Origin of the sequence: Moraxella atlantae NBRC 14588, from assembly GCF_001591265.1 — a bacterium.
GTDB classification, from domain to species: Bacteria; Pseudomonadota; Gammaproteobacteria; order Pseudomonadales; family Moraxellaceae; genus Faucicola; species Faucicola atlantae.
The window spans coordinates 1-165,454 of the sequence record NZ_BCUL01000004.1 but is presented as its reverse complement, the minus strand read 5'-3'; the positions used below and the strand labels follow the sequence as shown (position 1 = coordinate 165,454).

Genomic DNA, 165,454 nt, shown 5'->3' with positions numbered 1-165,454 from the left:
TAAAATTGAAAGAATATGAGGAATTCATCATGGCAAAGCTATCTTTAGATTCACTAACAAATATTGATGGTTTTATCGCAGCAGCATTGGTTGATAGCGAATCAGGTCTATCACTGGCGGCAGTGGGTACGGGTCTTGACCTTGAGTTGGCTGCAGCAGGTAACACTGAGGTGGTACGTGCAAAACGTAAAGTTTCTAACGCTTTGGGTCTAAATGATAACATCGAAGATATCTTGATCACCTTGAGCAAGCAATACCACTTGATTCGCCCATTGGTACGTAACGAAAACTTGTTCTTGTACTTGGTGCTTGATCGCCAAAAATCTAACCTTGCTATGGCACGCCATGAGCTAAAAGGTTTTGAAACTGAGCTTGATTTTTCTTAATTTTAGAAAATTAAGTCAAATGGTACCCATGCTGCGGCGTGGGTATTTTTTTGGTTATTTTTATCATTCGTTGCCGTAAAACCACCGACTTCAGGCGGTGGATATAAGGCAATTGTTAAATGCGATGAGTTTTGCTATACTCATCTCACTATATTCAATGTCTTACATTCCACAGTTAAGTTAAGACTAAATTGCGAGTACGCAGTAACTTAACTGGTAAGACGTTTCCAAACACACACTTAAGCTAATTCGTGTCTATGACAATCCTAACGGTAGGATTAGCTTAAAATAAGAACCTAAGATGTACGGTGTGTCGTACGGGCGGTTGCCATTGTCTTAGGTTTGCGGTGGGGCTTCACCGTCTTGCAGAAGGAATCCCCTCACTTTAGGGAGGGGAGGAAGTCAAGTGATGCGCGGCTGTTTCACGAAAAATAATACCGTAAGCTTGCGTTTGGTGGCATAATTTCAATTATTCACAAGTAGTTTTATGACAAATAGCTGCTTATGTGCAAATTAGACCAAAAATTTAACCAACGGAAGTTTTTATGCCACAAGCCGATGTATCCCAAGCCTTTGTTTTGCCCGATTGGCTCAATGCCGATTTGTTAGCCAGTATGCGGCGCGGTATTGAAAAAGAAGGCTTGCGTATGCGCCCCGATGGCTTTATCGCCCAAAGCCCACATCCCACGCGTTTGGGCTCTAAGCTGACCCATCCGCACATCACGACGGATTATGCCGAAAGCCTGCTTGAGCTGATCACCGAACCGCTAGCCAGTGTGCAGCAGACGTTGGCGCAACTGCGTGAGCTGCATATTGTGGTGCAACAAGCGTTAGAAAACGACGAACTGTTTTGGGGCATGTCGATGCCGTGCATGTTGGCAGATAGCGATGACGATATTTTGTTGGCAGATTATGGCAGCTCCAACAGTGGACGGTTAAAAACTTTGTACCGTCATGGTTTGGGTTTGCGTTATGGGCGGCGCATGCAGACGATTGCAGGGTTGCACTATAATTTATCATTTGGCGATGATTTTTTTGGCACGTGGCAGGCGGCTGAGGGTCATCACGATGCGCTGAGCGCGTTTAAAAATGCCAAGTATTTGGCATTGGTACGCAACTTTAAGCGTTTGTTGCCATTGGTGTTGTATCTGACGGGGGCAAGTCCTGCGGTATGCGCGTGTTTTTTGACAGGTCGCCAACACCATTTGCAACCACTCAATGACAAGGGCTATTATTTGCCCAATGCAACTTCTTTGCGTATGGGTAAATTGGGCTATCAAAACAACGTGCAAGATGATCTAGATATTCGCTATAACCGCTTGGATGAGTATGTAGCAGGCTTGCAACAAGCTGTTGGTACGCCACACAAAGGCTTTACTGCGTTGGGCATTGATACATCCGATGGTACGCCAACGCAAATTAATGACCATATTTTGCAGATTGAAAATGAGTACTACAGTGCAATTCGTCCCAAACAAACCACTCAAGGCGATGAAACCCCAAGTGAAGCACTAGCGGCGCGTGGGGTGGGCTATATTGAGCTACGCGCGCTTGATCTTGATCCGTACAGCGAGATTGGTATCAGCATGGATACGGCTTGTTTTATGGAAATTTTGGCATTGTACTGCCTGCTAAGCGACAGTCCTGAATTATTGCCCGATGAGGATGCCCGACTATCTATAAACCAAGAACGCGCGGTCAATGAAGGGCGCGATCCTCACGTCACTATTTTGACCCCGACGGGTGAGGTGCGTTTACAGGATTGGCTTGACGGGCATTTGCAAGCTATGTTGCCTGTAGCAACTTTGCTAGATGAAACATACGGCAGCAACACTTACCGCCATGCCTTGACGGTCATGTTGGGTCGCTGTCATCATGCTGAGCTGACACCTTCGGCACAAGTGTTGCACGATACGGTGCAGGCAGGCGGCACATGGCAATTTGGTAAAAAATTGGCAGAGCAACACGCGCACAGTTTGCGTGCTCAGTCATTGGGCGCGCGTGCTGCCTATTATGCCACATTGGCCAAACAGTCTGTCAGCGATCAGCAAACGCTAGAAACCAATGATACGCTAAGTTTTACTGATTATATCGCACGTTTTCGCTGATTGGTTCATTCAATTTTAGGTTAGTACCATGACGACTCAGCCACTTACTACCACCTCTACCCCACAGCGCACACTTTGGCGGCGTATCACCAGCTATCGGGCGTTGTCGGGCTGGCTTGCGTTGGCAAGCATTGTGGGCATGGCGTTTGCGTACGGTTATTTGCAGCGTACGGTTGGACTAGACCCGTGTCCGCTGTGTATTTTTCAGCGGCTTGGGCTGATTGCCATGGGCGTGTTTAGCTTATTGGCGTTTGTGATCAATCCTAAAACTGTCATGCCACGTGTTGGTTTGATGGTCGGTGCGCTGCTTGGCATGGCATGGTCAATTGGTTGGGCACTGCGTCACGTTTGGCTGCAGCATTTGCCGCCTGACCAAGTGCCATCGTGCGGCCCCGGTTTGAACTACTGGGTCGATACTCTGCCGATTGCACAGGTGATTGCCGAGGTGTTTAAAGGTTCGGGCGAATGTGCGGTCATTGATTGGACGTTTTTGGGCTTTAGTATTCCTGAGTTGTCATTGGCGTTTTTTGGCGTTTTGGCGGCGATGATCATTTGGGCGATGGTGCGCGCCAAAAGAGGATAAGTCACTTTTGACGCGTACTTTTTAATCATACGAAAATTGATATTTACTATACAAAACAACTACAATAGAAATAGTTTTCAACTATATTTCAGTCTTATGCTATATTTACAAAATTTTACATTGAATGATTGAGATGTAATAAACGACTCAATATACTGCTATCTATCTGCGATTTTTGTTACTTTATTACTCAAAAAGTAAATCCATACTGTTTACTCTGTCTTTTTATTGCTCAATTATTAAAGGATTGCCTATGAAACGCTGGGCTGGTCTAGGTATGTTCGTATGTGGTGCGGTGTTAAGCGCGTGTACACAATCGAATGTAGCCAATAATCAAGATGCGGCAGCAGGTGCTGCCAGTGCGCCAACAGGTGATAGCTTTGTTTCTAAACTGCCTGACAATGCGCCTGTGGTCAAAGTAGCAACAACGGGCACGATGCCACCGTTTTCAGTCCTTGATCAATACGGCAATTTAACTGGATACGATGTCGATGTGATCCGTGCGATTGGTGAGGAAGAGGGCTTTCGCATAGAATTTGTCAAAGATCCGTTTTCAAATTTGTTTAATTCGGTAGAATCAGGTAAAACAGATTTAGCGATTTCGGGTATTTCTTATAAGCCTGAGCGCGCCGAGCGTTACGCATTATCCGACCCTTACTTTTTTAACCCCTCAGCGATTATGTACAAGGATAATAACCTAAATATACAACGCTTTGAGGATTTAAAAGGCTTACACGTTGGCGCGATGGACGGCACGATTCAGTACGAAAAAATCAAAGATGCCAATATTGCCCGTGAACTTACGGCAACGCGTAGCACTTATTTGCTTTTTCAGCAGCTTGTGCAGGGTAATGTGGATGCGATTTTGCAGGATTATCCATTGCTTAAAGAAACCGCCAATAACCATCCTGAGCAAAAAGTCAAGATTGTGCCTTATCAAGACCAAAGTGACCCGACCTCACAACAAGTCATCGTAATGAAAAAAGGCAACAATGCGCTACAGGCCAAAATCAACGACGGTATTCGTAAGATCAAAGCCGACGGTACACTCAAAAAAATTGATGATAAATGGAAAATTAGTGTTGAGCAAGACATGGCAACGCCTGCCAGCGCATCTGCCACACCATAAGCTCGATTTGTTACCGCTGCATTGCTAAACCACGCCATTTGCAACCATTTTTTAGGGTACGTTATCATGAAATTACCGCGCACGACCCCGTCTATGACCAAACCATTGGTGCAAGCGCCCGCCGATGATGGCTCACGTTATCGCTCGCTGATTGCCTCGATCACGCTATTCTTGTCATTGATTGGTGCATTGTTAGCGTTTACGTTTTATACCTCCAACATCTTGGCAAAAAACACCACCTTGATCAACACCACCAACAACATTGCCAACAACGCCCAGTCGGTGCTCAAGGATCTGTTTGACTTGCAAAACAGCTATGGTGAGGATTTTACCTCACCCCACATGAGTACAGTTATCAAGCGTTTGCAAGATAGTAGCCAATCGATTGATCAAAGTCTTGGCGCGCTTGAAAAAGGTGGCGTTCTGACCACTGGCATGGGTAGAACGCAAAAAATCGACCCCATCACTGACCCAGCCATTCGCCCTGCCTTGGCACAAACCCGTGAGCAATGGGAGCAGCTACGCCCTCGGGTTGATGACTATCTAAAAGTTGCCAAAGATCTTAAAGTAGATGCTGCGCCTGCGCTCAACGCCGCCAACGATCAAGCCAAAACCTCAAGCTTGGTGATGAACGACACGCTCAACACCTTGACAGGTACTGTATACGACCGCGCCCAAAACGAAGCAAACTTGATTCGTTTGATCCAGCTGCTGGGTGTTGGTGCGATTTTAACCTACTTTGGTATCTTTATCTTCTTCTTCGTGCGTCGTTTGCGTGAAGCTGATGCGCAAGCCGCGGCGGCACAGCGTGAAACCGCCGAGATTATGGCAAACGTAAACACAGGCTTGTTCCTGTTAAACAAAGATTTGAGTATTGGTAACCAGTACTCAGCGCAGCTCACCAACATCATGGGCACCGACCAAATCGCTGGCGAAAACTTGGCACAACTACTTAAAAATAAGGTGACTGCCAAAGATTTGGAGGTTACTGAAGGTTTTGTTAAGCAGCTATACAACCCACGGGTAAAAGAAAAGCTGATCGATGACCTAAATCCTCTCAAAAAGGTGCTGTTGCAAGACGAGGGCAAAACCAGTGGCGCCAACAAGTACCTTGATTTTAAATTTTCGCGCGTTTATGACCAAAACAACATCGCACGTATCTTGGTCAACGTACAAGACGTAACCCAACAAGTGCGCCTAGAACAACGCCTAGAAGAAGAACGCGCGCAAAACGACTTACAAATCGAGATGCTCACGACAATTTTGAACGTTAGCCCCACGATCATCAACGAATTTATCCAAAATACCAAACAAAATATCGTCAAAATCAACAATATTCTCAAAACACCTGGCAGTGACCAAGGCGCGTTGCGCGATAAACTTGCCCAGATGTATCGCATCATGCACAGTCTAAAAGGTGAAGCGTCGGCATTAAACCTACATACCTTCACCAACATCGCCAATAACTTTGAAGAAAAACTCAAAGGCTTACAGGCAAAAGATAAGCTTAGTGGTAACGACTTTTTGCCATTGACGATTCACCTAGACGAACTATTAAGTCTATCTAATACCATTGAAAGCTTAGGCTTGCGGATCAACCAAAACGCTGCACCTGTTACAGATACCAGCGCAGCACCAACGAGCAGCGGCACCAGCGAGGTGTATACCATCAAGCCGCAAATCACTGCCAATACAGCCAATGGTGGTATGAACGCATTTTATCAACAATTTGCCGACAATATTGCCACGCGCCAACAAAAACAGGTGCAGCTTAAAGCGTCAGGGTTTAACAGCATTCAACCACCTGCTGACATCGCTGCTGTGATCAAAGATATCACCATTCAGCTGGTACGTAACGCAGTGGTACATGGTATTGAAACGCCTAAAGTTCGTGAATCACGCGGTAAACCAGTGGTTGGAAAGATTAATCTTAGTTTGATTGAACTGTCTGAGTCTTACAAGCTGATGATTGAAGATGATGGTAATGGTTTGGACTTTGATGCCATTCGTGCACGCGCGGTGCAAATGGGCTATGATGCCAATGACTTGGCGCAGTGGTCTGAACAGCGTTTGACTACCCTGTTGTTTAAATCAGGTTTTAGCACGCGTGAACACGCCGATGACGATGCAGGGCGCGGCGTTGGTATGGATATCATTCAGGCGCACATTGACCAAATGAATGGACAAATCAACGTTGATAGCCAAGCTGGCAAATACACGCGTATGACCGTCAAAATCCCTAAAAATCCCGTGCAATAGCTAGACGTTAGGCTTTAGTTTATCAATCAATACACAACAGGCAGAAAATTTATGTATCGCTTAATGATTGTCGATGATTCAAACATCATTCGTAACCGCATTCAGCGCGTGTATAACGCAGATCAGTTTACCTTGGTTGCTACAGCAAGCAACGGTCAAGACGCGCTTGACAAATTTGACCTCTACCGTCCGCAAGTCATCACCATGGATTTGACCATGCCTCAAATGGACGGCTTAGAATGTATCGAAAAACTGGTTGCTATTGACCCAGAGGTCAGAATTCTGGTTGTCTCGGCTTTATCAGATAAAGCGACGGGCATCAAGGCACTGGAATTGGGCGCGAGTGGTTTTTTGTGCAAGCCATTTTCAGAAGAAGAGCTTGGCGAAGCGCTGGATGAATTGGTCAGTGATTGATTATTACAACGTATTTGATAGACAGCCAAAATTATTTAGTGAGAAATTGACATGATAGAAGAAGATTTTCAGGTATTTATTGACAGCGTTATTAATTATTTTCAACAAATGAATGATGCTGATATCATCGTGGATACCCCGTATCTTAACGAAAACCAAACACCGATTTTTGAAGAATATACAGGCGTGATCGGTATCAGCGGCAACAATAAAGGCTTGGTGTATTTTACCGCCTCTAAACCAATGCTACTAAAAATCTTACAAATCATCCAAGAGACTGACAACAGTGAAGAAAACTTGGTTGATTTGGTTGGCGAGGTTGCTAACACCATCTCAGGCAACGCACGGCGCAAGTTTGGCGATGAATTTAATATCTCCGTACCGTTTGTGTTCAAAGGTCAGCCCGAAACCGTTTTGCTGCCCAAAGACAAGGACAAACACACGTTTATCATCCCGCTAAAATGGAATGACCATCAAGCCTTTATCGGCATTTACCTCAATGGTAATGGCTAAATATAGCCTAATTGATCAAATCGTTGGTTATCAAGCATAAGCTGGCGTGGGAGTTCAACGCCAGCTTAGCGTTGTTTTGCCCACCCTATCCGAATTAAGCAACTGATGTGAGCCTCCGCCATGAAAGCCGAAAAATTGCACGTTTTTGTTGAATCTGTTGCGCATTTTTTTAAACAGATTCGCTCTGACGATGTCGAGGTTGATACCCCTTATCTTAACGACAACACCACGCCGCTTGCCTATGACTATAGCGGTATTATCAACATCACAGGTCCGCTAGAAGGCTGCGTGTATGTCAGCTCAGAGACACCCATGCTGCGCAATATTCTACTACACATGGGCGAGCCTGCCACCACCGAGGAGCTACTCAAAGACTTGGTCGGTGAGATTGCTAACACCGTGTCGGGCAATGCGCGGCGTGAGTTTGGCTCAGATTTTATTATCTCAACGCCGATTGTGGTTGAAGGTGTGCCCAGTGAGACTTATCTTCCTACCAACAAACGCTCATATATCATCCCTGTCAAATGGGATCGTTACAAAACATTGATTGGGATTTGTTTAAGCTAATGCCTAAGCCAAGTGCCCCAATACTTGGCTAAAAAAAGCACCCTTTTTTCGAGGTGCTTTTTTGCATTACTAGATGTTGGCCGATTTATTCCCATTCAATCGTTGCAGGCGGTTTGCTTGATACGTCGTAAGTTACGCGTGATACGTCTTTGATTTCATTCATAATACGGTTAGATACCGTTTCGATCAGTTCATACGGTAAGTGAGCAAAACGTGCGGTCATAAAATCCACCGTTTCGACCGCGCGTAACGCGATTACCCACGCATAGCGCCGCCCATCACCAACTACACCAACGGATTTAATCGGCTGAAACACGGCGAATGCTTGCGCGGTTTTGTCATACCAGCCTGCGTTTTCAAGCTCTTGCATAAAAATCGCATCGGCTTGGCGCAGGATATCAGCGTATTGTTTTTTGACTTCACCCAAAATACGCACGCCTAAGCCAGGACCGGGGAATGGGTGGCGATAAATCATTTTTTCTGGTAGGCCTAAGCTAATGCCCAACTTGCGCACTTCATCTTTGAACAAATCGCGCAATGGCTCGACCAATTCAAACTGCAAATCATCAGGCAAGCCGCCAACGTTGTGGTGACTTTTAATGACATGCGCTTTGCCTTGGTGGCTTTTTGCCGACTCGATGACATCAGGGTAAATCGTGCCCTGTGCCAAAAACTCAATGCCCTGCCCTGCTGAGGATAACTCACGCGCAGCGTCGCTAAATACATCGATAAAGGTTTTGCCGATGATTTTACGCTTGGCTTCGGGGTCACTTACGCCTGCCAATGCAGTTAAAAAGCGCTCTTCTGCATCAACGCGCACGACTTTAACGCCCATATTTTCGGCAAACACTTGCATGACTTGGTCGCCTTCATGTAAGCGCAGCAAACCGTTATCAACAAAAACACAAATCAGTTGATCGCCAATTGCCTTATGAAGCAATGCCGCCACCACGGAGCTATCCACGCCACCTGATAGCCCAAGCAAAACCTGTTTGTCGCCCACGCGCTGCTTGAGCACCTCAACTTGCATGTCGATGATATTGGTTGGCGTCCAGTCGTTGGCACAGCCGCAAATCTGATGCACAAAGCGTGAAATAATCGCCGCGCCTTGTTGGGTGTGGGTGACTTCAGGGTGAAATTGTAAGCCATAGTATTGGCGCGTATCATCCCCCATCGCCGCGATTGGGCAGCTTGGCGTACTGGCTGTTGCCACAAAACCATCAGGCAGCGCAATGACCTTATCGCCGTGGCTCATCCATACAGACAATTTGTTGGGCGCGTCCTCAATTTCACCTAGTAGCGCGTCATCGGCAATTTTATCAATCACCGCCGCGCCAAATTCCTGCTGTGCACTAGCAGCAATTTGTCCGCCAAAGCGCTGTGCCATCGCCTGCATGCCGTAGCAAATACCCAGCACAGGCACGCCCAAATCAAACACGGCATCATCAATCAAAGGCGCGTCGTCCAAATACACACTCTCAGGACCGCCCGACAAAATCACGCCTTTGGCACCAAATTCGCGGATTTTATCTACGCCGATGTCATAGGGGTAAAGCTCACTAAACACACCTGCTTCACGCACACGTCGCGCGATGAGCTGGCTGTATTGTGAGCCAAAATCCAAAATTAAAATACGGTCTTGCTTAATCGCTGCTTGTGTCACCGTGGTTATCCTTTTGCTTGCTACCAAAATCTTGTGCAATGATTGATGCAACTGATGCTGCGTATCACGCGCCCACTACCATTTTAATGCCGATCGCCATCAGCACAAGCCCACCAAAGATTTCTGCCTTGCTCTCAAGCCATGTGCCCGATTGCTTGCCCAACCATACGCCAACAAAGCTAAACGCAGCTGTCACCGTGGCTATCAACAAGCACGCACTATAGGCATTAATAGGCAGTAAATTGAGCGTAAACCCTGCCGCCATCGCATCGATACTGGTCGCCACAGCAAGCGGCAACATAGCTTGGTGGCTGATCCGCGGCGGCATATCGGCCACATCATCATCGCCAAAGGCTTCGTACAGCATTTTTGCACCCAGTGCCAGCAAAATCACACAGGCAATGTACGGCGCGGTCGATTCAATCCAGCCTAAAATTGTGCGTCCACCCAGATAGCCCAGTAATGGCATAATACCTTGAAACGCACCAAAATATACCGCTGCCAATGTTGCCGTACGCGCGGTGTGATTGCGGTGCTTAGCACCCAAGCCAATTGACACGGCAAAGGCATCCATCGATAAGGCGATCGCCAGTAAGAACAGTTCCAACACGGTTTATGTCACCGATTTATGCCAATATCGTGTTTAAATATCAAGGTTTGCCACAGTCAAGGCATTTTCTTCGATAAACGCGCGGCGTGGCTCGACATCATCGCCCATCAAGCAGGCAAACAGATGATCAGCAGCAATTGCATCCTCGATAGTGACTTTGAGCATATGGCGGTTTTCAGGATCCATGGTGGTTTCCCACAGCTGCTCAGCATTCATCTCGCCTAAGCCTTTATAACGCTGAATTGTCAAACCGCGGCGCGCCTCGTGCATAAGCTGCTGCCACAGCTGCGCCATGTTTTGCACCGCAAGGGTTTTGTCACCGATTTGCAAATACGCGCTGTCGGTCAAAGCATGTTGCCATTGGTTGGCAAGACGATGCAAACGCGCATATTCGCTTAAGCCAATAAAACTGGTATCTAGCAAATACTGCTGCGGCAGTTGATGCACGTGAATAACCACCTGCGGCAAGTAATACGGTTGCTCGGTGTCTGCGTTGTCGTCAGCCGTTTGTGCATTGGCTTGGTTAAACGCTACCAAACTGACCTGTGGTTGTAGTTCAGGCGCGATGCGCTGCAATGCTGCTGCAAAATCTACCAACCAGTGCTGCATAAAGTCGTGGTCAGTCAGCTGCTCGGCGTTAAGTTTATCAACGCGCGTCAATGCGTCTAACATCGCGGCAGGGTATTTGATTTGCAAACGCGCTTTGATGGCTTGGGTATGGTTGTAGTCATTAAGCAAAGTTTCTAACGCTTCACCGCGAATCGCAGGCGCGTCGCTGCTTGGGTGAAGTTGTACAGTATCAATAGTGGCCGACAGCAAGTAGGATTTGAGCGCGTCATCATCTTTGACGTATAGCTCTTGCCGCCCTTTTTTGAGCTTGTACAAGGGTGGTTGAGCGATATAAATATGACCGCGTTCCAACAGCTCGGGCATTTGGCGAAAGAAAAATGTCAAAAGCAGCGTACGAATATGCGAACCGTCCACATCCGCGTCAGTCATGATGATGATTTTATGGTAGCGCAGCTTGTCAGCGTTGTACTCTTCAGGGCCAATACCTGTACCAAGTGCGGTAATCAGCGTACCGACCTCTGCCGATGACAGCATTTTATCAAAACGCGCGCGCTCAACATTCAGGATTTTACCTTTTAGCGGCAAAATCGCTTGTGTCTTACGGCTACGACCTTGTTTTGCCGAACCGCCTGCCGAGTCACCCTCGACGATATACAATTCAGACAATGCTGGGTCTTTTTCTTGACAATCCGCCAGCTTGCCTGGCAAACCTGCGATATCAAGTGCGGTTTTACGCCGCGTCATTTCACGCGCTTTACGCGCTGCTTCACGGGCGCGCGCCGCGTCAATGATTTTGCCTGCGATGGCTTTGGCGGCATTTGGATTTTCTAATAGATAATCTTGAAATTGCCCGTGCATGGCAGTTTCAACCGCGGACTTGACTTCGCTGGAAACCAGTTTGTCTTTGGTTTGGCTAGAGAATTTGGGGTCAGGTACTTTAACTGAGACAATTGCAGTCAAGCCTTCGCGTGCATCGTCGCCTGTCACTGCGACTTTCTCTTTTTTCATCAAGTTTTCGTTTTCCATGTAGCTATTAAGCCCACGGGTCAATGCCGCACGAAAACCTGACAAATGCGTACCGCCATCACGCTGCGGAATGTTGTTGGTGAAGCACAAAACCTTTTCGTTGTAGCTGTCTGTCCATTGCAGCGCAACTTCAACACCGATACCATCGGCTTGCTGACTGGTAAAATGCAGCACATCATTGAGCGCGTTTTTGCCTGCGTTGATGTAATGGACAAACTCCGCCAAGCCACCTGCATGCTCGAACACTTGTTGCTTACCGCTGCGCTCATCGGTAATGACAATTTTGACGCCTGAGTTTAAAAAGGACAATTCACGCAAGCGTTTTGCCAAAATGTCATAGTCAAAAATTGTCGTGCTAAAAATTTGATCGCTGGGGTAAAACCGCACCTGTGTGCCGCGTTTGCTTGAAGGCTCTAAACGCTCAATCGGGGCCAGCGGTTCGCCATCTGCATAGGTTTGGCGGTGATGGTAACCATCGCGCCAGATGTCAAGCACCAGTTTTTGTGACAGCGCGTTGACCACTGACACGCCAACTCCATGTAAGCCGCCTGATACTTTGTAGCTGTTGTCATCAAACTTACCGCCTGCATGCAGTACCGTCATAATCACTTGCGCTGCTGATACACCTTCTTCAGGATGAATATCGACAGGAATACCGCGTCCGTTGTCAGTAATACTGACCGATTCATCCTCATGAATCACCACGTCAATTTGATCACAATGCCCTGCTAGTGCCTCGTCGATGGCATTATCAACGACTTCAAACACCATGTGATGCAAGCCTGTGCCATCATCGGTATCACCGATATACATACCGGGGCGCACGCGCACCGCTTCTAAGCCGTGCAAAACACGGATACGGTCAGCGCCATATTGGTTGTCAGCATGGTTCACGGGCGTGTCTTGGCTCGCTGTGTCTGCGTGTGTGTTGAGTCCGTCTGCCCCATTTGCCATGTCTACCATGCTTGCTCCTGCTTGCTCGCCCACACCTGCTTTATGGGTTTGTTCAACACCAAATGGTTGCACAAACGCTCTGATTACACCAAATGTTGGCGATGTACTTTTGTCAAAATCAAAGGGGATATTTTAGCAAATTTTGGCAAAAAAATCATCCTTTGACCTCGCTTTAGATAGAGATTTTGATGGATTGTTGTGTGTCATAGATAGGATTTAACCATCATCAGAGCTTGCACTGACCACGCCGTGATCAAGATGAAATACGCTTAGATCTTGCGCCCAAATTTCACGCAATACGGGCACAATATTTGTGGATAAACTGGTGATAAATAATTGACATTGCACTTGTTTAAGCCCATGTAAAAGCAAATTAAGCGCATGCGCATCAAGCTCAGCGGTGATATCATCAATCAACACCAACGGCACCTTACCGACCGCTTGCAGCAGCGGTAACTGTGACAGTCGAAACGCCATCATCAGCAGCTTACGTTCACCACGCGACAGCATATCCACCGCAGGTAGGCTATGGGTATGCACTTGTCCTGTGTCATCGCTGATATTCTGCTCAAGCATGACTTGGATATCAGCACGGTGGCTACCGACACGCGTGTAGCCCAGCGTGATATCGCTATCAAGCCGCCCGGCAAGCAATGTCGCCAAACCTGTCTTACTATCAAAACCTGCGCTATAACGCAAACGCAGCCGCTTGGCATAGTGCGGCAAAAAAACCTCAACCTGTTCGGCAAAATATGGCTGCCAACGCATCAGCAAATCTTGGCGCAACGCATGGATCTGCTCGGCATATTCAGCAAGTTGGTTATCCCACGCAGTGATTTCTTGTCGATGCAAGGCAGAGATCTGACGTTGCCCTGCCAAAGTTTTTAGGAATTGGTTGCGCTGTCTGAGCAGACGCTGGTAAGCCAACCATTGTCCATGAAAATTTTGTTCCACGTGAAACGCCAACCAATCAAGCAGTTCGCGGCGACTTTGACTGCCCTGCTCTAGCGCGACCAAACTTACTGGTTCAAGTAGCAGTGTAGGCAACAGCTGAGTCAGTGGGCTTTGGGTGGCTAATGTTTGCCCATCTAAGCGCAGCTCAGTGGTAGCGTCTTGTGATTTTTGAACAGCAATGTTTTGATACGTTGGGCTAAGCGCGAAAAGCTTATGGGTAGAAGAAACAAGCTTGGCAAAAATAACAGTACTGCTAGACCCATGAGTAATGTAATACTTGGGCTGATGATGGCGAAAGCTTTTACCGCGTGACAGTAGGTAAATTGCCTCTAATACTGTTGTTTTGCCGCTGCCATTATCACCCAAAAACACATTACACACTTTGGGGCTAATATCGGCATACTGAATGCTACGCAAATGATGAATGTGTAAACGGACGATATTCACGGCATCCTTGCTCTATTGTTTTTCCGTTTACCCAATCCAACTGATTACCCAGTGCAATTTAATAGACAAAAAATGACCCACTAAATACGCATTGGCATGATAACATAATCATGCTGACTGTCATTGACTTGACGGATCAACACCGAGCCATTGGCTTGCTGCATATGCATATCGATGTCACTTTGTAACACGTTGAGCACATCAAGCAAATACGCCACATTAAAAGAAATCTCCATCGGCGCGCCTTGATAACGAATCGGCAATACTGCACTGGCTTCATCGTGTTCGGCGTTGCTGGTGCGGATGCGCACGCGCTCACTGTCACCAAACTCAAACACCACACCACGCAATTTTTCATTACTCAATACAGACACACGGCGCAAGATATTCGCAAGTGCCTCTTGGCCAAATCGTGCAACTTTATCGGTGTTGGTGGGAATAACACGTCGATAATCGGGGAATTTACCATCAATCAAGCGCGCGGTAAATGTGACCACCACAGGCGCTCGTGTGTTATCTGCAGCTTCTTCACTTTGCCCAAATGGCAACATGACTTGGACAAATTCACGCCCAATATTTAGCGTGATAGCATTGTCTACATTCGGCGAGCTGCGGCGCATTTCGCCAAGCAAGCGTTGCAATTCTAGCACCGCCTTACGTGGTAAAATTGCGCTTAATGTTTCAGCAGACGTTTGCATATTGGCAGCACGCGCCAATGCCAAACGGTGACCATCCGTTGCCACCGCAGTCAGTGCCCCGTCTTTTAGCTCGACCAACATACCTGTTAGGTAATATCGCGCGTCTTGTATCGCCATCGCAAAGTGGGTTTTATCAAGCAAATCCAGCAATGTCTCGCGCGACAACACCACAGACGTTGCAGCTTCAGGCACGCCAATCAGCGGAAAATCCTCTGCAGGCAAAGTATTGAGGCGAAACTGGCTATCAGCAAATACAATTTGGCATTGCTTATTATCCGTGACATCAATTGATACCTGCGCATCTTCAGGCAACAGCTTGATAATTTCCTTAAACTTATTGGCAGGTACGGTAATTTGTCCTGCTTGTTGGCACGCCCCTGCAGGCAGTGCCACCTCTGCTTGTAGCTCAACCTCAAGATCGGATGCTAATAATGTCAAGCGCTCAGGAGACAAAACCAGTTTTAGATTTGCCAAAATCGCAAGACTATTGCGTTTATCGGCGGCTTTAAAAATCAAATTCACCGCATACATAAGCATGGCTTGGGAGATGATCAGCTGCATGTCTTGCCCCTGTTGAGTGACGCGGTATTTTGCGAAAAAAAGTCTAACGACTCATCGATTAACAAATAACGTACTATTATCGCCAATTAAGTTTGTAACATCAAGCGCAATGAGCGATAGTCTTTATCAAACATGGTATCAGTGGCGCACAACTCTTGCACCTTGTCACACGCGTGCATCACCGTGGTATGGTCACGCCCGCCAAATGATTGCCCGATCTCAATAAAGCTGTTGTTGGTTAGCTCACGCGCCAACGCCATCGCCATTTGCCGAGGACGCGCGATATGTCGCGTGCGTTTTTTACCCATCAAATCCTTGACCGAAATATCATAAAATTCTGCCACCACTTTGCGGATGTTATCCATGCTTACCGCCTGCACGCGCATGGCAATCACGTCTTTTAACGCGATTTGCACCATCTCCAAATGAACAGGCTGGTTAAGTAGCCGCGCCATTGCCAACACTTTATTTAACGCTCCTTCAAGCTCACGCACATTGGCAACCACATGCTGGGCGATAAAAATTGCGCAATCTTTGGGCAGTTCTACGTTTTTAACTTTGGCTTTTTTCTGTAAAATTTGCACACGGGTTTCTAGCTCGGGAGGCTCAATAGCTACCGATAACCCCCAAGCAAAGCGCGACTTGGTTTGCTCGTCAAATTCACTTAACGTACTGGGGTGGCGATTTGACGCCAAAATAATCTGTTTGTTTTTTCGCAAAAAATCGTTAAATAACTGTAAAAATTCTGCGCTACTTTTGGTTTTGCCAGCGATTACATGAATATCATCAATGATCAGCAAATCTGCCTGCTTGATTTTTTGTTTAAACTCATCAACCTGATTATGTTGAATGGCACTAACCAGCTTATTGACAAATTTATCCGAAGTAAAATAGTAAAAACTTTTATTTTGTTTAACAATTTCATGCGCTACCGCTTGCATCAAATGGGTTTTACCCAAACCCGTTGCGCCATACAAAAATAGCGGATTGTTTTTTGCTGCCCCCAAGTTAGCCGCAGTTTCCTTACAAATACTATAAGCCAGCTGGTTATTTTTGCCAGTAACAAACTGATCGAACGTTAAGCTTGAATCTAAGTTTTGTAGTGGATTGCGCTTATTAGTTTCGGTTGTTACTGTCGATTCTGTCATTGCGCTGGCTGCCTCAACTTGCCGAACAGGCATATCAGGCGCCTTATCAATCGTCACTTTGACAGTAAGCGGTGCTTCTATGCTAAATTGCGCAACCAAACTTTCAATTTGCGCCAGATAATTTTTTTCGATGTAAGTAGCAAAATACTGGTTAGGTACCGTAAGATATAGAATATCCTCCTGCTGATACGCCGATAAAGGACGAATCCACATCGTAAAGATGTTATCAGGTACTAAATACTTTAATTCCTCCACACAGCGTTGCCATACGGAATTTACCATAATTTTTTGCCCCCACATTGACGCGGCATACTTTATCATATTTACCAAATTTGACAACCAATTTTGGGTATTTTCTACCTGTGGATAAGTCGGTGTATAACTTTGTGGATAATTTTTTATAACGACTTTTACACATTTTATCAACGCGTTTTCCACCGAGTTATCAACACCCTAAGTTAATGATTAATAACACAAATGTGTTACTTATCCACAGAAATACGCCTCACTAATAATAATAATATATATATTATAATTTATTATTAGGGCGAAAACTTCTGTGGATAACTTTGAAATATGTAAAATTTTTTTTGAATTATTTTTTAAAATTTATGCATCAGTTGGTAAAAATATTTTTAGAAATTAACTTGACTTACAGTTTAAACCTTTGCATAATAGCGCACTAAATTTTATCATTCGTTGCCGTAAACCTGCGACTTCAGGCGGTGGATATAAGGCAATTGTTAAATGCGATGAGTTTTGCTATACTCATCTCACTATATTCAATGTCTTACATTCCACAGTTAAGTTAAGACTAAATTGCGAGTACGCAGTAACTTAACTGGTAAGACGTTTCCAAACACACACTTAAGCTAATTCGTGTCTATGACAATCCTAACGGTAGGATTAGCTTAAAATAAGAACCTAAGATGTACGGTGTGTCGTACGGGCGGTTGCCATTGTCTTAGGTTTGCGGTGGGGCTTCACCGTCTTGCAGAAGGAATCCCCTCACTTTAGGGAGGGGAGGAAGTCAATTCAGTTTTGTTTTGGCTTTGGTCTGACTTTGTACCAATGCTGATTTGGACAGGTGGACAGTTATGAAACGTACTTTTCAGCCCAGTAATCTAAAGCGTAAACGTACTCACGGTTTTCGTGCGCGTATGGCAACCAAAAATGGTCGTCAAGTGTTGGCACGTCGTCGTGCGAAAGGTCGTCATCGTTTAACCGTGTGAGCTAGTGATGGTAATCATAAGCTATTTTACGCTTTAGTCAGATAGTCAAATTTTTAAAAAGCGATTTAACAGAAGTTATATCGCTTTTTTCTTGTTAGATACCCGTAAAAAAGTAGGTCTGGGTATAAGGTGTGGATAAGTCGGTGCAAAAGGCGATAAAACCAAATTTGCAATTAAGCCATAGGCGTTTTACCAAAACCCAACGCCTGCTAACGGCGCAGGATTTTAAACAAGTCTTTGATCATACCGCTTTTAAAGTACATACGACACATTTACTTTTTTTTGTGCGAGTGCGACACGATCAAAATGCGCCCAATCGTTTAGGTTTGGCGATCGCCAAAAAGAAAATTAAACGTGCGCATGAGCGTAATCGCCTCAAACGTTTATTACGCGAATATTTTCGCCAGTATCAAGCGCAGTTACCTTGTGTGGTTGAAATGGTAGTCATTGCTAAGCAAGACGTTTCAAGTTGTGACAATGTCGATCTGTTAGCACAGATAGCACAAGCCTTTGAGCAGATTACGCGTAAGTCCTTAAAAATGCAGCGATCAAATGTTTAGTCGGTGAAATGCTGATGAAACCTCATGCTGACACGTCCTGCCCTCCCCTACCGTCTGTGCACTCACGTTTTACGCAGTTATTGTTGGCGTTGATTCGTGTGTATCAGCGTTATATCAGCCCAAGTTTGCCGCCGCATTGTCGGTTTTATCCCACGTGTTCACAGTATGCTTTGCAAGCGGTAATTTGGCATGGCAGTTGGCGCGGTGGTTGGCTGGCAGTTAAGCGTATAGCACGTTGCCATCCGTGGGGTGGTTCAGGGATTGATTGGGTGCCACGTCCGCTGTACCGTTATCGTTTTTATGCGGTGGATGTCGTTGTGATCAACCCATGTTTGGCTAAACAGCATTTTGGTAACTAAAGTTTTGTTTCAAATTACTGGCAAAAATATCTTTTTGGGCATTTTTTTAGTAAAATAATGGCTATTTTGGCTATTAGTTGGCAGTAATCAGGCTGATGAAGGTCTATCTTGGGTTACCATTCGTTTGGCACGGCGGGGATTTGGCTATGCAAAAAATTCTACGAATTTTAATTATCGTGGCAATGCTGATTACCAGTTATTTGTTGGTGTTGGCGTGGCGCGATGATTACATTACGGGTGGTAAGCCTGCGCCACCGACTGCGACGGCGCCTACCACAGCCTCGGATGTGCCTGCAGGTCGTGGGACGGCTAATCCTGCCAGCGATGTGCCAGTAGCCAGTAATGCAGCCAGCACGGTGACGCAAGCGACAGGTTCTGCTCAGCAACTAATTGAGGTGCAGACCGATAAGTACGATATTCGCATCAACCCCATGGGCGGTGATGTGGTCTATGCGGCATTGCGTGACGAGGCAGCGACTTTAGACAATGCTCAACCATTTGTCTTGCTAGAAGACAATAGCAGCCGTGTGTACGTTGCGCAGTCGGGACTGGTCGGACGTGATGGTATTGATGGCGGCACAGCGCGTGCGCCTTATAGCACGCCGCGTTATCGCTATCAGATGACGGCGAATGATAAAACACTGGTCGTGCCACTAACGTATCAAAAAGATGGCGTGACTATTAGCAAAACCTATACATTCACCCAAGGGCAATATCCGATTCAAGTGGCGTATAACATCAATAATACCAGCCGCCAGATTTGGCAAGGTCAGATGTATGCTCAGCTAAAGCGTGATAACAGCAAAGATCCAGGGCTTGCTGATAAAGGCGCGATTAGCATGGCGACTTATCTTGGCGGTGCATGGGGTACACCTGACAAGCCCTATAACAAGCTTAAGTTTAGTAATTTTGACGAAGCACATCTTAATGTCAGCACACAACAAGGCTGGGTGGCGATTGTGCAGCATTATTTCTTGTCTGCTTGGGTGCCACATGGCTATACCGCCAGTTTTTATACGCGTTCGGTTGGCAATGATCATATCATCGGCTTGATGAGCAATCCTGTCGAGGTTGCTCCTGCTAAGCAGCTGACGCTAACCACCACGTTGTATGCAGGTCCCAAAGATACGCATGTATTGCGTCCGCTTGCTGAAGGCTTGGATAAAACCGTTGATTATGGTGTATTGTGGCCGATTTCAAAATTCCTGTTTTGGGTACTAGAAAGCCTGCATAAGGTGATCGGTAACTGGGGTTGGTCAATTATTGCTTTGACATTGTTGGTTAAGTTGGCGTTGTTGCCGATTTCCAACAAGAGTTATTATTCGATGGCAAAAATGCGTGCTATCGCCCCACGTTTACAAGCGCTAAAAGAAGAGTATGGCGATGATCGCATGCGCATGTCACAAGAGATGATGCGCATTTACAAAGAAGAGCAGGTCAATCCGTTGGCAGGCTGTTTGCCAGTATTGATGCAGATGCCAATTTTCTTGGCATTATACTGGGTATTGGTCGAGTCTGTGCAGTTGCGTCATGCTCCGTGGATTGGCTGGATTCATGACCTATCGTCAATGGACCCGTATTTTATTCTACCATTGTGTATGGGGCTGGCGATGTTTGTGCAGCAGTCACTCAACCCACAGCCAACTGACCCAATGCAAGCGCGCGTGATGAAATTCATGCCGATTATTTTCACTGCATTTATGCTGTTTTTCCCTGCAGGTTTGGTGTTGTATTGGACGGTTAATAACTTGTTTAGCATGGTGCAGCAGTATTTGATCAATAAACAGGTGGATAAACAGCAAGCTGCCAAAGATGCAGCACGCAACGTGGTTTAATGGTGGATCACTTGGTAGAAAATTCGGTCGAAAGCGCTTTGACGACGATCGCTGCGATTGCCACGCCTATTGGGCGCGGCGGTGTTGGTGTGATTCGGCTGTCAGGTAGGGCGGCGTATGACATCGCGCAGGCTTTGACCAAGTCACCAACTGGCGAAAAATTACACACTTTTTGTCCTCGTCAAGCGCGGTTTTGTCGGTTTTACGCTGATGATGGTAGCGTGATTGACGAAGGTTTGGTGCTGTATTTTGCCGCGCCTCATTCATTCACAGGTGAAGATGTCATCGAGCTGCAGGGGCACGGTGGGGTGGTGCTACAACAGCAATTGTTGTTGCGTGTATTTGCGCTTGGGGCCACGCAGGCGGCTGCTGGGGAATTTTCTGCCCGTGCGTTTGCCAATGACAAACTGGATTTGGTGCAGGCTGAGGCGATTGCTGACGCCATCGATGCGACCAGTGTGGCGGCAGCAAAAAGTGCCATGCGCTCATTAACGGGTGAGTTTTCAAGTCGTATCAACGATTTATTGCACCAACTTATTCATCTGCGCTTGCACGTTGAGGCGGCGATTGACTTTCCCGACGAAGAGGACGTTGATTTTTTAGCCGATGGGCAAATTGCTGAACAACTAGCGACACTACAAACCCAGCTAAACGCCGTGCTTGCCAGTAGCCAGCAAGGGCAGTTGCTGCGCGATGGGGTGGCAGCGGTGATTGCAGGTAGACCCAATGCAGGCAAGTCGAGCCTACTTAATCGCTTGGCAGGACAAGAGCGCGCAATTGTCACCGATGTAGCAGGCACAACGCGCGATACGCTGCAAGAAACCGTCATCATTGATGGGCTTAAGCTCAATCTAACCGATACAGCAGGGCTGCGCGATACCACCGATCACGTTGAGCAAATCGGTATCGTACGGGCGCAAAATGCTATCGCGCAAGCCGATATTGTGCTACTGGTGTATGATATCAGCCAAACCGCTGACCCATTGGCATTGGCGCATGAATTATTGGGCGAATTGCCGTCATCCAAACGCCTGCTGCTAATTGGCAATAAAGCTGACTTGCTCCATGCTGACCAACACGCCGCGCTAGAGGCTTATGATTGGCAGGGTTATGCACACGTTACCGTATCGTGTGTGACAGGCTCAGGGCTAGAGCAGCTTAACCAAACCTTATGCGCTATGGTTGGCTTTCATCCTGTCGAAGGCACATGGCTTGCACGCGCACGACACTTGGATGCGCTGCGCCGTGTGCAAACCGCATTGGTCGAAGCAGACACACAGCTGCACACGTTTCATGCAGGTGAATTGGTTGCCGAAAGCCTGCGCCAAGCTCAGCAGTATTTGGGTGAAATTACAGGTGAATTTAGTGCCGATGACCTGCTTGGGCAGATTTTTGGCAGTTTTTGTATTGGCAAATAAATAAAACATGAGTCACACGCAGCATGCATTGCCCATTTTGTAACGCCGAAGATACCAAAGTTATCGATTCGCGCCTAGCGGCGGATGGTGCGCAAGTACGCAGACGACGCCAGTGTGTCCAATGCCAAGAACGCTTTACCACCTTCGAGGTCATCGAGGCGGTCATGCCACGAATCATCAAGAGTAATGGGCGCATTGAGCCGTACGACAACCAAAAGCTGCGGCGCTCCATCCAATTGCCCTTGCAAAAACGTCCAATTGCCAGCGATCGTATTGAGGCGATGATTAGCCGTATTGAAAAACAACTGCGTCAGTTAGGTGAGCGCGAGGTCAAAAGCCAAGTTGTCGGTGAAATCGTCATCCGTGAATTGCGCGAGCTAGATGATGTCGCCTATGTGCGTTTTGCTAGCGTGTATCGCAACTTTCAAGACATCGAAGCCTTTCAGCAGCTGTTGGTTAGTCTATCCGATGATGTTGCTAAGGCAGAAATTCGCGAAAAGCTACAAGATTTAAGTCAAAAAACTGCCAAGCCATCGGCAGGCATTTAACAGTAAATATCTGTTTAATTTTTTAAAATATTATTAAAAATATCTATAAAAAATAATCAAGATGATAAGACCAAACACCTGCATTGAATTTACCCCATAAACGTATTACAATCAAACCATCTGATCGATTTTCTAACCTTTTTTAAAATGTATACCAGCGGCATTGGCTTAGCACTATCCATGCTGTTTGGCAGTTTTTACGCTCAAAAATTGCTGTTTTGCGGCAAGCATTTTGAAGTTTGACTATCCAATAATAACGAGGACAACCATGAAGCGCATTATTTTTGATCTAGATGATACACTGACACGCACCACCAACGGCGACTACGCCAACGCCGAGCCGATCACCCCCGTGATTGAAAAACTGCGCGATTATCACGCCCAAGGCTTTTGTATAGTGATTCATACCAGTCGCAACATGCGTACTTACAATGGCAATGTTGGTGAAATCAATAAAAATACCCTGCCGATTATTTTAGAGTGGCTAAAACGTCATGATGTGCCGTTTGATGAAATTTACGTGGGTAAACCCTGGTGCGGATTTGATGGTTTTTATGTCGATGACAAGGCGTTGCGCCCCGATGAGTTTTTAGCCATGAGTTATGATGAAATCAAAGCCTTGCTTAAACTTGGTAAGGATTAATTTTAACGATATTCGCCATAAATAATATTTCACATTACGATAATTTGCGGTATATCACCGCTGTGAGAATGGATCATGTTTGTAATTATGTCAGCGGCGTATGTCGGCGCTGAGCTGGAAGCCGAAATTGGCAAAATTGTGCCGTGTATGTTGCCGATTGGCAACAAAAAATTGCTTGAGCTGCAAGTGCAAGCAGTGCGCGAGCGTCTGCCCGATGAAGCCATCGTCTTGGCATTGCCCGAAAGCTATGAGCTGCGCATAGATGAGCAGACGTTGGTGGATCAGTTAAACGTACGTGTCTGTGCCGTGCCCGATGGTTTTGAGTTTGCTGCTGGGCTATTGTATGTGCTTAATATTGAGTGCGGCAAGGATGTGGGCACCATTCGCGTGCTGCAGGGGCATACACTGATTGTGGATTTGCCAACAGCAAGCGATGTTATCGCGGTAGCAAATCGCCCAAGGCTGTATGAGTGGCACACCGAGCAGGAGCAAGATGGCGTTGACGCGGTGTGGACGGGGTACTTTTGTTTTGCAGATTTAAGCACGCTGATCAAATCATTGGCATTGTCGCGCGGTAAATTTGGTAAAGCTGTGCAGCGTTACCGCAAGGTGCGTCCGCTCGCCAGTCAGTGGGTAAGCAGTTGGTATGATTGCGGCTATATCAATACGTTTTTTAACACGCGCGCGACCATCACCACCCAGCGAGCGTTTAATAGCCTGCTGATTGAAGCAGGACTTGTAACCAAGACCAGCGAAAATGACCATAAAATTTGTGCCGAGGCGATGTGGTATACCAAGCTTGCGCCTACGCTCAAGCAATTTACGCCGCAGCTGATCGACCACGGTACCAATGAAGCAGGTCAGGCGTTTTATCGTTTGGAGTATTTACCGCTACTACCGCTCAATGAGCTGTTGGTGCATGGGCGCAATGCGCTGCCGTTTTGGGTATATATTTTTGAATTATTAGAAGACTATCTAACACTATCAGCGGATAGCCAAACCTTGACCGATGCGCAAAAACAAGCCATTCAAGCAGGATCAGACAAGCTGTATCGTGATAAAACGCTTAAGCGGCTGGCACAATTTAGCGCGGATACGGGCACAGATTTACACGTACCGATGCGCTATCAAGGACGCGCGGTTGGTAGCATTGCCGAGATTTGTGACGATTGTATCGCGCGCGCGCTTGCGCTACCCTACAGCTATGCCACATTACATGGTGATTTGTGTTTTAGCAATATCTTGTTTGATGCCCGTGGACAGCGCATCAAGGTGCTAGACCCGCGTGGCACGGATGTAGACGGTAACATCACCCACCTAGGTGATCAAAGCTACGATATGGCAAAAATCGCGCACTCAGTGATTGGGCTGTATGATTTTATCATCGCAGGTCGCTATCAGTTGGATCAACAATTAACCGACACAGGCTGCGATGTTGCGATTAATTTTGAGCTTGATCCGACCACGCGCGCGCTGCAAAACGCCTTCATGCAGCAGTATTTTCGTCAGTATGACAAAATCGCACTGATGCCTGCGGTGGTACTGCTGTTTTTATCCATGTTGCCGTTGCACAGCGATCGCCCTGATCGACAGCAAGCCATGTTGGTCAATGCAGTGCGTTTATACGCCGATTATGTGATATAAAATTTGCAATAATAATAAGGAAAAATAATGATCGTTATCCCAATGGCAGGTTTAAGTAGCCGTTTTTTTAAAGCTGGATTTGAGCTACCCAAATATCAGCTCATGCTGGCTGGGCAAACGGTATTTGCGCGCGCGTTGCAGTCGTTTACGCGCTATTTTAGCAGTGATTTGTTTGTCATCATTGTGCGTGACGTCTACGACACACCGACGTTTGTTCGTGAGCAACTTGAATATCTAGGGGTGCAAAACTACCATATCTGTGTGTTGCCAAACGAAACTGATGGGCAAGCGCATACGGTGTATCTAGGGCTACAACAGCTCGCAAAACAGCAACCTATCGCGCCTGATGAGCCGCTGTATATTTTTAATATCGACACGTTTCGCTATGACTTTGTTAAACCTGAACAAGCGGCGCAGTGGGAGGGCTATTTAGAAGTCTTTCGTGGTGAAGGCGAGCATTGGTCATTTATCGCGCTTGATGATGAGGGGCGCGTGATACGCACCACCGAAAAGCAGCGTATCTCGGATTTGTGCAGCGATGGTTTATATTATTTTAAATCCGCGTGCCGCTTTATGGCGTTGTTTGAATATTGCCAAGCCAATAACGTGACCCATCATGGCGAGTTATACATTGCTCCGATGTATAATTTGATGATTGCTGCTGGCGAAACAGTGGGCTATGTGCTCATTGAGCCGCATGAAATCGATTTTTGCGGCACACCTGCAGAATATGAGCACCTGCTAACACACGGGTTACAGCAGAATGCCTAGCCCAATTGCTCAGCCATTTGATCAACAAGAATTTATAAAAGTCGTTTATGTCCGTCTCTAACTCAATTGATGTGTATTACATGCAGCGTGCGATCGAGTTGGCAAAACGTGGTCAATATACCACGCGCCCCAACCCGAATGTTGGCTGTGTGCTGGTGCGAGATGGGCAGGTACTGGGCGAAGGCTTTCATGCACGCGCAGGTCAGCCACATGCTGAGGTCATGGCATTACGTGCCGCACAGGTATCGGGACAAGCTGTAAACGGTGCGACAGCGTACGTCACGCTTGAACCGTGCAGCCATCATGGGCGTACACCGCCGTGTGCTGATGCGCTAATTGCTGCTGGTATTGCACGGGTGGTCATAGCAGTCAGCGATCCCAATCCAAAAGTTGCAGGTAACGGCATTGCCAAATTACGGACAGCAGGTCTTGAAGTACAAACAGGGATTTGCGAGGCACAAGCAGCTGCACTTAATGCAGGTTTTTTGCGCTGTATGCAAGGCGGCTTGCCGTGGGTACGCGCCAAAATTGCCTGTAGCCTTGATGGGCGTATTGCGCTAGCCGATGGTACGTCTAAATGGATCACAGGTGACGCCGCGCGCGAGGATGGGCAGCGTTTGCGTGCACGCTCGGGTGCGATTATCACAGGCAGCCAAACCGTGTTAAGTGACACGCCGCGTATGGATGTGCGCAGCACCAGTTTGGGTGTACCTGTGGCAGATATTCCAGCGCCTTGGCTGGTTGTCCTAGACCGCCAAGCGCGTATCAGCCTTGATAGTGATTGGGTACACGCGCAGGTACAAAACCGCCCATTGTGGATGGTGCAATCCCCCGATCTGTCTTTGGTTGAAGTTTTAAACGAGCTCAAACAACGCCAAGTGTATGAGGTATTGATTGAAGCGGGCGCGCGCGTGACTACCGCATTTTTGCAGGCAGGTTTGGTTGATGAACTGATTGTCTATCAAGCGCCTTGTCTGTTGGGACAAAATGCGCAGCCTATGTTTATCGCGGATATCGGCGCATTGAACCAGCAACTACGTTTAGATATGGTTTCACATGAAACATTTGGGCAAGATCGTAAATTGACATTCACGATTGCCAAGTAATACTAAACAATGGATTTTATCCTTTATTTTGGTTGGCTTTGACCTTTGGCGCACTAGATATAGTGTATTAAAAGTTATCCACTTTAAAAAATGATCTGAGCATAGCTTTTATAAGCAGGATTAGTTGCTGTGGATAAGTGTTTCACATGAAACATTTTAATAAATATCCTAGCCGAATTGCGCATAAAAAGCCTAGATATATATAGGTTTCACATGAAACATATCATCTGGTCAAAAGATTTATCAAGCGCAGCATCATGGTGGATAACTTTTTCACGCTAGCCAAATTTTTTGTAGTAGATAAAGTTATCCACAAATTACATGGGCTTAATGATTAGCATTGAACACTAAAAAATCAAATCAAATGGGCTCATTTAAAAAGCTTTTATATCATTTGGCTTAATAGTAGTCATAGATAAAATCAGACACCAAGGAGCTACGCTATGTTTACAGGCATTATCCAGACAGTGGGTCAAATAGCGCGTATCGAACAGCGCGGCGGTGATTTACGCCTAACGATTCGCGCAGCACAGTTAGATTTTGGCGATGTCAAGTTGGGTGATTCAATCGCCAGTAACGGCGTGTGCTTAACCGTGGTGGATTACGGCACAGATTGGTACGCAGTCGATGTGTCGCGTGAAACCCTAACCAAAACCACATTGGGTGATTGGCAAGTTGGTACGTTGGTCAATCTAGAAAAAGCCATGCTACCAACGACACGCTTTGGTGGGCATATCGTTGCAGGGCACGTCGATGCAGTGGCACAAATCGCAAGTTTAAACCAAGATGCGCGCTCTTTGCTTGTCAGCATTGAATTGCCCAATGATATTGCCAAATATGCCGCCACCAAAGGCTCAATTACAGTGGATGGCATTAGCCTAACCAGTAATCGTGTTGAGGATAATACGGTGTGGCTAAATATCATTCCGCATACTGCCGAGGTCACCAATATCGGGCGGCAATGGCGTGTGGGGCAACGGGTGAATATTGAGGTTGATTTACTGGCACGGTATTTAGAACGTTTGCTATCAAGCGATCATGCCAATGTTGCTATCAAACAAGACATTGATGAAGCGTTTTTGGCACAGCATGGTTTTATGCGCTAGTATTGATCGGTTAATTATTTTCACATGCGAAGTTTTAACAGTAATTGTAATTTTATTTTAAAATATACATTGACAAGTGGTTAATTTTACGTTATTTTTTAATAAAATTTTATTCTGTACTGCTTTATCAATTTAGCCAAACAATAATCTGTTTTCCCATCGCCGCTTTATCTGTGCCCATCACCGTTTGTTAGGATAATATCATGCGCCATTCATTGTTTATCAATCGATCCACCCATGCCTTGATGCGATCGATATTTTTAAGGACTGCATTAAAAACTGCCATAACCACGGCAATTGCGCTTAGCCTTGCGGCATGTGGTGGTGGTGGCGGTGGTGGTGGCTCAAGTTCCTCTGATGTTGTCTCAAACGCTGCTAGCAACCCACCTGTTAATACACCAACCACAACCACAGCTACCAGTAGCACCGTCGGTACAGCTACCACGCCCACGGATGGTACACCTGCTGCGCCAGTGGGTGTGAACACACCGACCACCCCTGCGGTCAGTGTGACCGAAACAACCACCCCACTTACCGCTGCACCTACATATCCCACCCCTGTCATTGTCGCCAGCGGTCAGCAGGCTGCTTTGCAATTGCTAAGCGACAATCGGCAAAGCTGCGGTTTTGGTGCGCTTCGTACTAACCCAAATTTGACCGTCTCTGCTGCCAACCACGCCAATTACTTAGCATGGCTAAGCCAAAGCAATCGCCAGCCCATCGCGGCTCACCATGAATCGGTCTTAACAGACACGCAAGGCAATACCCTTGCCAACAGCGGTATTACAAACCCGTATTTTAGTGGTAACGATGTCAACACGCGTCTTAATCCGACCACGTTGGGCGCTCGCGCTAACCCAACACGCTATGACGCATATCGCGGTGTAGTTGGTGAAAGCCTTGCGATGGCAAATTTTGGCACCACAGGCGGCTACCCCAGCCTTGATAGTGCCGCGAATGCCAAAGATATGCTGATTGGGCTACTGGCCGCGCCTTATCATGCGCGCAGCATGGTGTTGCCTGTGTTCAATGAAGTCGGTGTAAGTTATGCTGAGGTGCAGTGGTCAAGACCTGAGCCGCAGATTGACAACCGCACCTATTACTATACTCAAAGTATTTTAGAATTGGTCTTATCGTTACCTGCCCATGCCACACCAACAGTAAATAACAGCGTGTTGTCTTATCCATGCGAAGGCTCGGTGACAGCGTATGAGCTGACTCACGAAGACCCCAACCCATTTGGCAACACGCGCGATTTGGCACAACGACCCATCGGACAGCCGATTTATATCCTTGCACCTGAAGGTAAAACCGTGCAAACGGCTAGCGGCAGCATCAGCCAAAATGGACAAAATGTTGGCTTTATGCATGTTTTAACCAAAGCTAATGATCCTAACCAGCTACTCAACGCCAATGAAGTAATCTTGATGCCAGATACACCGCTACAACCCGACACGGCGTATCAAGTGCGCTACGATCTGACGCTAAATGACGGTGAGCGCGTGAGTAAAGCGTTTAATCTGCGCACCAAAACCAAAAGCTAACCACAATCGCCTGTTTGCGCGGTTACGCCAACAGGTGACGCTGCAGCATTTGCGCCAATTTTTCACGATTGACGGGCTTGGACAAAAAATCGTCCATGCCTGCTTGTAGGCAAGCTGTGCGGTCATCATCCGTATCACTGGCGGTCAGTGCAATGATGGGGATACTGTCTTGTTGGGCACGGATCAAACGGCTGACCTCCAAGCCGTCTAAAATCGGCATGCGGCAGTCCATCAAAATCAGCCCGATTTGGTTGCGTTTGGCATTTAGCTGCTCGATCGCCTCTTCACCATTGGTGGCAATGATTGATGGATAACCCAAAATCGCTAAGTGTTTTTCGATGATTTTTTGGTTTAACACGTTGTCTTCTGCCACCAAAATGGTTTTGCTGCGAAATAACATTGGCTTATCGGTATGGCTTGCGTTTTGCGTTTGATTGTTGGTTGACACGCCGCTGGATTGTTGGCTTTGCCACTGCTGCAAAAACGCTTTAAACGCCACTTGCGGTGGTAAATCAGGCTGCTTGTTGGTGCTGCTCACAATATTATCATCCGTACGGCATAGCTGCTTGATTTCGCCGATTAGCACGTTTAAAAAGATTGGCTTACGCACAATCGCGTCGTATTGTGCCGCACGTTTTGGTTCGATGTGCTCGGACTTGTCCATACTTAGCAGGATTTTTTTGCAGTGAGTTAAACCGCCAAAATCAAGCGTTTGCGTCTGGTATAAAGCCTCATCAACCAACAAGATGAGTTGATGGCCAGTTAAATTGGTTTGACGAATTTTGGCTAACGTATCTGGGTTAAGCTGCCTAAAGCTGGTGTTGGCAATCTCAAACCCATTAAACACCTCTGCCAAGCGTTGATTGACCAACTCAAATGGCGACAACGTCACCACATACACCGATAAATGCTCAGGCGTCATGCTAAGCACAGGGCGTCGGCTGTAGCGCTTAAGTGGAAAATAAACCTGAAATTCACTGCCTTGCCCAAATGTGCTATTTAGGTGAATAAAACCACCAAGTAACTGCGAAAACCGATTGGAGATCGCAAGCCCCAAACCTGTGCCACCAAATTGCTGACTGATCGATGCATTGGCTTGGTTAAAACACTTAAACAATTTGGCTTGGTCAGCATCTTTGATGCCAATGCCTGTATCTTTGACGCAAATACGCAGCCAATATGGTGCGTCGCTATCCTTGGGGTGGTGCTGTTGAATGACAGCATTATGATACGGTACGCTGTCAATCAAAATTGCCACGTAGCCTTGTTGGGTAAATTTAATCGCATTTGAAAGCAAGTTGAGTAAAATTTGCCGCAGCTGTCCGCCATCGGTGTCGATAAAGTGCGGCACTTGTGGGTCAAAAAACACATACAGCTGAATTTTTTGCTGCTTGGCACGGCTAAGCATCAGTTCGGCGACTTGGCGCACCAGCTGCACCAAATCCACGTAGTCAATGTTGGTTTGTAATTTGCCTGCATTGAGTTTGGCAGCATCGAGCATGTCATTGAGCAGTTGCAGCATCATTTGTACCGACTGCTGCATGGTGGCTAGTGTATCGGCTTGTTCGCCATCGAGTTTGGTTTTGTTTTCCAGTAGCAAATCCAATATGCCAAGCGTGCCAGTCAGCGGCGTGCGTAGCTCATGACTCATCTCTGCCCATAGCTTGTTGATTTCATCAATACGGTCGGTCAGCTGTTTATTGACCTGCGCGGCGTGCATAAGTTTGCTGTGATAATCTGATACACCAAGCAAAGCACCGCTAAAACCTGCCAATTTGCCAAAGCGGTTATAAAATGGCTTAAGCTGCAACGCAAAATGTTGATCGCCTTGCAAGTTGGTGACCGCAAGGCTCACACGCGCTGGATGCTCGCTGAGCTCTGCCAAATGCTGCTGGGTGATCTTGTCTGTACCAAAGACAAAATCGCTGAGCATATAGGTCACGCTTTTGTTAAACGAAATGCCAAACGTCTGGGCAAATTGATCATTAAAATATGTGATCTGCCCACGGCGGTTGGTCAAAAACAAACTGACAGGTGCGTTATCGACCAAATGGGCTTGTCTATAGTCCAAAATCGCCAATTGATGACGATAACGCTCGATGCGATAGGCATTACGGTTGATCAGCTGCCCAAGCTTACGCAAATCCGTATAGCGCATGGCATGACCCGTCAGCGGCTGATACGTGCGATTTTGCCCCAAACTTGCCCGATCGGCATATGCCAAGATCGAATTCCATGCCTCAGCACGCAAACGCAAGTGATAAGCCAGCCACAGCAGTACCAACACCATCAAAACAAACGGTACAAGATACAATGGCGATAGCAAATGGCGCAAAATTGGCTGATACGTGCCACCAATGTACGCAGAGTAGCCGCGATCAAGGCTTAACCAGCTCTCAAAGCCATTTAAATGATAAATAGTTAATTCATGCTGCAAATTTGAGCGCGCGCTGCTGCTATAACCCAAGCTTTGTGCATCATTGGTAATGATGAAAATTTGCCCATCTGGCGCAAAAATCGTGATCTGATACGCCTCAATCATCGACGAGGTGATCAAACTTAGGCGCACATCTTGCCAAGATTGCAAACGTTGCCCTTGCAGCAAGCGACTGGTGCGCTCATTGATTTCATGCGTTACATTTTGCAAAAACGCTTGTGTTGCCAAACGTTGGCGTTGTTTGGCGTACCAAAACAGCATGGCATATTGCGCGATGACAAACGCCAATAAAATAACCAACGCCCAACGCCAAAGTCGCCGCTGCAAGATCGAGCGAGGTAGCCAGTTGTTCATCATAACGGCGTGATAATGCGTATTGACTTCCTCCCCTCCCTAAAGTGAGGGGATTCCTTCTACAAGACGGTCAAGCCCGACCGCAAGAATGTTCTTACTGGCGTTAATATCTCTATCATGCCGTGTGCCACACTTTGCACAAGTCCATTCTCTTATTCGCAAACCTGCGCTACCTTTCGGACTACTGGACATATCGCCACAGCACGAACAAGTTTGGGTAGTGTATTTCTCATTGACGATTTCAAAACGGCAACCTGCATGCTTGCATTTGTAGGTCAGTTGGCGTTTGAGTTCAAACCAACCTGCATCGTAAACCGATTTGGCTAGTTTGCCTTTTTTACTGCTAAATTGACTGGTTTTAACATCACCGACCACGATTAGGGCATTGTTTTTAACTAGCCCTGTGGTGAATTTGTGGATGAGGTCTTGGCGTGTGTTTTTGATTTTGGCATGAATCGCTTTGACACGTTGTTTATTTTTGGCACGTTGGGCGATACCCAATTTTTTAGCCCATGCCTGTGTTTGTTTGATTTGCAGTTTATCGCCGTTTGAGGCGGTGGCACTGTCTTTTAAGCCTAAGTCTATGCCGACACTACCTGTTCCACATCGCTGTTTTGGGTATTCTTTGACGGTGATACAGGCATACCAACGGTTACGGCTGTCTTGGACGACCTCAAGGGTGTTTATTTGATATAGGCTAAGATTGTAGCTATCCCATAGGTCTATAATTAGCTTTTGCCCTTTGGCTAAACTAAGCTGTAAGGTTGATTTTAAGCCTTTTTTACCCGTCTGATGGGTAGCCAGTAATTTGACTGCGGATTGCTTAAATGGAATCCAACCTAGGCTTTTACGCTTTGCCTTTGGGTTGTTGGTTCGCCATGATAGTTTAGCCTTTTTGAATTGGCGTCGCGATTTGGCATGGGTTTCGTTAATGGCTTGTATGGTTTGAGAGTGCAAGCCAAGGAATTCACCGCTACCTTTGGTGTATTCGTTTAGGTCATAGGCACTAAAGAATTTACCAGTACGTTGTAGGTATTTAAAACTCAAGTCATTGACATAGTTCCACACAAAATTGACCAAACCGCTTAGGCGGTTTAGTTGGTCTGTGTGTTTGTCTTTTATGCGTAGCTTGAGGGTTTTCATGGGGTTAGTTTAACCTATTTAACAAGTTTCTGTGTGTAAGCATGGTTTCAAAGTTGCCTTATATCCACCGCCTAAAGTCGCAGGTTTACGGCAACGGAGGATAAATGGGGTGTGGGCAGGCGCAGCACGGTGCTAAAAATCAGCATAGAATTGGCTGAACGATGTTCAGCTGCAATCGACAAGCGATTATAACAATTCTTATCCGTGCCAACAATCTAACTTGTGTCAGCGTTTTACGCAACAAGCTTTGTGCAAGTACTGCTCATAAATTAGCGTCTGCACCAAATTGTGACTATAATAGAAGTATATTCATAGTGGCATATCAAATAGTAACAACGGTTCAAAGCACAGACCCAACCCCATGACTTTATTCCAAACCAATTCTCACTTAAATCATCCCTTGCGCGTGGTGTTTGCTGGCACGCCTGATTTTGCCGCTGCAAGCTTAGCGGCGTTGTTGGCCATGCCGCCTGATCAAGTGCAAGTGGTAGCCGTCTATACCCAGCCAGACCGCAAGGCAGGACGTGGGCAGCAGCTACGTGCATCGCCTGTCAAGCAACTGGCATTGCAATACGGCTTGGCCGTTGAGCAGCCCAAAAGCTTTAGCCTAAAGCATGAGCTTGGTATGGTTTCACGTGAAACATTGGCAGCCTACCAACCTGATGTCATGATAGTGGCGGCTTATGGTTTGATTTTGCCCAAAGGCGTGCTTGCTTTGCCCAAATTTGGCTGCATCAACGTGCATGCCTCACTGTTGCCACGTTGGCGTGGTGCAGCTCCTATTCAGCGCGCAATCTTGGCAGGCGATGACCAAACAGGGATTACCATCATGCAAATGGCGGCAGGGCTGGATACAGGCGATATACTGTATCAAGTCGCTTGCCCCATCACACCCACCACAACCACAGCAAGCTTACATGATGAATTGGCTCAGCTTGGCGGGCAAGCGCTGGTCACCGTGCTACAAGATTTACCGAACTATCAGCAGCACGCCCAAGTGCAAGACGATAGCCAAGCCAACTACGCCGATAAAATCAGTAGTACTGAAGGACGCATCAACTGGCAGCAAGATGTGGCAGATATTGACCGTCAAATCCGCGCGCTTAACGCCTATACCGAGCACAACGACACACGCGTGAAGGTATTGGCCTGCGCGCCTGCACCGTTTGCCGACGCGCCAAACGAGCAACCTGTAGGCACCGTGATTGCAATAGATAACCAAGCGATCCAAGTCATCTGTGGCACATCAAAACCACAAATCCTTGACTTGACCCAACTGCAGTGGGCAGGCGGCAAGCCCTTGAGTGCCGCCCAAATTCATGCAGGTCATAAACTGCAGATTGGCGAGCGTCTAGCATGAGTGACCACGTCTTGCAGCTCGCCCATCTACGTGACCCACGCGCACAGGTCATCTACGTATTAGCCCAAATTCAGCAGGGTGCATCGCTAAGCAGTCTGACGCCCGCCTTATTCGCCACAATCGATGAGTCAAACCGCGCGTTTAGCCACGAGCTGCTATACGGCACGCTGCGCCAGTGGTGGGCACTAAGCCGTATTATCGAAAGCCTTGCCACGCGCTCTGTCGAAGATCCGCAGGTTATTGCCGCGCTGCATATTGGGCTGTACCAGCTGTTGTATCTTGATACACCCGATTATGCCGCAGTGAATAGCACGCTTGAGGCATTAAAAACGTTAGATGGCGCACGTGCCACAGGCTTTGTCAATGCAATTTTGCGCAAAGTACAAAAATCGGCCGCTAAATATGCCAAAAAAGTTAATCAGCACCACAGTTTGCCCAATTGGTTGGCAAAACAGTTCAAACAAGATTGGGCAGAGCATTACAACGCGCTGGGGCAAGCGTTGCGCCAGCCTGCGCCGATTTTTTTACGTGTCAATCACCAACGTACGGACATTGCCAATTACAGCGCACTACTGACAAAACGCAATATTGCACATGAGATCACACCCATTGGTTTGGCGGATACCCAAGCGATTCGGTTGGTTAATAAAATCAAAATCCAAGATTTACCGCACTTTGCCGATGGTTGGGTCAGCGTACAGGATTTACACGCGCAAATTGCAGGCTATTTATTGGCAGCGTGTGACTTTAGCCACAAGCAAGCAAACGGCTTAAATATTTTGGATGCTTGCGCCGCACCGGGTGGCAAAACCGCGCATTTATTAGAACTCAGCAATATCAATAAAAAGTTTCACGTGAAACATCTGACCGCACTAGACAATGAACCTAGCCGTTTACAACGTCTACAAAATAACGTCGCGCGTCTAAATTTAACCAATATTGATGTGTTACAGACTGTAGTTGCCGATGCCACTGCTTTTAAACAAGGGCAATACGATGCTATTTTGCTTGATGCACCTTGTACCGCGACGGGTGTGATTCGTCGCCATCCTGACATCGCATTGCTGCGCCAACCAGATGATGTTACCCAAACCGTTGCCCTACAGGCGGCGATTTTACACAACATTTGGCAACAACTTAGCCCCGATGGTTATTTGCTGTATGTGACTTGCTCACTGTTGCAAGCCGAAAATGAACAGCAAATCGGCAGCTTCTTGCAACATCACCATGACGCGCACGTGGTGCCTTTTGACTTAAAGTTGCCCAATCAGCTGGCGGTTAGCGTGGGATATCAGTGCTTGCCACTTGATCCCAACGGTGGCGATGGGTTTTATTATGCCTTGCTGCAAAAAATCGCGCCCTAACTGGCAAATATCAGCGCGATTAACCATCAAAACTTAACACTCAGCATGGCGATTAGCGCAGGTTTGGGCTACAATGCGATTTAGCATATAAGTTTATCCAGTTTAAATTGAAGGGATTGATAACCATGCGATATATCAGCACGCGCGGGCGCACCGCACCGATGGCATTTAGTGATGTGTTATTGATGGGGCTTGCGCCCGATGGCGGCTTGATGTTGCCCGAGACGTATCCGACCATTGAGGCGGCGATGCTAGAACAATGGCGCGCGCTTAGCTACCCTGAATTGGCGTTTGCCATCATGCGGCTGTTTGTCGATGATATCCCAGAGGCAGATTTGCGCGATATCATCACGCGCACTTATACACCTGCTGTATTTGGTAGCGAAGCCATCACTCCCGTGCGTACACTGTCGGATGGTATCAAGATTTTGGAACTATCTAACGGCCCAACGCTGGCATTTAAAGATATTGCCATGCAGTTTTTGGGCAATGCGTTTGAATACGTGCTTAAGCGGCGCGGTGAGCGTATCACGATCATCGGTGCGACCAGTGGCGATACAGGTAGCGCGGCCGAATACGCGCTGCGCGGCAAAGACAATGTAGAAGTCTTTATGCTGTCACCGCATGGCAAAATGAGCGATTTTCAACGCGCACAAATGTATAGCCTGACCGATGCCAACATTCACAATATCGCTATTGAGGGCATGTTTGATGACTGTCAGGATATCGTCAAGGCCTTGCAACAAGATGCCGCTTTTAAAGCCAAGCACAATTTGAGCACAGTAAACTCGATCAACTGGGGACGGATTTTGGCGCAAATCGTGTACTATTTTAAAGGCTATTTTGCGGCAACCGCAGACAATAGCGAGCGCGTAAGCTTTTGTGTGCCATCGGGCAACTTTGGCAATATTTGTGCAGGGCATATCGCGCGTGAGATGGGCTTACCGATTGACCGCTTGATGGTGGCAACCAATGAAAATGATGTGTTGCATGAATTTTTTAGTACGGGCAATTACCGTCCACGGCGCGCTGCACAAACCTTTGTCACTTCTAGCCCGTCCATGGATATCTCTAAAGCGTCCAATTTTGAGCGTTTTATTTATTTGCTACTGCAAAAAAACAGCGAAGATGTCACACGTCTGTGGAATGATGTTGCTAGTGGGCAGGGCTTTGGGTTACCCGATAACTTAGCAGAAATCAGCGAACGTTATGGCTTTGTATCGGGTAAATCTACCCATGCCGACCGTGTGGTGACGATTCGTGAGGTTTACCAAACCGATGGCGAGTTAATCGATCCACATACCGCCGATGGCGTTGGGGTGGCACGGCGCTTGCGTAAACCCAATGAAACAGTGATCTGTGCAGAAACTGCCTTACCTGCCAAATTTGCCGAGACAATTTTTGAAGCCGTAGGCGATGTGAATATTCCGCGTCCGCAAGCCAGTGTTGGGCTAGAGGACTTGCCACAGCACGTTTTGGTATTAGCCAATGATGCCAATTTGGTTAAAGCAGAAATTGATAAACTTACGCCAAGTAATTAATGCACAGCTGCTAGTTTATCATCCGTTGCCGTAAAACCACCGACTTTAGGCGGTGGATATAAGGCAACTCCATAGCTATACTTACACACAGATGGTATTTAGTGCGGTGTATTTTGCTGTTCAATATACTGGCGAATAATCTCAATTGGAGCACCGCCACAACTACCTGCAAACAAAATAGCTAGGTGACTATAACGGATCACCTCATAATTGCCCATTGATGGACGGATATTGTTTTTTTACGAAGTAATCGACTGGAAACCCCTTTCAAGCTATTCACTAAGCTAGAAATAGCCACTTTAGGTTTAGGCGGATACACCACCAATAAATGCACATAGTCATTTTTACCGTCAAACTCAACCAATTCGGCCTCAAACTTTGAACAAACTTCCTTAAAGATGGCTTGCATATCGTCCAAAATCTCTTTGGTAAATACTTTTTTGCGGTATTTCTCCACAAAGACCAAATCCACATGAGGACGGTAAACAACGTTCATACAACGCCTTAAATCGTTTGATAGGTCATTAGACCAACTAAAACGCCTAAGTGGTTCGGTCAACTTCGTGTGGAACTACGTCATTGACTTGAGTGACAAACACCGACAACGTACCGGTAAATTCTTTTCCGCCTATGACCTAAACGAATACACCAAAGATAGCGGTGAACTACTCGGCTTGCATTCTCAAACCATACAAGCCATTAACGAGACCCACGCCAAGTCGCGACGCCAATTCAAAAAGGCTAAAGCAAAAAAGGCAAACTCATCAAATCGGTTTACGATGCAGATTGCCGTTTGCAATCGTAAATGAACGATACACTACCCAAACTTGTTCGTGCTGTAGCGATATGTCCAGTCGTCCGAAAAGTAGAGCAGATTTGCCAATAAGAGAATGGACTTGTGCTAAGTGTGGCACATGGCATGATAGATATATTAACGCCAGTAAGAACATTCTTGCGGTCGGGCTTGACCGTCTAGCAGTAGCAATCCCCTCACTTTAGGGAGGGGAGGAAGTTAAGTGATTAACGTGGGCGTTTGCCTGCAATCATCTCGTAGATAACCAACACGATGATCGAACCAATCACCGAAAGCACGAGCCCCATAAAGCCACCATTGGCATTTAAGTTCAATGCGCTGGCGATAAAACCACCGACCACCGCACCGATAATACCTAACACGATAGTCATAACCCAGCCCATCGCATCTGAGCCTGGTTTAATCGCTCGGGCAATGACCCCAACGATCAAACCCATAATAATCATATAGATAAAATTCATCATAACGCCAGTCCTTATCTTATCAATTCAATAATCATATAAACAAAATGCCATCTCCTTCGTGCAATTTTGTTTATCCCATGGCGTTAGTGTAATGTTTTGTCCTATGAAATCATAACGTTGCTTTGTTAAGAGTGTAGGCGTTGTGTGGTGTTCCTGCGATAAAATATATTTAAATCTGCTGCAAACGTGCTACCAAACGCTGATGGATACCCTCAAATCCACCATTTGACATAATAATAATCACGTCATCGTTACCCAACTGCGCGGCAATATGTTCGATAATATCCGCCGTGCTGTGCATCACTGATTGTCGGGCGGTATCGCCAATTGCATTTGCCACTGACCAATCCAAACTTGGCGGTTGATACCAAACGACCGTATCGGCAATTGCGGCAGATGGGGCAAGCAAGGTTTGGTGGGTACCTAGCTTCATCGTATTACTGCGAGGTTCGATGATCGCCCAAATTTTGCGTTTGCCAAAGCGCTTACGCGCCCCATCTAGCGTAGTGGCAATCGCAGTGGGATGATGGGCAAAGTCATCGTATACTTCAACATTGCCAATTTGCCCAACACGCTCCATACGGCGTTTGATACCTGCAAAATTTGATAACGCCTCACATGCCTGTGCTACCGATACGCCAACGTGGTGTGCGGCTGCAATTGCCGCCAGAGCATTTTGCACGCTGTGCAAGCCATTCATTTGCCAATCAACAGTACTATGTTCATCATGATGTTTCACGTGAAACATGCTGCCATCCTCGGCAGCGAGGGTAGCCTGCCAGTCGATGTTTGTGGTACCTTTTTCGCCCTGTGTGACAATTTGAGTGCGTGCTACAGGCGTCCAACAACCGTGCGCCAAAACTTGCTCAAGGCTTGGTGTATCAGCAGGCAGGATGATATTACCGTGACTAGGGATGGTGCGTACCAAGTGGTGAAACTGGGTCTGGATTGCGGCTAAATCGGCAAAGATATCAGCATGATCGTATTCAAGGTTGTTCAAAATCGCGGTGGTTGGGCGATAATGGACGAATTTTGACCGCTTATCAAAAAACGCACTGTCATATTCATCGGCTTCAATGACAAAATAACCTGTTTGCTCGTCAGTCGTGGGCTGCCCCAAATGACTGCTATGGGTAAACGCCGCTTGTAAGCGTGTATCAGTGGTATTGACCAACGGCACGCCACCAATCAAAAAGCCTGTATCAATACCTGCATATTGCAAAATCCACGCCAACATGGTGGTAGTCGAGGTTTTGCCATGCGTACCTGCTACCGCCAACACATGACGATGTTGTAGCACATGTTCTGCCAAAAATTGCGGGCCTGAGGTATAAGGCAGGCGCGCGTTGAGCATATATTCTACGGCTGCCATACCGCGTTTCATGGCATTGCCCACAATTACCAAATCTGGATGTGGCTGTAAATGCTCGGCGTGATAGCCTTGCATGATATCGATACCTGCATTTGCCAATTGGGTGGACATCGGCGGATAAACGTTGGCATCTGAGCCTGTGACTCGATGCCCCAAATCACGCGCCAACAACGCCAGCGAGCCCATAAACGTACCGCAAATGCCCAAAATATGAATATGCATAGCCAATCCCTTACCTGTAACCACCAATGGGGGCGTCAAAAACGCCATTGTAAGCCAGTTTTGGCAGAAAACCAAAAGCCAATATGAGAATTTGATGATAAAACACCGCCTAATGATTGATCTGCGCAGCATACACTGCCATAAAAAATTGCATGGCAGTGTTTGGCAACCAATCCAAACTAAACTTGCTATCTTGCCAGTCAATAAAACCAACATGCCCACCGTGCTTGCTGTACAACAAGCGTACCGCATCCGATATGTCATCCACCGTTGCCCGAATGCCGACAAATGGGTCATCTTTGGCTTGAATCAGCAAGGTGGGCTTGCTGATGTCCTGTAGCACAGGCAAGGCAGAAGACTGACGATAATAGTCAGCCGCATCGGCAAAGCCATTGCGCGGCGCGGTATAAACCTCATCAAAGCCATCAATAAAGTGCAACTTTTGCAGCTTATTGCGCGTCATAGAGTCGGTGGTTTTTTTGAGAGCCTTAGCCACTAGCGGCTTGAGCAAATACGGCGTATACACACGCTTTGCCACACCGCGATGCATCTTAACCGCTGCACTGATCAAGTCCACAGGCGCGCTAATCACCACCGCCGCATCACACAACGCCGCGTCACCTGTTTCACCCATATAACGTGCCAGCATATTGCCGCCCAATGACACACCTGCGGCAAATACATGCGCGTAGCGTTGTTTAAGCTGCATCAAAACAAATTGTGCTTCATAGGTATCGCCTGCATGATAATCTTTATAAGCGGTATTCTCCACACCACCGCAGCCACGAAAATGCACGATCACCGCATCCCAGCCATAACGCTGTGCACCCAACACAAACGCCTTGGCATATGCGCTATCACTACTGCCCTCAAGCCCGTGAAACATCATCGCCAGCGGTTTATCAAGATTTGGCGCGCCATTGGCATAAACAAAATCGTACGCTACCAACGTTTCGCCTGTGCTATCGGGGAGCAGCTCACGCTGATAGGCAGGTTCTTCGATGGGGACAAACCGTGGCAAAATCGTTTGGATATGCCGATTGGCCAACCAAAATGCAGGGTTAAATGGTTTGAGTTTTAGCGTATGGATATTAAACGTTGATCGTTGTGCTGATCCGTGTGTTGATGCTTGCGTGGTCTGGTCTGCCATAGTAACTGCCCAATAAGTTAGCTTTGGTATGTTATGTAAGATTTTGGCTGTCAAATGCGGCTATTAAAAACAGCGATTTATGCTCAAGGTTTTATGCTCACAGTTTTGCCCAAACTGTCTTGCAGTTTTGCCTTCAAGTCAGCAACTGCGCGTGTCGCTAGCTTAATGCTAAGCTGCACCTGCTGCTGATAGGTGACTGCCAATACCTCGCCGCCAAATCCTGCCACGATATGCCGAATAAAAGCCTCATCAGCAAACGCACAGTCAATACTCAGCTGTGCCAAAGGTTCAAATGGTGTCAGGGCCGCATCCGCCAATGTCGCTTGTGCTGCTGCACCATACGCGCGTGCTAGTCCACCTGCACCCAGTTTAATTCCACCAAAATAGCGCACCACCACCACAACGCAATTACCGATGGATTTATGTTGTAACAGGTTTAAGATTGGCTTACCTGCCGTACCAGTTGGCTCGCCATCGTCATCAAAACCTGCGTCTGTCGTATTGTGTGGATCACCGATGATATACGCCCAGCAATGATGACGCGCGTCAGGGTACTGTTGGCGTAATTGTTCCACGTGAAACAATGCTTGTTCTCGGCTTGCGACAGGATAAGCAAACGCCAAAAACTGGCTTTTTTTGATCTCAAGCGTGGCGTTACAAGGGCTATTTATAGTTGAATAAGTCATGAAGTGGCAGCGATATTCTCGTATTACATCATTAATATAATATAGCGGCTTTATGCATCGGTTTAAATGCACTTAGCAAAATATGGACAAATTGTTATAGCTGCATACAACAGGCTTACTTTTTAGTTTAGCCTAAAAATTTTAGTTCTATGAAATTGTAAAAATACGCTGATGGATAGTAACTGGCTTATTGTTTTGGTAAATAATGAGCTATGATCTAAAATTTTTATAACAATAATTTAGCAAAATATTGACAAAAACTTGCTTATATATTGCAAACGCTAACCTATAATAAGCCGCATGTAGTTTGGGCAAAAATTTTATAACCGACAGCCTTTGTATAGGTCATAGCAAGGTATATGCCACAACAAAGGCATTTGGGAGAATCAGATGAATGATCAATCACAGATGACACCAGCGCGTCGCCCTTCATGGCGTGGTATCTTAGCTGGCTTGTTGATGGGACTGGTGGTGTGGTTTGCCATGTTTTCGCTGGCATTGATACTAAGCGCATTTTTGTCGCTTGATCTACAAGGGGCGAGTATCACCGCAGGTATTTATGCCATCGTGACCGCTTTGCTCAGTGCTTACACGGCAGGTTATTTTGCGGTCAAAGCTTCAGCACCCGAGGCGCTATTCGGTGATGGCGTTGAGATTTTACCAAAAGATGCCACTTTGACAGGGATGCTAACTGCCGCTTCAATCATCGTATTGACCACATGGTTGGCAGTCAGTGGGCTAACTGGTGCGGTAAAAACCGCTGGCAACGTTGCAGGCGCGACAGCAAGTGCGGTGGGTAGCGCAGCAGGTGCGGTAGGTAATGCTGCAGGGTCAGTGATTGGTACAACGGCAAGCATAGCAACCACAGGGGCAACTGCCGCTGCCGCGTCGGGTCAAAGCGATGATATCGGCAATGGTCTGCAGGCGCTGTATAAAAAAGTTACGGGCGATATTAGCCGTGATGATATCGAAAGCTGGATTGCAAAAAATAATGATACCTTGAGCAAAGCACAAATCAGTGCGAGCGCTAATGTCATTGAAGACATGGTCAATAAAACCAAAACCCAAATGGCGGACATGGATTTTAGCGATATCGATACCTGGAAAAACTTGGATGAGTATGCCAAAAACCGCTTTGCGCAAATTGAAACCGCTATCAAAGGTCCAGAGCTGATCCAACGCCTTGAAAATGAAGGTTTAAGCGAGGCGCAAGCCCAACAGGTGCAACAAGAAGCCCTTACTACTTACCAAGACTACCGCGCCAAAACCGAACAGAGCATTGCCGATGCCAAAGCGCAAGTTGAGCAAACCAAAATCAAAGCGCAGCAAGCGGTCGATGAAGCCAAAGAAACCGCACGTAAAACTGCCTTGTACACAGGTTTGTTTGGTTTACTTAGCATGTTGTTCACTTTCTTAGCAAGCATTGCAGGGGCAAAACAAGCGGCCGCAAAATATCGCCTAGAGCGTCCGTTGGTTATCTCACGCACCACAACCACAACAGATAGCACGCATATATCATAAAAATGACCACACGCTTGCATAAAATCGTAGTACAGCGTTGAATGGCGTAAGCCTTGGACAAAGCCCAGCAGTTTTACTGGGCTTTGTCTACATTTAGCTTTTGCATTCACGCCAAACCCATCCACAGACAGCACAAAGTTTTAGCCAAATTGTGTTACACTAGCCAGCAAAATTTTAACCGATACCACCAACCATGCGTTTAGACAAATTTTTAAGTAAAGCCACCCAGCTATCGCGCAAAGACTGCAAACGAATTTTGCACAACGATGAAATCAGCGTCAATGGCGAGATTGTACGCGACGGCAGCGTGCATATTGATGAAGTCAATGATGATATCGATTGGTTTGGCGAGCCATTATCGGTCGCCACGGGCAGCCGCTATATTTTACTGTACAAGCCTGAAGGCTTTGAATGTACACTAAAACCCAAAGAATACCCGATTGTCACCGAATTGATTGACGTGCCCGAAGTACAAGCTTTGCGTATGGCAGGTAGGCTTGATGTGGATACCACAGGTGCATTGCTATTATCCGATGATGGCACATTTTTGCATCGCGTTACCAGTCCTAAGCACCACGTTGCCAAGACTTATGAATTGACCCTTGCCGACCCGATGGATGACACACAGCAAGCCTATGCCATTGACGCTTTGGCAAAAGGTGTCTTGCTAGAAGGTGAGCGCGACAAAACCAAGCCTGCACAGCTAAGCTTTACGGATCCTACCCATGCCACATTGGTTTTGACCGAGGGCAAGTACCACCAAGTCAAACGCATGATGGCGTATTTTGGCAACAAAGTTGTTGCCCTGCACCGAGCACGGATTGGCAGCATCACACTTGATGGTCTAGAAAAAGGTGATAGCCGCTTTTTAACCCAAGCTGAAATCGACCAGTTTTCACCTTAGCTATTTTATTGTATTCAAGCTAACAAGGTTTCACATGAAACCTTTTTTTTACTTTGGTGGTATTTTGCCCATAAAAATTACAAAAATTTACCATAAGCCTTGATAAATCGTTATTAATCGCCACTAAATCCCATATTTTAGCCAAATTTTTCATTTGACCTTGGCGAACATACCCAAATTGTCAAATACAACCAGACACAGACCAACAGCGCGGTCTGTGGGTGAGGAATAACGATGTCAAAACGAGATTTTTATGAGGTATTGGGCGTTGCCCGTACTGCAGACGAAACCGAAATTAAACGCGCCTACCGCAAACTGGCGATGAAATACCACCCTGACCGCAATCCCGATGACGCAGAAGCTGAAGAAAAATTCAAAGAAGCGTCATTGGCGTATGAGGTGTTAAGCGATAGCAACAAACGTTCGGCCTATGACCGCATGGGGCATGCGGCGTTTGAAAATGGCATGGGCGGCGGTGGCTTTTCGGGCAACTTCCAAGACATCTTTGGTGACTTGTTTGGCGGACGCGCAGGCGGCGGTTTTCAAGATATTTTTGGCGACATCTTTGGTGGCGCGCGCGGTGGGGCAAGCCGTCAGCGTCGTGGGTCAGATCTACGCTATATGCTGGATTTGACCTTAGAGGAGGCGGTGGCAGGCACCAAAAAAGAAATCACCTATACCGCGCCTGCACCCTGTGAGGCTTGTGATGGCAAAGGCGCAAAAAATAGCAGCGATATCACGACCTGTTCGACCTGTGGCGGGCACGGTGTGGTACGTATGCAGCAAGGTTTTTTTGCCGTACAACAAACGTGTCCAACTTGTCATGGCACAGGCAAGGAAATCAAAAATCCGTGTGATGTTTGCCATGGCACAGGCGTGCAAGAAAAATCACGCACTTTGGAAGTCACGATCCCTGCAGGGGTTGATACGGGTGATCGCGTGCGCTTATCGGGCGAGGGCGAGGCAATCGCAGGCGGTGAAAGCGGTGATTTGTATGTTGAAATCCGTGTGCTGCCACATGCCACCTTCACCCGTGAAGGCGCAGATTTGTATATGGATGTGCCTGTTAGCTTTGCCGATGCCGCCTTGGGGCGTGAGATTGAAGTGCCCACCCTTGAGGGGCGCGTGAATTTGCGTATTCCAGAGGGCACCCAAAGTCACAAAATATTTCGTATCAAGGGCAAAGGGGTTACGCCGATTCGCACGACCATGCGTGGGGATTTACTGTGCCGCGTGATTGTCGAAACGCCAACCAATCTCAACAGTCAGCAAAAAGACCTATTGCGCCAGTTGCAAGATTCGATGGGCGAGCATCAGCAATCACCACAGAAAAAATCATTTTTTAACCGCCTAAAAGATGATGTCAAAGATTTGTTTGACTAAATTCTGTTAGCTTTGAAATCTTTTGATCTTAATGAAGGCAAATTGTTTCACGTGGAACAATTTGCTTTTTAATGCCCAAGTTTGGCATAAATTTTTGTGCCCAACTACTGACGCAGCGGCAGATTTTTGGCTACAATGCAAACTAGCCACGGTTTGATAAAACACGTTGAGAAAAATTAAGGATTGACGATGACAAATATCGGTATTAGTGGAGCGGGCGGGCGTATGGGGCGGATGTTGATCCAAGCTGTTGCTGAGCACCCCGAAGCCAACTTAGTGGCAGCCATTGAGCGCACAGGCTCAAGTTTGCTTGGTGTAGACGCAGGCGAATTGGTCAATTTGCCTGCCATGGGCATAAAGCTCACAGACGATTTAGACCAAATCATCGACCAACTTGATGTGCTGATTGACTTTAGCCATCCGCAAGCCACCGCAAACAATGCCAAACTATGCCAGACGCATGGTGTGAACATGGTGGTGGGCACGACAGGGCTGGATGATGCGCAAAATGCCGTATTGCAAGATGCCAGCAAGCATATCGCTATGATATACGCAGGCAACTATTCAACAGGCGTGAATCTGACCTTACAACTGCTTAAAATGGCAGCGCGGGCATTCGGCGATGATGCGGATGTTGAAATCATTGAGGCACACCACAAGCACAAAATCGACGCACCATCGGGCACAGCGTACATGATGGCGCAAGCAGTGGCAGATGCACGTGGGCAAGACCTCAATGCGGTGGCAGTATATGGGCGCAGCGGACAAACAGGCGAGCGTACCAAAGGCAGCATTGGTATCCATGCCGTACGCGGTGGTGAAATTGTCGGCGATCACAGCGTAATGTTTATTGCCGATGGTGAGATGGTCGAAATTCGTCACCATGCGCGTGATCGCATGACGTTTGCCGCAGGGGCGGTACGCGCTGCCGTTTGGGTGGGCACGCAACAACACGGCATGTATGACATGCAGGACGTGCTTGGTATTAAAGGCTAAAACTTACCAAATAAGATAAACATATCAAAGCAGTGAGACAAGGAAGTCATATGTCACAATCAGCAAAAATTTTTAATAGCGCGCGTCAGCAGCTCAAACGCCGCGTTAGCCTCATGCAGCATCCTAAATTACTGGCAAAATTGGTCAGTTTATACCCACCGTATCTGGGCGCGCGCGTACAGGTCAATGCGGTGGATTTTGCGCAGCATCGAATTTGTGTCAGCATGCCGCTATCACCGCTCAATAAAAACATCGTCGGCACCCAATTTGGCGGCAGCCTGTATTCGATGACCGATCCGTTTATGATGTTTTTGCTGATGGACGCGCTGGGCGATGACTATGTGGTGTGGGATAAGGCAGCGTGTATTGATTTTATCAAGGCAGGCACCAGCCGTGTATTTGCTGAATTTCATCTGACAGATGACGAAATCGCCAAAGTACGCGCGCTTGCCAGTGATGGGCGGGCGGTGTTTCGTGAGTATACGATCACCATCACCGATGAAGCAGGTGACACCGTGGCGACGGTCAAAAAAACGGTGTATGTGCGCTTGCGTGCGTTTAGTAAGTCAAAAAATCAAACGGTGGCTTGGTAGACCGATGGTTATAGGCAGGTGATAAAGCGATGGCTTGATTAAATCACGGCAAATTGCCTTCAAAGCGCATCAACTGCCTGCTTTTGACCATAAATTAATCACCATCACGCCTGCAATAATCAACGCCATACCAACGATGGCAGGTATATCTAGCCGATTGCCCAGCCACAGCCAGCCAATCAGCGCAGTCAGCACAATACCGACCCCCGACCAAATCGCGTACACGATGCCAAGTGGCATACTTTTGACCACTTGCGACAGGCAATAAAACGCCACCGCATAGCCAACCAAGCTTGCCAATGTCGGCAATAGTTGGGTAAAACCATCAGACTTTGCCAAACACGTTGAGGCAAATACCTCAGTGACAATCGCAATTGCCAACAGCATAGGCGCAGGCAGGTTAGGGCTTAACATGTAGTTCAATCCGAATCAACGATGTAATTAAATCGCACGGCTAAAACGCTGCTGGTTGGCGTGGTTCAAATATTGGTCAAACACCATCGCCACGTTACGCGCCAACAACCGTCCTTTGGGCAAAATTCGGATACCTTTGGCGTCCATATCAATCAGTTTGTCGGCTTGCATCGGCGCAAGTTGCTGAATTTCATCAATGAAATACGTCACCGCATCAACGCTAAAACGCACATTGATGTCTTTAAAATCAACATAATGATGGCACAGCAGCTGCATGATGACATAGCGGCGCAACAAATCAGGCAGGCGCACATGAATATGCTTAACGGCAGGCAGACGATGCGCAGCAATCGTCTGTTCATAAGCCTTCAAATCACTGGCATTTTGCAAATAATCTGCGCCCAGCTGGCTAATCGCTGACACGCCAAAACCCAGCAAGTCACAGTCGCCGTGCGTTGTGTAGCCCTGAAAATTCCGCCGTAATTTACCAGCACGTTGGGCGATGGCCAGTGCATCATCGGGCTTAGCAAAGTGATCAATACCGATGTACTGGTAGCCTGCCGCTGTTAGCTGCTCAATGGTATTGGCGAACATCGTCAGCTTATCGGCAGCGTTGGGCAGTTCATCATTATTGATGCGCCGCTGGCTGGCAAAGCGTTCGGGCAGATGCGCGTAATTAAACACCGACAAACGGTCAGGGGATAGCGCGATAATCTGCGCGATGGTGTTTTGCAGGCTTGCTACCGTTTGTCGCGGCAAACCGTACATCAAATCAATATTGATTGAAACAAAACCCAGCGCGCGCGCCTGCTGCATGACCTGCTCAATCATAACAAGCGGCTGTTGGCGATTGACCGCTAACTGCACATCAAGATCTAAATCTTGCACACCAAAGCTCAGCCGATTAAACCCCAACGCACGCAGCGTCGCTAGCGTCGTGTCGCGCAGCTCACGCGGATCGATTTCAATGCTAAAATCCGTCGTTGGCTTGTCGCTAAAACGAAATTGACCTTGCAAAAACTGCCAAAAATCCACCAGTTCATCATCACTTAAAAACGTGGGTGTACCGCCGCCAAAATGTACCTGCTCGACAATTGGTTCACCTTGCAACAGGCTGCGTTTATGGCGCACCTCGCGCTCAACATACGCCATATAATCGCCAGCATCGCTGTTTTTTTTGGTGATGATTTTGTTGCACGCGCAGTAATAGCACAGATGCCGACAAAACGGCACGTGAATATACAGCGACAGCGGCGTGTTGGGGTCTTGCTGCACCAACAAACGCGCCTCGGTATCAGCCGCGATGGGCTTAAACTCCAATGCCGTCGGATAAGACGTATAGCGCGGCCCTGTGCGGTCATATTTGGCAATCATCGCAGCATCATACACAGGTGTGTAAGCGTCTGCGCGCTCGTCGGCATACGGGTTGATATGGATATCTGCAGGACGGCTAAAAAACGGCTGCTCATCGGCGGCAAGCGGTGCGCTATCGGGCGCGGGTGGTCGTTGATTCATGATAAAGTAACAGCAAAAAATTAAAAAAAAATAGCGCCTATTATCGGCAAAATGATTTTGCTATTATAACATTGTTCACGCCACAAAAGCCTTAGCCAGACCACAAAAACCTTATGACGGTTAAGGATTTATCAAAATATTGGAATCAAACAAATATGTCATTTGCACAAATTTATACCCGTTCAGTGGTGGGGCTCAACGCGCCTAGCGTCATGGTTGAGGTGCATTTGTCACAGGGTTTGCCTGCAGTTACCATCGTTGGTTTGCCTGAGGCGGCGGTGCGTGAGAGCAAAGACCGCGTGCGCTCGGCAATCATCAATGCAGGTTTTAGCTTTCCCAATCGCCGCTTGACCATCAACCTTGCGCCTGCAGATCTGCCCAAAGATGGCGCACGGCTGGATTTACCGATTGCGATTGGGATTTTGGCAGCCAGTGGACAGCTCGACGACAGCCAGCTGGCAGGTTATGAATTGATCGGCGAATTGGCACTCAACGGCGAATTGCGTCCCGTGACAGGCGCACTGGCGGTAGCACGTGCCATCAAAAGCGACAACAAGCAGCCGCGGCAGCTGATTTTGCCACTTGCCAACGCGCAAGAGGCTGCTCAAGTCGATGGTGTGAGCGTTTTGCCTGCCGAGCATCTAAAAACCGTGTGCCAACATCTGCAAGGCGACACGCCTATCACCCCTGCCGTACATCGCGCGCGCTATCAAGTCAATCACTACCGTGTTGATTTGGCAGATGTCAAAGGACAGCAGCAAGCCCGCCGCGTATTAGAAATTGCCGCCGCAGGTGGACATTCATTGTTATTTTGTGGTGCACCTGGTACGGGCAAGACGTTATTGGCATCGCGTTTGCCCACGATTTTACCGCCGCTTAGCGATGATGAAGCGTTGGAAGTTGCCAGTATCTACTCAATTGCCAATGCTGACTACACCTATGGCACCCGACCATTTCGCCAAATTCATCACACCACCTCGGCGGTGGCATTGGTGGGTGGCGGCTCATCACCGCGCCCTGGTGAAATCACACTGGCCAACCAAGGCGTGTTGTTTTTGGATGAAATTGCTGAATTTGACCGCAAGGTGTTGGAAGTTTTGCGCCAACCGATTGAAAGCAAAAAAATCACCATCAGCCGTGCCAATTCACAGGTCGATTTTCCCGCCAATTTTCAATTGGTTGCTGCGATGAACCCTTGCCCATGTGGTTATTATGGCGACCCATCGGGGCGTTGCCAGTGCCGTCCCGAACAAATTCGGCGCTATCAGGACAAGCTATCGGGGCCTTTGCTTGACCGCATCGATATTCACCTGACTGTACCAGCCTTGCCTGCCAGTGATTTACAAAACGCCCAACCTGGCGAGCCCTCAGCACACGTACGCGCGCGCGTGTTAGCTGCTTATCAGCGTCAGCAGACCCGTCAGGGCAAGCCTAACAGTGAGCTTACCCCCAGTGAGCTTGACCAGTTTGCTGGCTTGGGTGAGGCGCAAGCACGCTTGTTGGCGATGGCGCAGCAGCGGCTGAATTTATCGGCACGAGGTTATCATCGTGTGCTGCGCGTGGCGCGGACAATTGCTGATTTGGCAGACAGCGCAGCGATTGATACACCGCATTTGACCGAAGCACTTGGCTACCGTTCGCAATTGGCGAATGCGTAAATCGGTGCGGCTAAGTGATCATTTTTTGGACGAGTCGGTTTTGGGTTTGCCTTCAACCAACCAATCGTTGGGGATATCGGCGTATTGACCGTCGTGTTCATAACGCGCTTGGTGCTGCTTGCGTAGGCGTTGGTAATCGGCATTGGCACGGCAGTCATCCCAAACTTTTTTAAAAATCTGCGCAGATTCGGCTTTGATCTGCGCCGCCTCACTGTCTTGTGGTTGTTGGGGCAAGGTGTCGCGTCCGTGTGCACCACTTTGTCCTTTTTTGTCAGCAGGTACCACGCCGTCATATTTTTTGCCGCCTTTGTGGTTGGCGTATCGCCGCGCGCGCGTGTAGCCCATTTGGATAAACTTACGCGCCATGTCCGCACCGACAAAATCATTTTGTGCCAAATAATCCAAAAACATGGCATAAATCGCTTGACTGCTGGCTTGCGCAATATCAGGGGTGGCAAATCGCCAATGCGGCAAGATCTCGGATTTGTACGGCTCAACCAGCAGCACACCTTGCTCGCCACGCCCCACGCGATATAACTCGGGGTGCGCGCGCAAATCCAAATTGGCATAATCTAGTTGATAGTTAAATTCTTGCATGGGTTGTTGCCGTTTTGTGTGTTTGAGTCCTCAAGGTTTACGTTGGCTTTGTTTAATCAGCGCAATCAAGCGCAGCACCTTGTAGCGTGTGCGAAAGCTAAGCGCGCCAAGCACCAACGTCAAAAATGCCACCGCGCCAAATACTTTGGGCAACAGTTGGCTGCCTTGTTCGGTGTAATACATCGCTGCCAATGAGCATAAAATCGTACCCGTGAGCTGAAAGCGGGCGATTTTGCGTAGGCGCGCGGCGACCGACTTGAGCTCATCAAGTTTTAGCACCTTGATTTTGACTTTGGGTGGCTTTGACATGGCGGCAATCTCTAATTAAAAGGCAAAAAACGTCGGTTAAACAAGTAATTAAACCCAATGGGGGCAAATAAGGGCATTTTAAACCACAATGTTTGTACCGCGTTTGCAGCACAATTTGCCCACATCAAGCTATCGTTAGCCGTCTAAGTCAAAAATGCAACCATCTCAGCAAAGCTATCAAACGCTGCGGTGGGCTGCTGTTCGCGGATATCCTGCCCGTAATTATAGCCATAACTTAGCCCCAACGTGTCGATGCCAGCGTTTTTGCCTGCTAAGATATCGTTTTTGGAATCGCCAATCATGTAGGCGTGCTGCGGTGCGATGTTTAATTGTTGGCAAACGTGCCGCAGTGGGGCAGGGTCGGGTTTTTTGGTGGGTAAGCTATCCCCACCTAGACTGATGGCAAACCGATCTTGCCACCCCATCGCTTGTACAATCGGCGCGATAAATTCAAATGGCTTGTTGGTCACCATTGTCAGGGTGTAGCCTGCGTTTTTGAGCGTTTGTAAGCCTTCATTGACACCTGCATAAGCCTGCGTGCGCACGCAGGTGTGTGCGCGGTAATGGGCAAAAAAGCGCGCCAAAGCATCTTGCAAAGTGGCCTCGGGCAAATTGTCATCCACCGTCAGCGCACCCGATAAGGCACGCGCCACCAACATCGTTGCCCCGTTACCCACCCAATGCCGTACGGTGTCTTCATCGAACGGCGCACGCCCGATATCCACCAGCGTGGCATTGACCGCCGCGGCAAGATCAGGCACGCTGTCAATCAACGTCCCATCCAAATCAAAAATCAATAAATTTTTGCCATCGCGCATCGTTTTTCCTTTTATCATTCGTTGCCGTAAAACCACCGACTTCAGGCGGTGGATATAAGGCAATTGTTAAATGCGATGAGTTTTGCTATACTCATCTCACTATATTCAATGTCTTACATTCCACAGTTAAGTTAAGACTAAATTGCGAGTACGCAGTAACTTAACTGGTAAGACGTTTCCAAACACACACTTAAGCTAATTCGTGTCTGTGACAATCCTAACGGTAGGATTAGCTTAAAATAAGAACCTAAGATGTACGGTGTGTCGTACGGGCGGTTGCCATTGTCTTAGGTTTGCGGTGGGGCTTCACCGTCTTGCAGAAGGAATCCCCTCACTTTAGGGAGGGGAGGAAGTCAACACATCACTGTACTTGCTCAAATTCAAGCGTATTTCTAGCCTATATTAAAGCCAAAAAGCGTTGATGGATACCACCAACGCTAAAAATATCTTAAGGCGACAATCAGCTAACGCTAACGTTTATTAAGCTGTGGCATGATCGCTTAGGCATCGTGATCGCTGTCGGTAGATGCAGCGGTAATATCTTGCGCGTCACCGCCAAGTGTGACCATATCGGGTGTTGATTTTGGATAGCGCACATCCTCGCCTGTGATACAAAAAATCAACTGCTCAGCAACGTTCAGCGCGTGGGCGGCAGAACGCTCAAGTGCACGCAAAACCCACAAGCCATCAACGACTTGTGATACTTGACGCGGATCCTCCATAACATACGTCATCAGCGCGCGCGAGGCTGATTTGTACAGGCTATCAATTTGCTGCGCCTGCTCAACCACTTGATAAGCATGATCAACCTCAAACGTGGCAAATGCTTCAAGCGCGTGCTTGAGCATGGTTTGGACAAATTTACCCATCACCTCGGCTTCTGGATAGCCAATTGGTGTTTGTTCGCTTTGGTAGCTGTGGTATGCCAGTTTTGCCACACGTTTGGCTTCATCGCCGATGCGCTCAATATCGGTACTGGCTTTGCTAAGTGCCATGATCAAGCGCAAGTCAGTTGCCACAGGCTGACGGCGTGCCAAAATTGTCACCACGTCTTCATCGAGCTGTTTTTCATTGGCATTGAGCACACGGTCGCTTTTAACCACGCTTTCGGCAAGCTCGCGGTTGTGGGTGCTAAGAGCTTGTAAGGCATTGAGCAGGTTTTGCTCTGCCATGCCACCCATTCTTAAAAACAGTGTCAAAAGGTTTTGTAAATCTTGGTCAAACTGCTTTGAGATATGTTCACCAATCAAGCGCATAATTTGTCCCTTATTTGATCTAAAAATTTGCCAAAATTGTATCGAAGCATTCGTGATTTTGGCGTAAGTATATTGGTATCGCTATCTTGGCGTAAGTTGCTTTGATAGCTTTTGCTGACAAGACAATAGGATATAAAACCAGTCTTTAGCCTAGCATAAAATTGTGACAAATTGATGTTAATACTAGCCTTTAATCACCGTAAACACACAAAAAAATAAAAATTAAATTGTCATATATTTGACATCTTTGCTGCGTACAATACTGCCAATCTTAGCGTGGTGTTTGTTGTAACGTTTTTTAGTGGTTAGGTGCCCTGCGCCGTCGGTGTTGTGTGTTCAGATGTAATCTGTGCAAGATTTGTGTAGGCAGTCTAGCCTTTTTTCTCACTTACCCACTTTAACGTGCTTAGTTGTAACTTGTTTAATTTTTAAGCCTTAATCAAGGAATCATCATGAAGCTATCTCACATTTTGGCGGGCGTTTTGCTTGCAGCGGTAGGCGGTCAAAGCATGGCAGCCACAGTTACTGGCGCAGGTGCGACTTTCCCACAACCTGTATATTCAAAATGGGCGTCTGAATACCAACGTGCCACTGGCAACCAAGTGAACTACCAAGGTATCGGTTCATCAGGCGGTATCAAACAAATCCAAGCCAAAACCGTTGATTTTGGTGCCACTGACGCGCCAATGACCCCAGCACAATTGAACGCAAGCAATTTGATTCAATTTCCGGCTGTAATCGGTGGTGTGGTACCTGTGGTAAATATCGCAGGTGTGGCGCCAGGTCAATTAAAACTGACAGGTCCTATTTTGGCTGATATCTATCTAGGTAAAATTACCCAGTGGGATGATGCGCGTATCAAAGCCATCAACCCAGGTGTAAACTTGCCTGCTGCTAAAATCACCACCGTTAATCGTTCAGACGGTTCAGGTACTACGCATGTTTTCACCACTTACCTAAGCCAAGTGTCAAGCGACTGGAAATCAAGCGTGGGCGCAGACAAAACAGTTAAGTGGCCAAACGCCAATTCAAGCGTGGGCGGTAAAGGTAATGAAGGCGTATCAAGCAACGTACAACGTGTTGCCAACTCAATCGGTTATGTTGAATACGCATATGCCAAGCAAAATCGTCTAGCTCACACCCAGCTACAAAACCGTGCAGGTCGCTTCATTCAGCCTGATGATTCAACCTTTGCAGCAGCGGGTAACATCAACTGGGCACGCTATCCTGGTTTTGCGGTGTCGATCACCAACATGCCAGCCGCCAACGCATGGCCAATCTCTACCGCAACTTACATCCTAGTACCTCGTACAGGTGGTGGTGCTAAGACCCAAGAAGCTATCAAATTCTTTGATTGGGCATTTAATAACGGTGACAACCTAGCGCGTTCTTTGGACTATGTTCCACTACCAGAAGCGACCAAAATCGCGGTACGCAACGAGTGGAGAAAAATCCGCTAATCGCTTGATTAAATTCAGGTAAGCGAAAACCCTATCTAGCTTAGATGGGGTTTTTTTTGTGCGTAAATTTGGCAAAACGATATTATGGCATGGCGGATCGGTCAGATAGCGGGCGAGGTTGAATGCTGGCTTGTAGCAGATTATCTAAGGCTTTGACCGTGTCATCGCCCAATCGTCCTGTGGCTTTTTGCAAATCAACATACGCAACCAAATAATCAAAATGCGCATTGAGCCAATCGCGCCGCGCAGCGTAATATTGCCGTTGTGCCAATAGGGTATCAACCATCGAGCGCATGCCTAGGTCATACCCTGTCTGTGAAGCCTCAGCGACTTTGGCATTGGCGGTGACGGCAGCGGCTTGTGCATCAAGCGTAGCTTGGCTTGCCATCAGATTGAGGTAGGCTTGGCTGGTTTGTGTCATCGCTTGCTGATAGACAAATGCAAGCCGACGTTGCGCAGCTTGGGCTTGCAATGCGCCTTGTTGCGCTGCTAAGCGTGTACGCCCACCTGTGTACAGCGGCCAGTCAAGCTCAATGCCAATTTGATACGTCGAGCCATCGTACACCGATTGCAAACGGTTGCTGTTATCCTGCCAACTGATGTTACCAACCAAATCCACCTTGGGATACAGATTGGATTTTAGATAAGTCACTTGTTGATTGGCAATGGCGACTTGGGTTTGCGCTTGTTGAATGGCAAGGTTGTCTTGTTGGGTGGCATTAAGCCACTGCTCAACGCTGCGCTTGGGTACCAAATTGAACGTGATCGGCAGCGGTAAGGGCGCGATATCTTCAATCGGTTGGGCGGTCACTAACGCCAACTGCTGCTTGGCATTCATGATGGCGACTTCATTGTTGGCAAGCTGCGCCTGCACGCTGACCAAACGCGCGTGGGTTTCATCGGTATCGACGCGTGCTACCACACCTGCTGCCAGTCGCGCCTGCATCATGTCATCTTGTGCCTTGAGTGCGCGCCATTCGGCGTTGAGGCTTTCGGTCATCGCTTGCGCGCGCAAAACTCCAAGATATGCCTTGATGATCTGCTCGGTCAAATCAGCGTGCTGCTGCAACAGTTTAAGATCATACGCCTGTTGGGCAAGCGTGGCTTTTTGCAAGTTCGTCCATTTATCGGCGCGGTATAACGCTTGCCGAACGCCTAGCCCCACTTGACTGACCGCATTGCCTGTGTCGTCGCCGCCGTGCTGTGGATAAAACTGGTTACGCTTGACACTGCCTTGCACGCCAACTTGTGGTAACAAGTCGCCTGCCGCCAGTCCCACATCGTGCTGCTGCGCCAGATAGTCGTACTGCTGCGCTGCCCATTGCCCGTTGTGGCGTTGGGCGGCGGCGTACAAATCCCACAAATCATTCGCCGAGGCGTTTGGGCTGAGTACTAACGCACCAACCAACCACCCTAAAGACAAAACACGAGAAGCTTGGCAACATTTCATCACGTTTTCACCGTTCATTTTAACCGCTTATCATACCTGTAATTGCCTAAAAAATCTGACAAAATTTCACTAGGTTTAGCGCGTAAGTTTTGTTAAGATAAAGCCAACATGACTCGGGGTGCTTGCCAGTTTTGGTCAGACAGCTTTTGGCGATTCGATGGTGTTTGCATGATAGCGTTGAGCGTGGGTGCCATCGTATTGGGTTTAAAAGCGGCAAGCTGAGAAATACCCGTCGCACCTGATGCGGTTCGTACCGTCGTAGGGAAGTCTGGCGCGTTGTGAGCAAGCCGAGTCGATTGGGATTTACCCATATTTTGATAACACCGACAACCAAGGATCGCCATGAACGCCCCTGCTACCCCCAATCCTACATCAAACGACGCCTTAAAAACCCCTGCCCACCGTGACCCACAAGATGCGCGTTTTGAAGAAGAAGCGCGTGACCTAACGCGCGTATTGCCTGCATCGCGCAAAGTCTATGTCGAAGGCTCACGCCCCGATATCCAAGTGCCGATGCGTGAAATCACCCTTACCGACACGCCTGTGGGCGGTTTTGGTAAAGCCGAAGGTGAACATAACCCACCGTTTTATGTTTATGACACCTCAGGCGTTTATACCGACCCAAACGTTGAGATTGACCTAACCAAAGGCTTGCCCAAGCTGCGTGAAAAGTGGATCGAAGAGCGTGGCGACACCGAAATTTTAGACCAGCTATCGAGCCAATACGGCACCGAACGCGCCAACGACATCGCCACCGCCAACTTGCGTTTTGGGCATATCGCCAAGCCGCGCCGCGCCAAAGCAGGCAAAAACGTTACCCAAATGCATTATGCCAAGCAGGGCATCATCACCCCTGAGATGGAATACATCGCGATTCGCGAAAGCCAGCGCCAACACGAACTCACCGACATGCGTCAGCACGCAGGCATGAGCTTTGGTGCGAATACACCGCAGCTGATCACCCCCGAATTTGTCCGCCAAGAAGTCGCGGCAGGGCGTGCGATTATCCCCAACAACATCAACCACCCCGAATCTGAACCGATGATTATCGGGCGCAATTTTTTGGTTAAAATCAACGCCAACATCGGTAACTCAGCGTTGGGCTCAAGTATTGATGAAGAAGTCGCCAAAATGACGTGGGCAACACGTTGGGGTGCAGATACCATCATGGACTTGTCTACAGGCAAGCACATTCATGAAACACGCGAATGGATTATCCGTAATTCACCCGTGCCGATTGGTACCGTGCCCATTTATCAAGCGTTAGAAAAAGTCGGCGGCGTGGCAGAAGACTTGACGTGGGAGCTGTTTGCTGACACCTTGATTGAGCAAGCTGAGCAGGGCGTGGACTACTTTACCATCCATGCAGGCGTGTTGCTGCGCTATGTGCCACTGACCGCCAACCGTTTGACAGGAATTGTCAGCCGTGGCGGTTCGATTATGGCGCAATGGTGTTTGGCGCACCACAAAGAAAATTTTCTTTACACGCATTTTAATGATATTTGTGAAATCATGAAAGCGTATGACGTGGCGTTTAGCCTTGGCGATGGTTTGCGCCCAGGGTGTATCCAAGATGCCAACGATGACGCACAATTTGGCGAGCTGCGCACCTTAGGCGAGCTGACCGAGGTGGCGTGGGAGCATGACGTGCAGGTGATGATTGAAGGCCCTGGACACGTTGCCATGAACCGCATCAAGGAAAATATGGATCTGCAGCTTGAAGTGTGCCACGAAGCGCCGTTTTACACACTTGGGCCGTTAACCACCGACATTGCCCCAGGTTATGACCATATTACCTCAGCAATCGGCGCGGCGATGATTGGCTGGTACGGCACGGCAATGTTGTGCTATGTCACACCAAAAGAGCACCTAGGCTTGCCCAACAAAAAAGATGTCAAAGACGGCATCATCACCTACAAAATCGCCGCTCATGCCGCTGACTTGGCAAAAGGGCACCCTGCAGCACAGGCGCGTGACAATGCGCTGTCAAAAGCGCGTTTTGAATTCCGTTGGGAAGACCAATTCAATCTTGCGCTTGACCCCGACACCGCGCGCGAATTCCACGACGAAACCTTGCCCAAAGAAGCACACAAATCGGCGCATTTTTGCTCGATGTGTGGGCCTAAATTCTGCTCAATGAAAATCACCCAAAACGTACGCGAATACGCGGCAGGCTTGGGCTTTGAGGCGGCAGATAAACCCAGCAAAGCTGTGCGTGATGTCACCCCCAACAGTGGCGACTTGCTTGATGCCAATCACCGCATCAAACGCGTGGATACCGAACTGGTTGGGCAAGTGGGTGAGGGCACACTCGAAGAAGTCACCGCAGGTATGGAAGCGATGTCACAAAAATTCCATGAAGAAGGGCAACAGCTGTACAAAACGGTATAACACCGTGTAAAAAGCGACTGCTTAAAAAAACGGTTTGATAATTCAAGCCGTTTTTTGTGCATAAAATTTAGCGATAAAACACCCGTGCTAACGCAGCGCACAAAGTCCATGCCAGCAGCATTGCGACCGCAGTATGGCTAAAAAAATGATCACCGATGGCGATTTTATACAGTCCCATCAGCCAACCGCCCAACGTCACCGCCGTCACAATTTGCCACCGCCACCGCCACAACAGCGGTACAAACGCCCACGCATACAGCGCAAAGCCCGAACTGGCATGCGCCGCAGGAAAGCATTTGGCGTGGTTTGATATCTGTAAGCTTTGCCACAGCGTCAAATACGGCATATCGCCACCAAACAACAGTAAGTGATTGGGGCAGGTCACGTGAGTGACAGCTTTGAGCGTTGCGGTGATGGTGGGCACAAGCACTAACGCTGTCACCAAATACCACAAATCGGTGTTGCTTAACTTGTGTACAGGGCGAAACAACCGCGCCAATGGCTGCGAAAAGCGTACAACCACACGCTGCAGCCGTGCTGCCAACAAATACACCGCCCACACAATCAGTAAGGCTTTGGGCAGGCGGTAGAGCAGCAAGGCATATGGCTGCTCATGCTTGCCAAGTAGCCATTGCCCATGCAAATAAAACAGCTGACTAAACGCGATATCCACCGTGCTGTGCTCAAGGCTGAAAGTCGCCAGCAGCGTTAGACCTGCCCCGATCGCAACCGCTTGCCAAGTAGGTGTTTGATGTTGGATTGGTAGGCGATTCATAGACAAACACCAACGGGACTATTGGATAAAGCGCGTGTCTGCTGCTGCACGCGTGTGCACGTCAAACAATTTTAGCAATGTGGGCGTGATGGCATCGTGGGAGAGTTGGCTGTCACCTGCCACAGGCTGAGCAAAACTTGGTGTGTTGCTATCAGCGCGCCACATCATCGCCAGTACGTGGCGTTGGTCTTCGGGGGCAAATGCTTTGGGCAAGCCGTGCAGATACACGTTGTTTTCGCCCAAGCTTTCGCCGTGGTCACTGCTATATAACATTGCCACGTCATAGTCTTGTTGGTGAGTTTTTAGCCAGCTAATGGTTTTTGCCAAAAAGTCATCGGTCGCCAACAGAGCGTTGTCATAACCGTTGATAATCTCACGTTGCGCACAGTCGGCAAGCTCATTGGTTTGGCACACAGGGTTAAATTTGGCAAAGGTGGCATCATAGCGTTTGTAATACGCAGGCCCGTGATTACCCATTTGATGCAGCACAATCAGCACATCGCGCGGCGCGGTAGCGTGGGTGGTTTTTAAATAATCATCCAAACCTGCTAGCATACCGACATCGCGGCATTCACCATATGGATTGGTGTGGCAAACAGGGTTGGTCGCATCCGTGCGATAAGACTGGTATAAGTCCTGCGGCAACTGGCTCATCACACCCTTAGAATCTGAATTGTTGTCGCGCCATAACACATTAATTCCTAAGCGGTGCAAAGTGTCTAACACGTTGCGGTAATTGCCTGCGTCATCGACTTGGTAATTTTGTTCCCCCAAATAGCTAAACATACACGGCACCGAATACGCCGTTGAAGTACCGCACGAGGTCACATGGCTAAAGTTGGTCACGCCTGCGGTTTGGCTCAGCTGCGGCAAGGTGTTACGCGCATAGCCATTCATCGGGCTGTGATCGGCGCGTGCGGTTTCACCCACCACCATTACCACCAAGCGCGGGCGACGTGTGGCAGGTGTAGAGAGCTGTTTGGCATCAGCAGCAGGGTCTTGAATGCTGACATGGGCGCGTTTGTGGGCGTGCAGCGCATTGCTCGCCAATTTGTCCATAGCATAAATCGGCGTGAGTGGCAGCGCGTAGCTGCGTAGCGGTTTGTGTTCACGAAAAAAGCTGGCGTACTGCCCACTTTGGCTACCCATCAATACCGCCAACAGCACGACACAGCCGACCAGCCAAGCGAAGCGTTGCAGCACGGCTTGTTTGAGTGATAGTTGTTTAAGCGGTTGCCAAATTAGCCACGCACTGGGCAATACACCCAACACCAACACACGCAAAATAAACCAGCCATTGAGCAAATCATGCGCTTCGGCAGTATCAGTTTGCAAAGCGTTTTGTAGCATATTGGCATCATAAACGGTGGCATACGTATCAGCAAAATAACCTGTCACCGCTGCTACCAATAAAAGCAGCACCCCAATCGGCTTGAGGGTATAGCGATAGGCCGTTAGGAGTAGCACCAACAGCAGCAAGGCAAACAGCACCAATGCCAAAGACAACACAAAGCCGACATTTTGTGCCAACGGATACACCGCCAACACCTGATGAAAAAATTGCCAGTTGGCAGTTAAGACCAAAAAGCCTGCTAACAGTGCCATGGTCACAAATGGATTGAGCCCTGTTTGGCGTAAGTGATGCCAAGCGCGAAGTGGCAGACGGCGGTTTATCGCCTCGTACTTGGTGGTTGGTTGGTTGGTGGATTGCGTGGTGTGTGCGCCAAAAGATTGTGTCATAAGCTCGCCCGTCATCCTTAGCAGACGTCTAAGCCAAGGATTTGTCGGGCAATTTTAAAACATCAGGCTTAACACAGGCTTAATTTACGCAGGCGTATCAAGCACGGCGCAGCGTCACGCACAAGCCATGCGCAGGCGCGTTTTGGTTGTCAAAAGACAGCGTCAGACCGTGCAACGCGGCGATCCGCGCCACGATGGATAGCCCCAAGCCGCTGCCTTGTTGGGATTGTCCTGCAGGTCGATAAAAACGCTCGGTTAGGCGGTTTAGCTGTTCGGGCGGTACGCCGTTGCCGTTGTCGCAAACACTGATATGATCAGCAGCAAGCGTCAGCCTGATACGGCTGCCCTCAGGTGTATAGCGAATGGCATTGTCAAGTAAATTGCGCAGCAACAGGCTAATCAGCGTTGGGTTACCATCAAGCGGTAGAATATCGGCAGGGGTAGGCGCGGTGATATCACGGCGTAATTGACTGTAACGCTCGCGGGCAGGGCGATTGATCTCACTAAGCACCGCGTCACTGATAGCAAGCCAGTCGATGGGCTGACGCGCCTCAGGCGGCAGTTGGTGCTGTGGGTCGATTTTTGCCAAGACCAATAACTGCTCAACCAAGCGATTGGCGCGTTGTATGCCGTTGGTGATTTTTTGGCTATATTCTAGTAGCGGTTCGGCTTGCTCGGCAGGCAGATCATAGGCGTATTGGGTCAATAGATCGGCTTGTAGCTTGAGGCTGGTCAGTGGGCTGCGTAGCTCATGTGAGGCATCGGCGGTAAAGCGTTGTTCACGTGCCAGCACTTGCGCGGTACGGGTAAACAGCTGGTTTAGCTCAGTCACCAGTGGGGCGATTTCTTGCGGTACACGTGCGTCAATCGGGCTGGCATCACAGGGCTTATGATGGGCAACTTGCTTGCTAATTGCTGATAACGGCGCAATACCGCGCCGTACCTGCCAATTGACCCAAACAATCAGCAGGATCAACCCAACAAACATTGTCACGCCCTGCCCAAGCAAGGTATCAACAATCATCTCACGGCGTTCAGACACGCGTTGTCCTACAGCAACAGTATGGTGTGGGGTTTGGATAAAAAACAGTCGCCACGGGCGGTCTTTGACGCTCTGCTCAATAAAGCCTTGCGCGTTGGCAGAGTATATAAAGTGCTGCCCCTTGCGATCGGCAAGGATCAATGATGGGGTGTTTGGCACGTGGGTGGGCGCATCACCAAACGACGGTTTTGCCCAAATGGCAAAGCTGACCGCGCCGTCCTTTGCCGAGCCAATGTCACCGTTTTTTTGGTAAGTCTTGATGGTCACCACAGGCGGTGTGGTGTCAGGAGCGTTGGGTTTGTCAAGCTCATCGCTAAGCTGAGCAAGATAGGCGGCAAATTGCACCAGCTGGGTATCGCTTTGTTCGCCAATTTCATGACTCAGCCGCCAACCCATCACAAGGCTGATTGCTAGCCATAACAATGGCAAGCCAAGCAGCAAAGCAGTTAGCAGCTGACGTTGAATACTAGATGACGCACAAGACGGGTGGGTAGCAGTCGGCAAGGTCACAAATGCAAGCGTTTAGTGGTCACTGGGGTCGGTAGTCGGTGCCGTATCATGGCGCAAGGCGGCAACGTCTTTGGCGTTGGCAGTGCTTGCAATGCCGTTGAGCTGCTCTTGTACGTATTTGGTAATATTGGCGATTTGCGCATCGCTAAGCATATCACGAAAATACGGCATGCCGCGCAAACCGTTGAGCACCACACTATAAATATAGTCAGCCGAGTGCATTTTGGGATTGTTTGCCAGCGGCGGATAATAGCCTGCGCCTATACCGCCTTGCCCTTGGTGCAAGTGACAGCCTGCGCAAGACGCATGATAGATCGCCTTGCCATCATCGGTGTTAAATGAGCCCGATTCACCAAAATATTGCTGCCATTTTTGGTAGTTCGCGTCTTTATCTAAAGGAGGTAGTTGGCGATTATCAACCACGTGCCCGCCTGTGCTTTGGGTCAGGCTTTGGTAGGTATCGTCAAGCGTTTTGGCTTGCGGATTGTATAGATACACACCGCCCCACGCGCGTTCATCACGGCTGGCATAGATGTCTACGGGTGGATTGGGTGTGGCGGTTGCCGATGTCGTGCGGCTTGTCAGCGGCTTGCTTGTTGTGGTGGCATAGGATTGGTTTTGTGCGCCCACCAACAACGCGATGATGACCGCAAGTACACACACAACCGCAACGGCTAAACCGATGTTTGAACGTTTCATAGCTGCGCGCCTCATTAGGTAGTCAAAATCTTGTGGTGCAAGCGTTTGGCGGTGTCAATACCCGATAAAATCGCGCCCTCTTGCCACGCAGGTAAATCCGAGCAATGCTCACCTGCCAACACAATGCGGTTATCGATTTGGCACAGAGTGTTGTAGTATTTTTCGCGTGTGGTATTGTTCCAAATACCATAGCAACCAAGCGTCCATGACACACGGTGCCATGCCCATGACGTACCGCTGCGAAATTCCTTGCTGTACTGTGGGTGGATGCGCGCGCCATACACCAATGCCGCCTCGATGCGCTGCTGCGGATTGAGTGCGGTAAATTTGTACGAATCTGCGCCAAAATTATAACAGCCGAGCAACACGGCAGGGCCTTTGCTAAACAAGCGGTCAGATGGGTAGGAAATTTGGTTAATCGGCATATCGGTGTACGTCACACCGCCATAAATCCATTCATCTTCTTCCCAAAAACGCCGATTAAACTCAAGCCCGACCTTGGCAGAGGTTTCGTACGGAATTGCTGCAATCGCTTCTTTCATGGCAGGTGATACTTGCACATCTAATTGGCTTAGCACGGACAGCGGAATGGTACAAATACAATAATCGGCTTGTAGCTGCTCAACGCCTGCATTGGGATTTTGGCTGTTGTGGTGGTACACTGTCACGCCATTAGCGTTTTGGTCGATTTTGATAACTTTGCGATTAAATGTAATCAACTCTTGGCACTCACGCGTGAAAGCGTCGCCGATTTTACCCATACCACCAACGGGCTGAAACATCGGTGGGCTGTGTTTATAAGAGTAATAGTTATAATCCATGCTCATCGTCGCCCAAAAGCGCGCATCGAGCAGTTCTGACATCGGTAGTGGCTGAGATGACCGCCACCGCGGCATCAAGCCGCCACCAGGTAGCACCGCAGGGTGACGCTGCATTGCCAACGTATCAGACGCAGTGTATTGGTAATTGGCATTGAGCACGCCCCATGTTTTGAGCCAATCTAGCAATTTATCTTTGTCTTCGGCGGTCACCGTTTGATCAAGATCATGTTGGTTAAGCGACTTTGCTAACAGCTGTGCTGTATAGCCGCGCATGTCGTTTTTGACATCGCCTAATCGCTGCGGCACGCCACCAAAGTGCTTGGTGCTATGCAAATATGCTTCGTGGTTTTCTTGAATAAATGGCTCAAGTGCCACGCCAAACTCACGGCAATAATGAATGATGGCATAGTGATGGTGCGGCAACCGCCACGGACCGGGGTTAAAATAATTGCCATCAGCAAAGTCACAGGTGATGACATCGCCACTGATTTCGGTATAGCGGTCGCCGCCGCGCATCGTGATGCTGCGCCCACCGCCACGGTTTTGGTATTCAAGCACCTTGACGATATAGCCTGCCTTGCGCAATTCATACGCCGCGGTCAGCCCTGCCAGCCCTGCGCCCAAAATCACCACGGTTTTGCCTGCAGGTGCACCTTGTAGGTTGATGGCTTGGCGAAAATCTGACTCGGCAGCAAAGCCCATGCTGGTCATGGCTTGGTACATGGTTGCCGCGCCTGCCAATTTGCCAATCAGGCTAAACAGCTCACGGCGAGTGGGGGAAAATTCGGATAAAGCCATACAAAATCCCTGTGATGCTTAAAATGTAGCGGTTATATCAAGCTATGCTCAAAACTAATAAAACTGATCAAGACTAAAACTGGCAAAATGTGTGCTACCGCAAACGCTTAATGCACGACTTTGGTTTGTGTCACCTGTTGGACGGTCGGTTTACGCCGATGTAGCAGCCGCCATAACAGCCATGCCAACAGCAGCACGCCTAACACCATACCCAACACCATCAGCCACCCTGCATTGGCAATTAAAAACGGTACGGCAGGCTGACGGTTAGCGAGCTTTTTTGCGTCTGCCCCCGTCAGGTTACTGGCAGGCAAGCCGCCAAATTGGGTGCGGACGTAATTTGCTACTTGGGCGATTTGTTCATCGCTGAGTTTATCAGCATAAGCAGGCATTTTGGGCATACTGTTTAATGGGCTTTTAGCACCGCGATACAGCACATTGAACAAGCGTTCAGGCTCATGTTCACGCAAAATCGCAAGACCCGTGATGGCAGGGTATTTGGCTTCGACTTGCCCTTCACCTGCCACGCCATGACAGCTGGCGCAGTTGGTCAAATAGATCGCCTCGCCTGTGTTGGGCTTAACACGCGCTTGTGCTGCCTTGAGCACGTCAATTTGTTTGAGCAAATTGTAGGTCATATCAGCGCTGGCAGGTTTTGGCAGACGACTAACATCGAGTGGGGCAACCACCGAGCCACTTTTGACAGGCGGCACGGTCTTAAGATAATCTGCCATTGCCATCAAATCACTATCGGTCAGGTACTGCAAACTGTGGTATACCGCCTTACCCATCTCATCGCCTGCAATCGCTTGGTGCTGCAGCACGCCTGTTTTTAAGAAGGTGACGATGTCCTGCTTGCGCCAGCTGCCAATACCTGTGGCAACATCGGTGGTGATGTTAGGGGCTTTTATGCCTTGAATATACGCACCTGCTAGGTATTTAGACATATCATAGCCCATAGTGGCATTGCGTGGTGTGTGGCAGTCGCCGCAGTGGCCAAGATTATCCACCAAATACTTACCGCGTTTTTGGCTGTCAGACAGCTGTGGGCTAAATTGCCAGTTGGGCATATTGATAAGATTGTAGCCAATCATCAACGCGCGGATATTAAATGGAAACTTCATATCAGTTTTTGCAAGTGGGTTGCTATCCACCGCGTCAATGGTCTGCATATAGGCAAATAGATCGCTGATATCTTGGTCACTCATCGCGCTATAGGCAGGGTAAGGCATGGCTGGATATAGATGACGATACGGTGTTTTGCCCTTGCGCATGGCATTGGCAAACTGCTGCAAGTTATAACCGCCAATACCGTAACTGACCGACTGGGTGATGTTGGTTGAATACACCGTGCCCATCGGTAGCACAAACGGCACACCACCAGCATAATCCTCACCGTGACACGCTGTGCAGTCAGCCGCGCGCGCAATGTATGCTCCACGTGCGATGGCGGCGCGTTCTTGCGGATTTTTTTGTGCATACGTGGGCATCGGGTTTTGGTCATTGGGTGGCAGACCTGCAAAGCCCGGCGCAGGCGCGATCAAGCACGCCAACGCCAAGCCAAATTTGGTGCCCCAAACGCTACAAGCACCGCGGCGTACATCGGGTATGCGTGTGGCAAAATCAACAAAAGAAATGATGGCAGACATAAGTCGGGCTCATTAAGTGGTAGGTTGTTGTCGCAGCGCGTGGCGGCGCGTGTTTGTAATACAGTTGGGTGGCGCGTTGACTTCCTCCCCTCCCTAAAGTGAGGGGATTTCTTCTACAAGACGGTCAAGCCCGACCGCAAGAATGTTCTTACTGGCGTTAATATCTCTATCATGCCATGTGCCACACTTTGCACAAGTCTACTGCGAGCATAGCTCTTGTCTTGCGAACGGGCAAAGCAGTGCTTTGCTTATCCGTTCTCATCTCTTATTCGCAAACCTGCGCTACCTTTTGGACTACTGGACATATCGCCACAGCACGAGCACATCACGGCGGGCATAGCCCTTGTCTTGCGGACGGGCGAAGCAGTGCTTCGCTAGTGCCGTCCTCAGGTAGTGTATCGTTCATTTACGATTTCAAAACGGCAACCTGCGTTCTCGCATTTATAGGTCAGTTGTCGTTTGAGTTCAAACCAACCTGCATCGTAAACCGATTTGGCTAGTTTGCCTTTTTTATGGCTAAATTGGGTGGTTTTTACATCACCGACCACGATTAGGGCATTGTTTTTAACTAGCCCTGTGGTGAATTTGTGGATGAGGTCTTGGCGTGTATTTTTGATTTTGGCATGAATCGCTTTGACACGTTGTTTGTTTTTGGCTCGTTGGGCGGTGGCTAACGCTTTGGCATATTTTAGCGTCTGTTTGATGGTGAGTTTGTCACCGTTTGAGGCGGTGGCACTGTCTTTTAAGCCTAAGTCTATGCCGACACTACCTGTTCCGCACTCGGTTTTTGGGTAGTCTTTAACGGTGATACAGGCATACCAACGGTTACGGCTGTCTTGCACCACTTCAACCGTATTGAGGTCATACAAGGCAAGATTGTAGCTGTCCCATAGATCGATGATGAGCTTTTGTCCTTTGGCTAAACTAAGCTGTAGGGTTGATTTTAAGCCTTTTTTACCCGTCTGATGGGTAGCCAGTAATTTGATTGCGGATTGCTTAAATGGAATCCAACCTAGGCTTTTACGCTTTGCCTTTGGGTGGTTGGTTCGCCATGATAGTTTAGCCTTTTTGAATTGGCGTCGCGACTTGGCGTGAGTTTCGTTAATGGCTTGTATGGTTTGAGAATGCAAGCCTAGCAGTTCACCGCTACCTTTGGTGTATTCGTTTAGGTCATAGGCACTAAAGAATTTACCAGTACGTTGTAGGTATTTAAAACTCAAGTCATTGACATAGTTCCACACAAAATTGACCAAACCGCTTAGGCGGTTTAGTTGGTCTGTGTGTTTGTCTTTTATGCGTAGCTTGAGGGTTTTCATGGGGTTAGTTTAACATATTTAATAAGTTTCTGTGTGTAAGCATGGTTTCGGAGTTGCCTTATATCCACCGCCTAAAGTCGGTGGTTTTACGGCAACGGATGATAAAAATCTATTTTTTAAATCGTCATGCATCGCCCATCAAGTCAAGAACGGGCCGGGTAGATCCAACGGCTTGATGGTAGAGCACGGCGTAACTTTATATAAGATGATAAAATATAAGATGATAAAATATAAGATGATAAAATATAAGATGATAAAATATAAGATGATAAAATATAAGATGATAAAAATATCAGTACAAGCGCAATTTTTGATACGGGCGTCGTTTATAGCGTTGCATTTTGCACAAACGTGACGCGATGCAATTTAGTGTAATCGCGTCTTGCTGGTTATAGAACAATAGTTTTGTAAAATTTTGTGATATGGCAAAATAGTTTAAAAAAATCAAATCATGTTCGGTTTAGTTAAGTTCAGGATTGAGGTAATACCCCAATCCGCGTTTGGTCAAAATGAAGTCGTTGCCCAGTTTTTTACGCAAGTGGTGAATATGCACCTCGATGGCGTTGCTATCCACCTCTTGCTGCCAACCATAGACTTTGTCTTCAAGGCTCGCGCGGCTATGGATGTGGTTAGGCTGTGCCATCAGCAACGCCAACAGCGCGACCTCTTTGCCTGTCATTTCAACAGGTTGCCCATCGACCAGCACCTGTTGGCTGTGCGGCTGATACTCAACCTTGCCATAGCGCATGGCAGGCTGACTACGCCCTTGGCTGCGCCGAATCAAGGCTTGCAGCCGTGCAATCAGCTCATCGAGCGCAAACGGCTTGACCAAATAATCATCCGCGCCAGCATTCAGCCCTGCTACACGGTTGGCAATCGCGTCACGCGCGGTGATAATCAGCACGGGCGTGTCAAAGCCACGCGCGCGCCATTCTGCCAATAACGTCATGCCGTCACCCTCAGGCAGGCTCAAATCCAATAGCACCGCGTCAAACTGCTCAGCGTCCAATGCCCACCGCCCCTCACGTGCATTATTTAGCCATTCGACCATCATGCCTTGGCGGTGTAGTCCTGTTAGCAGTGCGTCGGCGATTTGGGTGTCATCTTCTAGCAATAAAATTCGGCTCATGGTGGTGGTTTTTATGGCTGTGATAAGGTTGGGTATAAGGCTTAGCGTTTATTTAACCATTTATTTCAAAACGGAAAAATAGCGCGCGCGTGGTGGCATTGTAGCATGTTTTGCTGTTGTGTTTGTTGAGCGTTTCTTGATTGCGTGTGTGGCGGCACGCTTGATAAAATCACCCATTTGCCCAATTAAAATAACAGCGTCACGCACGCCCTACCACGCAACATACCGCCAACAAGGAATCGCCATGCACCGCATTGACCCCGATTTGCTCAAAAAATCCGCCCATTGGCGGCAAGATATCGCGTTTCGTCAAGACGTACTTGGCAAGCCGTTTGATTTTGTCAGCACGTGGGGGCTATTTTCACCCGAAAAACTCGATGACGGCAGCTTGATGTTGTTGGATTATATCGAATTTTTGCCTGATGATGATTCGATTGATCTAGGCTGCGGCTATGGTGTGCTTGGCATGACGGCGGCGCGTGAATGTCCCAATGGTCAGCATTTGCTGATTGATAAAGACTTTGTCGCTGTGCAGTACGCTGAGCGCAACTGCCAAAAAAACGGCTTGACCAATACCCAAGTCATGTTGTCCAACGGTTTTGCCCAAGTCGATACCGCGCGTCGCTTTAGTCTTGTCATGTCAAATTTGCCTGCCAAAGCCAGCAAAGAGCAGCATTATTTGTACCTGCTTGATGCCTACAACGCGATGGATGCAGGCGCACGGTTTTATGTTGTCACCATCAATGGGCTACGCGAGTTTATGAAGCGTTCATTCACCGAAGTGTTTGGCAATAGCGAAAAAATCAAACAGGGCAAAACCTACACCATCACCAAGGCGGTCAAAGCGTAAATTTAGCCAATAATTATGCCAAAAAAATCCCAACAAGCGTACCTAGACTGGCTTGAGCAAGTCGAAGCAGCAAACGATGATGACGCAATGGGCGCGTGTGAGCTGTGCCAACGCCAAGCAGTTGTCTTGACGCGCCACCATCTGATCCCACAATCACGCCACAACAAAGCACGTACACAGCGTGAGTTTAGCCGCGCCGAGATGAAAACCGAAATCGCCATGCTATGCCGTCCATGCCACAGTCAGGTGCATCGAGTGTTTAGCAACCAAGAACTGGCCGATTATTATCACACGGTCGAGCGGCTGTTGGGCAATGACGATATCGTCAAGTTTATCAACTGGGTCAAAAAACGCCCTGCTGGGCAAAAAATCCGCGTGCGCTCACAGCGTGATACGTCCAAAGATCCCAAAAATCATCGACGAGGCTAAGCAACTTGTTTAAAACCCAACCAATCCACGCAATATAACCCCTGTCGCAATCCATTGCCAACCGAGTTATTCTGTTATGCCCGATACCGATTTACCACCCGTTTTGCCACCAAGCAGTGAATTAAAAAGCAGCGAATTAAACGCCGCGTCAGTGTTAGACATCGACCAAAACAGCGGCACAGCAAGCGCGTCTGAAGTACAGCGCAATGCCGACATGACAAACGCGCAGCCCGATGCCCCGCACACGCCAAGCGAACCTGTTATCGGTGACGGTATCACCATCAACACCAGTATTCCACCCGTCTCTGCCACCACCGCCGAACGCAAAGCGTACCTCAATCACCTCATCAAACGCTTGCCCAATCTGCCAGGGGTCTACAAGATGGTGGGCAAAAACGGCGATATTTTGTATGTCGGCAAGGCAAAATCGCTCAAAAACCGCGTCAGCAGCTACTTTGCCAAGACCATCGACCATCCCAAAACGCGCGCCTTGGTGCAGCGTATTCATCACATAGACACCCTCATCACGCGCTCCGAAACCGAGGCACTGCTGCTAGAGCAGAACCTCATTAAGCTGCACCGTCCGCCCTACAACGTGCTGCTGCGCGACGACAAATCCTACCTGTACGTATTCATCTCTGCCGACAAACCCTACCCACGGCTGGCGTACGGGCGCGGCAAAGGGCAACACCAAAAGGGCAAGTTTTTTGGCCCGTTTCCGTCAGCGCACGCAGCAAAAGAAACCCTACTGCTTATGCAAAAAATGTTTCAGGTGCGCCAATGCACCAACACATTTTTTAAGGCGCGGCAGCGGCCGTGTCTTGAATACCAAATCAAGCGTTGCCGTGCGCCGTGTGTGGGGCTGGTATCGCCCGAGGATTACGCCGATGATGTCAATAACACCATTCGGTTTTTAAAAGGCGAGGGCAACGACTTGCAGGTGCGTTTGGTTGGCAAAATGGAGCAAGCCGCCGAGGACATGCAGTTTGAGCAAGCCGCGTTTTATCGCGATCAGCTATCCATGCTGCGCGAGGTGCAAGCCAAACAAGCCGTTTACACGGTCAAAGGTGAAGCCGACATCATCGCCATTGCCAGCCAAGCAGGCATCACCTGCGTGCACGTCATGAACGTGCGCGGTGGGCGCGTATTGGGCGGCAACAACTATTTTCCCGATGTCGACAGCCAGCAAGATCTTGCCGAAAACTTGTCAGAATTTGTCAGCTCATTTTATTTTCAAGTCAGTGATGACTTGCCCGATGACTTGATTGTAAGCCATGAACTGCCCGACCAAGCCGCCGTTGGCGATGCCTTAGCCGAGCAGTTTGGCAAAAAAGTCGCTATCAAAACCCGTGTACGTGAGCAACGTGCCGAATGGCTGAGCCTTGCCCAAATGAACGCCAACAACGCCCTCCAAACCAAACTTGGCGATTACCTCGAGGTCAAAGCGCGTTATCGGGCATTGCAAGACATCTTGCGTGATGCGCTTGACGGCAAAACGCTTGACCGCATCGAATGCTTTGACATTTCTCACACCATGGGCGAGGCAACCATCGCCAGCTGCGTGGTTTGCGACCAAGGTGGCTTGCGCAAACGCGACTATCGCCAATACGCCATCCATGGCATCACAGGCGGTGATGACTACGCCGCCATGCAGCAAGCCCTGACCCGTCGCTACAGCAAACAGCCGTTACCCGATTTATTGCTGATTGATGGCGGCAAAGGACAGCTCAACATGGCAAAAAATGTGCTGACCGAACTTGGTATTTTGGGGCAAACGCTGCTGGTTGGTGTGGCAAAAGGCGAGGGGCGCAAGGCGGGGCTTGAAGTGCTGCACTTTATCGACCGTGAACCGCTGGATTTACCACCTGACAGCAAAGCATTGCACCTGATTATGCACATTCGCGATGAGGCGCACCGCTTTGCCATCACCGCACACCGCAAAAAACGCGACAAACGCCGCGCAAGCTCGGTGCTAGAAGCCATTCCGGGTTTGGGTGAAAAGCGCCGCCGTGATTTGCTCAACCATTTTGGCGGCCTGCAGCAGCTACTGGGCGCGTCACAGGCAGAAATCGAACAAGTTCACGGCATCGGCAAAGTCATGGCAAATACCATTTATAAGGTACTGCATCACTAACCCCAAGCGGTGTGTAGTATTAGCTAAACCGTTATGTTAAAAGACTAAACCGTTAAAGGAATAAGCCGTTAAAATTTGGCTAAAAACTATAAGCCATGGTTATTGATCATCTGTGGCTGGTTGAAACGTGGTGTGCAGCCAGTTGTGTAATTCGGCTTTGAGCTCAGCGGCAAACTGGCGTGTGCGTGCCTCAACATAGCTGTCGATATTGGTTTGCAATTCAGCGGTAAATTGCGCAAAATCGGTATCGGCGGTGATGGCAGGCACTTGCAGCTCGGTCAAAGCGTGTTTGGGATCACGAATGGCATACACGCTGTGGGCAGTATGCGTTGCGTCGTGCTCGTTGGTGCTTGGTGGCACATATACAGGTTCGATGGGCTCGGCAGGGGTGGTAAACGGCGCATTTTCGCTGTTGCTGACCGCGCGGTTGAGTGCTTCGATTTGCTGTAAGGTTTCGACCGCTTCATGCAAATTATCAACTTGAAAGCTGAAGTTTTCTAGCTCGGTCTCAGGCTGCAGCAAAGTGTGAATATCCGCCAATTCTTGCATGATGGTGTGCTTGATGGCGGTTGGCGTTGCCAGCCAGCGCTGTGAAAACTGGTGTGAAAAAGCAAATCCTGACATAGCCGTGTGTTCCCAATCGTGCCGTTGGTCACCGTTGTCATGGCAACAACGGTGTGTAACCGACGTTATTTAACACGACATCGCGCCAAATAGCAAGCCTTACGGATGCGTATTGGGCGTAAAGTTGGACAGACTCAAGGACAGATCAGACCTTACCACCTGCTGCAAGCAATTTTTTGGCAGTGATGATTTTGGGTTTATGCACAATCGCTGTACCGTTAGCGATTTTTTTTTCCAAAACATCCAAAGCCGTCACAGGGTCAAGAAACGCCTTATGATCAAAATTAACAAATGAATAATTCCACCATTTGACACGCAATAACCGCGCAATCACGTCCTCGGAAAAACGGTATTTAATCAGTTTGGCAGGGTTGCCACCAACAATGGCATACGCTGGCACGTCTTTGACCACGTGTGAGTTTGCCGCCACAATCGCGCCATCGCCGATCTGAATGCCATTGGCAAGCGTCACGCCCTCGCCAATCCAAACATCGTTGCCAAAACGTGCGTTGTTCAGCGCGGTTTGTGTGGGTTCAACCGCAAAATCGGTATAACCGTTGTCCTCAAGATAGCGTGACATGATCACAAAATTGCCATCATAGGTGAAGGATGATGAGCTGATGCGCTCATATGGATGACGCTCGCCCATGAACTTCAATCCTGCGGCAATCGAGCAATAACGCCCAACCTTAAGCCACGTGGGCAAGCCTGACCAAGAATACGAAAACGAGCCCATCGAGCACAGCGTGCGATGCCCCATAAATGAACAGTACGGCTCAAGCCGTAAACTGGCATCAAAAAAGATATAGTCCTCTGGCTTGATAAAATTAAAGTCATCGTCTGCGCCCGAAAAATACACGCGCGATAGTAATTTTTTCTTTGCTTTGCCAAACTCGATGTGCATGATTTATTTCCTATTTTTGTGGCTTGTTTAGACTAAACTATAAAAGAGCACTCAAGCTGCGTCAAGCATTTGGTGGCAAATAATTTGAATGCATGGTTTTAAATTTTTGCCAAATTTTTAACACCCCTATGCATACAGCAAACTGCCCACTAGATAGATCAATAGATCACGATTAACATTTTTTTATCTACCAGTCTTGTTTTTTGCAGGTCATGGGCTTATCTAAAGCTTAGGCGTTTGTCTAAACTAACTAGCGCTGATATACAAAAAATCTTAATAATACCCTATATTGGACAATCCAGCCAACTAAGCTAAGGGCAACCGTATGCAAGCATTATTCACCCCCTTTACTCTCAACAATGGCGTGGAGCTCAAAAACCGCCTAGCCGTTGCACCCATGACACACTGGGCATCTGACGAGCACGGGCATTTAAGTGACGCTGAGCGCGAATTTTTGCGCGGACGTGCGACGGATTTTGGGCTGTTTATTACCGCCGCAACTTTGGTCACCCGTGAGGGCAAGGCATTTGCAGGGCAGCCATACGCCATCGACGACAACGACTTAGCAAGCTTGACCCAAACCGCCAACCTACTTAAACAACAAGGCGCTAAAGCGATTTTGCAAATCCATCACGGCGGCAAGCTGGCAGAAACAGACCTCATCGACGGGCGCGACAAGGTTGCCCCCAGCAATGATGCGGACACAGGCGCGCGCGCCGTCACCGAAGCAGAAATCCACGCGCTGATTCAGGGCTTTGCCAATGCCGCTCGTTTGGCGATTGCGGCAGGGTTTGATGGTGTGGAAATTCACGGTGCGAACGGCTATTTGATCCAACAATTTGTTTCGGGTCATAGCAACCGCCGCACCGATGATTGGGGTGGTAGCCGCGAAAAACGCCTAAAATTCCCGTTGGCAGTCATTGATGCGGTTGATGCGGTGCGCCAAGCGCATAACAAGCCAGAATTCATCGTCGGCTACCGTTTGTCCCCCGAAGAGCCCGAGGAGCAAGGCTTGACGATGGCAGATACCTTTGCGCTGATTGATGCATTGGTCGAAAAACCGTTGCAATACGTTCACGTGTCGTTGTGGGACTTTTTCTCCGAGCCGCGCCGCGATGCTAGCACCGACAAAACGCGTTTGGCGCATATCCATGAGCGCTTGGCAGGCAGACTGCCATTGATGGGTGTGGGTAATTTGCTGTCTGCTGAGGACATCGAGCGCGCGTACAACAGCGGCGTGGTTGAGCTGATCGGCTTGGGCAAGGCGGTGCTAATGAACCGCAACATGGCAACGTTGCTCAAACATGGCGACTATGCCAATATTGACACCGAGCTTGACCCCAACCGCAAAGACTACTATGGCTTTTCCGAAAAATTGTGGGAGCTTAATATGCAGCAACCTGCGTTTTTGCCTAAGGTTAAACAAGCCTAAATCAACACAAAAAAGCGTAATACAAAAAAGGGGCAGCCGATGTTTGCCCCTTTTTTACAGTCTTTTTACCAAAGCCTGTATCGCTAAAAATGCAAACCTCAACCGTGCGGCAATGGCTGGGCTAGCGCAAAGCGCGGCACGGTGTTGCCATCGACGCTGACGGTCTCAACAAACATCGCCAACGGGCGCACCCAAATGCCAAACTCACCGTATAGCGCACGGTACACCACCAGCCATTCCTCGGTTTCGCTGTGGCGGGCAAGGTGCAAAACGTGATAAAAATCGCCTTTGTAATGCTGATAAATACCGAGCGTCAATGGCGGCGTAGTGGTGTAAGCTGTCATCTGTTTGACCTTGTCTAAACCAACGTAACTTTAGCGTACGCTTTTTTGCCTGCTTGGATGACCACAGTTTGCCCACGGGTAAGCGCAAAGTTGTTATTCACCACGTGTCCATCGACTTTGACCGATTGATTTTTGAGCAAATCCTTGGCTTGGGCAGAGTTTTTAGCCAGTTCGGCTTGGTTAAGCACTTGGGTGATAAACATTTGTTCGCTATCGGCAGGTACCTCTAAAGTCACCTCGGGCAAGTCAATCGGCAATTCGCCGTCGGCAAGCACGTTACCTGCCGATTTGTGCGCATTGGCAGCAGCATCGGCATCGTGAAAACGCTCAATCAACTCCAATGCTAAGATTTTTTTTAGCTCTTGCGGATTGCGACCGTTTGCCATCTCGGTAAGCAAGGCTTCAACCTCAGCCATTGGCTTAAAGCTAAGCAGCTCAAAATAACGCGGAATTAAGCTATCGGGCATGGATAGGATTTTTTGGTACATGCTACCTGCGCTGTCATAAATCCCGATGTAATTGCCCAATGACTTGGACATTTTATTGACTCCGTCAAGCCCTTCTAAAATTGGCACAGTGATACACACTTGTGCAGGCTGTCCATATCGCCCTTGCAAGGTGCGCCCCATCAGCAGGTTAAAGGTCTGGTCGGTGCCGCCAAGCTCGACATCGGCGCGCATGGCAACCGAATCATAGCCTTGCACCAATGGGTACAAAAATTCATGAATTGAAATCGGGGTTTGTGAGTGATAACGCTTAGAAAAGTCATCGCGCTCTAGCATTCGCGATACGGTTTGCTGACTGGCAAGGCTGATCATATCTCCTGCCGACATTTTGCTAAACCATTGAGAATTGAACATCACTTGCGTTTTGGCAGGGTCAAGAATTTTAAACACCTGTTCTTTGTAGGTTTCTGCGTTGGCGGCAACTTGTTCTTCTGACAACGGCGGACGGGTGGCATTTTTGCCCGTCGGATCACCGATGCGTGCGGTGTAATCGCCAATCAAAAACAGCACCTCATGCCCCAAGTCTTGAAAATGCTTGAGTTTGTTGATCAGCACCGTATGACCAAAGTGTAAATCAGGTGCAGTCGGGTCAAACCCTGCCTTGATTCGCAGTGGACGGTTTTGCTTGAGTTTGTCTAGCAAGTCTTGTTCAGAAATAATTTCATGGGTGCCACGACGAATCAGCTCAAGCTGCTGTTCGGGAGGTAAAAAATCACTCATCGGATATCCTGTCTTAAAATTGGTTAAAGCTACGGTTCAATTTAACGTATTAAAAGATTTTGTAAACACTTTGTTTGGCTGCCAAAAAAAAGCAAAGCCGTTGTTGGGTTGCATCGTAAGAAAAGGTTGTGTCATTATAGCAAAGTTTTTAGCAAGTTTGCCGCCCACCCGTGCAACGCGTCGAGGGCATTTTTTCGTCTATATTTTTCACCATCTAACAGGTCTGCCCATGAGCAATAATCCTCAAAACCCGATGTCACCGTTTGATGTACCCACTGATTTGGGTATGGCAAATCTACCCTTTGACGAGGCGTTTATCAACCAGTTTGGCGAATTACTGGGCGCGATGACCGAACCGCTGCGCTACGACCAAACAGATATGCTGGCGGATACACCATATTTGGTAGGTATCATGTCAGGCACCAGTTTAGATGGCATGGACGCGGTGCTGTGTCAGTTTCACGAAATCGACGCGGACAATGATGAGCCGATTGAGCTGCTTGCGACGGCTAGTTTGCCATTTGATGATGAGTTGCGCTCGGCATTGTTGGCATTGAGTACACCAAACGGCGTTAGCGAATGGTTGGCGCAACGTATGACGACAGATAAGAGCCAGCCAGATTTTGCCAGTGAGTTGGATGTGTTTGGTTGGGCAAGTGTGCGCTATGCCGAGCTTGCCAGCGAATTGGTCGGCGAGCTGCTGCGTCATGCGCACGTACTGCCTGAGGAGATTGCGGCAATCGGCTGTCATGGGCAAACTGTGCGCCATCGTCCCGAATGGCACTTTAGCCTACAGCTGTTGGACGCCAATTTATTGGCTGAGCGCACGGGCATTGCGGTGGTCAGTGATTTTCGCCGCCGTGATATGGCAGTGGGCGGACAAGGCGCGCCCTTGGTGCCTGCGTTTCATCAAGCCATGTTTGGACAGTTTGTGCAGGACGCTGCGCCGTGGGTGGTGCTAAACTTAGGCGGTGTGGCAAACATCACCGTGTTGGCAAAGCCAGCGACAGACGAACCAGCCGATACAGATGCTGCCGTGGTTGGTTTTGATACAGGTCCTGCCAATCTGCTGCTTGATGGCTGGTGTCAGCGTCACACAGGCAAGGCGTACGATGACAATGGCGCGTGGGCAAAATCGGGCACGGTGATTGAGCCGTTATTGACCGCGTTGTTGCAGCATGAATTTTTTGCCAAACCTGCGCCCAAAAGTACAGGGCGTGAGGCATTTAACTTGGCATGGCTTGATGATGTGCTGGCACAAGTTGCCGCCGCAAATTCCGATTTGACGCTAGCCCCTGCCGATGTGCAAGCTACCTTGACCGAGCTGACCACCATCACAGTGGCGCAAGCGATTTTAGCCGAGCTTGGACAAACAGATGACAGCGCGCACGGCACTTTGTTGGTCTGCGGCGGTGGCGCGTACAATGGCTTTTTGCTCAAGCGCTTAGCGGTATATTTGCCAAACTTTAGCATTAAATCCACCGATCGCGTGGGCTTAGCGGCAAAATGGGTCGAGGCGGCGGCGTTTGCGTGGCTGGCGCGGCAGACCCTAACCAACCAAACAGGCAATTTACCAAGTGTGACAGGCGCGAACAAGGCGGTGGTATTGGGGCAGGTGTGTTTTTAGGCGGTTGAGTCTTGCAAAGTTATTGCTTGGGCAAGCTGTCAAACCATGTCAAAAACGCCTGCCGCCAACCCGTCGTTGGCGTGTTGGGCTTGCCCATGCCCCAACCATGCCCACCGCTGGCATACAGCTGCAACGTGGACGCAACGCCTGCTTGCTGAAGTTTGGTGTATAACACCTGACTTTTTGCCACAGGTGCAATGCGGTCATCAACGGCATGGGCAATGAACATCGGCGGTGTATCCGATGTGATAGCAGTTTCAACCGAGTAGGCAGCTTCGGCTTGGTGCAATGCCGACAACGTAATCATACCCATCTGCTGTTTTTTTTGCCAATCGCCCAACAATATTTTGTAAGAGCGACTGCGATTGTTGGGTGGAAGCATACTGACGATGGGATACAGTAAAACCGCGAAATCAGGACGCGTTGTTGGTGATGGGGTTGTGCTAGCGCTAGCCTTAGCATTTGGCGTGTTGGCATAATCAATGTGTGGATGCGTGGCTATCATGCCTGCGATATGTCCCCCTGCCGAAAAACCCATCACCCCAATACGCTGATAGCCATACCTTGCCGCCAACCCACGCGCCAATCGCATCGCCTGCTGGGCATCTGCCCAAGCCACGGTTGGATTTGTCCAGCCCTCGTCTGGCAAGCGATAAATGGTGTTAAATACCGTAAAACCTTGTACTGCCAGCCACTGAGCGATAGGCGTACCTTCATGGCCAAGTTGCTCACGCGCATAGCCGCCACCGCTGAACACGATGATGGCCGTATGGCGGTTTTGGCTATCAGCAGCTGGTAAAGACAGCATAACCCGAGGGCTACGCACATCGGTTACCGCACCCTGCGCGCTCGCTTGCTCCGTTGGCAACGGCGTGTCTTTGCCCCAATCGTGTTGAAGTTTAGAAGATGACCATAAAACGATGGTTTGAGCAGGTTCGATCCCACTGGCCGAGGCTTGCCCCATGGTCAAAAGCCCCCCACAAATACCGACCAGCACGGTATTAAACTTTTGGACAAACTTGCGGCGAATCAAAGGCATATCAAGCACTGGTAATTGACTTCCTCCCCTCCCTATCGTTCGGGGATTCCTTCTGCAAGACGGTGAAGCCCCACCGCAAACCTAAGACAATGGCAACCGCCCGTACGACACACCGTACATCTTAGGTTCTTATTTTAAGCTAATCCTACCGTTAGGATTGTCATAGACACGAATTAGCTTAAGTGTGTGTTTGGAAACGTCTTACCAGTTAAGTTACTGCGTACTCGCAATTTAGTCTTAACTTAACTGTGGAATGTAAGACATTGAATATAGTGAGATGAGTATAGCAAAACTCATCGCATTTAACAATTGCCTTATATCCACCGCCTGAAGTCGGTGGTTTTACGGCAACGAATGATAAAAAAACCCAAACCAACAGGTTTGGGTTTTTGGATATGGTGGCGTGAGGCAGGATCGAACTGCCGACACACGGATTTTCAATCCGTTGCTCTACCGACTGAGCTATCGCGCCATATGTGAGGCATTATTTAACCAAAAAAAACCTGACTTGTCAAACATTATTTATCATTATCGAGAAAATTTTTATCAAAATCTATCAATTTGTTTGCCAACAGCGTATTGAGTAGCTATTGCTTAGCCCAACAGTTCATAGTGGGTCAAAATCCGCAAAATATCGCCGTCATTGCTGGCAAAACGCGTAACACCCAATTTGCGCTCGCTGTCAGTGGTTTGTTTGATGAGTTTTGCATCAATAGCGCGTCCGCGATTGGCGGGGTGCACGGCAAGGTGGGCAAGCCTGCGTTGTCCATCAATCCCATCATCAAGGCTCGCCACGGCGGCAATCGGGCGGTCATTGAACATGCCGACGTACAGTCGCCCACCACGCGCAAATAGCCCGTTGAAGGTCGCAATTGCGGTTTGCCCATCGGCAAATTCGTGGCTATCTTCGTATAGCTTGGCGATACGGGCGGCAAGTTCAGGGTCGTCGATGCGGTTATGGCTAAAATCTTGGATGGCAATGCTTTCTAGTGGCATGGTGGTTACTTTTTGATGTGCCAATTTTGATGTGCCAATTTTTACAAGCAGTTTGTTGACTTCCTCCCCTCCCTATCGTTCGGGGATTCCTTCTGCAAGACGGTGAAGCCCCACCGCAAACCTAAGACAATGGCAACCGCCCGTACGACACACCGTACATCTTAGGTTCTTATTTTAAGCTAATCCTACCGTTAGGATTGTCATAGACACGAATTAGCTTAAGTGTGTGTTTGGAAACGTCTTACCAGTTAAGTTACTGCGTACTCGCAATTTAGTCTTAACTTAACTGTGGAATGTAAGACATTGAATATAGTGAGATGAGTATAGCAAAACTCATCGCATTTAACAATTGCCTTATATCCACCGCCTGAAGTCGCAGGTTTACGGCAACGAATGATAAACCGATTGCTGGGGTTATTTTAGCAAATTTGGCTGGATAAATTTTAGTCAAATTCCGTATAGTTTTTGCTCAACATACACGCGATGTGTCATGATAAGCTTTGAGCACGGGCGTTACATTTGTTTGCATTCGTCTGCCTTGCAGACGCATTGAGCATGTTACAATCGAATTGCGCAGCCGATGTTGAATTATTAAGTTTTACCACAATAAAACGCATGGTTATTAAGACAAATCATGTATTATAGTTACCCGAATAATAAACGCTTAGCCATTTAAACTGTCAGGCTTAAATAAGCCAATTGATCAAAGGTCATGCCTTATGCCAATTATGCGCTGGTTTGAAAACCGCCTTAACCCATATCCCGATGATGATTATCACCTGCCGACTGATAGCCTGATTAAGTTTTTGTGGGCGTGCAGCAAGGGCTTGCGCGGTTGGATTTTGGCGTTGATGGTGCTTACGGGGCTGGTCGGGGTGTATGAATCGCTGCTGTTTGCGTGGATTGGGCAGGTGGTTGATTGGCTATCGGTCTACACACCACAGACGCTATGGCAGCATAAAGGTGATGCGCTGTTGGGTATGTTGGCGGTGCTGTTGGTCAGTCCGTTTGTCGTCGCGCTCAGCTCGTTGATTCATTTTCAGGTCATTCAAGGCGTGTTTCCCATGCAGATGCGTTGGCGGTTTCACCGTCAGATGCTGGGGCAGTCGATGCAGTTTTATCAAAATGAGTTTTCGGGGCGTGTGTCGGCAAAGGTCATGCAAACGGCGTTGGCAGTGCGTGATACCATCATGACTGTGGCAGATATGTTCGTCTATGTGCTGGTGTATTTTGTCAGCAGTGGCGTGATTTTGGCGCGGCTTGATGGCTGGTTATTGTTGCCGTTTGTGCTGTGGTTGGTGTTGTTTGTCGCTTCGGTGGCGTTTTTTATCCCAAGACTCAAAGCGTCTGCCAGTCGGCAAGCCGATGCACGTGCGCTGATGACGGGGCGCGTCACCGATGCGTATGCCAATATCATGACAGTCAAATTATTTAGTCATTCACGGCGCGAATTAAGCTATGCTAAATCCGCCATGAATCAATTTTTGGGCACGGTACATGACCAGATGCGCTGGGTATCACGGTTTGAAATTGTCAATCACACCATCAATGTGTTGTTGGTCGGCTCAACCGTCGCGCTCGGGTTGTATTTGTGGCGGCACCAAAACCTATCTGTCGGGGCGATTGCGGCAGCTACCGCGATGGCGCTGCGGCTTAATGGCTTGACACATTGGATCATGTGGCAGACTGCTAGCCTATTTGAGGGTATTGGCACGGTGCAAGATGGCATGAAAACGCTATCTAAACCGCATACCGTGGTCGATCAACCTAACGCAAAACAACTGGTCGTCCAGCGCGGTGATATCGTGTTTGACCATGTGGATTTTAGCTACGGCAAAAAGGGCAGTCAGGCGCGTAAAGGCGACAAAGCCGCGCAAAAACTGCTTGATGATTTTAATTTGCACATCAAGGCAGGGGAAAAAATCGGACTGGTTGGGCGTTCAGGCGCAGGCAAATCGACGTTGGTTAATCTGCTGCTGCGCTTTTATGATGTTGAAAACGGTAAAATTTTGCTCGATGGGCAGGACATCAGCGAGGTAACCCAAGAAAGCCTACGCCAGCAAATCGGCATGGTAACACAAGACACCTCGCTGCTGCACCGCAGTGTGCGTGATAACATCGCTTACGGTCGCCCCGATGCCAGCGAAGCCGACATCATCGCCGCCGCCAAACAGGCGCATGCGTGGGAGTTTATCCAAACCCTATCCGATGCCAAAGGTAACACGGGGCTTGATACCCAAGTGGGTGAGCGCGGCGTTAAGCTCTCTGGTGGGCAGCGTCAGCGCATTGCCATTGCGCGCGTGATGCTCAAAAACGCACCAATTTTGCTGCTGGATGAAGCCACCAGCGCGCTTGATAGCGAAGTTGAGCACGCGATTACCGACAGCCTCAATGAGATGATGGCAGGCAAGACCGTGATTGCGATTGCTCACCGTTTATCGACGATTGCCGCGCTTGATCGTCTGGTAGTGATGGATCAAGGGCGGATTGTTGAGCAAGGCTCGCACCAAGAATTGCTTGCCAAAGGTGGTGTGTATGCACGGCTATGGCAACGGCAAAGCGGTGGGTTTTTGGGTAAAGATGATTGAGCAGATCAGTCACGTATTTAGCCAAACAATTCTGCCTGGCTTTTTAGGCAAAGTAGCTCATAAGATGACGTAGCTTGAGTTTATCATCGTAGGGCTGCTGCACCAGCCCCAAATCAAGCCTTACCTTGCAATCGCGGTAGCCTTTGCAATAGATATGCGTTGAGTGTATACCACCAGCCAGTGGTTGGTAACGCGCGGCGCATTCATGGTAGGACACAATAACAAACGCGTCCAGCTTAACCAATTACTGCGCGCTATCCAACAACGCCTGCGCTTGCTTGATATCTAACGAGCCCTCATAAATCGCCCGTCCCGTGATAATTCCTGCCAAATGCGCGCGATATGGCAGCAGCCGCTCGATATCGCCCAAATCTGTCACCCCGCCCGATGCGATCACAGGCAGCCCACACGCTTGCGCCAAGCCCACGGTTTGCTCAACATTTACGCCCTGCATCATGCCATCGCGCGCAATATCGGTATACACAATCGCTGACACGCCTGCATCGGCAAAGCGTTTAGCAAGCTCGGTTGCGCGTGTATCAGTGACATTCGCCCAGCCATGCGTTGCCACCATACCGTCTTTGGCATCAATGCCAACGATGATATGCCCAGCAAACTCACGGCAAGCTTGTTCGACAAATTCAGGTTGTTCGACCGCCTTGGTGCCGATGATGATGCTACTAAGCCCTGCTGCCAAATACTGCTCGATGGTACGCAAGCTGCGTACTCCACCGCCCAACTGGATTGGCAAATCAGGATGCGCCGCTGCAATCGCCGTCACCACTGACTTATGGACAGGCACACCATCAAACGCACCGTTTAAATCCACCAAATGCAGCCGCCGCGCACCTTGTGTCACCCAATGCGCTGCCATCGCCACAGGGTCATCGCTAAATACCGTGTCATCTTCCATACGTCCTTGCTTAAGGCGTACGCATTTGCCGTCTTTGAGGTCAATCGCAGGGATTAGCAAAGTCATCGCTTGTCCTTTAATTATGAAAAATTTTTAACGTATAATCAAATACTTAATACGCACCTAACCGCACCAAGTCTAGCACGGCTAAACGGTTTTACCGTATAATGCGTCATTTGGGCAAAATAATCCAGCAAAATTGTCGCAAAGTTGGGCGTATTAAGTTACAGCAAGCCACCGCTAGCGTGGGTAAGGCAATCCACCCGATCATAACCAACCGACAATGAGTAATTAGGAGGCAAGGGTGTCGCTAACGATTTTAATGGCAGCGGTATTTGTATTGGGCTATTTGGCGATTGCCTTTGAGCACACCATTTACGTGAATAAAGCTGCCAGTGCCTTACTGACGGCGGTGCTACTGTGGGTGCTGTTATCGTTTGGTATGGGTCATGGAGTAGGGCAAAACGGTATCGGTGCAGAACTTGCCGAGCATCTGGCAGAAGTGTCAGAAATTCTGTTTTTCTTGTTGGGCGCGATGACAATTGTCGAGTTGATCGATGCCCATGACGGTTTTCGCGTTATCACAGATCGTATCAGCACCCAAAGCGTCACCAAACTGATGTGGATTATCGGCACGTTGGCGTTTTTCTTGTCTGCGCTGTTGGATAATTTGACCACCACCATTGTCATGATATCGCTGGTTGCCAAGCTAATTGATGACAAAGAACTGCGTTGGTACTTTGCAGGGCTGGTTGTCATTGCAGCCAACGCGGGCGGCGCGTGGTCACCGATCGGCGATGTCACCACCACCATGTTGTGGATTGGCGGACAAATCAGCGCACTTGGCATCATGCGCGATGTGTTGTTGCCAAGTTTGGTCTGTGCGATGGTGCCGATGGCATTGCTTAGCATGAAGTTTAAAGGGCGCACCTTTAGCCCACTGACTGCTCACGCCTCAAGCCGTCATACCCCTGCCTTGGCAAACATCGACCCCAATACCGACCCCATGCCCAAGCAAATCCACGCGCTTAGAGTCGATATTCATGACGAGATTCAAGCCAGTATCAGCCCCACGCTGCGCCGCGGTATTTTAGCACTGGGGCTAGGTGCGTTGGCATTTGTGCCCGTGTTCAAAACCGCCACCCATTTACCGCCGTATATGGGCGTGCTGTTCGGGCTTAGCATTGTCTGGATGGTTGCGGCATTAACCCACCGCCAACAAGATGACTATATCAAAGAGCGCATCGGTATCGAGGGTGTATTAAAGCGCGTTGATATGCCCAGTATTTTATTTTTCTTGGGGATTTTGCTGGCAGTCGGGGCATTGGCGACAGCAGGTATTTTGGCCGATGTTGCCGCGTGGCTTGATGGGCATTTTGGTAACATTTACGTCATCAACATGCTGATTGGTCTGCTGTCCTCACTGGTTGATAACGTGCCGCTTGTGGCAGGCGCGATGAATATGTATCCGTTGGCTACTGATGCCACCATTGCCCAAGCCACGGGCGCGGAGGCAGCGCGGCTTGCCATATTTAGCCATGACGGGGTATTTTGGAAGTTTTTGGCGTATTGTGCAGGCACAGGTGGCAGCTGCTTGATCATTGGCTCGGCAGCAGGCGTTGCCGCGATGGGCATGGAGAACATCTCGTTTGGTTGGTATCTCAAAAAAATCGCTTGGTTGGCATTGGTGGGCTACCTAGCAGGTGCAGCAGTGTACATTGCGATTACGCTATTATTTGGTTAAAAAATTTTTGATGAAAAACCGTCTGGCTCAAGTTTTTACGTCGGGTTAAGTCGTGCATATCACCGTTGCGTTTGATAAACTTTCGCCTACCAAACCACAACACAAGAGACGGCAAAATTTGCTATTTTATTACCCAATAATTCACTGATATCTGCTCAGTGAATTATGTTAAAGTCAAAAATTTTCTTAAATAATAGCCATTGAGTAGTTATTTAGCCAACGTTAAGGAAAAAATTATGTCACAAGTTACCCTACCAGACCTACCTTACAGTAAAGACGCACTAGAACCACATATCAGCGCCGAAACTTTAGAATTTCACCATGACAAACACCACGCAGCCTACGTCAATAAACTAAACGAGTTGCTACCTGGTTCAGGTTTAGAAGGCAAAGAGCTTGATGAAATCATCAAAGCCAGCGCCAAAGATGATAGCAAAACCGCTATTTTTAACCAAGCGGCACAAGTGTGGAACCACACCTTCTACTGGAACAGCATGACGCCAAACGGTGGCGGTGAGCCAACAGGTGAACTAAAAGATAAAATCAACGAAGCATTTGGCTCGTATGCCAAATTCCGTGAAGAATTTAAAAACGCGGCGGTTAGTCAATTTGGTTCAGGTTGGGCATGGTTGGTTGCTGACAGTGAAGGCGGCAAACTATCAATCATGAAAACTTCTAACGCCGATACACCGATGGTACATGGCAAAGTTGCCGTCTTGACTTGCGATGTGTGGGAACACGCTTATTACATCGACTATCGCAACCGTCGCCCTGACTATGTTGATACATTCCTAGATAATTTGGTAAATTGGGAATATGCCAATGCTAAATATCACGAAAGATCAGCAGGTGTAGAAGAATAATCACTTGTTAAATGATCAAAAAAACGCTTTCATCACGAAAGCGTTTTTTTATTGGCTACGCTACAGCATGGCTGTTGATATACGTAAAAAAAGCAGCTTTGACGGTGAGCTGCTTTTTGAGCACTGCATATTTTGCGATAACGCCATAAGTTATGACACTTGCACAGGAATCACGTTTGCCGTATCTTTAACCACATTGCCTTCACCAAGATATACCAAACGCGGCTGGTGCGTATCCGCCTCTTGCTCATCCATCTGTGCATAAGCGGCGATAATGACGATATCATCTAAGTCTGCCATGTGTGCCGCTGCACCATTGAGCGAAATCATTTTTGAGCCTGCCTCAGCACGGATAGCATAAGTACGAAAACGCTTGCCATTGGTCACGTTGTAAATATCGATGGATTCATTTTCGCGAATACCTGCCAAGTCCAATAGCTCGCTATCAATACCACATGAACCCTCATAATGCAGCTCACAATGCGTCACACGTGCTCGATGAAGCTTGGCTTTTAACATCGTCAATAACATGGCAAATTCCTAGATAGTAGAACAAAGGTGTCCCATTGGATAGAACGAATAAGGCGCAACGCCTAGATTTGATTGCTAGGTAAGACCTAATTGGGTAAAAATCAAGACTTGGGCAAACTAGATCTGGACAAATTAAATAAGATAGTACAGAAAATTATTCAGCAGCAAAGCCATGCAGCGTTTGTTGCGCAGATGCAATATTGCCAGCGACTAAATCGGGCAGTTCTTGCATGGTAGCGTCTAACATACGTTCAAGCACAATGCGTTCATCCGATGTTGGCGCGCTCATCACATAACCCACGACCAATGATTTGTGCCCAGGATGTCCAATCCCTAAACGCAAACGATAAAAATCTGCTCCCAAACATGGCATGATATCACGCAGCCCATTATGACCGCCGTGTCCACCGCCAAGCTTCAAACGAACTCGCCCGACAGGCAAATCTAGCTCATCATGGGCAATTAAAATCTGATTGGGTGGGATAGCAAAAAACTGGCTAAGCGGGCACACCGATTGCCCCGACGCATTCATAAAAGTAGCTGGTAGCAGCAGGCGCACCTCGTGGCCTGCCACTTGCCCACGTCCGACTAAACCGTGAAACTTCTTGTCTTGGCTAAGCTTGATGCCATACTCATCGGCAATACGCTGAACCAACCAAAAACCTGCATTATGCCGCGTTTGGGCGTACTGTGCACCGGGATTGCCTAATCCAACGATGAGCTTAAGATTAGGCGATGTGTTAGACCGATCGGACATGGATTTCATCACAATATCAAACAAACACGCAATTACTCGTCATCGCTCTTAGGCGCGTCATGCGTATCGTCTTGAGCTTGTACCTTACGCGCTTCTTCATCATCTTCAGTTGAGCGAGTACCTGCACCTTCTTCGTGCTCTTCAGGCTCAATAGGCTCTTCAACAGGCTCAAGCGTTGGTGCTTGCATGGTTGCAACAGTACGGTTGAATGGCTCTTCAACTTCCAATTCACGAATGGCCACGCCTTCAGGCATGTTGATATCCATCAAGTGAATTGAATCGCCCACTGCCATGCCTGATACATCGATGCTGATAAATTCAGGAATTTTCGATGGGATACAGGTGATTTCAAGATCAGTTGCGTTTGAAACGAAGATACCGCCTTCTTTGGTACCTGGTGCGTCTTCAATACCCACATAATGTAGAGGTACAGTCACGTTCATGGCCTGACCACGAACAATACGCTGAAAATCAGCATGCATTGGGGTGTTTTTGGCAGGATGACGTTGCAACGCTTTGATGATAACTTCTTCAGCTTCTTGACCTTCAACGTTGATAGTCAAAATGTGTGAGAAAAACGCTTCGTTTTGTAGCGATTTAATCAACTCATTGTAGCGCAAAGACACTGATAGTGGCTCTTTGTCTGCACCGTATACGATAGCAGGCACGAGGTTTTGCTTACGCAGGCGGCGGCTCGCACCTTTACCTTGCTGATCGTCGCTACGCACGACAGCGTTTAGCGTAAAATCTTGTTGGCTCATGGAAAAATTCCTTTGCTGGTAAAAAATAAATCACCAAACCATCGTTACCAGTCTGGTGATACATCAAACGGGCAGTATTTGCGACCAATACTACCTGTTGCCATTTTTAGTCAGATAAAACTATATATTTATTCATAATATCTAACAAAAATGGCAAAAAATTGTAAATCTTATTAGAAATTCATATCAAAAATATCAAACATCGCGCTGAGTGACTCTTCGTTATTGATACGACGCAATGCTTCTGCCAACATCGGCGCAATAGTGACCTGACGGATTTTGTCACACGCTTGGGCAGCAGGCGATAATGGAATGGTGTCAGTCACGACGATTTCGTCCAAATAAGACGCGCTAATTGTTTCAATTGCCTTACCCGATAGCACAGGGTGGGTGATATAGCCCACCACACGGCGCGCACCGTTTTCTTTGAGGGCAGCAGCAGCTTTGCACAGCGTACCTGCGGTATCGACCATATCATCGATGATCACACAGTCGCGGTCTTCCACATCACCGATGATATGCATCACTTGCGACTCATTGGCGCGCGCACGGCGTTTATCGATGATTGCCATGTCTGCATCGCCCAGCGATTTTGCCATGGCACGCGCACGCACCACACCGCCAACGTCAGGTGACACCACCATCAAGTTTTCATAATGCTGTTGGCGCAAATCTTTGAATAGCACAGGTGTGCCGTAAATGTTATCAACGGGAATGTCAAAAAAACCTTGGATCTGATCAGAGTGCAAGTCCACCGTTACCACGCGGTCAATACTAACGATGTTGAGCATATCGGCAACGACTTTGGCAGAAATAGGCACCCGTGCTGAGCGTGGGCGGCGATCTTGACGCGCATAGCCAAAATATGGCATCACCGCCGTGATTCGTCCTGCACTGGCACGACGCAGCGCATCTGCCATCACCATTAATTCCATCAAATTGTCATTGGTAGGTGCGCAGGTAGATTGCAAAATAAAGACATCTTTACCGCGTACGTTTTCTTGTATTTCAACCGCGATTTCACCATCCGAAAAGCGCGTCACATCCGCACGCCCCAGTGGAATATGCAAGTGATTGGTGACGTTTTTTGCCAATTCGGGGTGGGCATTGCCCGTAAAAATCGCTAAATACGGCATAGCTATTTCCTATCACGGCTGCAAGTCATACGATCCAACTCGTTTTACCAAAACAAAAATACCCATCAAACAACGCGCTTTGGCATATTTTGAAGGGTATAGCAATATCTAGGTATCACGATTTAATCGATGTTTACCCCATCATCAGAAAAACATAGGTCACTATGATAGAGTAAAATAAAAAATGGCAGGGGTAGCTGGACTCGAACCAACGGATGTCAGGATCAAAACCTGATGCCTTACCAACTTGGCGATACCCCTAAAGCTCGGCTGCAAAGCTAGTTCAGTGACTAACTAAGATGGCAATCTTACGCTGCGCACTATACCGATTTTGCAGGGTTTTGTCAATTTCTATCGTGATTAAATTTAAACACGCTATGACAAAAACCTAAAGAAGATGGCAGGGGTAGCTGGACTCGAACCAACGGATGTCAGGATCAAAACCTGATGCCTTACCAACTTGGCGATACCCCTATTTAGAAGCGTTATTTTAGCCGAAAATTTTTAAAAAGCAAGACTTTTGGTGAAAATAAATCAAATTTTTTCAATAAGTGGCGTAGCGTCTGGTGTATGCACCACAATAGCACGGCAGGGTGCGCGCTGTTGCCAATTTTGTAGGGTATGGTTGTCAATACCTTTTGGTAAAGGCAAAAACACGCTACCGCCTGAACCTGTCAAGCGAGCGGTGGTTTGGGTGGTTGCACTCAATATTTGCAAGTAGTTTAGTGCCGTCTGCACAGGTCGCGATAACTGGCTGACAACAGGCTCAAACACGTTACCAAACGGTGCGTTCATGTGGTCTAAGTAATCAGCTTGGCGTTGGTCAATATCGTGAAGTAACAGCGTTGGACAGTTGCGCCGCAAATCGCTGTGGGCAAAAAGGCGCGCGGTGTTGATGTGATCATCAGGCATCAATAATAAAAAACGCTGTGGCGGTAAGTCAATCGACGTGAGCTGCTCACCAATACCTTGTGCAATTGCATCTTGCCCAAAAATAAAAATGGGCACATCTGCGCCAAGCTTAGCCCCGATGGCTTGTAATTGCGTACTAGATAGCTGTAGTTGCCAAATTGTGTTGAGTAAGCGCAGTGCACTGGCACAATCTGATGATCCACCACCTAACCCTGCGCCCATTGGGATGCGTTTGCTAAGGTGTAGATTGATCGCAGGTAATGTGGCGATTTGATCGGGTGATAAAGTCTGATAAGCGTGTGCCAATAGAGCAGCAGCGGCTTTGATGATTAGATTATTGCGGATATTGTCAGTAATCGGCGTGTCACAAGTTAGGCTAACAAAATCTAGCACGTCTAGCGCAGCAGTATCTTGTCGTATGGTACGCTGGGCAGCTGAAACGCTCGCAATCAAGGTGTCACACAAATCAATCAGCCGAAACACAGTTTGTAAATTGTGGTAGCCATCGGCACGTTTACCTGTGATATGTAAAAACAGATTGATTTTGGCGGGGCAGGACACACGGTAGGTATTCATGGCAAATATTGGTTAAACACTAAATTGGTTAAACACTAAATTGGTTAAACACTAAAATGGTTAAACACTAAAATGATGGGCTAAATTGTAGCATGCTGGCAAGCAGACAGTAGTATTATGCATAAAAAAACCCAACACAAATGGTTGGGCTTTTGCGTACATCCAATATAAATTAGCGTTGTTCGACAGGTACAAAGTCGCGTTGGGTAGGTCCTGTGTAAAGCTGACGTGGACGACCGATTTTGTACGGTGCTGAGTGCATCTCGATCCAGTGGCTAATCCAACCTGCAGTACGCGCCAAGGCAAAAATCACGGTAAACATCGACGTTGGAATACCGATGGCTTTTAGGATAATACCTGAATAAAAATCAACGTTTGGATACAAATTACGCTCGATGAAGTACGGATCATTCAAAGCGATTTGCTCAAGTTTCATCGCCAGTTCAAGCTGCGGATCATTGATACCCAATGCGCCAAGCACTTCATCACATGTTTCTTTCATCACGCGCGCGCGTGGGTCGAAGTTTTTATAAACGCGGTGACCAAAGCCCATCAACTTGACTTCTTTGCGCTTAACTTTTTCCATGAAGTCATCGACATTCTCAACGCTGCCGATCTCATCTAGCATTTGCAATACCGCTTCGTTAGCCCCACCGTGTGCAGGTCCCCACAATGCAGCGATACCTGCTGCGATACACGCATAAGGATTAGCACCTGTAGAACCTGCTAGGCGTACGGTTGAGGTTGATGCGTTTTGCTCATGATCGGCGTGCAGGGTGAAAATCTTATCCATTGCTTTGGCAAGGATTGGATTAACTTTATAGTCTACGTCTGCGGGGGTGGCAAACATCATATACAAGAAGTTTTCAGCATAGCTTAAGTCATTGCGTGGGTACATAAACGGCTGACCTTGGCTATATTTATACGACATTGCCGCAATGGTAGGTACTTTAGCAATCAAGCGAATTGCTGTAATTTCGCGGTGATCTTCTTTGCTGACATCCAAGTTATTGTGATAAAACGCTGATAATGCGCCCATCACACCGACCATGATCGCCATGGGGTGCGCGTCACGGCGGAAACCTTCAAAAAACTTACGCAGCTGATCATTGACCATCGAGTGCGTGCTAACTTTATCATAAAAATCAGCTTTTTGCTCAGCGGTTGGCAATTCGCCATGCAATAGCGCGTAGCAGACTTCCAAATATTCAGCTTGATCAGCAAGCTGTTCAATGGGATACCCGCGATACAACAACACGCCTTTTTCACCATCAATATAAGTGATTTTTGATTCAACGGCAGCAGTCGCCATAAACCCTGGGTCGTACGACCAGTAGCCTGCTTGTTGCACGCCTTTAATATCTAGCACAGGGTTGCCAAGCGTGCCTTCAATAATAGGTAGTTCGTAGTCTTTGCCATCGACTTGCAAGGTAGCGGCCGACGTGGCGGTGTTATTGTCCGACATTGTCCTTTCCTCTGTTCGTGTACATTTTCTAAGTACGTGGTTATTAAAATCGTGCGAGCCAAGACCAAACGGTTTATGCCTTGTCGCTAGGGCAGTACACAGCTATGCAACAAAGGTCTGCTAGATAAAGCTGCGCATAAATTTTAGCTATATTAGCAGTATTTTAGGCAAAAAAGAAAGCAAATTGCAGTTTTGCAACAATTTGTCGCGAAAAAGTGCCGTTCTGTCACCAACTTTTGTTTAGATTTTAAGTTTTGCTACACAAGAATACCCAATCAATTTAGCAGACTAATCAATCTTATACAATAAATGTAGTTTTTTGTCGTTTTTGTTTGTAATTGTAAGCCAAGACTTCTATAATTAGGCAAATTTATTTATGCAATTTGGTTGAAAGCGAGCAAAAATAGGGATCAAAGAACCTTGATTCTATTTTACGTTACCATGATTGATGGCAAATCGCTTCACCCTCGATGTTTTAATCGGTACCAAGGTGGCGTATAGGGCTGATATCCTATGCTTGGCTTGATGTTAGGTAAGTCATCTGTGCTGCATGGTGCTGATTGACGCACTTAAAAAGGCTTAAAATCGGCTGTTTGTTAGCCAAAACAAGCCCAATGTGCGTGTAATCTTTGTATGACGCTAGCTATTCCTGATTTCGATGGTTGGGTGTGTCGGGCGAGGTGACCGTGACCTTGTGCCAACAGGCTCGACTATATCGACCCTGTAACTAAAGGATGCCCGCTGTGAAAAGCAATCGCCCTGTCGTTTTGCCGCTAAGTCTGGTGGTCGAGGTAAACTCAAAAAACCCCGTCGCTATGACATCGATTACCCACCGTGTCTCAGGTGTGGTGTTATTTTTGATGATTCCTGTGCTGCTGTGGGTGTTTCAACACTCATTGGCTACGCCTGAAGGTTTTGCCCATATTTTTGATAATATTTTGGTGCGCTTGTTGGTGTGGGTATTGGCAGCGGCAACTGGCTACCATTTTGTAATGGGTATCAAACATTTACTTGCCGATATGGGCATGAATGAAGAACTAAAAAGTGGGCGCACGGCAGCGATTGTCGGTTTTGTGATCGCGCTTCTTTGGGTATTGGCTTCATTTGTTTGGATTGTGTTGTAAGACACGGCAAGGGAGAATGCTATGAAAAGTGCAACAGGTTTGACAGGTTCGGGTACTCGCGACTGGGTGGTGCAGCGTATCAGCGCGGTGGTACTGGCGGTGTATGCGCTGGTGATGTTGTGTTGGTTTTTGACCCATGATCACACGTTTGAGTTGTGGCGCGGCTTTATGCTAAGCCTACCCATGCGCTTATTTAATCTACTGGCGATTTTAGCAATTGCCGCCCACGCTTGGGTTGGTATGTGGACGGTATTTACTGACTATGTCAAGTCAGGCGGTTTACGTTTTGTGCTACAAGCTGCGATGATTTTGGCATTGTTGGTATATGTGTTTTGGGGCGTGATGATTTTCTTTTTTTCATAAGATTTTTTGATAAAAAATTTTGTGTGTAACGTTCGCCCAAATGATTAAGTCGTTTTATACTGAGTTTGGCTTAAACGAATTGCTTGGCTAAGTGCTTGAATATTAACGTTATTTGGCAATACAATAGGCAGTATTAGACAAGCGCTATGAAATAGGAAACCCAACATGGCATTGGCACCAGACACCCCAATTAGTAATATCAAAACCCTGACCTTTGACGCTGTAATTGTTGGCGGTGGTGGTTCAGGTATGCGTGCGTCGCTACAGTTGGCACGCGGCGGCTTGAATGTCGCAGTTTTAACCAAAGTTTTTCCAACGCGTTCGCATACCGTGGCTGCACAGGGCGGTATTGGCGCAAGCCTTGGTAACATGAGTGAGGATAACTGGCATTTTCACTTTTATGATACCATCAAGGGATCAGACTGGCTTGGCGACCAAGACGCAATCGAATATATGTGCCGTGAAGCACCTAAGGTTGTGTACGAGCTTGAGCACATGGGTATGCCGTTTGACCGTAACGCCGATGGTACGATTTATCAACGCCCGTTTGGTGGTCATACTTCAAATTATGGCGAAAAAGCGGTGCAACGCGCGTGTGCGGCAGCTGACCGTACAGGGCACGCGCTATTGCATACTTTGTACCAAAAAAATCTTGAGCAAGGCACACAGTTTTTTGTTGAATGGATTGCGCTGGATTTAATCAAAGACGTGCATGGTAATATTGGTGGCGTGATTGCGCTTGACCAAGAAACAGGTGCGATTTCAGTTTTTCAAGCTAAAACCACGGTATTGGCGACAGGTGGAGCAGGACGAATTTTTGCTGCTTCAACCAATGCCTATATCAACACAGGTGATGGTCTAGGCATGGCGGTGCGCGCAGGTATTCCGCTACAAGATATGGAATTTTGGCAATTTCACCCAACAGGTGTGGCAGGCGCAGGGGTGCTATTGACCGAAGGTTGCCGCGGCGAAGGTGCGTTATTGCGTAACAAAGACGGTGAAGCGTTCATGGAGCGTTACGCGCCAACTTTGAAAGACTTGGCACCGCGTGATTTCGTATCACGCTCGATGGACCAAGAGATCAAAGAAGGACGCGGTATGGGCCCAAACGGTGACTATGTCGTGCTAGACATGACTCACTTGGGTGTGGATACCATCATGAAACGCTTGCCATCGGTATATGAAATTGGCAAGAACTTTGCGAACGTGGATATCACCAAAGAGCCAATTCCTGTTGTACCAACCATTCACTATCAAATGGGTGGTATTCCAACCAATATCCATGGGCAGGTGATGGTGCCTGACTTAGAAGCAGGCACGGATGAAAACGGGTTGTATGCTAAGCAAAAAATCGTCAAAGGCTTGTATGCAATTGGTGAATGCTCGTGCGTATCGGTGCACGGTGCTAATCGTCTAGGTACCAACTCACTGCTGGACTTGGTGGTCTTTGGTCGTGCGGCAGGACAGCATATTATTGATGAATTTCATGCCGCTGACCGTCACGAATATGAGCCGTTACCAAGCGACGTATTAGACAAAACGCTTAAGCGTTTAGACGGCCTGCAACAATCAACCGACGGCTTGAACGCACAAGATGTCGCCGATGAAATTCGTCGCACTATGCAGCAGCATGCAGGTGTGTTCCGCACACAGGCGATGATGGATGAAGGTGTGCAAAAAATCCTAGCTTTAGAAAGCAAGGTCAATCAGATTCATTTGGTGGATAAATCGCAGGTGTTTAATACCGCGCGTATCGAGGCGCTAGAGGTGGCTAACTTGTATGAAGTTGCCAAAGCGACCATGATTTCAGCTTCATTACGTCATGAATGCCGTGGCGCGCACGCGGTGCTAGATTATGAGCGTCCTGACGATGACCCTTATGCACCACTAGGACGTAATGACCACGAGTGGATGAAACATACCTTGTGGTACTCCGAAGGCAATCGTGTGATTTATAAACCTGTACGTACCACACCGCTGACTGCAAAATACATTGAGCCAAAAGTTCGTACGTTCTAATATCGATCAGTTCATTTGGGCTTGTCAATATGTGGATAAGCCTGAATAAAGTTTTAGCCGATGGTGTACCAAGCCGCTTAGCCAATACACCATCTTGCCAACTATCAGCGTTTAGCCATAAAACGATCTCGTCATGGCAGTAAGGCAATAAACGCGACCAATAAATCAGTTGTGTGGAGTTAGCACTATGAGCCGAGGTACTCGCACCATCGAAATTTTCCGCTACGATCCTGATCGGGACGCAGCGCCACGTATGCAAACTTATACGATTGAGCTACTTGATAGCGATCGTATGTTGTTAGATGTATTGGTTCGTCTAAAAAAAATGGACGAAACTTTGACATTCCGCCGTTCATGCCGCGAGGGCATCTGCGGTTCGGACGGTATGAACATCAACGGCAAAAATGGTTTGTCATGCTTGATCAACATGAACACCTTGCCTGAAAAAATCACCTTGCGCCCCTTACCAGGCTTGCCTGTGATCCGTGACTTGGTTGTGGACATGAACCAGTTTTATGAGCAGTATGAAAAGGTTCATCCGTACTTGATCAACGACCAACCTGCACCACCAACCGAGCGTTTACAATCACCTGAAGAGCGTGAAAAGCTAAACGGTCTGTATGAGTGTATTTTGTGCGCATGTTGTTCAACCAGCTGCCCATCATTTTGGTGGAACCCTGATAAATTCTTAGGGCCTTCTGCGCTGCTTAACGGCTATCGCTTTGTGGCAGATAGCCGTGACACTGACACCCAAGAGCGTTTAGCACGCTTGGATGACCCGTTTAGTCTATTTCGCTGCCGTGGTATCATGAACTGCGTGTCAGTTTGTCCAAAAGGTCTAAATCCGACCCGTGCCATCGGGCATTTGCGCAGCATGCTGCTTGAACAAGCAGGCTAACAACGAGCATAACTCAATAAAACCTCAGTGTTACTGGGGTTTTTTTGTTGTGTGATTTTTATGGGGTCGTTTTTGATTAGGCAGCCAAGCAAGTGCTAAGGCTAAGTTTTTTCAACAAAAAAAGAACATTAAGCGCAGCACGCTGACTAGCAAATGCGTTATCATATAGTAGAAAACTATAAATTTACTGCGCTCATCGTGCATTATAGTCATCGATAACGGGTATTTTTTAAATTTATACTATATATTTTTTGGCGAAATTCGATGATCTAGCAATTGATGTTACGCTATAGCTTAAAAAATATACCACCATTTCGTTCAAATTCAATGTTGCATAATTAAAGAAGCCGATTATGACTCAATCTCAACATACCGATTCACCAGCGGCACGCTTTACTGAGCTGTCTGCTGATAATGCTGCTTATCTTGAAGCCTTGTATGAACAGTATACCCAAGACCCAGGCAGTGTTGATCCCAGTTATTTACCTTACTTTGAGCAGTTTGCCAGCGATAACGATGACAAAGCGCTGTACAACGCCATTCAAGACCAATTCGTGCTGCTAGCGCGTAACACCACTGCCGCTAAACCAAACTCAGTGAGTAGCGCAAGCGGCAGCGGTGAATGCAGCATCGAAGAGCTTAAAGAGTTTAGCCAACACCAGATGGGTGTGCAAAAGCTGATTACAAGCTATCGCCGTCGTGGGCATCGTTTAGCAAAGCTTGACCCACTAGGCTTGATGCCACGTCCACAAATCGAAGAACTGACGCTTGAGTATCATGGTCTGTCAGAAGCGGATTTGGACACGGTATATCCTGTCAGTGACATGCATATTGGCAAGTCAAAAGCAACTTTGCGTGAAATTATTGAAGTTTTGCAGCGCGTGTATTGCAGCAGTATTGGCTCAGAGCATTTTCACGTCACCACTGCTAAAGAAAAGCGTTGGATAGAGCAGTATCTTGAGCAAAATTTGGGCTACATCGATTTTAGCAACGAAAAACGCGAATCAATCCTTGAGCGTCTAACCGCTGCTGAAGGGTTAGAAAAATACTTGGCGCGTAAGTACACGGGCGTTAAGCGTTTTGGTCTTGAAGGTGGCGAAAGCTTTATCCCGATGGTACATGAGATGATCCAGCGTGCTGGTGAAAACGGTACCAAAGAGATGGTTATCGGCATGGCGCACCGTGGACGCCTGAACTTGTTGGTCAATATCTTGGGTAAAAATCCTAAAGATTTGTTTGATGAATTCGATGGTAAAGTTGCGCCAAAACATGGTTCAGGTGACGTCAAATACCATAAAGGTTTTTCGTCAAACGTAATGACCCCTGGTGGTGAAGCGCACTTGGCACTGGCGTTTAACCCATCGCATTTAGAAATCGTATCACCTGTACTGATCGGTTCGGTGCGTGCGCGTCAAGTACGCCGTGAAGACACCACAGGTAACCAAGTACTGCCAATCGTGGTACATGGTGATGCGGCATTTGCAGGTCAAGGGGTGAACCAAGAAACGTTCCAAATGTCACAAACACGCGCGTATGCAACAGGCGGTACGATTCATATCGTTATTAACAACCAAATCGGTTTTACCACCAGTCGTCTTGAAGATGCGCGTTCAACTGAATATTGTACCGACATCGCCAAAATGGTACATGCGCCGATTTTCCATGTAAATGGTGATGATCCTGACGCGGTGGTATTCATCGCCCAACTGGCACATGACTACCGTAAGACATTCCACAAAGACATCGTGGTTGATTTGTATTGCTACCGCCGTAACGGTCATAACGAGGCAGATGAGCCTTCAGCGACTCAACCATTGATGTACAAAGTCATCCGTGCGCTACCATCAACACGCGAAATATATGCCAAAAAACTGGTAGACGCTAAGGTAATCACCGAACAGCAAGCAACTGAGCTTGAAGATACTTATCGTGAGTCATTGGATAAAGGTGAGTACGTAGCCAGTGCGCTTGTGATGGAGCCTAACCGCTCGTTGTTTGTCGATTGGACACCGTATTTGGGTCATGAATTGGTCGATGAATGGGATACAGGTGTCAGCATTGAGCAGCTAAAAGCCTATGGCGAGCGCATGGCACAGCTACCTGAAGGCTTTGAGCTTCAGCGCCAGGTCAAAAAAGTCGTTGAGCAACGCCTTGCGATGCAGACTGGTGAAGAACCGTTGAACTGGGGTGCGGCTGAAACTTTGGCGTATGCGTCATTGGTTGATGCAGGTCATCCGGTACGTATCACAGGCGAGGACGTGGGGCGCGGTACTTTCTCACACCGTCATGCTGAGCTGTATAACGTCCAAGACGGACAAATGTATGTTCCATTGGCAAATCTTAACCCCGAACAAGCGCGCTTTGATACGTTCAACTCGCTGCTATCAGAAGAGGCGGTGCTGGCATTTGAATATGGCTATGCCACTACAACTCCAAACGCGTTGGTGATTTGGGAAGCCCAGTTTGGTGACTTTGCCAACGGTGCACAGGTGGTTATTGATCAGTTTATCTCAAGTGGGGAGACCAAGTGGCAACGTCTATGTGGCTTGACCATGCTATTGCCACATGGCTATGAAGGGCAAGGCCCTGAGCATTCATCGGCGCGTCTAGAGCGTTACTTGCAGTTGTGTGCTGAAGACAATATGCAGGTTATCACGCCGACTACACCTGCACAGATTTTCCACGCGCTGCGTCGCCAAGTATTGCGTCCTGCCCGTAAGCCATTGATTGTGATGTCACCTAAGAGCTTGCTGCGCCACAAATTGGCGGTATCAACGCTTGATGAACTGGCAAATGGTCGTTTTGAAACGGTCATCTCAGAGATTGATGACCTAAATGCCGATCAGGTCACACGTTTAGTATTCTGTGGTGGTAAGGTATACTATGATCTACTGGAAAAACGCCGCGAGCTTGGACTAAACAATGTTGCTTTGGTGCGCATTGAGCAGTTATATCCGCTACCTGAAGAGCGCATGCTTGAGGAAGTGAAAAAATATCCAAACCTTGAAGATATCGTATGGGCACAAGAAGAGCCGCGTAACCAAGGGGCGTGGTACTATATTGCACCGCATATGTTCCGCCTATTTGCGCCACCAAAACCTGCCAAACGTCCAAGTAAAGCGTACTTGCGTGAGCCTGTCGCTCGTCCATCGTCGGCGGCACCTGCAGCAGGCTTGATGCAAATGCACGTTGAGCAGCAAAAACGTGTGGTTAATGAGGCACTTGGCATCGATGAGCAACAAGCCGATGATAAGGCAAGCGCAAAAGATTTAGAGAACAAATAAAAATTCGGGCAATACCATGTATTGCCCTGATTTGTGTGAAAAAATTGAGCATAGCTTAAACCGTAATACCTTAAAAAACCCAACGAACGAAAGATTTGCATTAAACGAACTGATTACATCAGGAGCATTAAAATGAGCGAAATTAAAGCCCCCGTATTCCCAGAATCGGTTGCCGATGGCACGATTGTTAGCTGGAACTTTGCCGAAGGTGACCAAGTTAAGCGTGATGATGTATTGGCAGAGATTGAAACCGATAAAGTTGTGCTAGAAGTTGTTGCCCAAAATGACGGCGTACTAAGCAAAATCGTCAAGCAAGTTGATGATACCGTATTATCTGATGAAGTCATTGGTGAATTAAGCGAAGGCGCGACCAGCGAAAAATCAAGCGATGATGCTGCGGCAGATAACAAACAAGCGCAAGAAAAATCATCTGATAGTCAATCAGATCAAGGCACTACCGTACCACCAGAGTCGGTAGCAGCCCCTGTGCAAGCCAAATCTGACGCGAGCAACGCTAGCGGTGAGCAGCCACACAAAGACCAAAGCCCAGCGGTACGCAAAGCAGCCAATACCACGGGTGTGAATCCTGCCGATGTTGAAGGCACAGGTCGTGGTGGTCGTGTGACCAAGCAAGACATGGCAAATCCAACCCTAAAAGCCAATGCTAACATCAAAGCAGATAATGGTCAGGCAGTGGCCGATGCGGTAGGACAGCGCGCGGACAAACGTGTGCCAATGACTCGCTTGCGCCAACGCGTAGCAGAGCGCTTGATGTCAGCTACCCAAGAAACCGCGATGTTGACAACATTCAACGAAGTCAATATGAAGCCGATCATGGATATGCGCAGCCAGTACAAAGAGCGTTTTGAAAAACGTCATGGTGTAAAACTTGGCTTCATGTCATTGTTTGTTAAAGCAGCAACCGAAGCCTTAAAACGCTTCCCAGCAGTGAATGCCTCGATCGATGGTAATGATATCGTGTATCATGGCTACTATGATGTAGGTGTAGCGGTATCAACCGATCGCGGTTTGGTAGTGCCTGTATTGCGCGATACTGACCAAATGAGCATGGCAGATATCGAGCGTGGTATCGGTGACTATGCCAGCAAAGCGCGTGAAGGCAAACTTGGTATCGACGAGATGACAGGCGGTACGTTCACCATCACCAATGGCGGTGTGTTTGGTTCATTGCTATCAACGCCGATCTTGAACCCACCACAAACTGCTATCTTGGGTATGCACAAAATCCAAGAGCGTCCTATGGCAGTCAATGGTCAAGTGGTAATTTTACCAATGATGTACTTGGCACTGTCATACGATCATCGGATGATTGACGGTAAAGAAGCGGTACAATTCTTGGTGACAATCAAAGAGTTGGTTGAAGATCCAGCCATGTTATTGCTAGATTTGTAATGGCTAGCAAGCGTGATCATGAGTTTTTAAGTAATAAGGCTTATTTTTTAATAAGCCTTATTGTCGAAAAATTAAGCAATTTTCTACCATTAGTATATTCAATAGATTAGGATAAATTATGAAAGATTCATACGATTTAATTGTCATTGGTGGCGGTCCTGGCGGCTATGAAGCAGCAATCCGTGCAGGTCAGCTTGGCATGAGTGTGGCATGTATCGAAAAACGCGTGCACAAAGGCGAGCCAGCATTGGGTGGTACCTGTCTAAACGTCGGCTGTATTCCATCAAAAGCCTTGCTTGATAGCTCACATCGTTATGAAATGATCAAAGATGAAGTAGAAGAACACGGTATCAGCACGGGTGAAGTTGCCATTGATATCAGCAAAATGTTGTCACGTAAAGACGCGGTTGTTAAGCAATTGACAGGCGGTGTGGCAGCGTTGCTAAAAGGTAACAAAGCTGACTGGCTACAAGGTACAGGAACGCTAATTGACGGCAAAGGTGAAGACAAAAAAGTTCAATTTACCCCATTAGATGGTGGTGAAGCGGTAACTTTGACCGCTAAAAATGTGATTTTGGCATCAGGTTCGGTGCCAATCGATATTCCTGTTGCGCCGATTGATCATGAGTATATCGTTGATTCAACAGGTGCGCTTGATTTTCCTGAAGTGCCTGCGCGTCTAGGCGTGATTGGTGCAGGTGTGATTGGGCTTGAGCTGGGTTCGGTATGGCGTCGTCTGGGTGCAGAAGTCGTTATCTATGAAGCCATGCCAACGTTCTTGGCAGCAGCAGACAGCGCGGTGAGCAAAGAAGCGATGAAGCTTTTGACCAAACAAGGTTTGGATATCCGCCTTGATACCAAGGTTACCAATGCTGAAGTCAAAGATGGCAAAGTGGTCGTTACCACCGATGCCAAAGGCGAGACTCAAGAAGAAACCTTTGATAAGCTTATTGTATGCGTGGGTCGCCGTGCGTATAAAGAAAACTTGCTGGGTGAAGACGCTGGTGTTGAATTGACAGAACGCGGTCTAGTAGCCGTCAATGACTACTGCAAAACCAACCTTGATGGTGTGTACGCTATCGGTGACTTGGTGCGTGGACCAATGCTTGCCCATAAAGCGATGGAAGAAGGCATGATGGCGGTTGAGCGCATTCATGGCGAAAAAGTTCAAGTCAATTATGATGCCATCATCAGCGTGATTTATACGCACCCTGAGATTGCATGGGTAGGCTTGACCGAAGAGCAAGCACGTGCCCGTGGATATGAAGTCAAAACAGGTTCATTCAACCTATCTGCCAACGGTCGTGCCTTGGCACAAGGTGAGGGCGTAGGTGTGACTAAGGTCGTAGCAGATGCGAAGACTGATCGTCTGCTGGGTCTGCACATGGTAGGCGTGGGAGCAGGCGACATCGTTCATCAAGGCGTGATTGCCTTAGAGTTTGTGTCAAGCGTAGAAGACCTACAACTTATGACATTCGCTCACCCAACCATTTCAGAAGCGGTTCACGAGGCGGCATTGTCAGCCGATGGTCGCGCGATTCACGCCATTCAGCGTAAACGCAAATAAACGCGGCTTGATATAAATAAGTTTTGCCAAGCCTAGTCAAATCGTCTGCCTAAGTCATACAGGCGATTTGGTAATATAATGAACAAGTTATCATCACTTTTATAGACAATTTTTAACAGCAAACATGAGGATAAATTCATGAATTTACATGAGTATCAAGCCAAAGAACTTCTTGCTAAATACGGTTTGCCTGTGCAACAAGGTATTTTGGCGCACAATGGCGAGGAAGCCGCACAAGCATTTGATCAAATGGGTGGCAAATTTGCCGTTATCAAAGCGCAAGTACACGCAGGTGGTCGCGGTAAAGCAGGCGGCGTCAAGGTTGTTAAATCACGCGAAGAAGCCAAAGAAGTTGCCGATAGCCTAATCGGTACCAACTTGGTAACTTACCAAACTGACGCCAACGGTCAACCTGTAAACAGCGTGTTGGTTGCCGAAGACATGTACCCTGTACAAACCGAACTATACCTAGGGGCGGTGGTAGATCGTTCGGCGCGTCGTGTGGTGTTCATGGCATCAACCGAAGGCGGCGTTGAGATCGAAAAGGTTGCCGAAGAAACCCCTGAAAAAATCATCAAAGTGGTGGTGGATCCATTGGTTGGTTTGATGCCAAACCAAGCGCGTGAAGTGGCATTCAAACTGGGTCTAAAAGACAAGCAAGTCAATGCATTTGCTAAATTGATGACAGGTGCATACCGCGCATTCATCGAAAATGACTTTGCCCTATTTGAAATCAACCCACTAGCCGTGCGTGAAAATGGTGACTTGGCGTGTGTGGATGCCAAAGTTGGTATCGACTCAAACGCGTTGTACCGCTTGCCAAACGTCGCTGAACTTCGCGATAAGAGCCAAGAAAATGAGCGCGAGCTTAAAGCGTCTGAATTTGACCTAAACTACGTTGCACTCGAGGGCAATATCGGCTGTATGGTCAATGGCGCAGGCCTTGCCATGGCAACCATGGATATCATCAAGCTATACGGTGGACAACCTGCTAACTTCCTAGACGTGGGCGGCGGTGCGACCAAAGAGCGCGTGATTGAAGCGTTTAAAATCATCTTGGATGACGACTCAGTCAAAGCCGTGTTAATTAACATCTTTGGCGGTATCGTACGCTGTGACATGATTGCTGAAGCTATTATCGCGGCGGTCAAAGAAGTCAATGTGACTGTGCCTGTCGTGGTGCGTCTTGAGGGCAACAACGCTGAATTAGGCGCAAAACTGCTTGACGAGTCAGGCTTGAAATTGATTTCAGCACAAGGCTTGTCAGACGCAGGTAAAAAAGTCGTTGAAGCCGTGCAAAACGCTTAATGCAATAGATTGATAAAATTTTGTTAAAATAAAAGGAACAACCATGAGTGTATTGATTGATAAAGACACCAAAGTGTTGGTGCAAGGTTTTACGGGTAAAAACGGTACGTTCCACTCAGAACAAGCCATCGAATACGGTACCAAAGTAGTCGGCGGTGTGACCCCAGGTAAAGGCGGGACTACTCACCTAGGCTTGCCTGTGTTCAACACCATGGATGAAGCGGTTAAGGAGACAGGCGCAGACGCATCAGTGATCTATGTACCTGCACCATTCGTGTTGGATTCAGTGGTTGAAGCCATTGACTCTGGCGTTAAATTGATCGTCATCATCACCGAAGGCGTGCCAACGCTTGACATGCTAAAAGCCAAACGCTATCTAGAAAACGTCAATGCAGACTTGACCGAAAAAGGCGAGCCAATCGTGCGTATCGTTGGGCCAAACTGCCCTGGCGTGATTACCCCCGGTGAGTGCAAAATCGGCATCATGCCAGGTCACATCCATCAACCCGGCAAAGTGGGTATCATCTCACGCTCAGGTACTTTGACCTATGAAGCCGTGGCACAAACCACCAAATTGGGCTTTGGTCAATCAACCTGTATCGGTATCGGTGGCGACCCCATCCCTGGTATGAACCAAATTGACGCGCTAAAACTGTTCCAAGATGACCCACAAACCGAAGCCATCGTATTGATTGGTGAAATCGGTGGTACGGCAGAAGAAGAAGCGGCAGCGTACATTAAAGAACACGTCACCAAACCTGTGATTGGCTACATCGCTGGTGTGACAGCGCCAAAAGGTAAGCGTATGGGACACGCAGGCGCGATCATCTCAGGCGGTAAAGGCACAGCCGAAGAGAAATTCAAAGCGTTTGAAGACGCAGGTATCGCCTACACCCGTGACCCATCAAAAATCGGTGAAAAAGTAAAAGAAGTGACAGGTTGGTAACCCCTACTTGCGCTTTTAACGGCACAAAAACAGCTGGTCAATGACTGGCTGTTTTTTTATGTTTAGCACGCAAGATGGCTGCCTATCTGTCACAAATTCCAGTAAACTAAGCGCAATTGTCCTTATTTTTAAACATTATGAACCAGTCATCTAAATCCTCGAACCCTACCAACCTAACAGGCTATGCCGCCGAAGCCAAGGGTAAAACCGGCGTGATGCGGATTATCAAAGCGGCAGGTTATTCACGCGATGGTTTTTTGGCGGCATACCACAATGAGGCAGCGTTTCGGCAAGTGACATGGCTCAATGCCGCGCTGCTGGTTGTGTTGGTATTTATGCCGTTTGACCTTGTGGTCAAGATGGTGTTGGTGCTTGCGTCGTTTTTTTCGGTGGTGGTTGAGCTGTTTAATACCGCCATTGAAGCGGCGATCGACCACACGTCGACCGAACGCCATCCGCTTGCTAAAATTGCCAAAGACGTGGGCTCTGCGGCGCAGTTGATGGCACTTTTGCTATTGGCATTGCTGTGGGCAATGGCGGTGTGGCAGCGATGACGATTTATTTAGGCACAGGTGGCTACAGTGACACGGATTTGCTTGGTGTGTTGTACCCGCTTAAGACCAAAAAAACCGATTTTTTGCAGACGTATGCCGCGCATTATACCAGTGTAGAAATCAATAGCAGTTTTTATGCCCCACTTGGGCGTAAGGCGTTTGAGGGTATGCTGACAAAGTCTGCTGGGCAGGTCAAGTTTGCCATCAAGCTGCATCAAGATTTTAGCCATACCTTGCGCGCAACAAGTGACACCGCGCAGGTATTTTTACAGGCTATTGCACCGATTTGCCAGCGTGATTGTTTGGCGGCGTTGTTGCTGCAGTTTCCGCACGGTTTTGACCGCACGATTGAGCATCGGCGTTATTTGGCGCGCTTGGTCGGTTGGTTTGCTGATCTGCCACTGGCGATTGAATTTCGTCACGCCAGTTGGCACACACCACAAGTATATCGCAGCTTTGCCGAGCAGGGGCTGATTTGGTGCAGTGTGGATTATCCCGATATTTCAGGGTTGCCCGACAGTCGGCTACTATTTACCAGTCGCACGGGCTATTTGCGCTTGCATGGTAAAAACCCGAATTGGTGGGACGCACACAGCGCCAGTGAACGCCATGATTATCGCTACAGCCAAGATCAAATGCAGGCATGGGCACAATCCATTGCCAATCAGCGCGCGAATTTTGATACGTTATTTGTGTATTTTGAAAATACTGTCAAAGGGCATGCGGTGTATAATATCGCCATGTTGCGCCAAGCCTTACAAACACTAGGTTTGCAGGTGCTTTAGTTTGTTGGGAATTTACAAGGTAGAAAAAAGGCGTTAAAACGTTGAAAATACGCGCTAAACCTTGATTTTACTCACTTGGCACGCATCATAATCAAATGCCAAGGTGTGCTATATTGCCAAATTGAGACAAACAAGGCACAACAATAGGCAAGCAACGGTACAAATAACAGCGGTAAGCGGTGAGGAAGCATGACGGATTTTGCCATTGGACAGCGGTATTTATCAGACACCGAAAGCGAGCTTGGGCTTGGCGTGGTGGTATTGGTTGATGAGCGCAGCGTACAGGTGCTGTTTGCCCAAAGCGAGGCGACGCGCGTGTATGCCAAGGCATCGGCGCCGCTGTCGCGCGTGGTGTTTAAGGTTGGCGATACCATTCAAGACCAAGACGGCAATACCTACACCGTGCGCGCCGCCGAAGAACAAAACGGCGTGTACAAATACCACGTGGAAGAAAGTGACAAGCCACTGATGGAGACGCGGCTAGCAGCAAATTTGACCCTTGCCAAACCGCTTGAGCGTCTGCTTGCCAATCGTTTGCATGACAATAGCTGGTATGAATTGCGCCAGCGTCTGCTACACACGCAAGGCAATTTAGCCAGCCATCCTCTGCGTGGTTTGATGGGCGCGCGCGTTGATATCATCGAACACCAGTTGTATATCGCCCATGAGGTCGGCAAACGCATCGCACCGCGTGTCTTGCTTGCTGATGAAGTGGGGCTGGGCAAAACCATCGAGGCAGGGCTGATTATCCACCAGCAGCTATTGACGGGTAAAGCGGCGCGTGTGTTGGTGTTGGTGCCCGATAGTCTGCAATACCAGTGGATGATTGAGCTCAAACGGCGTTTTAACTTGGATTTTGCCATCATAGATTTGGTGCGTACGGCAGCGATTGCTGAGCATGACCCCGAGCAAAATCCGTTTTTGACCGAACAATGTATCATCGCCAGTGTGGATTTACTGCTTGACCATGCCGATTTGGCGGATAAAGCACTGGAGGCAGGTTTTGATTTATTGGTGGTGGATGAAGCGCACCATCTGCACTGGCACAGCGAAAATGGCGGTAACGATGAATACCAGTTGGTTGAGCGTTTTGCCGCGCAGACCGATGGCGTGTTACTATTGACTGCCACGCCCGAACAGCTAGGGCTTGAAAGCCATTTTGCGCGTTTACGCCTGCTTGATCCGCATCGTTTTGCTGATTTGGATGAGTTTTTAGACAGTGAAGCTCAGTTTGCCCAAATCGCGGCGATTGCCGAGGTTTTGCTCAGCGACACGCCATTGAATGAACGCCAACAACAAGCTTTGGCAGGTCTGCTTGGGCATGATATCAGTGATGATGAAGCAGGGCGCGCGCAGGCGATCAATGAATTGCTTGACCGTCATGGTACGGGGCGTGTGCTGTTTCGCAACACCCGTGACAGTGTGGCGCAGCTGATTGATGGCTTTCGTGGTCGCCATGCCATTGGCTATCCGCTGGCATTGCCAGACAGCTGGCGCGACACCTGGCATACGCAGGGCAAATTACGTGAACAGCTGTGGAGTGAAGAGCTTGCGCCCGATGGCGAATGGCTGCAAGATGATCCGCGCGTGCCGTGGTTGATTGACTTGCTGCGCCATACTTTGCGCTATCACAAGGTATTGTTGATTGCGCGTAGTGGCGCGACGGTGGAGAGCCTAGATGCGGTGCTGCGCTTACATGGTGGGATCAAAACCGCGCTGTTTACCGAGCAGATGACGCTGCTGGAACGTGACCAAGCGGCGGCGTATTTTGCTGATCATGCAGGGGCGCAGGTGCTACTTGCATCTGAGATTGGTTCAGAGGGGCGCAATTTTCAATTTGCCAGTGATTTGGTATTGTTTGATTTGCCTGCCAATCCCGATACCCTTGAGCAGCGCATTGGGCGGCTTGATCGCATCGGGCAGCAGCATGACATCACCATTCATGTGCCATATGTCGAGGGCACAGCAACGGCACGGCTGTATCGTTGGTATGATGAGGCATTGAATATCTTTAGCCAAATTTCACCGACCGCGCAAAGTGTACAAGAGCAGCTGATTGTTGAGCTCAAGCCCGTGCTTGAGGGTAAGGATTTGACGCTAGATGATGGCGAGGTGCTAACCAATGCCGCGGCGTTAGAGGCGTTAATCGCTCAAGGGCGCGCGCTGCGATTTGATTTAGAAGACGCGCTACAACAAGGACGCGACCGTCTGCTGGAATATAACTCTTGCCGTCCACGCGTGGCACGAAAAATCGCCGACACGCTGCGCGAGTTTGATGATACCCACAGCTTACCGCGTTTGTTTGAAGATTTTTTAAGTGCAATTAATTTGGAGTATAGTGGGCAACGTGACGGTTCGTTGGTGCTGCAACCAAGTGATGAAGTCGCGCTGCAGGGTTTGTCTGTACCTGAAGAGGGCATGACACTAACGTTTGAGCGTGAGCACGCACTGGTGCGCGAGGACGTGGCGTTTATGAGCTATGAACACCCGTTTATGCAAAGCATTTTTGATACGGTGACGCACGGCACGTTTGGTAATGCCACGGTGGCTTTGCTGCAAAGCCGTGTGATGCCTGAGGGTATGCTGTTGGTTGAGGTCAATTTTCGTGTTGAGGCGATCGCGCCTAAGTTGTTGAATTTGCCTGCATACTTGCCCACGCCGCTGATTCGGGTATTTTTGAGCCAACAAGGCACAGATTTTAGCGAAAAAATCGCCAGTGATATGATCGCACCGTACATTCAGCGGTTGGATAAAACCCGTGCGCGGCAGGTCATCAAGGCACGGCGTGATATCATCGAGCAGCGGTTTGAACAAGCGCAAACCATTGCCGCCGCTCAGCTACCTGCCATCGCCGAGCAGGCGCAGCGCGTGTTTCAGCAGCGTTGGCAACGTGAGATTGAGCGGTTGCGCTATCTGCAGCGCGTCAATCCTAACGTACGTGACAGCGAGATTAGTGCGTTAGAGCGTATACAAGCGCAAGGCGAACAAGCGTTGGCGCAGCTTGCGTTGGTGGCTGACAGCGTGCGCGTGTTGGTGACCGTTAAGCCTGAATAGATATGAACAAACAAAATTTAGGCATGATTGCGTTTGTATAAAAAAACCAACCGTTTGCCATACAAGCGGTTGGCTGATTTTAACGTGGCAAAAAGTCTATAGCCGCCTAATGATTATTTGTGTTTAGTTTTGCTGGTTTTGGGCGCAGCGTCGCCTTCGGCTTCTTGTGTAAGTTTCATCAAACGGTCACGTGCTTTGACGGCAATGTCTTGTGACTTTTGCATATGCTCAACGATTTCAGGATGGGTTTCGGGCGTGGCTGTTGGATTTTTGATCATCGCTTGCGTGCCTGCGATGGACTGATTGACGCTTTCGACCATCATATCGCGCACTTGGGTGACGCGTGGGTCATTGAACTGGAGTTTTGCCAAGGTATTTTTTTGCTGGGTCATCTGATTGACGATTTGCTTAAAGAGCTTGGCTTGTTCTTGCGGCGTTTTGGCGGCTTGCATTTTTTGCCCAATTTCGGCTTGTTTTGCCTGTGATTCACGATCAAATTCGTTGATCGTGTGGAATAATTTGGTCAAATCGGCGCGTAGCAAGTCTTGTTTGGTCGGTGCAGTAGGTTTGGCATTGGCAGCAGGCTCAGCCTTGGGGGTTGCCGTGGCAGTGGGTGCAGACGCAGCTTGTGGGGTCACCACAGGCGCAGCAGGGCTTGGCGTTGTACTGGTATCGCGATCAGTGTTTTGGTTGGGGGCAATTTCGACACTGGCAGGCGCAGGTGCTTGTGGCGTGGGCAAAATTGGCACGGCAGAGGCAGGCGGCTGTAGTGGCTCACCAACGGGTACTGCGTCGATGGGTTTGGGCGCAGAGGCGGCATTGGCAAGTACGGGCGCGGTGGTGTTTGGACGCGCGCTGTCTGTGGTTGCATCGCTTGGGGTATCGGTGTTACGCTGACAGCCTGTCAGAACCAGCGCTAACGCCAGACCAAGCGCGGTGAGCTTGCCCAAGGTGGTTTTGTGGCGTTTAACCCCATGATTTGCTTGTGTTGCGTGCATAACTGATCCTAACAATCTCACCCAAAAATTACCAACAATCGCCAAGCTATTATTTACCTCACAAGTTTACTAAGCGTGAACTTACTTGGCGTGAATATGAAAGGTTGCCAGTTTAACAGACCTGTCTACCGTTCGATAGTCACCGCCATTCATAAAAATGTAGAAAAATGCAACCAACCTTACGCCATTACTTAACTCGATTTGTTGTTTCTTGTGCGGCTGTGTGTGCGTTGAGCCACACTGGCGTCAGCTATGCCCAAGCCGCCACCTTTGCGCCCAATACCTTGCCTGTAAGCCTGCAAACTGCCATCAGCACGGCAAATTTAAACCCCGACAACGTCAGCATCGTGGTCATGCGCCTGCCTGATTCATCAGCACCGATGACCGTACCACTTAAGCCTACCACCGTGATCGCGTATCATGCCAACACACCGCGCACACCTGCCTCTACCCAAAAACTGATCCCCACGCTGATCGCGCTTGATACATTGGGCAAGGATTTTATGTGGCAAACCAAGCTGTATCAGCATGGCATCGTCTGGCGCGGCACGCTATATGGCGATATTATCATTCAAGCCAGCGGTGACCCCAAACTATCCACCGAGCAGTTAAGCAATCTACTTGCCCAAGTCAAAGCGCATGGCATCGAGCGCATTACAGGCAGCGTGATCATTGATAACCGCTGCTTTGGCAACGTTGGTTTTGACCCAAATGCTTTTGATGGTAAAGGTTTGCGTCCCTACAACGCCATGCCCAACGCGCTACTGCTCAATTTTGGCACACTGACGGTCACCCTTGAGCCATTTGGCAAAACCACCGCCGATACCACCACGATAGCCAGTACGCCCAATCCTGCGACCATAGAGCCAACCACGCAAGCCAACATCACAACTGACACGCTCAAAGCCGCTGATATTACAGGCTTTCGCGTTAAGGTGTCGCCACAGATGACGGGTTTTAGCGCACCACAAACACTGGCTGCCGCGCATGCGCCGTGTAAGCTATCAAAAGATGATTGGATCGCTGATTTAACGCCCACTGCGCTAAGTTTTCATCAAGATCCTTCAGTAAATTGTGGTACACAGCAGCGCTGGCTGACCTATCCTGATCCCAATCGGCTGGCAAAGCAAACCATCCACTATACATGGCGACAGCAATTTCCTGCATTTAGCGGACAGCTTGGGTTTGTCGATGACATTACGCCTGACCCAACGTGGCGGCAACGCTGGATTATGCGCCACACACGCCCCAAGCTGTTGGCGTACGCCAGTTCTGCGCCGCTTGCTGATGTCATCGCCGATATCAATCACTATTCCAACAACGTCATGACCGAGCAAGTAGCCTTATCGTTGCCACTGTATGCCGACCACCAAGCAGTTAGTGACTACCCAAAGACGTTTGATTTTATCGCGAGGTGGTGGCAGCAGCACCTGCCCGATACGCCACCGCCTGTTATGTCGCGCGCGTCGGGACTGTGCCGAGATTGCCGCGTTACGCCAAATAGCCTTGTATCATTGCTTGGCTATGCCTACACGCACAAGGATTTTAATGTGTATCGCCAATCGCTCAGCATTGCAGGGGAAACGGGCACTATGCGCGAGCTCAAAGCGCGTGATCCCAATCACCCTGCCATCGGGCAGGCTTGGATCAAAACGGGTACGCTAGATGACACTATCGGTATGGCAGGCTATGTACGTGGTCAATCGGGGCAGTGGTATGCCGTCGTTGGGCTGATCAACCAACCCAATGTGCGCTTTAACGGCAAAGCTAAAGGCGTATTGGACACCATGTTACGCTGGACAGCAGAGCAATGATTGATAAAATTTGGCTGATGGTTAGCCGCTAAAAATTGGCAGCGATCAAAACATAAAAAAGCGCACCAACATGGCACGCTCTTGATACGGTATGATACCGCCAATCAATCATCAAAACTCAAATCAATTGCTTCTGAATCGGCGATATCGCGAATATCTGAATAACGGTCTTTGTTCATCGCGTCTTCGATCAACACCTCATCAACGCGGCTTTCATTGATGTTTTGGCGGTGCATCGGCGTTAAGCCTTCTTCGGGGGTGGCAATATGGCTGGCAGAGAGTGCCGCGTCATCTTCAGCGTCGCGTATTACGTGCATATCGTCACGGTTTTTTGGATCATCTAAATCGTCTTCGTTCAATTGTGGGGTGTTAATTTGGCTCATGGTTTTATTCCTTGTGCTAGGCAATGCATTGGACAAAAGTTTAACGCTTACATCTACGGCTAAATCTTAGCACAGCCAAGACCCAATCAACGTATCATGTACGTTATGATTGGTTTAAATTTGACCCGTTTTATAACAGCGGACTTAACAGCCGAATACCATTATCGACCAACTGACTGACATAACCGCGCTGTCGCCACGCTGAAAGCGTCAAGCGCTCACTGTGGGTAAGATAATACCCTTGACAGGCGGCAATCTGGGCAATCAGCGGTGGGCTATAAATTGCCACACTGACCTCCATGTTGAGATAAAAACTGCGCATATCCATATTGACCGTGCCAAACAGGCAATAATCGTCATCAATCGTCACGATTTTGGCATGCAACAGCCCACCTGTGAACAGCGCAATCTCAACGCCCGTTTTGAGCAGCGGCTCATAATACGCGCGTGACGCATAATGCACCAAATGCGAATCAACCCGTTTAGGTAAATTGAGCGTCACCCGAATGCCACGCTTTGCCGCCGTGGTCAGCGCAATCAGCAGCGGCGTATCGGGCACAAAATACGGCGTGGTAATCGTGACCGACTCACGCGCGCTAAAAATCGCCGACAGCAAGGTTTCATAAATCACATGCCCCGTTAGCTCAGGCGCAGAGGGGATCAGCTGCAGCGCGACGTTTTCAACAGGCGCAAAGCGTGATGGTGTTGCCGCAAGTGCGCTATTGCTGGCATCGGGCGCAGGTGTCACCACCACATCGCGCGGCAACGGCATATCTTCACGCGACCTGGCGATGACATACAGCGTCGAAGATGGCGACAGGCTTTCAGGTGTCGTCGCGGTATATAGCCGTTTGGTAAACTGATTAATCGACTGCTCAAGACTGGATAAATTGTCCTGCGTCTCAGCACTGATATCCGCCGATGCCACCAATAGCATGGCTTGCACCACATTCATCCGTGGCATATCTACCGTCGCAGGCATGGTTTCAATCCGCATCAGCACATCAATCCATTGCCCGACGTTGGCATTTTGTTTAAACACCTTAGGATCAGCCAAATTAAAACTGCCCGTGTAGCCAATACTGCCATCAAACACCGCAATTTTACGATGGTTACGAATATCAATGCGCTTGACCAAGGTTTTAAACAACCCAACAGGCAACGATTCATGCACCGTCACACCTGCCGCGCGTAGCCTCGTTACCCATGAACTGGCAAAAAAATCAAAACTGCCGACACTGTCAGCAAGTATATGGCAAGTCACACCGCGCTGCGCTGCCGCCATCAGTGCTGTGAGCAGATCATCAACACGGCCTTTGGGATAAATAATATAAAACTCTAAAATAATCAGCTGTTTGGCAGCTTGGATATCTGCCAATAGGTGGTCAAACATCGCTGCCGACTCGGTCAAAAGCGTCGCCGTGTGCCCGTCATACACACCCAGACCCGTTTTGCGAAAGCCCAAACGGCTAATTTGCGTCGCGCTGTCGGTTAAGCCTTGTGTTTGTTGGCTAAAATCAATCGCCTGACTGCGCGCAAAATCCGCCAAAATCTGCTGCGCTGTCATGCTGCGCTTACGATAACGCCGCCCGATATTGACCTCACCAAACAGCAAGTACGCCACCATTCCAACCATCGGCAGCGCGAACAAAATCGCAATCCACGCAATCGCCACGCTATTATTGCGCTGTTGCTGCAACACGCGCACCACCAACGCCAACGTGAGCAGCGTATGCAGCACCACGCCAATCGTTCCCCAATCCGCCTGCAGGCTATGCCATGCCAACTCAACGCCTTATTTTAACTTGACCAAAAAAACTAAATATACCAAAACCGCTTGGGAATACGCTGCCCATCGGTATGCGGAATGTCCGCTGCGCGCAGTACCTGTTGCTCCCAAATATCCGCGCATTGCATCGCTACCGCCAAATGATCACCCATCGCCAAGCGTCCTGCCACATAACTTGCCAAACTACAGCCCGAACCATGGTATTCGCCCGTCAGCCGCGGCAAGCGTGTGCGATACACCAAGCGCACCGCCTCACCGTCACGCGCATACAGAGTTTGCTCAATCGCCGCGTCATGATTTTCATGCGCTGTCTTGACCAACACCGCGTGACAACCACGTTGGCACAAATCACGCGCTGCCTTATCTAGCGCATCAATCCCCGTCAAATCGCGCAGCTCGTGACTATTGGGCGTTGCCAACGTGGCAAATGGCAACAACTGGCTAAACGCTGTCACCAACGTCGTCTTATCACCAAGCGCACCGCCACTATTGGCAACCAACACAGGGTCAAGCACATATGGCGTACCGTGAGCAATCGCGCCTGAGGCGAACAGCTCGGCAAGCAGCGCAATGTTATCCGTCGTGCCCAACATACCCGACTTGACCGCACGCACAGGCAAATCCGCCAGCACCGTTTTTGCCTGCTGGTGCAGTAATGCCCTATTGCATGGCTCAAACCCGTACACCTGCTGCGAGCTTTGCACCGTCAAAGCCGTGCACACCACCGCCGCATGTGCGCCTGACTGCCCGATGGCCTCAATATCCGCCTGTAAACCTGCTCCACCAGACGGATCAAGCCCCGAAAAACACAACACCGTTGGACGCATTGCCATACTAAACCTACCAAAAACTGCCAAGACATTGCAAAATTAAGACATTACCAAAAAAACACTGCCAAAAACCTGCCGAACTGTATCGGCATTTTGGCATATTTTTGCTAAAAAGTCTTGTTCTGCCACAAGGTCATGCGCGAAGGTCATGCGCGTAAAAATAGTCACCGCTCAACAAACAATCAGCCATAAAAATGCTTGCATTTTTAAAACGGTCTGCTATAATGCCCTCCCACAATCCTATGCGGATGGGCAGATGATATTTGCGTTATCTTGCAAAGATTGAGCAAAACCTAAAATTCGGTGACGTGGGTGAGTGGCTGAAACCACAGCCCTGCTAAGGCTGCATACGGGTTTACCGTATCGAGGGTTCGAATCCCTCCGTCACCGCCATTTTATGGCCAGTCAAGTAAAAAGTTTAAATTTTAGCAAAAAATACTTGACAGTTTGCCAAAGGGTGTTATACTATCGCCCACTTTGATGGTAGTAACAAATAAACTTACATCAAATATGCGCCCGTAGCTCAGTTGGATAGAGCACCAGGCTACGAACTTGGGGGTCGGGAGTTCGAATCTCTCCGGGCGCGCCACTTATACCAGCCATCGAGGCTAAAAAAATCGCTAATCATTCAGGTTAAGCGATTTTTTTTATGCCTAAAATTTGTTTGTACATGGCACAATAAGCGTTGATCGCTTGCTCAATGGCGCAAACCACCACAAAAATCATGGCTATTTTTGCCAAAGCTCATGGCTATTTTTGCCAAAGCTTAGTACAATCAACAGTGATTTGTAACCATCTGACGCACAATGTAGCTATGCCAAACCCTTCTGCCATCCCATCTGGCGCGCCATTAAATCCTCATACCACACAAGACATGCCCAAAATCGCAGGCGTGGCGGTGCGCTTGGCAGCGATGTTGTATGACGGGATGTTGATTTTGGCATTGTTGTTTTTTGTGTCGTTGGTGCTGATTGCGATTGGCACCAATTTGCTGCTGCCTGTGGGTACACAACCGCAAGACGCGCAGGTACTGCCTGCATGGTACCAAAATTTGGTGCTAACGCCGTCATTTGTGCTGACGCTGATTGGCTTTTATGGCATATTTTGGCGGTTGGCAGGGCAAACGCTTGGTATGCAAAGCTGGCGGCTTAAAACCGTGCAGCGCGATGGTACGCTTTTGACTTGGCGGCGCAGCGTGCAACGGATTTTGGCGGCGTGCGTGTTGCCTGCGCTGTGCGGTATGGCAGGTTTTGCGATTTATCATGACCGCGTCGCTTTGTTGTTTAGCGCGTTTTTGGGCATGCTGGGTAATTATTTGTTTGCTTATATCAACAAGCAGGGCATAGCGTTGCATGATGTATTGACTGATACGGTAACGCTAAAAATGCCCAAAATCCAGCATGAAGGCATTTTTGCCGCATGGCGTAAAAAAAACCGCTAAATTTATCCTCTGTTGCCGTAAACCTGCGACTTAGGGCGGTAGATATAAGGCAATTGTTAAATGCGATAAGTTTTGCTACACTCATCTCATTATATTTAATGTCTTACAGTCCACAGTTAAGTTAAGACTAAATTGCGAGTACGCAGTAACTTAACTGATAAGACGTTTTCAAACACACGCTTAAGTTAATTTGTGTCTATAACAATCCTAACGGTAAGATTAGCTTAAAATGAGAACCTAAGATGTACGGTGTGTCGTACGGGCGGTTGCCACTATCTTAGGTTTGCGGTCGGGCTTGACCGTCTTGTAGAAGGAATCCCCTCACTTTAGGGAGGGGAGGAAGCCAACTCAGTATTGGCTTATTTTTGGCGTTGCCACAGCCAGTTGGCAAGCTGATGCAATAAGCTATTGGTAGGTAGTACGCGATCAAGCGCGGTCTTGGCTTGGGCAAATAGGCTTTCGGCATAATCTTGCGCGCCTTTGACGCCCAATAGTTTGACATAGGTTGATTTTGCCAGTTTTTCATCGCTGCCTGCAGGTTTGCCAAGCTGCGTGGTGTCGGCGGTCACATCAAGGATGTCATCTTGTACTTGAAACGCAAGCCCAATGTGCTCGGCAAATGTGGTCACAGCGGTAAGTGTAGCGGCATCGGCGTGGGCACACAGCGCACCCATGCGAACGCTTGCGGCAATCAGCGCGCCGGTTTTGTCGCGGTGAATGGCTTCAAGCCCAGCTTGGCTTAGGTCACGATGTTCACCGTTTAAATCCAGCATTTGCCCCATAATCATTCGCCGTGCGGCAGGGGCAAACGTTGTCAATAAACGATGGCTTAGCGCGATGTCGTGCGCCTCAAAAAACATGGGCTCAGCGAATACTTCAAACGCCAAATTTTGCAGCATGTCGCCTGCCAGCAGTGCTGCTGCTTCGCCAAAAGCGATGTGTGTAGTTGGGCGACCGCGGCGCAAGTCATCGTCATCCATGCACGGCAAATCATCGTGCACCAATGAATAACCGTGCAGCAGCTCAACTGCTAACATTGCGCCGCGTATTGTGTTTGGTAGTCGTGCTTGAGCGTCGGTAATCGCTTGAGCATAGGCAGTAATACTGGTAAAACTGCTGGCTACCAACAGCGGACGCACACGCTTGCCACCATTGGTCATAGCATATAGACACGCTGCAGCCAGTGGATCGGGCAGATTTTTGCCAGCAAGATAGGCGCGGATATCCACCTCAAGCTGCGCTAGGACAGGCTGGGCAAAGGCGTGAAACGTCAAGTCGGGCACGGTTGTAGACATGGCGTTAAGCTACACCAAACGTCACCAAAATGCAATGCTGTCCGCGTAAAATCCACACAAAAAATCGCAGGTGCTCACGGTGGTGAGCTGCGCCAAACGCTACAAGCCGACTACCAAACAAGTCAGCACGGGTGCGCCAAACTTCGTATAATGCCAGTATTTTAAATTTTAACATTAAAACAAGAGTCAAGACGATGGACGGGCAGGTTCTTAAGATATTTTTTGCACTGATTGTGCTGGTCAATCCGATTTCGGCATTACCGATGTTTATCAGTATCACCGAGGGCGCGACCAGTGAGCAAGCGCGTAAGGTTGCGCTGATCTCGGCGGCGACGGTACTGATTACGGTGATGATTTTTGCCGTAGCAGGTGAGCTGATTTTAAAGGTTTTTGGCATTTCGCTCGGATCGTTTCGCGTGGCAGGTGGCTTGTTGGTGCTATTGATTGCGATTGGCATGATGAACGGCGCAGGCAATATTGCCAAACCGTCTGAGGATTCTGATGAGCTTAGCCCCAAGGCATTTATGGGGACATCGGCGGCGATTGTACCGCTGACGATTCCGATGATTATTGGCCCTGGTGGGATTTCGACGGTGATCATTTATGCTGCACAGGGGCAGCAAACAGGGCAGGGTTATAAGGCAACGCTCGCGATTATCACCGCAGGGTTGCTGATCAGTGTGTTTACGTTTCTAAGCTTTAGTGCAGCGCGACAGGTTAGCCGATTTTTGGGCGATACGGGCATTAATGTGCTTAACCGCGTGATGGGTATGTTGCTGGCGGCATTGGCGGTTGAGATTATCGTGGCAGGTTTACGCACGTTGTTCCCACAGTTGGTCTAAATTGCTTGCCAGGCTTATTTCAGTTTTTAGTCCATTTGGGCACGGTGATGCATACCTTGACAGCGTTTTGAGCAATACACCACGCTGTCCCAGTCGCGCGCCCATTTTTTGCGCCACACGAAAGGACGTTGGCACACGGGGCAGATTTTACTGGGTAGGTTGGCTTTTTTACGCATTTTGTGGCTGGTTTTTGGGCTGGCTGTTGTCATGGCGTTTGTGGTTGGGGCAAGTGTTGTCTCAGCTGGATTAGCACGGTTCATTTGTGCTTTGGTTGGTTTTAGTTAAAAAGTCATAGATGGATTAAGCGCGGATGACACGGGCAAGATTTGGGCATGGGACGGCCAACAGATTGTGCCATAAAAATCACAACACAACGGATCCAATCATGGCAAATAACTATTTAATCTGGCTGCGGCAAGATTTGCGTATCACCGACAACACTGCCTTGGCAGCATGTTGCCAAGCAGCCAAGCAGGCAGGTGCGGGTGTGCTTGCGGTGGTGTATCTCACGCCTAGCCAATGGCAGCTACATGACAAGTCATTGTGGCAAATTGATTTGATATTGCGTCAAATTGCGCAGCTCAAACAGAGTTTGGCGGCGTTGAATATCGGTTTGGTGGTGCGTACGGTGGCAGATTTTGCCACACAAGCGCAAGATGTGGTGGCATTGTGCCAGCAAAACGCTATTTGCCAACTGTTTGCCAACCGTGAATACCTAGACCGTGAAATTATCCGCGACCGCCGTGTGCATACCGACGCGCAGCAAATCGGCGTCCAAACGAACTGGTATGATGACAGCACGATTGTCGCACCGCAGCGGGTTTTGACCACCCAAAGGCAGCCGTACAAGGTATTTACGCCGTTTTATAAACGTTGGTTGGCGTTGCTAGAAATCGCGCCACTTATGCCAGCTGCCACGCCAGCGCCCAACGCGCTAGACACCACAGCATTGGCAGCTACCTTGACCCCACCCAAGCAAGCACTAACAATTGCTGAGTTTTACCAAGCATTTTATCAGCCAACGCCACCACTTGATGAGCAATTGGCGCAGGTGCAAGCCTTGGGCGAAACCTTGTACTCTGCAGGCGAGGTCGCTGCACAGGCGCGGTTGGATGAGTTTTTGCAGCACGATATTGCCGAGTACAATAGCGCGCGTGATGTACCTGCCTTGCACGATCATTTGGGTGCAACCAGTCGCTTATCGCCATATTTGGCGGCGGGTGTGCTATCGGCGCGACTGTGCTATGTCAAAGCGCGGCAGCAGCTTGATGTGTTGCCAGAGGCGTACAAAGATATCTACCGCTGGATTAGCGAGCTGGCGTGGCGTGATTTTTATGTTGATGTTGTCGTAAATCGCCCTGATATCGTCAAGGGGCAGGCGTTTTTGGTCGAAACCGATACTGCGGTGATGTGGCGTTATGATGAGGTGGATTTTGCTGCGTGGTGTGCAGGGCGCACGGGCGTGCCGTTGGTTGATGCCGCTATGCGCTGCTTGAACGCCACAGGCTTTATGCACAATCGGCTACGCATGGTGGTGGCGATGTATTTGAGCAAAAATTTGCTGATTGATTGGCGGTGGGGCGAGCGGTATTTTATGCAGCAGCTGGTTGATGGCGACTTTGCCAGCAATAACGGCGGTTGGCAGTGGTCGGCATCGGTGGGTACCGACGCGCAGCCGTATTTTCGCGTGATGAATCCGTTTAGCCAAGCGGCAAGCCATGATGTGGACGCGGCGTTTATCAAGCACTGGCTGCCCGAACTTGCCACTATCCCTGCCAAAATTTTGCATGATGAAACCAAATTGCAACAGCAGTTGGCGGCAAATCCTGCCATTGACTATCCGCGCTTAGACACACCGACCAAAGTAACGCGTAAGCTTGCCATTGAGGCATTTAAGCATGCATTTTAAATTGTTTGAAATTGACTTCCTCCCCTCCCTAAAGTGAGGGGATTCCTTCTGCAAGACGGTGAAGCCCCACCGCAAACCTAAGACAATGGCAACCGCCCGTACGACACACCGTACATCTTAGGTTCTTATTTTAAGCTAATCCTACCGTTAGGATTGTCATAGACACGAATTAGCTTAAGTGTGTGTTTGGAAACGTCTTACCAGTTAAGTTACTGCGTACTCGCAATTTAGTCTTAACTTAACTGTGGAATGTAAGACATTGAATATAGTGAGATGAGTATAGCAAAACTCATCGCATTTAACAATTGCCTTATATCCACCGCCTGAAGTCGGTGGTTTTACGGCAACGAATGATAAAATCAGGTAGCTGTATGACCACTTCTGTCACCCCATCATCCATCGCACAACTTGCCCCGACCGCGGTTTGGCAATGGTTTGCCGATATCTGCGCCGTACCGCATCCGACGTTTCATGAACACAAGCTTGGCGAGTTGATCATCGAGGCTGTCAAGACCCGTGGGCAAGCGTATGGCTTGACGGTGCAACAAGACGCGAAGGGCAATATTTTAATTCAAAAACCTGCTAGCCGCTTAGACCCTGCGATGGCAAAGCGTCCGCGTGTTGCTATTCAGGCGCACTTTGATATGGTGGCACAAAAAGGGCGCGATTCAAGCCATGACTTTGTCCATGACCCCATCAAACCTATGGTTAAAGACGGCTGGGTATGGGCGACCGACACCACACTGGGTGCGGATAACGGCATCGGATTGGCAATGGCATTGGCGGTGGCATTTAGTGATGATATCGCGCATCCGCCGCTTGATATCGTGCTGACCTGTGAAGAAGAAGTCGGTATGGGAGGCGTACAGGCGCTAAGCCCCGATTGGCTGACCGCGCCACGGCTGATTAACCTAGACTCTGAAGATGAAGGCGAGCTGTTTGTCGGCTGTGCAGGCGGACGCGATGCGACTTTGCAGCTGACCATGCCGTGGGTGACGGCAGAACACACTACCCCCGTTGCCATCAGCGTGGCAGGCTTACAAGGTGGGCATTCGGGCATTGATATCCACAAAGGGCTTGGCAATGCCAACTTGTTGTTGGCACGGGTTTTGGCAACGCTCTTTGCTGTGACACCGCTTCAGCTGCACAGCTGGCAAGGCGGTGTGCTGCGTAATGTCATCACGCGCGAGGCAACCGCGGTGGTATTGGGTGATAGGGCGCAAATCACGCACCATCTACCTGCCATACTTGCCACCTTGCAAGCCGAATTACACACCGCTGAACCCACACTAACACTGACTGCCGAGCCTGTCAGCCTCAAGCATCCGCTTGCCTTATCGCTTGCTGATAGCAAACGTGTGCTGGATATATTGCGCAGTTTACCCAATGGCGTGCTGCGGATGAGTGATGATTTTGCAGGTGTGGTTGAAACCTCGATAAACACAGGGGTGGTAACGCTTGCGGCAAGCGAGCAGGCGGATAACGCGCAGCTGACGGTACATTGCTTGATGCGCTCGCTATTACAAACCACCAAGGATGATGTCAGCCAACGTTTACAAGCCTTGGCAGAGTTGGCAGGCGCGACACTTGTGCTAAGCGATGACTACCCTGGTTGGCAGCCTGATCCCGACTCGCCGCTATTAGACATGGTCAGCGATATCATGGCGCGCCACTTTGTAGGTACGCCCAAGCTACAAGTGATCCATGCAGGACTAGAATGCGGTATTTTAAAAGGTAAAGCCCCAAACATGGACATGATTTCATTTGGTCCTAACATCCGCGCTGCACATTCGCCCAATGAGCGTGTCGAAATCGCCAGTGTGGCAAAAACGTGGCAAGTGCTTGTGGATGTCTTAAACGCCTTGTAAAAATACAGCAAAAAAATCCCTGCGCATGTGGCAGGGATTTTTTTTACGTTTAGGCAACTAACGGCTATGGCTTGCAAGCACACGTCTTGCCAACGCAATCATCGCCACGACAAACGCTGCCATACCGAGCCATTGCCCGATGGTATCCCAATGATCCAGCCCAATTGCCAACGGCGCGTCCGAACCACCTGTTGCTACCGATGCGGCAATGACAAATGCCAAAATCACCCCAACCAAACTCTCGCCGACAATCAAACCTGCGGCAAACAACGTGCCACGACGTTCAGCGGCTTTAAGGGCAAGCTTGCGTTGGGCAGGTGCAGCGCGCTGGGTTACGCGTCGTTTGAGCCACCACGCCAGCAGCGTGCCAACAAAAATCGGCATATTGACCGCAGGTGGCAAATAAATACCCATACCAACCGCCAACACGGGCAAGCTGTATTTACCCGCCGACGTCTTACGCAGCAGCGCATCAATGACAATCAAAACCACACCAATCGCCGCGCCGATAAGGATATAGTGCCAACTTAGGCTGTGGGTAAAAATGCCCTTGGCAATCGTTGTCATCAAGGTGGCTTGTGGTGCGCCAAGTGCTTGTGCCGCATCCATATCAGGACGCGGTAACGCACCCGTGAAGCCATACGCTTGATACAGCAGCTGCAACACAGGCGCGATCACCATCGCACCGACCACCACACCTATCATCAACGCCACTTGCTGACGCCACGGTGTCGCCTGCACCAAATAACCTGTTTTTAAATCCTGCAAATTGTCATTAGAAATCGTTGCCACACATAGCACCGCAGAGCCACAAAACAACGCCAATGCCGTCACAAACTTGCCATCGCCTGTGGCCAATAAATCAGGATACGCATTGCCAACCAACAGCAAAACCAACGAAATCACCACGATTGACACAATGCCAATCCCCGAAATTGGACTAGACGACGAGCCCACCAACCCTGCCATATAGCCACACGCCGCCGCGATAAAAAAACCAATGACAAACGTTAGCAGCGTACACACCGCCACCAACAGCCATGCCAATCCTGTAGGCAAACTTGCCGCCGCAACGAACTGATAAAACACCAGCGCAAGCAACAGCACCATCGCCACCGTGCAGCCAATCATTGTCTTGAGCGATAAATCTTGCTCTGTACGCGCTTGATTGGTCATATTGCCGCCTGTTAGTGAGCGCATCGAGAGTTTTAAGCCCTCAATCATAGGCTTAAGCAACGTCAAAAGCGTCCAAATGGCAGCAATACCGATCGTCCCTGCACCGATAAAGCGCACCTTTTCTTTCCACAACTGCATGGCAAACGCAGTCATCTCCAAATCGCTAGGTTGTGGAATACTGCTACTCAACCATGGCACCGCCACGCCCCAAGCGATGGCAATACCAAGCAAAATCGCAATACCACCTGCAATACCGACCAAATAACCTGCACCCAACAACGCCAACGAAAAGCCCATCGGGATTTGAAAAATCGCCGACCCTGCCTTAAACCAATAGCCTGCAGAATCCGCCAACACACGCAGACCGCCTGTCAAAAACGCCACCACACCCGACAACAAACCGCCCAGCGCAATATCCTTCGCCCCTGTAGAGGCGGTAGACGTTTGGGCAGCGTCGCCTGTCTGCGCCAAGTGGCTGGTTTTGTCATCGGCGCGTAAAATCTCCGCCGCTGCCACCCCTTCAGGATACGGCAAATCACTATTAACCACCATCGCATAGCGTAATGGAATAGTAAACACCACACCCAAAATTCCACCTGCAATACACAGCAGCGTGGTTTGCCAAAACGCAAAACCCGTCCAATAGCCAAGCATCAACAGCGCAGGCAACACAAAAATAATCGACGACAATGTACCTGCCGCCGATGCTTGCGTTTGTACGATGTTATTTTCCAAAATATTGCTGTCCTTGGCGAACTTGAGCACCGCCATCGAAATCACCGCCGCAGGAATCGACGAGGCAAAGGTGAGCCCGACTTTTAGCCCAAGATAAACATTTGACGCGGTAAAGACCACCGTAATCAACGCACCAAGAATCATACCGCGCAAGGTTAGCTCCTTGACATCGGCACCCTGAGTCGCGCTGACGCGGTGAGAGGGTTGAGGCTGCATCGCTTAACTTCCCTAGCTTTAATAAAAAAGCCTATGTAAAAAATGCTTAAATAAAAATCGTAGATTCGTAGATCAAGATAAAAAGATTGGCTAAAAAATCACCGAAAAAGACTTGCGATTATACTGTTTTTTGGCGTGTAAATAATAGCAGTACATCTGACCAACGCGCCTGCCACAAAATCGACACGTAAAAAAACCGAACATAGGTTCGGCTTTTTGTTAATTTGGTAGACAGCGCGCTTGAATTACTTAACGCGCTTCCAGTTTTGCGTACGGCTAAACGGCCCTAAATGACCTTTTAATGCCAAATTATTGCCCGACAGTGTCGCAGTCAGTTTGTAAGACTTGCCATTGACAGGATCGGTGATGGTGCCACCGCTGTATTTGCCACCACCATCGGCTTTTAGCCCACTGATGACAGTACGGCCGATGTAGGTTTTGGCTTTGTCGGTGTTACCATCGATGACCACCCCCGATAGCGCACCACCTGCATCACTGATTTGCACTTGTGCTTTGGGTTTGCCATCTTCAAAGGTTTGCCACACACCAACGATAGGCTCAGCAGCAAAGGCAGGGATACTGGCACACGCCAGCGCGATAATCGCGGTTTTACTAAAAAGTTTCATAGACATTCCTTGTTAGATATAGACTAGCTAGTAGGCTAGCAAGCCTGTCCTTGTTAGACCATTTTGATGGGTCGTAACTAGCATTATAGACCAATTTTTTCTGTGGTAAAGTGTTTATTGAAATTTTTTTATAATTTTATAAGCCATTGTTTTATTTATCTTTTTAACAAAGATTGCACCCAATCAGCAATCATACTGATCAAATGAACCAATAGTTGCCAATCAAATCCTGTGTGATCGCCTGTGTTACTAGGTGGCTTGCGGTTAGTTGGTTTGTCGTCTTGCTTGCCATCTTGACCGAGCGGTAAATCCAACGCCTGCGCTTGCACATTGGGCGATAAATGTGGCATCACGTTAAGCCCACTGCGGCGTGTCAAATCATTTAGGCTGATAATTTGCACGCGCTGGCTGTCATCATTGGGTGCATAATACACGCCTGCTTGCCCAAGTTTGGGCACATACACCGCCTTAAACAAATGTGTCGGCACCAACACGCGTCCACGCATTTGCTTGACCGCGCTGCCCTCAAACGCCGCGCCTGTGACCACATAAACCTCACCGTATTTTATTGCCAAATAGCGCGTTTGGCTCTCAAGGTTGCGCCACGTGGTGCGGTTTTGCGTTGGATTTTGTGGTACGATGTTGGCTAGGCTAAAGCTGTCATACTGCTGTTCAGGTGTTGCCATATCACCGTTGGGCGATAAATGCCCACGGTCATACGGTGTGTTTTTGTAATCCGCCAAACGTGCCTTGACGCGATCGGGCAGGCGGCTTTCTTCATGGAAGTTATTGACGCGCTCAAGCTGTTGGGCGGATTTAATCCGCGCGCGCGTTAGGTGCTCAGCCGACCACAGCGCGGTACGACTCACCCCCGAATAACCGACAGCAAAGCCTTCAAAACACAAATAATACAGCTCAACATCGGTTTTGCGCATAAGTTGTGGCGTTTGGCGTTGTAAGTAGCTGTCGCCGCACTGAGCAAGGTGTTTTTGGCGGTACATTGCCAAATCGGCAGCAGGCGCGGTAGCGTTGGTTTTGGCAGCGGCTTGCAAGATGGGTACGACACTAACCAACACACCAAGGATAAACGTCAAAAAATTTGCCGAAATTGCCGCTTTCATCTTGTCCGCCTATATCCGCCCAAAACGCGATCGTAAAACACGTGCCTGTCAAAAGTCCAACCAAAAAATGCTGATTATACATGACAACGCAGGGTTTTTTGGGTAAAATAAACGTCCTTTATCTGGGCATGCGGCAGATTTTTGCCATGCTGCGTGCCACAGTGATAGACGGTGAAATGGCTGAGTGGTCGAAAGCGCACGCCTGGAAAGTGTGTATACGTCAATAGCGTATCGAGGGTTCGAATCCCTCTTTCACCGCCAAATTTTGGCTCTTCCCATGGCATAATTGACAGCCATTTTGATCTTGATCTGTCGTTGTTTACAGCCATTTTGCCTGACGGGTAAAGCTGACCGACAGCCACACCTCACCTAATTGCGCACTTAATTCACGCTCAATCACTGCGCGCACTGCGTCTTGCGCATCGAGTGTCCAACGCGCATTATCTGTCACCAAAATATTGATCTCAATGTCATATTGCCGCCCCGATTTGGCAAAATGGCAACTATAATCTGCAAAATCATACACGCGTGCAAGCTCACCAAGCCAATCACGCAAACGGCGGTTGATGTCATCGGGACTGACCAATAGCACCTCTTGGATATTTCTACGCACGATATTAAAGGGCACAATACTGGCAATGACCGCCAAAATCATCGTCAAAATCGGGTCAATATATGGCACAAATTTGCCAAAACGTGTCGGTGCGATCAGCAGCGCGATGATAAAACCGACCAGCAAAGTCGCGGTCAATAGCCCATCAATCAGCCATTCATGGGCATCAACGCGGATGATCTCCGAGCCTGTTTTTTGTCCAATCACTTTAAGATAACGGTAATTGAGCAGGCACAGCACCGCCGTCACCAAGGTATAGCCAAACGCGATATCAAGGCGTAGCGGCTCATTGTTACCGTGTAATGCCTCAAATCCCGACACCAACGCCAACACACACACCGCCAATACAAACAGCCCTTGCAGCACGGTGGTCAAAGGTTCAAGGTGGGCATAGCCAAACTGAAAACGCGCATCATCGGGTCGGTGCACCAGTCGTGTGGTGAACAACGCCAAGCCCGTCATCGCCATTGCCAATACCGAAAACATACCGTCAAGCAAAATCGCCTGCGAATGGGCAAAGATCCCTGCGCTCAAGCCCATGAGGGACATGACAAACGTCCCTATTAGCGAGTATTGCAGCGCGCGGCGTTCAAGATCAGGGTTATAAGCCGCCTTTTGGTTGGTAAGCGCAGAAGGCGTAACGTGATCAGTGGCTACCTCGGTGCAGCACTCTAAATGCGGAATGGTCGTGGGTAAGGGTTGGGGGCGGCTAAGTGGTTTACATAAGGTGCGTTTGGCAAATGCCTGAGATTTTGGCGTATATTGACAAGATGGGGTCGGCATAAAATGTAAGGTTGTGGTACACAGGCTTACTTTATCGCCGAAATATGACGATTTGATGACATCGATTTTTTACAAGCATTAAAATAGGGGTAACAATAATATAGATAACTTAGATGCAATGCTAAGACTTTATGCCCAAAAAATGCTATGATAACCGCCAATTGGCATAAATTTATCATCCATTGCCGTAAAACCACCGACTTCAGGCGGTGGATATAAGGCAATTCCGCAATCATGCTTACGCACAGAAACTTGTTAAATGTGTTAAACTAACCCCATGAAAACCCTCAAGCTACGCATAAAAGACAAACACACAGCAAAGCTTAACCGCCTAAGCGGTTTGGTCAATTTTGTGTGGAACTATGTCAATGACTTGAGTTACAAATACCTGCAAAAAACAGGCAAATTTTTTAGTGCCTATGACCTAAATGAATACACCAAAGGTAGCGGTGAACTGCTAGGCTTGCATTCTCAAACCATACAAGCCATTAACGAAACTCACGCCAAATCGCGACGCCAATTCAAAAAGGCTAAACTATCATGGCGAACCAACAACCCAAAGGCAAAGCGTAAATCATTAGGTTGGCTACCGTTTAAGCAATCGGCGATTAAACATATCGCCACCCATGCCACAGGCAAGAAAGGCTTAAAATCAACCTTACAGCTTAGTTTAGCCCAAGGGCAAAAGCTAATTATAGACCTATGGGATAGCTACAATCTTAGCCTATATCAAATAAACACTTGCGAAATCGTCCAAGACAGCCGTAACCGTTGGTATGCCTGTATCACCGTCAAAGAATATCCTAAAACACAATGCGGAACAGGTAGTGTCGGCATAGACTTAGGCTTAAAAGACAGTGCCACCACCTCAAACGGCGATAAACTACAAATCAAACAGACCCAAGCATGGGCTAAAAAATTAGCCACCGCCCAACGAGCCAAAAACAAACAGCGTGTCAAAGCGATTCATGCCAAAATCAAAAACACACGCCAAGACCTCATCCACAAATTCACTAGCCAATTAGTCAAAGACAATGCCCTAATTGTGGTCGGTGATATTAAAACCACCCAATTCAGCCGCAAAAAAGGCAAACTAGCCAAATCGGTTTACGATGCAGGTTGGTTTGAACTCAAACGCCAACTGACCTACAAATGCAAGCATGCAGGTTGCCGTTTTGAAATCGTGAATGAGAAATACACTACCCAAACCTGTTCGTGCTGTGGCGATATGTCCAGTAGTCCAAAAGGTAGCGCAGGTTTGCGAATAAGAGAATGGACTTGTGCGAAGTGTGGCACATGGCATGATAGAGATATCAACGCCAGTAAGAACATTCTTGCGGTCGGGCTTGACCGTCTTGTAGAAGAAATCCCCTCACTTTAGGGAGGGGAGGAAGTCAAGCCAACTGTTTTTTACACTGTTTTAACCACAATAAAGTTACTGATTTTAGGCAATATTTACGTTGTTTTATTCACATGATTTTAGTAAAGGCACCACGATGACCAATTTACCCAATCAACTTGCGCAAGTCCAACACCTACACGGTGAGCTACACACCCAATCACATGCCCGCGTTGCGCTTGTCGTCGGGCGGTTTAATAGCTTTGTCGTCGAGTCACTGGTCAATGGCGCGCTTGATACGCTGCTGCGTCATGGTGTGGCAGGGCATAATATCACCGTGGTGCGCGTACCAGGTGCGTGGGAGATTCCTTTGGCAACGGCGCGGCTTGCCCAGACGGATAAATTTGACGCGATTATCGCTTTAGGCGCGGTGATTCGCGGCAGTACACCACATTTTGACTATGTTGCAGGCGAGTCTGCCAAAGGCTTAGGCGCGATTGGGCTAGATTACGATTTGCCTGTCATCAACGGTATTTTGACCACCGACAGCATTGAACAAGCCATCGAACGCGCAGGCACCAAAGCAGGCAACAAGGGCAGCGAAGCGGCAGCGGTCGCACTTGAGATGATTGGTGTGCTTGATCAAATCGACGCGCTTGGCGATGACGAATAATTTTGCACTGTAACCTCTTTTCACCTGATATAAGGCAGACAATGAGCGATACCGAACCACAACGCGAAGCCCTCAACTACAAAACCAGCTTGACCGCGATTCGTAAGGCGCGGCGGTTTACTGTGCAAGGTTTGTATGAGTGGTTGATGACGGGCAACCCTGCGCATGAGATTGAGGCGCACACACGTAGCGAAAACGCCATGCATACCGTGCATTTGGGCTATTATCATGAACTGATAAGCCAAATCATCGCCCAAAGTGATACGCTGATTGACTATATCAGCGGCGTACTTGATCGCGATTGGTCGCGGCTAGATAAAGTTGAGCAAGCCGTGTTGCTGGTCGGTACGTATGAGATGAAATACCGCTTTGAAGTACCGTATAAAGTGGTGATTGATGAGGCGTTGCAGCTGAACAGTCATTTTGGTTCATCTGATGGCTACAAGCTGATTCATGTGGTGATGGATAAGGTTGCCAAAGACTTGCGCCAGCCAGAGGTCGCGGCAGATGCCAAAAAAGCCCAACACCAAACCACTGCCGAGCACACGCAAGACCAACCACACATCCAACAACAAAATCCATCTGATAAATAACCCCCTATCTGCTACCGTGTGCTATGTCTGAATTTTGCTTAATCGCCCAACATTTTGCCGCTGCCACCGCCCAACATTGCGACACGGTGGTTGGTATTGGTGATGACGCGGCGATTAGCCAGCCGCCTGTGAGCTGTCAGTTGGTGAGCTGCCTTGATACATTGGTTGCAGGGCGGCATTTTCCGTTGTCTACCTCAGCGTTTGCGATTGGCTGGAAGGCGGTGGCGGTAAATTTATCTGATCTTGCAGCGATGGGTGCAACCCCGTATGCGATTTTGTTGGGTATCAGCTTGCCGTCTGCGGATGAGACTTGGCTTGGTGAGTTTAGCCGTGGTTTAGGCGCGATTTGTCAGCAGTTTGGTGTGCAGTTGATCGGCGGTGATACGACCAAATCCGATTCTTTAACCATCAGCGTGACGGCGTTGGGCTGGGTGCCAGACGGGCAGGCGATTTGCCGCCATGGGGCGCAGGTTGGTGATGTGGTGTGCGTCAGTGGCGAGATCGGTTCGGCAAGCTATGCCTTGCAACAGGTATTGCGTGGCAGGCTTTCTGACTTGCAAGATGCGCTGGATTTGCCTGTCCCCCGTGTTGCATTGGGGCAAGCGTTGCGCGGCTTTGCCAGCAGTATGATTGATGTGTCTGATGGTCTGGCGCAAGATTTGGGGCATATTTTGGCGGCAAGTGATATTGGGGCGGTGATTAACTTAGCCAAAATTCCAACCCATCCGCTTTTGCAAACCTTGCCAAATCTTGAAAAATGGCAGTATCAGCTAAACGGCGGCGATGATTATCAATTGTGTTTCACCATTGCGTGCGATAAATTGGCAGAATTTGAGCAAATGCATAGCGAATTGAGCCAGCATATCCATCCGATTGGTGAGATCATTGCAGGCAGTGCTATGCAGCTATTTGATGGACAAACGCGTGTTAATCTGACCACCCAAGGCTATCAGCATTTTTGAATAAATCTTTTCAATGACCACGCATAAACCCGATGTTCGTAAAGCCAATCCCTGCCCCCCATGTCCGTCTGATGCCAGCGGCTGGGAGCGGTTAATTTATTGGCTTGGCATTGGGTTAGGTTCAGGTTTGCCCAAACGCGCGGCAGGTACATGGGGCTCGCTGGGCGGTTTGTTGGTTGGCATTGGCTTGTCGTGGTTGGGTTTTTGGGGATTTTTGGCGATTACGGTTGCAGGTGGCTTGGTGGGCAGCTATATTTGCGGCAAAACGTCGGATTTGATGGGCGTGCACGATGATCCGCACATTGTGTTTGATGAATGGGTTGGCATGTGGATCACGCTGTTGGCGTTAAAATATTGTTATCAGTTTGACCCATTAAACAGCATGAGCCATTATCGGATTGATACGTGGTTTGGCATGTGGCAATGGGTGCACTTGTTGATGGCGTTTGTGCTGTTTCGGTTTTTTGATATCATCAAACCGTTTCCCATCAAATGGGTGGATCGGCACGTGGGCGGCGGATTTGGAATTTTGATTGATGATGTGCTAGCAGGTGTGATGGCTGCTATTGTTTTCATTGGCTTAATGTTTATAATAATTTAACAGTGTATTGTCGAACAATTGATGCTATAACAATTGATTGCTTAAGGAATATTTATGCAAAATCTCACCACAATTATCATGGCAGCGGGCAAAGGCACACGGATGCAATCAAGCCGCCCCAAAGTGCTACAAACACTTGGCGGCAAACCACTGCTGCGTCATGTGCTTGACACTGCCAAGCGATTGGGCAGTGAACGTATCATTGTGGTGTATGGTTTTGGTGGTGAGCAGGTCAAGGCGGCATTTGCTGATTATGGCGTGCACAACGGCACGCTAGAATGGGTTGAGCAAGCCGAGCAGCTTGGCACGGGACACGCGGTGCAGATGGCCTTGCCGCATTTACCAACCACAGGCAAAAGTCTGATTTTATCGGGCGATGTGCCGCTGATTGGGCAAGACACCTTGCAGCAACTGATTGACAGCGGTAGCCAGCTAGCGATGGTCACGTTGGGGTTAGACAATCCGTTTGGGCTAGGGCGTATCGTGCGTGACGCAGCAGGCAAGGTGACAGGTATTGTTGAAGAAAAAGACGCAACGCCTGAGCAAAAACAGATTCAAGAAATCAACAGCGGCATTTATTTGGTCGATAACGCGATTTTGCAGCAATTTTTGCCAAAACTTAGCAACGACAATGCCCAAGGGGAGTATTATTTAACCGACATCGTCCAGATGGCAATCGCCGATGGTGTGGAGGTGGCAACGGTTGCACCAAAATTTGGTTTTGAAGTTGAAGGTGTCAATGACCGCGTGCAGCTAGCGCGTTTAGAACGGCGCTATCAAAGCTATCAAGTTGAGCAGCTTCAGCGGCAAGGCGTACAGTTTGCCGACCCAAGTCGTGTTGATATCCGTGGGCAGCTTAGCGTCGGGCGCGACGTGTTCGTTGATGTCAATGTCGTCTTTGAAGGCGATGTGCAGCTAGGCGATAACGTGTATATTGAAGCAGGCTGCGTGATCAGCAACAGCAGCGTTGGTAATGCGTGTCATCTCAAGCCGTACTGCGTCATCCATCAAGCGACCATCGGCGCAGGTGTGGATATTGGCCCGTTTGCCCATTTGCGCCCTGATACCCAACTTGCTGATGGGGTAAAAATTGGTAATTTTGTTGAAACCAAAAAAGCCCAAATCGGTGCAGGCAGCAAGGTCAATCACCTAAGCTACATCGGTGACGCAACCATTGGCAGCCAAGTGAATATCGGCGCAGGTACAATCACGTGTAACTATGATGGCGTGAATAAGTCAAAAACCCAAATCGGTGATGGCGCGTTTATCGGCAGCAATGCAAGCCTTGTTGCACCCGTGCAAATCGGTGCAGGCGCGACGATTGGTGCAGGTTCGGTGATTACCCAAGCTGCGCCTGCAGACAAACTCACTTTGGCACGCGCCAAGCAGGTGACCGTGGAGCGTTGGCAACGCCCCAGTAAAAAGTAAGATACAATTGTATACCCTAAGCGAATAATTAAGGCAAAATCAAAGCGAGCTCAGCCATAGTTTAGCCTTAAAAATTCGTTTATTAACCCCATATGAACGATTGATGGTATTAGATAACCATAAATTTAATTTGTTGGTTTTAGAATATAAGGAAAGCCTATGTGCGGTATCGTCGGTAGCATACGTCGTCATGCCAATGTCGTGGATTTTTTGACCGATGGGCTCAAGCGGCTTGAGTATCGTGGCTATGATTCGGCAGGTATTGCCGTGCAGACAGCAGCAGGTATCAAGCGCGTGCGCCGCGTCGGTCGAGTGGCCTTGACCGACCAAGCCGCGCAGGAAATGGGCTTGACGGGTAGCACAGGGGTCGGGCATACGCGCTGGGCAACGCATGGCGGCGTGACCGAGCCCAACGCTCATCCGCATATATCCAATGACTTAATTTGTGTGGTGCATAACGGGATTATCGAAAACTTTGAAGCTGAACGTGAGCGCTTGCAAGTAGCAGGGTATGTTTTTACCTCACAAACTGACAGCGAGGTTATTGCCCACAGCGTGCATCAACAGTACGTCAAAAATGGTGGTGATTTGTTTGCCGCCGTGCAGACAGCGTGTGCAGGTTTTCATGGTGCATATGCCATTGCGGTGATTGCCGCTGATTTGCCCGATCAAATGGTGGTAGCGCGCATGGGCTGTCCGCTGCTGATTGGTTGCGGTGAGCAAGAAGTATTTGTCGCCTCAGACGTTTCGGCGGTGGTTGCGTTTACCCGAGATATCATGTACCTAGAAGATGGCGATATGGCGTTGCTATCCGCCGATGGAGTCGAGCGTTTGCTTGATCGGGATGGTCAGCCTGCTGAGCGATTGGTTAAAACCTCACAAGTGTCTTTGGCATCGCTTGAGCTGGGTCCTTACACGCATTTTATGCAAAAAGAAATCCACGAGCAGCCCAAAGCCATCATTGACACCACCGAGGTGTTTATGAACTCAGGCTTTATTGCTGCTAACTTTGGTGAGCAGGCGCAGACGGTGTTTAGCCAAATTCGTGGTATCAAGATTTTGGCGTGTGGCACGTCGTATTATGCAGGCTTGACCGCCAAATACTGGCTTGAAAGTATCGCGAGCATACCGTGTGATGTCGAAATTGCCAGTGAATACCGCTACCGCCCTGTCATCGCTGACCCCGATACGCTGATTATCACCATTTCACAATCGGGCGAAACGCTGGACACGTTGGAGGCGCTTAAATATGCCAAAGCATTGGGGCATCGGCACAGCCTATCGATTTGTAACGTCATGGAATCGGCATTGCCACGTGAAAGCGAATTGGTATTTTATACCCGCGCAGGGGCGGAAATCGGCGTTGCCTCAACCAAGGCCTTTACCACCCAGCTGATTGCATTGTTTGGCCTAGCGGTGACGTTGGGCAAGTTGCGTGGTGTGGTTGATGCCGAGCAAGAAGCCCAATTTACCGAAGAGTTGCGCCAAGTGGCAGGCAGTATTCAGCACGCGCTGAACCTTGAGCCGCAAATCATCGGGTGGGCAGCGCAATTTGCCAGTAAGCCCAGCAGCCTATTTTTGGGACGCGGTATTCACTACCCAATCGCCCTTGAAGGCGCGCTAAAACTCAAAGAAATCACCTATATTCATGCCGAGGCTTATCCTGCAGGCGAGCTTAAGCACGGGCCTTTGGCGTTGGTCGATGAAACCATGCCTGTTGTTGTTATCGCGCCTAACGATAGCTTGCTAGATAAGGTCAAGGCAAACATGCAAGAGGTTGCAGCACGCGGCGGCGAGCTGTTTGTATTCACCGATTTGGATAGCGAATACACTGCAAGTGAGGGTGTGCACGTTATCCGCACACCGCGGCATGTCGGCATTTTATCGCCGATTGTGCACACCATTCCTGTGCAATTATTGGCGTATCACACCGCCTTGGCAAAAGGCACCGACGTGGATAAACCGCGTAACTTGGCAAAAAGTGTGACGGTGGAATAGTTTATGCAAACCTTTGCACAAAAATGTAGTCGAGTAATTAGGTGTCATACTAAGTAATTACCTATCATACTGAATAATTAACCCCAGTTCGACATAAACTACTGCATAACTCATTGAAAGCTATCACAAACTAAGCAACCTGCGGTAAAGAATGCCCAATCAGCACATTCTTTAGCGTAGGTTTCTTGGTTTGGTGGCAATAAGCAATCAGCCCTGCCAATAAATTAGCCATAAACCCAGCAGGGCTACGATGTCTTGAATGCTCAATTTGGCAAATATGCTTTAACTCATCAAACACCGTCTCAATCAAGAAACGGCGTTTGAGTAATCGCTTATCCAGCCAAGCAGTTAGGGATTTATTAATATAGCCTTTATCACCAAACAGTTTACCAAATACGGTCATATCGCACAGTTGTTTCACAGGTTTTCTGTCATCCACATTGCCTGCTGTGACGGTGAGATTGACAAGTTCACCTGGGTGGTTGATGATGACGTGCAGTTTAAAGCCATAAAACCAGCCCATGCTACTTTTTCCTCGTGCGGCAGTGTCGGCAAAGACTTTGTGGCGTTTGATACGGTGGTTGTCACACACAGCTAGACTGGTTGAGTCAATGTAGCTTATCCCTGTGCAGTTGCCTTGCATTAAGAATTTCAAGTAGTCACACATGGGATGTACGGCTTTTTCCATCAGTTCTACCATTCTGTTGTAGCTTGGTAGTCTTGGAAAGGCACTTTTTAGCCATTGACACAGATAGCCATAGTAAAATGCTTTAAATTCTCGGTATCTGATTTGATGAAATAGTACCATGATGGTGATGATTTCTGCTAAACTGATGCAGCATGGTTTGTTTCGGGTCTTTTTACTGCTTTTTCGCTTTAGCGTTAGCATTTTCTTCTGTTGCTCGGCTGTGTAGGTTTTGCAGTAGTCGTCTATGTGGCAGTAAAGTTCTACAAGATTGTCCATGTAAGAAGTCCTTGGCTAGGTTGTTTGTGGTGAACTTACTTTAGCATATTGGACTTCTTTTTTTTATCCTTTCTTATGTCGAATTCAGGTTAGTTAGACAAATCAGGCAAGGGAAAGCAAAGCCGATTGCAGATAGGCTTTATGCGTGGTTACAGGAGAAAAGGCTAGGTACGATTAAGAATGCCAGTATTACCAAGGCGATTGAGTATTGCTTGAAACGTTGGACGGCATTAACTCGTTATTTGGATGATGGCAATCTGCCGATTGATAATAATTGGGCGGAGAATCAGATGCGTCCTTGGGCACTCGGGCGTAAGAATTGGTTGTTCGCAGGGTCGCTTGAGAGCGGTCAGCGAGCGGCGAATGTTATGTCGCTCATTCAGTCAGCTAGATTGAATGGGCTTGATCCGTATGCGTATTTGGTGGATGTGCTGAGACGGCTGCCAACACATCCTGATAGCCAGATTGATGAGCTGCTACCACATTGCTGGAAACCATCTCAATAGGGGGATGGTCGGGGGCTTACAAATAGGGTATTTGATATTTATAAGGTGACAACAGATAATTTAATTGACTTTGGTTTGCCACAAACTACCCAACGCTTGATGGTGTTTTTCTAAGGCTTTTAACTGTTTTTTGCTCACACCGCCAAGTACTTCGATGGCATGGCGCAGACGTTGTAGTGTCATGTCCGCGCCAATGAGATACATCGAGTTCATGACCGGTGTGCTGGCTTTGCTGCCTGCAATGGCAATAAAAAACGGTGCCATCATATCACGCAGCTTGATACCCAATTCGCCTGCTAAGTTGGTTAGCACGGTTTGGATGTTACTCTCTGTCCATTTAGGCAGTGCCTCAAGCTGCCATTGCGCCAGCTGTAATACCTCGATGATTTGCTCAGTGGATAAGACTTTATGATCAAAGTCTTGTGCGCTGATACTGGGTAGATTTTGAAAATAAAAGCCTGCCCAATTCACCGCGTCAGACAGTAGGTTGATCCGTGGCTGAATCGCTTGCGCAATCGCGGTCAGATTATTGCTGCGATTTGCCCAGTTAAGAATTTTATCGGCAAGCTGTTCGGGCGTTAGCGCGCGCAGCCATTCGCCATTGAGCCACGTTAGCTTTTCCACATCAAAAATCGGGCCACCCAATGACACGCGCGTGATATCAAACGTGGCGATTAGCTCCTCTAAAGTGAATTTTTCTGCTTCGTTGGGTAGGGAATAACCCATCCGCGCCAAGTAGTTGAGTAGTGCCTCAGGCAGCACACCTGCGTCACGGTAGTAGGTGATTGAGGTAGGATTTTTACGTTTAGATAGCTTGGACTTGTCGGGGTTGCGCAATAGTGGCATATGGCAAAGTACAGGCATTTGCCAACCAAAATATTGGTACAATAGCTGATGTTTGGGTGCAGAGCTGAGCCATTCTTCACCACGAATCACATGGGTAATTTGCATCAAGTGGTCATCAACGACATTGGCAAGGTGATAGGTTGGCAAGCCATCGGTTTTAAGCAGTACCTGCATATCAACTTGTGCCCACGGAATTTCAATCTCACCGCGCAACATGTCGTGAAAGCGGCACACGCCTTCATCGGGTACACGCATACGGATGACGAATGGTTTACCCTCAGCAGCTAGGCGATCGGATTCTTCACGGCTGACATGTGCCCAACGCCCATCATAACGTGGGGTTTCACCACGCGCCATCTGCTCGGCGCGCATGGCGTCTAACTCACTGGGCGTGCAAAAACAACGAAACGCATGCCCTGCATCCAGTAATTGTTGGGCGTGGGCTTGATAAATTTCGCGGCGTTCGCTTTGCCGATAAGGCGCGTGTGGGCCGCCAACGTCAGGACCTTCTGCCCAATCTAGTCCCACCCAACGCAGCGCGTCCAAAATCATGCGCTCAGATTGTGCCGTTGAACGCGCTTGGTCGGTGTCCTCAATACGCAAAATAAACTCGCCACCGTGCGCTTTGGCAAATGCCAAATTAAACAAGGCGATATACGCGGTGCCAACATGTGGAAAACCAGTGGGACTTGGGGCAATACGGGTACGAACAGCAGCGGTCATGAGTAGGCTCTTTATAATCGGTTGAAAAATATGCAGCTATTATAGCCAAATTGGCAATTGTTTGGGTAAAAAGCGTCAAAACGCACAGTAAAACGGGCAAACATGGCGTTTATTTGGACGTTGGGTTGGCATTTTCATACACCAATATCGCCGCGGCTAAATCCTCTGCGGCGTTGCCAACGGCTTTGTAAACAGTGATTTCATCATCATGTGTGCGCCCATGATGTTGCTGTCGGCACAGCGTTATTAAGTCGGCTTGCACTTGCTCACGCGTCAAGACACCTGCCTGTAGTGGGAACAGTAAATCGCCTGCCTTATCCAACGCCTCATCGGTATCAACAAACACCGACGTGTCGCCAAACAGCGCATCATCAGACTCACGCATGGTAGGCGTAAAGCCACCGATTAAATCAACATGGCTGCCTGCTTGCACCCAGTCGCGATGAATCAGCGGCTCGGTCGAGAGCGTCGCGCAGCTGATGATGTCATTGTCTGCCACAGCTGCTGCCAAATCGGTCACTGCCTCGGCATTAAAGCCTTGCGCGCGCAAATCAGTGGCAAGTGCAACGGCTTTATCATGGGTTTTGTTCCATACTTGCACGCGCGTAAGGTCAAACGCCGCCGCGTAAGCAGGTACCAACTCGCGCGCCACGTTGCCTGCGCCAACGATAAGCAAGCGGTGGCTATCGCGGCGCGCCAAAAATGTGGCTGCTAACGCCGATGCTGCTGCCGTGCGCCGATTGGTAATCGTGTTGCCATCGATGACTGCCAGTGGCACGCCGTTGTGCGCGTTAAACAACGTATAGGTCGAAAACAAGCCTGCCAGTCCGTGCTTTTGGCTATTTTCAGGATAAATTGTTACATGCTTGATGCCCAAATAGCGGTCGCGCTGCCATGCTGGCATGATCAGCAGTGTTGCGCCTTTGTCACTGCTGTCAATGGCATGGTGATGGCGACGCGGTACGACACAGCCTTGCACAAACATGGCTTTGAGCGCATCAATCAGTGCAGGGTAGGGCAACGCGGCGGCAGTCTGTTCGGCGGTAAAAATTTGCATGATGGTGCCTTTTGATCGGTCAGTGGCTGGATGAAAAAAGCTACACCTGTCGCTCAATCGGCTGCTGTAACGCCTCAGGCAATGCCAGTACAGTTAAGCTTGCCGCTGTGATATTATCGGGACGTGCAATGACCAATGCTTCAAACGCATTGGCGCTGTCAGATTTGGCAATGGCATTGACCACCGTCACATTGTTACCCAACACCGCGCCTGCATCAGGTGTATCGCCAGTGCCTGCTATCCGATGCAGCCATGCCTTGGGACTTGCCTTAAACCATAGCCGCGCGATGATTTCTTGCCCCAAATAACAGCCCTTATCATAATCCACACCGCCGCGTTGGTGTAGGCGCAATTCTTGCGGCTGAAACAAACCACGCGTCGGCTGAGTCAGCCAGTAGTTGCCCTGCGCGATACTCTGTGCCTGCCAATCGGTCAGTGGATAGCTCGTATCAGTTTCGCTAAACGTCAGCACACCCTCAATCACAACAGGGTAAATCGGCTTTGCGTCTGATAACGTGATCTTAGAAAACGCGCCGTATTTTTTGATATGTTGGGCAAAATCGGCAACGCAATCGGCACTCAGCACGATCTCAAACGTCATGTCATCAACGTGTCTGAGCCATAGCCCAAAATCCACCCGACCTTTTAGGTTACTAATTGCCGTTGGCTGAAAAATATCAGCGTTTAGCTTATCAACATGGCACGTCACTTGCCCTTGCAAGAATTTTGCCGCTTGCTCGCCTGTCAGCGTCATCACGCAAAAATCTGTCATCATTTTTTCCTTGTTTGTATTTACCAAATTTTAGCAAGATGTTTTCAAAAATTTGTTGTTCAAGCTTGGTTAAAATGGTTTGGTCGCGGTGGTGCAATTACAAGTCTTATGGTCAGTAAATTGTCAATCAATACGTAAATCAGCACACGTTGATAAGGTTTGTTATCCTCCGTTGCCGTAAACCTGCGACTTCAGGCGGTGGATATAAGGCAACTCTGTAGCTATGCTTACACACGATAAGATACTAAATATGTTAAAATAAACCCATGAAAACACTCAAGCTACGCATACGAGACAAACACATAACGAAGCTTAACCGCCTAAGCGGTTCGGTTAATTTCGTATGGAACTACATCAATGACTTGAGTTACAAGTACCTACAAAAAACAGGCAAATTCTTTTCAGCCTATGACCTAAACGAATATACCAAAGGTAGCGGTGAATTCCTTGGCTTACACTCGCAAACCATCCAAGCTATCAACGAAACCCATGCCAAAAGCCGAAAGCAATGCAAAAAAGCCAAACTATCATGGCGAACCAACAACCCAAACTCAAAACGTCAATCACTCGGTTGGCTACCATTTAAACAATCCGCTATTAAGCACATTGCCACCCACCAAACGAATAAAAAAGGCTTAAAATCGACGTTACAACTAAGCCTAGCCAAAGGGCAAAAGCTACTGATAGACGTATGGGACAGCTACAATCTATCGCTGTATCAAATAAACACCTGCGAGATTGTACAAGACAGCCGTAACCGATGGTATGCGTGTATCACCGTCAAAGAATACCCAAAACAGCAATGTGGAACAGGTAGCGTTGGCATAGACTTAGGCTTAAAAGACAGTGCTACCGCCTCAAACGGCGATAAACTACAAATCAAGCAAACACAGGCATGGGCTAAAAAATTGGGTGTCGCCCAACGTGCCAAAAACAAACAGCGTGTTAAGGCTATCCACGCCAAAATCAAAAACACACGTCAAGACCTCATACACAAATTCACCACAGGGCTAGTTAAAGACAATGCCCTAATCGTGGTTGGTGACGTTAAAACCACCCAATTTAACAGCAAAAAAGGCAAACTAGCCAAATCGGTTTACGATGCAGGTTGGTTTGAACTCAAACGACAACTGACCTACAAATGCGAGCACGCAGGTTGCCGTTTTGAAATCGTCAATGAGAAATACACTACCCAAACTTGCTCGTGTTGCGGTCAAATCGACAGCAATAGTCCGAAAGGTAGCGCAGGTTTGCGAATAAGAGAATGGACTTGTGCGAAGTGTGGCACACGGCATGATAGAGATATTAACGCCAGTCGGAACATTCTTGCGGTCGGGCTTGACCGTCTGGGAGCAGGAATCCCCTCACTTTAGGGAGGGGAGGAAGTCAAACTAAGCGCATCGCTCTGTTGCATTGTTATTAGTTATTGTAAAAAAGATCATACCGTCATGACTGTTCAGCCATTGTTGCCAAGCATCAACACCCCAATGCCACCGACGGATGCAGGCAAGCCGTTGGTGTTTGGTGTGGTTGGGCGCGGTATAACGCGCAACAATGCGCTGTTGGGCGCGTTTTTGCAAGCGTATGCGCAAAAACCTGTCACGGTTAAGCGCGTGTTCCCCTTGTTGCCGACTCACATGCAGACCGCTGATGTTGGCGCGATGCTCGGTTGGGGGCGTAAAAAAAGCCACCGCCGTGCCAGTCGATTTGCCGCGCAGCACGATTTGCCCGTTTTGACGCTAGAAGACGGTTTTTTACGTGGGCTTGGTAGTGGTACTGCACAACGCTACGGTTGCAGCGTGGTGATTGACCCAATCGGAATTTATTTTGACGCGCACGCACCATCTTACTTAGAACAGCTGATTGCAACCAGTGATTTGACCGCCGCCCAGCGTCTGCGCGCACAAACGCTACGTCAGCGTATCGTCGAGGCGCATTTATCCAAGTACAATCCAACCGCTGCCACAGGCACGTTGGGCGAACTTGCCATTGATACCAACCTGTGTAATGTGCTACTTGTCGACCAAGTGGCAGGCGATCAGTCGGTGGCAGGTGCAGGCGCAAATGCGCAAACCTTTGCTGATATGCTGCGTGCTGCGCGCAAGCTATACCCCAAGGCCAAACTGTGGGTCAAGGTGCACCCTGCAGGCAAGGCAGGTTATTTGACAGCATTGCCTTTATCGCCTGATGTGAGCGTAATTCAACAAGCCGTTAATCCGCTGGAGCTATTGGCAAACATGGATGCGGTGTGTACAGTCAGCTCACAGATGGGTTTTGAAGCCTTGCTGTTGGGTAAGCGCGTGCATTGCTTTGGCGTGGCATGGTATGCAGGTTGGGGGCTGACCGATGACAGTTATTTTGCGCATCACGTGATGCAGCCGCTATACACCGCCACAACCGCACGGCGCGCGCAACGTGTTGCCAAGCCCAAAACGCTCGATGATTTATTCCATGCCGCTTATTTGCGCTACAGTTACTACGCCAATCCTGCGACAGGACAAGCGTGTGAGATCGAGCAGATCATAGACTGGCTGATGACTAACCGTGCATGGCGTGAGCGATTGCCACGTGAGGCAACGGTGTTTGCATTTAGTCGTTGGAAATATAGCTTTGTACGGGCGTTTTTGGCGAGTGCAGGCGGTCAGCTACAGTTTATTGCTAAACCAAAATCTGTGACAGATCTGCCTATTATTGCCAAACCGTTCGCCGAATTAGCCCAGTTAAAACAACAACTGAACAGCCGTTGGGCGCAAAATCGGCTACATACTGCCAAGGATATCATCGTTTGGGGTATTGCCAAACGTCGTGAAATACAGCGTCAGCGACCCAACGCGCAAATTTGGTGCATGGAAGATGGTTTTGTGCGCTCAACGGGGCTCGGTGCCAGCCTAATTGCACCGCTGTCGGTGGTGCTTGATCGTCGCGGCATCTATTATGATGCCACCACGACAAGCGATTTGGAACATAAGCTAGTTTGCCAAACTGACTTAACGCTCACGCAATCTATGCGCACTGCGACGCTGATTGACACGTTACTTGCCCAACAGGTTAGCAAATACAACGTTGGCGATAAGCGTGTGCTTACCACCCATGCCGCGCCGCATCAGCGTATCCTATTGGTGGTAGGGCAGGTTGAGGATGATATGTCCGTGCAATGCTGCGCCAGTGACATCCGCACCAATCGCGCCTTGCTTGAGCAAGTACGTGCTGCCCACCCAAACGCTTATATCCTCTATAAACCGCATCCCGATGTGCAGGCAGGTTTGCGTACAGGACAGATTGACGCACCGACGCTTGCGCGTCTTGCCGACCAAGTTGTCACCGATATCGCCATGCCCGCGTGTTTGGCAGCGGTTGATGCAGTGCATACAATAAGTTCTTTGACGGGGTTTGAGGCGTTGTTACGCGGACTTAGCGTGACCTGCTATGGTGTGCCGTTTTATGCAGGCTTTGGCTTGACCGATGACCGCGCAACGGGCGCGGCTGCCCAACGTGCCTATGCCCGCCGCGCGCGCTGCCAACCTTTGAGCTTGCAGCAGTTGGTGTATGTTACGCTAATTACATATCCGCTATATCGTGTGCCAAATGGTTTTGGGCTGGCGCAGATTGAGGATGTCATTGCGCATTTGTACCAAGCAAAAGATAACAGCCAACCGCCAAGTGATTTGAACGGTTTAACACAGCAGTTGATGCAGCGGCTTGACCGCCGAATTAAACAACCGCTGGCAAAAGCATTCATGCAGCTGCGCCAACGCTTGTAGCGGCGCAATGCGTAACCAATCCTACACTTGTTGCCAGACTAGCAGACAACGCACGTCAAAATGCGTATAATGATGCGTTTTTAGCCAAAAAATAATGCAATAACAGTCGCTAAGCTAAGTCGCAATTTATGTTTTTACCCTTTAGGTTGCTACCTAAATTTAGCGCGAAGGATCCACGATGACGGCATCGTTAGAACGACTTTTAACCCATCAGCGCGTGTTGCTCATTCAGGGCAAGATGGGGTCGTTTTTTAGCCGTTTTGCCAGTTTTTTGCATACCCAAGGTATTGAGGTGAGTAAAATCAACCTCAACGCAGGTGACGCGTTTTTTTATCGGCATCGTGAGCGTGTGTACAATTACACGGGCACACTGGCGGATTTTGACGCGTATTTGGTCGATTTGTTGCATCATCAAGCCATCGACGCGGTGGTGTGTTTTGGTGATTGCCGTCCGCATCATGCGCTGGCAGGGGCGGTGTGTCGGCGACTGGGTACAGCATTTTTTGTTTTTGAAGAAGGCTATTTGCGCCCTGATTATGTGACCTTGCAGCAAGACGGCATCAATGGCTACTCGCAGCTAGATTTGCGCGTTATCAAGCAGCTACAAAAAGCCAATGACAAGCCGCTACCGACGCATAACCGTTTTTATAAACTCTGTCTATCAGCAATTGTGTATTATATCGTTGCGCGTGCCAAACAAGATGAGTTTCCGCATTACATGCATTATCGCGGTATGACGGCGTGGCAAGAGGGTATGACGTGGCTCAAAGCGCCGTTGCGTAAAGTGTATCATTATCTGCCTGATAAACGTCTGCAACGTCGCCTGCATGAGCATTTGGCGCAGCGATATTTTTTGGTCAGCCTACAGGTGTATAACGATTCACAGATTACCTTTCATAGCGATTATGCCGATATCACGGTGTTTATTGAACAGGTAATGACAAGCTTTGCCCAACACGCGCCGCACGCGTTGCATTTGGTGTTTAAACACCATCCGCTTGACCGTGCGCATCGGCACTATGGCGCGCTGATTGCCATGCTAGCGGACAATTTGGGGATCAAGGGACGCGTGCATTATGGTTGCGATATGCACTTGCCTACCTTGATTCGTGACAGTCTTGGCATGGTGACGATTAATAGCACCACGGGGTTACAGTCGATTTACCACAACCGCCCGACCAAAGTTATGGGACGCGCGATTTATGACGTACCGCAATTGACTGATCCACAGCCGCTCGATGGTTTTTGGCAAAATCCCATGCCGCCCGACCAAGATTTTTACCAACGCTTTCGTGAATATTTGATTGAGCAAACCCAGTTAAACGGCTCATTTTATGGCGACTCGCCGTGGATGGGGCGTTATTTGGCAAATCAAGCCACCAAAAATCAGGCGGCAAGCGTCCAATCTGAGTTGGCACAAACGACTACCAAACAGTCATTTAGGCAGTCTGTGTTACAAACATCTGGCAGCCAACCTGTAACCACGCAAACGACCAGTGTACCACTGGCTTCCCCTTCTGTTCAGCCATCGGATTCGGCTAAATCTGTCTGAGCGATTATTTTGAATGAGTCTATCAAAGATATCACGACAAGACTGGAAATATTAGCCGATTAAGAAAAAATGCGCTACAATACCGCAGATTAGCGCCTGTATGTTGGCGACCGTATTTGTTAAAATTTCTTGAATTTTGACCGTTTAGTTTTGACCTTTTTAGCCCATTTAGCTTTAGCCCAAAAGCCTTGCGCTTAGGCACGTGATAGGACATCGTGACAGCATTATCTAATATTCGCAACTTTTCCATCATCGCCCACATTGATCATGGCAAATCAACGCTGGCAGATCGCATTATTCAGATGTGCGGCGGCTTGCAAGAGCGTGAAATGCAGGCGCAAGTACTTGATTCGATGGATATTGAACGAGAACGCGGCATTACCATCAAGGCGCAGTCAGTGACGCTGCACTATGACCATCCTAATGGCGAGCGTTATCAGTTTAATTTTATCGACACACCAGGGCACGTTGATTTTTCGTATGAAGTGTCACGCTCGTTGGCGGCATGTGAGGGTGCGTTGTTGGTTGTCGATGCAGCGCAAGGCGTTGAGGCGCAGTCGGTTGCCAACTGCTATACTGCGATTGAGCAAGGGCTTGAAGTGTTGCCCGTGCTTAACAAAATCGATTTGCCGCAAGTAGACCCTGAGCGTGTGATTCAAGAGATTGAGGATATCATCGGCATTGAGGCGATTGACGCACCGCGCGTGTCTGCCAAAACAGGCTTGGGTGTTGATGAATTGCTACAAGCAATTGTCGAGAAAATCCCAGCACCAACGGGCGATCGTGACGCGCCGTTACAAGCGTTGATTATCGATTCATGGTTTGATAATTATTTGGGCGTGGTATCATTGGTGCGCGTGCGCCAAGGTACGCTTCGAAAAAACGACAAAATCTATATCAAATCGACCAAGATGAGCTACCCTGTTTCATCGATTGGGGTATTTACACCCAAGTCGCTAGAAACCGACGTGCTAGAAGCAGGCGAAGTCGGTTTTGTCATTGCAGGGATCAAAGATATCGGTGGTGCGCCTGTGGGCGATACCATCACCCATGCCAAAACTCCCGATGTTGAGAGTATTCCAGGTTTTCAAAAAGTCAAGCCGCAGGTGTACGCAGGCTTATTCCCCGTTGATTCAGCGGATTTTGAAAGCTTTCGTGAGGCGTTACAAAAGCTGCAAGTCAATGACGCGGCGTTGTTTTTTGAGCCTGATACGTCGGATGCGCTTGGGTTTGGCTTTCGTTGCGGCTTTTTGGGTATGCTGCACATGGAGATCATCCAAGAACGCCTTGAGCGCGAGTATGACTTGGACTTGATTACCACTGCGCCGACGGTGATTTACGAGATTAAAAAGAAAAACGGCGAGATCATCCATATTGACAACCCATCAAAATTGCCCGATGTTGGTACGATTGATGAGTTTCGCGAACCGATTGCGCGCTGTAATATCCTTGTACCGCCTGACTATCTGGGCAACGTCATGACGCTGTGTATCGAGCGTCGCGGCGTACAAGTGGACATGAAGTTCATGGGGCAGCAAGTACAGCTGACCTTTGATATCCCGATGGGTGAGGTGGTCATGGACTTTTTTGACCGCTTAAAATCGGTATCGCGTGGCTTTGCCTCACTTGATTACAGTTTTGAGCGTTTTGAGCGCGATAAACTGGTGAAAGTCGATGTCTTGATCAACGGCGAGAAAGTCGATGCTTTAGCAATGATCTGCCACGTCGATCAGGCGCGTTATCGCGGCAATCAGTTGGTCGAAAAAATGAAAGAGCTGATACCGCGGCAGATGTTTGATGTGGCGATTCAGGCGGCGATTGGCAGCCAAATCATCGCGCGCAGCACCGTTAAAGCCTTGCGTAAAGACGTATTGGCAAAATGTTATGGCGGTGACGTATCGCGTAAGAAAAAGCTATTGTCAAAGCAAAAAGAAGGCAAAAAGCGCATGAAGCAGGTTGGGCGCGTCGAGATTCCGCAAGAGGCGTTTTTGGCGGTACTGCAGGTAGATAGCTAAGTTTTAGCTGCTTGCTTGACCGCTAAATAAACCCAAGCTAACCAATCCAACCAAAGACGTAACTACGCACACGAGACGCGCGATGGATTTTGATTTTAACATCATCTTGGTACCGCTGACATTAGGTTTAGCCATCATTTGGTTGCTGGATATCACGTGGTGGCACTTTAAAAAACAGCGGGGTTTGGCAGCTAGCCCTGCTGCTGTGCGCTGGGCGTATGAGTATTTACCGATTTTGGCGGTGGTATTGGTGGTGCGCTCATTTATCATTGAGCCGTTTAATATCCCGTCATCATCTATGGTGCCAACGCTATACACGGGCGATTTTATCACTGTCAATAAATACGCCTATGGTTTGCGCTTGCCATTGCTCAATACCAAAGTTGTCGATATTGGTAGCCCACAGCGTGGCGATGTGGCGGTGTTTCGCTTTCCACCCAATCCAAAAGTCTACTACATCAAGCGCGTGATCGGTGTGGGCGGTGATACGGTGGGTATGCACAACGGGCAGCTGGTGGTCAATGGGCAACCTGTGCCAACCGTGCCTGTGAATTATCAAGCCGATCCTACCATGGTTGCGCAAATGTATCCTGCAGGTGTATCAGAGGTTGAAGGCGTCTTGACGGCCGAGCAAGCGGCACAAAAAGGGCAAGCAGAAGAGCTTGAAGCGCGTTATCAGCAAGAAAGCCCTGCTGCAGGGCACACGCATTTGACGCGCCATGTTGGCAACACACCGTGGTACTTGCAAGCGCAGTTTTTGGCGCAGCACTCGCCTGAGGTTATCGCAAGTCGTGGACAAGACTGGCAAATCACTGTGCCACAAGGACAGTATTTTGTCATGGGTGATAACCGTGATCGCAGCTTTGATGGACGTTTCTGGGGGCTTGTGCCCGATGAAAATTTATCGGGTAAAGCCAGTTATATTTGGATGCACAAAGCACCTGGGCTACAATTACCGACTTTTGCGCGTAATAAAGCCATTGAATAGGTAAATTGATAAAAATTTTCCAAGTTTTGGCATAAAAACTGCATGGTAAATGTTGTAATTTCATGATAAATACAGCCATCGCGGAGGCAAATATGTCGTTACCCCAATTTACATTACCCAGCGCGCAGCGCGGTGCCAGCGTGAGCAGCGTGGTACTAATTATTGCATTGGTGATCGTGTGTGCCAAAATCGGTTTGAGCATTGTGCCTGCACAAATCGGGCATTATCAGCTCAAAAAATCCTTGGCGTGGGAGCTTAAAAAGGCCAACGATAATAAAGAAACCGACCGAACATTTCTAAGCAACGTCGGGGCACAGTGGAATATCAACGGTTTTGGACAAAAACCTGAAGATGTGATTAGCTTTATCAACCGTACACCAGGCGAATTGTCCATCAAGCTAAACTACGATGAAGCCAATAATTTCTTTGGCAATGTTGATATCGTCAATCATTTTGATGACACCATCACCGCTGAAGATGCTAAGGTTGCAAAAAAATAACCAGTTTGCGCAGCACTGATCGGCAAGCTGTTTTACAATATCAATGTTAAACGATTCATTGTTAAAAAATTGAGTTTACAGAGCCTAAACCGTACCAATGACCGATCCAACTACCCGTCTTGCCAGCGTGCCTAAATTTGACCTTAAAAAACTGCCCTCACAGGTACGCGGGCTGACGGCACTGTATTATCGGCTGGGTTATCAGTTTAGTAACATCAACTTACCAATTTTGGCGCTAATGCACCGCTCTTATGATTCAGAGTATAACTACGAGCGGTTAGAATTTTTGGGCGACGCATTACTTGGTGCGATTATCGCCGAGGCACTGCTTACCCGTTACCCTGACTACAACGAAGGACGCTTGACGCGCCTACGGGCAAGCCTAGTACGCGAGGCGACTTTGGTGATTGTTGCCAAACAACTGGGCTTATCCGAGCATTTGATCTTGGGCGTGGGTGAGCGCAAAGGCGGCGGCAGACAACGCGCGTCGATTTTAGCCGATACCGTTGAGGCACTGATTGGCGCGATTTTTTTGGATAGTGGCAGTTTTGATACGGTCAAAGCGTGCGTTTTGACGTGGTTTGACACGCTTATTACCGAAGTTGGCGAGCAGGTAGTGATTAAAGATGCCAAAAGCCGCCTGCAAGAGCTGATGCAAGCCAATCAGCTGCCATTGCCGCGTTATGAAACGCTACACATTCATGGCAATGCGCCCGACCAGGTATTTACCATCGCCTGCCAAGTTGATGACAGCCTTGAGCCGCCCCATACCGAGCAAGTCACGGCCAAAGGCGAAAGCCGGCGCATCGCTGAGCAGCGTGGCGCAGAGTTGATGCTCAAGCGTCTAGCAGAACGTTTGCCTGCTAAGCGTTAGTTTGCTAAATTTTTGCCCTTTATCTTAAAATTTAACTGATCTGAATGACTGCCAATACCATGACCGACGCGCAACAAGCTTTCAACGAAAACGAGACCGAACGCCAAACCGACAATGACGCTTTAATCAGTGCATTTTTTTCGGGCGGTGATACAAGTGTACGTGCGGATAATTTTCGCGCAGGGTATGTCGCGATTGTGGGACGACCTAACGTCGGCAAATCAACGTTGATGAACCATCTACTTGGGCAAAAATTATCCATTACCTCACGCAAGCCGCAGACCACGCGACATCGTATCATGGGTATTTATACCGATGCGCGTATGCAAGCATTGTTTGTCGATACCCCTGGTATTCATAGCCATGCCGTGCGCGCGATCAACGAGCGCATGAACAAGGCAGCGACTTCGGCACTGGTAGATGTTGATGTTGTGCTGTTTGTCATTGACGCGCTTAAATGGGTAGAAGATGACGCGCTGGTGCTGTCAAAATTGCAAGATCTGCCCATGCCTGTCGTTGCGGTGATCAATAAAGCTGATACCATCAAGAATAAGACTACCTTGCTACCACTGATGGACAAGCTGCATGCCAGTGGTGTATTTAGTGATATTGTACCGATCTCAGCGTTGCGTGGGCAAAATTTGGATCATTTGCTTGAGGTGATTGCCAGTCATTTGCCTGAAGGCGAACCGATTTTTTCTGCCGAACAAGTCACCGACCGCTCAGAACGCTTTTTAGCCAGTGAGATGATTCGCGAAAAAATCATGCGCAGCGCAGGCGATGAAATCCCGTACGACTTGACCGTGCAAATCGACACCTTCAAAGACGAACCTGCTCACACCGACCCCAAAACAGGCAAGCAGCGTCAAGCGATAACGTTTATTGATGCGACGATTTTTGTCGAACGCCAAGGGCAAAAAGCCATTATCATCGGTGATAAGGGTGAAAAAATTAAGCAAATCGGTGTTGAGGCGCGGCAAGACATGGAACGCACGTTTGGTAAAAAAATCATGCTCACCTTGTGGGTAAAAGTCAAAAAAGGTTGGTCTGATGATGAGCGTGCCTTGACCAGCTTAGGTTACTAATTTTTGTTAAGTCTTGTACTCATAGCCAGTCACATTTAAAATGCCATGCGCCAACAACCCCTAACAGGCTATGTACTGCACCAAAAACCATATCAAGAAAACCGCGGTTTGCTGACGTTGTTTAGCGCAGAGTTCGGCATAGTGCATGGTATAGGCAAAAAAAATTTGCCGCTATTCGTGCCGTTACAAGTGTTTGCCAACGGTAAAAGTCATCTAAAAACCTTCAGCCAAAGTCAAGCCCTTGCCACCGTACAACCCTTGATGGGGCAGGCATTGTATGTTGGCATGTATCTGAACGAACTGCTGGCAAAGCTGTTGCCGATTGAAGAGCCCATACCCATGATTTGGCAAGCCTATGCCGATAGTTTAACCATGCTTGGCACTTGGCAAACCAACGGTGCGGACACAATAAGGCTAAAATGGCAACTGCGTTGGTTTGAAACACAAGTATTAAACGACTTAGGTTATGGCATGGACTTTTGCCATACTGCCGATGGTGACGCGCTTGATCCCACTGTGTGTTATCGCTACCGCTTGCAACACGGTTTTGTACCTACGTTAGACGAAAATCAGCCGTCCGCTATAACGGGCAAGGACTTAGCCGTATGGCAAGATTGGCTAACTGACAGCGCCAAATTTGAACAAGCCTATCGAGCAGAGGCGCCTACTAGTGCGCAATTACTCAGCAAGATTGGGCATATACACCGCGCTGTCATTGATCACTTACTTGGCTATCAGCCGCTACAAAGTCGCGAGCTGTGGCGCAGCCTACAACGGCTCAGCCAACATTAAACCGCTAGATGGATTTTTATCATGAAAAATTTGCCGCTCTTGGGCGTGAATATCGATCACATCGCCACCTTGCGCCAAGCGCGAGGCGTGGATTACCCTGACCCTGTGGCAGGGGCGTTGGTTTGTGAACAAGCAGGCGCGGACGGCATTACCCTGCATTTGCGTGAAGACCGTCGCCACATTCAAGATGCCGACGTGTACCGCCTTGCCCAAGTGATGACCACGCGCATGAATTTGGAGATGGCGCTGACCGATGAAATGCTGGCCATTGCCTGTGACGTGCGCCCAGCTTGGGGGTGTATCGTGCCCGAAAAACGCCAAGAACTGACCACTGAAGGCGGGCTTGATGTTATCGCTTATCAAGATAAGCTTAAAACAGCCATTGCCCAACTACATGACGCAGGTATTTTGGTTTCGTTATTTATCGACCCCGATTTTACCCAAATTGATACCAGTATCGCGCTTGGCACCGATGCGATCGAACTACACACAGGACGTTACGCCGAGGCGTATCTGACACAAGATAGCGCACAAACCATGCAAGAGCTGAACCGTATCCAAGCCGCCGTGCGTCATGCCAAGCAAAAAAGCCCCAGTCTATTGGTCAATGCAGGGCATGGTTTGACCCGTGATAACGTTGCACCGATCGCCCAAATTGACGGTATTCATGAACTCAATATTGGGCACGCCATCATCGCAGACAGTGTATTTATGGGGTTAAGCAAAGCGATACAAGCCATGCGCCAAGCATTTACTGCGCCAATTTAAGTCAGGAATTTTCACGAGCATTTGGCTGCTTCGACATGATCGGGTTTGGTCTTGGCTAAGCCCATCATGTTAAAGCTAACCTTAAAACGCCGTGATAAATCGCCGTCATGATTGCAATAATTAAAACTGCCCATATAACCAACTGGTCTGCCAGTTTGAGTGGCAAGTTTAATATATGCCCGATTTGCTGCCAAACTGCTATATAAATAGCCAAAACGTAAAGTTAAATCATGCTGTTGGAGCAGCGTATCATCTGTGCGGCTAAATTGATTGTCGTTATTATGGTCAATAAAACTGATAAGATGGGTGCCATTTTTGCTCACACAATGTAAGCTATCATCCGCTACGCACAAGATAACATTACGCTGATAGATCATAGCGTCGGCACGTGCCGCCTTTAACCAATCGTGCAAAGCAGACTCAATGGTTTTGGCTTCTAAAGCACGCAAATTTTGTAACAAAGCAGGTGTAGCAAGACTGGCTATAATCGCGATGATGGCTACGGTAACCAACAATTCAATGAGTGTAAAACCTGACGTAAGCTGCGTATTTTTCATGCTTAACTGCCTGAAGTTATGAGTTATTATTATTGAAAGATCAGGTATCGTCGATAACAGCTTAATTAATGTAGCCAAAATGATAGGCTTCGTCAAGCAATCAAAATCTTAATAACAGTCTAATTATGTTGAGCAATTAAGCAACCATATTAGCCTGTGGCATAACACATTGTGAGAATCGTGTAATATTGTGTAGCAATGTAAAAAAAGTAGTTGTCAAGGCTAACAGATAGCGTTAAGCTATGCACAACATCAGCAATGAATAAGTGATTTTTTGCGCTATCAAATTTAAAAATTGAATCTGTCTCTAAATAGAATTGGCTTATTTTGTATTCGAACAACACAAGTTAAGTATACTATTTAAGAAGTTAGATTTAAAATCATGTTTGGTGGTACACTTAATATCATTGGCTAACGTCGTACGTTTAAATCATTGTAAACTTAAACGCAACTTTTTTGGAGGCAATCCATGAAACTCAATAAAATCGCGCTAGCTGTCATTGCTGCAGCTACCCTACCAGCAGTTGCCAATGCTGGTGTTACGGTAACCCCAGTTATTTTGGGTTATCACTGGAGTGAAAGTATCGAAGATACTGCTGATAAGCAGCGTGATCTTTTCAGAACAGGTAAAAATCTTTACAGAAATAAAGATGGTAATCCGATTGGTGGTAGAAATGGCGCACCAAATGGCGGTGTTGCACTAGAAGACGGTTTGTATACCGGTGCTGCAATTGGTATCGAATTGACACCAACTATCGCACTTGAAGTAGAATACGGTGAAACCAGTGTCAATGCTGAAGCCAGCGAAAAATCGGCTAAAGCTGGGGTTAACCGTTTTGATGCCAAGCAAAAAATGACTTCTGGTAATTTCTTGATTGGTACAGAAACATTCAGTGGTTATACCAATAGTAACTTCAAACCATACATTTTGATTGGTGCTGGTCAATCTAATATTTCTATCAAAAACCGTGAGGCATATGTAGTCACTGCGCCTGATGGTATCAAACAAAAAGGCGTACCGGGTGGTGGTCAATATTTGATTAAATCAGGCTCTGAAGTCGCCCAATCGACAGATACTATCGGTAACCTAGGTATCGGTGCTAACTGGCGAATCAATGATGCCATGAGCCTTCGTGGTGAAGCCCGTGCTATCCATAATTTTGATAACAATTGGTGGGAAGGCATGGCGTTGGCAGGTTTGAATGTCGTGCTTGGCGGTCACTTAGCGCCAGCTACCGAGATTGTTGAGCCTCAAATTGTTCCTGTTCAGCCGACTGAAGTGGTTGCTGTTCAAACAGATGGTGATGATGACCAAGACGGCGTACCAAACAGCATCGATTTGTGTCCAAATACTCCGCTTAACACAGTGGTTGATGCCAATGGTTGCCCAGTTAAAGTAGACGTGAAAGAAGAGCTACAAATGGAGCTACGCGTATTCTTTGATAATGACAAGTCAAACATCAAAGAACAATATCGTCCAGAAATCCAGCGTGTGGCTGAGAAGATGAACGAATATCCAAACGCGACCGCGTCAATCGAAGGTCACGCTTCACGTATCGGCAAACGTAGTAGCGCAACTTACAACCAACGCTTGTCAGAAGCGCGTGCGAACGCAGTTAAAGGTATGTTGGTAAACCAATTTGGTATCGCACCAAACCGTATCAGCACTGTAGGTTACGGCTTCAGCCGTCCGATCGCTGATAACAGTACACCAGAAGGTCGTGCAATGAACCGCCGTGTTTATGCTAAGATCTCTGGCGACAAAACCAACACCGTAAACCAAACTCAAGGTATGAATGTACAACCATAATTGTCGTACACAATACTATAAAAAAGCTGCCAATTGGCGGCTTTTTTTGTTGTTAAATTTAATAACGCTGGGTGGTATAGCAGATTTTAAGGGCTATAAGATGTTATACTACACATCGCAAGATTTTTCTCACACAAGTGAAGTTTTATGTCTAACTCGATTCAAAATTTACGTAATATTGCTATTATTGCCCACGTTGACCATGGTAAGACAACTTTGGTTGATAAATTGTTGCAGCAGTCAGGTACATTTGGCGAACGCGCCGGCGAGATTGAGCGCGTGATGGATTCTAACGCGCTCGAGCAAGAGCGTGGCATCACTATTTTGGCCAAAAACACCGCCATTAAATGGACCAATCCAAAAGACAATACCGAATATCGCATTAATATCGTCGATACCCCAGGACACGCGGACTTTGGTGGCGAAGTAGAGCGCGTGATGTCGATGGTCGATTGTGTGCTATTGCTGGTTGATGCCGTTGATGGTCCAATGCCACAAACACGCTTTGTGACCCAAAAAGCATTTGCGCGTGGGCTAAAACCGATTGTCATTATCAATAAAGTGGATCGTCCAGGTGCGCGTCCCGATTGGGTTATGGATCAAGTTTTTGATTTGTTTGATAATCTAGGCGCAAGCGATGAGCAGCTTGATTTTCCTGTGGTTTATGCCTCAGGGCTAAATGGTATTGCAGGACCTGCCCCCGATGCTCTTGCCGAAGATATGACACCCTTGTTTGAGACCATCGTCAATGTGGTCGAAGCACCGCAAGTGGATGTCGATGGTCCGTTTCAGATGCAGATTTCAAGCCTTGATTACAACAGCTTTGTTGGTGTGATCGGGATTGGACGTATTCAGCGCGGTTCGGTAAAAACCAATACCCCTGTAGTTGTGGTTAATAAAGACGGTAACCGCCGCAACGGACGCATTTTGCAAATCATGGGTTATCATGGGCTAGAGCGCGTCGAGGTGCCGATGGCACAAGCAGGTGATATCGTATGTATCACAGGTATTGACGCGCTTAATATTTCTGACACGTTGTGTGATCCCCAACATGTAGAGGCTTTGCCTGCGCTTAGCGTGGATGAACCGACCGTGTCGATGACATTTCAGGTCAATGATTCACCATTTGCTGGGCGTGAGGGTAAATTTGTTACCTCGCGCAATATCCGTGAGCGTCTTGAGCGTGAGTTAATCCACAACGTTGCCTTGCGTGTTGAGGATACGGATAGCCCCGATAAATTTAAGGTATCAGGTCGTGGTGAGTTGCATTTATCGGTCTTGATTGAAAATATGCGCCGCGAAGGTTATGAGCTTGGCGTATCACGTCCAGAGGTTATTGTGCGTGAAGTCGATGGCGAACTGCAAGAGCCGTATGAGAACGTGATTTTTGACGTTGAGGAGCAGCACCAAGGCGCGGTCATGGAGCAAGTTGGTTTGCGCAAAGGCGAGATGACCAACATGGAGCTTGATGGTAAAGGACGTATTCGTATCGAAGCTACCATGCCGTCGCGTGGTTTGATTGGCTTTCGCTCTGAGTTTATGACCATGACATCGGGCACAGGTATTTTGACCTCAAGTTTTTCACATTATGGTGAGCAAAAAGTTGGCGATGTCGGCGCGCGTAATAACGGTGTGCTGATTTCAATGACCAGTGGCACGTGCTTGGCGTATGCGTTGTTTAACTTACAAGAGCGCGGTAAGCTGTTTGCCGAGCCAGGGCTTGAAGTCTATGAAGGCATGATTGTTGGTATCAATTCGCGTGGTGATGACATGGTTGTGAATCCGACCAAAGCCAAGCAGCTGACTAACATCCGCGCGTCGGGTAGTGATGAAAATATTATTTTAACGCCGCCGATTCGCTTCACCCTTGAGCAGGCATTGGAATTTATTGAGGATGATGAGCTGGTTGAGGTCACGCCAAAATCTGTGCGTTTGCGTAAACGCTATCTGACAGAAAATGAGCGTAAACGCCACAATCGTAAGTGATTTGGCGGTTAATGAAACGGCAAAAAACCGCTGAGTCAAACTGCCTTGGCGGTTTTAGGGCAAATCAAAAGGGAAGTAAAATGAGTTTGTTATCGGAGTTTAAGGAATTTGCCCTCAAAGGTAATGTAATAAATTCAGCCATCGGGGTTATCATCGGTGGAGCATTTGGTAAGATCACCACATTGTTGGTGGAAAATATCATGATGCCACTTTTTGCTGCATTGATGGGGCGGACGCATGGATTTTAGTAATTTGCTATTGCCACTTGCGCCTGTGCCTGCAGGGGTGCCGCTGACTGATGCTGCGCTCAAAGCCGCCGGCATGCCCGTGTTGGCGTACGGCAGTTTCATAGTTTTTATCCAACTGATTAGTCAGTAGCAACGTGAGTAAACATATCATCATCATGGGGGCAGGCGTGGTTGGTGTCACGACTGCGTGGCAACTGGCACAGGCAGGCTTTGGCGTGACTGTAGTCGAGCAAGAGTCCGCCGCTGCCCTGCAAACCAGCTTTGCCAATGGTGGGCAGATTTCGGTTTCACACGCCACACCGTGGGCAAATCCCAGTACGCCGCTCAAGGCTTTGAAATGGTTGGGGCAAGAGGACGCGCCACTGCTGTTTCGTTGGCGGCGGTTGTTTGGCGTGGATGGCGAACATACGGTTGATCAAGCGTTGTGGCGGTGGGGTATGCAGTTTTTGCGTGAATGCAGCGTCACGCGCGCCGATGCCAATTTGGTGCAAATGGTACGTTTGGGGCTATATTCGCGGCAGGTGCTTGGTGAGGTACGCGCAGCCACGGGGATAAAATACCATCACTTGACCCGTGGTATCATGCATTTTTACACCGATCAAGCGGAATTTGCCAGTGCGATTGCGCCCACGGAGCGCATGCAGCAGCTAGGCTGTGATCGCCGTGTGATTGATGTTGCCGAAGCCATTGCGCTTGAGCCTGCGTTGGCTGCTGTGCAAGACAGGCTGGTGGGCGCAACGTTTACCGCGCTTGATGAATCGGGCGATGCACGCCGCTTTAGCCAAGCATTGGCGCAAGATGCCGCGCGTATGGGCGTACAGTTTTTGTTTAACCACAAGATTTTGCATATTATCGCTAATGGGCAGCACGTGCAGGGTATTGAGGTGCAAGAAGTCGCCAAGCCTAACCACACCCCAACACCTGCGCCCAAACGTTTGACCGCTGATGCGTATGTGTTGGCGTTGGGCAGTTATAGCCCGTTGTTGGCAAGACCCTTGGGCGTACAATTGCCGATTTATCCTGCCAAAGGTTATTCAGCAACCTATCAGGTGTTGGACGCAGCACGCGCGCCATATGTTAGCTTGATTGATGATGAGTTTAAACTTGTCTATTCGCGTTTGGGTGATCAGTTGCGCGTGGCAGGTACGGCAGAATTTAACGGCTTTGACCGCGCGCTGAATCCTGTGCGCTGTCAGGCGCTTACACGGCGTGTGGTTGAGGTGTTTGGCGATGCGGTTGATACGCGCGAGGCAAATTTTTGGACGGGCTTACGCCCAATGACACCCTCTAATGTGCCGATTATTGGGCGTGCGACCAATCGGCATGGACGCATTGATAATCTTTACCTAAACACAGGGCATGGCACGCTAGGTTGGACACATTCTAACGGTTCGGCTAAAGCGCTGCGTGATATTATTTTGGGGCAAATGCCTGAAGTTAACTTTGATTTTGTCGGTTTAGATTGACGTTGATTTAGACCAATATTGATTCAGGAAATAATACGCTAAACGTCGAGCCTTGCCCAATGTTAGATTCAATATCAAGCTCAGCGCTGTGTTGATACAATACGTGTTTAACGATAGCAAGCCCTAATCCCGTACCGCCTGTTTCGCGGCTACGCCCCGTATCAACGCGATAAAAACGCTCAGTCAGCCGTGCGATATGCTGCGGCGCAATACCAATCCCGTTATCTTGCACGCAAAAACGCGCGCCGTTTTCGGTCTTCTCCCAGCTAATATTGATTTCCCCACCTTTGGGTGTGTATTTGATGGCATTGGTGATTAAATTGCTTAGCGCGCTACGCAAATAATCCTCATAGCCCATCAGCTGCTGTTGGCTATCTAAATGTAGATGAATCAGATGGTCAAAGGTTTTGTTGTACATCTGCGCGTCATCAAACAGCTGCATTAATAGCTTTGGCATATCGATTTGGCGCGGTGTGCTGGGTTTTTCATCATTTTCAAGCCGTGATAACAGCAATAAATCATTGATGATGCTATTCATGCGTTGGCTTTGTTGGGTCATCTGGAGTAGCGCGCGTTGCAAGCGTTCATCAAAGTCGGGCTGCTCGCTTAGTGTCTCGACATAGCCCATGATGACAGTCAGGGGGGTGCGCAGTTCGTGCGATACGTTGGCAACAAAGTCTTTGCGCATCTGTTCAAGGTGCTGCAAGCGCGTGACATCGTACAAAATCAGCAGCTTTTCTTGTCCAAACGGGGTGACTTCACACTGGATAAAGCGTGCATGATTTTGCCAACCGCTTAGGCGCACGCCGTCGCTGTAGTGGCTTGGGTTTTGATAATATTGGTGAAACATAGGTTGGCGGATGACTGTCAAGATATGCCGCCCTTGATCGGGCGCATTTAAGCCCAACAGGTGCTGTGCCGATGGGTTCCACCACTCGATACAGTCTCTTTGATCAACCAACAATACCGCGTCAGACAACGCGCTCAGCGATGCGCGGATTTTTTGCATCAGCTGTAGCATTTGTTGGTGGGCTTGGCGTTCTTGTCGCGTCGATTGATACAGACTGTAGGCAATGACATTGAGGTTGCTGTCAAAATCTGGTGGCGGTGTATCAATGTGGTGCAGTGCCCATTGTTTAAAGCGTTGCAGCGAGTGCAGCACATACGCGTGGTATATCAATACGCCCAGCCCAAGCCCCCATGCAGGCTTATTGACCAACGCACCAAGCCCGAGGCCCAGCAAGCAGGTGAGTGTCAAGGGCAACAGTGATGACCACAAATTAATTTTACGCGCATCCATAGGGCAGGGCAGCGATGAGGTTTTGGTGTTTAATTGATATGGCTAGAGAACCGATAGCCCGTACCGCGCACGGTTTGGATATAATCGGCAAAGCCAAACGGCTCAAGCACTTTACGCAAGCGGCGAATGTGTACGTCAATCGTGCGGTCTTCGACATACACATTGCCGCCCCAAACTTGGTCAAGTAGCTGCGTGCGTGTGTAGGCACGTTCAGGATGGCTCATAAAAAACGCCAATAAACGGTATTCGGTCGGGCCAATCTCAATTGGTTTGTTGTGCGCACTCACGCGCTGACTGACGGGGTCAAGGGTTAAGCCGCCGATGTCGATCGGTTTGTCGCCCGACAACGCACTACTACGCCGCAATACCGCCTTGATGCGCGATACCAACTCACGCGTTGAGAATGGCTTGGTGATGTAGTCATCCGCGCCTGCATCCAACCCTTGCACCTTATTGTCCTCTTCACCTTTTGCGGTTAGCATGATGATGGGGATCTCTGAGAGCATATCGTCTTTTTTGAGCCGTCGGCACAGATCAATGCCTGATAAGCCATTGGGCAGCATCCAATCAAGCAAAATCAAATTTGGGCGGTGGTCAACCACTAAATGGTGCGCCTGTGTCACGTCCGAGGCTTGTAGGCAGTCAAACCCTGCCATCTCAAGCGTGGTGACAATCATTTCTTGAATAGCAGGTTCGTCTTCAACGACCAAAATCGTTTCATTTTTCATAGTAAATTCTTGGGTCTAAAGCAGTTAGACTTAACATTTAACACAAGATTGATGGCGAACAAACACGATGATGTTACAGGCATGATAGCCAAACTTGGGTCAAAAATATGACAGCTAGATGACACCACGCTATTACAGTTGATGATTGTGACACAATGCTGACAAAACAGCAAGACAGCGTTTATCCTCTGTTGCCGTAAAACCACCGACTTCAGGCGGTGGATATAAGGCAACTTAAGTAGCTATGCTTACACACGATAAGATACTAAATATGTTAAAATAAACCCATGAAAACACTCAAGCTACGCATACGAGATAAACACATAACGAAGCTTAACCGCCTAAGCGGTTCGGTTAATTTCGTATGGAACTACATCAATGACTTGAGTTACAAGTACCTACAAAAAACAGGCAAATTCTTTTCAGCCTATGACCTAAACGAATATACCAAAGGTAGCGGCGAATTCCTTGGCTTACACAGTCAGACCATCCAAGCCATCAACGAAACCCATGCCAAATCGCGACGCCAATGCAAAAAAGCTAAACTATCATGGCGAACCAACAACCCAAACTCAAAACGTCAATCACTCGGTTGGCTACCATTTAAACAATCCGCCATCAAACACATTGCCACCCACCAAACAGGCAAAAAGGGCTTAAAATCAACACTACAACTAAGCCTAGCCAAAGGACAAAAACTCATTATCGACCTATGGGACAGCTACAATCTTAGCCTATATCAAATAAACACCTGCGAGATTGTGCAAGACAGCCGTAACCGATGGTATGCGTGTATCACCGTCAAAGAATACCCTAAAACACAATGCGGAGCAGGTAGTATCGGTATTGACTTAGGGCTTAAAGACAGTGCCACCACCTCAAACGGTGATAAACTGCAAATCAAACAGACCCAAGCATGGGCTAAAAAATTAGCCATCGCCCAACGTGCCAAAAACAAACAGCGTGTTAAGGCAATCCATGCCAAAATCAAAAATACACGCCAAGACCTCATCCACAAATTCACCGCCCGATTAGTCAAAGATAACGCGCTAATCGTGGTTGGTGACGTTAAAACCACCCAATTTAACAGCAAAAAAAGCAAACTAGCCAAATCGGTTTACGATGCAGGTTGGTTTGAACTCAAACGACAGCTGACCTACAAGTGCGAGAACGCAGGTTGCCGTTTTGAAATCGTAAATGAGAAATACACTACCCAAACTTGCTCGTGTTGCGGTCAAATCGACAGCAACAGTCCGAAAGGTAGAGCAGGTTTGCGAATAAGAGAATGGACTTGTGCTAAGTGTGGCACATGGCATGATAGAGATATTAATGCCAGTCGGAACATTCTTGCGGTTGGGCTTAACCGTCTTGTAGAAGGAATCCCCTCGCTTTAGGGAGGGGAGGAAGTCAATTGCTGGGATTTTTAAGGCATTGATGAAGTCAGATCAAACACGCTCAGCCACAAGTTCAAAAATAAAATTAATCGGGCCGTCGTTGCAGCTGGTGACTTGCATATCTGCGCCAAACTCTCCCGTTGCAACGTTGGCGTATTGGCTGTGAGCATAACGAACGATATGAGCAAATAAGTCACGCGCATCATCGGGCGACATCGCACCACCAAAATCGGGACGTCTGCCTGAGCGTGTATCGGCAAGTAAGGTAAATTGCGACACGATCAGCAAACCACCGCCAACATCTTGTAGCGAATAGTCAAGCTTGTCTTGTGCGTTGGCAAATAGGCGATAATTGAGAATTTTATCGACCATTTTTTGCCCGACGGCAAGCGTATCACCATGAGCGAGCCCCAGATAGACCAACACGCCGTGTTCAATTTGCCCAACGGTTTGTTGATTAACTTCAACCTTAGCATGGTGCACGCGCTGGATGACGGCTTTCATGGGTTTGACTTTCCTACAGAGCTAAAGATAGATAAAAATAAATTTACGGTTTTGCTGGTTTGCGCTTTGAATTATAATGCCAGATAAGTCTAAACGGCAAATATTCCATGCGGTTTGTATGCGATGATGCGATCGCTATACACCTGCCAAACCGTCATTCTTATTTTATAATCTAATCACTATGAACCTATTTACCACTTTACAACACCTTGTCCCGCAACAAAAACTTAGCGAACTGGCAGGCAGACTGGCGGCAAGCCAACAGCCATTGGTCAAAACCGCACTGATTCATGGCTTTGCGCGTGCGTACGGTATTGAATTGGATGACTATGCGCGTGGCAGCTTGCGCCAATACCAAAGTTTTAATGACTTTTTTACCCGTGAGCTCAAAACCGACCGCCGCCCGATTGCTGATGCGCTTAATGCCATTGCTTGCCCTGCCGATGGTGTGATTTCACAGCTTGGCACGATCAACGATGGCAAGTTGCTGCAAGCCAAAGGGCGTGAGTATGAAGTTGGACAATTGGTGGCGGATTATGCACTGGGTAAGGCGTTGCAAGATGGTAGCTTTGCCACCGTGTACCTTGCGCCGACCAACTATCATCGCGTGCATATGCCGTTTGACGGGCGACTGGTTGAGACGATTTATGTACCAGGGCAGTTGTTTTCGGTCAATGATGTGACTGCCAATCATGTACCCGATTTGTTTGCGCGCAATGAACGCTGCGTGTGTATATTTGATACCGCGTTTGGGCAAGCGTGTGTGGTCATGGTCGGTGCAATGATTGTTGCAGGTATCGAAACCGTTGCCACGGGCAAACTTCACCGTGGTGATCAAATCATTCGCCAATCGCATGACCTTGTTTTGTCAAAAGGTGCAGAATTGGGACGGTTTTATTTGGGCTCGACTGCGATTGTGCTATTGCCTGCGTCAGCGCATACCGTATGGTTGCCCACGTTGCAGCATGGTCAAGCGGTACAGATGGGTGAGGCGCTGGGCACGCTACAAACGAATCATTTTAAAAAAAATTAAATGTATAATAAATTTAATT

The 165,454-nt window shown here is 48.4% G+C and carries 137 protein-coding genes, 6 tRNA genes and 4 pseudogenes; 84 read left to right on the top strand and 63 right to left on the bottom strand.

Annotation, left to right across the window (positions count from 1 at the left end):
- The first annotated feature begins 29 nt into the window (after positions 1-29).
- The 8 genes from MA2_RS04290 (at position 30) to MA2_RS04255 (ending at position 7,959) form a co-directional block, all read left to right on the top strand.
- Positions 30-386, top strand: coding sequence for a roadblock/LC7 domain-containing protein (locus MA2_RS04290; protein ID WP_067056995.1), 357 nt, complete (start codon positions 30-32; stop codon positions 384-386).
- A gap of 545 nt (positions 387-931) precedes the next feature.
- Positions 932-2,494: a glutamate--cysteine ligase gene (gene gshA / locus MA2_RS04285; protein WP_067056991.1), complete on the top strand. Its 1,563-nt coding sequence runs from the start codon at positions 932-934 to the stop codon at positions 2,492-2,494.
- A 28-nt stretch (positions 2,495-2,522) separates the two neighbouring features.
- Positions 2,523-3,077: a disulfide bond formation protein B gene (locus MA2_RS04280; protein WP_067056988.1), complete on the top strand. Its 555-nt coding sequence runs from the start codon at positions 2,523-2,525 to the stop codon at positions 3,075-3,077.
- A 253-nt stretch (positions 3,078-3,330) separates the two neighbouring features.
- A complete protein-coding gene (locus MA2_RS04275; protein WP_067056986.1) occupies positions 3,331-4,206 on the top strand; it encodes a substrate-binding periplasmic protein in 876 nt (291 codons plus the stop codon).
- 66 nt (positions 4,207-4,272) lie between these two features.
- Entirely contained in the window at positions 4,273-6,465 is a 2,193-nt protein-coding gene (locus MA2_RS04270) for an ATP-binding protein (RefSeq protein WP_245945264.1), read from the top strand.
- A 51-nt stretch (positions 6,466-6,516) separates the two neighbouring features.
- Positions 6,517-6,879 (top strand): response regulator, encoded by a 363-nt coding sequence (locus MA2_RS04265; RefSeq protein WP_067056982.1) that lies wholly within the window; start codon positions 6,517-6,519, stop codon positions 6,877-6,879.
- Between the two features lie 51 nt (positions 6,880-6,930).
- Positions 6,931-7,392 (top strand): chemotaxis protein CheX, encoded by a 462-nt coding sequence (locus tag MA2_RS04260; RefSeq protein WP_067056978.1) that lies wholly within the window; start codon positions 6,931-6,933, stop codon positions 7,390-7,392.
- Between the two features lie 120 nt (positions 7,393-7,512).
- Positions 7,513-7,959 carry a chemotaxis protein CheX gene (locus MA2_RS04255; RefSeq protein ID WP_067056975.1) on the top strand — a complete coding sequence of 149 codons (447 nt, stop codon included), beginning with the start codon at positions 7,513-7,515 and terminating at the stop codon, positions 7,957-7,959.
- 85 nt (positions 7,960-8,044) lie between these two features.
- On the opposite strand, the gene guaA is transcribed toward MA2_RS04255, so the two are convergent.
- The 6 genes from guaA to dnaA form a co-directional block, all read right to left on the bottom strand.
- Positions 8,045-9,631 (bottom strand): glutamine-hydrolyzing GMP synthase, encoded by a 1,587-nt coding sequence (guaA, locus tag MA2_RS04250; protein ID WP_067057063.1) that lies wholly within the window; start codon positions 9,629-9,631, stop codon positions 8,045-8,047.
- A 55-nt stretch (positions 9,632-9,686) separates the two neighbouring features.
- Complete coding sequence (locus tag MA2_RS04245; RefSeq protein ID WP_067056972.1) at positions 9,687-10,232, bottom strand: manganese efflux pump MntP; 546 nt, start codon at positions 10,230-10,232, stop codon at positions 9,687-9,689.
- A gap of 33 nt (positions 10,233-10,265) precedes the next feature.
- Positions 10,266-12,791: a DNA topoisomerase (ATP-hydrolyzing) subunit B gene (gene gyrB, locus MA2_RS04240; RefSeq protein ID WP_373279749.1), complete on the bottom strand. Its 2,526-nt coding sequence runs from the start codon at positions 12,789-12,791 to the stop codon at positions 10,266-10,268.
- Between the two features lie 207 nt (positions 12,792-12,998).
- The gene (gene recF, locus MA2_RS04235) at positions 12,999-14,183 is read right to left on the bottom strand and encodes a DNA replication/repair protein RecF (RefSeq protein WP_067056969.1); all 1,185 of its coding nucleotides are present in this window, start codon (positions 14,181-14,183) and stop codon (positions 12,999-13,001) included.
- Positions 14,184-14,263: 80 nt separating this feature from the next.
- Entirely contained in the window at positions 14,264-15,442 is a 1,179-nt protein-coding gene (gene dnaN / locus MA2_RS04230; protein WP_067056966.1) for a DNA polymerase III subunit beta, read from the bottom strand.
- Between the two features lie 86 nt (positions 15,443-15,528).
- Positions 15,529-16,872: a chromosomal replication initiator protein DnaA gene (gene dnaA, locus MA2_RS04225; protein WP_067057056.1), complete on the bottom strand. Its 1,344-nt coding sequence runs from the start codon at positions 16,870-16,872 to the stop codon at positions 15,529-15,531.
- 815 nt (positions 16,873-17,687) lie between these two features.
- Between dnaA and rpmH the strand changes: the two genes are divergently transcribed.
- The 12 genes from rpmH to MA2_RS04165 all read left to right on the top strand — a co-directional run bounded on the left by rpmH (position 17,688) and on the right by MA2_RS04165 (position 29,356).
- The gene (gene rpmH / locus MA2_RS04220; RefSeq protein ID WP_062500206.1) at positions 17,688-17,822 is read left to right on the top strand and encodes a 50S ribosomal protein L34; all 135 of its coding nucleotides are present in this window, start codon (positions 17,688-17,690) and stop codon (positions 17,820-17,822) included.
- A gap of 143 nt (positions 17,823-17,965) precedes the next feature.
- Positions 17,966-18,382 carry a ribonuclease P protein component gene (rnpA, locus tag MA2_RS04215; RefSeq protein ID WP_245945359.1) on the top strand — a complete coding sequence of 139 codons (417 nt, stop codon included), beginning with the start codon at positions 17,966-17,968 and terminating at the stop codon, positions 18,380-18,382.
- A 14-nt stretch (positions 18,383-18,396) separates the two neighbouring features.
- Positions 18,397-18,741, top strand: a complete 345-nt coding sequence (gene yidD / locus MA2_RS04210) for a membrane protein insertion efficiency factor YidD (RefSeq protein ID WP_067056963.1) — start codon at positions 18,397-18,399, stop codon at positions 18,739-18,741.
- 146 nt (positions 18,742-18,887) lie between these two features.
- Positions 18,888-20,576, top strand: coding sequence for a membrane protein insertase YidC (yidC, locus tag MA2_RS04205; protein ID WP_067056960.1), 1,689 nt, complete (start codon positions 18,888-18,890; stop codon positions 20,574-20,576).
- A gap of 11 nt (positions 20,577-20,587) precedes the next feature.
- The gene (mnmE, locus tag MA2_RS04200) at positions 20,588-21,994 is read left to right on the top strand and encodes a tRNA uridine-5-carboxymethylaminomethyl(34) synthesis GTPase MnmE (protein WP_245945358.1); all 1,407 of its coding nucleotides are present in this window, start codon (positions 20,588-20,590) and stop codon (positions 21,992-21,994) included.
- Positions 21,995-22,017: 23 nt separating this feature from the next.
- Positions 22,018-22,542, top strand: coding sequence for a transcriptional regulator NrdR (gene nrdR / locus MA2_RS04195; protein WP_067056954.1), 525 nt, complete (start codon positions 22,018-22,020; stop codon positions 22,540-22,542).
- A gap of 268 nt (positions 22,543-22,810) precedes the next feature.
- On the top strand, positions 22,811-23,185 hold the full coding sequence (locus MA2_RS04190; RefSeq protein WP_067056951.1) for an HAD-IIIC family phosphatase: 375 nt from the start codon (positions 22,811-22,813) through the stop codon (positions 23,183-23,185).
- A 75-nt stretch (positions 23,186-23,260) separates the two neighbouring features.
- The gene (locus MA2_RS04185; protein ID WP_067056947.1) at positions 23,261-24,829 is read left to right on the top strand and encodes a hypothetical protein; all 1,569 of its coding nucleotides are present in this window, start codon (positions 23,261-23,263) and stop codon (positions 24,827-24,829) included.
- A 27-nt stretch (positions 24,830-24,856) separates the two neighbouring features.
- Positions 24,857-25,600 (top strand): glycosyltransferase family 2 protein, encoded by a 744-nt coding sequence (locus MA2_RS04180; RefSeq protein ID WP_067056944.1) that lies wholly within the window; start codon positions 24,857-24,859, stop codon positions 25,598-25,600.
- Between the two features lie 47 nt (positions 25,601-25,647).
- The gene (gene ribD / locus MA2_RS04175; protein ID WP_067056942.1) at positions 25,648-26,706 is read left to right on the top strand and encodes a bifunctional diaminohydroxyphosphoribosylaminopyrimidine deaminase/5-amino-6-(5-phosphoribosylamino)uracil reductase RibD; all 1,059 of its coding nucleotides are present in this window, start codon (positions 25,648-25,650) and stop codon (positions 26,704-26,706) included.
- Positions 26,707-27,149: 443 nt separating this feature from the next.
- On the top strand, positions 27,150-27,812 hold the full coding sequence (locus tag MA2_RS04170; protein ID WP_067056938.1) for a riboflavin synthase: 663 nt from the start codon (positions 27,150-27,152) through the stop codon (positions 27,810-27,812).
- Positions 27,813-28,015: 203 nt separating this feature from the next.
- Positions 28,016-29,356 carry a CAP domain-containing protein gene (locus tag MA2_RS04165; protein WP_067056936.1) on the top strand — a complete coding sequence of 447 codons (1,341 nt, stop codon included), beginning with the start codon at positions 28,016-28,018 and terminating at the stop codon, positions 29,354-29,356.
- A 22-nt stretch (positions 29,357-29,378) separates the two neighbouring features.
- On the opposite strand, the gene MA2_RS04160 is transcribed toward MA2_RS04165, so the two are convergent.
- Both MA2_RS04160 and MA2_RS04155 read right to left on the bottom strand, forming a co-directional pair.
- Complete coding sequence (locus MA2_RS04160; RefSeq protein WP_079352194.1) at positions 29,379-32,150, bottom strand: hybrid sensor histidine kinase/response regulator; 2,772 nt, start codon at positions 32,148-32,150, stop codon at positions 29,379-29,381.
- A gap of 36 nt (positions 32,151-32,186) precedes the next feature.
- Positions 32,187-33,290, bottom strand: coding sequence for an RNA-guided endonuclease InsQ/TnpB family protein (locus MA2_RS04155; protein ID WP_067056930.1), 1,104 nt, complete (start codon positions 33,288-33,290; stop codon positions 32,187-32,189).
- Positions 33,291-33,651: 361 nt separating this feature from the next.
- Between MA2_RS04155 and fmt the strand changes: the two genes are divergently transcribed.
- From fmt to thrC, 3 genes are all read left to right on the top strand, one after another.
- The gene (fmt, locus tag MA2_RS04150) at positions 33,652-34,650 is read left to right on the top strand and encodes a methionyl-tRNA formyltransferase (RefSeq protein WP_067056927.1); all 999 of its coding nucleotides are present in this window, start codon (positions 33,652-33,654) and stop codon (positions 34,648-34,650) included.
- Positions 34,647-36,014: a 16S rRNA (cytosine(967)-C(5))-methyltransferase RsmB gene (gene rsmB / locus MA2_RS04145; RefSeq protein ID WP_067056924.1), complete on the top strand. Its 1,368-nt coding sequence runs from the start codon at positions 34,647-34,649 to the stop codon at positions 36,012-36,014. The genes fmt and rsmB overlap by 4 nt, the downstream gene beginning before the upstream one ends.
- Before the next feature lie 125 nt (positions 36,015-36,139).
- Complete coding sequence (thrC, locus tag MA2_RS04140; protein ID WP_067056920.1) at positions 36,140-37,555, top strand: threonine synthase; 1,416 nt, start codon at positions 36,140-36,142, stop codon at positions 37,553-37,555.
- Positions 37,556-37,653: 98 nt separating this feature from the next.
- Here thrC and tnpA read toward each other — a convergent pair.
- Positions 37,654-38,051 (bottom strand): annotated as a pseudogene (tnpA, locus tag MA2_RS04135) (IS200/IS605 family transposase).
- Positions 38,052-38,341: 290 nt separating this feature from the next.
- Here tnpA and MA2_RS11550 point away from each other — a divergent pair.
- Positions 38,342-38,554, top strand: coding sequence for a zinc ribbon domain-containing protein (locus tag MA2_RS11550; RefSeq protein WP_373279746.1), 213 nt, complete (start codon positions 38,342-38,344; stop codon positions 38,552-38,554).
- Positions 38,555-38,575: 21 nt separating this feature from the next.
- Here MA2_RS11550 and MA2_RS04130 read toward each other — a convergent pair whose 3' ends face one another.
- The 4 genes from MA2_RS04130 to MA2_RS04115 all read right to left on the bottom strand — a co-directional run bounded on the left by MA2_RS04130 (position 38,576) and on the right by MA2_RS04115 (position 42,263).
- Positions 38,576-38,830: a GlsB/YeaQ/YmgE family stress response membrane protein gene (locus tag MA2_RS04130; RefSeq protein WP_067056917.1), complete on the bottom strand. Its 255-nt coding sequence runs from the start codon at positions 38,828-38,830 to the stop codon at positions 38,576-38,578.
- 172 nt (positions 38,831-39,002) lie between these two features.
- Complete coding sequence (gene mpl / locus MA2_RS04125) at positions 39,003-40,427, bottom strand: UDP-N-acetylmuramate:L-alanyl-gamma-D-glutamyl-meso-diaminopimelate ligase (protein ID WP_067057050.1); 1,425 nt, start codon at positions 40,425-40,427, stop codon at positions 39,003-39,005.
- A gap of 109 nt (positions 40,428-40,536) precedes the next feature.
- Complete coding sequence (locus MA2_RS04120) at positions 40,537-41,577, bottom strand: YheT family hydrolase (protein WP_067056914.1); 1,041 nt, start codon at positions 41,575-41,577, stop codon at positions 40,537-40,539.
- A gap of 83 nt (positions 41,578-41,660) precedes the next feature.
- The gene (locus MA2_RS04115) at positions 41,661-42,263 is read right to left on the bottom strand and encodes a YigZ family protein (RefSeq protein WP_067056911.1); all 603 of its coding nucleotides are present in this window, start codon (positions 42,261-42,263) and stop codon (positions 41,661-41,663) included.
- A gap of 390 nt (positions 42,264-42,653) precedes the next feature.
- Here MA2_RS04115 and MA2_RS04110 point away from each other — a divergent pair, with 390 nt between their 5' ends.
- The 5 genes from MA2_RS04110 to MA2_RS04090 all read left to right on the top strand — a co-directional run bounded on the left by MA2_RS04110 (position 42,654) and on the right by MA2_RS04090 (position 47,660).
- Positions 42,654-43,784 (top strand): hypothetical protein, encoded by a 1,131-nt coding sequence (locus tag MA2_RS04110; protein ID WP_245945357.1) that lies wholly within the window; start codon positions 42,654-42,656, stop codon positions 43,782-43,784.
- A gap of 193 nt (positions 43,785-43,977) precedes the next feature.
- The gene (locus MA2_RS04105) at positions 43,978-44,688 is read left to right on the top strand and encodes a pseudouridine synthase (RefSeq protein ID WP_067056908.1); all 711 of its coding nucleotides are present in this window, start codon (positions 43,978-43,980) and stop codon (positions 44,686-44,688) included.
- Positions 44,689-44,922: 234 nt separating this feature from the next.
- On the top strand, positions 44,923-46,071 hold the full coding sequence (dnaJ, locus tag MA2_RS04100) for a molecular chaperone DnaJ (protein ID WP_067056906.1): 1,149 nt from the start codon (positions 44,923-44,925) through the stop codon (positions 46,069-46,071).
- A gap of 189 nt (positions 46,072-46,260) precedes the next feature.
- Positions 46,261-47,067 carry a 4-hydroxy-tetrahydrodipicolinate reductase gene (dapB, locus tag MA2_RS04095; RefSeq protein ID WP_067056903.1) on the top strand — a complete coding sequence of 269 codons (807 nt, stop codon included), beginning with the start codon at positions 46,261-46,263 and terminating at the stop codon, positions 47,065-47,067.
- 50 nt (positions 47,068-47,117) lie between these two features.
- Positions 47,118-47,660 carry a DUF4442 domain-containing protein gene (locus MA2_RS04090; protein WP_067056900.1) on the top strand — a complete coding sequence of 181 codons (543 nt, stop codon included), beginning with the start codon at positions 47,118-47,120 and terminating at the stop codon, positions 47,658-47,660.
- Between the two features lie 69 nt (positions 47,661-47,729).
- Here the strand turns inward: MA2_RS04090 and MA2_RS04085 are convergent, their stop codons facing one another.
- Together MA2_RS04085 and hemN are read right to left on the bottom strand one after the other, a co-directional pair.
- Positions 47,730-48,047: a DMT family transporter gene (locus tag MA2_RS04085; protein ID WP_373279748.1), complete on the bottom strand. Its 318-nt coding sequence runs from the start codon at positions 48,045-48,047 to the stop codon at positions 47,730-47,732.
- A gap of 54 nt (positions 48,048-48,101) precedes the next feature.
- Positions 48,102-49,589 (bottom strand): oxygen-independent coproporphyrinogen III oxidase, encoded by a 1,488-nt coding sequence (gene hemN / locus MA2_RS04080; protein WP_067056894.1) that lies wholly within the window; start codon positions 49,587-49,589, stop codon positions 48,102-48,104.
- Positions 49,590-49,744: 155 nt separating this feature from the next.
- Between hemN and MA2_RS04075 the strand changes: the two genes are divergently transcribed.
- Entirely contained in the window at positions 49,745-51,247 is a 1,503-nt protein-coding gene (locus MA2_RS04075; RefSeq protein WP_067056891.1) for a YifB family Mg chelatase-like AAA ATPase, read from the top strand.
- A gap of 18 nt (positions 51,248-51,265) precedes the next feature.
- On the opposite strand, the gene MA2_RS04070 is transcribed toward MA2_RS04075, so the two are convergent.
- From MA2_RS04070 to phoU, 4 genes are all read right to left on the bottom strand, one after another.
- A complete protein-coding gene (locus tag MA2_RS04070; protein WP_079352147.1) occupies positions 51,266-51,844 on the bottom strand; it encodes a DUF4385 domain-containing protein in 579 nt (192 codons plus the stop codon).
- A gap of 30 nt (positions 51,845-51,874) precedes the next feature.
- The gene (locus tag MA2_RS04065) at positions 51,875-52,153 is read right to left on the bottom strand and encodes a hypothetical protein (RefSeq protein ID WP_067056888.1); all 279 of its coding nucleotides are present in this window, start codon (positions 52,151-52,153) and stop codon (positions 51,875-51,877) included.
- A gap of 143 nt (positions 52,154-52,296) precedes the next feature.
- Positions 52,297-52,971 carry a phosphoglycolate phosphatase gene (locus MA2_RS04060; protein WP_115254076.1) on the bottom strand — a complete coding sequence of 225 codons (675 nt, stop codon included), beginning with the start codon at positions 52,969-52,971 and terminating at the stop codon, positions 52,297-52,299.
- Between the two features lie 500 nt (positions 52,972-53,471).
- Complete coding sequence (phoU, locus tag MA2_RS04055; protein WP_067056882.1) at positions 53,472-54,227, bottom strand: phosphate signaling complex protein PhoU; 756 nt, start codon at positions 54,225-54,227, stop codon at positions 53,472-53,474.
- Positions 54,228-54,679: 452 nt separating this feature from the next.
- Between phoU and pstS the strand changes: the two genes are divergently transcribed.
- The gene (pstS, locus tag MA2_RS04050; RefSeq protein ID WP_067056880.1) at positions 54,680-55,687 is read left to right on the top strand and encodes a phosphate ABC transporter substrate-binding protein PstS; all 1,008 of its coding nucleotides are present in this window, start codon (positions 54,680-54,682) and stop codon (positions 55,685-55,687) included.
- An 82-nt stretch (positions 55,688-55,769) separates the two neighbouring features.
- Here pstS and MA2_RS04045 read toward each other — a convergent pair whose 3' ends face one another.
- Both MA2_RS04045 and MA2_RS11610 read right to left on the bottom strand, forming a co-directional pair.
- Complete coding sequence (locus tag MA2_RS04045; RefSeq protein WP_211269860.1) at positions 55,770-57,155, bottom strand: TolC family outer membrane protein; 1,386 nt, start codon at positions 57,153-57,155, stop codon at positions 55,770-55,772.
- Positions 57,156-57,229: 74 nt separating this feature from the next.
- The gene (locus MA2_RS11610; RefSeq protein ID WP_425451478.1) at positions 57,230-57,448 is read right to left on the bottom strand and encodes a hypothetical protein; all 219 of its coding nucleotides are present in this window, start codon (positions 57,446-57,448) and stop codon (positions 57,230-57,232) included.
- Between the two features lie 31 nt (positions 57,449-57,479).
- On the opposite strand from MA2_RS11610, the gene thiC reads away from it, so the two are divergent.
- Positions 57,480-59,528, top strand: coding sequence for a phosphomethylpyrimidine synthase ThiC (gene thiC, locus MA2_RS04040; protein ID WP_067056877.1), 2,049 nt, complete (start codon positions 57,480-57,482; stop codon positions 59,526-59,528).
- 67 nt (positions 59,529-59,595) lie between these two features.
- Here the strand turns inward: thiC and MA2_RS04035 are convergent, their stop codons facing one another.
- The 8 genes and pseudogenes from MA2_RS04035 to MA2_RS03995 all read right to left on the bottom strand — a co-directional run bounded on the left by MA2_RS04035 (position 59,596) and on the right by MA2_RS03995 (position 70,007).
- On the bottom strand, positions 59,596-60,303 hold the full coding sequence (locus tag MA2_RS04035) for a PAP2 family lipid A phosphatase (RefSeq protein WP_079352148.1): 708 nt from the start codon (positions 60,301-60,303) through the stop codon (positions 59,596-59,598).
- An 18-nt stretch (positions 60,304-60,321) separates the two neighbouring features.
- Positions 60,322-62,043: a phosphoethanolamine transferase gene (locus MA2_RS04030; RefSeq protein WP_079352150.1), complete on the bottom strand. Its 1,722-nt coding sequence runs from the start codon at positions 62,041-62,043 to the stop codon at positions 60,322-60,324.
- A 97-nt stretch (positions 62,044-62,140) separates the two neighbouring features.
- Complete coding sequence (locus MA2_RS04025) at positions 62,141-63,595, bottom strand: ATP-binding protein (protein WP_245945356.1); 1,455 nt, start codon at positions 63,593-63,595, stop codon at positions 62,141-62,143.
- A gap of 12 nt (positions 63,596-63,607) precedes the next feature.
- Complete coding sequence (locus MA2_RS04020; RefSeq protein ID WP_067056867.1) at positions 63,608-64,294, bottom strand: c-type cytochrome; 687 nt, start codon at positions 64,292-64,294, stop codon at positions 63,608-63,610.
- 14 nt (positions 64,295-64,308) lie between these two features.
- On the bottom strand, positions 64,309-65,913 hold the full coding sequence (locus MA2_RS04015; protein ID WP_067056864.1) for a flavin monoamine oxidase family protein: 1,605 nt from the start codon (positions 65,911-65,913) through the stop codon (positions 64,309-64,311).
- Between the two features lie 107 nt (positions 65,914-66,020).
- Complete coding sequence (locus MA2_RS04010) at positions 66,021-67,562, bottom strand: c-type cytochrome (RefSeq protein ID WP_067056861.1); 1,542 nt, start codon at positions 67,560-67,562, stop codon at positions 66,021-66,023.
- 93 nt (positions 67,563-67,655) lie between these two features.
- Positions 67,656-68,878: pseudogene (locus tag MA2_RS04005) on the bottom strand (RNA-guided endonuclease InsQ/TnpB family protein).
- 460 nt (positions 68,879-69,338) lie between these two features.
- Positions 69,339-70,007, bottom strand: a complete 669-nt coding sequence (locus MA2_RS03995; RefSeq protein ID WP_067056855.1) for a response regulator — start codon at positions 70,005-70,007, stop codon at positions 69,339-69,341.
- Positions 70,008-70,251: 244 nt separating this feature from the next.
- Between MA2_RS03995 and MA2_RS03990 the strand changes: the two genes are divergently transcribed.
- The 3 genes from MA2_RS03990 to uvrC all read left to right on the top strand — a co-directional run bounded on the left by MA2_RS03990 (position 70,252) and on the right by uvrC (position 73,420).
- The gene (locus MA2_RS03990) at positions 70,252-70,857 is read left to right on the top strand and encodes a class I SAM-dependent methyltransferase (protein WP_067057036.1); all 606 of its coding nucleotides are present in this window, start codon (positions 70,252-70,254) and stop codon (positions 70,855-70,857) included.
- Positions 70,858-70,872: 15 nt separating this feature from the next.
- A complete protein-coding gene (locus MA2_RS03985; protein ID WP_211269849.1) occupies positions 70,873-71,286 on the top strand; it encodes a hypothetical protein in 414 nt (137 codons plus the stop codon).
- A 382-nt stretch (positions 71,287-71,668) separates the two neighbouring features.
- Positions 71,669-73,420 carry an excinuclease ABC subunit UvrC gene (gene uvrC / locus MA2_RS03980; RefSeq protein ID WP_373279747.1) on the top strand — a complete coding sequence of 584 codons (1,752 nt, stop codon included), beginning with the start codon at positions 71,669-71,671 and terminating at the stop codon, positions 73,418-73,420.
- A 99-nt stretch (positions 73,421-73,519) separates the two neighbouring features.
- Here the strand turns inward: uvrC and MA2_RS03975 are convergent, their stop codons facing one another.
- Together MA2_RS03975 and MA2_RS03970 are read right to left on the bottom strand one after the other, a co-directional pair.
- On the bottom strand, positions 73,520-74,044 hold the full coding sequence (locus MA2_RS03975; protein ID WP_067056852.1) for a hypothetical protein: 525 nt from the start codon (positions 74,042-74,044) through the stop codon (positions 73,520-73,522).
- 145 nt (positions 74,045-74,189) lie between these two features.
- Positions 74,190-74,948: a CatB-related O-acetyltransferase gene (locus MA2_RS03970; protein ID WP_067056849.1), complete on the bottom strand. Its 759-nt coding sequence runs from the start codon at positions 74,946-74,948 to the stop codon at positions 74,190-74,192.
- 325 nt (positions 74,949-75,273) lie between these two features.
- Here MA2_RS03970 and MA2_RS03965 point away from each other — a divergent pair, with 325 nt between their 5' ends.
- On the top strand, positions 75,274-76,380 hold the full coding sequence (locus tag MA2_RS03965) for an NADH-dependent flavin oxidoreductase (RefSeq protein ID WP_067056846.1): 1,107 nt from the start codon (positions 75,274-75,276) through the stop codon (positions 76,378-76,380).
- Between the two features lie 98 nt (positions 76,381-76,478).
- Here MA2_RS03965 and MA2_RS03960 read toward each other — a convergent pair whose 3' ends face one another.
- Both MA2_RS03960 and tyrS read right to left on the bottom strand, forming a co-directional pair.
- A complete protein-coding gene (locus MA2_RS03960; protein WP_067056843.1) occupies positions 76,479-76,724 on the bottom strand; it encodes a DUF1653 domain-containing protein in 246 nt (81 codons plus the stop codon).
- A gap of 14 nt (positions 76,725-76,738) precedes the next feature.
- Positions 76,739-77,950: a tyrosine--tRNA ligase gene (gene tyrS / locus MA2_RS03955; RefSeq protein ID WP_067056839.1), complete on the bottom strand. Its 1,212-nt coding sequence runs from the start codon at positions 77,948-77,950 to the stop codon at positions 76,739-76,741.
- 286 nt (positions 77,951-78,236) lie between these two features.
- Between tyrS and MA2_RS03950 the strand changes: the two genes are divergently transcribed.
- Complete coding sequence (locus tag MA2_RS03950) at positions 78,237-79,577, top strand: anhydro-N-acetylmuramic acid kinase (protein WP_079352055.1); 1,341 nt, start codon at positions 78,237-78,239, stop codon at positions 79,575-79,577.
- A gap of 19 nt (positions 79,578-79,596) precedes the next feature.
- On the opposite strand, the gene MA2_RS03945 is transcribed toward MA2_RS03950, so the two are convergent.
- From MA2_RS03945 to MA2_RS03935, 3 genes are all read right to left on the bottom strand, one after another.
- Positions 79,597-80,616 carry an alpha/beta hydrolase gene (locus tag MA2_RS03945; RefSeq protein WP_067056836.1) on the bottom strand — a complete coding sequence of 340 codons (1,020 nt, stop codon included), beginning with the start codon at positions 80,614-80,616 and terminating at the stop codon, positions 79,597-79,599.
- Positions 80,617-81,012: 396 nt separating this feature from the next.
- Positions 81,013-81,088 (bottom strand) — tRNA-Phe (locus MA2_RS03940).
- Positions 81,089-81,210: 122 nt separating this feature from the next.
- Complete coding sequence (locus MA2_RS03935) at positions 81,211-81,612, bottom strand: GNAT family N-acetyltransferase (protein WP_067057023.1); 402 nt, start codon at positions 81,610-81,612, stop codon at positions 81,211-81,213.
- A 719-nt stretch (positions 81,613-82,331) separates the two neighbouring features.
- Between MA2_RS03935 and MA2_RS03930 the strand changes: the two genes are divergently transcribed.
- Positions 82,332-84,200 carry an ABC transporter ATP-binding protein gene (locus MA2_RS03930; RefSeq protein WP_067056833.1) on the top strand — a complete coding sequence of 623 codons (1,869 nt, stop codon included), beginning with the start codon at positions 82,332-82,334 and terminating at the stop codon, positions 84,198-84,200.
- A gap of 244 nt (positions 84,201-84,444) precedes the next feature.
- Here the strand turns inward: MA2_RS03930 and hisA are convergent, their stop codons facing one another.
- On the bottom strand, positions 84,445-85,179 hold the full coding sequence (hisA, locus tag MA2_RS03920) for a 1-(5-phosphoribosyl)-5-[(5-phosphoribosylamino)methylideneamino]imidazole-4-carboxamide isomerase (RefSeq protein WP_067056827.1): 735 nt from the start codon (positions 85,177-85,179) through the stop codon (positions 84,445-84,447).
- 256 nt (positions 85,180-85,435) lie between these two features.
- On the opposite strand from hisA, the gene nhaD reads away from it, so the two are divergent.
- Both nhaD and sodB read left to right on the top strand, forming a co-directional pair.
- Complete coding sequence (nhaD, locus tag MA2_RS03915; protein WP_067056823.1) at positions 85,436-86,857, top strand: sodium:proton antiporter NhaD; 1,422 nt, start codon at positions 85,436-85,438, stop codon at positions 86,855-86,857.
- 236 nt (positions 86,858-87,093) lie between these two features.
- Positions 87,094-87,720 carry a superoxide dismutase SodB gene (gene sodB / locus MA2_RS03910; RefSeq protein ID WP_067056820.1) on the top strand — a complete coding sequence of 209 codons (627 nt, stop codon included), beginning with the start codon at positions 87,094-87,096 and terminating at the stop codon, positions 87,718-87,720.
- A 150-nt stretch (positions 87,721-87,870) separates the two neighbouring features.
- On the opposite strand, the gene panD is transcribed toward sodB, so the two are convergent.
- The 8 genes from panD to gltA all read right to left on the bottom strand — a co-directional run bounded on the left by panD (position 87,871) and on the right by gltA (position 93,858).
- Positions 87,871-88,251: an aspartate 1-decarboxylase gene (gene panD / locus MA2_RS03905; protein ID WP_067056817.1), complete on the bottom strand. Its 381-nt coding sequence runs from the start codon at positions 88,249-88,251 to the stop codon at positions 87,871-87,873.
- 154 nt (positions 88,252-88,405) lie between these two features.
- Positions 88,406-89,008, bottom strand: coding sequence for an aminoacyl-tRNA hydrolase (gene pth / locus MA2_RS03900; protein ID WP_067056814.1), 603 nt, complete (start codon positions 89,006-89,008; stop codon positions 88,406-88,408).
- A 32-nt stretch (positions 89,009-89,040) separates the two neighbouring features.
- Positions 89,041-89,769, bottom strand: coding sequence for a 50S ribosomal protein L25/general stress protein Ctc (locus tag MA2_RS03895; RefSeq protein WP_067056811.1), 729 nt, complete (start codon positions 89,767-89,769; stop codon positions 89,041-89,043).
- A 173-nt stretch (positions 89,770-89,942) separates the two neighbouring features.
- Complete coding sequence (locus MA2_RS03890; RefSeq protein WP_067056808.1) at positions 89,943-90,905, bottom strand: ribose-phosphate pyrophosphokinase; 963 nt, start codon at positions 90,903-90,905, stop codon at positions 89,943-89,945.
- 185 nt (positions 90,906-91,090) lie between these two features.
- Positions 91,091-91,166, bottom strand: a tRNA-Gln gene (locus MA2_RS03885).
- Positions 91,167-91,303: 137 nt separating this feature from the next.
- Positions 91,304-91,379: transfer RNA gene (locus MA2_RS03880), tRNA-Gln, on the bottom strand.
- A gap of 60 nt (positions 91,380-91,439) precedes the next feature.
- Complete coding sequence (gene ispE, locus MA2_RS03875; protein WP_067056805.1) at positions 91,440-92,393, bottom strand: 4-(cytidine 5'-diphospho)-2-C-methyl-D-erythritol kinase; 954 nt, start codon at positions 92,391-92,393, stop codon at positions 91,440-91,442.
- A 172-nt stretch (positions 92,394-92,565) separates the two neighbouring features.
- Positions 92,566-93,858: a citrate synthase gene (gene gltA, locus MA2_RS03870; protein ID WP_067056802.1), complete on the bottom strand. Its 1,293-nt coding sequence runs from the start codon at positions 93,856-93,858 to the stop codon at positions 92,566-92,568.
- 734 nt (positions 93,859-94,592) lie between these two features.
- Here gltA and sdhC point away from each other — a divergent pair.
- From sdhC to rapA, 12 genes are all read left to right on the top strand, one after another.
- Positions 94,593-94,982, top strand: a complete 390-nt coding sequence (sdhC, locus tag MA2_RS03865) for a succinate dehydrogenase, cytochrome b556 subunit (RefSeq protein WP_067056799.1) — start codon at positions 94,593-94,595, stop codon at positions 94,980-94,982.
- 21 nt (positions 94,983-95,003) lie between these two features.
- A complete protein-coding gene (gene sdhD, locus MA2_RS03860; RefSeq protein WP_067056796.1) occupies positions 95,004-95,345 on the top strand; it encodes a succinate dehydrogenase, hydrophobic membrane anchor protein in 342 nt (113 codons plus the stop codon).
- A gap of 165 nt (positions 95,346-95,510) precedes the next feature.
- Positions 95,511-97,364 carry a succinate dehydrogenase flavoprotein subunit gene (sdhA, locus tag MA2_RS03855; RefSeq protein WP_067056793.1) on the top strand — a complete coding sequence of 618 codons (1,854 nt, stop codon included), beginning with the start codon at positions 95,511-95,513 and terminating at the stop codon, positions 97,362-97,364.
- A gap of 187 nt (positions 97,365-97,551) precedes the next feature.
- Positions 97,552-98,262 carry a succinate dehydrogenase iron-sulfur subunit gene (locus MA2_RS03850; protein WP_067056790.1) on the top strand — a complete coding sequence of 237 codons (711 nt, stop codon included), beginning with the start codon at positions 97,552-97,554 and terminating at the stop codon, positions 98,260-98,262.
- Positions 98,263-98,615: 353 nt separating this feature from the next.
- The gene (locus MA2_RS03845; protein WP_067056787.1) at positions 98,616-101,546 is read left to right on the top strand and encodes a 2-oxoglutarate dehydrogenase E1 component; all 2,931 of its coding nucleotides are present in this window, start codon (positions 98,616-98,618) and stop codon (positions 101,544-101,546) included.
- A gap of 132 nt (positions 101,547-101,678) precedes the next feature.
- Entirely contained in the window at positions 101,679-102,959 is a 1,281-nt protein-coding gene (gene odhB / locus MA2_RS03840; protein ID WP_067056783.1) for a 2-oxoglutarate dehydrogenase complex dihydrolipoyllysine-residue succinyltransferase, read from the top strand.
- A gap of 118 nt (positions 102,960-103,077) precedes the next feature.
- Positions 103,078-104,526, top strand: a complete 1,449-nt coding sequence (lpdA, locus tag MA2_RS03835) for a dihydrolipoyl dehydrogenase (RefSeq protein WP_067056780.1) — start codon at positions 103,078-103,080, stop codon at positions 104,524-104,526.
- Between the two features lie 138 nt (positions 104,527-104,664).
- Positions 104,665-105,834, top strand: a complete 1,170-nt coding sequence (gene sucC / locus MA2_RS03830) for an ADP-forming succinate--CoA ligase subunit beta (protein WP_067056776.1) — start codon at positions 104,665-104,667, stop codon at positions 105,832-105,834.
- A gap of 43 nt (positions 105,835-105,877) precedes the next feature.
- Positions 105,878-106,780 (top strand): succinate--CoA ligase subunit alpha, encoded by a 903-nt coding sequence (gene sucD, locus MA2_RS03825; protein WP_067056773.1) that lies wholly within the window; start codon positions 105,878-105,880, stop codon positions 106,778-106,780.
- Between the two features lie 137 nt (positions 106,781-106,917).
- Positions 106,918-107,334 carry a diacylglycerol kinase gene (locus MA2_RS03820; RefSeq protein ID WP_067056770.1) on the top strand — a complete coding sequence of 139 codons (417 nt, stop codon included), beginning with the start codon at positions 106,918-106,920 and terminating at the stop codon, positions 107,332-107,334.
- Entirely contained in the window at positions 107,331-108,119 is a 789-nt protein-coding gene (locus MA2_RS03815) for a DUF72 domain-containing protein (RefSeq protein WP_067057021.1), read from the top strand. Before MA2_RS03820 ends, MA2_RS03815 begins: the two co-directional genes overlap by 4 nt.
- Positions 108,120-108,308: 189 nt before the next feature.
- Entirely contained in the window at positions 108,309-111,173 is a 2,865-nt protein-coding gene (rapA, locus tag MA2_RS03810; RefSeq protein ID WP_067056767.1) for an RNA polymerase-associated protein RapA, read from the top strand.
- Between the two features lie 113 nt (positions 111,174-111,286).
- Here rapA and MA2_RS03805 read toward each other — a convergent pair whose 3' ends face one another.
- Entirely contained in the window at positions 111,287-112,171 is an 885-nt protein-coding gene (locus tag MA2_RS03805; protein WP_067056763.1) for a PM1805 family lipoprotein, read from the bottom strand.
- A gap of 230 nt (positions 112,172-112,401) precedes the next feature.
- Between MA2_RS03805 and MA2_RS11110 the strand changes: the two genes are divergently transcribed.
- Entirely contained in the window at positions 112,402-113,985 is a 1,584-nt protein-coding gene (locus MA2_RS11110; RefSeq protein ID WP_067056760.1) for a D-alanyl-D-alanine carboxypeptidase/D-alanyl-D-alanine-endopeptidase, read from the top strand.
- 104 nt (positions 113,986-114,089) lie between these two features.
- Here MA2_RS11110 and MA2_RS03795 read toward each other — a convergent pair whose 3' ends face one another.
- The 3 genes from MA2_RS03795 to MA2_RS03785 all read right to left on the bottom strand — a co-directional run bounded on the left by MA2_RS03795 (position 114,090) and on the right by MA2_RS03785 (position 116,984).
- Positions 114,090-114,368, bottom strand: a complete 279-nt coding sequence (locus MA2_RS03795; RefSeq protein WP_115254074.1) for a hypothetical protein — start codon at positions 114,366-114,368, stop codon at positions 114,090-114,092.
- A gap of 130 nt (positions 114,369-114,498) precedes the next feature.
- A complete protein-coding gene (locus MA2_RS03790; RefSeq protein ID WP_067056757.1) occupies positions 114,499-116,154 on the bottom strand; it encodes a phospholipase D-like domain-containing protein in 1,656 nt (551 codons plus the stop codon).
- A gap of 32 nt (positions 116,155-116,186) precedes the next feature.
- Positions 116,187-116,984 carry a hydroxymethylpyrimidine/phosphomethylpyrimidine kinase gene (locus MA2_RS03785; RefSeq protein ID WP_067057016.1) on the bottom strand — a complete coding sequence of 266 codons (798 nt, stop codon included), beginning with the start codon at positions 116,982-116,984 and terminating at the stop codon, positions 116,187-116,189.
- A gap of 305 nt (positions 116,985-117,289) precedes the next feature.
- Here MA2_RS03785 and MA2_RS03780 point away from each other — a divergent pair.
- The 3 genes from MA2_RS03780 (at position 117,290) to MA2_RS03770 (ending at position 118,428) form a co-directional block, all read left to right on the top strand.
- Positions 117,290-117,380, top strand: a tRNA-Ser gene (locus MA2_RS03780).
- A 119-nt stretch (positions 117,381-117,499) separates the two neighbouring features.
- Positions 117,500-117,576, top strand: a tRNA-Arg gene (locus MA2_RS03775).
- Between the two features lie 225 nt (positions 117,577-117,801).
- Positions 117,802-118,428, top strand: coding sequence for an RDD family protein (locus MA2_RS03770; protein ID WP_067057013.1), 627 nt, complete (start codon positions 117,802-117,804; stop codon positions 118,426-118,428).
- Positions 118,429-118,787: 359 nt separating this feature from the next.
- On the opposite strand, the gene MA2_RS03765 is transcribed toward MA2_RS03770, so the two are convergent.
- Positions 118,788-119,723: a polyprenyl synthetase family protein gene (locus tag MA2_RS03765; RefSeq protein WP_067056755.1), complete on the bottom strand. Its 936-nt coding sequence runs from the start codon at positions 119,721-119,723 to the stop codon at positions 118,788-118,790.
- Between the two features lie 194 nt (positions 119,724-119,917).
- Here MA2_RS03765 and MA2_RS03760 point away from each other — a divergent pair, with 194 nt between their 5' ends.
- On the top strand, positions 119,918-120,565 hold the full coding sequence (locus tag MA2_RS03760; protein WP_067056752.1) for a MarC family protein: 648 nt from the start codon (positions 119,918-119,920) through the stop codon (positions 120,563-120,565).
- A gap of 26 nt (positions 120,566-120,591) precedes the next feature.
- Here MA2_RS03760 and MA2_RS11545 read toward each other — a convergent pair whose 3' ends face one another.
- Positions 120,592-120,825: a DUF2256 domain-containing protein gene (locus MA2_RS11545; RefSeq protein ID WP_067056748.1), complete on the bottom strand. Its 234-nt coding sequence runs from the start codon at positions 120,823-120,825 to the stop codon at positions 120,592-120,594.
- Positions 120,826-120,950: 125 nt separating this feature from the next.
- Here MA2_RS11545 and MA2_RS03750 point away from each other — a divergent pair, with 125 nt between their 5' ends.
- Positions 120,951-122,474, top strand: a complete 1,524-nt coding sequence (locus tag MA2_RS03750; RefSeq protein WP_067056745.1) for a cryptochrome/photolyase family protein — start codon at positions 120,951-120,953, stop codon at positions 122,472-122,474.
- 371 nt (positions 122,475-122,845) lie between these two features.
- Positions 122,846-124,342: an aminoacyl-histidine dipeptidase gene (locus MA2_RS03745; RefSeq protein WP_067056742.1), complete on the top strand. Its 1,497-nt coding sequence runs from the start codon at positions 122,846-122,848 to the stop codon at positions 124,340-124,342.
- 57 nt (positions 124,343-124,399) lie between these two features.
- Here the strand turns inward: MA2_RS03745 and MA2_RS03740 are convergent, their stop codons facing one another.
- From MA2_RS03740 to MA2_RS03730, 3 genes are all read right to left on the bottom strand, one after another.
- A complete protein-coding gene (locus tag MA2_RS03740; protein ID WP_067056739.1) occupies positions 124,400-126,469 on the bottom strand; it encodes an OPT family oligopeptide transporter in 2,070 nt (689 codons plus the stop codon).
- Positions 126,470-126,714: 245 nt separating this feature from the next.
- Positions 126,715-127,095 (bottom strand): DUF2147 domain-containing protein, encoded by a 381-nt coding sequence (locus MA2_RS03735; RefSeq protein WP_067056736.1) that lies wholly within the window; start codon positions 127,093-127,095, stop codon positions 126,715-126,717.
- A gap of 155 nt (positions 127,096-127,250) precedes the next feature.
- Positions 127,251-128,216, bottom strand: a complete 966-nt coding sequence (locus MA2_RS03730; protein WP_067056733.1) for a DNA/RNA non-specific endonuclease — start codon at positions 128,214-128,216, stop codon at positions 127,251-127,253.
- Positions 128,217-128,386: 170 nt separating this feature from the next.
- Between MA2_RS03730 and MA2_RS03725 the strand changes: the two genes are divergently transcribed.
- Positions 128,387-128,477 (top strand) — tRNA-Ser (locus MA2_RS03725).
- Positions 128,478-128,535: 58 nt separating this feature from the next.
- Here the strand turns inward: MA2_RS03725 and MA2_RS03720 are convergent.
- Positions 128,536-129,612 (bottom strand): cation diffusion facilitator family transporter, encoded by a 1,077-nt coding sequence (locus MA2_RS03720; protein WP_067056731.1) that lies wholly within the window; start codon positions 129,610-129,612, stop codon positions 128,536-128,538.
- A 277-nt stretch (positions 129,613-129,889) separates the two neighbouring features.
- Here MA2_RS03720 and MA2_RS03715 point away from each other — a divergent pair, with 277 nt between their 5' ends.
- The 7 genes from MA2_RS03715 (at position 129,890) to glmS (ending at position 137,206) form a co-directional block, all read left to right on the top strand.
- Positions 129,890-130,993 carry an RNA-guided endonuclease InsQ/TnpB family protein gene (locus tag MA2_RS03715; RefSeq protein WP_067056728.1) on the top strand — a complete coding sequence of 368 codons (1,104 nt, stop codon included), beginning with the start codon at positions 129,890-129,892 and terminating at the stop codon, positions 130,991-130,993.
- Between the two features lie 115 nt (positions 130,994-131,108).
- Positions 131,109-131,624: a 6,7-dimethyl-8-ribityllumazine synthase gene (gene ribH, locus MA2_RS03710; RefSeq protein WP_067057010.1), complete on the top strand. Its 516-nt coding sequence runs from the start codon at positions 131,109-131,111 to the stop codon at positions 131,622-131,624.
- A 41-nt stretch (positions 131,625-131,665) separates the two neighbouring features.
- Positions 131,666-132,217, top strand: coding sequence for a transcription antitermination factor NusB (nusB, locus tag MA2_RS03705; RefSeq protein WP_067056725.1), 552 nt, complete (start codon positions 131,666-131,668; stop codon positions 132,215-132,217).
- A gap of 23 nt (positions 132,218-132,240) precedes the next feature.
- Positions 132,241-133,179 (top strand): thiamine-phosphate kinase, encoded by a 939-nt coding sequence (gene thiL / locus MA2_RS03700; RefSeq protein ID WP_067056722.1) that lies wholly within the window; start codon positions 132,241-132,243, stop codon positions 133,177-133,179.
- A 13-nt stretch (positions 133,180-133,192) separates the two neighbouring features.
- Positions 133,193-133,780 (top strand): phosphatidylglycerophosphatase A family protein, encoded by a 588-nt coding sequence (locus MA2_RS03695; protein ID WP_067056719.1) that lies wholly within the window; start codon positions 133,193-133,195, stop codon positions 133,778-133,780.
- Between the two features lie 54 nt (positions 133,781-133,834).
- A complete protein-coding gene (glmU, locus tag MA2_RS03690) occupies positions 133,835-135,208 on the top strand; it encodes a bifunctional UDP-N-acetylglucosamine diphosphorylase/glucosamine-1-phosphate N-acetyltransferase GlmU (RefSeq protein ID WP_067056716.1) in 1,374 nt (457 codons plus the stop codon).
- A 159-nt stretch (positions 135,209-135,367) separates the two neighbouring features.
- On the top strand, positions 135,368-137,206 hold the full coding sequence (gene glmS / locus MA2_RS03685) for a glutamine--fructose-6-phosphate transaminase (isomerizing) (RefSeq protein ID WP_067056712.1): 1,839 nt from the start codon (positions 135,368-135,370) through the stop codon (positions 137,204-137,206).
- 130 nt (positions 137,207-137,336) lie between these two features.
- Here glmS and MA2_RS03680 read toward each other — a convergent pair whose 3' ends face one another.
- Entirely contained in the window at positions 137,337-138,170 is an 834-nt protein-coding gene (locus MA2_RS03680) for an IS982 family transposase (protein ID WP_067056709.1), read from the bottom strand.
- 104 nt (positions 138,171-138,274) lie between these two features.
- Here MA2_RS03680 and MA2_RS10870 point away from each other — a divergent pair.
- Positions 138,275-138,676, top strand: a pseudogene (locus MA2_RS10870) (IS66 family transposase); the annotation flags it as partial.
- 60 nt (positions 138,677-138,736) lie between these two features.
- Here MA2_RS10870 and gltX read toward each other — a convergent pair.
- The 3 genes from gltX to ygfZ form a co-directional block, all read right to left on the bottom strand.
- Positions 138,737-140,245 carry a glutamate--tRNA ligase gene (gene gltX, locus MA2_RS03675; RefSeq protein WP_067056706.1) on the bottom strand — a complete coding sequence of 503 codons (1,509 nt, stop codon included), beginning with the start codon at positions 140,243-140,245 and terminating at the stop codon, positions 138,737-138,739.
- A 109-nt stretch (positions 140,246-140,354) separates the two neighbouring features.
- A complete protein-coding gene (gene lhpI, locus MA2_RS03670; protein ID WP_067056703.1) occupies positions 140,355-141,302 on the bottom strand; it encodes a bifunctional Delta(1)-pyrroline-2-carboxylate/Delta(1)-piperideine-2-carboxylate reductase in 948 nt (315 codons plus the stop codon).
- Between the two features lie 40 nt (positions 141,303-141,342).
- Positions 141,343-142,074: a CAF17-like 4Fe-4S cluster assembly/insertion protein YgfZ gene (gene ygfZ / locus MA2_RS03665; protein WP_067057007.1), complete on the bottom strand. Its 732-nt coding sequence runs from the start codon at positions 142,072-142,074 to the stop codon at positions 141,343-141,345.
- 266 nt (positions 142,075-142,340) lie between these two features.
- Here ygfZ and MA2_RS03660 point away from each other — a divergent pair, with 266 nt between their 5' ends.
- The 10 genes from MA2_RS03660 to pdxJ all read left to right on the top strand — a co-directional run bounded on the left by MA2_RS03660 (position 142,341) and on the right by pdxJ (position 154,409).
- Positions 142,341-143,447, top strand: a complete 1,107-nt coding sequence (locus tag MA2_RS03660; protein ID WP_067056699.1) for an RNA-guided endonuclease InsQ/TnpB family protein — start codon at positions 142,341-142,343, stop codon at positions 143,445-143,447.
- Positions 143,448-143,522: 75 nt separating this feature from the next.
- Positions 143,523-145,835 (top strand): capsule polysaccharide biogenesis protein, encoded by a 2,313-nt coding sequence (locus tag MA2_RS03655; protein WP_067056696.1) that lies wholly within the window; start codon positions 143,523-143,525, stop codon positions 145,833-145,835.
- A 178-nt stretch (positions 145,836-146,013) separates the two neighbouring features.
- Positions 146,014-147,387, top strand: a complete 1,374-nt coding sequence (locus MA2_RS03650) for a capsule polysaccharide biogenesis protein (protein WP_079352038.1) — start codon at positions 146,014-146,016, stop codon at positions 147,385-147,387.
- 215 nt (positions 147,388-147,602) lie between these two features.
- Positions 147,603-149,402, top strand: coding sequence for a translation elongation factor 4 (gene lepA / locus MA2_RS03645; RefSeq protein ID WP_067056693.1), 1,800 nt, complete (start codon positions 147,603-147,605; stop codon positions 149,400-149,402).
- A gap of 82 nt (positions 149,403-149,484) precedes the next feature.
- On the top strand, positions 149,485-150,390 hold the full coding sequence (gene lepB, locus MA2_RS03640; protein ID WP_067056690.1) for a signal peptidase I: 906 nt from the start codon (positions 149,485-149,487) through the stop codon (positions 150,388-150,390).
- A 92-nt stretch (positions 150,391-150,482) separates the two neighbouring features.
- Positions 150,483-150,890 (top strand): DUF4845 domain-containing protein, encoded by a 408-nt coding sequence (locus MA2_RS03635; protein ID WP_067057004.1) that lies wholly within the window; start codon positions 150,483-150,485, stop codon positions 150,888-150,890.
- Between the two features lie 97 nt (positions 150,891-150,987).
- Positions 150,988-151,764 carry a ribonuclease III gene (gene rnc / locus MA2_RS03630; RefSeq protein ID WP_067056687.1) on the top strand — a complete coding sequence of 259 codons (777 nt, stop codon included), beginning with the start codon at positions 150,988-150,990 and terminating at the stop codon, positions 151,762-151,764.
- Between the two features lie 44 nt (positions 151,765-151,808).
- A complete protein-coding gene (era, locus tag MA2_RS03625; protein ID WP_245945354.1) occupies positions 151,809-152,849 on the top strand; it encodes a GTPase Era in 1,041 nt (346 codons plus the stop codon).
- Positions 152,850-152,894: 45 nt separating this feature from the next.
- Complete coding sequence (gene recO / locus MA2_RS11105) at positions 152,895-153,641, top strand: DNA repair protein RecO (RefSeq protein ID WP_067056685.1); 747 nt, start codon at positions 152,895-152,897, stop codon at positions 153,639-153,641.
- A 21-nt stretch (positions 153,642-153,662) separates the two neighbouring features.
- Positions 153,663-154,409, top strand: a complete 747-nt coding sequence (pdxJ, locus tag MA2_RS11100; protein WP_067056682.1) for a pyridoxine 5'-phosphate synthase — start codon at positions 153,663-153,665, stop codon at positions 154,407-154,409.
- A gap of 11 nt (positions 154,410-154,420) precedes the next feature.
- Here pdxJ and MA2_RS03610 read toward each other — a convergent pair whose 3' ends face one another.
- Positions 154,421-154,966: a pilus assembly FimT family protein gene (locus MA2_RS03610; protein ID WP_067056679.1), complete on the bottom strand. Its 546-nt coding sequence runs from the start codon at positions 154,964-154,966 to the stop codon at positions 154,421-154,423.
- Between the two features lie 469 nt (positions 154,967-155,435).
- Here MA2_RS03610 and MA2_RS03600 point away from each other — a divergent pair, with 469 nt between their 5' ends.
- The 4 genes and pseudogenes from MA2_RS03600 to MA2_RS03585 all read left to right on the top strand — a co-directional run bounded on the left by MA2_RS03600 (position 155,436) and on the right by MA2_RS03585 (position 160,476).
- Complete coding sequence (locus MA2_RS03600) at positions 155,436-156,776, top strand: OmpA family protein (protein ID WP_067056674.1); 1,341 nt, start codon at positions 155,436-155,438, stop codon at positions 156,774-156,776.
- 147 nt (positions 156,777-156,923) lie between these two features.
- Entirely contained in the window at positions 156,924-158,762 is a 1,839-nt protein-coding gene (typA, locus tag MA2_RS03595) for a translational GTPase TypA (protein WP_067056671.1), read from the top strand.
- A gap of 80 nt (positions 158,763-158,842) precedes the next feature.
- A pseudogene (locus MA2_RS11540) lies at positions 158,843-159,122 on the top strand (MscL family protein); the annotation flags it as partial.
- A gap of 22 nt (positions 159,123-159,144) precedes the next feature.
- Positions 159,145-160,476 (top strand): D-amino acid dehydrogenase, encoded by a 1,332-nt coding sequence (locus MA2_RS03585; RefSeq protein ID WP_245945353.1) that lies wholly within the window; start codon positions 159,145-159,147, stop codon positions 160,474-160,476.
- A gap of 7 nt (positions 160,477-160,483) precedes the next feature.
- On the opposite strand, the gene phoR is transcribed toward MA2_RS03585, so the two are convergent.
- Positions 160,484-161,776, bottom strand: a complete 1,293-nt coding sequence (phoR, locus tag MA2_RS03580) for a phosphate regulon sensor histidine kinase PhoR (protein ID WP_067056667.1) — start codon at positions 161,774-161,776, stop codon at positions 160,484-160,486.
- A gap of 29 nt (positions 161,777-161,805) precedes the next feature.
- Positions 161,806-162,504: a phosphate regulon transcriptional regulator PhoB gene (phoB, locus tag MA2_RS03575; RefSeq protein ID WP_067056664.1), complete on the bottom strand. Its 699-nt coding sequence runs from the start codon at positions 162,502-162,504 to the stop codon at positions 161,806-161,808.
- 287 nt (positions 162,505-162,791) lie between these two features.
- Here phoB and MA2_RS03570 point away from each other — a divergent pair, with 287 nt between their 5' ends.
- Positions 162,792-163,898 carry an RNA-guided endonuclease InsQ/TnpB family protein gene (locus MA2_RS03570; RefSeq protein ID WP_067056661.1) on the top strand — a complete coding sequence of 369 codons (1,107 nt, stop codon included), beginning with the start codon at positions 162,792-162,794 and terminating at the stop codon, positions 163,896-163,898.
- Positions 163,899-163,949: 51 nt separating this feature from the next.
- Here the strand turns inward: MA2_RS03570 and dtd are convergent, their stop codons facing one another.
- Positions 163,950-164,402 (bottom strand): D-aminoacyl-tRNA deacylase, encoded by a 453-nt coding sequence (dtd, locus tag MA2_RS03565; protein WP_067056658.1) that lies wholly within the window; start codon positions 164,400-164,402, stop codon positions 163,950-163,952.
- Between the two features lie 181 nt (positions 164,403-164,583).
- On the opposite strand from dtd, the gene asd reads away from it, so the two are divergent.
- The gene (asd, locus tag MA2_RS03560; protein WP_067056655.1) at positions 164,584-165,435 is read left to right on the top strand and encodes an archaetidylserine decarboxylase; all 852 of its coding nucleotides are present in this window, start codon (positions 164,584-164,586) and stop codon (positions 165,433-165,435) included.
- Positions 165,436-165,454 lie beyond the last annotated feature (19 nt).

Excerpts from the sequence above, each read along its gene's own strand:
- hisA (WP_067056827.1), bottom strand. The coding sequence starts at position 85,179 with ATGACTTTGCTAATCCCTGCGATTGACCTCAAAGACGGCAAATGCGTA.
- MA2_RS04270 (WP_245945264.1), top strand. The coding sequence starts at position 4,273 with ATGAAATTACCGCGCACGACCCCGTCTATGACCAAACCATTGGTGCAA.
- rapA (WP_067056767.1), top strand. The coding sequence starts at position 108,309 with ATGACGGATTTTGCCATTGGACAGCGGTATTTATCAGACACCGAAAGC.
- MA2_RS11545 (WP_067056748.1), bottom strand. The coding sequence starts at position 120,825 with ATGAACCGTGCTAATCCAGCTGAGACAACACTTGCCCCAACCACAAAC.
- MA2_RS03720 (WP_067056731.1), bottom strand. The coding sequence starts at position 129,612 with ATGCCGACCCCATCTTGTCAATATACGCCAAAATCTCAGGCATTTGCC.
- thrC (WP_067056920.1), top strand. The coding sequence starts at position 36,140 with ATGCGATATATCAGCACGCGCGGGCGCACCGCACCGATGGCATTTAGT.
- MA2_RS04265 (WP_067056982.1), top strand. The coding sequence starts at position 6,517 with ATGTATCGCTTAATGATTGTCGATGATTCAAACATCATTCGTAACCGC.
- phoR (WP_067056667.1), bottom strand. The coding sequence starts at position 161,776 with ATGGATGCGCGTAAAATTAATTTGTGGTCATCACTGTTGCCCTTGACA.
- MA2_RS04155 (WP_067056930.1), bottom strand. The coding sequence starts at position 33,290 with ATGAAAACCCTCAAGCTACGCATAAAAGACAAACACACAGACCAACTA.
- MA2_RS04075 (WP_067056891.1), top strand. The coding sequence starts at position 49,745 with ATGTCATTTGCACAAATTTATACCCGTTCAGTGGTGGGGCTCAACGCG.
- gltX (WP_067056706.1), bottom strand. The coding sequence starts at position 140,245 with ATGACCGCTGCTGTTCGTACCCGTATTGCCCCAAGTCCCACTGGTTTT.
- MA2_RS03815 (WP_067057021.1), top strand. The coding sequence starts at position 107,331 with ATGACGATTTATTTAGGCACAGGTGGCTACAGTGACACGGATTTGCTT.
- MA2_RS03960 (WP_067056843.1), bottom strand. The coding sequence starts at position 76,724 with ATGACAGCTTACACCACTACGCCGCCATTGACGCTCGGTATTTATCAG.
- MA2_RS04115 (WP_067056911.1), bottom strand. The coding sequence starts at position 42,263 with ATGACTTATTCAACTATAAATAGCCCTTGTAACGCCACGCTTGAGATC.
- MA2_RS03970 (WP_067056849.1), bottom strand. The coding sequence starts at position 74,948 with ATGCACATCGAGTTTGGCAAAGCAAAGAAAAAATTACTATCGCGCGTG.
- MA2_RS03765 (WP_067056755.1), bottom strand. The coding sequence starts at position 119,723 with ATGTCTACAACCGTGCCCGACTTGACGTTTCACGCCTTTGCCCAGCCT.
- MA2_RS04030 (WP_079352150.1), bottom strand. The coding sequence starts at position 62,043 with ATGACACAATCTTTTGGCGCACACACCACGCAATCCACCAACCAACCA.
- MA2_RS03680 (WP_067056709.1), bottom strand. The coding sequence starts at position 138,170 with ATGGACAATCTTGTAGAACTTTACTGCCACATAGACGACTACTGCAAA.
- MA2_RS03845 (WP_067056787.1), top strand. The coding sequence starts at position 98,616 with ATGACTCAATCTCAACATACCGATTCACCAGCGGCACGCTTTACTGAG.
- sucD (WP_067056773.1), top strand. The coding sequence starts at position 105,878 with ATGAGTGTATTGATTGATAAAGACACCAAAGTGTTGGTGCAAGGTTTT.
- MA2_RS03930 (WP_067056833.1), top strand. The coding sequence starts at position 82,332 with ATGCCAATTATGCGCTGGTTTGAAAACCGCCTTAACCCATATCCCGAT.
- fmt (WP_067056927.1), top strand. The coding sequence starts at position 33,652 with ATGACTTTATTCCAAACCAATTCTCACTTAAATCATCCCTTGCGCGTG.
- MA2_RS03740 (WP_067056739.1), bottom strand. The coding sequence starts at position 126,469 with ATGCAGCCTCAACCCTCTCACCGCGTCAGCGCGACTCAGGGTGCCGAT.
- hemN (WP_067056894.1), bottom strand. The coding sequence starts at position 49,589 with ATGAATCAACGACCACCCGCGCCCGATAGCGCACCGCTTGCCGCCGAT.
- MA2_RS03770 (WP_067057013.1), top strand. The coding sequence starts at position 117,802 with ATGCCAAACCCTTCTGCCATCCCATCTGGCGCGCCATTAAATCCTCAT.
- MA2_RS04045 (WP_211269860.1), bottom strand. The coding sequence starts at position 57,155 with ATGAACGGTGAAAACGTGATGAAATGTTGCCAAGCTTCTCGTGTTTTG.
- MA2_RS03890 (WP_067056808.1), bottom strand. The coding sequence starts at position 90,905 with ATGCCGTATTTAGCGATTTTTACGGGCAATGCCCACCCCGAATTGGCA.
- MA2_RS03795 (WP_115254074.1), bottom strand. The coding sequence starts at position 114,368 with ATGAGCCAAATTAACACCCCACAATTGAACGAAGACGATTTAGATGAT.
- MA2_RS03715 (WP_067056728.1), top strand. The coding sequence starts at position 129,890 with ATGAAAACCCTCAAGCTACGCATAAAAGACAAACACACAGCAAAGCTT.
- MA2_RS04180 (WP_067056944.1), top strand. The coding sequence starts at position 24,857 with ATGATCGTTATCCCAATGGCAGGTTTAAGTAGCCGTTTTTTTAAAGCT.
- MA2_RS04160 (WP_079352194.1), bottom strand. The coding sequence starts at position 32,150 with ATGATGAACAACTGGCTACCTCGCTCGATCTTGCAGCGGCGACTTTGG.
- MA2_RS04290 (WP_067056995.1), top strand. The coding sequence starts at position 30 with ATGGCAAAGCTATCTTTAGATTCACTAACAAATATTGATGGTTTTATC.
- dnaN (WP_067056966.1), bottom strand. The coding sequence starts at position 15,442 with ATGCAGCTGATCATCTCCCAAGCCATGCTTATGTATGCGGTGAATTTG.
- MA2_RS03745 (WP_067056742.1), top strand. The coding sequence starts at position 122,846 with ATGACCACTTCTGTCACCCCATCATCCATCGCACAACTTGCCCCGACC.
- MA2_RS04060 (WP_115254076.1), bottom strand. The coding sequence starts at position 52,971 with ATGCGCGATGGCAAAAATTTATTGATTTTTGATTTGGATGGGACGTTG.
- recO (WP_067056685.1), top strand. The coding sequence starts at position 152,895 with ATGCGCCAACAACCCCTAACAGGCTATGTACTGCACCAAAAACCATAT.
- rnc (WP_067056687.1), top strand. The coding sequence starts at position 150,988 with ATGACCGATCCAACTACCCGTCTTGCCAGCGTGCCTAAATTTGACCTT.
- MA2_RS03570 (WP_067056661.1), top strand. The coding sequence starts at position 162,792 with ATGAAAACACTCAAGCTACGCATACGAGATAAACACATAACGAAGCTT.
- MA2_RS04260 (WP_067056978.1), top strand. The coding sequence starts at position 6,931 with ATGATAGAAGAAGATTTTCAGGTATTTATTGACAGCGTTATTAATTAT.
- ribH (WP_067057010.1), top strand. The coding sequence starts at position 131,109 with ATGACCAATTTACCCAATCAACTTGCGCAAGTCCAACACCTACACGGT.
- MA2_RS03730 (WP_067056733.1), bottom strand. The coding sequence starts at position 128,216 with ATGAAAGCGGCAATTTCGGCAAATTTTTTGACGTTTATCCTTGGTGTG.
- yidD (WP_067056963.1), top strand. The coding sequence starts at position 18,397 with ATGAAACCTCATGCTGACACGTCCTGCCCTCCCCTACCGTCTGTGCAC.
- MA2_RS03975 (WP_067056852.1), bottom strand. The coding sequence starts at position 74,044 with ATGTCAGGATTTGCTTTTTCACACCAGTTTTCACAGCGCTGGCTGGCA.
- panD (WP_067056817.1), bottom strand. The coding sequence starts at position 88,251 with ATGTTATTGACGATGTTAAAAGCCAAGCTTCATCGAGCACGTGTGACG.
- sdhA (WP_067056793.1), top strand. The coding sequence starts at position 95,511 with ATGGCATTGGCACCAGACACCCCAATTAGTAATATCAAAACCCTGACC.
- MA2_RS04120 (WP_067056914.1), bottom strand. The coding sequence starts at position 41,577 with ATGGCAGACCAGACCACGCAAGCATCAACACACGGATCAGCACAACGA.
- MA2_RS04085 (WP_373279748.1), bottom strand. The coding sequence starts at position 48,047 with ATGCTGTTGGCAATTGCGATTGTCACTGAGGTATTTGCCTCAACGTGT.
- MA2_RS03935 (WP_067057023.1), bottom strand. The coding sequence starts at position 81,612 with ATGCCACTAGAAAGCATTGCCATCCAAGATTTTAGCCATAACCGCATC.
- dtd (WP_067056658.1), bottom strand. The coding sequence starts at position 164,402 with ATGAAAGCCGTCATCCAGCGCGTGCACCATGCTAAGGTTGAAGTTAAT.
- MA2_RS04280 (WP_067056988.1), top strand. The coding sequence starts at position 2,523 with ATGACGACTCAGCCACTTACTACCACCTCTACCCCACAGCGCACACTT.
- ispE (WP_067056805.1), bottom strand. The coding sequence starts at position 92,393 with ATGAATACCTACCGTGTGTCCTGCCCCGCCAAAATCAATCTGTTTTTA.
- tyrS (WP_067056839.1), bottom strand. The coding sequence starts at position 77,950 with ATGAGTGATTTTTTACCTCCCGAACAGCAGCTTGAGCTGATTCGTCGT.
- MA2_RS04070 (WP_079352147.1), bottom strand. The coding sequence starts at position 51,844 with ATGCAAGAATTTAACTATCAACTAGATTATGCCAATTTGGATTTGCGC.
- MA2_RS04255 (WP_067056975.1), top strand. The coding sequence starts at position 7,513 with ATGAAAGCCGAAAAATTGCACGTTTTTGTTGAATCTGTTGCGCATTTT.
- phoU (WP_067056882.1), bottom strand. The coding sequence starts at position 54,227 with ATGCGCTTGATTGGTGAACATATCTCAAAGCAGTTTGACCAAGATTTA.
- typA (WP_067056671.1), top strand. The coding sequence starts at position 156,924 with ATGTCTAACTCGATTCAAAATTTACGTAATATTGCTATTATTGCCCAC.
- pstS (WP_067056880.1), top strand. The coding sequence starts at position 54,680 with ATGAAGCTATCTCACATTTTGGCGGGCGTTTTGCTTGCAGCGGTAGGC.
- MA2_RS03945 (WP_067056836.1), bottom strand. The coding sequence starts at position 80,616 with ATGCCTTTGATTCGCCGCAAGTTTGTCCAAAAGTTTAATACCGTGCTG.
- sdhD (WP_067056796.1), top strand. The coding sequence starts at position 95,004 with ATGAAAAGTGCAACAGGTTTGACAGGTTCGGGTACTCGCGACTGGGTG.
- thiC (WP_067056877.1), top strand. The coding sequence starts at position 57,480 with ATGAACGCCCCTGCTACCCCCAATCCTACATCAAACGACGCCTTAAAA.
- MA2_RS03655 (WP_067056696.1), top strand. The coding sequence starts at position 143,523 with ATGACTGTTCAGCCATTGTTGCCAAGCATCAACACCCCAATGCCACCG.
- dnaA (WP_067057056.1), bottom strand. The coding sequence starts at position 16,872 with ATGGTAAATTCCGTATGGCAACGCTGTGTGGAGGAATTAAAGTATTTA.
- odhB (WP_067056783.1), top strand. The coding sequence starts at position 101,679 with ATGAGCGAAATTAAAGCCCCCGTATTCCCAGAATCGGTTGCCGATGGC.
- gltA (WP_067056802.1), bottom strand. The coding sequence starts at position 93,858 with ATGTCGGACAATAACACCGCCACGTCGGCCGCTACCTTGCAAGTCGAT.
- MA2_RS03850 (WP_067056790.1), top strand. The coding sequence starts at position 97,552 with ATGAGCCGAGGTACTCGCACCATCGAAATTTTCCGCTACGATCCTGAT.
- nusB (WP_067056725.1), top strand. The coding sequence starts at position 131,666 with ATGAGCGATACCGAACCACAACGCGAAGCCCTCAACTACAAAACCAGC.
- MA2_RS03805 (WP_067056763.1), bottom strand. The coding sequence starts at position 112,171 with ATGCACGCAACACAAGCAAATCATGGGGTTAAACGCCACAAAACCACC.
- MA2_RS03750 (WP_067056745.1), top strand. The coding sequence starts at position 120,951 with ATGGCAAATAACTATTTAATCTGGCTGCGGCAAGATTTGCGTATCACC.
- MA2_RS03995 (WP_067056855.1), bottom strand. The coding sequence starts at position 70,007 with ATGAGCCGAATTTTATTGCTAGAAGATGACACCCAAATCGCCGACGCA.
- ribD (WP_067056942.1), top strand. The coding sequence starts at position 25,648 with ATGTCCGTCTCTAACTCAATTGATGTGTATTACATGCAGCGTGCGATC.
- lhpI (WP_067056703.1), bottom strand. The coding sequence starts at position 141,302 with ATGCAAATTTTTACCGCCGAACAGACTGCCGCCGCGTTGCCCTACCCT.
- dapB (WP_067056903.1), top strand. The coding sequence starts at position 46,261 with ATGACAAATATCGGTATTAGTGGAGCGGGCGGGCGTATGGGGCGGATG.
- MA2_RS03610 (WP_067056679.1), bottom strand. The coding sequence starts at position 154,966 with ATGAAAAATACGCAGCTTACGTCAGGTTTTACACTCATTGAATTGTTG.
- MA2_RS03735 (WP_067056736.1), bottom strand. The coding sequence starts at position 127,095 with ATGAAACTTTTTAGTAAAACCGCGATTATCGCGCTGGCGTGTGCCAGT.
- yidC (WP_067056960.1), top strand. The coding sequence starts at position 18,888 with ATGCAAAAAATTCTACGAATTTTAATTATCGTGGCAATGCTGATTACC.
- MA2_RS04015 (WP_067056864.1), bottom strand. The coding sequence starts at position 65,913 with ATGGCTTTATCCGAATTTTCCCCCACTCGCCGTGAGCTGTTTAGCCTG.
- nhaD (WP_067056823.1), top strand. The coding sequence starts at position 85,436 with ATGGCAGCGGTATTTGTATTGGGCTATTTGGCGATTGCCTTTGAGCAC.
- MA2_RS03990 (WP_067057036.1), top strand. The coding sequence starts at position 70,252 with ATGCACCGCATTGACCCCGATTTGCTCAAAAAATCCGCCCATTGGCGG.
- MA2_RS03660 (WP_067056699.1), top strand. The coding sequence starts at position 142,341 with ATGAAAACACTCAAGCTACGCATACGAGACAAACACATAACGAAGCTT.
- gyrB (WP_373279749.1), bottom strand. The coding sequence starts at position 12,791 with ATGGTAGACATGGCAAATGGGGCAGACGGACTCAACACACACGCAGAC.
- MA2_RS04105 (WP_067056908.1), top strand. The coding sequence starts at position 43,978 with ATGCGTTTAGACAAATTTTTAAGTAAAGCCACCCAGCTATCGCGCAAA.
- pth (WP_067056814.1), bottom strand. The coding sequence starts at position 89,008 with ATGTCCGATCGGTCTAACACATCGCCTAATCTTAAGCTCATCGTTGGA.
- uvrC (WP_373279747.1), top strand. The coding sequence starts at position 71,669 with ATGGTGGGCAAAAACGGCGATATTTTGTATGTCGGCAAGGCAAAATCG.
- pdxJ (WP_067056682.1), top strand. The coding sequence starts at position 153,663 with ATGAAAAATTTGCCGCTCTTGGGCGTGAATATCGATCACATCGCCACC.
- MA2_RS03895 (WP_067056811.1), bottom strand. The coding sequence starts at position 89,769 with ATGAGCCAACAAGATTTTACGCTAAACGCTGTCGTGCGTAGCGACGAT.
- MA2_RS03600 (WP_067056674.1), top strand. The coding sequence starts at position 155,436 with ATGAAACTCAATAAAATCGCGCTAGCTGTCATTGCTGCAGCTACCCTA.
- MA2_RS03695 (WP_067056719.1), top strand. The coding sequence starts at position 133,193 with ATGACCACGCATAAACCCGATGTTCGTAAAGCCAATCCCTGCCCCCCA.
- lpdA (WP_067056780.1), top strand. The coding sequence starts at position 103,078 with ATGAAAGATTCATACGATTTAATTGTCATTGGTGGCGGTCCTGGCGGC.
- mpl (WP_067057050.1), bottom strand. The coding sequence starts at position 40,427 with ATGCATATTCATATTTTGGGCATTTGCGGTACGTTTATGGGCTCGCTG.
- sodB (WP_067056820.1), top strand. The coding sequence starts at position 87,094 with ATGTCACAAGTTACCCTACCAGACCTACCTTACAGTAAAGACGCACTA.
- MA2_RS04110 (WP_245945357.1), top strand. The coding sequence starts at position 42,654 with ATGAATGATCAATCACAGATGACACCAGCGCGTCGCCCTTCATGGCGT.
- MA2_RS04010 (WP_067056861.1), bottom strand. The coding sequence starts at position 67,562 with ATGTCTGCCATCATTTCTTTTGTTGATTTTGCCACACGCATACCCGAT.
- nrdR (WP_067056954.1), top strand. The coding sequence starts at position 22,018 with ATGCATTGCCCATTTTGTAACGCCGAAGATACCAAAGTTATCGATTCG.
- gshA (WP_067056991.1), top strand. The coding sequence starts at position 932 with ATGCCACAAGCCGATGTATCCCAAGCCTTTGTTTTGCCCGATTGGCTC.
- MA2_RS03950 (WP_079352055.1), top strand. The coding sequence starts at position 78,237 with ATGGCAAATCTACCCTTTGACGAGGCGTTTATCAACCAGTTTGGCGAA.
- MA2_RS11610 (WP_425451478.1), bottom strand. The coding sequence starts at position 57,448 with ATGGGTAAATCCCAATCGACTCGGCTTGCTCACAACGCGCCAGACTTC.
- MA2_RS03650 (WP_079352038.1), top strand. The coding sequence starts at position 146,014 with ATGACGGCATCGTTAGAACGACTTTTAACCCATCAGCGCGTGTTGCTC.
- MA2_RS04170 (WP_067056938.1), top strand. The coding sequence starts at position 27,150 with ATGTTTACAGGCATTATCCAGACAGTGGGTCAAATAGCGCGTATCGAA.
- era (WP_245945354.1), top strand. The coding sequence starts at position 151,809 with ATGACTGCCAATACCATGACCGACGCGCAACAAGCTTTCAACGAAAAC.
- MA2_RS04020 (WP_067056867.1), bottom strand. The coding sequence starts at position 64,294 with ATGAAACGTTCAAACATCGGTTTAGCCGTTGCGGTTGTGTGTGTACTT.
- MA2_RS03635 (WP_067057004.1), top strand. The coding sequence starts at position 150,483 with ATGTCGTTACCCCAATTTACATTACCCAGCGCGCAGCGCGGTGCCAGC.
- MA2_RS03760 (WP_067056752.1), top strand. The coding sequence starts at position 119,918 with ATGGACGGGCAGGTTCTTAAGATATTTTTTGCACTGATTGTGCTGGTC.
- ygfZ (WP_067057007.1), bottom strand. The coding sequence starts at position 142,074 with ATGACAGATTTTTGCGTGATGACGCTGACAGGCGAGCAAGCGGCAAAA.
- glmU (WP_067056716.1), top strand. The coding sequence starts at position 133,835 with ATGCAAAATCTCACCACAATTATCATGGCAGCGGGCAAAGGCACACGG.
- MA2_RS03820 (WP_067056770.1), top strand. The coding sequence starts at position 106,918 with ATGAACCAGTCATCTAAATCCTCGAACCCTACCAACCTAACAGGCTAT.
- asd (WP_067056655.1), top strand. The coding sequence starts at position 164,584 with ATGAACCTATTTACCACTTTACAACACCTTGTCCCGCAACAAAAACTT.
- rsmB (WP_067056924.1), top strand. The coding sequence starts at position 34,647 with ATGAGTGACCACGTCTTGCAGCTCGCCCATCTACGTGACCCACGCGCA.
- phoB (WP_067056664.1), bottom strand. The coding sequence starts at position 162,504 with ATGAAAAATGAAACGATTTTGGTCGTTGAAGACGAACCTGCTATTCAA.
- MA2_RS03985 (WP_211269849.1), top strand. The coding sequence starts at position 70,873 with ATGCCAAAAAAATCCCAACAAGCGTACCTAGACTGGCTTGAGCAAGTC.
- MA2_RS04185 (WP_067056947.1), top strand. The coding sequence starts at position 23,261 with ATGTTTGTAATTATGTCAGCGGCGTATGTCGGCGCTGAGCTGGAAGCC.
- dnaJ (WP_067056906.1), top strand. The coding sequence starts at position 44,923 with ATGTCAAAACGAGATTTTTATGAGGTATTGGGCGTTGCCCGTACTGCA.
- lepB (WP_067056690.1), top strand. The coding sequence starts at position 149,485 with ATGGATTTTGATTTTAACATCATCTTGGTACCGCTGACATTAGGTTTA.
- MA2_RS04035 (WP_079352148.1), bottom strand. The coding sequence starts at position 60,303 with ATGAATCGCCTACCAATCCAACATCAAACACCTACTTGGCAAGCGGTT.
- glmS (WP_067056712.1), top strand. The coding sequence starts at position 135,368 with ATGTGCGGTATCGTCGGTAGCATACGTCGTCATGCCAATGTCGTGGAT.
- rpmH (WP_062500206.1), top strand. The coding sequence starts at position 17,688 with ATGAAACGTACTTTTCAGCCCAGTAATCTAAAGCGTAAACGTACTCAC.
- sdhC (WP_067056799.1), top strand. The coding sequence starts at position 94,593 with ATGCCCGCTGTGAAAAGCAATCGCCCTGTCGTTTTGCCGCTAAGTCTG.
- MA2_RS04090 (WP_067056900.1), top strand. The coding sequence starts at position 47,118 with ATGTCACAATCAGCAAAAATTTTTAATAGCGCGCGTCAGCAGCTCAAA.
- MA2_RS03785 (WP_067057016.1), bottom strand. The coding sequence starts at position 116,984 with ATGCGTCCAACGGTGTTGTGTTTTTCGGGGCTTGATCCGTCTGGTGGA.
- thiL (WP_067056722.1), top strand. The coding sequence starts at position 132,241 with ATGTCTGAATTTTGCTTAATCGCCCAACATTTTGCCGCTGCCACCGCC.
- MA2_RS04065 (WP_067056888.1), bottom strand. The coding sequence starts at position 52,153 with ATGTCAAAGCCACCCAAAGTCAAAATCAAGGTGCTAAAACTTGATGAG.
- MA2_RS04130 (WP_067056917.1), bottom strand. The coding sequence starts at position 38,830 with ATGAATTTTATCTATATGATTATTATGGGTTTGATCGTTGGGGTCATT.
- sucC (WP_067056776.1), top strand. The coding sequence starts at position 104,665 with ATGAATTTACATGAGTATCAAGCCAAAGAACTTCTTGCTAAATACGGT.
- MA2_RS03965 (WP_067056846.1), top strand. The coding sequence starts at position 75,274 with ATGCAAGCATTATTCACCCCCTTTACTCTCAACAATGGCGTGGAGCTC.
- MA2_RS04165 (WP_067056936.1), top strand. The coding sequence starts at position 28,016 with ATGCGCCATTCATTGTTTATCAATCGATCCACCCATGCCTTGATGCGA.
- MA2_RS04190 (WP_067056951.1), top strand. The coding sequence starts at position 22,811 with ATGAAGCGCATTATTTTTGATCTAGATGATACACTGACACGCACCACC.
- MA2_RS04275 (WP_067056986.1), top strand. The coding sequence starts at position 3,331 with ATGAAACGCTGGGCTGGTCTAGGTATGTTCGTATGTGGTGCGGTGTTA.